This is a genomic window from Blautia sp. HCP3S3_C12 (assembly GCF_052064155.1).
In the GTDB taxonomy this organism is placed as follows: domain Bacteria; phylum Bacillota; class Clostridia; order Lachnospirales; family Lachnospiraceae; genus Blautia_A.
The window spans coordinates 1-230,686 of the sequence record NZ_JBQHWC010000001.1 but is presented as its reverse complement, the minus strand read 5'-3'; the positions used below and the strand labels follow the sequence as shown (position 1 = coordinate 230,686).

The window sequence follows — 230,686 nt, the reverse complement described above, 5'->3', positions numbered from 1 at the left end:
TGTCTGAACATAGGCAAATAACAGAATAGAGCCTCCAAGATAAGCAAAAAGCAGCGTATTTACAGTTGTTCCTATAATTTCTTTTCCAACCTGATAGCCGGAAGAAGTAAGTTCTTTCGCTGTCAGGCTGTTTTTATGTGTCCAGACTTCATATACAGAAGAAGTTACAGATAAAGCAGTATCAATAACCGCTCCAAGAGTACTGAAAACAGTTACAAAAACTGCCACATGAAGCATATTAATATGGATATCCGTACTGTAATAATACATAAAATCATCTTCTGAAAGCTGAAGCTCATTCAGTCCATAGCTTCCTGATCTCCATATAATAAGATAAATCGGAATAAATAAAAGCAGCATCACAAGCAAGGTAGCCAGAAAAGCCGCCCGTGTCTTTGGATTGTTTCCATTCTGGTAGAACAGGGAATTATAGCAGACTCCTGCCCCTGCTGCCAATATCAGAAGCAGAGCCGGGAAACCAATGGACATCAGAAGAATCGAAATAAACAGAATTACAATATTACCGGCCAATGTCATAAGAGAAACTGCTCCGCGCTCCCCACCAATCAGAATCATTAAAATAATCAACACCAGTGCAAGAAAAATTATCATTTTTTGTCGCTCCTTTTCAGAAATGGTAGTTTCATGATAATAGAAGAAATAAAAACAGATACAGGGATTGCCAGTACAATTCCTATACTTTCAATCAGAAAACGACAGATATCATATGGAATATGATATCGTATGATCGTTATAAACCTGATCTCATTATTCATTTTCAGGATAAACATAGGAATCATGCCGCTTGCCAGAACAAAAAGCAACACATTTATCATGGTTCCCATAATATCATATCCGATTTCCCGTCCTGAATGTATTAATTTTCTCAGAGAAACATCTGGATTTTTCCGGACAATTTCCCCTGTTGCAGCACTAATAGTTACATCTACATCCATGATAGCTCCAAGTCCTGTCAGCATAATATCTGTCCAGAATATATCAGCAGAATTACTCATACTCCCCAGATATTCCAGATTAGAATAATCCAGATCTCCAAAAAACTGAATAGAAAATTCAAATAATGCCATGATCAGAAACAGTACGCATATGGTTGAAATAACAGAAGCCCATGTTTTTCTGTGGATTCCATTCAGACAGATCAGAGTTGTTATCGAAAATAGAAAAGCAATTACATTGCAGATATTTAAGATATTTTCCCCTTTCATAAAAGCCTGAAATCCAAACGCGAATATAATTGTGTTCAATATCAGCGATATGATCGTATAGAATCCCTGCTTTCCTGTAATACAGATCAGAAGAAAAAACAGACCACCTGCCAGCAATACCAGATAACCATCACGCTTTATGGAACGTATGGATTTCCCTGGATTTTCCCTTGAACCACTTAAAAAGACCGTGTCTCCTTTGTGATATTTCTGATTCTGAACCTGAGACGATGTATATTCATTAGAAATAGAAATCTCTTCCCCTTTATGGGTACCGTTTAATATACGCGCTGTAATTTTCTGAGTATAATAATACTCTTCTGCATCCCTGGTTCCTTTTCTGCTCATTGTTTCCTTTTCTGTTACTGAAGATATCTTCGCCAGAGGCGTATGATAAAACCTGGCGTTAAAGCAGGTAAATATAACACAGATAATATAGATGCCTGCTAAGAAATATTTCATCTGAAATGCATGAGATTTCATAGGATTCTTTTTTCTCCTTCTTAATAAAAAATATTGCAACCTTAAAGATACTAATCAGTTACTTTTTATCGAAATACTGTGAGTTCTATATCTTTCAGCTGTTATAATGATCCAGTATTTTTTCCATATCCCCATCTTCCACTTCTCCAATTAACTGTTCACAGCCAAATAATTCTCTGACTGCATTTTCATATACCACACATTTCTCAGCCTTCTTAATCTTTTTGGCATATTTTTTATTGTTTGTAAACATAGGTGCCAGATAAGACCATAATTCTTTCATACGGAACAGGATATTTCTGTCTCCGGACAGGTCTTCACAGTATTCATTGTACATCATATCATGAAATCTGCGGATTTCTTCCTTTGACGCAGGTGCACCGCCACGGATTTCTCTGGCAAGTGCAGGATTCTTCAGTATTCCTCTGCCTATCATAATGCAGTTCAGGGTCGGAAACATTTCCTGTAATCTGGTACAGTCTTCTGCTGTGACAATATCTCCGTTATAGCAAACCGGGCTCTTGGCCCGCTCCACTGCCTCCCCAAATGTTTCCAGACGGGGCTTATTTTTGTAATAGTCTTTCTGCACTCTTGCGTGAACAATTAACTCCTCCAGTGGATATTTATTATAAATGGTCAGCAGATCTTCAAATTCTTCCGGATCATCCATACCCAATCGGGTCTTGATGGAAATCTTCATATCACATTTACGGAAAATCTCATCCAGGAATTTATCCAGCTCATCCGGTCTGTCCAGAAATCCTGCTCCTCTTCCCTTTGTCACAACAGTCTTTGACGGACAGCCGAGGTTCAGATTTACTTCATTATAACCATATTCCTGCAGAGTTTCCGCTGTCTGGATAAAATCCTCTGCATTCTTTGTGAGAATCTGGGGAACTGCATACATCCCCTCATTATTCTCAGGCATAATGTCTTTCTTTTCTCTGGTGCTGAGATGTCCTTTCTGATTTGGAAGGATAAAGGGAATAAAATACTTGTCAAAACCTCCAAAGCACTGGTAAAGTGCCCTTCTGTATGTATATCCTGTGATTCCCTCAAGGGGGGCTGAATATATTTTCATGTGCTTCTCCTGTTGTATTTATTGTATTCTTCATTCATTATACTGTAGTTATTCTGTTTTCTCAATGCAGATTTGAAACAGCCGCTGCAAATTGTAAAAAGGCTCAAAATTTCTTGGAAAAGCACCAACACCCTGTCCCGGACATAAACTATATAGAAATCCCCTTCGAGGTAGCGATTTGAAGGCCTTTCAAAAACCTTTGTCCATATCCCAGGAAAAATATTATCTTCAAAAATATCAGGAGGGCGATTCCCAGGCAAAGAATATCCTGATTGAGCATAATCTCCGGCTGGTGGCCCATGTGGTCAAAAAGTATCAGGGAACCGGTGAGGATACTGATGATCTGATTTCTATTGGCACCATCGGACTGATCAAGGCTGTCACAACCTTTAATCCCCAGAAAGCCTCCCGGCTTTCTACCTATGCTGCCAGATGTATAGAAAATGAACTGCTGATGTATTTTCGGGCTAAGAAGAAGCATTCGAAAGAAGTATCTCTGTACGACCCCATCGGAACGGATAAAGAAGGAAATGAGATCAATCTTTTAGATGTAATAGAAAGCGTACCTGTGGATATTGTAGAAGAATGTTACATCCGGGAAAATACCACATATCTGCTGCAATCTCTGAAAAAAATCCTGTCAGAAAAGGAATATCAGGTGATCTGCTACAGATATGGGCTCTTTGGCATGGAGGAAGAAACTCAGCGGGAAATCGCACAAAAGCTGTGCATCAGCCGCTCCTATGTTTCCAGAATTGAGAAAACCGCTTTACAAAAACTCCGTGGACTTTTTCCCCAGACAGAATAAACGCAGCCAACGTTTCATTTGTTGGCTGCGTTTACTTTTACTCTGCTCTTCTCAATAAATCATAAACCTGGATTTCAGTTCCTAAATCAATAAACAGCTTCTGCTGTGCATGAGGTGCACTTTCCATGGAATTGCCATCTTCATCATAAATCCCCCTGACAGTAACAGAGAGATTCTGTCCATCCGGTTTCATGATCTCAATGGTCTCTCCTACAGAAAATTTGTTTCTCTGTGTGATCTGTGCAAAGCCACGCTCATCCACTGCTTCTGCAAATCCCAGATAAGTATATTCTTTCTGATAAGTGTTATTATCATAAATCTGTGTATTCTCATCCGGTTTTCCATAGAAAAATCCGGTTGTAAACTGTCTGTAAGTACAGTTGGAAATCTGCTCCTGATACCATGGCATATTTGCCTGATATTTCTCAGGACTCTCCATATAATCATCAATTGCCTTACGGTAGGTTCTGGCAACAGTTGCAACATAAAGGGCGGTCTTCATACGGCCCTCAATTTTCAGACTGTCAATTCCACTGTTTACAATATCGTCCATATGCTCGATCATGCACAAGTCTTTGGAATTAAAGATATAGGTTCCTCTCTCATTCTCAAATACAGGCATATATTCTCCAGGACGTTTCTCCTCCACAATGGAATATTTCCAGCGACAGGGATGGGTACAGGCTCCCTGATTTGCATCACGTCCTGCCAGATAATTACTGAGCAGACATCTTCCTGAATAGGAAATACACATTGCACCGTGGATAAATGTCTCTATCTCCATATCCTCCGGAATATGCTCCCGGATTTCTCTGATCTCAGCAAGTGAAAGCTCCCTTGCTGTTACCACACGCTTGGCTCCCAGCTGATACCAGAAACGGTATGTTTCATAGTTCGTATTATTTGCCTGTGTACTGATATGGCGTTCAATCTCCGGACAGATTTCCTTTGCATACATATAGATTCCGGGATCCGCAATAATCAGGGCATCAGGCTTCAGTTCCTTAAGCTCTGTCAGGTATTCTCTTACACCTGGCAGATCATAGTTATGAGCCAGGATATTTACAGTCACATATACTTTTACCCCATGCTCATGGGCAAATGTAATTCCCTCTTTCATATCTTCATGGGAAAAGTTCTTGGCTTTTGCTCTCAGTCCAAAGGCTTCCCCTCCGATATATACAGCATCTGCTCCAAAAATAACAGCAATTTTTAATACTTCAAGGCTGCTTGCAGGAACAAGCAATTCGATTTTTCTCATAATGATTACTCCTGTTTCACACTGACTGTAACTCCATCTCCCAGAGGAAGAATGGATGTTACAAAGGATGGATCATGTTTCAGTTCATACAGATACTCCCGCATCCGTTTATATATGGTTCTCTTTCTGCGCTCTACCAGGTAATGAGATTCAATAATATCTCCCTCCTGAAGTACATTGTCAGAAATCAGAACACTGCCCTTGGCCATCAGCCTCCTGATATCCGGAAGCCAGTGAATATATTGCCCTTTGGCAGCATCCATAAAGATCATGTCAAATGGTCCCTCCAGAGTTTTCAGCAGTTCTCCTGCATCTCCTTCCAACAAAGTGATCTGATCTTCTCGTCCGGCCCTGCGGAAATTTTCCCTGGCAATAGGAATCCTTTTGTCATAATTCTCTATTGTTACAATCTGCAGATCCTCTCTCCCATATTCGCACATAAGAAGTGTGGAGAAGCCAATGGCTGTCCCCACCTCCAGAATGCGTCCCGGCTGGTTCATAGCCAGAAACGTCTTTATAAAGCTCTGCATTTCTCTTCGGATCACAGGCACCCTGTCTCTCAGGGCTGTCTGTTCCAGTTCCTCCAGAAATGGGGTATTTCCCCTATCCAGAGAATTGATATAGGTACGCATCCGCTCCTCTACTATCACGAAGTACTTACCCCTTCCTGCTCCTCATCTCCCGCAAGGATTCCCATGATCCGATTGGGAGTATAAGCTGTACTCAGTAAATAGGTACCTGCCTTCAGCTTTCCATGATAAGTGGAAAGTCTCTCCTGCACATAAAATACCGGTGCACTTTTCACCAGTCCCTTTTTCTGGAGTGTCTTTGCTATTCCATAAAGAGAAGCATCCTCTTTAATAACAACTGTTACCTCCTGGCCTTCACCAGGGCTCATAGCCTGCTGATTAAATACGTCATGCCCAAACTGAAAAGCAGATTTACCGATCCAGAAAAGCAGGACAATAACACAGATATAAAGCGCGATTTTGAAAAAGACACTTGCAATTGCAACTCCTGCCGCGCCTACCCGGTCTCTTGTCTCACCAGTATCACCCATAATTCTCTTCCTTTCTGATCCTTAGCTTATATTCGGAGTATCAAAATCTATTCCATCGGTCAGTTCCATATAAATCCTCTGGATCATCCTGCAGAGAGCAAGCTCTGCATCCAGATATGCATTTACCAGCGGAAGCCGGCGAAGCTCTGCAGATTCCTTCCCCATTTGTTCTACCACTTCAAAAAGCTGGTCTGAACTGCACTGGCTCTGTATCCGGTAGTTTTTGGCCCGGAATGAATCCACACGCTTCTTCAGATCCGGGTCCTGACTTAGGATTTCTTTCTGTTTCTCAAATTCTATATATTCAGCACTTTCTTTTATAGAAGCCAGAAGTCTGCTGATACTTTCTTCTAATGTGTTCTCTTCCATTTTATTATGCCTCCATAATGATCGGAAGGATCATAGGGCTTCTCTTTGTACGTTTCCAAAGGAATTCGCTGAGAGCATCCTTGATCACAGTCTTGATCTTGCCCCAGTCTGTAATATTGCGTTCCAGACAGGAATCCAGTGCATTCTCCACTACTTCCCTGGCATTATCCATCAAATCCTCGGATTCTCTCACATAGACAAACCCTCTGGACACAATATCCGGTCCTGCAAGAACTACATTGCTGTGACGCTCCAGAGTCACAACTACGATCATAATTCCGTCCTCTGCCAGATGCTGGCGGTCACGAAGCACGATATTTCCTACATCTCCTACTCCAAGCCCGTCTACCAGAATTGCTCCGGTGTGTACAGTTCCGGTTACCTGTGCACTCTGACTGTCAAGCTCCAGCACATTTCCGGAAGCAAGAACAAATACGTTCTCCTTTGGAATTCCCAGCTCCATAACAATATTTTTCTGAGCTGTCAGATGACGGTACTCTCCATGCACAGGAATTGCATATTTAGGTTTCACCAGAGAATAAATCAGTTTGATCTCTTCCTGGCAGGCATGTCCGGATACATGTACATCCTGGAAAATTACCTTGGCACCCTTCATGGATAATTCATTGATCACCTTGGATACTGCCTTCTCATTACCCGGGATCGGGTTGGAGCTGAAAATGATCGTATCATTGGGCTTGATCACAATCTTTTTATGAATATTAGCTGCCATACGTGACAGGGCTGCCATAGATTCTCCCTGGCTGCCGGTAGTGATCAGCACAACCTGCTCATCCGGATAGTTCTTCACCTGATCGATCTCTATAAGAGTCTGATCCGGAATACGCAGATATCCAAGCTCCGCAGCAGTTGTGATAACATTCACCATACTGCGTCCCTCTACTGCTACCTTCCTGCCAAAACGATATGCAGTATTGATGATCTGCTGCACACGGTCAACATTTGAAGCAAAGGTTGCGATAATAATTCTGTTCGTTTTGTATTCATTGAAAAGATTATCAAACACATGTCCCACAGAACGTTCTGACATGGTGAAGCCACTGCGCTCTGCATTGGTACTGTCACACATCAGTGCCAGAACACCTTTTTTGCCGATTTCTGCCAGACGCTGAAGGTCGATAGCATCTCCGAATACAGGTGTATAGTCTACCTTAAAGTCACCGGTATGGACTACAATTCCTGCCGGAGAATAAATAGCCAGTGCAGATGCATCCTGGATACTGTGGTTGGTCTTAATAAATTCAATTGAGAAGTCTCCCAGATTGATCACCTGTCCATGCTTTACTTCTTTCAGTTTGGTAGTACGGGTCATGTTGTGCTCTTTCAATTTATTAGCGATCAGAGCAATGGTCAGCTTTGTGGAATAAACCGGCACATTCACATCCTTAAGCACATAAGGAAGTGCTCCTATATGGTCCTCATGTCCGTGAGTGATCACAAAACCCTTTACCTTGGAAATATTTTCTTTTAAATAAGTCACATCCGGAATAACCAGGTCAATTCCCAGCATATCATCTTCAGGGAAAGCCAGACCACAGTCCACAACTACAATACTGTCTTCATATTCAAAGGCAGTGATATTCATTCCGATCTGCTCCAGACCTCCCAGCGGAATGATTTTCAATTTGGATGCCGGTTTTCTGGATTTATGCAGATTATTCTTTACAGAAGCCTTGATTGGAGCTTTAAACGTAACCGGTTTTCCTGTTTTTTCCTTCTCCGGCTGCTGTTTTCTCTCCCCGTTCAAGCCTGACTTTCTGTTATAATTATTTCTGTGCTGGGATTTATATTTATAATTTTTCTGTCTGTTATACGGTCTCTTCGCTCCATGTCCAGACTGTCCTTCATGGGCGCCACGTTCTTCATTATTAAATTCGTAATTATTTTCGTTACTCAAGCATTTACACCTCCATGCTTATTTCCTGCTGCTCACCATACCTCTTCTCTGATCTGTTCCGGGTATTTTGTTTTATGCAGCTTTTCATTTTTACATTTCAAGATCCACGTCATCATCAAGCATCTGCTCAAATACTTTAAATACAGCCTGAAGCTCGTCCTCGTCCTCTACCATCTCATAACAGGCTTCCTGGCTCTCCTCTGCAGACACATCTTTAAAAATATACGCTGTTGCCTCATCATCTAAGGAATCGGACACAAGAAGATAAGCAGTTCCTCCAATTCTGGTCTGCTCCTCTACATAAAACTCTACTTCTGTTCCGTCTTCCAGCTGAAATTTGATTTTTTCCATTATATTCTCCTAACAATGCAGAGAATCCAGATATCCCTGCAAAATAAAAACAGCTGCCAGCTGGTCCAGATATTGCTTACGATTCTCTCTGCGCACACTGGCCTCCATCAAAGTACGCTCTGCCTCCACTGTAGTAAGGCGTTCATCCCACATCACAACCGGCAGACCTGTCCGTCTCTCCAACATCTCCCTGAACTCCAGCGTTTTCTCAGCCCGCTCTCCAATAGTATTATTCATATTCTTGGGAAGTCCAAGTACGATTTTCTCTGCCTGGTACTCCGCTGCCAGTTCTTCAATACGAGCAAGAGTCTGACGCAGCTTATTCTCCTGTTTACGCCATATGGTCTCCACGCTCTGTGCAGTCAGCCCCAGTGGATCACTCACCGCTACCCCTACTGTTTTGGAGCCATAATCTAATCCAAGGATTCTCATATCAGCGTTCCCAGGATTTGTTTTTAATATACTCTGTCAGAAGTTCCTCTACCAGCTCATCACGTTCCACTTTCATGATCATGCTTCTGGCACCTTTATGACTGGTAATATAAGTAGGATCTCCGGACATAATATATCCTACAATCTGATTCACCGGATTATATCCTTTTTCCTCCATTGCATTGTACACAAGGTCCAGGACCTCTTTTACCTGAATCTCCTGATCCGGTCTTGTTCTGAAATATTGGGTATTTCCCAGATTATTCTCTGCCATTTCTCTCACGTCCTTATTTTTTTAATAATTGCAAAACTATCCGTTTTACTTTTTATATCTATACTATTTTAATATAATTCACAGTATTTATCAACTCTAAATTTATCCCTGCAGGATTGCTCAGGATGTATGGACTGTGACAATATGATTTTCCAGGAAGCCATCTGCTGTTACCCGGACAATATCATTGATTCCATACTGCGGCCGCTTCTTTAATACAGCTTTTATATACTCTTTGCTGTGCCCCAGATACCACTGCTCACCGTTCATCTCTATTTCCTCTTCCAGCAGGATCTCCAGTTCTCTGCCCAGCATGGCTTCCTCATATTCTCTGGAATGTTTTTCATTCAGTGCCAGCATTTCATCACTTCTGATTGCCTTTTGAGACTCTGTCAGCTGACCATCCATTGCAGCTGCCTTTGTTCCATGCCGTCTGGAATATTTAAAAATATGGGTCTCATAAAAATGGATACTGTCCACAAAATCACGGGACATCCTGAATTCTTCTTCTGTTTCCATAGGGAAACCTACGATCACATCTGTAGTCAGTGCAGGATTATCAAAATACTTTCTGAGCAATGTACATTTTTCTGCATATTCTGTGCTTGTATATCTCCGGTTCATTCTCTCCAGTGTAGCATCACATCCACTCTGAAGGGACAGGTGAAAATGCGGACACATTTTCGGCAAAGCAGAAATTGTTCTGGCGAACTCCTCTGTGATGATCCTTGGTTCCAGTGAGCCCAGCCTGATTCTCTGTATTCCCTGAACCTCATGAACAGCCTTAATCAGCGAAAGCAGTGTTTCTCGTTCTTCTTCCGGAAAATCCAAGCCATAAGAAGACAGATGGATTCCTGTAAGGACTACCTCTTTGTACCCTCTTGCAGCCAGTGTCTGAACTTCCTCTATGACCTGGGAAATCTTACGGCTGCGCACCCTGCCTCTGGCATAGGGAATGATACAGTAAGTGCAGAACTGATTGCATCCATCCTGTACTTTGATATAGGCACGCACACGCTCTGCTGTATGACTGATCTCCAGCTCTTCATATTCCTTTGTCTGGTTAATTTTGATCACATGCTTCTGTTTTTTGTGCTGGCGCTCATATTCCTCCAGCACCTCTACAATCTGTTTTTTCTGATTATTGCCAAGAATCAGATCCACAGCTTCGTCTTTATCCAGTTTTCCCTCATCTGTCTGCACATAGCACCCTGTTGCCACCACAATGGCATCCGGATTCATTTTTTTTGCTTTATGCAGCATCTGTCTGGATTTTCTGTCTGCAATATTCGTCACCGTACATGTATTGATCAGATATACATCTGCTCCCGGTTCAAAAGGCACAATCTCGTAACCGGCCTTCTCCAGAAGCTGCTGCATGGCTTCTACTTCATAGGCATTAACTTTACAGCCTAAATTGTGAAGTGCGGCTTTTTTCTTCATTATCTCCTCCTGAATTTTTTTAAAATTTATACATATTCACTAAATCTTTCTGGAAATTTTATCCCTTTTCACCTTGACTTTTCTCCGGTTGAACGTTAAGATGAGAACTGTAAGCTGATAAAAATCAATCAGCAATAATATTCTAAAGGGAGGTTCTCATAATGAAAACAGTAAAAATCTCACTGAACTCTATTGATAAAGTGAAAGCATTCGTTAATGAAATCAGCAAATTCGACTGCGATTTCGATTTAGTATCCGGAAGATATGTAATCGACGCAAAATCTATTATGGGTATTTTCAGTCTTGATTTATCCAAACCAATCGACTTAAACATCCATGCTGATGGAGCTGCTCTTGATACCGTTATGGCAATTATCAGCAAATACGTTACTGAATAATTCCGTTATATTTATTTTAGCAGCTGCTGAGGAACTGATTATCAGTTCCTCTTTTTGTTTGGGTTGAACAGGATCATATCCTATTCAACCTCTATGATCTCCACAGTATCCAAAGCTGTTTTCATCAATTCATCAATCTTCTCTGCCAGTTTTGTTTCTGAGCGATGGATCACATTCAGATTGGGTTTGGTCACCGGATGCTTGGCAACAAAAATCGTACAGCAGTCTTCAAATGGCTGAATAGATGTCTCATAAGTGCCGATCTCCCAGGATCGTTCCACGATCTCCTGCTTATCAAATCCAATCACCGGGCGGTAAACCGGAAGTGTACATACCTCATTGGTAGCTGCAAGACTCTGCAGGGTCTGGCTTGCCACCTGTCCGATACTCTCTCCTGTGATCAGTCCCAGACATTTTCTCTCTTTTGCAAAATGCTCTGCTATACGCATCATATAGCGGCGCATAATGATGGTCAGCTCATCATGAGGACACTGATCATAAATATACAGCTGAATATCTGTGAAATTCACCACATGGAGACGGATAGGTCCACTGAACTTTGCCACCTGCTTTGCCAGATCAACTACCTTCTGTTTTGCTCTCTCACTGGTATAAGGCGGTGCATGAAAATATACTGCATCAATCTTTACTCCACGCTTCGCGATCATATGGCCGGCTACCGGGCTGTCAATACCGCCGGAAAGAAGCAGCATTGCTCTTCCATTGGTTCCGATAGGCATACCGCCAGCACCTTTGATAGTATGGGAATATACATAGATCTTATCACGGATTTCCACAGAAATGGTCAGCTCCGGACTATGTACATCCACACTGGCATCTGGAAATTCATCCAGAATACGTCCACCTATTTCCGCACTTACTTCCATAGAAGTAACAGGGTAAGATTTTCTGGCCCTGCGGGTATATACCTTAAAGGTTCCGCTATAGTCCGGATGGCAGTCCTTCATATAAGAAACAACGTCTTTTGCCATCTGTTCAAAGCCCTGATCCTCATAGATCACAACCGGACAGATTCCTACAATACCGAACACTCTCTGAAGAGTTTCCACAGTCTCCTCATAATCATATTGTTCCGGGCAAAATACATAGATTCTTCCCTGTTCCTTTTTTACCTCAAATTCTCCTTCTATCTTTGAAAGAGCAATATTCATCTGATGAACAAGGGCATCTTCAAACATATATCTATTCTTGCCTTTAATAGCAATTTCTGCATATTTTATCAAAAATGCGTGAAATATCATATTTTTCTCCTTTTCCTTTTATCGACGTGCATAGCGCTTCAACATGGGAAGTACTTCCTTCAAAACTTCCAGACAATAATCAATCTCTTCAAAAGTATTTTCCTCTGAAAAGCTGAACCGCACAGTATTTTCGATCTGTCCATTACTCATTCCCATAGCAGAAAGTGTGGCGCTGGGTTTCCTCTTATGACTGGAGCAGGCACTTCCTGCAGATACATAAATCCCTCTGTCCTCCAATGTATGAAGAAGTACCTCACTGCGAATTCCCAAAAAGCTGATGCTCATAATATGGGGGGCACCCTCACGCAACGGCATTCCATTAATCACCACATCTTCCATCCCTGAAAGCCCCTCTGCAAGCCTTTCTTTCAACTGATACAGATGCTCCGTCTTCTGTTCCAAATCCCTGTAGCTTAACTCTGCCGCCACTCCCAGGCCTGCAATACCAGGTACATTATCTGTTCCGGAACGCATCCCATTCTGCTGTCCACCGCCCAGGATCAAAGGCTGCACCTTTGCCCTGCTGTTGATATACAAAAATCCCACGCCCTTGGGTCCGTGGATCTTATGTCCACTGACAGACAACAGGTGAATTCCCCATTTCTTAGGATAAATCCTGTATTTTCCAAAAGCCTGTATTCCATCTACATGATAAAGAGCCTTCGGACTTTTCTCCTGGATCAATGCCCCTATCTTTTCTACAGGCATCACGGCTCCCACTTCATTATTTACCATCATAATGGAAACCAGGATCGTATCCGGCCTTAATGCCTTCTCCAGAGCCTCCAGCTTTACCACACCATCCTTATCCACAGGAAGTACTGTCACCTCGAAGCCCTGCTCTTTCAGAAAAGCTACCGGCTGACTTACCGCCGCATGCTCCACTGCTGTTGTAATAATATGGTTTCCGCTGCGTTTATTTGCCATGGCACCTCCAATCAGTGCCAAGTTATTGGACTCTGTTCCCCCGGAGGTAAAAAGTATTTCCTTTTCCTCCACCTTCAAAAGCTGTGCCAGTGTCCGGGCTGATTTCTTTACATACTGCTCTGCATCTACACCTTTCTGATGCATAGCCGACGGATTCCCGAAGTCCTCCATCATTGTTTTCACTACAATATCCTTCACTGCCTCATAGCAGCAGGTAGTAGCTGAATTGTCAAAATATACTTCCATTTCTTATTATCTCTCCACTATTTGGCTGTCATTAGTCATTTTCCAGCTGAAACATTAATACAGACAGAATTGCCAGTCCTGCAGTTTCTGTACGAAGGATTCTCCTTCCCAGAGTAATTGCCTGTGCACCTTTTTCCAGAGCCTGGCTTACTTCATTTTCCTCAAATCCACCTTCCGGCCCAATAAAAATTCCCACAGACTGTCCGGGACGGATCTGATTCAGGATTTTCTTTGTTTCCTTCATTCCTTTGGCCAGCTCATAGGGGATCAGACGGATATCCAGTTCTTCTGCCAGCTTTAATGCATCCTGAAAACTCATCACCTCATGAATTTTCGGAATCAGCATTCGTTTGGACTGTTTTGCCGCACTCTCTGCAATCTGCTGCCAGCGGGCAGTCTTTTTGGCAGCCTTTTTTTCATCCAGCTTTACAACACAGCGTTTTGTTTCCACCGGCACAATTGCATAAGCTCCCAGCTCCACTGCTTTCTGAATGATCAGCTCCATTTTGTCTGCTTTTGGCAGTCCCTGAAAAAGATAGATCCGGTTAGGCAGCTCATAATCCGGCTCCTGGGCGTAGATAATATGAAGCAGTATCTCCTCATCTCCCAGACTCTCGATCTCACAGCGATATTCCTTTGTTCCTCCGTCACTGATCCAGAGCTCCTCTCCCTGCTTCATACGGAGAACATTTTTAATATGGTTTACATCTGCACCAGTAACATGGATACAGTGATTCTCTTCCTCAATCTGATAAGTTTCTACAAAAAAGCGCTGCATAGGTTCAGTCCTTTCTGGCTGTCACAGAAACCCATTCACCCTGATGAGTAACCTCTACTACTGTCAGTCCTGCTGCTTTTACAGCTTCCACAACTACCTCTTCCTTTACATCCAGAATACCGGAAGTAATATAATATGCTCCCTTCTTCATCTGGTGCACGATGACTGGTGTCAGCGGAATCAGTACATCTGCCAGGATATTGGCTGTCACAATATCATATTTCTCATATCCTGCCTGATCCTGTACTTCTTTGTCATCAATGATATTTCCGATCATCATGTCAAAGGCTTCCTCCGGAATACCGTTAGCTTCTTTATTCTCAGCCACAGCAGGAACTGCGCAGGGATCCAGATCTGTTCCCAGCACATGCTTTGCTCCCAGCTTAATAGCTACAATTCCAAGGATTCCGCTTCCGGTTCCCACATCCAGCATCTCTGTATCCGGTGTTACATATTTCTTCAACTGACGGATCACCAGCTGTGTAGTCTCATGCATACCTGTACCAAAGGCTGTACCCGGATCAATATGAAGGATCATTTTATCCTGGTCCTCTGCCTTTACCTCTTCCCAGGATGGTACAATGAGAATATCATCTACATAGAACTGATGGAAATATTGTTTCCAGTTATTGATCCAATCCTTATCCTCTGTCTGGGATTCCTCAATGGTGGCTTCTCCGATATCCATGTAGCTTTTCAGCTCATCCAGGGCAGCACGCACATCCTTCAGAATCGCCTCCTTATCAGCATCCTCCTCCAGATAGAAATTCAGATAGGCAATCCCGTCATCTGCAGGTCCTTCAGGCATAATATCCACAAACATCTGTGCTTTATCCTCTTCCGTAAGTGGTTTCTTATCCTGAATCTCCACTCCTTCAATCCCTACTTCTGCCAGGGTACAGATCACCATATCCTCTGCATCTGTTTTTGTTTTTAATGTAAAACGGTTCCACTTCATAATTTGTCTCCATTTCTTTGTACTATATTTATCCTATATTTTTTCCCTGAAAATTTTCTTAACGATCTGATGCCTGTTTCCCTTTTTATAAAAATTCCATGCAAGCTCAACCAGCACCACGCCCGCCACTGCATCCACCAGATAATGCTGTTTCAGCACCTGTGTGGAAATAATGATCAATATTGCAAAGATCAGAGAAAAATGCTGATACCATTCCGGTATTTTCTCAGATTTGTGAACACTGCGCCAGCTCAGCCAGCTCACATAACAATGAATAGATGGGAACAGATTCGAAGGGCTGTTACCTCCATCCATGGCATAAACAAACTGCAGCATCTGTTCTGACCAGGAGTTTCCTGTAATTTCCGGTCTCACATTGGTAGTCGGAAGAATCAGAAAAATCACAAAACAGGTCAGATGAATGGTCAGGTCTGTGGCCACAAACCGGTAAAACTGATCTTTTCCCCTCTGAGCGGCTAATATATAATTCACTGCCCAGAATGGAAATGCCAGAATATAAATCCAGATAAATGCCGGAACCAGTGGTACCATGCGGTCCAGTGTACCGGTAAAATCATAATGATATCTTGCCGAGGTAAGCTGATCACTGCCCCAGTAAATCAGGCAATTCAGCACTACAATGGTGAGCAACGGAAGAATTGCCCATCCCGGAAGATATTTTTTTATAAAATCTTCAAACTTTTTTTTCATATTCAGCCTATATGCATACCAGGTCTCAGGTTACAGGACATTTTTGCCCATTACTATTCACTATACACGAACACTCAAAAAAAGAAAAGAGGTTTCCCCTCTTTTCTTGATTTTTATTTTTATTATAGGATATATTTTTTTGAAATATTAGTCTTCAAAAGTTTCTTTTAATTTATCCATGAAGCTTTTTTTCTTCTTTTCACTGCCATCCGTATTTTCCTTCGGACGGTTACCGCAGGCTTCATCAAACTTGCGCAGCGCTTCCTTTGCCTCTTCATTCAGATTTGTAGGAACCTGTACTACCAGAGTCACATAGTGATCTCCACGGACATTCTTATTTCTCAGTGACGGCACACCTTTGCCCTTCAGACGGATTCTGGTATCTGTCTGAGTTCCAGGTTTTACCTCATATTCAACTTCCCCGTCTACGGTATTGATCCGCACTGTACCACCCAAAGCAGCCTGTGCATAGGTAAGAGGTGCAGTGGAGAAAATATTCATATCCTGTCTCTGGAAAATCGGATGACGGGCAACATTTACTTCTACAAGCAGATCGCCTCTTGGGCCTCCGTTTGTACCCGGTTCACCCTTTTCACGGATGCGGATGCTCTGTCCATTATCAATACCTGCAGGTACAGATACCTGGATTTTCTTTCTGGAAGATGTATAACCGGTTCCACGGCATGCTGTACATTTATCTTTAATGATCTTACCTGTTCCATGACAGTCCGGACAGGTCTGTACATTACGCACCATTCCAAACATGGACTGCTGGGTAAATACTACCTGACCCTCTCCGTTACATTTTGGACAGGTTACCGGTGAAGTACCTGGCTTGGCACCTGTTCCGTGACAGGTGGTACACTCATCCTTCAGTACGATCTCCAGTTCTTTTTCGCAGCCAAAGACAGCTTCTTCAAAAGTAATATTAACACGTGCACGAAGGTTCGAACCCTTCATCGGTCCATTATTAGCACGTCTGCTTCTTCCGCCGCCGCCAAATAAATCGCCGAAAATATCGCCGAAGATATCGCCCATATCAGCACCGTTAAAATCAAACCCTCCAAAACCGCCGCCGGCACCACCGCCGCCGTTTTCAAAAGCTGCATGACCAAACTGATCATACTGTCTCCTCTTATCCGGGTCACTTAAGATAGTATAAGCCTCTGTTGCTTCTTTAAATTTCGCCTCTGCCTCTTTATCTCCCGGATTTACATCTGGATGATATTTCTTGGCCAGTTTACGGTATGCTCTTTTAAGTGTTGCGTCATCGGCGCTTTTATCCACGCCTAAAACTTCATAATAATCTCTCTTATCAGCCATTATTTTAATTAATTCCTATACCTATATTCAACTGTTCTGTCTCTTCGCTGCACCAGTACCTGATACTGGATTTATAGCACAACTATTCAGTGAGAGAATCTCTCCCACTGAACAGTTATGATTTGTCACATTATACTTCTTTGTAATCAGCATCTACAACATCATCGTTGTTTCCTGCATCTGTGCTGCCTGCTGCACCGCCGCCCATATTCATGTCCGGTCCTGCCTGGCCGCCTGCCTGCTGTGTCTGCTCATACATTTTAGCGAAAAGCTTCTGAGCACTTTCCATCATCTTCTCCTGAGCAGCTTTGATATCAGCTACCTGAGAGTCTGTCATCTCTTCTGCATTTGCAGTCTGGGACAGTAAGTCTTTCAGTGCATTCAGATCTGCTTCTACAGCAGCTTTATCGTTAGCATCAATCTTGTCGCCAGCTTCTTTCAGTGCATTCTCAACCTGGAATACCATGGAATCAGCGTTATTTCTTGTATCGATTGCTTCTTTACGTTTCTTATCCTGAGCTTCGAACTCAGCAGCTTCTTTGACTGCTTTATCGATATCAGAATCAGACATGTTAGAACCAGCTGTGATTGTAATATGCTGTTCTTTACCTGTTCCAAGGTCTTTTGCAGATACATTTACGATACCGTTTGCATCAATATCAAATGTAACTTCGATCTGCGGAACACCACGACGTGCTGGCGGGATTCCATCCAGACGGAACTGTCCAAGGGATTTGTTGTCTTTCGCAAACTGACGCTCTCCCTGTACAACGTTGATATCTACTGCTGTCTGGTTGTCTGCTGCTGTTGAGAAAATCTGGCTCTTTCTTGTAGGAATTGTAGTATTTCTCTCAATCAGTCTTGTTGCGATACCACCCATTGTCTCGATAGACAGTGACAGTGGAGTAACATCCAGAAGAAGAATATCGCCTGCGCCTGCATCACCAGCAAGTTTACCACCCTGGATAGAAGCACCAAGTGCTACACACTCATCCGGATTCAGGTTCTTGCTTGGCTCTTTGCCAGTTAACTGTCTTACTTTATCCTGTACAGCCGGGATACGGGAAGATCCACCAACCAGAAGTACCTGGCCAAGTTCAGATGCTGTGATACCTGCATCAGAAAGTGCACGACGTACCGGTTCAGCTGTCATTTCTACTAATTCATGTGTTAATTCATCAAATTTAGCTCTTGTAAGGTTCATATCGAAGTGTTTCGGGCCTTCTGCTGTAGCTGTGATGAATGGCAGATTGATGTTTGTAGTTGTTGCGGAAGAAAGCTCTTTCTTTGCTTTCTCTGCAGCTTCTTTTAATCTCTGAAGTGCCATCTTATCATTGCTTAAGTCAACGCCTTCTGCTTTCTTGAACTCAGCAAGCATATAATCTGTGATCTTCTGGTCGAAGTCATCGCCACCAAGACGGTTGTTACCAGCTGTGGAAAGAACTTCGATAACGCCATCACCGATCTCGATAACGGATACATCGAATGTACCGCCACCTAAGTCGTATACCATAATCTTCTGTTCTTTTTCATTGTCAAGACCATATGCAAGAGCTGCTGCTGTAGGCTCGTTGATGATACGTTTTACATCAAGACCTGCGATCTTACCTGCATCTTTTGTTGCCTGACGCTGAGCATCATTGAAATATGCAGGAACTGTGATAACTGCTTCTGTAACTTTCTCACCAAGGTATCCTTCTGCATCTTTTTTCAGTTTCTGAAGAATCATAGCGGAAATTTCCTGTGGGGAATATTTCTTGTCGTCGATTGTTACACGATAGTCAGTACCCATCTCTCTTTTAATGGAAGAGATTGTTCTCTCTGCGTTTGTTACTGCCTGACGTTTTGCAGGTTCACCTACAAGACGTTCTCCTGTTTTTGTGAAAGCAACAACTGATGGTGTTGTTCTTGCGCCTTCTGTATTAGCGATAACTGTTGGCTGTCCACCTTCCATTACAGCTACACAGCTGTTTGTTGTACCTAAGTCAATACCAATGATTTTTCCCATAATCTTGTTCCTCCTAATTTATTCTCAATTAATTTTGATATATTCTAAATTTATTAGTTGGCTACTTTTACCATACTGTGACGTACTACGAAATCCTTGTAAGTGTAACCTTTCTGGAATTCTTCTACCACAATATTCTCACCGGCTTCTTCATCCTCCACATGCATCACTGCGTTATGGAAGTTCGGATCAAATTCCTTACCGACTGCTTCAATTGGTTTCACACCCAGCTCATCTAATGTGGTGAGCAGCTGTTTGTAGATCATCTTCATTCCATCTGCGAAAGAATCTCCTTCCGGTGCCTGTGCAAGACCTCTCTCGAAGTTATCCACAACCGGAAGGATTTTCTCAACGATGTCCTTGGCTCCGATGATATACATGCTGGATTTCTCTTTCTCCGTTCTCTTACGGAAGTTATCGAACTCAGCCATGTTTCGTTTCAGTCTGTCTGTAAGTTCTTCGATCTGCTGTTCAAATTTATCTTTCTCTTTTTTCTTCTTGCCGAAGAAAGAAGCTTTTGATTTGCTGTCTTTAACATCATCCTGGGAAGCTTCCTCATCTCCGTCCTCTACCGGGATTTCTTCTGTTTCAGCTTCACCGTTTTCTACAACCTCAGGTTCATTTTCAACAGTTTCTTCTGTTACAGGAGTCTCTGTTGTCTCTTCTTCCTGAGCTGTGTTCTTTGTTTCTTCTGACACTCTCTATTACCGCCTTTCTAACTCTCTTTCTTAATCAGTTCGTCCAGCTGAACTTTCAAAGCCTTCAGGCTGTCAACTACATTTGCGTAATCCATACGCTTAGGACCGATGATACCGATAGTGCCATGCAATCCCTTTCCAAGCTCGTAAGTGGCTGTGACCACACTGCAGTCCTTCATAGTCTGCACCGGCATCTCATCACCAATGTATACCTGAATTCCTGTGTTCTCTGTATCAGACATTCTCTCTTTTACCAGGTCTACCAGATCCTGCTTTTCTTCAAATGCTGAAATCAGCCCGCTCGCTTTACTTGTGTCTGCAAGCTCCGGATACTTGAAAATGTTTGTTGCTCCTGAAGTATATATCTGCATATCGTCTTCATCTACCTGAATGGTATCTGCCACTGCATCAAGGACTGTACCAACTACAGAACTGTGAGCACCAGCCTGTTCCTTGAGGCGGGCGATCATTCCCAGGTTGATATCCTGGATCGGTACTCCATTTAAATTGGTATTAAGAAGAAGATTTAATTTCAGGATTGTCTGATCGTCCATCTCCCCGTCCAGATCAATGATCTGGTTTCGGATGACATTGTTATCACTCACTACTACTGCCACAAGCTGAAGGGGTGTTACACGTGAAAGCTGAATGAATTTAATCTTGCTTCCGCTGTACTGTGGAACAGAGATCATTGTTGCATAATTAGTATTGGAGGCAAGCACCTTCGCTACCTGTTTCAGCATTTTATCCAGTTTGTCAGTTTTCTCGATCATGAAATCTCTGATTTCCTGTACCTCTGATTCCTTTTCTTTCATCAACTCGTCTACGTAGAGGCGATAACCCTTATCAGAAGGAATTCTTCCGGCTGAGGTGTGGGGCTGTACGATATATCCCATATCTGTCAGATCTGACATCTCATTCCGGATGGTGGCAGAGCTTACATTTAAATCTGCAAACTTGGAAATGGTCCGGGAACCCACCGGTTCGCCTGTTTCCATGTAGGTTTTGATGATGGCTTTTAGTATTTTCTTTTTACGATCATCTAATACCTGATCCATGAAATTCCACTCCTTTGCTGCCTTTGTTTTCGGGCTGTTAGCACTCAACTTTTAGGAGTGCTAACAGCTTATGCTCATAAGATAGCACTCTTGATTGGGTTTGTCAATATTATTTTGTGAATTTTTTGTTATTTTATGAACAATGGGGATTATTAAGATTATGTTATAGAAAGGGACGCTAGGAGAAATTATTAATATTGTGTGCGGTTTCGGACGCTAAGAGATACTATAGCAGTCCTAGTAAATAATGCATTTAAGACAGTTCAGCAGAGTGCGAAAGACAAGGAAGATATCTGCAGGCGTGCTGACGCACGACAAAGATATCTGACGCAGGATTTCACACTCTGATGGGCTGGATTAAGAAACATTATTTGTCTAGTGTATCCAGGTTCTTTTTCAGGTCGATCATTTTATCGCGGAGTTCTGCAGCTTGTTCGAAGTTGAGATCTGCGGCTGCGGCGCGCATTTGTTTTTCTACCTGGGCGATGAGTTTGGTGAGTTCTGTACGGGTCATGGACTCTGGGTCTTTCTGGAGTCGGACTTCGGTTTCAGCTACTGCTTTGGATACGGCGATGAGATCGCGGACTGCTTTTTTGATAGTAGTCGGAGTAATTCCGTGTTCTTTGTTGTAGGCTTCCTGAATGGTTCGGCGGCGGTTGGTTTCGGTGATGGCTTTGTGCATGGAATCGGTCATGTTGTCTGCGTACATGATTACATGGCCTTCGCTATTTCGGGCAGCTCGTCCGATGGTCTGGATGAGGGAGGTTTCGGAACGGAGGAAACCTTCTTTGTCTGCATCCAGGATTGCTACCAGGGTGATTTCCGGGATGTCCAGGCCTTCTCGAAGGAGGTTGATTCCTACCAGAACATCAAAAACATCCAGACGCATATCCCGGATGATGCGGGCACGCTCTAAGGTATCAATATCGGAATGGAGGTAACGGACTCTGATTCCTACTTCTTTCATATATTCTGTCAGGTCTTCTGCCATTCGTTTGGTGAGGGTGGTAATCAGGATTTTGTGTTTCTTTGACACTTCTTTATTTACTTCCCCGATCAGGTCGTCAATCTGTCCTTCAATGGGGCGGACTTCTACCTTCGGATCCAGAAGTCCGGTTGGACGGATGATCTGTTCTGCGCGGAGGAGTTCGTGATCATACTCATATTGTCCCGGAGTGGCAGATACAAACATGACCTGATCCAGTTTGGATTCGAATTCCTCGAAGCTTAAGGGGCGGTTATCTTTGGCTGAAGGAAGCCGGAATCCGTAGTCTACCAGTGTCTGCTTCCTGCTCTGGTCACCGGCATACATTCCTCCTACCTGAGGTACTGTGATATGAGATTCATCTATAATAAGTAAGAAGTCATCTCCAAAATAGTCCAGCAGTGTGTATGGCGGCTGTCCGGGCTTTAATCCTGACAGATGTCTGGAATAATTTTCGATTCCTGAACAGAATCCGGTTTCTTTCATCATTTCAATGTCGAAATTGGTGCGTTCTGAGATTCGCTGGGCTTCCAGAAGCTTGTCCTCGCTTTTGAAATACTCTACACGTTCTTTTAATTCTTCTTCTATGGCTACGGCTGCTTTCTGGATCTGTTCTGCAGGCACTACATAGTGGGACGCAGGGAAAATGCTGATATGAGAACGCTGGCATTTGATTTCTCCTGTCAATATATCAATTTCTGAAATACGGTCAATCTCATCTCCGAAAAATTCTACTCTCACGGCTGTGTCGGAGCTGTTGGCAGGGAAAATTTCCAGGGTATCTCCACGGACACGGAAGGTACTTCGGTGAAAGTCCATCTCATTTCTGGTATATTGAATGTCGATCAGTTCCCGGATTACCTCATCCCGGTCTTTGGTCATTCCCGGACGCAGGGAAATCATCATGTCAAAGAATTCCTGAGGGGAACCCAGTCCGTAGATACAGGAAACGGAGGAAATGACCACTACGTCTTTCCGCTCTGACATTGCGGCTGTGGCAGAGAGACGGAGTTTGTCAATCTCGTCATTGATGGAGGAGTCTTTGGCAATATAGGTGTCTGAAGACGGGACATAAGCCTCCGGCTGATAGTAGTCATAATAGGAGACAAAATATTCCACTGCGTTCTCAGGGAAGAATTCCTTAAACTCACCGTACAGCTGTGCTGCAAGTGTTTTATTGTGCGCAAGTACCAAAGTTGGCTTATTTAACTGGGCGATAACGTTCGCCATGGTGAAGGTCTTACCGGAACCTGTGACACCCAGCAAAGTCTCGAACTGGTTGCCTTCTTTGAATCCTTTGACCAGTTTCTCAATTGCCTGTGGCTGGTCACCGGTGGGTTGGTATTCGGAATGTAATTTGAAGATTTGTTGTGAATTCTGCACAAAAGCACCTCCTGGTTTTTATATCAAAAAAGTTCGTCTATCAGGCAGAAATTCGTCGAAGCACATTCTCTGATTTTGCCCAAATATGCCTCTCGACGAATTCTGTTCACCACCTGACATTTTATAGACTTATAAAAAGTAGTAAAACTGACGTGGACGAATTAACACTCAAATGTAAGAGATATTATATCATGGAAATATGGAATTGTATATACAAACCGAACGTTAGTTCTTTGAAAATTTTTCTACATTTATCATCGTATCTAGAACATTTTCTGTATTATCCTTCTTCTTTTCCGGTAACACTTCTTCCATATAAGAAAGCAATTCCGGCGGGATCTCCTCAGCTATAATATTTCCATTATCTCCATACACATCCATGGTTATCAACTCTCTTGCATGTCCCATCAACTTGGATACTGCCTTAGGAGAGAAATTATTCTTTAACAACAGAGTGCAATATGTACTTCTCAGATCATGCCACCGAATATCAGGAAGTCTGTCTCCTGCAATAACTATTTATAGTGTTTCCAGTGAAAATCCTTACTTCTCGGTTTTCCATAAGTTGAACAGCAAATGTAGTCTCCATCGAAAAAGTATTTTCCTCTACGCCGACGATTCTTTTCATATTGCTTACGTTCCTCAACAATGGCTTCAAATACCAGATGGCGCGCAAACAAAGAAAAGCACCCAACCGTTGAAGTTGGATGCTTCCTATCAATTACATTGCATTATATTGTTTTCTGAAAATATACAGTTTTATAAACGCCAGACAGAAGTCGAACAGATAATGTCTGCTTAGGAGGGAAAGGCTGCTTTCTTGGCAGAGGCTCACCGTTATCTTAACTCACTACACCCGGTATGATTCTTACATGCCCAGCACAATTCAATTTATGCGAAATATGAATTTATTTTTTATCCCAAAAAGTGAGGTACATTTGTGCAACGGACTCAAGCAGTACAAGAAGAATATGAAGTATGACGAAAATACAGATTGCCGAAACATACTTCAATGATTGAAGTGGGAAAATTGATTTGGTCAGAGCAACAGCAATCAAGAAAATCAGATAAACCGTTTCACAAATAATATTATATGCTATATTAGATAATAAAATCTGGAATAATGATAGTTGCTTTCCGTTTACTGAATGATAGTGTTTCTCATTCGACAATGTGTTTTTAAGTTCCTGTATATTATGATTATCTGCAGAAACTAGTATCGTAATAATCGCAATAGAGAACGATATTAAAATGGCAATAATATTTATTTGAGTGCTAATAAATTCAGAAAAAACTGCATTGAGCTTTTCACCATCGCCAAAATTAAAGAAAAGAGTAATTGCCAAAGCTGTTGTTGCAACCACCATTGGGAATATAAATTTGACATACAGTTTTTTTCTGGATTTTATATAGTCTTTAACTGGGACAAAAAGAATTGACTTCATTATCACCGCCTCGTTTCATCTATAAAAGTTTGAGCCTTATTGAAGAACTCAGAACTACACACCTCGTTAGTTAATCCTTCGGCTTCCACTGTAAGATAGTGTTTCATCTTAATCAAGTCTGTGGCAGCTTCAAATGTCCCGGATTCATTTGTTCCCTTGACTGCTATTTTCTTAATTTTGTTATTGCTTTGCATATCCTCATAATATGCTTTTATCAAATTTTCCGGGAATTTCTTGGCCTTTCTCGGTTTTTTTATAAGAATTTGCACTTCATCACTGATATCAGTTCGATTTGCAAATCTCATAAAGTCATCATTCAGATCATCTTTGCTAACGGTCAACGTAATAAAAGATGTAGTTTTAGCTTTCTTGAGAGATGTCAAAAAATCATCTCCTGGCATTATCTCATGTATAAGTGTATATAAATAATTGTCGTTACATTCCTCACTGTATTGCTTGAATTTTGCATTAAGATAATCAATAATACACTTTATCGAAATGCCATAGTGATTGCTTTCATGTACAGCTAAAAACCGATGTTGTCCTTTCGCTAACCGAATACAAAGATGAGTTTTTTCTTCGTCACCATCCTGCTGGCGTTTCCGAAGTCCAAGTTCTTCCATCGTTTCAGTATCAATTTCTTTCCGTACATGATTATATTTGGCAGATTTGAAAATAATATCATAATTGCCCGGTGTCAATTCTTTAACAGAATCCAGCCATACAATTTTCTCTGAAGTTGTCAGATTCCGTTTTCTATCACTCAAGCTTTGGGAAAGGACATGCTGCAGCATTGCCGAAAAAGATGCAACAATTTGATCCATGCTGTACTTGGAACCATCTTCGGCATTTTTTTGCTTTGCAATGGTTAAATAGTAAAAATAAATAGGAACATTTTTCTTTTTGGTCTCTGTGCCCATTTCTATCCTCCTTAAAGCACGTCAGAAAGCAGTGACCAGCAGTCGCTTCCAATGTCATCAGAATACTGGTCACTACAAATACAAAGCTCCCCACTTTGCTTATCTTGGCGTACAATTCCACCTTTAAGATTGTAGCGATCTACATATTTTTTTAATACGCCAAATTTTTTAGCCGTGTATTTATCAATGTCTTCACTATCTCCAGACTTTGTAAAGCCACCCTTTGTCTCAATAATCCAAACTGAACCATCGGTCGCTCCAACAACATAGTCTGGATAAAAAGACTTTTGCTTTCCGAAGTTGTCCACATACACAATGGAGAAATATTCGATGCCCTTATCTCCGTTTTTATAAAACCACGAAACTTTAGAACTATTTTGGCAATGGCGTTCGAAAAGTTTCTCTGGAAGAGAACGCCTTTCTGCAGAAGCCAAGTAACGCTTATATACGTTCTTTGTCATTTCACTCTGAGATTTTCCGGTTATATCATATGTAAATAGTGTTTCCTGTGGGAAACCAATCGGCTTTTCCGTGACTCTCGGTATATCCAAACTAAGTTGAAGTGCTTCATCGGACATTGCACTTCTTACATCTTCAATCAAACGATGCTTATTATTGATAACAAAAGCATACAGTGCACGAGTGTCAATTTTTAAGATTTTACAATCACAGTGCAGGCCCTGCAGAAATAACTTTCGTATAATTGCATTGATACTGCTGTAATCAAGGTTTATTTTAAATCCAATTTCTGCTACGCAATGATGATATGCCTTACCATGCTTGTGAGTATTCAAAGGTTCATGAATTGCAACATCATTCAACCCAGAAATATTCTCTTTAGATAAAATGGAAACCTCACCAGATTTGGTGTAGTCAATAATATCTTCAGCAAACGAATATCCATGGGCTTCAAGCAATGTCTTGTTTTTATCCATATCACTCGTGGCATGATATTTCTTTTCAAAGAACTTGCTGATTACTTTTAGGGCCAGTTTGGCATCACGAGGGAACGGGACATTCGTTTTGTACTCGCTAATTAAGGTAAAGGAACGGTGCTCCGGTTTCAGGAATACCCGGTATGCCTCCAAAGCGTCTTTACCAAGACTCAGCTTGACGCTTTCCGTAAATTTTTCATCCAGCGTAAAAAGATAGCAACAATCCAACAAATCACAATCGTAATGCTTTGCCTCTGGCATACGGCGAATACGTCCAATGGTCTGAATTTCAAAGGTTTCACTCATGTTGTCACGGAGTTTGACTAAGATATGAGCTCTCGGACAATCCCACCCCGTTGCAACAGCTTGCTTTATAATTACCGCTATTGGTGTGGCATCTGGGTCGGAAATTCCTTCTAAATTCTGCTTTTTATCAGAAAGCCAAACTGCCAGTTGACTATTCTCATAAGTGATTCCCTGAGATTCAAAGTATTCTTCAATTCGATCCAGCAATGCATCAGACTTATTGGGAATCTGGACCACAATCAGAGGGTTTACATTGACATTACGTCTTAAAAATTCTGCATGAATCTCCTGTTGCTTAGCAATTGCTTTTTGGATTAAGTAAGAAATCTGATCGTCAACGCTGATATTCTGCTCGAAGTTTTCGTTGATGACAAGAAGTTTCTTAATCAAGCCTTCGGAAATAACATCTTCTTCTGGAATGTCAATAACAGTTGCGTTTTTATATCCTTTAGGTGTAGCAGAGCATCTGATTATTTTGTCTGGATGAAACAACTCAATAATATCATCGGCCTTGATGGTATCGTTTTGATGGGACTCATCCACAATGACTTTGAATGAAAGGCCAGCATCCAATGCGTTTTTAATATACTCAACAAAATTGGTTCGTTCACTATCCCTCAAGGCAGTATTGCCTTTCTTAGTAAGTTTTTCCCAATTGATAAAGCAGACATCGTTTTCTTCAAATCCGCTTGCCATAATATCATGCAATAATTTAGTGTGGCTGCCGTGGATATATTTATCCATCTTGTTTTTACTCTGTTCTTCTAAACCGCCCTTCCCAGGGGTCAGCCAGATGAAAACAGTTCTACTATTGCTTTTAATATATTCGTCTATAAAATGAGTCAGAATAATTGTTTTTCCGCTACCTGTGCAGCTCTTTAAAACAATCTCATTGTGTAACCCTTCCATAGCTTCCATCAAATCAAAGATAGCCTTCAACTGAAAATTTGCAAGAGTAATTTCCATGTTTAGCCCTCCAGTTCTTTATAATAATAGTCAGGAATGATATTCACGGAAATCTTTTGATCTCTTAGCTTTTGCTCTTGCTCTGCATCAAGTAAAATGTCATGGGCCATATACAGCTTACGACACTGAGAGAGATTAACCGCATTTTCCATAAATCCTTCCAGCTCTTCTTCACTCAATATAATGGCAATTTCGGCATTTCCTGTGAAGTTAATTCCATTTTCAAGCTCCACAAGTTCACGAACATGAAGCAGAAGTTCATCTGCATACTCATAATACATCCTGTCAGTGATTGGAATATATCCAACACGGAAATATTTCAAACTGGCATTGTACCCTTCGTTAGCAATAACTCGTTTGATTCTTTCATACGTAACGTTTCTACAAATATCGTTTTCATTATTGGTGCACAGAATAAATTGTCGCTTGCTATCAGCATGCTCTGCATTATACTTGAGTAGTGCATGACCTGTAGTGCCGCTTCCTGCAAAAAAGTCGAGTACGATGCTGTTATTTTGGGACGCAATATCTAAAATTCTATTGATGAGCCTAATCGGCTTAGGGTTAGTAAACATACCCGCTTTTCCAAAGACTGATTTTAAGTCACGAGTGCCCTCCTGCGTATCTCCAACTTCTGTTCTATACCATATTGTTTTACATACAGTCCCTTTTTGCACCTCTGACAAAAAAGTTTTAATCCTTGGCACATTATTTCCTTTTGCGCCGAACCAAATCCGATTATCAGCTCTTAACGCTAAATAGTTCTCTTCTGATGTAGCCCAGCTCCTGCTTGATGTGGGACGTACAACTCTTCCTGAAGGTGTAACAATATCGTACATATATGCTTCAGATGCTGTTTTGACTGTAAAATCACTTGATGTCCATGGCCCCCGAGGATCATTATCTGGGTTTGTATATCGTTTATCCATTTCAACTGTACGTTCCAACAATTTCGGATGCCAGATTTCTTTGTTCTTTGCATACAGGAGGATATGATCATGGCTATCAGAGAGCCATTTTGCATCATTTTGTGGAGAAAATTTCTTTTCCCATATGATGTTAGCCACAAAATTCTGATATCCAAATAGTTCATCACAAAGCACCCTTAATGCTGCAACTTCATTGTCATCAATAGATATGAATATTGTCCCATTGGATGATAAAAGTTTTTGGGCTATCACAAGTCGACGTCTCATAAACGATAACCACTTTGAATGCCGAAAGGTATCGTTCTTATCAACCAGAGTATCCGAATATGTGAATCCGTCTTTTAATGTATTATATGGGGGATCGATGTAAATCAAATCAACTTTTCCTCTATGAGTTTTCTCTAACATTTGAAGCGATGCTAAATTATCTCCCTCGATTAAAAAGTTAATTATTTCACCATTGTTGATGAAAAGATCTTTATCTTCATTCAATACTGGTGTATTTGATTCAAGAACCTCATCAATATGCTCTTTGTGCTCCTCAAAAATGAGGCCGTATTTTTTTCCATTAATATCTTTTTCTAACTCAGATAAATAAGAAAGAAGATTTCCTGTATTCGTGTCTTGTGGCGCAGAGGCAATGAATGTTCGTATTTGTCCGATTTTACTTAATAAATCCTCACGTTTTTTCTTAGAAACATTAGTACTCATTTCGTTACCTCTTTGCTTTCTTTTTTCGGCATGATACTGGTCATACTATGAAGCAAATCATTGTATGCTTGTTGAGATCTTGCCTGAGCTTCCCACTGGTCGATCATTCCTTTGGGTACATAGGGATTCTGAATAGTTTCCCAAGTGATTCTGTCTTTATAGCCGAGATTCTTCGCCATTTCTTCCAGCAAATTATAGTTTAAATTTTGTCGTTTTTGCTTCATTAATTCAGATTCTTCCGAAGATGAATATGCATCTAAAAGGTTTTTCCAAGCGCCTCTGACAGCAGTATCTTTTGCAAAAACCACATCAATAAGATTGAGTGCATGAACACTGTCTACAGTCCAACCGTAAATTCGTGATGTCATAAGGGTACGAAAAATTTGCATTTTATCTTTCCGTTTTTCTGCACGGTTTTGCAGGTATTGACCTATAACAACTGCTAAGATTGGAATTCCTACAATTGCAACTAAATTTAAAACTGCCATTATCATTTCAAAACGAGTCATATTAATTTCCCTCACAATCAAGACCTTATCTTTAATCTATATTTGAGATTTCTGCCGCTACCAACTTTTACAATCAGTCCGTTATCCAACATTTCACGTAGAAGAATACTGGATGTAGACTGAGATACGCCCAGCAGATCATCTACATCTTTTCTTACAATGCTATCCTTTTTTCCAAACAATGAGAGAACCATTTTCATGCGCTCATTTTTAATCCCTACTTCGTGCATTTCTTGATTATAATTTAAGTTAGGCAAGGTGATCTTAAATGCATTGTTGCTCACTTCAATAATAGGCTTTACCGCTTGATCCGCATAGCATTCATTAATTTTCATAATGCCGGTGCCATAAGCTTCAATTAACTTAAGACGATAAAAAACATTTGCTAATTTTTTGTTACGCAAAACAGATACACCCAGCATTATATCCTCATAAGAAATCCCACGGACCAATCCACCAATGGTTACGAATTCTATGCGTCCATCAAAAATACTAATAAGGGTGGAACCGCTCACGGAATAGTCTCGATGCACAAGTGCATTTAAAAGAGCTTCACGTAGTGCTTCGGCAGGATAATCTCGCTTGTCAATTCGATCTAATCCTTTAAATTCTGCACGAGTGTGATTGAATTGGTCGATATAGGTGTACGCCTCCTCAAGCTGTTCCAGCAAAGAACCTGTCAGTTCCTTGCGATCCTTAAAAACACTTTTCTTACTTCCCTCAAAGACGGCCATTTTGATGGTATGCGTGCACTGATCAGACAGCAACATTCCAAGATTTGTGTAAGTGCCATCTTCACCGATTATATTCAGTGTGCGCTTCTGAGCATCGCCAAACTCCACCTTTTTCTTTGCAAAATATTCTTTCGCTTTTTCAAATGTCAGCTGCTGATTAATGGAACGTGCATCTTCATAGCAATCTCCGCTGGTTTCTCGAATCATATTCAAAATGGCTGTTTCAGAAGCTGGAACTGAAGAAGCACCTTGACGTACATATACGCCCTCCGGGCGAATACCTTTCGAATGCAAATAGTAAGGACGAGCTGTGCCACGTTGCACAGTTAAAACAATAACATCTTTATGTTCCATTTTCTCAACAGAGTAATCAGTGAACATAGTCACGTCTGGACGCACAATATCTCGAATCATATTAGTTAGGCGAAGCATAGTATCATCTACATTATCAACACCGTATATTGTTCCGTCATCATTGATGCCGATATAAAGCTTCCCACCATTTGTATTTGCAAATGCAATAACAGCGTACTTAATGTCGTCCATATATTCACGCTTGAACTCCACATTCTTTCCTTCTATCAAGAAGATTACCTCCTTTAGCCGTCACTATTATTTTAATTATATCTAATTATCATGTAATTATCAAGTGATTAGATGAGCTAACTTGATTTCTTTCAATTATGCAAAAATCTGCCCAGTGGATTAAGAATCATCAAAAAGTTAAACAATCTCTCGAAAGGGAATAATTTCACGCACAATTTTATAATTTCTGTGTGTGAAATTTTTTATTCTGGATTTCGACACTCGATATTTACCAAAAAATATATAAAAGTGTGATTGCAATCGCAAAATTATGAATTATTGTGTGATACATCCAAAAAATCAAGAAAAGCCGGATACCACTTCTTGCGAAGCAGCATCCGGCCTTGTTCTATGCTTTATTATTCCATAACCTCAACCATCATCTTGGCTCCCAGCTTAAAGCTGCTCTGGAACAGCAGGCACTCTACCATGGTCTGATGCTCATGGACAGCATCCGTATAACGGGAAAAAAGTTCCTTCTGCTCTTCCGTCATGATTGCCAGAAGTTTTTCCTCGTTTCTGGTAATCAAGCGGAGGGCTTCTTTCAACTCCTTGCAGGCGGCTGAAACATACTCTGTTGGCTCGATATTGCCATACCAGAATTCTTCCAGGATTCTCATACTGCACCCTCCCCGTAAATCAGCTCCCGGAGAATGATCTCCTCTGCACGATTATGAATGCTGTTCATGGCTCTGACCCAAGCCATCTGGTCACTGGCTTTCAGATCCTCTGTCACGCCCTCTGCGACCTTCATCTGCTCGATAATACATTTCAGGTGACTTTGTGCCTGCTCGTTCAGATTGGCAAGGTAAGTCCAGATCTGCCCCTCCAGAACCAGATCGTTGAACATCATTGGATTGTGCTCTTTCAGATACTCTCGGTGCATCCGCCCATATTTTCCGATAGGGCGTTCCTCATTGGGAAGCTTCAGATCCGGGATGTAGTAATCTCCAACCAATACATATTCCATATTGTTGATTCGTAAAAGGAACACTTCAGGAAGTAACTGAACAGTTCTACATTGTCAGAAACTTATACTATAAAAGCAATTATATTCCTCTCAGACATTTTGTCTTGTCTTTTGATCCATATTATGAATACGATATTACGCCTTTTCAGGCATATCAGATTGCTAAAAAGGTATGTAAAATCTTTGCGAACGCACAGTATCAGGTTATCTTCTCCGTCCATGAAAATACCAATCATCTTCACGTTCATATCCTTGTAAACACGATAGTTTTGACTAATGGTATGCTCTATAACTGTGATATGCATAATTTCTATGCCGTCAGAGACCATGTTAAATTTGTTCTGCAATCATACCGATTATGGTATGGAAATCGTCCACTACTTTTACATAAGCAGCCTTTCCTATAGAAGTATTCCTAGCAATACCCAGATTATCATTATATAAACAATTAACTTGAATAAATATTTTCTTTATAGTATTATAAATGCGGAGCATTAGTTTATTATGGTAGAACACCTTTTATGGAGGGAGGTCCCGGTTCAATTCCGGGATGCTAAAGCTCATTAAATCTTTAGTGATTTTTAGCATCTCGAAATTCCTGATATATTACTATGGCAGAAGAAATATTCACAGCAAGTACTGAAAATTTAAGAGATTTAAAAAAACAGCGAAAAAGAATTTGTGCTTTAGTTAATAGAGCCATTCGTGAAAAACAAGATCCTGATTTAATTTCTCTGACAAAAATGTATGCTCTTCTTTATTCTGCTTATGTCGAAACTTCTTTCTTAAAACTTATTCATACGCCCAAGGCATTTACAGAGTCAGAAATCATTCAAATAATGGCTGAACGTAATTTAGAACAAAAATGGTTAAAATGTGTCGATCTTGCATTTAATAAACTTAATACAACTAATTTGGGAGAAGTTGCAAATAAAAAACAAACATTACACAGACTTCTACACGAATATATTATTGACCCCAGCCAAATAAGAAACAAAGTTGCACATGGGCAATGGGTTTATTGCTTAAATAATGAATGTACAAAAGTAAATCACGATACAACTGCCCTAATGGCTAACTTAGATTTTGTTAAAATCGAAAAATACTTTTGTATATATGATAAATTCCATCAATGTATTTTAGATTTACTTATATCACACCGAACACATTATAGAGACTATTATCAAATAATAACAGAACTACAAGATTATGTTGATTCAACAAAATCTTGGTCATTAGAAACGAAAAAACATCAAATACTATCTTCTTCAAAATATCAAAATTATAAAGAAAAGAATTATGGTAATGGTACTCATTAAACGTCTTACATTTATAAAATCCCTCAGGAATGTTCCGAGGGATTTTTCTTTCAATTTAATTTCTTTAGCCATTCATCAGGTTCTATAGCTGACACTATAGAAGTCTCAAAATCTTCGGTATTTCGAGTAATTATATAATTTGCCGAAACTTCCTCGGCACATCTGTCCTGCAAACAATCTTCAAAATCTTTGAAGTTATTCATCTTAATAGCTTTCATGACTGCTTCCTGAGATGCAGACGCTACTTTTAGAATCTTGCAGACCTTTTCTAACCATGATCTTCTTGTCTCTGCTGGAACTTTTCTGAGAATGTACCACAGATTAGGCAAAGAGTGAAATGCTATATATCCCTCTGCTTCTCCAGATGCACATTTCTCCATCACATGCAACGCAGAATCGTAAAACGGTTCTCTTGCAACAAGAAAATCAATAATTACATTCGTATCAATCAATACTATCATATTTTTCCCTTCTTGCTGCTTCCAGCTCGGCATCCGGATCAAAGTCATCCGGCAAATATTTTTTTGCTTCACTTCTGGTAGCTACCAGTTCTTTAAACGCCTGCATTTTTTCATCTGGTTTCTGAGACGGATAAATAACACTGGTATATGTTTTCTTTGGTATTAATCGCCGAATCACTTCAATCAGAAAGCCTACATTATCATCGGACATATCCTGAATCATCTGAACAGCCTGCTCCTGTAACATAGTCATATGATACACCGCCTTTCCTTATCATTTTATGCAAATCATTATTTTCCTACTTTAATTATAACTGCTTTACACCTGTTTCTCAATCAATATTTTCCATGTATCAATTTTACTACTTTCTTCGACGAATTTTGTTCACCGTTATAGCCAATCCATCATGTCCATTTGTTTTTAGCTCATCGTTTATCATACTTTATATAGTTTTACTTCACATTATTTAATCAATATATAGTATATAAATCAATATCGAGATACTAGGAGACAAAATATTCCACTGCGTTCTCAGGGAAGAATTCTTTCATCTCACCGTAAAGCTGCGCCGCGAGAGTTTTGTTGTGGGCGAGGATGAGGGTTGGTTTGTTTAGCTGGGCGATGACGTTCGCCATGGTAAATGTCTTGCCGGAACCGGTGACACCCAGTAAAGTTTCGAACTGGTTGCCTTCTTTAAAGCCCCTGACCAGACGCTCAATTGCCTGGGGCTGGTCTCCAGTTGGCTTGTACTCGGAATGCAATTCAAAATGATCCATAATATTCTCCTGTTTTAATCAAATTTCACTTATCAAAAATTGAAATATGTTTAATATGGTTATATTTTCAGTATATCATCCCATATAAAAAAAGTACAGAGCAAGCGAATACCTGTTCTGTACTTTAACGTGTCGCGTTACTGTTCACTCTGGCTGCGTGAATTACTCGGTAACTGAGTTACCAGAGCATCTGAATTAAGGCGGGATACCGCCTTTTTTCAGGGTGCATCCATGGCACCACTACTGTTTGCTCTTTAGAGCTATACAGCTACTTTTATTATTTCCGGTGTTTTCAGTCCGGTTACGGACAGTTCTTTTTTTACTCCGGATACGGAGTGATATTTTCTCAGGATATTATATGCGCCTACGGCATCTGCGTTATAGGTTCTGTTTCCATCTCTATACAATCCTCTCTCTTTCCGGTTGGACGGCTCTGCATATCTTTTCCCCACTTTCGGTGACAGCGGACTGCACTGGCTGGTATAACTTTCTTCCTGTTTTATAAAACGGATCCCATATCTTTTCAGCTTATATTCCAGCATGATATAGATCCTGTTATACGGCAGGCTGTGGAACTTCTGGTTTGTCCTGTTTCCCAGGTCTTTTTCTCTCCGGATGTTCCGGATATCCCCTGTAACGACACAGGTGATTCCCTGTTCCCGGCAGTATTCTGCAAGATATCTTGTGATCTTGTGCAGATAATCCGTTACTGAGTCTTGTTTTCTCTTATATAACTTCCTGATATGTTTTGATGTGACCGGGTGCTTTACTCCCTTTCCGGACTGCTGTCCATACCACTGGGCCTGCACCCTTGCGATCTCTTTATAGAAATATCTTTCCAATTCAAGGTACTTCCTGCCCAGGATAAACGTCTTCCCATTTTCAGAATCATAACACGTCATAAGGTTGTGAAGCCCCAGATCAATAGACAGTTCATGTCCGTTCTGTGGAAGTTCTTCCTGGTCAGGAACCTCATAAACAACAATAATTTTACAGCTTCCCTTCTCCGGCGGATAGATCCGCAGCTGTTTGATCTGATCCATGCCCCTGAAAATCTTATTTTCAAGGTAAAGAAAGTTTTCATGGATCTGATATGTTTCTTCCATATATTTTTTTAATGTCTTTGGAAGGGACAGGCGGACTCTGTCCGTATCCCGTTCATGCACGATCCCCATCTGCATATAGGTAATGGGGATACTTTCCTGCTTAAACCGTGGCGGCCTGGGAGTCTCGATCCCCCCGGATCTTTTCAGGGCATAGAAAGACTTCCATGCCTTGTCCAGCAGCCTGCAGACTTCCTGGGCAGTCTGGGACGGGAGCTGTTTATACCACAACTCCTCTTTATGGGCTTTTTTCTGATAATACCAGTCCGGATACTGCTCCATCCCTGTTTCTTTGTAATGCTGACGCTCGTAATTACAGACATTCCAGAGCTTGGATGCTGCATAGCACATATGCCCGATGAGATTCGCATATTCCCGGCTGACCTTTATGGATGTTTTCTTTGACAGCAGCATTTCCTCTCCTCCATCGTATCAGTAAGCTTTGCTCTGATGTTCGATATACCTGCGGATATTTTCTTCCGATACAGATCCGACCGTTTCCACATAATAGGAATGGTTCCACAGCTCCCCTTTCCAAAGCTGGTTTCTTATTTCCGGAAAACGTTCGAAAAGCTTCCTGCCGGAGATCCCCTTCAGGTATTTCACGATCGCAGTTATGGATAATTTCGGAGGGGCTGACACAAAACAGTGTACATGGTCTCCTTCCCCACATTCAAACAGATGGACCGTAAAGCCCTTATCTTCTGCGATCTCCTGCACCAGTTCCTGCAGATATGCCTCGACCTCCGCATTTAATATCTTCCGCCGGTATTTTACCGACCATACCATATGGTAATTAATATTGCACACACAAGTGCGGTAACGTATAAGATTTTCTTTCATACATATAGTATACCATGATATCAAAAATTTCGCAATAAAATATCGAACATATTTTCTTTTTTATAATACCGGATACAGTTTTTTATAGGCTTTTTATAGGGAGAAATTGAATGAAAACCGTTTTGTTATTTTTATTTATTATGAGTGCAGATATGCACAGTTTGCGCTTTCATCTCGGTAATTGAATTGCCGAGGATTCCCGCTTATTATCCTAAAACCGAACAAATAGTCTTCTCAACTTTTTCTGCATCAACAGGTTTTGCAATATGTCCGTTCATTCCTTTTGCCAGTGCCTTTTTTCTGTCTTCCTCAAAGGCATTGGCTGTCATGGCTATGATTGGAATAGTGGCTTTGTCTTTATCTGACAGTCCGCGGATCATCTCAGTTGCCCTGTAGCCATCCATATTCGGCATCTGGATATCCATAAGGATCAGGTCATAGGTGCCTGCCGGAGACTGTTCGATTTTGCGGACACACTGAAGGCCATCTTCCACTCTGTCAACTACCAGTCCCGCAGTCATCAGAATTGCTGTTGCAATCTCTGCGTTCAGATCGTTGTCCTCTGCAAGCAACACATGCTTTCCTCTAAGGATTTCTGCTGAATCATCTGTTTTTTGCTCTGATCTTTTTTCATAACATCCTGCATCTGCAATCCTGTGCTGAAGTATGACAGTAAAACGGCTTCCTTTCCCGGATTCGCTTTCTACTTCGATGGTTCCGCCCATCATATCAACCAGGTTTTTCACAATAGACATTCCCAGTCCGGTTCCGCCTATTTTTCCGGCTGTTGTATTCCGTTCCCGACTGAAGGACTCAAAGATAATGGGGAGATATTCTTTGCTCATGCCAATTCCGGTATCCGTAACCTCTGTTTTTATCCTTACATATCCTTCCTCGCTACATGGAAGTTCTGTGGTTATCAGAGATACGGTGCCACCGTCCGGTGTATACTTAATTGCATTGCTGAGAAGATTAATCATAATTTCTCTTATCTTGGTGCTGTCACAGATAATATGCTGGTGTACCACATTATCCTCATGTAAAAAAGTAATCCCCTTCTGTTGTGCTTCCTCTTCGAAAACATCATAAAATTCTCTCAGTATGCTGCTTACTTTTACATAATCCTCATCCAGTTCCACCCTGCCACTCTCAATCCGCGCCATGTCAAGCACATTGTTAATGATCGATAAAAGCATATTTCCTGACTGCTCTATCTTTTTCTGATAATCCAGAAGTTTGGGATCTGTCAGTCTCTTTCCAAGCATCTGGTTGTATCCCAGGATCACATTCATAGGTGTACGGATATCATGAGACATATTATTCAGGAAATTGGTCTTTGCCAGATTCGCACTCTCTGCCTTTTCCACAGCAATCTGCAACTTTTTGTTCAGTTGTTGTGTTTCATCTGCAGCCTGTTTTGCAGCAGCCTCAGCCTGACGCGCTTTTTTCAGCAAGCCCAGGATTGATATCAGAATCAGCATAATAACCACTGCACTGCACAGTAAAACCACAGCCAGATTATCCTTTACAAATTTTGCCAGAGTGACCTTTCCCGGTGTACTCTCATACATGGCGATGGCACTTGTAAGCATATTGGAAGGCATGGCTTTAATGGTCTTATTCAGTATGGACAGCAGGTAATGATTACCGCTTTTTACTGCGAAAGCCGACTTCTCAGGGTTAGAAAGAGGCAAACTATATAAATTGTATTTTTCACTGTAATCCAATGCAGACGCAACTCCTGTAACAAATCCGTCTGCCTGCTTCTTTATCACAAGATTTGCCGCATCATCCACAGAATCACACTCTACGATTTCCCACTGAGGATAGTAATATTCAATATGCTTTTCCAACGGCAGATCATCCTTTGGAACTGCAATACGGTTTGATTCATTCTCATTAAAAGATGTCTTATTGGTGACAGCCATCAGATTATAGGTCCAGGCTGTATTGGTAAAAGCGAAGTGGTATTCCTCTGCTGTATCCGGATTCTGACTGAAATGAAAGATCATATCAATTTCATCCGATTTCAGGGCTTCAGTCTCCTCCTCGTAGCTGTTATATTCTGTCAGTTTAAAATCCAGCTTCTGGTTTCCCAGACAGCCTGCTGCATATTGAATATAGTCAGTCATTGCACCGCTGAATCTGCCGTCAGGCATCTCTATGGTGCTGATGCCTGTATCATCTTTCAGGAATCCGATGCGGATGGCCCCATGCTCTTTCAGCCATTTTTTCTCCTCACCGGAAAGAATCGGTGTATAATCCATGGAAAAATACTGCTTATACAAATCTGCCAGGTAAAATGGATTATCATCCTCCAGTCTGCGCATGGCATTATCCAGTTCTTCTTTGATCTCCGGATGATCCTTGTTGATCGCATAATAAATGCCAGATTTTCCCACATTTACAACTGTGGAAATCCCCTGGGCAGCCCATAAAGACTCCTCCAGGGAAACAAAGGCATCGATTTCATGATCTGCCAGCTTTCTTTTCACATCATCATTATTGGCTATATTCACATGTGTTGTTTCCAGGTTATATTTCTGCTCCCATTCTGTGAGCATGACTTCCGGCTGGGTTCCTTTCAGCACACCGATCCGTTTTCCATTCAGTGTCTGGAAATTATAAGCTGAAATATCCGTATCTGAAAGATCTACATACAGATAATATTTCTCCTCACCCATAGGTTCATCGGAAAACAGCATCTGTTTTGCGCGTTCCTCTGTATAGGAAATATCACCCATAATGTCAAATTCACCGTTTATAAGCTTTTCAAAACAGTTGGACCAGTCACAGGTGACATACTCAAACTTCCATCCTATATAGCCGGACAGAGTTTCCAGAAGCTCATATCCATAGCCCTTCCTTGCACCTTTCTCATTGACATAATTAAAGGTGTCCTCAAAGGAGCCTACGCGGACAACTCTTTCCGTGGTTTCTTCCTCCGCAGCTTTTGCTGTGGCAGGTGTCGCACACAGGATGCAGGTCAGAATCAGACTTAGGACCATGCATATGCATACAATCCTTTTTCCTGTTCTGCTCATTGATTCTTTTTCTTTCATTTAATTTCTGTATTCCCTTCCCAGTCTGTCGATTGCCTGAAATGTGTTTGAAAATACCTTCCACAAGAAATGATTTTTCAAACACGCTCTGAGGTAATCCATACTATCACTTAAAAGTATTCTGCAGAATTTCTCTCATCTTCTCAATATCCACAGGTTTCGCAATATGTCCGTTCATTCCTTTTGCCAGTGCCTTTTTTCTGTCTTCCTCAAAGGCATTGGCTGTCATGGCTATGATCGGAATAGTGGCTTTACTTTTATCTGACAGTCCGCGGATCATCTCAGTTGCCCTGTAGCCGTCCATGTTCGGCATCTGGATATCCATAAGGATCAGGTCATAGGTGCCTGCTGGTTTCTGTTCTATCCTTGACACACACTGAACTCCATCCTCAACACGATCAACCATAAGTCCCATATCCTCCAGGATAAACTGTGCGATTTCCGCATTCAGATCATTATCCTCGGCAAGCAAAATATGTTTTCCGCTGATTCTGTCTGTTTCATCCACATCTGAAGATTTTTCCGTATCCTGTTCATAGTAGCTCTTATCAGCAATCCTGTATTCCAGGGTAACTGTAAATTTACTTCCTTCTCCCTGCTTACTTTCTACCTCAATAGTTCCGTACATCATGTCAATATACTTCTTTATGATCGGCATTCCCAGACCTGTTCCCGCAATCTTTCCGTCTGTTGTATTTCGTTCCCTGGCAAAAGCCTCAAAGAGAGATGGAAGGAATTCTTCGCTCATTCCGATACCTGTATCAATTACCTGAGTCCGTATCCGCACATAGTCTTTCCTGTCACAGTCAAGCTCTGTGATCCTTATGGTAACTCTTCCCCCTGAAGCTGTATATTTTACCGCATTACTAATCAGATTGAGGAAAATTTCCCTGTTCTTCGTCTCATCGCAGATTACGTGCTCATGCTTGACATCGTATTCCATCTTAAGGTGAATACCTTTTTTCTCCGCTTCCGCCTGGAAAATTTTGTAAATTCCCTGATAAATATCTCTGATCTTCACATAATCTTCATCCAGTTCCACCTTACCGCTTTCAATCCGGGCCATGTCCAGCACATTATTGATAATAGACAGCAGCAGATTTCCGGACTGTTCCATCTTCTCCTGATAATCCAGAAGCTTGGGATCAGTCAATTCCCTTTTCATCAGCTCACTGTATCCCAGCAGGGCATTCATGGGTGTCCGGATATCGTGAGACATATTGAAAAGGAAATCTGATTTGGCGGCATTGGCCTTTTCTGCCTGAATCTGGGCTTTTCTCGCTTGTATCAGCAGATAAACTATAATCCACACAATAATCAAGACCACACTTACAAACCAAATGGAAACTACCCGCAGATTATCCTTTATGTATTCTGCCAGAGTAACCTTGCCAGGTGCGTTTTCATATACGCAAAACTGACTGGAAAGTCTGGAAGCAGGCAGAGTCTGAATGGTTTTGTTCAGGATATTCATTAATGTTGTGTTTTCCCTGGTGACCGCAAAGCAGGAAGCGCCGGATTTCGTAAGAAAAATACTGCGCATTTTGCTGTCTTCCAGTGTCTTTAATGACTGTCCTGCCTTCGCAACAAAGCAGTCTGCCTCTCCACTTTGAACTGCTTTATCGGCCTCAGCAGATGAGTCATATTCCTTTATTTTCCAGAAAGGATAGTTAAAAGAAATATACCACTTCCCCAGCAGGTTATTCCTGCTCACTGCTACTGTATTATCTTTATTTTCATCAAACTTCTTAACACCGGTGAGTACTGCAACATTGACTTCAAAAACAGTATTTGACAATATAACATCGTTTTGCTCTGATTCATATGAAAAATCATATCAATCCTGCTATCCTTTAATGCCTGCAGTTCTTCCTCCTGAGAATCAAAGCCTGTCAACTGAAATTCTATGTTTTTTTCTCCCAGACAGCCAGAAGCCAGACTAATATAATCGTTAATAATTCCTACCGGTTTCTCTGACTCCGTATCCACAAGGCTGATACCCACATCATTTTTCAGATATCCAATCCTGACCGCCCCATGCTGTTCCAGCCAGTTCTGCTCCTCATCCGTAAGAGTTTCAAGGGAATTTGCGGAGAGATACCTTTTATAAAGATCGTCTTTATAAAAAGGATTCTCCCTCTCTATCTTCTGCATTACCTGATCCAGCTCTTCTTTCAGATCCGGGCGTTTTTTGCTGATTGCAAAATAGTTATAGGAGCCACCAATCAGAATAGCTGGTGAAATATCGTCTCTTTCCCACTGTGGAGATTCATTTAAAACAAATCCGTCAATTTCATGATTTTTTAATTTCTGACGGACATCGTCTACACCGGTAATATCAACCTGCTGCGTGTTCACTCCATGACTTTTCTCCCACTCATGGAACATTTCGGCAGGAAGTGCATTCGGCAGCATACCGATTCTTTTTCCATTTAATGTAGTCAGATCTGAAGTGGAGATATCTGTATTAGAAGTATCCACATACAGGTAATATTTATCCTCTCCCATAGGCAATTCTGAAAAAAGCACGGAAGTGGAACGTTCCTCTGTATAGGAAATGCCTCCCAGCAGATCGATCTGTCCATTTTTCAGCATGCTCATCAGTTCTGCCCAGCTTCCCTCCACATATTCATATTTCCATCCGGTATGCGCAGCTACTGCCTGCTGGTATTCGTAGCTGTAGCCTCTCCTCTGACCGTCTGCTCCTGTGGTATTATAAGTTCCTTCATACCAGCCTACTCTGACTGTTTTGGATTTTGCTTCCTCTGCTGATACAGGAAGGGGAAGCACAGTAATATATAAAATAAGGCATAATAAAATGCAGATATGTCTCTGTACATTTAACTTAAACTTTTTCATATAACTTTCTCCAAATGATTTTGTGTCTGTCCGGTGAAGATATCTCAACAGATTATTGCCTTTTTCATTTACTTCACCCGGGTTATGGAAACATGTATCATGCTTCTGCAGATATCATACCTTATTTTCCGTCATTGCAACAGCCCTATATTTATTTTTTATACTCATTTTTCAGTTTTCAAATAATCTTTCCCTGCCAAAATTCAAACACACTCCAAAAGATAGTCAAATGAATAGTTTGATATCAGAAATCCATTGCAGATTGTCCAGAGATACCATAACGATTGATCTCCGAAAAATATATATAAAAATTTTATATATGTATTGACATTGTGGTAGCATCGAAGTATAGTATATATAAAATTTATATATATAAATATTTTACATATATACCAGGAGGTGATTTAATGTATTTTCCGGTATCAGCATTATTGATTGAATATATGATACTGTCAGTGGTAGAAAGCAGGGATTCTTATGGCTATGAGATCAGTCAGACAGTGAAGAAGGCTGCTGACATTAAAGAATCTACGCTCTATCCCATATTGAAGAAGTTACAAAGTGCAGGATATCTGACTACCTATTCGCAGGAGTATCAGGGAAGAAAGAGAAAATACTATTCCCTTACAGAAGAAGGCAAGGCACAGATTGCATATCTGAGCAATGAATGGCAAATCTACAAAGACACTGTAGATGGAATTATTGAAGGGAGGATAAGAGGTTGAGCAAAGAGGAATATTTAAACCAGCTGCATAAATATCTGCGGAAGCTTCCGAGACAGGACTATGAAGATGCAATGGAATATTTTACCGAGTATTTTCAGGAGACAGATGAGGAAGGAGCAGAAGAACTGATGAAAGAACTTGGTACGCCGAAGGAGGCTGCCAGAGAACTGATGGCGAATCTTCTGAATAAGAAAATAGAAGCTCATCAGAATTATGAAACAGATGGACAGACCAGAGCAGAACAGAAAGGTTCCGGAAAACATGTGGTATGGATAGCGCTATTGGTATTATTTGCAGCACCGGTAGGAGCTCCGCTTCTGGCAGCATTTGCTGCAGTCGTTATTGCATTAGTTGTGTGTGTATTTGCAATTTTGTTATGTGTAGTTTTATTTACGGCATGTCTGATGCTTATTGGCGGGAAAATCCTTATCCGCGGTATACTGGCAGTTCCGTTTTCTATGAGCGGTTTTGCAATGCTTACAGGAAGTGGGCTGTTGGCTGTGGGCGCTGGCATCCTTGGTGTACTGTTGTGCGTATATCTATGTAAATGGAGCAGCATGCTGATTGCGAAGCTGGTACGCCGGATCACAGGCAGAAAGAGAGAGAGGTTAGAACGATGAAAAGATGGGCAAAGGCATGGCTTGCAGTAGGAGTCGGATGCTGTGTATGTGGTGCAGCTTTGACGGGCATCGGTGTTGCGAGCGGTGGAAGTAAATATGTGAAATCAGCAGATTTAAACAAAATGGATGGAGCTGCAAAAAAAAGCGAAAATGAGATGGTTCTTGAGAAAACAAAGCTTGATGATTTCGACTCAGCAGACATCTCCATGACAGATATGAATTTGCAAGTAGTCAGCTCAGATGATCAGTACTGTTATATTTCTTATCGGGTATCCGATCAGAAAAAAGATCCGATCAGTTATCAGGTAAAGGATGGTAAATTAAGGATTCAGGAAAATAACAATGATGGGAAGACTTATTATCATGTTGATATCGGATTTTTGTCGGGTCTTTTGGGTGAAGGAACACTTACTACAGATGAAAATGTGGTAACAATTTACGTGCCGGAAGGTCAGAAATGGAAGCTTGCAGATATTAAATCGGATATGAGCAATATATTGCTGAATGGATGCGAAATCGAAAACGGAGCCGTTCAGACGGGTTCAGGAGATGTATTTTTTAAAAATTGCGATTTCAATAATCTGAAAGTGAAAACGGATATGGGTGATCTTTGTTTTATTGGTAAAGAAGACGTGATGCGCACATGGAACATACAGGTGAATACTGATATGGGAGATATCAATGTAGATGATGCGCTGACCGGTAAGATGGTGGAAGACCAGGATGACTGTGATATTTCTTACACACAAAAAGGAACGGGCGGAAATCTGGTGATCCAGACTGACAGTGGAAATATAAGGCTGAAGTGCAGATAACGTTACTGTTTACTTCATTCTCAACAACAGAGCCTTTCCCTGAAATTTTCCGATTGACAGTGAACCTCACATGACTAAAGTCACATGCTTCCAGACGCTTTAGGCGTCAGACTGAATATCGGCGGATACGCCTGTAACTTAGGTCTGCACAATTATGCGCTTTTTCCATGCCGGATACGGCAGGTTTCCACATTACAGGTAGTCCGCTGTATATCTGCCTGTATCTATGCTGCTTTTAAGAGTTCCATTTCTGAATGGAGTTTCCTCAGATCTGCATAGACACATGAAGTTCTACGCTTTACAGGAGGGACTTTTGCCTCCAGCAAAGACCTTTCCGTTGCCGGAAGGGGTTTTAAAAGTTCTCTGATAAAATATCTCGCTCCTATATTACAGGATGCTGACAGGTCACAATTATATCGTTTTCCTGTCTGAAAAGTACAGAGGCTGTGGTTTTTCCAGTCGCGTATTACCACCCCGGAACCATCATAAGCCAATCTGCTGGTATTCCATGCACAGATCCGGGATACCCGCATCCCTTTCCTGTGTGCCTGATGTTCACAACACTTCTGGATATCTCTTTTTCTCCACAGGTGCAGTTTCTGCTTTTTCTTTCCCGATATCTTCCCCTGCATCTCCAGATACTCGAACACGATCACATCTGCGTGGTTTTCTTCCGCATATCTTACAATCGCACCTGCAATTTTTTTGCCCAGTTCTGTATTCAGACGTTTCGTATATGCCCATCTTCCCTGTGTCTGCGCAGAACCATGTTCCCTCTGGGATCTGCGGATCCGTCCCAATGTACGGTACATCCGGTCTTTTTCACTGGGATGATCGATAAATTTTCTTCCCAGGACAGTTCCGTCTGCCCGCATGATGGTACAGACTGCATCGGTATTGATCCCTAAGTCCACGCTGCAGATAACCTGTTCTTTCACAGGTGTTTTGGTAAGTGTTACTTCTTCTGTATAGGAAAAACGCAAAAAGTACTTCTGGTGTCTCTTTTCCAGAGTCGGGGCAGATGCCTTTTTCCCTGACCAGTATTTTCTCAGATATTCCATATCTGTATGAGCCAGACGTACACAGAACCATTTCCAGTCATGGCCGTCATAGAGTTTCAGGTATGCTTCGTCTTTCCCTTCCGCTCCCTCACGATACATGACATCACGGTAGAAGACCGGCATGGCATGATTTTCATATACAAGCTTTGGTTTCCCGCTCTTTCCGTCTGTCTTTTCCCATAGATTCAGCCGTGTTTTATAAGAGGCTACTGTCCCCAGTGCATGCCGGATGGCAGATCTGCGCAGATAGGAAGGCATCTTTGGAAACCGGATATCAAAATCAAAACAGGCATGGTTTTTCTTCGTAGTATGTACCAGATGTTCTGCAGCATTAAAACGCCTCTTTGCATCCGGGATTTCTGCTAATTTTTCCCATACCTGCACATAAATCCCAATCAGATAACTGACAGCAGAACGGTAGATCTCCAGTGTCTGGCGGATCGGGATATTCTGTTTTCGTAATTCTACACCATAACTGGATATTATCTGCATTTTTATTTCTCCCTGATAACTCTTTTCTCAAATCCTGTTGTTTTTTCTACTACCCATGGCTATATTTTAGCACATATAGCGCCAGAAGTAAACGTGTGTTCTTTCTTTGAGTAAAAAATTTGCGCGTCTAACTCATCTAAGTTCACTAAAGTAACGAGAATGTGACGCGCAAATATTCAAAAACTCCCTATTATTCTGTAATGCCTGCCTATAAGATAACTAATAGTATATCATACTTCACATTTTTTTCCATGCCTCCTGTAACAGAAAAAACAGTAACTTTTTATCAGCGCAGGTAATTTCTCTAAATCATCCAGATTATAATCCTGATAAAGTTCTCATCACCAGATCTACATCTTTGTTCTCCAGTTCCTGAATAATGTGCAGGTATGTTTTCTGTGTTGTAGTCATACTTGCATGCCCCAGTCTGCGCGCAACACTGGCAATGGACACTCCTGCAAACAATAATAATGAGGCATGGGTATGTCTGAGTCCATGTATGGAAATCTCAGATATCCCACACCTTCTGCAATGCCTGGTAAGCACATCATTCACAGTAGAATTGTAAACCTTTGATTCTCCCACAAAAACAGGCTGATCTTGCGGAAGTGTTTTGGTCAGTTCTGAGAATTTTACAACAATCTGCCAGTCAATCTGAATTTTTCTCACAGAAGATTTATTCTTTGTTGGAAGGAAACCTCCTTCACCTTTATAATCCCAGGTTTTGCTTATTGACAGCGTCTGCCTGCCAAAATCAAAATCTGCCGGAGTAATCGCCAGAGCTTCTGAAAATCTCATTCCGGTTTTTGCAACAAGAAGAATAAACCAGTCCCAGTTTGGCTCCTCCTTAATATCCAGATCAGCGATCAATGTATGAAGTTCAAACTGATTCAGATATTTTATTTTCTTGGCCTTGGGAGTTTTTCCCTTAATGATGGCTTTTCTAGTCGGATCTCGTTCTATCATTCCTTCATCAACTGCATCCAGAATGGCACCTTTCAGCTGATGATGAAAATCCAGCGTAGTCTGTCTCTCATGTTCCCTTGCATAATCATTCAAAAGCTGCTGATATACCGTTCTGGTCAGCTCTGACACCTTCAGTTCAGGCACCAGCTTCTCCACCCACCTCTGTGTCATCAGATATTTTGCCATAGTTGCTTCACGAATTGCACCCTTTTTATATACATCAATCCACTGTGCATAATACTTCGAAAACAGTACATTGTTATTTGTATCATTTGACATAAGCATTCTCCATTTCCGAAATGACCTGCGCTGATATTTACAATGTAATGACTACAGCAATTCTGCAAATAGAGCGAATAAATTGATGGATTTATGCAGTCATAAGAAGAGGTTTTATCTCTTCATCCAGAGTTTTCTTCAATTCTGCCATCATGCGATTATAAAATTTATACTTCGGCAAAGCTGTTTCCTGTGCTTCTTTGTAGCTGGTATAATCAACAGTCGCTTTAATTGCCGTTTCATTGGGGATTTTCCCATTTCTGTAATGGATTGCCGCATACATTACATCATCCTTTGACGCATACCATTGAATACAGAAATCAGAGATAACTTTTTCCACACAGTCTCGTTTCATATTCTCAATAATATTAAGGATAGATTTTCCCCTGTACTTTTTGTCATCTTTCTCAATATCTGCAATCAGATTTGACATAAGGTCTGCTACTTTTTCATTATCTTTGCGAAGCTCCGCCACGTACTGTTTTACTTCTTCCAGCTTTTTCTGTCGTTCCTGTGGTGTAATTTCCTCATCCTCCTCTGTCGGAGTTACAATATTCTGGATCAGGTTAATGATATATTCGTAATCAATCTTTGTACTGCTGTATGCCATCAATTCATAATCCTGATCCACCTGTGTATCACCGGAATCTGAATCCCCATAATCTTTGGAATCACGAATCTCTTCCATTACATTTTTATAATGACCTGCATAATCCTCATATTCTGTCTCTGTAATTCCATACGTTTCCAACATACTGTCGTCATACTTTGTAAAAGATTTCAGTTGTGCAAACAGGCTGTCAAACTCCTGGAACATTTTTGCAAAAATTTTCTTCTCTTTCATGGACATACCCGGAATGTCCGAAGGCTTCTCAGCGCAGATTTCCAGTGCTGAAAGTGCTTTACGAAATGCAGGCTCTACTTCATCCCATTCTGCCAGCAACGCTGTCTCTGTGCTTCCGGCAGAATACAATTTCACTGCATTGTCCACGCACTTCTTAAAGAGCATTGGTGCCTGAAAGGTTACAATCTGTCCATATGTCTTATTGGTGTCATAAATACGGTTAGTTCTTGAAAAAGCCTGAATCAGATCATGAGGTCCCATAGGCTGACGGTCAATAAAAATCGTAGACATACATGGTGCATCAAAACCTGTAAGCAGTCTGTCTACCACAATTACCAGATCCAGCTGTTCTCGTCTGCTTTTAAATCTGGCATCTTTTCTGGCAAGACGTTTATTCAGATTGGCATTATAGCTCTGTATCTGAGACATTTCATATTTCGTTCCAAACATACCATTGTAATCATCCAAAGATTTCTGCATTTTTTCCTGATTTACATGAGAGCCTTCTTCGTTTTCGGTAACAGAATAGGTGATGGCGAATTTAGGAAAGTCCGGAAGCACCTGTCTGATTTTCTCATCAATCACAAGAGAAGTTTCTCCGTTCTTTACCCTGGTAAGCAGCTCATAATATTTCTGCGCAACCTGAATGGATTTGGTTGTAAGCATACACTCATATGTCATTCCCTTTCCATTCTGAAGACCTAATTTGTAATAGGATTTGTTTAAAATTACATCCAATACCTTTAACATATGCGTTTCATTGTCATACTGGCTGCTGTCCGTTTCATCTGTCATATTTTTAGGACCATTATGCTCAACCTGAAATCCCAGAACCGCCTTGTCATGAATTGCATTCTGTATGGTATAAGAATGGAGACATTTTCCATATAATTCTTCTGTTGTTCGTGGCAAATCGCCCATCTGCGGATATGGATTCTCTGCGAAGCGTGGAGTTCCGGTAAAACCGTACCATAAAGACCTGCCAAAGAAGCGTTCCAGTTCTCTCTTTGTTTTCGGTGTCACTGCCCTGTGGCACTCATCCACTACAAAAGCAATCCTCAGATTTTTGATTTTATCAAAGTCCGAGGTACCTTCCTGCAGTCTTTTACTTATGAGAATCTGCATTTTCTGGATTGTCGTTACAATCACCTGACGGTCAGCCGATTTTAATTTCTTTTTTAGATCATTTACATTATCTGTTTCATCCACATCTACCAGATCATTATTTGCATATGCCTGAAATGCCATAGTTGTCTGTGTATCCAGATCTTTACGGTCAATAAGAAAAATCGTCTTATCAATACTTGGAATATCCATCAAAAGATTTCTTGTTGCCTTATAGGATGTCAGTGTTTTTCCCGAACCGGTTGTATGCCATACAAAACCGGATTCTCCGGTTTTTGAAGCTTCACGTATAGACTCAATGGCATGAATCTGATATGGTCTGAGCAGAATCAGCCGTCTGGCATCTTCATCCAGAACTGTGTATCTGGCAATCATTTCATGAGCCTGGGGAATACGGAGTACACTCTTTGTGAAGCTAAGATAATCTGAAACAGGATTATTCTTTCTGTCTACCCATCCACTCATAAATTTGGGATTTAACTCTGTATCCCCTGCTGCCGCAAAATATCTGGTATCCACACCATTACTAACTACAAACATCTGCACAGCTGAGAAAATCCCGGTAAATTTACCCTCACCAATATATTTTTTTATCTGCCAGAATCCGTCCATGTAAGAATGCTGTTTATTCTTCAACTCAATATGTATCATGGGAAGCCCATTAATCATAAGAGTTACATCAAATCTTCTGTCCCGCACATCTGTGGAATCCTCATCATCTGATTTCAGTGCTTTATACTGATTAATCACTTCATAAACACTGGAACCGCCTGCAATATGCTCATGGTTCATCACTACAAGATGCAACTTTTCCGTATCCCGCTGTACATGAACCATTACCTTTCCATTCTCACCTACCAGCCATTCCCCGGCTTTATAAAATGAGGAAAACTGCAGCTGGTTCTTTACCTGTTCAAATTCAGAGTCAGAAAGACCCTCTCCATCCAGCCTGTCCTTATTATTCTGCTCCAGAATATATCTGAAATTCGCCCACAGATCCTCATCAGTTTTTAAATCCTCCCGGTATGTCCACTGGGAATCTCCGTAAATTAGCTGTTCTATTAATTTTTCCTCTATCATTGACTCTAATTCTGACATATTTTTCTTCTCCTTTGTGTTTCGTGTGGGTAGTTGGATGGTTGGGATGGGGAATTGGCTTTCGCTGGTGAAGAGTAATGAGGTTATCTAAACTTTGAAAATACTCACCTATTTGCTGTTGTTCTTCTCCTGATGGAATCATAAATTCCATTTTTGAGAACATATAACCTGTAATCTGATTAATAGTTGCTCCCATATTCTTTGCAATTTCATTTTCAAATACAGAAGTGTCAAGTAGTGCATTTACAAAAGAAGAATGTTCAGAACGCATGCCGCTCATAAATGCTCCAATTACTGTATTTGGCATAGAAACCTTAATTTGCGCATGTTTTCCAATAAGTGCACGTGAACCATTTCTTACTACAACTATAATATCACCTTCCTGTACATTTTCAGATGTAGCCACTTTATCATTCACATACACATTGTCAGCATCTATAATTTCTCCATTTTTCACATTTGAAGATCTCAATACCAATGTTCCTGTTTCTTCCACATCGTCTGGCGTATAAGTCAAACCATTAAAAAATGAAACAAATTCAGGAAGCTTACGCTGTTCCCAAGGATTAGCATTTACAACTGCTCTCTAACCATCATCAGAGCATACCCTAACAGATTTTTCCCCTTCCACTTACTTAGATCAAGTCTATTGGGATCTCTCATGGATAAACCTATCCCCCAAATCTGATCTCTTACTGCACATTCTGCCAATATTGCGTCACCTGTATCAACAAGTTTTTCTTTCAATTCTGCATTTTGACTGAATTTCGCCTTTAATCCTTCATAGACAACAATCTGCCTTACGCCATTCCAGGTATTTTCATCATACCCATGTACCTCACGCCCTAATTTCTTAATTTCCGCAACATCATTTGTGCCCAGTATCTCATTTACTACTGAAGCATCATGAAAGCGGCATGCTTTCTGATACATCATAAACTGTTCCATTGAAGAAAATTCTATTCCATCAACTGTGAAATGAGTCGGATACCAGTTACTCAAATATCCATTTTCTTCATTCGGGTTGTGAAAACAAATAATATTCATTAAACCTCACCTACTTTTCTGACTGCCAGCTCAAGTTCCAGATCATGAAGTCCGTAATAAGCTTTCTTCAAAAAATCCACCGGGATTTTCTGAACAACTTCTGAACTTGGCATATTATAATACCACTGATAATATGCGTAAAATTCTCCAATCCAGTCCGGAATAAAACCTTTTAAGTTTTCTCCTTCCTGCAATCTGTAATGATCAGTTTTAAGAAAATACGACCATAAATCTTCCACATTCATTGTATTCACATAAGCCTGTGCTTCATCTATGCTCTTTCTCGTTTTGCTCTTCATGTATGTGTTAATAAAATCTTCTGTATTTTTATCAGGGAATGACTGTGCTACAAAATCAAACAGCTTTCCCTGATTTTCTACAACATCGCTTAAATAAGCTTCTGCATACGCTCTCATAATCCTCTCCTAAAGCAATGTACTGAATACATTCGTTACTTTATTGGCATCAGAATCAATTAATTCCCGCATCTTTTGTCTTGCTGAAACATCTCGCTGATTATATTTTTCTCTGAATTCCATATAATCAACAGGCAGCAGACCGTCCTGTACTTCCTGCAAATGCTCATATGCCAGCCTGGATTTAATACAATATTGGATTCCCAGACCACCAAGAGAAAGCAATTCCGTCAGAATGTCCATATCAATATTATCTCTTACAAATTCCTTTGCAATATAAAAGTAAGAAGCATTGGCTCTCCAGCCCTTAATCACATCATATCCTTCTGTATCTATTCCATATTTCTCAATAAATTTTTTTGATAACACCCGATAACGTTTGGAATCGGAAGCATCTCTGTGTTTCATCAGCTCTGCCAGCCATGAGAGAACATCTTTTTCCTGAAAATCCAGTATTTTTAATTGGTCGGTATCCAGTTCATATCGATGAACCCAACCATTCTCATCATTAGGTTTACAAACAGCCCATTCCTTTGCAAGATTCAGGTTATCTGTCAAATAAAACCCCATGCCATAATCATGTTTTTTCTCACCAAGTCCGTATGTTGGCACTACAATTCTGTTCGGAGTTCCATGAAATAACGTAATTTTTTCCATTTGCTCACCTTTTTTCCTAGACAAACATTTTCTGTAGCATGAATTTCTTTATTTTTTTCAGTTCTTCACACTTTTGCTGGTGAAGGGTGATAAGGTTGTCGAGGTTTCTAAAATAATCTCCTATCTGTCTCTGTTCCATCTCAGATTTAGGGTACATAATATCCGTATCTTGTATTGCAGATTTGGAAATAGATGAAACCTTTGTACCTTGAATCAAAGGAAGCAATTGGTCATGATATGAACCCGAATTCATATAATATCCAAGATAGCCTTCTGCAAAATTTCCTCTTGGTCTACATGGAATAGTATGTAGTCCGGACAATACTTTTTCATCTGTCAAACCCGCTATTTCACTACATTTTCCTACAGTCTCATCCTCCGCTGCATCGGCAATAATGATATCCCCATTTTGCAATAAAGAAGCCAGATGCTTATTTACAAGAGATGCATCCAATAGGTAAGTCATTTCATCCTTTTTAACATCTAAAACCTCTCCATATTTAATCAGAACATCTCCATAATGCACATTCATAACATCTCCACCTGCACTACTTAAGTCTGCCCTAGACAGAGCGTTATTTTGCATAATGTCAAAGGTATCTCTGAACTTACGCTGTTCCCAAGCTTCCGTAAATCCCTTAAATCTGATCTCTGGAACTTTTTGTTCATTTTGAGGAAACATTTTTTGTAACATATATTTTTTTAAACTTTTTACTTCATCACACTTTCGCTGGTGAAGAGTGATGAGGTGGTCAAGACTTTGAAAATATTCCCCAACTTCTTTTTGTTCCTCAAAACTCGGCAAGCAAATCGGTGTATCCGATAATTGTGTAATCGTGTAATGTGCTATAGTTCCAACATGAGAAATATTTCCCAAATAATTTCTAAAGGTTGGAGAGAAGAAAAATTCATATAAAAAATATGGATGAAATTTCCCTTTGTTTTTTATCCATAACAGATCTGCATCTTTTGTGTATAATGACTTATTATCCGGCACAATATAGGGATTTCCAACTGATCCTCCGCCTGTAACAAGGATATCTCCTTCTTCCAATTTTCCTGATACTTTAGAAAGCTTTTCATACAATTCTTCTGAAATAAACGCTTTTTCATTTTCAGTTCCATTTATTGCTGCCATTACATCACTCGATCTATAAAAAGGTACACCATTTGATGTCCATTCATCTTTATGAACTCGTGATGCTGACTTTAATTCTGTTATTTCACCGAACTTACGCTGTTCCCACTCATCCGTATACCCTTTAAATCTAATCTCAGGTCTTTCCATAATTTACCCCTCCATTTTCGCAATCAGTTCATCTAATGATTTCATAATTGCGTCATCTGTAGAAGTTAAATCCCTGAGTAAGGACAGGAATTCCCCCTGTGTTTTTTCTAATTCATCATCTGTTTTTTTCATCTCGGATAACAGATCATTCAGGTCTATCTCTTCTTCTTTTTCAAAGTTGTCAACATAGCGTGGGATATTGAGGTTAAAGTCGTTCTTTTCTATTTTTTCAAAGCTGGCAAGAAACGATTCTTTTTCTACAGTTTCCCGTTTACTGTACAGTTTCATTACTTCATTGATATGCACATCTGTCATTTCATTCTGCTTCTTGCCTTTGTCAAATTTCTTTGAAGCATCAATAAACAGCACATCTCTGCCATCTCTGTGCTTCTTCAGCACGATAATACAAGTTGGAATCGAAGTATTGTAAAAGAGATTTGCCGGTAAACCAATTACTGCATAAATATTTCCGGAACGAAGCAGCTTTTCTCTGATTTTCCCTTCCGCAGCTCCCCTGAAGAGGACACCATGTGGAAGTACAATTGCCATAGTTCCATTATTTTTCAGATGGTAGAGTCCATGCAGTAAGAAAGCGTAATCTGCTTTTGATTTCGGTGCAAGTACCCCATAATCACTGAATCTTTCATCCTGCAGAAAGCCTGCTGCTGCGGTCCATTTTGCGCTGTAAGGCGGATTCATAAGTACCATATTGAAGTCTGTTTCTTCATCTGTTGGCCAGTCTCCGTCAAGAGTATCGCCATTTCTCAGATTCTGATTCTCTGCCGGAATGCCATGAAGAAACATATTCATTCTTGCAAGATTGTAAGTTGAAGTATTTAATTCCTGTCCATAATATTTAATGTACTGAGAATATTTCGCATATTTTTTTGCATTAAGCAGAAGAGAGCCGGAACCCATACATGGGTCATAGACAGATAATCCCTGTTTTTCTTCCTGTCCTGCGATTGCAATACGAGTAAGAATTTTGGATACTGCCTGAGGTGTATAGAATTCACCTGCTTTCTTTCCTGTCTCTGATGCAAACTGTCCGATCAGATACTCATAGGCATTTCCAAGTATTTCCGCATCTGAATTCAATAAATCTGCTTTATCAATTTCTTTTATCAGACTTGCAACTGTATCACTCTGCTTCTGATCTCCCGTTCCCAGACGGTTAGAATACAGATCAATATCTGCAAATAAATCTGCAAAGATAGGATCACTTTGTTCAATATTATTGAATGCTTTCTGCAGCTGCTCTCTGTTAAAAGAATTGTTTCTTGCAGCATCTGCAAAATACGTGTATGTAAATTCAGGCTCGATCACATAATGGCATTCTTCTTTCATTCCCTGTTTCAGTTCCTCGCTACCTTCACTTTCCAATTCTTTTACATATACATCCAGTGCTTCTTTTAATGTCTGTGGTTTACCATCACAGATCATATCATATACTTTGATAAGAAAAGAATCTGACAGGTATTTATAGAAAATAATTCCCAGAAGATAGTTTTTATATTCATTTGCATCCATTTTTGAGCGAAGAATATCTGCTCCGCTCCACAATACACTGATCAGATCTTTACTGTTTTCCATTTCAGCCATTTCACGTTCCCCCGTTTTTACTATCGCTTATGTATAGCGTAAGTATATCATATTTTTTTTGAACATGATACATTTCTGTATTAATTGTCGTGGGAAATTTCAGCTCTCTCAGATTCCCTTCACAATTTCATACAACGCTTCCACACTGCAGGGCAGTACTGCTTCGTCGATTTGGAACTGGTTGTGGTGGAGGGGGTGGCTTTTTCCGGGGATTCCGGCCAGGAATATGGCGAAGAGGCCTTTTGTTTCGCGGAAATAACGGTAAGCATTATCTCCGGAGAGGAATAATTCATCTTCGCCTTCCAGAATAAAGCGGTCTCCGAAAATCTTATTTCCCACCTGACACGCAATATCCACCAGCCCATCATCATTGGCAAAAGGATAGACCGGTTCTTTTGGGAAATCCATGGTGATCTGTGTGCCGGTCTGCTGCCCGATCTCCACCAGCTTCTCTTCCAGTTCTTTTTTCAGGGCATAATAAGTTTCCTCATAAGCTGCGCGGATATTTCCGTTCATCACTACATGATCTGCAATAATGTTGGTATATTTACCTCCCTGCACAGTTCCGATTCCCAGAATATATTTTCCAACATCCGGATGTTCTCTGCCAAAGTTCTCATTCAGATCATGAATGGCATTGATGACCTGAGCAGCCCCATAGATACTGTCTATGCCTTTCTGTGCTTCACACCAGTGGCTGGATTTTCCCCGGACATGAAGCTCCATACTGTTGATCATAGAAGAAGCCTGTCCCCGGTGGACTGCCATTCCAAAAGGCAGATCGGAGGCATAATGAAACATGACAAAGGCATCCGGCCTGGGCTCCTCCATAGCACCTGCCTGCAGCATCCGTCTGGCTCCTTCCCCGATTTCCTCTGCCGGCTCAAAGAGAAAACGTACCCTCACTGGGAAATCCTCCTGCTCTTTGGCCACAATCTTTGCCAGGATCAGGGCAGATGCAATAATGCAGTCGTGTCCGCAGGCATGCATACAGCCATTGTCTGCTGCATAGGGTAAACCTGTTTTCTCTGTTATGGGAAGAGCATCCATCTCTGCCCGAACTACTACCATCTTGGCCCGATTCTGTAGACCTGGCAGCTCTGCTATCAGTCCTGTTGGAGGGACTTCTGTAATGGTATATCCCAGTTTTTCCAGATAACGCCTTACATATGCGGAGGTTTCATATTCCTGCAGGGCAAGCTCCGGATATTGGTGGAAATGCCGCCTCAGCTGTATCAGTTCCTGTGTAAAATTTTCTATCTGCATAATTTCTCCTGTCTGTTATCAATATAGAATACTGCTGTAACTGTTTTTTACCTATATATATTATAGAGAAAGGCTGCCGGAATATCCATTCTGATATTTCGACAGCCTTTTACGTGCTGTATAACCTTATCGCACATCTCCCACAAAAAACAACGCCATAGTTCCCGGGCCTGAATGTGCACCGATGGTAGCACCTACCTGGTTAATAATGATGTTCTTTATATTATATTTTTCCTTCACCTTTGCCGCAACATACTGTGCATCCTGTTCGCAGTCACCATGACTGATAAAAATAGTATCGCAGTCAGCTCCAAAGCTTCCGATTTTTTCATCCATCAGCTTTACCAGTTCCTGAAGTGCCTTCTTTCTGCCGCGGACCTTACCAATTGCAGTCAGCTTGCCCTCATTATCTACATGAAGCACAGGTTTGATATTCAACATGCTTCCTACAATTGCAGTTGTTCTGGAAACACGTCCCCCTCTGTATAGATGGTTCAGATCATCCACAGTAAACAAATGTACCATTTTCAGCTTGTTTTTCTCTACCCAGTCTGCAACATCCTCCAGCGTCTGGCCCAATTCTTTTTTCTGCTGCGCCAGCCATACCAGAAGTCCCTGTCCCAGGGAGGCAGAAAGAGAATCCACCACTATAATCTTCCGGTCCGGATATTCCTCCATCAGTTCCTCTGCTGCGATACGGCTGCTATTATATGTACCGCTTAAACCAGAGGAAAATGCAATATGAAGAATATCTTTTCCTTCTTTCAGGTAAGGCTCCAGCAGTGTTTTTGCATTTTCAGGATTTACCTGTGCTGTGGTTGGCATGGAACCGTTTCTCATTGCCTCATAAAATTCATGCTCCGGAAGGAAATTTTCATGTGTATAATTTTTTCCATCCATGGAATAACTGAGATACATGCAGCCTACTCCATGGTCTTTGAAATATTTCTCCGGAAGATCTGAATTGTTGTCGGTGGTGATCACATATTCGCTCATGTTGTCGCCTCTCGTTTTCTGATATTTTTCAATTTCTGCCCATATAAATACAGATATATACAGTATAGCATCAAACTATCAACCAAACAACTACTTTTCCTTCTCAACTGCCTTAATCGCTTCCTGCAGCTGGTTATCCTCCTCATGTGTGATCTCATCTCTGGTCTTATTCAGCAGGTTATTATCCAGAGAAACCTCTATATCCGGTTTGATCCCAATTTTATTAATATTATTTCCCTTAGGTGTATAATAATTGGCAATGGTAAGCTTCACTGCACTTCCATCGTTCAACTGACGGATAGACTGTACTACCCCTTTTCCATATGTAGTAGTGCCCACAATGGTTCCGATTCCATAATCCTTCACAGCTCCTGCAAAAATCTCCGATGCACTGGCGCTGCTTTCATTAACCAGAACAGACAGGGGAAGCTGCAGTTCATTTTCTCCATCGCATTTTTCTTCTGTACGGTTTCCTTCTTTATCTTCTGTATATACAATCAATCCCTCAGGCAAAATATCCCGCAGGATTTCGCAGACAGAATCCAACAGACCGCCAGGATTGTCCCTAAGGTCTACGATCAGCCTTTCCATCCCCTGGGAATCCAGATCTGCAAAAGCCTTTCTGTACTGTTGGGCAGTTACACCTGCAAATTCTGTAATACGGATATATCCAATCTGATCCTCCAGCATTTCATGGAACACGTAAGGAAGCTCCACATCTGTAATGGAAACCGTAAGCTCCATAGCTTCCTTTACCCCTTCCCGATGAACAGTAAAAACAATACTGTCTTTGTCAGAATTTTTAACCAGTCCAGCCACATCTGAGACTTCCATATCTGTAATGTCCTCGCCGTCAACAGCACTGATAATATCCCCTTCCTTCAGTCCTGCTTCTTCCCCGGGGCCACCTTCATAGCATTTTTCCACACGCACGCCGCCCTCTTTATTCTTTGACATCAGGATACCGATTCCCACATAAGAACCCTGATTGGAGGTATTCTCCGCCTCATATTCCTCTGCAGTATAATACCTGGAGTAAGGATCATCCAGGCCATAGAGCAAACCTGTATACAATCCTTCCTTCAGTTTCTCCTCATCCTTATCTCCCAGATAATATTGATCAATCATACTTTCCAAATATGTAAGTTTTTCCGTACATTTCCGATCCCCAAGTACTGTATCTCCCCTGAAATAATTCACTCCTGCATAAACCCCGGTGCTTACACAGGCAGTAATCAGGACTCCTGCCAGTGCTCCTTTCCAGAATTCTCTGTTCTTCATGTTCTGTCTCCTGTTTTCTATTTTTTCGCCTTCTGTCAAAGGCCACACAACCAGCCAGTAAAAAAGGCTGCCGTTTTCCGTCCGGCAGCCTGACCTTTTCTCACTGTTCTCAGTAACAAGTGTCATACTCGTAAGTGTTTTCTTGTTGTAAAGAAGCTTCCTATTAATCCAATCCCAATTCCCAGCCCCAGGCTGATCGGCAGCAGAGTCCGGTACATCTCCAGAACAGGGATAAAATCCACCACTCCGGTCAATACATTAAATTTATTCAGGATATAGGAGATTGCTGCATTGTATCCAAAATACAGGCCAATCAGAGGAATTGCTGCCCCAATAATTCCAAGTACGATTCCTTCCAGCATAAAGGGAGCCCGGACAAAGGAATCTGTGGCACCTATGTATTTCATAATCCCGATTTCATCCTTGCGGACTGCAATACCAACTGATATGGTATTGCTGATCAGGAAAACAGAAATAACAAGAAGAAGTGCAATGATCGCAATGGAAACATAGGATACCAGCTTATTTATATTTCCCAGTGTTTTGGCAGCTTCTTCTGACTGATTTACCATTCTTACATGTTCCAGGCTTTGGATATAGGAAACCAGTTCTGTCTGTTTGGTAATATCATTCATATAAACACGGTAATTGGCTGAATTTGCCAGAGGATTGTCATCCTTAAATCCGTCTGCTGCATCAGAACCCTGGAAATATTTGTCTTTATACTCTTCCCACGCATCCTCTGCTGACTGGAACTCAATCTTTTCCACTTCCGGACGGGCTTTGATCTGCTTTCCGACTGCTTTCATCTGCTTACTGTTGGTTCCCTCATCAAAAAATACTGTGACAGGAACTTCTGACTCTACTTTATGTGCAATATTATTTACATTATTTACAATGGAGAAAAAAATTCCAAACAGAAAAATACAGGCAGCCATAGTAATAATAGATGCCAGGGAAAACATCCAGTTTCTTTTTATGTTTTTGATACCCTGCTTCAGGGTATACCATATTGTACTAGGCCTCATGATATTCTCCCTCTTTCTCGTCGCTTATTATGGAACCCTCATGCATGGTTACCACCCTTTTACGCATGGCATTTACAATTTCCTTATTGTGTGTTACTACCAGAACTGTGGTTCCTCTGTCATTGATCTGTTCCAGAAGCTTCATGATCTCTTCAGAAGTTTTTGGATCCAGGTTTCCGGTCGGTTCATCTGCCAGAAGAATATCCGGACGGTTTACCAGTGCTCTTGCCAGGGCTACCCTCTGCTGTTCTCCGCCGGAAAGCTCATCCGGAAAGGATTTGTATTTACCGGCCAGGCCAACTTCCTGAAGAACCTCAGGTACACGTTTGCGGATCACACGGGTGGGACGGTTGATCACACGCTGTGCAAAGGCTACATTTTCATATACATTTCTGTCCTTCAGTAATCGGAAATCCTGAAAAACCACACCAAGCTTTCTGCGGTATTTCGCTACTCTCCTGTGCTTCATTCCCTCCAGGCGTTCACCGCTTACAATTGTCTGTCCGGATGTGGAATCCAGTTCCTTCATGAGAAGCTTGATCATCGTTGTTTTACCTGAACCACTGCTTCCTACTACGAATACAAATTCACCTTTGTCTACGTGCAGGTTTACATGGTTCACGGCAGGAAGTCCGGGCCCATAGGATTTACTTACATCTATCAGATCTATCATTTATTTATTCCTCCAGTGGGGTCATTAATCTTTTCGTAATATTATTGTAATATATGTTTTGTCATTTGGCAAGAGGATTCTCGGTGTTTCATAGATTGTTCATATTTTTTGTCACAGTCTACTCCAATAAAGCTCCGGATATGTGACCGGATATTGACTTTCACATAAATACTGCCTGCAGATAAATACACTGCAGGCAGGTAAAGACCAATCATTTTTATTCTGCGTTATCAGTATTCCAGAGTCTCCATATATTTCATATATCGCACTACCATCAGGGCAATCTTAAAGGTGATGGCATCCTCGAATACTCTAAGGTCAAGTCCTGTGCTCTTCTGAAGCTTATCCAGACGGTAAACCAGAGTATTTCGATGAATATAAAGCTGTCTGGAGGTCTCAGAAACATTCAGACTGTTTTCAAAGAATTTATCAATCGTTACAAGAGTTTCTTCGTCAAAATCGTCCGGAGACTTTCCGCCAAAGATCTCTTTGATAAACATTTTACACAGCGGTATAGGAAGCTGATAAATCAGTCGTCCGATTCCCAGGGAACTGTAGGCAATCACTTCCTTATCTCCAAAGAAGATCTTTCCTACATCCAGAGCCATTCTGGCTTCTTTGTATGAACGTGATACTTCCTTCAGTTCATTGACAATAGTACCGTATGCCATATGAGTCCTGCCGTCATTTCCCATTCCCAGTGTATCCAGAATAGTATGAGCCAGAGCATCCATCTCCGGATAATTTTCGCCCTCATCCAGTTCCTTGACTACGATGATACTCTTCTCATCCACTGCTGTAATGAAATCCTTGCTCTTACCGCCAAAGAGACTCTTTACACTTTCCATGGAGCTGTGATCCTTCTCCTGAGGCATTTCCAGAATCATAACCACACGGCGCACATCTGCTTCTATGTGTAATTTCTTCGCACGGTTATAAATATCCACAAGAAGAAGATTATCAAGAAGAAGGTTCTTGATAAAGCTGTCTTTATCAAAACGTTCTTTATATGCTATGATCAGATTCTGAATCTGGAATGCAGCAAGCTTACCTACCATATAGGTATCCTCATCATCGCCGTGTGCTACCAGAATATATTCCAACTGATAGTCGTCACACACCTTAAAATACTGAAATCCCTTTACCAGCTGACTGTCAGCCTGGGATTCTACAAAAGCCTGTACATCTGCTGCTGCAATGGAAAAATCCGCAAAAGTGCTGGCCAGCACTTTGCCCTCTGTGTCAATAACACAAAATTCCGTTCTTGATATTTCTTTTAATCCTTCCAGAGTATTTTGAAGCACCTGATTCGATATCATCCCAATTCAATCCCTTCTCATCTACAGTTTATTTTTCTATTTTGCCGTTCTGTTTTACCATAAATATTTCTCGCTGAATTATATTTTAATACAAAATCACCAAAATAGAAAGAGGGAAAATGAAAAAACTTACAATTTTTTGCATGTTTTTTTTTATATTTTGCTCAGTTTTATCTTTCAATATAAGACTTTCCTTAGATTTACCTGTTTTTTTCTATAAATCCTTCTCCATGGACTTCTCTGGCATCCGTTACGATCACAAATGCCTGAGGATCAATTTCATCCACCTTTTCCTTGAGCATGACAATTTCCTTTTTATTTACCACCACAAAAAGCATAAGCTTATCCTGTCCGGAATACATCCCCTTCACATTAATCCCTGTAGCTCCCCGGTCCAGATCTTCCATGATCATTCCGGCAATTTCCTCCGGCTTTTCTGTGATAATATAGACAGCCTTGGAGAATTTCAGGCCTTCTATCAGTCCATCCGATACTTTTGTCACAAGGTACACTGCTATAATGGCATAAAGGGCCTTATGGATTCCGAATACATACATACCCACAACAACCACTGCCCCGTCAATAATCTGCATGATCTGAGAAATGGAATAATGCTGAAGAAATTTCTGGATAATAGCAGCCATCATATCTGTTCCGCCTGTAGTTCCGCCTCCCAGGAAGACCAGACCAATCCCCACTCCCTGGATCACGCCTCCATAGAGTGCTGCCAGAAGCAGGTCATCCCCGGCCAGATGAAACACCGGCTGTATTGCCAGCCATACAGACAGTGATATTTCACCCAGAATTGCCTTCTTTATAAAAGAAAAGCCTTTGACCCTCCATGCAATAAAAAACAGGGGAATATTCAGGACACAGTTGGTCACCCAGAGGGGAATCCCACCGTTCACCAGTCCCTTTGTCCAGGCTTTTATAATAATTGCGATGCCGGAAAATCCACCTGTTACCATTCCCGATGCATCAAACACCGAATTGATAGCCAGTGACATCAGTCCTGTACCTACAATAATCATCAGATATTCCAACCAGAGGGGTTTTCTGCCCTGCATACTTGATTTTTTTGAATTCATATTACTCCTCTCTGTTTTTACTTTAACACTGCGCCGTATTATTTTCTCTGCAAATTACAAGAACGGCAGCAGATCCGGTTAAGGACTGCTCCCGTTCTTATTATGGCTTATGATTCATAAATCAAACAATATATGCCATTATTTTTTCTCAGGCTTATTGATAAAATTTACAAAATGATAACTCTCCATTATCTGGAAGTATTTAACGATCCTTGGATATAAAGGCTCTGCCTTCTCCCCAAATTCGTCTTTTACCAGTGCAGCAATATCTTCCACTGTCTTCCTGCCATCTATGAGTGGCCAGATAAATGTGCCATTGTCATCCAGATGTATCTTCGTATATCTGGGTTTTCCAAACAGCTTCTGGGCAATCGTGTTAAACGCGCCCTTATTCTCTATTTCCAGCACCATTCTCCCCCTGATATCAGTATGCCAGCGAAGCTGTGCACTGCGCTCAGGAATGAGATCCAGATAATTGATCTGTAATTCTTTTTTCTTTTTACTCATTTAAATATTATCATCTCCGCCTGATCAGGCTTTCTTCTTGTTCCAGATACTGAATTTCAGAAGGCTTAAGATCATAAGTAACATCAGGATCACGCCGCCTGCATTACCAAGGTTAATGCTTCCGGAGAGATCAAATACACTGCTTACGTTTACTACTGCAAGGATTGCAAGAAGGATACCTACAAGACCTTCACCTGCGATCATACCTGCACAGTAAAGTGTACCGTCTGTTGCCTGTTCTTCTTTTGTCTTATCATCAACATTCTTTCTTCCGTCAACGAACATACGAACAACACCACCGATCATGATAGCAGCGTTGAGGTAGATTGGAAGGTAAAGACCGATAGCAAATGGCATAACCGGAATTCTTAAGATTTCCAGACCAATTGCAAGGAATACACCGATAAATACCAGTGTCCATGGAAGCTTGCCGCCCATGATACCTTCTACGATCATCTTCATCAGAGTTGCCTGAGGAGCAGGTACTTCTGCACTTCCGTATCCCCATGCAGTATTCAGAAGATAAAGAACACCACCGATAGCAAAACCGGCAGCAACAACACCGATAAGCTCACCGATCTGCTGCTTCTTAGGAGTTGCACCAAGAAGATAACCTGTCTTTAAATCCTGTGAAGTATCACCTGCGATCGCTGCTACGATACAGATTACGGAACCAATAGCAATTGCTGCTTTCATTCCGTCGATACCGGTATTGCCTGATGCTTTGATAACCATTGTTGCGATCAGAAGTGTAGCGATAGCCATACCTGATACAGGGTTGTTGGAGCTTCCTACAAGACCAACCATACGGGAAGATACAGTTGCAAAGAAGAAGCCGAAGATTACGATAATCAGCGCACCGATCGGGTTAACCGGGATAGCCGGAACAAGCCAGATGATCGCAACCATTGCCACAATACCGATCAGGATAACGTTCATTGGAAGATCCTGTGCAGTTCTTTCTGTACTTGTATTCTTGCCACCTTTCATGCTCTTCATGGAATCACGGAAGGTTGTAATGATCAGAGGCAGGGATTTGATCAGGGAAATAATACCACCTGTTGCGATAGCTCCTGCTCCGATATATTTTACATAAGTACTCCAGATTTTAGCTGCTCCGCCTGCTGCATAAAGAGCAGAAATTGTTTCTGTTCCGGGATACATAACTGTATCAGCTCCGAACAGACAGATTACCGGAATCAGCACCATCCAGCCAATAAGAGAACCAACAAACATAAAGGATGCGATTCTTGGTCCTACGATATATCCAACACCGAGAAGTGCAGGATAGCATTCCATACCAATTTCACCTTTGAATCCTTTAAATGCTACTGCAACGTCTGCAGGGATTACCTTTAAACCGTCAACGACAAATTTAAAGATCGCTGCGATTCCCATACCTGAGAATACTGTCGCAGCGTTTGCACCACCCTCTTCACCTGCAAGAAGAACATCTGCGCAGGCAGTTCCTTCCGGATAAAGAAGTGTTGCATGCTCTTTTACGATCAGTGCGTTACGAAGTGGTACCATAAAAAGTACACCAAGAACACCACCGCAAAGTGCGATTAATGTGATTTCCACGATACCCGGCATTTCACAAAGTCCTTCTTCTGCCCAAAGGAACAGAGCTGGCATTGTGAAAATTGCACCGGCTGCCAGTGATTCACCGGCTGAACCGATTGTCTGGACCATGTTGCTCTCCAGAATGGAGTTCTTTTTCATGATCTTGCGAATTACGCCCATGGAAATAACTGCTGCCGGAATGGAAGCAGATACAGTCATACCAACACGCAGACCAAGATAAGCATTGGCTGCACCGAAGATGACTGCAAGGATAACACCCATGATGATGGATGTCACCGTAAATTCTGGTGTGATCTTGTCAGCCGGAATATACGGTTTGAACTCTTTGTTTTCGTTCATGATTTCCTCTCCCTTTTGTATTAATTTATAAACATAAAACATTATAGCGAAATTTGTACAAAAAGGCAAGGTGAAAAACTGGTTTTTTATGCACTTTACCATATTGACGTGCTAATCTGATAATTTCTTAATATATCAGCACGTTCAAACAGCATATTTTCGCCCTGTTTTATCTGTCTATTCATCCGAATCCAACTGTTTAATCAGGTATCTCCCAACAATTCTGGAAAAATTCGAAATATCCCGGATATATGCGAAATCTTTTCCAAATATCTTTTTTTCTGTGGATAGGTCCTTTTCTTCCCCTGCAAACACTCCCAGAACACTTACTCCAAGGTTTCGCAGATGCCGTACTTCTGTTGCAGTGTCATTGACTGCATATTTTCCCATATAAGGTTCCGGATTCTTTGCATGAGGTCTGTTTACGATCACATCGTATGGTTTTCCATCACTTAATACAATGAGGATTTTTTTCTCCTCAGATCTCTGAAGCAGACCGTATCCTGCGGTTTTGATGGCAAGTCCATCCCTGTTATTGGAAGAAGTTACATAATTAAAAATATTTTCATTAGCTGACTGTGGATCATCGTACTCGCGGAATCTGTGAAGGATCGTATAGTCCCAGAATGTGCAGAAGCTCATGACACGGTGAGGCAGGTTTACATTACTTAATGCTTCACTGATGATGTAAGCCTGTAATGCCACATCCCCCTGCCTGGACATCTGGGAACCGCTGGCATCGATCAGCACATCTACTACGAAATCAGATGCATCAGATTTCAATTCTCTTTTAAACAGATTTGCTTCACTGCTTCTGCCCACACGCCAGAGTCTGGACGGAATGATCGTTCCTCTGTCTGACAGTACTTCCTGCGTCTCGCTTTTCAGCACCAGTGTCTTTCGCAAAAGGTCTGTAAGGGATGCGATGTTCTGCTTTACAATCCTGTGTTTGTCATGGTAGAGCCAGATATTCTTATTCTTTAATCGCACTGCATATTCGTACTGATAATTTCGTTTCACCGGATTCTTGAGAATTCCTTCTGTAAAATAAAGGCTGCAGTCCCTGTGAAGTTCCCTGCACATCAGATAATTCATTCGCTTCTCTTCTGCTGGAGTGAGATAAGTTTTTCCGAAATTCAACTCTACATAGGTGTATGCTTTCTCGAGTTCCTCCTCTGTGAGAATTGTAATTTTGTGTTTGGTCTGGCGCTGTTTTTCCATTTCTTCAGTGACAGCAGTATCTTCCATGTCCGTGATTTTGTTTGTCATCTGTTCGATGTAACTCTCCAGAGCTTCCTCATAGAGTTCTTCTGTAAGAAAATCTTCCCAGTCGTATTCTGTCAGTTCTTCCATGGTGACTGCCATAACCTGTTCCAGTGTTCCATGATCTTTCTCAAAATTCGGATCAATAATGGTGTTATAAAGACTGTCAATAATACGGATCAGTTCTATAGTGTCTGCAGCTGTTCTGGCTTTGTAAACCATGTGGCGGATTTTTCGAAGACGCTCTTCTACATAATGGTTTCCATTCTGTAAACGGTCACGCAGGATGGCAATCTTCAATCGGCCAAGAATATCTCCGTATGCGGGCATCTGTTCAAACTCCTGATCCAGGATATCCTCGAATGCTTCCTTCTGCATCTCCCGGACTCCCGGACGTTCCTGACAGATTTTGTCCCCGATTGCTTCTTCTACACATAGCTGTGCTACTGCAGTCAGTTCTCCTTCTCCTGCCTGGCAGAAAACTTTTTTTACCAGATATAAACCCAGCAGATTTCTGTCATAATATTTTGCCAGAGCGCCCTGCTTGATGCCGTCATACAGAGCGATTGCTTTTGAGCGCAGATACAGAGAAACATCTACTTTCATATTTAATGTGTAATCTCCGCTGATAGTCCAGAGGAGATTGCGGATCCTGTTTTCCAGTTCCAGACGGTAATCGTCAATTTCTACGATTTTCTCATCTTTCATATACATCATCCCTTGTCCAGTCTGCCGGAATTCTGGTTTTCACAATATCCTCTACGATTTCTTTCTCAAAAATGTCAAAGGTCTTGTTCACCACCCCCATAGTAACTGCTTTTCTCGGAGAAAGTCCGGTTTCTACAATCTTCATGGCTGCAAGGAGACCTCGCAGATCCAGAGGTTTGGTGGAAATTTCACTGTTTGTGGCTTTGAGCTGAAGATCCAGGAATACTCCGATGAACTGTGTTCTGGCGTTTTCTTTTATATTCGGGAACATCCGGCGGAAAATAAATTCCAGGGATTCTTCAGTCTGAGCCGGCATGTCTATGACCAGAAATCTGGATACCAGCGCTTCATTGAGTTCTTTGGTTCCTGCATAACCGTAATTCATAGTTCCAATAAAACGGGCAGCCGGATGAAGATCAATTTTGTCATAGCCCGGGACATCGATGGAACGGCGATAATCCAGGGTTGCATGGAGAACGGAAACTGCATCGTTCTTTGCCATATTAATCTCGTCAAGGATTCCGAAACCACCGTATTCTGCACACTGATAGATAGTTCCTTTGCGAAGCTTAACTTCGTTGTCCACGAAAGTGTCTGTGCCGATCAGATCTCCACTGTTTGTGTTTACATGAAAGGAAACATTATATGCGGGACGGTTGAAAATATATGCCAGGTTCTCTGCAAGGATATTTTTTCCTGTTGCCTTTGGACCGGTGAGTAACAGGTTCTCCCCTTTGAGCAATCCGGCAATGGCCATTTCCAGAATGTCTTTTCCGTAAAATGGAATGGATGGTTTCACAATCCTGTCTGCGGTCTCCGGTGCCACCTCATACCGGCTGCGGAATTCTTCTACTCTCTTTATCAGTTCAGGAGCTACCTGCTGCTCCTCCAGAAATTTCAGTTCTTCCATTTAGTTCTCCTTTATATAACTATTATAGTCCAGTTTGTGTTATAGAAAAAGGCCGCTTATCTTTTACAGATTCACGACCCTTTCATTATAGCATTCTTCTTTATATTTTTACAACATTATACTTCAAATACAAGATCTCCATAAGAAGGCATCGGCCACATTTCCTTATCTACGATCATTTCCAGTTCATCCACCGGCTCACGTAAAGCTTCCATTGCAGGAACCACCTTTTCTCTGCAGAATACGGCTCTGTCCCGTCCCTCTGCATATTCCGGGATCTTCTCAACCAGTTTGCTCAGCTTACTCATGGCACTGTTTGCAGCCTTTAAGAGTTTTGATGCTTTCTTGAGCAAATCAAGCTGTACACTTACATCGATCAGTCCTTCGCCCGCTGTTTTCACTGTATTGATAGATTCGCCAAGAACAGTGGTATATCTGATAACTGCCGGAATGATCTGCTTGGTTGCCATGTCGATCATGGTCTTTGCTTCAATATTGATTGCTTTAGAGTAAATCTCATATTTAATCTCTGCACGTGATTCAAGCTCAGCTCTTGAGAATACATCAAAAGATTCAAAGAGTTTCACTGCCTTCTCTGTAGTAAGTGCAGGGATTGCATCCACCATGCTCGGAAGGATCGGAAGTCCGCGGCGTTTAGCTTCTTCCTCCCATTCCGGCGCATAGCCGTTTCCGTTAAATACGATCTTCTGATGATCTGTGGCATATTCTTTGATCAGGTCATGTACCGCCAGTTCGAAATCAGGAGCTTTTTCCAGGCGGTCACATGCTTCCTTAAATACTTCTGCTGTGATCGTATTCAGGACTACGTTACATGCGGAAATAGAATCTCTTGAGCCCACCATACGGAATTCAAATTTATTTCCTGTGAAAGCAAAAGGTGAAGTACGGTTACGGTCTGTGGCATCCTTCATGAAATCAGGCAGAGTCTTAACACCTGTTTCCAGCTTACTTCCCTTTTTACTGTGAGTTGCTGTTCCTGTGCTGACCAGCTGTTCCAGAACATCCTCCAGCTGCTCTCCAAGAAATACGGAAATCACTGCCGGCGGTGCCTCATGGCCGCCAAGTCTCTGGTCATTTCCCACATCTGCCGCAGATTCACGCAGAAGATCTGCATGTTCATCTACTGCTTTCAGGATACAGGTGAGGACCAGAAGGAACTGAATATTTTCATGAGGTGTTTTGCCCGGATCCAGAAGATTGATTCCGTCATCTGTGGTAAGAGACCAGTTGTTATGCTTACCGGAACCGTTCACACCTGCAAATGGTTTCTCATGAAGGACACAGCGCATTCCATGACGACTGGCAACCTTTTTAAGGATACGCATCATCATCTGGTTCTGGTCTGCTGCGATATTGACCGGTGCATAGATCGGTGCAAGCTCATGCTGTGCAGGAGCAACCTCATTATGCTGTGTCTTTGCAGGAATTCCAAGCTTCCAGCATTCTTCATTTACCTCTTTCATGTATGCGGAAATTCTCTGGCGGATACTTCCAAAGTAATGGTCATCCATTTCCTGTCCCTTCGGAGGCATAGCTCCAAAAAGAGTTCTGCCTGTATAGATCAGGTCTTTTCTCTGAAGCCATTTCTCTTTATCGATCAGGAAATATTCCTGCTCTGCTCCTACTGACGGAGTTACTTTCTTAGAAGTTGTATTTCCGAAAAGTCTCAGCAGACGGAGTGCCTGGGTGTTGATTGCTTCCATAGAACGAAGAAGTGGTGTTTTCTGGTCAAGTGCTTCTCCTGTATAGGAACAGAATGCAGTAGGAATACAGAGTGTTCCGCCTGCTGCATCATGGCGCACAAATGCCGGTGATGTACAGTCCCATGCTGTATATCCTCTTGCTTCAAAAGTTGCTCTTAATCCACCGGACGGGAAAGAAGATGCATCCGGTTCACCTTTGATCAGTTCTTTTCCGGAGAAAGACATCAGGACCTTGCCGTTATCCATCGGAGCTGTGATAAAAGCATCGTGTTTCTCTGCTGTCACGCCTGTAAGGGGCTGGAACCAGTGGCTGTAATGTGTGGCTCCCTTTTCAATAGCCCATTCCTTCATCTCATGTGCTACTACATCTGCAATCTCCATAGACAGTTCTTTGCCCTCTTCTATGGTTTTTTTCAATTCCTTGTATACCTTCTTGGGCAGACGTGCCTGCATAACAGAATCATTAAACACATCACATCCGAATGTCTCTACTACATTGATATACTCACCCATTGTTGTTCTCCTTTTTATTTATTAATGCAGAAAATCCCGTTGTTTTGGAATCTTCATCTTTTGTACTTTTCAGATAAAGATTCAGTGCTTCATGGCAGTTCGAAATCTTCACCTGTGTATGTTCTCCCCCGAACTCCCCATCCAAGGTCCAGGGTACCACTTCCTCTGAGGTAATGGTCAGCTGCGCTGATTTAAAAGAATAGATCATGTCTGTATTATCCTCAGCTGTCAGCATTGCTGTCATGATCTCCTGTAATTCCAGTGGATTCTTGGGTTGTCTGATCATGGTCACTTCAAAAAGACCGTCATTCATATCCACATTCTTTCCAGTAAGATTCTTGAATCCTCCCACAGATCTGGAATTAGTCACCATTCCATAAATGAAATCATCTTCAACAGTCAGCTCCTCTGATTGGATTTTCATATGATAGAATTTAATATCAAAGAGACGCTTCACTCCTTCCAGAAGATAAGCCACATGTCCCAGAATATTCTTCAGATCCTGGTCTGTCTGGTAAGCAACATCCGTAAAAAGCCCAAAGGCTGCTATGTAAGTAAAGCTTTGATTATTAAACCTGCCAATGTCACAATGATAAAGCTTCTCTTCCATAATACCTTCAGCAGCCTCAACCATATTTTTCGGCATAAAAAGACTATTGGCAAAATCATTGGTACTTCCTGCAGGAATATATCCGATAGGAACAGAACTGTCTACCTCCATCACACCGGTGACCACCTCATCAAGTGTGCCATCACCACCACTGCATACGATAAGGTCTACTTTAGATTCGTATTCTTTGGCTTTTTCATAGGCATCTCTTGGTTTCTGTGTGGAATAGATGATGACTTCATAGCCACCTTTATTAAATATATCTACAATATCAAGCAAATTGGTTTTTATCTTACCTTTGCCTGCTTTGGGGTTGAAAACAAAGAGCATTTTTTTGTTCATTTCGAGCAACTCTCCTTTTTTTCAGAGTTTGAAAACGCATACAAAAAGAGATATGCAATTTCTATCTATAATAATATAAAAAAAAAGGGGGGAAAAGTCAATGGGGTTTAGGGACGGCAGGAAATATTTTTGGTTTCAGGTGCGGTTTCGCGGGCTAATAACTCTAGGTGTGTGGAAATCTGCTAAAAACATTCAAAAATTGCTCAAACTCGCTTCGCTCAGACAGTGAGCAATTTTTGAATAACGCAGATTCCCACGCACCAAGAGTTACTACGCCCACTGCAAATGCACCTGAAACCAAAAATATTTCCTGCCTGTTGGCTGGCTGTGGAACTGTCGGGCTGTTACTGCTCACTTCGTTCACAGTAATGCGCCTTGCAACGACAAGCTACGCAGATGAGATTTTTTTACAAAACATTTTGTAGGATAGTAACGCATGAATCGGAACTGGTGAATAGTTGCAATTTTTCTATATTTTTTATGGCAAGTTATATTTTGGCGTGATAGAATGGGGATTGTATTTATTATAAAAGGGACTTATTACAAAGAGAATTTATAAAATGGATTTTATAGAAAGGATTTCTTGTTCATATGATTAAATTGATTGCTTCAGATATAGATGGAACTTTGGTGAAGGATGGGACTCTGGCGATTGACAGGGAGTATATGGAGGTAATCGGTCGGCTGCTTGATAAGGGTATTATTTTTGTTGCATGCTCAGGGCGGCAATATCGAAGTGAGAGGAAGCTGTTTGCTCCAGTCGCAGACAGATTGCTTTATATCTCTGACGGAGGAACTGTTGTACGGACTCCGAAGGAGATTTTGAAAGTGGATACTCTACCGGACGAAATCTGGAAAGGAATGTGTTCTATGGTAAGAGAGGATATGCCTTCCTGTGATTATTTTATTTCCACACCTGAACGCTGTTTCGCAGAAGACGGAGGCAGCCAGATGTTTCACTGGCTGAGAGATTCTTACGGATATGATATCCATGAAGTTCCGGAAATGTTAAAACTTGAGGGACAGAAGGTAAACAAATTTGCTGTTTACCACCCCAATGCCTGTGAGGAAATGTGCGCCCCTTTATTCACTCCCACCTGGAAAGACAAAACAGTTATGGCTGCCGCCGGCAAAGAATGGATGGACTGTACTGCCCCAGGTTCCGGCAAAGGTCCTTCCGTTGCTTTCCTGCAGGAATATCTGGGAATTTCACCTGACGAAACCTGTACTTTCGGAGATAACCTCAACGATATTGAAATGCTTCAGAATGCTGGTCTCAGCTACGCAGTCTCCAACTCCCGCCCCGAAGTCCGGGCTGCCGCCAAAAATATCTGCCCGCCCTACTGGGAAAACGGAGTTCTGCAGATTCTGAGGTCTTTCTTATAAAAGATACGAATTACTCCAGTTCATACTAATACACAGCGCAGAAACATATTTCATTTCGTGTGCATTTGCAGGAGTCTTAGAACTTCTTAACTGATAAAAATATGCGCTATAAGAAAAATGACCCACTGTCTGAGCTGCAGCATGCGGCGAGTTTGGGTCATTTTTCTTATGTTTTTAGCATATTTTTAGCAGCTTAGAAGTTCTTAGGCTCCGAAACCGCACACGAAATGAAATATGTTTCTGCGCGTCCCCTTTTCAATATTTAAGCTTCCATTACCGCATCCTTCATAGCCTTCACATACTCTTTCACATACGGCACGCAATCTTCCCCATACTGTGCGCACAACTTAACAATAGCAGATCCCACAATCGCACCATCCGACTGCGCTGCCATCTTCTTCGCCTGCTCCGGCGTAGAAATCCCAAACCCTACTGCACAAGGGATATCTTTTGCAGCTTTTACCAGTTTCACCATCGCGCCGATATCTGTAGTAATATTTGTTCTGGTTCCCGTAACACCCAGAGAGGATACACAGTATACAAAGCCCTCTGCCTCTTTGGCGATCTTCGCGATTCTCTCATGAGAAGTGGGGGCGATCAGAGAAATCAGATCAATTCCATATTTCTTACATACAGTATCAAACTCTTCTTTTTCCTCAAATGGTACATCCGGAAGAATCAGCCCATCCATGCCAATCTCTGCGGCAGTTTTAATAAATCGCTCCGTTCCGTAGGAGAATACTACATTCGCATAAGTCATAAACACCATAGGAACAGAACTGTTCTTTCTGATCTTTACTACCATGTCAAATACCTTGTCTGTAGTCACACCACCTGAAAGTGCTCTCACGTTTGCGCCCTGGATCACCGGTCCCTCTGCTGTAGGATCAGAAAACGGAATCCCAAGCTCGATCAGGTCTGCACCAGCTTCCTCCATTGCATAGACAAGCTGCTCTGTCACTTCCAGAGACGGATCTCCGCAGGTAATAAACGGGATAAATGCCTTTCCTTTTTCAAATGCTTCTGTAATTCTCTTATTCATGAATATTCTCCCCTCTGTAACGTGCGATTGCTGCACAGTCCTTATCTCCACGTCCGGAAATTGTAATGACCACGATCTGGTCTTTTCTCATCTGCGGAACAATTTTCTTTGCGTAAGCTACTGCATGAGCACTCTCAATAGCAGGAATGATTCCCTCTGTTCTGGAGAGATATTCAAATGCCTCTACTGCTTCTTCGTCTGTGACAGGTACATATTCTGCACGTCCTGTATCATAGAGATGCGCATGTTCCGGTCCGATTCCCGGATAATCCAGACCTGCGGAAATGGAATATACAGGTGCGATCTGACCATATTCATCCTGGCAGAAATAGGATTTCATTCCATGGAAGATTCCCAGTTTGCCGGTTGCTATAGTAGCTGCTGTCTCTGCCGTATTTACTCCACGTCCCGCAGCCTCACATCCGATCAGACGGACATCTTTATCATTGATAAAGTTGTAGAATGTTCCAATTGCATTGGAACCACCGCCCACACATGCCAGCACTGCATCCGGAAGTCTGCCCTCTTTTTCAAGGATCTGCTCTTTGATTTCTTTGGATATCACTGCCTGAAAATCGCGAACAATTGTAGGGAACGGATGAGGTCCCATTACAGAACCAAGTACATAATGTGTATCGGAAATACGGTTTGTCCACTCTCTCATTGTCTCGGAAACAGCATCCTTCAGTGTTGCAGTACCAGAAGTAACTGCATTGACCTTTGCGCCCAGAAGACGCATTCTGTATACATTTAATGCCTGACGTTCTGTGTCTTCTTTTCCCATGAAGATTTCACATTCCATCCCCATAAGAGCTGCTGCTGTTGCTGTTGCCACACCATGCTGACCTGCGCCTGTTTCTGCAATGACACGGGTCTTGCCCATTTTTTTTGCAAGAAGTACCTGACCAAGTACATTGTTGATTTTGTGAGCGCCTGTATGGTTTAAGTCTTCTCTCTTTAAGTATACTTTTGCTCCACCCAGATCTTCTGTCATGTGGGATGCAAAGTAGAGACGGGATGGTCTTCCTGCATATTCGTTCAGAAGCTCTGTAAGCTCTGCGTTAAACTCCGGGTCATCTTTATAGTGGTTGTAGGCTTCTTCCAGTTCAATGACAGCATTCATCAGTGTTTCCGGAATGTACTGTCCTCCATGGATGCCGAATCTTCCTTTTGACATCTGTATATGTCCTCCTTTTATGTATGTAATCCCTGGCCTGTCAGATGGTCGGTCAGAGTATTCTATATTCTTTCTGATTTTATATGCACCAGTTGAACTGCCTTCAAAATCTTATCTCTGTCTTTCATTCCATCCGTCTCCACACTACTGCTCAGATCTACTGCATAGGGATGAATAGTCCGGACGGCTGTTTCCAGATTTTCCACACCCAGTCCTCCTGCCAGGAAAAAGGGTCTGTCTATCTCCGGAATCAGTGACCAGTCAAAGGTCTGTCCTGTTCCACCGCAACCCTGATCAAGCAGTATATAATCTGCCGGACTTTTCAGGGCATTTTCAATATCCTGAGCTGTTTTTACGGAAAAGGCCTTTATAACCTGATGACCTGTATTCTTTTGGATTCTCCGTATATATGCCTCATCTTCCTGTCCATGAAGCTGTGCAATATGGATAGTTCCGTCAAGAAGCAGTTCCTCCACACGCTCAGGTGCTGCATTTACAAAAACACCTACAGGGATAATGTCCGGATTAAGTTTTGCAGTAAGTTCTCTCACCAATGCACCTGTAACATTTCTGCTGCTCTTTGGAAATTCTATGATAAATCCACAGTAATCAGGTTTTGCTTCATTTACATAGGTAATGTCTTCCGGGCGTTTCAGACCACAGATTTTGATTTTGGTTCTTTGCTGTTGTTCTCTGGTCATATTCTATCCTCTCAGATAATATTCGATCTTTCATCGTAACGGGCTGCCATTCAGGCTTTCCAGCGCTGCTTTCTTGTCCGGACTTCGCATCAGTGTTTCCCCGATCAGTACCCCATCCACTTTATTCTCATAAAGAAGCCAGATATCCTCCGGGGTGCGGATTCCGCTCTCGGAAACAAAAACCACATTGTCCGGTGCCATTTTTCTCAGGCGAATGCTGTTGTTCATATCTACCTGAAAGGTTCTCAGATCCCGGTTATTAACTCCCACGATCTCTGCCCCGAGATTTAAGGCTCTGTCCACTTCGTACTCATCGTGTGCTTCTACCAGTGCATCCAGTCCCAGCTCTTTTGCAAGCTGTCTGTATGCTCTTAATTCTCCGTCATCCAGGATAGCACAGATAAGTAATACCGCGGAAGCACCAAGGGATTTCGCCTGATAGATCATATATTCATCTACTGTAAAATCCTTGCGGAGTACAGGTATCTGTACAGTGGCTGCGATTTCTCTCAGATACTGGTCTGCTCCCTGGAAATAAAAAGGTTCTGTGAGACAGGAGATTGCACTTGCACCTGCCTGTTCATATTCCTTTGCAATTGCCAGATATGGAAAATCCGGTGCAATCAGTCCCTTTGAGGGGGAGGCTTTCTTTACCTCGCAGATATAGGACATACCATCTTTTTGTAATGCCTGGAGAAATGTGATTTTCTGCCTTGCATTTTTATTTACTTCCTGAATCCGGTTCTCCAGCTCCGAAACAGAAATACAGGACTTTTCTTTTGCAATTCTTTCTCTTGTTCTGGCTGCTATTTCTTCTAATATATTCTTCATTTTTATTTATTAGTCTCTTCTACAAATTCTTCCAGTTTCTTCAGTGCTGCACCGTTGTCGATGAGGGATTCTGCCAGCTTCACTCCTTCTTCTATGGAAGCGGCTTTTCCTGCGATATAGAGTGCTGCACCTGCATTTAAACATACCGCCTGACGCTTCGAGCCTTTTTCCTCACCCTTCAGGATTGCTTTTGTGATCTCTGCGTTTTCTGCAGGTGTACCACCTGTCAGGGCACCCTTCTCACATCTCTCATATCCAAACTGTTCCGGTGTAATCTCATAGGAAGTAAATTTGCCATCCCTGATCTCACATACAGAAGTAGGTGCGCACATGGAAATCTCATCCAGACTGTCCTGTCCATAGACAACCATTCCTCTGTTAACGCCCAGGTTTGCCATAACCTGTGCCAGTGGCTTCACCAGTGACTGATCGTAAACTCCCATCAGTTCCATGTTTGCACCTGCCGGATTGCTTAATGGTCCCAGAATATTAAATACAGTACGGATTCCTAGCTCTTTACGAATCGGTGCCACATATTTCATTGCAATGTGATAATTCTGCGCAAACAAGAAGCAGATGTTGATCTTTTTCAGGAGCTCTGCACTGCGTTCCGGCGTCAGTGTAATCTTCACTCCCAGTGCTTCCAGAACATCTGCTGCACCGGATTTGGAGGATGCTGCCCTGTTTCCATGTTTTGCAACCGGAACACCGCCTGCTGCGATCACCAGAGAAGAAGTAGTGGAAATATTGAAGGAATTGGAACCGTCTCCGCCGGTACCCACGATTTCAAGCACATCCAGATTGTGGAGAAGTTTGATACAGTGAGCTCTCATTCCTGCTGCGGAAGCTGTGATCTCATCAATTGTCTCTCCTTTTAAAGCTAATGCAGTAAGATAAGCAGACATCTGTACAGGTGTTGCCTGACCGCTCATAATCTCGTCCATTACAGCTTCTGCTTCCGCATAAGCTAAATCCTGTTTCTTTGATAATTTAATAATGGCTTCCTTAATCATTTCTCACTACCTCCATAAAGTTCTCTATCATCACTCTGCCGTCCGGTGTCATTACCGATTCAGGATGAAACTGTACTCCGAACACAGGATATTTTGTATGTTCCACTGCCATGACCTCTCCGTCCTCTGACTCTGCTGTCACCTTAAGTTCTGCCGGCAGGGTATCCTTTAACGCTGCCAGGGAATGATATCTGGCTGCTGCAAAGGTATCCGGCAGGCCCTTAAAAAGCTGACTTTCTCCTGTTTTATACATCAGCTTTTTCTTTCCATGCATCAGCTCTTTTGCATAGGAAACTGTTCCTCCAAAGGCTTCGCAGATGGACTGATGTCCCAGGCACACACCCAGGATGGGGATTTTTCCTGCAAATTCTTTAATCACCGGAATACAGATACCTGCATCCTCCGGCCTTCCCGGACCAGGGGATAAAATGATGGCTTCCGGTTTCAGCTCTGCGATTTCTTCCAGTGTACACTCATCGTTTCTCACTACTTTGATGTCCGGTTCCACTGCGCCGATGAGCTGATATAAGTTATAGGAAAAGCTGTCATAATTATCGATCAGTAATATCATTCTAATCCCTCCTGTGCCTGTTCAATTGCCTGTACCACTGCTCTTGCCTTGTTGCAGCATTCCTGAAATTCCTTTTCCGGTACACTGTCTGCCACGATTCCGGCACCTGAACGGATACAGATTTCTCCGTTTTTCTTATAAACCAGGCGGATGGCAATACAGGTATCCAGATTTCCTGCAAAATCCAGATATCCGATGGCGCCTCCGTAAATTCCTCGTTTGCTCTGTTCCAGTTCCTCGATGATCTGGCAGGCTCTGAATTTGGGTGCTCCGGAAAGGGTTCCTGCCGGAAGGATTGCATCCACTGCATCCACAGCATCTTTATCATCCCGGATAATCCCTGTTACTGTAGAGCCCAGATGCATTACATGGGAAAAACGTTCTACGCAGAGATACTTTTCTACTTTTACAGTTCCGATCTTGCTGATCTTTCCAATATCGTTTCTTCCCAGGTCTACCAGCATATTGTGTTCTGCCAGCTCTTTTTCATCTTTCAGAAGTCCCTCTTCAAGTTCTTTATCCTCTTCTCTTGTCTTTCCTCTTGGTCTGGTTCCTGCCAGAGGGAAGGTACTTAAGGTGCCATTTTCCAGCTTCGCAAGTGTTTCAGGGGAAGCACCTGCCAGTTCAATATCATCACTGGAAAAATAGAACATATAGGGAGATGGATTGGTTGCACGGAGGACACGATAGGTATCAAACAGGCTTCCGGCTGCTTTTGCACGCATAGGATTGGAAAGTACCACCTGGAAAATATCGCCTTCTTTGATATAGTGTTTCGCTTTTTCCACCATATCTGCGTATTTTTCTTTAGGAAACTTGGGCTGGATTTCGGACTGGAGCTTCAACGGCTCGAATTCCATGTGTTCTCCATTTCGGATGAGTTCTGCCATTTCATCCAGTTTCTTTACTGCAGCTTCATAGGATGCCTCCAGATCATCTGTCATTACTCCGGTGATCAAAAGAACTTTCTGTTTAAAGTGGTCAAATACAATGACCTGGTCAAAAAGCATTAAGTTCATATCCCGGAAATCCTGCTGTTCCTTATCTTCAAGCTTCAATTTCGGTTCACTGTATTTAATGTAATCATAGGAGAAATATCCTACCAGACCCCCTGTGAAGGGAGGCATATTTTCCATAACAGGAGTTTTGTATTCCCGGATGATCTCACGGAGGGTATCTCCGGGATGTGTAACCTGCTTTATGATTTCTTCTGTCTTTCCCTGTACATCTGTTTTACGGATCTTCAGGATACCGTCTGTACAGGTAATTTCCATAGATGGTTCATATCCCAGGAAAGAATATCTGCCCCATACTTCTGTCTGGCTGGCACTTTCCAGCAGATAGCAGTGACGGCTGGCTTTTCGCAGGGTGCGCATTACTTCTACCGGCGTGTATCTGTCTGCGTAAAGTTCTCTGCACAAAGGGATACGACGGTATTCTTTTCTCTGTGCAAACTGTCTGATGGTTTCTAATGTTGGATACATGGGAACACCTCCTGTGGTTGATTTAACCATCTGTCAGGGAAAATGAAAACGCCCGTCCCTGACAGATTTATACTATCTGTCAAGGACGAGCGTATATAATTCACCCGCGGTGCCACCTTGATTTACGGTTTGATCCGTACACTTTGCGAAATACCTGCATATTTCCGGCAACTTACGTATGCCCTACGTCACAGGATACTCAGCCAGCTCTATGAACTCCGGCTTTTCACTGTGCCCTCAGCGGCCCATTTGGCAGCCTGCATTTCCATCCGGCTCTCACCTGCCCGGATTCTCTGTGCGCGCATAACTGCTTTAACTTCCGCTTCATCAGTTTAGTCTGTTAAATTTTGACTATACTTTACCACTGTGAAGACGGTTTGTCAATCCTTAATTTTAAATATTGAAATATTTTATTTCGCCTGTGCTTCTGCCTCTTTCGGCAATACAATATTCAGAATGATGGCGATCAATGCTGCCGGTACGATTCCGGAACCGCCAAAAATCAGGCTTATAGAAGACGGAAGCTGTGCCAGTACTGCAGAGTTAGAACCAATTCCATATCCCAGACCCAGAGCTACAGAAACAATCGTTACGTTTCTCGGGGTTACCGGCCACTTGGTAATCAGCTGAATACCGCTGACTACAATGGATGAGAACATCATAACTGCAGCTCCGCCCAGTACACTCTGAGGCATAATGGAAATTACCGCTGCAAGCTTTGGAAACAGTCCGCAGGCAATAAGGAAAATACCTCCGGTTGCAATGGAAAATCTGTTCACGACCTTGTTCATGGCGATAAGGCCTACATTCTGGCTAAAGGATGTGTTTGGAAGGACACCAAATAAGGATGCCAGGGAAGATCCCAGACCATCACACATAACGCCGCCTGAAAGCTCCTTGTCAGTAGCTTCTCTGCCCAGACCGCCCTCAGTAATACCTGAAATATCTCCTACAGTCTCCACTGCTGTTACAATAAACATAATACATACAGGAACAATAGCTCTTGGATCAAATACCCATTTTACAGGCATCAGCTTCGGAATTGCAAACCAGGAAGCCTGTGCAACTTTATCCCAGTTCAGAACCCAGGATTTGGTTGCTTCTACCGTTGCACCTGCATCATCTACATAAGTAAAGGTAGTAGGCAGAATCAGTGCCATAATGCTTACCAGAATATATCCTACGATAATACCGATCAGTATAGATGAAAAACTGGTAAATCCCTTTGTCCCGTGCTTCAGGGCAATGATCACGATCAAAACCACCAGACCTACAAAAAGATTCTCCATAGAACCATAATCATGGGCAGAACTTCCGCCTCCAAAAGAATTGATTCCAACAGCGATCAGCGAAAGACCGATGGACAAAACCACGGTACCTGTAACTACTGACGGGAAAAATTTTCTCAATGGTTTCAGAAAGCTTCCCAGTATGGTTTCAAACAGACCGCCAATAAAGCAGGCTGCCATAATTGCCCCATATCCGCCGATGCTGTTGCCCATTACTGCTGATACGCTCTGACATACGCCGATAAATCCGGAGCTGGTTCCCATTACGATAGGAAGTTTGCCACCGATCGGTCCAATCGTAAAAATCTGTACCAGAGTCACAATTCCAGCGATCAGCATGGCATTCTGTAAAAGTGCCACCTGAAGTGCTCCACCAGCCTCGATCCCACAGGCTCCTGTGATGATCAGCAAAGGTGTAAGATTACCAACAAACATTGCCAGTACGTGCTGCAGACCAAGGGGAATCGCAATTTTCAGCGGAGGTCTTCCATCAAGGTCATAAGGTGTTGCCGTTTTTTTCTCTTGTGTTTCCATTCCTTTTCCTCTCTTTCGCAACTGTGCACCAATTCCCGGTACACAATGCAGATTTTTCGTTACAGTTCACTAGTACATCGTTTTCGAAATAACGAAACGATGTACTAGGTGACCTGTAACATTTTATGAAATTGCAGCGTTCACAACAGGAAAAAAGACGGCTATCCTGTAGAATAACCGTCTTGTAGTTTTCACACCTCTGCTGGCATATCCTGTTATGATTCTCTACAATCCTCTAATTCTTTACCAGTATACCGTATCTGTCCTTATCTGACAATACGGCAATTTGTGAAAAATATCCCTCTTTATATATAAAATACTGTATATTTCATGTAAGTCCCCTGTTTCAATATCCACTTAACTTTGCACAAAAAATCCGCAGATCTTAAATTCAGATCTACGGATTTTTTATTATAGTAGCGAGAGGGGGATTCGAACCCTCGACACCACGGGTATGAACCGTGTGCTCTAGCCAACTGAGCTATCTCGCCATATTCTTTTATATCTATGGGACCTATAGGGCTCGAACCTATGACCCTCTGCTTGTAAGGCAGATGCTCTCCCAGCTGAGCTAAGATCCCATATTCTTTCACAGATTTCTCTGGTCAATAGCGAGAGGGGGATTCGAACCCTCGACACCACGGGTATGAACCGTGTGCTCTAGCCAACTGAGCTATCTCGCCATATTCTTTTATCTATGGGACCTATAGGGCTCGAACCTATGACCCTCTGCTTGTAAGGCAGATGCTCTCCCAGCTGAGCTAAGATCCCATATTTACAAGTCTGTAATCGTTCTCGTTCACAACTCGCTTTGCTATTATATAATGGATTTTCATGAATGTCAACACCTAATTTTGAATTTTATATATTTTTTTAAATTTTTATACAATTTTCTCCAAAATTCTCTGCAGAAAAGAGCTGTATTTTTCCTACAGCTCTTTTCCCAGCTTTACATTCGCTTTTTATTTATGGAAAAACAATATTGTAACTTTCATATATCCCTGCACAAGTAAATCTGTTGCCACCAGTACTGCCACTGACCACAGCAGGCATTCCTTTACATTATATGGGTAAAATGCAGAGAAACCGGCAATTGCCCAAAATACTCCTATATGTATTGCATACATCTTGGATATCTGTTTCGAAAAATAACATAATTTGTTATATCCGAATTTCCATTTTTCCACCAGTGGCATGATCCCGAATGCAACTGCAAATACAAATATGATCGCACAGAAGCTTCCTGCTACCTTTAAAAGTCCCGGTGTCCTGTATTGCACCAACATATAATCAAAGAATTTCTCTACGCTCGGATGTGATATGATACAGCCCACAAACCAGATGACTGCGATTACTCCACATACTGTTCCGCTCTTTTTATAGAACTCACCTTTTTCATTTTCAGGCACTCTTCTGATCACTTTTCCGAAAACATATCCCAGAAATACATAGCTCAAATAGGGAAAGAAGCAAAAGCTTGTCTCACCTTTTCCGCCAAAAGTCATATCTAAGATCCAGTTAAGGGCCTGATTGTCAGAAATCAACAGCTTTGTAAATGGTGACAGGATTCCTACTATTACAGCACTTATGATATATCCGCTTAGCTTTACCTCTAATTTGCGGTAGATTGCAAGTACAAGGTAACACATACCGGATATAAAAAATATGTTTACAAATGTAAGCACTGAGTACAGGTTTGCTTCATATAATTCTCTGCTGCCAGCCACTTCTCCTGTGATCAAAATTCTTATGTGAAAACAGATTATGATTGCTGCCGCATAGCACAAATTACACAAGCCCTGATATACCAGAAGCCTTACCCCATTCCTGACCATATCCTTAGGTTCCGAATGGCGGGTAAAAACACTTCCAAACCCCATGGTAAACAGATACAGACAGGCACCTGTAGGCATAAACAGCGCAAACAGGATTTTATGTACATTGGATTCTGCTGCCGCTGCACCTGCAATGCTCTGAAAGGAATGTATAAATACGATCATAATCATCAGGAAACCTTTTACCAGATCCAGCTCCCTCTGCCGCCCTACATTTACTTCCTTATCCTTCAAAGAAAACATATTTATCTCCTTCTCTCTGAAACAGAGGTATATTCTCATCGTAATATCATAAATACATTATATGGTATAAAAGGTTTTCACGCAATTACTTTTCGTATTTTTCATTTTCCGAATTTTAAGAATAAACCATAAGGTTTTATTATGTTTATGGAACACTACTGAGTAATTTCCTATAGCATAATAAAAAGATTCCCTTTTCAATTTTACCTGAAAAAGGAATCTCCTGTTATTTATCATTATTATCTGTTATTATTCAGCATCTTCCGCTGCTTCAGTTGTTTCTGCATTTTCTTCTGCAGCATCCTCTTTTGCTTCATCCTTGCTGTCTGTTTCTTCTGCATCAGCTTCTTCAGTGTCTGTGCTGTCATCAAAAGGAATTACTGCACCGTCATATTTCTCGTTGATAAAGTCTTTGATCTCATCGGATTTCAATACATCAACCAGAGCTTTAATCTTGTCGCTGTTTTCGTTGCCTTCTTTGACTGCGATCACATTTACATATGTTTTCGCTGCTTCAGAATCGGATTTCTCATATGCAAGTGCATCTTTCCCTACTGAGAAGCCAGCTTCCAGAGCATAGTTTCCGTTTAATACCACATAAGCTGTCTCGCCTGTAACACGTGCTACCTGTGCTGCTTCCAGCTCTACGATTTCTACATTGTGAGGATTCTCTGCAATATCCTTAACAGTTGCATTTAATCCTGCACCATCTTTCAGAGTGATGATTCCGTTATCCTGGAGAAGAAGAAGTGCTCTTGCTTCGTTTGTGGTATCATTTGGTACTGCGATAGAATCTCCGTCTTCCAGATCATCCAGGCTGTCTTTTGTTCCAGGATAGATTCCGAATGGCTCATAGTGAATACCACCTGCATTTACAAGGTGTGTGCCCTTCTCCTCATTAAACTGATCCAGATATGGGATATGCTGGAAGTAGTTTGCATCAAACTCTCCACTCTCAACTACCTCGTTTGGTCTTACATAATCATCAAATACAGTAACCTCAAGGTCATATCCTTCTTTCTCAAGAAGTGGTTTTGCCTCCTCAAGGATCTCTGCGTGAGGTGTTGCAGATGCTGCAACTGTGATGGTTTTGTCATCATCCTTTGCATAAACGCCTGTGCTTAATGTTCCTGCCACTAATACTCCTGTTAAAACTGCTGCCACTAATTTTTTCATAATAACTTTCCTCCTGAATTTTTCATATTTTTATTGATTTTTTAACTTGTTTCTATTTCTTCCAGCTACATTTTTACAGCCTTTTTTTACTTTCTTCTGTCAATCTTATTTGCGATCATCATTCCCACTGACTGGAAAATCTGTACCAGCACTACCAGCAGGATAACTGTGACGATCATAATATCTGACTGATATCTATAATATCCATAGCGGATGGCAATATCACCAAGTCCGCCTCCACCTACTGCACCGGACATTGCTGAATAACCAAGGATAGTTCCGATTGCAATCGTTGCTCCTGTGATAAGTGAAGTTCTGGCTTCTACCAGAAGAACCTTCACGATGATCCTTATATTGCTGGCACCCATAGCTCTGGCTGCCTCGATCACACCTGCATCCACCTCTTTAATAGAAGATTCCACCATTCGTGCGATAAAAGGAATGGCTGCCACTACCAGTGGCACTACCGTTGCTGTAGATCCATAGCTCTTTCCTACCACTGCTCTGGTAAAAGGAATCAACAGGATCAGCAAGATCAGAAACGGAATACTTCTCACAATATTTGCGATGGCATCCAGTATCTTATACAACACTGCATTTGGTTTCAATCCCTCTTTATCAGACACTGCCAGCAGCACTCCCATAGGAAGTCCGAACAGGTATCCCAGAACTGTGGAAAGAACTGTCATGTAAAGTGTTTCTCCCACACCCTGGACGATCATCATTATTGTCTCATGATCCCACATATTCTGTCACCTCCCCGATTGCTAAACCTTTTTCTTTCAGATACTGTTTCATCATTTCTGTCCTGGTACTGCCCTCCATAAACTCCAGTATCATCTCTCCCTTGGCTACACCACCTACATTCTTGGTATCTGCCTTCAGGATATTTACCGGTTCTCCGAAGGTAAGGATCAGATTTGCGATCACAGGCTCAAAAGCTGAGTTCTCGGAGAATACGATTCGTATCTTCTCACCGCTTTTAATCTCTGCCTGTCCCTTTTCTCTGCCGGCATCCGGTCTGCTGTCTGCGCCGATATCGGAGCCTGTATCCTTTCGGATCAGTTCTTTGGCAATCTCTGACTGAGGATTTGCAAAAATATCTGCAACCAGTCCTTTCTCAACCACTTCACCCTCATACATGATCGCCACATGTGTACAGATTTCACGCACAACCGACATCTGATGAGTAATGATCACTATGGTGATTCCAAACTGTCTGTTAATCTTTTTCAGCAATTCCAGAATGGAAGAAGTAGTCTGCGGATCCAGTGCACTGGTAGCCTCATCACAAAGTAAAATCTTCGGATCCGATGCAAGTGCTCTTGCAATGGCAACCCTCTGCTTCTGTCCACCGGAAAGCTGTGCAGGATAAGCATTCTGTCTGTCCCCCAGACCAACGATCTCCAAAAGCTCTGCTGCCCTCTTTCTGGCCTCTGCCTTCTTCTTTCCTTTTATATAAAGTGGAAAACAGACATTATCAATCACTGACTTCTGCATCAGCAGATTGAAATGCTGAAAGATCATACCAATCTCTTCCCTCTGTTTCCTCAATTCCTTCTCTGTCAAATCTCCAAGAGCCTTCCCATCTATCAGAACCTGTCCCTCTGTGGGAACCTCCAGAAAATTCATACATCGTACCAATGTACTCTTACCTGCCCCCGACATACCGATAATTCCATATATATCACCGGAATCGATATTCAGGTTCACATCCTTCAAAGCCTCGACCACGCCATCCTTCGTGTCAAAAGACTTCCGGACCTTCTCAATCACAATCCCAGACATCTCATTCTCCCTTTCTCTTATTCCCCGCTCCGTTGAGCATGAACATACTATACCACTACACTTCTGATTATGCCAATTCATAATACCTAGTGCCAGTTATAGTTTAAAGCTATCATTTCATTACTTTACCATATTAAATTCTATATCTCTTGAATTTCTTCCAACCTACAGAAACCATACTGTCTTTAATCTCCAACAAAACCGTCATAATTAATCATTGTGGATTTGTTCAGAAAGAAAAACAGCAGGAGAAAGGTCATATTCCTTTCATCCTACTGCTTATTGCTTTTCGCAACCCCCGCAAGGGACTTACTTGATTCGGTTAAAGACCATATTCCTTATATAGTTGCTCACGTCTTTTAGAATCTGTTGATACAATCGGGATTTCTTCAGTTCTCTGATCCTAAACCAGTCGAGTAATCAGGCTTCCCAGTCGAGCTTCTCCCTCTGCTTTAAGTCTTTCAGATTCCAATTCCAGAACTTTTTCTCCCATAATATCACCTATTCCCTTCCGAGCATTGTCATCTTCGCGGAAAATATAATCCGCAATTTTTATAATTAGTTTTGTCAAATCTGTATTTACCATTAATAATGGTAAATACAGACAAATAATTGATTTTCTCCGAAAGGCATCTGCAATTAGTGAAAATTGTAATTTTTAAATCCTAAAGTTAGCATCAACACTTGCCATCACAAAAAGAAAGGCGCTGGATTATACCCAGCCATCCATACAAGGAATGCTGTACATTAACCAGCGTTTCCATTATTTATCACAGACTATTTTTCATAATTTCCATATAGTTTTCCGGAAATCCAATCAAGTTCAAATCAATATCATCACTATGCTCACTTATCACATTTTCCACGTTTTGAATCAAAGATTTTTTACTACTCTCATCTGGTAATCTTTTTAACAGGACAAGCGTATACGCAAATAATGAATTATTCTTTATTTCTGGATGTTTTCTCAAAAATGATGTTGTAAACTTTGCCGGAGGATTAAAATCTGTATTATACATTCTAGCCGCATGTGCACATTTATTTCGTAAAACCGATAAACAATGAAGATGATTTTCTAACGTATCTCTTCCAATACCAACCATATGAGCAATAGCATCTTTTTCTGAATAATACATAGAACTATATAATTTAGACATATTAGAAAAAGACATTAATTCCACAATAACCCACAATGGCATTTTACTAGAGTATTTCATTTTATGATGCTTCACAATCAGACTATCTTTATAATAATTTTTCTCCCTGCTGAAATTTTCCATAACTTCCCTATAACCCTTTTTGTTATAGAAATTATTCTCATCATAATGCTGATCATACGGAGTCTCCGTACATTTAGCAATTGAAAATCCATATGCAATCTGCGTCCTATAATATACTTCTGCTTTTTCAATATACCGTCGGAATGTATCACGTAATATTTCATCCACTTTATATAAATGATATACCGTTTCAAATGTAGTTCCCACTATATAGTCACTACCAGAAGGATCTTGTCTGAATTGTAAAGCATAACCCGTAAAACGATAATAATTTACTCTTTTCAAAATATCTTTTGCTTTTTCTCTGTCTCTGATAATCATCCCATGGGCAGCTAACTTATCCAATTGCTCATCAAAGGTCAATGGCTTTTTCAAATCCATAAAATCACTCCTTAACGTAAAAAAGCTGAGCACAAGTCTCAGCTTGGTCCCCAATGCCAAAAAGGCTTCGGGCAACTCTGTTACATATAGTATATTCAAAAAGCCCCGAAATTGCAATAGTTTTTATTATTTTCATCAATAAAAATCTATAACATTGCATCTAAGCAGTTCATTACTACTATAGTAATTTCCTCAAATGCCTTAGTAGTCTAAACTGCAACAAATTCAATGCTTTCCGGCATATTCTGCCCCGTGGCGACCTTCACACTCAAAAAAGGGCGCTGCCCAAGCAGCCGCCCTTTCGTTAAATCACATCTTTTTTTGAAACTATACTCTAATCTTCTTCACTTCCCACTTCACAACCTACCCAACCAGGCAAATCCGCAAAGTTAATACTCTCCTCCACACCACAATCCCAGCGCTCCCAAAAAGAAGCGCAAGGGTGGAGTCCAGAGGAGGGACAGCGCTTTCTGTCCTTCCTCTGGGAACCTTCCGTCCCGGAAAGAGTTTATTTAAAATATTCCACACCAGACTCGAATATTTTAATATCCTGCTCTCCATAGATATTAATGGCAACTCCGTCCCCGCGACGTTCGCTATGTGCCATCTTACCAAGGATACGTCCATCCGGGCTGGTAATACCTTCAATGTTCATATAAGAGCCATTAACATTCCATTCTTCATCAACGCTGAGCTGTCCATCCGGAGTTACATACTGAGTTGCAACCTGTCCGTTTGCAAACAGCTTCTGCAGCCATTCTTCATTTGCAACGAAGCGTCCTTCACCATGTGAAGCCGGGTTACAGTATACACCGCCAAGCTGTGCTTTCTGCAGCCAAGGAGATTTATTACTAACAACCTTAGTATAAACCATCTTGGAGATATGGCGTCCGATAGTATTAAATGTCAGTGTAGGAGAATCTGCTTTCTGTCCGCAGATTTCACCGTAAGGTACAAGACCAAGCTTGATCAGAGCCTGGAATCCGTTACAGATACCAAGTGCCAGACCGTCTCTTTCATTGATCAGCTTCATAACAGCTTCTTTGATCTTCGCATTCTGGAATGCAGTTGCAAAGAATTTCGCAGAACCATCCGGTTCGTCACCTGCGGAGAATCCGCCCGGGAACATGATGATCTGTGCCTGATCGATTGCTTTCTCAAAAATCTCTACAGAATCATGGATATCTTCAGCAGTCAGGTTCTTGAATACTTTTACATCCACCTCTGCACCTGCACGCTCAAATGCACGTGTGCTGTCATACTCGCAATTTGTTCCAGGGAATACAGGAATAAACACACGAGGTTTTGCAACTTTGTTCTTGCATACATAAATGCTGTCTGCACGATAAAGCTTCTCATCTCTGTCAGCTGCCTCTTTATCATTCTCAGAAGAAACTGTCTTAAACACTTTTTCCAGAGTACCTTTCCATGCATTTTCAGCTTCGTCTACAGTGATCACTGTATTTCCATAGGAGAAGTTACCGTCAGCAGTTACTTCACCGATCACTGTATAAGTAATGGAAAGCTCTCCAACCTTACCATCCGGAACTTCCAGGATAATATCACCAAATCCAGGTGCAAAGAAATCTCTCGGATCAAGGTTATGCTCAATCTTTACGCCCATGCCATTACCAAATGCCATCTTTGCAACTGCAGCTGCAATACCATGGCGGTCAAGTGCATAAGCAGAAACAACTTTGCCGTCCTGCATATCTTTATGAAGTTTTTCATACTGATCCATGATTCCTGCATAATCCGGCAGATCATACTGATCCTTCGGTGCGCGAAGCCATACCAGTTTGTTTCCTGCTTTCTTTAATTCCGGTGTGATCACATCCTGGATCTTCGCAACGTCAACTGCGAAAGATACCAGTGTCGGAGGTACATCAATATCATTGAACGTACCGGACATACTGTCCTTACCACCGATGGATGGAAGTCCGAATCCCATCTGTGCTGCATAAGCACCGAGAAGTGCTGCGAAAGGCTGGCTCCATCTCTTAGGATCTTCTGTCATACGGCGGAAGTATTCCTGGAATGTGAAACGGATTTTCTTATAGTCACCACCTGTAGCCACGATTCTTGCAACGGACTCTGTCACTGCATAAGCAGCTCCGTGATATGGGCTCCAGGAGGATAAATACGGATCAAAGCCATAGCTCATCATGGTTACAGTATCTGTTTTACCATTCTGTACCGGAACCTTGGCAACCATGGACTGAGTCTCTGTAAGCTGATATTTACCACCGTATGGCATAAATACGCTGCCTGCTCCGATAGAACCGTCGAACATTTCCACAAGTCCCTTCTGAGAGCATACATTTAAGTCTGCAAGAGTTTCCATCCATTTTGCTTTTACATCAGCAACGTCCGGGCGTTCTTCAAAGAGATTACCTTCTTTATTCGGGATTTCTACTTCTACAGTTGTTTCCTGATGTGCACCGTTAGTATCCAGGAATGCACGGGAAATATTTACGATCTCCTTACCTCGCCATACAAGTACCAGACGAGGATCCTCTGTTACAACTGCAACCGGAATTGCCTCCAGGTTCTCTTCATTTGCATAGCCAAGGAAAGTATCTACATCTTTCGGGTCAACTACTACAGCCATACGTTCCTGAGATTCGGAAATTGCAATCTCAGTTCCGTCAAGACCTGCATATTTCTTCGGAACCTTGTCAAGGTCTACCCTCAGACCTGCTGCCAGCTCACCGATAGCAACGGAAACACCGCCTGCACCAAAGTCATTACATTTCTTGATAATATGGCTGACTTCTTCACGGCGGAACATACGCTGGATCTTACGCTCAGTAGGTGCATTACCCTTCTGAACCTCAGCACCGCACACTTCGATGGAAGCCTCTGTATGAACCTTGGAAGAACCGGTAGCACCACCGATACCGTCACGTCCTGTACGTCCTCCAAGTAAGATAATGATATCTCCCGGATCAGAATTCTCACGGATTACTGCGCGTCTGGGAGCAGCACCCATAACAGCACCGATCTCCATACGTTTCGCTACATAGTTAGGATGGTAAACTTCTTTTACATAACCTGTTGCAAGACCGATCTGGTTTCCATAGGAGCTGTAGCCATGAGCTGCGCTTCTTACCAGTTTCTTCTGCGGAAGTTTACCCTTGAGAGTTTCTTTTACAGAAACAGTAGGATCTGCTGCACCTGTTACACGCATTGCCTGATATACATAAGTACGTCCTGAAAGCGGGTCACGGATTGCACCGCCAAGGCAGGTAGCTGCACCACCGAATGGCTCGATCTCAGTAGGATGGTTATGTGTCTCATTCTTGAAGTTGATCAGCCATTCCTCTTCTTTACCGTCTACGTCTACAGGAACTACAATACTGCAGGCATTGATCTCATCAGATTCTTCCTGATCAGCAAGCTTTCCTTCTGCTTTCAGTTTCTTCATAGCCATCAGAGCCAGATCCATCAGGCAGACAAATTTATCCTTACGGCCTTTGTAAAGTTCTTCTCTGTCAGCAAGATATTTCTTGTAAGTATCTACGATCGGTGCTTTGTAATCACCTTCGTCAAATTTTACATCTGTCAGCTCTGTGGAGAAGGTTGTATGACGGCAATGATCTGACCAGTAGGTATCAAGTACACGAATCTCTGTCATAGACGGGTCACGTTTCTCTTCTTCCTTGAAATAATGCTGGATATGCTGGAAATCCTTGAATGTCATTGCAAGATTTAAAGAATCATAAAGTTCCTTTAATTCTGCTTCCGGCATTTCCTTAAATCCATCGAAAATCTTAACATCTTCCGGTTCCGGAAATACAGTTACCAGTGTTTCCGGTTTCTCCAGACCTGTCTCACGGGAATCTACAGGGTTGATGCAGTGATGCTTGATAGCATCAAATTCTTCATCTGTGATAGTTCCTTCAATTACATAAGTAGTTGCGGAACGAATGATAGGCTGTGCGTTCTCATCCAGGAACTGTACACACTGAACAGCAGAATCTGCTCTCTGGTCAAACTGTCCCGGTAAAAATTCTACAGAGAAGATGCGGGAGCCTTCTGCTGACTCAAAATTCTCCAGATATAAATCATCTACAGGTGGCTCTGCAAAAACAGTTTTGCATGCTTTATCAAAAACTTCATCAGAAATATTCTCTACATCATAGCGGATCAGCACACGTACTGCTGTTACGGACTTAATTCCCAGATAGCTGCTGACCTCATGTTTTAATTCCTTTGCCTGTACAGCGAAGGCCGGTTTCTTTTCTACATAGACACGTCTTACGTTACTCATAGAAACTCCTTTCTTGTGTATGCATTGTTTTAAAAATGCTTTAAAAGCACCTTGCAGCCCGACTCCAGTGAACCTGCTGCTTGAACTATTGCTTTCTTTATAGTATCATAGGAAATATCATTAGTAAAATTAATATATCTTATATTTTTATTAATGTAACTAATTAATCACTATCCGTGAAATGTTTTGGAATGAATATGCTAAAATCCAGAGACATACAAGCTCTAAAGTTCCATTGCTGCAGACAATTTATATCATCATATTATTTTATGAAAGGATTTATTTCTATGGATATTAATCTGGAATTATACAAAGTATTCTACTATGTTGCCACCACCCTGAGCTTTTCTGAGGCTTCCCGACAGCTTTTTATCTCCCAGTCAGCAGTCAGCCAGTCCATTAAAACCCTGGAAAAAAAGCTGAATCATCCTCTTTTTATCCGAAGTACCAAGAAAGTATTATTAACTCCTGAAGGAGAACTTCTGCTCCAGCATGTAAAACCTGCGCTCCAGCTTCTGGATGAGGGAGAATCTCTCCTGTCCGGAGACAATCTGCTGAAAGGCCAGCTGCGTATTGCTGCCAGCGATACGATCTGCCGGTATTTTCTCATTGATTATCTGCAGAAATTCCATCAGACCTATCCTGATGTCCGCATTAAAGTCACAAACAGTACCTCCATCGGCTGTGCAGAGCTTCTGGAAAAGGGTCAGGCAGATCTGATTGTATGCAACTGTCCTAATTCCAGGCTTGGCAGTCATTTTCAGACCCGTGTGTTAAAAGAATTTCACGATGTGTTTGTTGCCAATACGGATTACTTTCCTGTACACACTGTTCAGACCGAACTGCAGGAGCTTCTGAACTATCCGATCCTGATGCTTTCCCCCAAAAGTACCACCAGTGAATATTTGCGGGAAGCATTTACAGCCCATAATCTCAAGCTTCTTCCTGAAGTAGAGTTAAACAGTAATGACCTGCTTCTGGATCTGGCAAGGATCGGACTGGGAATTGCCTGTGTTCCTGATTATATGTTAAAAGAAAATGATCAGCTGACACCGCTCATGCTAAAGGAGCCTCTTCCCGGACGTCAGCTTGTACTTGCTCAACATGACAGTCTTACTGTCTCTCAGGCTGCTGAACGCTTTATTGAAATGTTTACTTCCATATAATAAAAGAAGTCCTCACTCAGTACTGAAACAACAATTTTCATAATCGCGTTTCCTACTGAATGAGAACTTCTTTTTCTTATTTCGGCATTACAGCCAGTGCATCAGTAATATACTGATTATCGATTGCTGCAAAGAAACCACCGTCTGCCTTAGTTGCATAATCCATATCGATCGGCATTTTTCCAAGTACAGGAACCTTCAGCTCTGCTGCGATCTCATCAATATGGCTCTCACCAAATACTTTGATCTCTTTTCCGCAGTCCGGACATTTCACATAGCTGTAATTCTCTACGATTCCAAGTACCGGTATCTTCATCATCTCAGCCATATTAAAGGCTTTCTTAACGATCATCTTAACCAGATCCTGAGGTGATGTTACGATCACGATTCCTTCAATCGGCAGAGACTGGAATGCTGTAAGCGGAACATCACCTGTTCCAGGAGGCATATCCACAAACAGATAGTCTACATCGCCCCAGATAACATCTGTCCAGAACTGTTTTACCATATTTGCAAGAACCGGACCTCTCCAGATTACAGGAGTATCCTCTGTAGGAAGCAGAAGGTTGATGGACATTACCTTGATCCCGTTTTTTGTGATCATCGGGTAGATACCTTCATCATTTGCCATTGCTGCACCCTTTAATCCATACATTTTCGGAATGGACGGTCCTGTGATATCCGCATCCAGGATACCAACCTTGTATCCCTGTGCTGCCATCATATTTGCCAGGGAGCCTGTTACGAAGGATTTACCAACGCCACCCTTTCCGCTGACAACTCCGATCACATGTTTTACATTTGACTGAGCATTCATTTCTGCCAGAAAGCTCTGCTGTTTTTTGCTGCTGGAACAACCCTCGCAGCTTGCTTTGTCGCATGAAGTGTTGTTACATTCTTTTGCCATAATTAATCTTCTCCTTTATATTTATCCATATTATTTTACAAATCTGTCAATTGCTACCTCAAGTTCTTTGATTGCATCTTTGTCACCATGTTCCACTGCATCTACAATACAATGCTCAATATGATCCTGCAGAATAATCTTGCCAGTATTATTGATGGCAGATTTCACTGCTGAAAGCTGTATCAGAACTTCCGCACAGTCTCTTCCGTCCTCTATCATGCGTTTAATAGATTCCATATGCCCGATTGCTCTGGACATACGATTCAGCACTGCCTTTGTATGTGCATGACTGTGATGATGTCCATGTTCCCCGTGAGAATGTTCAACTACCGTCCCATCCTCCAGTACATGTGTATGTGTCTTTTGTTCCTCGGCCATAACATTCTCCTTTCTTTTTCAGAATGTATCTGAGATATCAGGGACAAACTAACTTTTGATCCTGACATCTGTCTGAATTTACAGCATAACTAATATTATACCACATTTGTCAAATTTCTGTAAAGGAGCAACGCTGTTTTATTTGTGAAGTTATAATATCAAAAATAATGGTTCCGTCCTCCAGAACGGTTTTCTCATAGGAAACCTCTTTTCCTTTGAATTTATTTCTGATATATTCTTCCGGATCCTCAAGTTCCAGTTCTTCCACAAAAACATCTCTCATCTGATTCCGCGGACATTTATTAAAAATTTCCCATATCAGTTCATATTCTTTCATCTCTTATGTCCTCCCCTGCGGTTCATTTCTGGTAATATTATAATTTTTTTCTCCTTTTTTGTCAAAAATAATTGCACTGAGACAGATTATATCGTATCATAGATACAATTATCAATAGCACATCAGTTGCTTTATCATACTATAATTAATTACATAGAAGGAGAGAAATCTAATGAAACTTTTAAAAGACCGTATTCTTAAGGATGGAATCGTAAAACCGGGAAATATTTTAAAAGTAGACAGTTTCTTAAACCATCAGATGGATATCACTCTCATCAATGAAATCGGCAAGGAATTCAAGCGTCGTTTTTCTGACTGTCCCATCACCAAGATTCTTACCATCGAAGCTTCCGGTATCGGTATTGCCTGTATCGCAGCACAGTACTTTAATGTACCTGTGATTTTTGCAAAAAAAGCGCAGAGCGTAAATCTGGATGGCGAAATGTATACTACAAAGGTAGAATCCTTTACCCATAAAAAAGTATATGATGTTATTCTTTCCAAGAAATTTCTGGGACCTGAGGATCATGTGCTCCTGATCGATGATTTTCTTGCCAATGGCTGTGCACTTCTGGGCCTGATCGACATTGTAAAGAAATCCGGAGCAACTCTTGAGGGTGCAGGAATCGTTATTGAGAAAGGCTTCCAGCATGGCGGTCAGGAGATCCGTGATATGGGTATCCGCCTGGAATCTCTGGCAATCGTAGATTCCATGACTGATGACTCCCTTACCTTCCGTGAATAATCCATTTTTCTGTTTACAACACCATCAAGAATATCAGAACCCCGTCAGCAGGTTGCTTTGTAACCTGCGGCGGGGTTCTTAATATTGTCAAGAGGATATTCTCAATCCGGTTATATTGTTTTGTCTGCTGTAGCCGGAGTCCCACTTGCTGTGGGTGTCACAGTTGCCTTCGGAGTTATCGTTGCCTCCGGATCGGAAGTTACTTCCGGGGTCAATGTTGGTTCGGGGGTAGCAGTCGGTTCCGGGGTAGCAGTCGGTGTTGGATCCGGCTTGATTTCTTCCTCATCATAGGTTCCGTTATCAACCAAAATCTGATAATTATCCTTATCGATCAGCTGTGCCCCACAGGTAAAGGTTCCCACAATCTTGGTACCATTATCATACTGGGAATAATCCTTCACATCTACTTTCTCTCCTGCAAGATAGTCAAGCGCCATCTTTGCTCCACCCTGCGCCAGCTCTTTTCTATCCAAATATGTTGTCAGTGTGATCTTACCCTCTGCCACATCCTTTACAGCCTGCATCTCACTTCCATATCCTGTGATCACAGGCCATTCTTCACTGTCTGACAGGATTCCACGTTCTTCCAGAAGCTCCTGCACTCCAATTGCAAATTCATCTGACGCTGTGATAATAATATTCGGTGTTTTTTCTTCCTGGTAAAACTCATCCAATATGGATTTCATCTTCGCCTGTGCAGCGTCCTGGTCCCAACGAAGGATTCCGGTAGAATCAAAGGTCATATTTCCGGATTTGCATACCAGAGTTCCATCATCCAGATATTCCTGAAGCTTTTCCAGAACACCATTACAAAAGAAAAGTGCCCCATTGTCATCTGTAGATCCCATCAGGAACTCAATGGTATAGGATTGTTTTTCTTCCTGTGCCTTATCCAGATCCATGTTCTTAATAATCTGACCGGCAACCTCTTTTCCGATAGCTCGGGTATCATCGCAGGCATAATAATTCACTGCTGCCGTATTTCGGATCAGCGTGTCATAAGAAATCACAGGAATACTTTTCTCCTTGGCAGTCTCCAGAATATCTGTCAATGCATAAGGGTCCACCGGATCAATGATCAGTGCAGATACTTCCTGATCAATGAATTCCTGAATCTGTGAAATCTGCTGAGTGGAATCTCCCTCTGCATTTTTCACTTCTGCCTCATAGCCACCCTCTGCGATCGCCTTAGACATTTCTGTCTCATCCACAGCTGCATTATCATTCTTTTCCGGAAGAAGGATTCCTATTTTCCCTGCCGGTGCTGCTGCCTGGGCATCCTCGCTGTTATCCTCTGCCTGCGGTGCTTCCGACTGATCCTCTGCGCTGTCTTTGGAATCGCTGTCTTTCTCATCACTGCTTTGGGCAGTATCTTTCTGCTCTGCCTCTGTAGTCTCTACTTTTTCTCCCTCTTCCGTTCTCTCACCGGTTCCCTCTTCTTCTACCTGCACACTCTCGCTTGCTGCCTCTTTGGCCTCATTGCTTCCGCAGGCAGAGAGGAGCATGGAAGAAACCATCACTCCCACCAGAATTCCCACTGCTCTTTTTTTCATAGCCGATCCTCCCAGTCTTATTTTTCAATTCCCTTATAGTCTCTGGCAATACTTTTCAGATAATCTCGATAAGCAATAGCCACTTTCTTTGGCTTCACAATATGTACAGTTCTTCCCATAGAAGTCAGCCAGCCATAAAATTTTTCGTCAGGCTCTGTCTGTACAACAACAAGAAAATTATCACTTCCCTTGGCTTTACAGGAAATATCTTTTCCAAAAGTATCAAAAATCTTTTCTTTTACAGAATTTCTGCAGAGAAACTTCAACTCCTTTTCCCCTTTTACAGGGATTTCAGGAGCTACAGTCTTTACCACTTCTGTCTTCACTGTTTCTGTAGCTTCTGTTTTCTTTTCCTCCTGTACAGACTTCTCTTGCTGTATCTCAGGATCTGCAGACCGCTCCAGATAGTAACCGCCCTCACGGCCTCTCTTATACTGTATCTCCATACCAAATTCCCGGAGAGTTTCCATATCATCATAAATACTTTTTCTCTCAGCACGGATTCCATGCTCTTCAAGAGTTAACAGGATTTCCTGCATAGTAATAGGCTTTCCTCCCGCACTTTCGTTCAGCATCTTTTCCAGATATAAAATCTTACTCTTTTGATTACATGATTTCGCCATATTATCCCCTTACAAATCTGTGGTATACATACTCATTTGCTTCTTTTTCCTGACTGTCATCCAGCGGTGCAAGTTCTATCTTTTTTCCATACTTCTGTTCCAGCGCATGGCTGATCAGCCAGTCTGCAAGCTGTGGATTTTTTGGCAGAAGAGGTCCGTGAAGATAGGTTCCGATCACATTTTTATATACAACGCCCTCATATCCTGATTTTCCGTCATTTCCTGCACCATATAAAACCTTTCCCAAGGGCTTATTATCTTTAATATAGGTTCTTCCTCCGTGATTCTCAAAACCTACAATAGGCATATCAAACAGATCGCTTTGCAGTACGATATTATCAATCAGACGTCCTTCTCCCTGCTCTGTGTACAGATCTACCAATTCCAGTCCCTTCATGGTTCCCTGCTCTGTTTTGTAATAATTTCCCAAAAGTTGATAACCACCACAAATTGCGATCACAACTCCATAATTCTCTACATAGGCTTTAAAATCCTTCTGAATTTCCTTAAGCTTTTCGCATACCAGCATCTGCTCACGGTCGGAACCTCCGCCCAGCAGCACAATGTCCAGCTTTGAAAAATCAATTTCATCCTCCAGTTCAAAGGGAATAGTCTCGGCCTCAATTCCACGCCACTGACATCTCTTCATCAGACACTGGATATTTCCTCTGTCCCCGTACAGATTCAGAAGATCCGGATATAAATGCCCTATTGTAATTTTCATGATTTCTCACCCTCCAGCTTCTTCAGAATATTCCTGGTACTGAACAATGCGGTGTAATTTACCAGTACATACAGATTTCCTACTCCATCTTTTACACGGTCACGGATTGCCTTCTCCACATCGCCCTCCAGAATAGAAGGAATATCCACATATTTCAGACGGAGACGCATATCCTGACAACGGATACCACTGACTGTAATTGATCGGATGCTCTCCTCACCCAGAAGATCAAAATCCACATCCCACAGCCAGGAAATATCTGTCCCGTCCTGGGCATTATCATTAATGGCAATTATGATGTCCTTAGGTGATTTGTCCTGCATCACAGCAGAAATATTCTGGTTAAATCCTGCCGGATTTTTTGCAAGATTCAGGGTAACTCCGGTTCCCATGATTCGGAATTGCTCCATTCTGCCGTTTTCAGGATTAAATTTCTGAAGCATATCCTGGAAATGATCTCCCGCAAATCCTGCTGTACGTACTGCGGCATAAGCAGCCAGAATATTATATACATTATAAAAACCCTTATAATTGGCAACTATATGCTTATCCTCCACCCGGAAACTTAACTGATCTCCCACCTTTACATCCTCAGCATCAAAGTTAAGCTCAGGTCTTGCAAAACCACATTTCGGACAGTGATAGTCACCTAACTGGCTGTAATGATAGAAACCATACTCCAGTTTCTCTCCACAGCGTTTACAGAAACGTCCCTCTCGTATCTCATTAGCTGCAGACTGTATCACAGGTTTACTGATTCCATAAGTAACATATGGGTTTCCGGCATCCATAGCCAGGTAGGCTGACAGGGCATCATCACCATTGACAATGATCTTCATGTCCGGAATCTTCTGCATCATTTCCTCCAGGATCTTCATGGTAATATCAATCTCACCGTAACGATCCAGCTGATCCCGGAACAGATTTGTCAAAAGCATATAGTCCGGTTTGATCCGTGGGAAAATATGTCTGGTTGATGCTTCATCTGCCTCAATGCATGCATAATCTGCATCAATCTTTCCATTCCATTTCGCAGCAAGTACAAAAGCTGCCACTACTCCATTTAACATATTGGAGCCTGTATGGTTACAGATTACCTTCTGCCCTTCAGCCTCCAGAGCTGCGCAGAGCATATTATTGGTTGTGGTTTTTCCATTGGTTCCACAGGTTGCAAAAATGCCCTTGCGCACCTGAGAGGAAAGCTGTTCCAGAATATCCGGGCAGATACCCAGCGCGATCTTACCAGCCCAGGTCACCCCCTGCCTTCCCATTTTCTTGCAGATGTATCCTGCCAGTTTTGCTGCAGTCACAGCAATCATCACTCTAATTTTCATGTTTATCTATATCCTTTTTATCCAAATTCAGATCTCTGTCCTGAAGATAATCGGAACATATGCCGGCAACACCTTTCTGCATATATTCTTTTGCTTCCTTCAGATCATTTACAGTATAAATATAAAGCTTTATTCCCTTTTTGTCAAAAATATCCTGCACATCTTCACTCCAATATTTGTAATATACGGTAGCTGCAGGAATCCCTTTTTCCTTGCAAAAAGATGCAATTTCCTTCAGGTCCTTTACAGAATATTCCTGCCACAGAGAATAGATATAAGTTGGGAAATTATAAAGCAATGCAGTTCCTGCAAACATAGGCTGCGTATAAATCTCAGGTATGATCTGATCCAACACTTCCTCTGCTCCCGCAGCTTCCGCGATCTCCAGATAGTCTGCATAATCCTCCACTGTGGTCTGGTAGCTTCTCACCGAATACTGTTTGGAATCCAGCATCACAAATGCATCAGGATAGTTTTTCAGCAGTTTCAGAAAATCTGCCAGGGTCATAGGTGTATATTTTTTATAGATAGGACTGGAAAGAAACTCTGCTTCAGAAAGAACTCTTGCCTTATCTCCTTCCCACTGTCCCATAGGCTGTGTCCAACTGTGGCGGCATACCCAGACGCCATCAGAAGTCTTTGTCAGGTCTACCTCAAACAGTCTGCATCCCATCTGATAACTGGCCAGAAAACTTTCCTTTGAGTTCAGATAGGTCTTATCTCCGATTCCTCCCAGTGCATGTGCCACAGTTTTATAATTCTCCCAGGAAAAAGCCGGTGTAGTTACAGAAGCAGGAAATACCTCCTGCCCCCACAAAAAAGCTGCAATCCCCATCATTTCCAAAAAAAGAAGCAGCATTCGGCCAAATATTCCTGCTTTACTTTTCTTCTTATCTTGTTTCAATTATGTTCTCCTGATCACAGGTTCCTATGCATTTTCCCCTGCGATCTTCACTTATGTATTTTATAAAGATTTGCTAAATAGTATAAATCATTGTTCTCTACGATTTTACGCTATCCTCATCTAATAATCAAGGAGAAAATTATTCCTGCAAATTTTTATGTTATAGGCACATTATAGAGTAATTTCCTATAACGTAAAAAGCTGTATATACATGGCTTACGCCACATATATACAGCTCTGTTTTTGGAAATTTAAGCAATTATACTAACTCGATGAGTACTTCCATTGCTGCATCACCTTTACGTGGTCCGATCTTTACGATTCTTGTGTAACCACCGTTACGGTCAGCATATTTTGGAGCGATCTCTTCGAACATTTTAGCAACCATATCTACGTCTTTTGTGTTTTTCTTTCTTCCGGCGCCCTTTGCAGGTACTTCTTTAACCGGATAGAAAACTTTCATCATCTGACGACGAGCATGAAGTCTGGAAGGAGTATCTTTCTTGATCTCTTTCTGAACTTCATCGTATACAGTTTTCTTCTTTCCGTCAACAACTTCTTTCACTCTCTTGCCTTCAGCATCTTTACGTGCAACTTTAGCAGTTACAGTAACAGTTTCGAAGTTATCTTTTTCGCGAACAGCCATAGCTACCAGGCTCTCTGCGATTTTACGGATTTCTTTTGCTTTAGCTTCTGTGGTAACGATTTTTCCATGATATAAAAGGCTTGTTACCTGGCTTCTCAGTAATGCTTTTCTCTGATCAGAAGTTCTGCTTAATTTTCTATATTTTGCCATTTGATTTTCCTCCATCTGTGGGACAGCCGGACACGCTTGTTCGGTCTTACTGTCCGGCTGCTTAGGCATTCCCACCGTATAATCTCTTCGTTAGGGGAGTTCTTACTCTTCTGTTGGCTGAAGCTGTAATCCCAGCTCTTTCAGTTTTGCAAGAACCTCTTCTAATGACTTGCGACCCAGGTTACGAACCTTCATCATATCATCAGAAGTCTTGTTACATAATTCTTCAACTGTATTAATGCCGGCTCTCTTCAAGCAGTTATAGGAACGAACTGATAACTCAAGTTCATCAATGCTCATTTCCAGAACTTTTTCTTTTTCATTGTCTTCTTTCTCGATCATAACCTCAGCGGTCTTTGCATTCTCGGAAAGATCAATGAAAAGGCTTAAGTGCTCGCTTAATACTTTTGCTGCAAGGCTTACTGCCTCATCCGGATCCAGTGTACCATTTGTATACACATCCAGTGTCAGCTTATCATAATCAGTTACCTGACCAACACGGGTATTCTCTACACTCATATTTACTCTGTCAACCGGTGTATAAATGGAATCCACTGCAAGTACACCGATCGGCATATCATCAGATTTACCCTTTTCAGCACTGATATATCCACGACCCTTTGTAATAGTAAGCTCCATAGCCAGTCTGCAGTCTTTACCACCATTTAAGGTAGCGATCACCTGATCCGGATTCATGATCTCGATATCCTGGTCAGCCTGAATTTCTGCTGCAGTTACCACACCGGAACCTTCACACTCAATGTATGCTGTTTTCGGCTCATTATCTGTACTGTGGTTCTTGATCGCAAGGCTCTTCAGATTCATGATGATTTCGCTTACGTCCTCTTTTACGCCCGGAATAGAGCTGAATTCGTGAAGCACACCATCAATTTTGACCTGGCTTACTGCTGCACCCGGCAGGGAAGACAGCATAATTCTTCTTAAAGAATTTCCCAATGTAAGTCCATATCCTCTTTCCAGAGGCTCAACTACAAATCTGCCAAATCTCTTATCTTCGGATAATTCAGTAATCTCGATTTTTGGTTTATTAAAATCAAACACTATAGGGTTCCCTCCTTCTGGGTTAATGAAAGTTTGAGGGTATTAATTATAATCCTATGGATTATTTGGAGTACAACTCGACGATAAGCATCTCGTTAACCGGAACATCGATAGCAGCTCTGTTTGGAAGCTCTTTTACAGTTCCTTTCAGGTTTTCCTGATCTACATCGATCCATTCTGGAACAAGACGTCCACCTGTTACTTCGAGAACAGCTTTGTATCTCTCAGAACCTTTGGATTTTTCTCTGATTTCGATCTGATCACCAGCTTTTACAAGGTAGGAAGGAATGTTTACACATTTTCCGTTTACAAGTACATGCTTGTGGTCAACGATCTGACGAGCTTCTCTTCTTGTTCTTGCAAATCCCATACGGAATACTACATTGTCAAGTCTGCTCTCCAGCATGATCATCAGGTTTTCACCAGTCTGTCCAGGCATTCTGTCAGCTTTGTCATAGTAGTTGTGGAAAGGTTTTTCCAGAACTCCGTAGATGAATTTTGCTTTCTGTTTTTCTCTTAACTGTAAACCATACTCAGACATTTTACGATTTGCACGTTTTAACTGTCTTGTGGATTTTTTGTCAATTCCTAAATAAATCGGATCCAGGCCAAGGGATCTGCATCTTTTCAGAACAGGCACTCTATTTACTGCCATTTCTCAAATACCTCCTAATATTCTAAATCAATCAGACTCTTCTGCGTTTTGGTGGGCGGCAACCATTGTGTGGTACCGGAGTTACGTCACGGATGCTTGTTACTTCCAGTCCGCATGCCTGAAGGGCACGGATTGCTGCTTCACGTCCAGAACCTGGTCCTTTTACCATAACGTCTACAGTTTTTAAACCATGAATAAGAGCAGCCTTTGTTGCAGTCTCAGCTGCCATCTGTGCTGCATAAGGAGTAGATTTCCTTGAACCTCTAAATCCAAGACCACCGGCACTTGCCCATGAAAGAGCATTTCCTTCATTATCAGTCAGGGTAACAATTGTATTGTTGAAAGAAGACTGAATATGTGCCTGTCCGTGTTCAACGTTTTTCTTGACACGACGTTTTGTTGTCGCTTTTTTTGTCACTTTAGCCATTTTAAAACTAACCTACACTTTCCTGATTATCAAATATATTTGTTACAAAGAATTATTTCTTCTTGTTAGCTACTGTTCTCTTAGGACCTTTACGTGTTCTAGCGTTGGTCTTAGTCTTCTGACCACGAACCGGAAGTCCTTTACGATGACGGATACCTCTGTAGCATCCGATTTCCTGCAGTCTCTTAATGTTGAGGGCGATTTCACGACGAAGGTCACCTTCTACTGTCATTGTTTCATCAATTACTGCGCTCAGTCTCTTTACTTCGTCATCAGTCAGATCTCTGACACGTGTGTCAGGATTAACCTCAGCCTTTGCAAGAATTTTGTCAGCGCTTGGTCTACCAATACCATAAATATAGGTAAGACCGATTTCAATACGTTTTTCTCTTGGTAAGTCTACACCAGCTATACGAGCCATGTACTGTTTCCTCCATTTTCTTACTTGAAAGCTTCCATAGTGCCTGTACACCACTTACTGATCCATTTGATCCGCAAGGTGAAATGGGGTGCATCTGTCACCTGCTTTCATTATTTCTTAGTTCCTAATTGGGGTGCCTCGGTAAAACACCCAGCTGCAATTGGCGAATAGCAGCCTTTCCGAATGTTGCGGCCAACGGGCCAACGTTGCCTCTCGGTATTAGGCAATACATGCTAAAACTATTTAAACAGTCTGAACAACCCTTCCGGGTGTCTCACACTGCAGCCGCACGTTTCACAAACCTGAATCAGTGAATCAACCCTGACGCTGTTTGTGTTTTGGATTCTCACAGATAATTCTGATGGATCCTTTTCTCTTGATGATCTTGCATTTCTCGCAGATCGGCTTTACAGATGATCTTACTTTCACTGGAAATCCTCCTTCCGTAAATTCATTAAAATCTGCAGTTTTGAACACGCAAAAAGACATACTATCTGCGCGTTCGGGTTATATAGTATCACAACAAAAAATAAAATGCAAGCACTTTTTTAAATAAAATCGCATTTTCTACGCATTTCCTTTACAGCGCAAAAAAAGAGAACCAGATTTCTCCGGCCCTCTTTCTCATCACTGCACCAAATGCAGTCAATATTTCTTATTTATCTCTCCAGATAATTCTGCCCTTGGACAGATCATACGGAGACAGTTCAATTGTAACTTTATCTCCGGGAAGAATACGGATGAAATTCATACGTAACTTTCCACTGATATGTGCAAGCACCACATGTTTGTTCTCCAGTTCCACTTTAAACATCGCATTAGGCAGCTTTTCCAGAACAGTGCCTTCCACTTCAATTACATCTGCTTTTGACATTTTAAACCTCCTGTATGTCGTCCAATTATTTCGTAAGAGTCAGAATCTCCGGATCTCCGTCTGTAATAAGAATCGTATTCTCATAGTGAGCAGAAAGAGAACCATCCATAGTTACAACTGTCCACTCATCATCCAGCCATGCCACATCTGCTCGTCCCAGATTGATCATAGGCTCTACAGCAAGTGTCATACCCGGCATCAGACGAACTCCTCTTCTCTTCTGTGGAAAATTAGGGATCTGCGGATCCTCATGAAGGTGAGTGCCGATTCCATGTCCAACCAGGTCACGGACAATTCCGTAATGATATTTGGCAGCGTGAGCACCGATCGCTTTGGAAATATCATTCAGATGATTTCCTGCACGTGCGGCCTTAAGTCCTTCAAAGAAACACTCTCTGGTCACATCCATCAGCTTACGTGCCTCCGGTGAAACCTCACCGACAGCATAAGTCCTCGCTGCATCAGAATGATACCCCTTATAAATAAGACCGGCATCAATCTTTACAAGGTCTCCCTCCTGAATGATTTTCTCTTCAGACGGGATTCCATGAACTACCTCATCATTCAGACTGATACAGAATGATCCGGGAAATCCTCCGTAGTTCAGAAAATTCGGGATACAGCCCATATCACGTATCATCTGTTCTCCGATACGGTCAATCTCCTTGGTGCTCACTCCCGGTTTAATGTACGGGATCAGTCCATCATGCACTTCCTCAAGCAGATGTCCTGCCTCTCTCATAAGTTCAATTTCATGTTCTGTCTTGATAGAAACCGACATTTTACCTCCAGATGGTGTTTGAAAACACCCGATTACTCTCCCAGGATGGCAACAATATCTGCAAATACCTCTTCCAGATCCTTTGTGCCATCTACTGATTTTAAAATTCCCTCTTTAGTATAATAATCGATCAGCGGCTGTGTCTGCTCATGGTATACATTAAGACGTTTCTGAACTGTTTCAGGCTGGTCATCATCGCGAAGCACCAGTTTCTCTCCACAGGTATCACAAACGCCCTCAACCTTCGGTGCTGCATGTACTACATGATAAGTAGCACCACATTTCAGGCAGGCACGTCTTCCGGACATACGATTTACAATATTGGAATCCGGAACATCCACATCGATTGCATAGTCAACTTTACTTCCCAGTTTGTTCAGAGCTTCTGTTAAACACTCTGCCTGAGGAATTGTTCTTGGAAAACCATCCAATACATAGCCATTTGCTGCATCCGGCTGTTTTATTCTATCCACAACCAGATCACAGGTCAGTTCATCAGGTACAAGAAGTCCCTGATCCATATAAGTTTTTGCTTTTTTACCCAGTTCTGTTCCATTTTTGATGTTTGCGCGGAAAATATCTCCGGTAGAAATGTGCGGAATCTGATATTTCGCAGCAATTTTCTTCGCCTGAGTTCCTTTTCCTGCTCCCGGTGCACCTAACATAATGATTTTCATAAGATAATACCCTCCGTTTTCTTTTTTAGCAAATCAAGGCTGTGATGCAATGCACCACAACCTCTCATTTTTAATTGTTCAGGAAGCCTTTGTAATTACGCACGAGAAGCTGAGATTCAATCTGTTTCACTGTCTCAAGGATAACTCCTACGATAATGATGATAGATGTACCACCAAAGGAAACATTTGCTCCAAATACACCATTAAAGATAAATGGGATTACGCACACAATAATAAGACCTACTGCACCTATAAATATAATATAATTTAAGATATTAGTCAAATAATCTGACGTAGGTTTTCCAGGACGGATGCCTGGGATAAAACCACCCTGCTTTTTGATATTGTCTGCTACCTCCAGCGGATTGAATGTGATGGAAGTATAGAAATATGCAAAGAAAACGCAAAGCACGATGTAAAGAACCAGTCCCCAACTATACTGAAGCTGAGAAGGATTACACCAGTTATTAGAAGAAAGACCTCTCAGGATCTCACTTCCGATTCCTGTTCCGTTGCCTTTACCGGTCAGCTGTGCAATAACAGTTGGGAAAGACATCAGGGATGATGCAAAAATGACAGGAATAACACCTGCAGTATTTACCTTCAGAGGGATATTGGTGGACTGACCGCCCATCATTTTTCTTCCCACCATTTTCTTGGAATACTGTACAGGGATTCTTCTCTCTGCTCCGTTAAGGATAAGTACCAGAACTACTACTACAAGGATAACAGCTGCAATAATGATTCCTGCAAGAGTACCTTTTGCAATGGTCTTTCCTTTAATAAAGTTCTCATATAACAAAGCTAAGTCGCTTGGCACTCTGGAGATGATATTAATAGTAAGTACGATGGAAATACCATTTCCAACACCTTTTTCTGTAATACGCTCACCCAGCCACATCAGCATAGCTGAACCGGCTGTAAGGCAGGCTACTACTACCACACCTTTAAAGAAATTCATGTTCGGGATCATGCCCTGGCGGCCAAAACCAATTGCCATCGCAACAGATTCAAACAATGCAAGACCGACTGTCACATAACGTGTGATCGCGGTCATCTTTTTTCTTCCCTCTTCACCATCACGCTGCATTTCTTCCAGTGACGGAATGGCAATGGTAAGAAGCTGAATGATAATGGAAGACGTAATGTATGGTGTGATGTTCAATGCGAAAATTGACATTCGCTCAAATGAGCCACCGGTAAATGCATCAAAGAAGTTAAATGCATCTCCGGTATTGCTGCTGAACCACTGTTTGAAGAAATCACTGTCAACACCCGGAACCGGGATCTGGCAGCCGATACGGATGATAAATATCATCCATATCAGATACAGCAGTTTACGTCTCATTTCTTTCACTCTAAAAACATTTTTAAGAGTTTCAAACATTAGATCACCTCTACTGTACCACCAGCAGCTTCAATTTTTGATTTTGCAGTCTCGCTGACAGCGTTAACCTTGACATTAAGTTTCTTTGTCAGCTCACCGTTTCCAAGAATTTTAACGCCATCAGCGATCTTGGAGATTGCACCGTTTGCAAGTAAGCTTTCTACTGTAACTTCTGCACCATCTTCAAAACGGTTCAGTACGTCAACGTTGATTGCAATGATCTCTTTTGTATTTCTGTTTTTGAATCCTCTCTTAGGCAGACGTCTGTATAAAGGCATCTGTCCACCTTCAAATCCCGGTTTCTTGTGACCGGAACGAGCTAACTGTCCTTTGTGTCCTTTACCGGCTGTCTTGCCGTTTCCAGAACCATGTCCACGGCCTCTTCTGAAGTTATCGCTGTGCTTAGAACCTTCTGCTGGTCTTAAGTTTGATAATTCCATGTTGGCACCTCCTTATTATTATTTCAAATCTATAAGTTCAGATCGTATCTTTTCTGAATATGTTTCTGTATGTTCCCGCTACTCTTGTGAATAACAGGCTTAAATCAGATCCATATCAGAGTTCTCTCTGGTTAAATCGCAATTAAGCTTCTTCAACCTTTACCAGGTGCTGTACCTGCTGAATCATTCCTCTGGTTGCAGCATTATCTGGCATTTCAACTGTTTTGTGCATTTTTGTAAGACCCATAGCTACAACAGTTTTTTTATGCTTCGGAACTGCACCAATAGGAGATTTTACTAATGTAACTTTTAATGTATCTGCCATTTTTGTATTCCTCCTTAAGCCAGAATCTCATCAACAGATTTTCCACGAAGTTTAGCAACTTCTTCTGGAGTTTTTAACTGTCTTAAGCCTTCAATTGTTGCAAGAACAACGTTCTGTTTGTTTCTGGATCCCATACATTTTGTACGGATGTTTTTGATACCAGCTAACTCGATTACCGCACGGGCAGGACCGCCGGCGATAACTCCAGTACCTTCCGGAGCTCTCTTCAGAAGCATTTCAGCGCTTCCGTATTTTCCAACGAAGTCATGTGTAATAGAGTTGTTTTCGTCTCTTGCTACTGTAACTAATTTTTTCATAGCATCCTCTTTTCCTTTGCGGATTGCTTCAGGAATTTCGGCTGCTTTACCTAAACCTGCACCAACGTGTCCGTTGCCGTCACCTACAACAACTAAAGCTGTGAAACGGAAGTTACGACCACCTTTAACAACCTTGGTAACACGCTTGATTGATACTACTTTATCTTCTAATTCTAACTGACTAGCATCAATAAGATTACGTTTCATGTGTTTCGCTCCTCCTTATTAGAATTTCAGCCCAGCTTCTCTTGCTGCGTCTGCCAGTGCTTTAACTTTACCGTGGTACATGTAGCCTCCTCTGTCGAAAACAACGCTTTCGATACCAGCTTCAACAGCTTTCTTACCAATAACGGTTCCTAAATGTGCAGCTGCTGCTACATCATCAGTATTCTCTAACTCAGCTCTTACTTCTTTCTGAAGAGTAGAAGCAGATACTAAAGTTTTTCCTACAGTGTCATCAATGATCTGAGCATACATATGCTTGTTGGAACGAAATACTGCTAAACGAGGTATTGTTGCAGTTCCGTTTAAATGATGACGTAATCTTCTATGCTTATTCTCACGAATTTTCGCTCTAGATGCTTTATTTACCATTTTCTCACCCTCCTGAATTATTTCTTACCAGTCTTACCAACTTTACGTCTGATAACTTCATCAGCATACTTGATACCTTTGCCCTTGTATGGCTCAGGTCTTCTCTTGTCTCTGATCTCAGCTGCAAACTGGCCGACTTTTTCTTTACTGATACCGGATACGATAATCTTGTTACCATCAACTTTGGTTTCGATTCCGTCTGGATCTTCCATTTCTACCGGATGAGAATATCCAAGGCTAAGCACAAGCTTTTTGCCCTGTTTTGCTGCTTTATAACCTACACCGTTAACTTCAAGCTCTTTTGTATAGCCTTCGCTTACACCAACAACCATGTTGTGGATCAAGCTTCTTGTTAAACCGTGAAGAGATTTCATTTTCTTTAAGTCGTTTGGTCTGGATACTACTACATGACCATCTTCAACTTTGATTTCCATTTCTGTAGGAAGTGTTCTTTCGAGTGTTCCTTTTGGTCCTTTTACAGTTACTACGTTGCCTTCAGCGACTTTTACTTCTACGCCTGCAGGAATAGCAACCGGAAGTCTACCAATTCGTGACATATGTTTGTCCTCCTTACTTAGATTATCGGAGAGGATGTTTCATCCTCTCTGTTTTCAGTTTGTTCTCTATAAAAAATCTTGGTTCAAATTACCAAACGAATGCTAATACTTCGCCGCCAACCTGAAGTTTGCGAGCTTCTTTGTCAGTAATAACACCTTTGTTTGTAGAAAGGATTGCGATTCCAAGTCCACCAAGAACTTTTGGAAGCTGATCCTTGCCTGCGTAGATACGAAGACCAGGTTTGGAGATTCTCTTTAAACCAGTGATGATTTTTTCGTTTTTGTCTTCACCGTATTTCAGTGTGATATGAAGAGTTTTAACAACTCCGTCTTCAACTAAATCATATTTTGCAATATATCCTTCATCAACAAGGATGTTAGCAATTGCAATTTTCATTTTGGATGCCGGAACATCTACTGTGTCGTGTTTTGCAGTATTTGCGTTACGGATTCTTGTAAGCATATCTGCGATTGGATCGCTCATTGTCATGTTAGTTTCCTCCTATAATTCAGACTTTACATGTGCATCTATATTTATTGTTTACATTGTTACCTGTTTTATCATAAATCTCGCTTGGACACATGACCGGACTGATAAATCAGCCGATCGTTTATTAATATTGAAATCCGGTTCCTACCAGGAAGCCTTCTTAACGCCCGGGATCTGTCCTTTGTAAGCTAATTCACGGAAGCAGATTCTGCAGATTCCGTATTTTCTTAAAACAGAATGTGGACGTCCACAAATGTTGCAACGTGTATATTCTCTTGTGGAGAATTTAGCTTTGCGCTGCTGTTTGATTTTCATTGCTGTTTTAGCCATGAATCGTTCCTCCTATTATTTTGCAAACGGCATATTGAATAATGTCAGTAATTCACGAGCTTCTTCATCAGTCTTTGCTGTAGTAACGAAGATGATATCCATACCTCTTACTTTGTCAACTTTATCATATTCAACTTCCGGGAAGATCAGCTGCTCTTTGATACCCAGAGCATAGTTTCCACGGCCATCGAATGCGTTCGGGTTAACACCACGGAAGTCACGTACACGAGGAAGTGCAAGGTTGATCAGACGATCAGCGAACTCATACATCTTTTCTCCTCTTAATGTAACTTTACATCCGATCGGCATACCCTCTCTGATTTTAAAGTTAGCGACAGATTTTTTAGCCTTTGTAGCGATTGCTTTCTGTCCTGTGATCAGCTCCATATCTGCGATTGCAGCATCCAGAAGCTTAGCGTTTTCTTTGGCTTCACCAACACCCATATTGATTACGATCTTATCGAGTTTTGGCACTTCCATAACATTTTTGTATCCAAATTTTTTGGTCATGGCATCCATGATCTCATTTTTGTACATTTCTTTTAATCTACTCACTTGTCATGCCTCCTCTCTTAATTAGTCGATAACCTTACCGGTCTTTTTAGCAACACGGACTTTTTTATCTCCGTCCATCTGGAAGCCTACTCTTGTAGCCTGTCCATCAACAACTAACATAACGTTGGAGATATGAAGAGGAGCTTCTTTTGTGATGATTCCACCCTGCTGGTTTGCAGCAGATGGTTTGCTGTGTTTTGTAACCTTGTTGATGTTCTCAACAACTACGGTATTGTCTTTTGCGTTAACTGCAAGGACTTTACCCTCTTTGCCATTATCTTTACCAGCGATAACCTTTACAGTATCACCTTTTTTAATTTTCATAGCTGACATTAGGCACCCTCCTATAATACTTCCGGAGCTAAGGAAACGATCTTCATGAATTTCTTCTCACGAAGTTCTCTGGCAACTGGTCCAAAGATACGTGTTCCTCTCGGAGTTAAGTCGTCTTTAATGATTACGGCAGCATTTTCATCGAAACGGATGTAAGATCCGTCTTTACGACGAGCGCCTTTTTTAGTTCTAACTACAACAGCTTTTACAACGTCACCTTTTTTAACAACGCCGCCTGGTGTTGCATCTTTAACAGTAGCAACGATTGTATCGCCAATGTTTGCATATCTTCTTGTAGAGCCGCCCATAACACGAATACAAAGGATTTCTTTTGCACCAGTGTTGTCGGCAACCTTCAGTCTTGTTTCCTGCTGAATCATACTGGTATCCTCCTTATTTAACTTTCTCTACGATCTCAACCAGTCTCCATCTCTTATCCTTGGATAACGGTCTGGTTTCCATAACTTTTACGGTATCACCGATATTACACTCATTATTTTCGTCATGAGCTTTTAATTTATATGTTCTCTTCACGATTTTTTTGTAAAGAGGATGTTTTACATGGTCTTCAATAGCAACAACAATGGTCTTGTCCATCTTATTGCTGACAACCTTACCCACGCGGGTTTTTCTCAGATTTCTTTCCACGATAGTTTCCTCCTATTATTTGGAAGCGTTAGCCTGCTCAGTGATCACTGTCTGGATTCTTGCAATGTTCTTGCGAACCTCTTTGATACGGCTTGTATTGTCTAATTGGTTAGTTGCATTCTGAAATCTCAGATTGAAAAGTTCTTTTTTAGCAGCTACTAATTCTTCATTCAATTCTGCAGCTGATTTTGCCTTTAAATCTTCCACGAATTTATTAATTTTCACTGTTATCACCGCCTTCTAAGTCTGCACGAGAAACGATTTTGCATTTACATGGTAACTTGTGCATAGCAAGACGTAATGCTTCACGAGCGATTTCTTCAGAAACGCCTGCGATTTCGAACATTACACGTCCTGGCTTAACAACTGCTACCCAGTATTCAAGAGTACCTTTTCCGGAACCCATTCGTGTTTCTGCTGGTTTCGCTGTTACTGGTTTATCTGGGAAAATCTTAATCCAAACCTGACCACCACGTTTGATATAACGGGTCATAGCAACACGGGCTGCCTCGATCTGGTTGGAACGGATCCAACACGGTTCGGTTGCAACAAGTCCGAATTCACCATAATTGATCTTATTACCTCTAAGGGCTTTTCCTCTCATGGAGCCACGGAATTGTTTACGACGTTTTACTCTTTTTGGCATTAACATTATTTATCGCTCCCTTCCTTAGTTCCTTTTGTTGGAAGTACTTCGCCATTGTAGACCCAAGCTTTTACGCCAACTTTGCCGTATGTTGTGTCTGCTTCTGCGAATCCATAGTCAATATCTGCACGAAGTGTCTGAAGCGGAATAGTTCCTTCGCTGTAGAACTCTGTACGAGCCATATCAGCTCCACCAAGACGTCCGGATACGGATGTTTTGATACCTTTAGCTCCAGCCTTCATTGTTCTCTGCATTGTAGATTTCATAGCACGTCTGAAAGAGATACGGTTCTCAAGCTGCAGTGCGATATTCTCTGCTACTAACTGAGCATCCTTGTCTGGTCTCTTTACTTCTTTGATATCTACGATAAGTTTTTTGTCTGTGAATTTCTTTAATTCAGCTTTTACTTTTTCGATCTCAGCTCCGCCCTTACCGATTACGATACCAGGTTTAGCTGTGTAGATGATGATCTTAACTCTGTCAGATGCTCTTTCGATTTCAATCTTGGAAACACCTGCGCTGTATAATTTCTTTTTAAGGAATGTTCTGATGTTGTAGTCTTCTACCAGGTAATCAGCGAAGTCTGCATCAGCATACCATCTTGAATCCCAATCCTTGATAACACCGACTCTAAGGCCATGTGGGTTAACTTTCTGTCCCATGCTTTTCCTCCTTATCTTTCATCCAGCACGATGGTGATATGGCTTGTTCTCTTCTCGATTCTGTAAGCTCTACCCTGTGCTCTTGGCTGAATTCTCTTCATTGTAGGTCCTTTATCTGCATAGCAGGCTGCAACGTAGAGGTTGTCTGCATTCATTCCGTTGTTGTTTTCAGCATTTGCAATTGCTGACTCAAGAAGTTTCTTGATCACGCTGGAAGCGTATCTTGGGTTGTATGTTAAGATACCAAGTGCTGTCTGCACATCTTTACCGCGGATTACATCTAACACGTAGCAGGCTTTCTGAACAGAAATTCTTGCGTAAGATAATTTTGCAGACGGTCTTGTCTCTCTATTACTCTCATTTCTGGCTCTTTTTATCTGGCTTCTATGTCCCTTTGCCATTTTAAAGTGCCTCCTTTCCATTTTCTCTCAATATCAGGTTAACCTGCCTGCTGCATTGCAGCAGACAGAATATAAAGTCAAATACTAGCGAACACCGGATTTCTTTTCGTCTTTTCCGTGTCCTCTGTAGGTTCTGGTTGCAACGAACTCACCAAGTTTGTGGCCAACCATATCCTCTGTTACATATACCGGCACGTGTTTTCTTCCGTCATGGACAGCGATTGTGTGTCCTACGAAGGACGGGAAGATTGTAGAACGGCGTGACCAGGTTTTGATAACGGATTTATCATTTGCAGCGTTTAACGCATCTACTTTTTTCAGTAAGCTTGCATCTGCAAAAGGTCCTTTTTTCAGTGAACGAGACATGCTTAATCCTCCTTATTATTTCGATAAAGCTTTTCCATCGCGTCTTCTTACGATGAGCTTGTTGGACGGTTTGTTTTTCTTTCTTGTCTTCAGACCAAGAGCAGGTTTTCCCCATGGAGTGCATGGACCTGGGCGACCGATACCGGTCTTTCCTTCACCACCACCATGTGGATGGTCATTCGGGTTCATTACGGAACCACGAACAGTAGGTCTGATACCCATGTTACGTTTACGTCCGGCTTTACCGATGTTAATCAGGTTGTGATCTCCGTTTCCGACAACACCAACAGATGCGCGGCATACGATCGGAACCATTCTCATTTCACCAGATGGCAGACGCAGTGTTGCGTATTTGCCTTCTTTAGCCATTAACTGAGCGCCGTTTCCAGCAGAACGAACCATCTGTCCGCCCTTTCCAGGATGAAGCTCAATGTTGTGTACCATAGTACCAACCGGGATAAGCTCTAATGGTAAGCAGTTACCAACACGAACTTCTGCTTCTGCTCCGTTCATGACTTTCTGGCCTACTTTTAAGCCTTCCGGTGCAAGGATATATGCTTTCTCGCCATCTGCATAGCAGATAAGAGCGATGTTTGCTGTTCTGTTTGGATCATACTCGATGGAAACTACTGTTGCAGCGATTCCATCTTTTCTTCTCTTGAAGTCGATGATTCTGTATTTTCTTCTGCTTCCGCCTCCGCGGTGTCTAACTGTGATTTTACCCTGGTTGTTACGTCCAGCGTTTTTCTTTAAAGACACGGTAAGAGATTTCTCTGGTGTAGATTTTGTGATCTCTGAGAAATCGGAACCAGTCATATGTCTTCTAGACGGTGTATATGGGTTATAACTTTTGATTCCCATTTTTGTTCTCCTTTCAAATTTGTCCTCACGCTTTTGAATGCGTATACTCGCGATAATCAGAGTGCCGGGGATTCATAAGAAGCAGACCGTCATGCTCGCATGTAAGGTCGGATTCTTGTGAAGACTCATAAGCGTGTAACGCGGCTGAGGAAGCAAAGCTTCCGAAGTGGCACCCGTACCGCTGAAGCCATCAATTAAAGTCCTTCGAAGATTTCAATATCTTTGCTGTCTTCTGTCAGAGCTACGATAGCTTTTTTGGTTTTAGCAGTTGTTCCAACTGTCATACCACGGCGTTTTTTCTTTCCATCCATATTCATGGTGTTAACGCTCTTTACTTTTGTTCCTTCGAACATTTTCTCTACAGCTTCTTTGATCTGAGATTTATTTGCTTCTGGATGAACTAAGAAAGTGTATTTCTTTTCAGCCATTGCATTCATGGATTTTTCTGTAATCACTGGTTTCTTGATTACGTCATAGTACTTGATATCAGCCATTATGCATATACCTCCTCGATGGATGCTACAGCATCTTTGGTTACGATTACGGTGTTGTGTTTCATAACATCGTATACGTTGATTGTACTTGGAGTTGCAGTCTGAACATCAGCGATGTTTCTTGTAGAAAGGATTACGTTCTTGTCATCTGTTGCTGTGATAACCAGAGCTTTTTCTGCTTTCAGGTTTGTAAGAACCTTCTGCATTTCCTTTGTCTTAACATCTGCTAATGTAAGAGCATCAACAACTACTAATTTATTGTCCTGAACTTTAGAAGTCAGAGCAGATTTTAAAGCAGCTCTTCTTTCTTTCTTGTTCATTTTTACTTCATAATCTCTTGGTACCGGAGCGAATACAACACCGCCGCCAGTCCACTGTGGTGCACGGATGGAACCCTGTCTAGCATGACCTGTTCCTTTCTGTCTCCACGGTTTTCTTCCGCCGCCGCTTACTTCAGAACGAGTTCTAGCTTTCTGAGTACCCTGGCGATTATTTGCAAGCTGACGAACAACAGCAAGGTGAACAAGATGCTCATTGACTTCTACGCCAAACACTGCATCATTCAGTTCCATTGTTCCAACTTCGTTGCCTTCCATATTATAAACAGTTACGTTTGCCATTTGTGTGCTCCTCCTTTCTTATTATAAGGACTTTACTGTCTCTTTGATTGTTACCAAAGATTTCTTAGGTCCTGGAACAGCACCCTTAACTAACAGTAAGTTATTCTCTGTATCTACGCGTACGATCTCAAGGTTCTGTACAGTAACCTGAACATTTCCCATATGACCTGGCATGTGTTTTCCTTTGAATACCTTGCTCGGATCAGAACAAGCACCATTGGAACCTGCATGACGGTGATATTTGGAGCCGTGAGCCATAGGTCCTCTGGACTGGCCATGTCTCTTGATCGCACCCTGGAAACCTTTACCTTTGGAAACAGCTGTTGCATCAATGTGATCGCCGTCTGCAAAGATATCAGCTTTAATTTCCTGTCCTACTGCATACTCAGCAGCGTTATCAAATCTGAACTCTTTAACGAATCTCTTTACTGCAACGCCAGCTTTGTCAAAGTGTCCTTTTTCCGGTTTGTTAACAAGGCTTTCTCTGATGTCGCCGAATCCAACCTGAACTGCAGCGTATCCGTCGTTTTCTTCTGTCTTAACCTGAGTTACGACACAAGGACCAGCCTGTAAAACTGTTACCGGAATTAACTGGCCGTCTTCATTGAAGATCTGAGTCATTCCGACTTTAGTAGCTAAAATAGCTTTCTTCATTTCTTTCTTCCTCCTTATAGCGGATTACCGATTACCGGCAATCATATAGTAAATAGCTTAATGCTTAAAGCATTATCATAATTTAAGATGCTTATTTGGTCTTCATTTTGATATCAATATGAACACCTGCAGGCATTTCCAGTCTGGACAGCGCATCTACTGTCTTCTGGGTTGGTGTAAGAATATCGATCAGTCTCTTATGTGTTCTCTGCTCAAACTGCTCTCTGGAATCTTTGTATTTGTGAACGGCTCTTAAGATTGTAACAACCTCTTTCTTTGTAGGAAGTGGAACCGGTCCGCTTACCATTGCTCCGTTCTTTTTAACAGTTTCGATGATTTTTGCAGCAGATGCATCTACTAACTGATGATCATATGCCTTTAATGTGATTCTCATTACCTGATTTGCCATAAAAAAAGTCTCCTCCTATTCGTACTTTTCAAGCAGTACGACAAGCGGCGACTGTACACATCTCCGTGTGTGTCATCAATTTTTTCCACACACGCCCATCCCATGATGGTCTTTCTGAACTTGTACAGTGACTTGTCGTCAGTTTTCAAACTTGACATTCGCTCCACGGAAAACCTGCCATCTGTCTGGCAGCAACCTCGCGCTTCATTGCTATCAATGTCACAACAAATAGGAGTATACACGACCTTTTGGGAAATTGCAAGTATTTTTTTTACTTTTTTATTTTTTGTTTATTCTACCCTGTGATCAGGCATTCACCCGAAAAATGCAGACATTTTGCACAATAACAAATGCGAAACCTGAATTTATATCAGATTCCGCATTTACTCATTCCTAATTCTGTTTTTCCGCAGATGCAGGTTTGGCACCGGCTACAATATCTGAGTAATCAAAAAGTGTAACCTTTGTAATATCATCTTTCACTATATCAGGGGCATCTCCCTGGTTTTTGGCACTCTCTGCAATCTGTGCTGCTGACCATACCGGGATTGCCATACGTCTTATAGGAAGTGATTCTGTTTCTTCTTCCTCATCCACAGGTGCTTCCGGCTCCTGTTTTTCTTCTTCCAGCGCTTCCTTTAGATGTGTCACAATATTTTCTGTAGGAGAAATCACCACTTCTTTCTCCGGCTCCTCCTGCTGTGTCTCCGGCTCATCTGCTGTTGCTGCTGCAATTTCCTTTTTCAGCAGCTCATGAGCCTCGCTGGTAGCAGTCTGTACTGTAACCGGCTTTTCGTTGTCCGGTTCCAGTTCATCCTCATAGATCGTATCCACGAAGCCACCGGTACGTATTTTTTTTCTGGGGGCATCTGCTCCCTTTCGGTTCTGCTTTTCTTCTTTTCTGATCTGTTTTTCTTCTTCTTTATATCTCCGTTGTCTGGCTTTTTCTTCCCGTTTCAGTTCTTTCTTACTTTTCACATAACCGGGCTCTGTATCCATCTCATCATAATCATCCTGGGGATCTTTCTTCCACAGCTCTGCTATAATATAGAGGATAATCAGGAAAAGTACAGCCAGTCCCAGAATAATAAGTCCCTCAATACTTTCAGTGGCGATCAGAAGATATCCTACATATCCTATAGTGATCACTACCTTTGGGAAGTACTCCTTCGCCTGTACTGTAAGAGCTTTCTCTTTGGAATTGGAAGCATCGATAACCTGAAAGGTCTTATTCTTCTGGTCGATCTCGGTGATCATATATTTGTAAGCCTTGGAGTCTCCCTGATAAAGAATGGAATCTCCCACAGCAGCTTCCTCCGTTTTCACAGGAATTGCATAGGTAACTGATCCCATCGGAAGATTGGTTTCCTTGCTGGAGTCATCCAGGATCTCTGTTGTAATTCCCAGAAAAGGCGGAACAGCCAGGCCGACAACGCATATAATAGTACAGATAACAATAAAATGTACAATAAATTTCAAAAACTTCGACATAGGTAATGCCCCTCATTTCTTCTAATCTCTCAAAAACACATCCAGAAAGCGGTCTTCCTTTCCGGATGTGTTTTCAGTTTTCAGATCAATAATTACTGATTACTCAGATACTGCTCAATACTGTTCATAGCAGCCTCTTCATCCTCACCATTTGCTGAAAGGGTTATCTCCTCACCAGAATCAAGTCCCAGAGTCATCATACCCATGATGCTCTTTGCATTTACCCTTTTCTTTCCAATCTCTACATATATCTCGCTGTTAAACTGGCTTGCCACCTGTACCAGCTGTGCCACAGGGCGTGCCTCCAGACCGGTTGACAGGTTAATGGTGATTGGTTTTTTAATCATAATACTTCTCCTCCTTGTTTCTCCCGCAGTTCGTCAGCCAGCTCACTCAGCTTTCTGAGCCTGTGATTGACTCCCGATTTGCCCACCTGCGGATTCAACATCATCCCTAATTCTTTTAATGTAGCTTCCGGATATTGCATCCTCAACTCCGCGATCTGTACAAGTCCCTCATTCAGCTGTTCAAACCCTATTGTCTGCTGAATCAGTCTGATATCCTCCATCTGCTTGACAGCCGCATTTACCGTTTTATTAATGTTCGCAGTTTCACAGTTCACTTTTCTGTTAATGGAATTTCTCATTTCCTTCAGAATGCGGATGTTTTCCAGGTCCATCAATGCCACATTCGCTTCCATTACGGCCAGCATGTCTACAATCTGTGCACCCTCCTTCACATAGACCACATGTGATTTCTTACGCTGCACGATCTTGGCATCTACTGAAAAGCTACGAATAATTGTCTGCAGTTCTCTGGCTTTTCTCTCATTGGGATATACAATTTCAAAATGATACCCTTTCTCCGGATCACTGATGGAACCGGATGCAAGAAAAGCCCCCCTGATATACGCCCTCTTACAGCAATTCTGCTGTACTACCAGCAGATCCTGCAGAAAAAGCGAATCATGGTCTTTACTGTCCGGGGCCAGCTTTGCCGCCTGAAGAATTGCCTGGATCTCTTCTGGTCTGGATATCTCAATTGTGTATACCTTGAACCATTTCAGGTGACTACTCTCCCGCACAGATACTTCTTTCTCTATATTAAATGTTTTTTGCAATAATGTAAAGCACTTTCTTGCAACTGCTTCATTTTCTATCTGGATTTTAAGTTTATCCCCCTGAGGCAGATGCTGCAATTTTCCGCAGGAACAAAGAATAGCAGCCAGTTCTGCGATCATACAGTGTCTTGCCGTTCCCACCTGTCTGGAAAGTTCTTCTTTCACCATCCCTGAAAAAGACATTTCCCGGTCTCACCTCTCATGTTTTTTTAGCAGTCTGTCCTTACCTATATCTCTGTGTTCCAGACGGAATCCATATCTCTCATTCCCGGACAGCCTGGAATATAATTCTCTGGCCAAAGTCACAGAACGGTGCTTTCCGCCTGTACATCCAATGGCAATGACCAGATTGGTCTTGCCTTCCTTTACATAGTTGGGGATCAGAAAATTGATCATATCCTCAAGCTTATCTGCAAACTTCCTGGCAGTATCACAGTTCATTACATAATTGAACACTCCATCGTCCATTCCTGTCATGGGACGAAGTTCATCCACATAATATGGATTGGGCAGAAAGCGCACATCAAACACCAGATCCGCATCAGCCGGTATCCCATACTTAAACCCAAAGGAAAGCACAGAAACCATCATATTACAGAAATCCTGATTTGCCACAAAAATCCTCTCTATTTCCTGCTTCAGCTCCCGTGTAAGCAAATGGCTGGTATCTATAATATAATCTGCCCTTTTTTTGAGGAACTGCATTTTTTCTCTTTCCAGGCGGATTCCGTCATCCACTCTGCCCCCCATAGCCAGAGGATGGCTTCTGCGTGTTTCCTTGTAGCGCTTCACCAGCACACTATCCTCTGCATCCAGGAAAAGGATCTCAAACTCATATCCTGCTTTCTTCATCCGATCCAGCACAGCCTCCAGCTCATCCAGGGATCTGCCACTGCGGGCATCGATTCCCAGTGCCACATTCTGTACATCCTCTCCATGTATTTCCGGCATCAGAGATGCAAATTTCTCCAACAATGGAATAGGAAGATTATCCACACAAAAATAATTTGCATCCTCAAGCATTTTCAATGCTGCTGTTTTTCCTGCCCCTGATACTCCCGTCACGATCACAAAACGCATGATTTATCTCCTGTTCTGTCTAAAATTCTCCAAGGAATTTCACTTCCGGTTCCAGTGTTACACCAAACTGCTCCTGAACCTTTTCCCTGACATTCTCTATCAATGTAAGTACATCTGCTGCTGTTGCATTTCCTTTATTGATCACAAAGCCACAATGCTTCTCTGATACCTGGGCATCCCCCACCTGATAACCTCTCAGGCCTGCATCCATGATCAGCTTCCCTGCAAAATATCCTTCCGGTCTTTTGAAGGTACTTCCTGCACTTGGATATTCCAACGGCTGTTTGCTCACTCTCTTTTCTGTCAGATCCTTTGTTATGTCTCTGATCTTATCCATATCTCCCTGTTCCAGAACAAGTCTTGCCTCCAGAACCAGATAACCGGCTTTTTTGATCCTGCTGGTTCTGTATCCCATGTCCAGCTTTTCCACAGGAAGTGTCAGGATTTCTCCCTGCTCTGTCATAACAACTGCTTCCTTCAACACATCCTTCAGCTCTCCGCCGTAGGCACCGGCATTCATAAATACAGCTCCTCCCAGAGTTCCCGGAATCCCGCCTGCAAATTCAAATCCTGTCAGAGATGCGTTCCTTGCGGCTGCCGCGATCTGGGAAAGCAGTGCTCCTGAAGAAGCACAGATTTCATTTCCTTCTACTGAAATATTGCTGAAATTACGGTACAGCTGTATGATCACACCTCTGTATCCCTTATCACTTACCAGCAGGTTACTTCCATTTCCAAGTATAAAATAGGGAAGCTCCTCCTCACGGCATATTTCCAGTATTCCCCTTACCTCATCTACTGTAGACGGAAGTAAGAAGAAGTCCGCCGGACCTCCGATGCGGAAAGTAGTATGGCGTTTCATAGGCTCATCTACAAGTACCCTGTCCTTTCCCAGCAGATTCCAAAATTTCTCTATTACTTTCTGATTCACAGATTCTATTCCTCATACTTTCTATTTTTATTTTTCCTGCCCATTCTTTTTCCCCTGGGCTGATTGTCCCATTCTTTCCCCAGAAGGTCTCTCACCACTGCTCCTGCCAGCATAAATCCTGCTGTCCCCGCTACAAAGGAAAGGCTGTTCCCCTCTTGGCTGTTTTCTGTTTTCCAGTCATTTTTTTCTCTGGAACAAAGCACCTTTACCTTTCGGATTCCTTTTTTTCGAAGCTGGGTACGAACCACCCTGGCCAGCGGGCCTACACTGGTTCTGGAAATATCCATAACCTCAAGTCTGGACGGATCCAGCTTATCACAGACATCCATACAGGAAATCACCGGAGTTTTGCTTATTCTTGCATTTTCGATCAGCAGCACCTTGGATGCTGCACTATCAATGGTATCTACAATATAATCATAATTACTCAGGTCAAACATTCCCGCTGTTTCTTCATTATAAAAGGTCTCATAGGTATGAACCAGTATTTCCTCATCAATATCTCTGATTCTCGCCTTGGCTACCTGCACATTGCTCTCGCCAACAGTAGAATGAAGGGCATAGAAAGTTCTGTTTATATCATTTACAGATACCCTTCCATTATCCACAAGGGTCAGACTTGCCACCCCACATCTGGCCAGTGCCTCAGCTACATAGGAACCTACACCTCCCAGGCCAAAGACTGCGATCCTGGCCCGCCCCAGTACATCAGCCACAGCAGTTCCGGCCAGAACCTTTGCCCCTGAAAATGCCTCCGCCATACATAAACCTCCTCAAACTCTCTTCATCCGCAGTCAGACAGAGCTTTGACAAAAGCCAGTCTGTCCATACCAACGATATTTCTAATTATACTATCTATCCCTGTAAAAGTACAGTTTTTCATACATTCCCCTATATTTTCCATTTATGTATAGTTTTCCGGCATTTGTGCATACTGATTTCTAAATGGCTGCTATCTTTGGAAGGGGCAATTTTCTTTACCATATCCATTTTTTCGGAGGTATTTATGTTTCAGTATATTTTTCTCGGCTTTGTAGGGCTCTGCTCCGGTGTAATCATAGCCGGCGGAATCACCGGACTTCTTATGGGGCTTTCCATTGTTCCCCGCTATGCAGGGATCACCCGGACTGCAGACCATATTCTCTTATATGAAGACCTGGCACTCCTGGGTACTGTCACCGGAAATCTGTTTTATCTTTTTCAGTGGAAGCTTCCTATGGGATCTCCTTTTCTCATGCTGTACGGAATTTTTTCCGGAATTTTCCTGGGCGGATGGATCATGGCCCTGGCAGAAATGGCAGATGTTTTTCCAATCTTCACCCGAAGGATCCGTTTCCAAAAAGGGCTCTCCATTGTAATCCTCTGTATTGCCCTTGGAAAAGCCACAGGCTCCCTGATTTACTATTTCAACAGATGGCTGCCCTGATTTGGTCAACAATAGCACCATTATAAATAGAATCCCCCAAAAAGTCAAAATAAGAAGTATATTCTCTGCTCTTTTTTCACATACTAAAGAAAAACAGAAGGGAGAATGTCTATGACTTCTGAAAAACAACAACAATATGAAAAATATGTAAAGCAGATAACTCCCACCCACAGCCTGGGCCTAAATATGCTGAAAGCCTTCCTCACAGGCGGCCTCATCTGCATGTTTGGACAGCTGATCCTGCATTACGCATACAGCCTGGGACTGGACAGGGAATCTGCTGCCTCCTGGTGTTCCCTGATCCTGATACTGATCAGTGTCCTGCTTACAGGCCTGAATCTTTATTCCAAAATCGGCAGGTTTGCAGGTGCCGGAAGCCTTGTTCCCATCACCGGCTTCGCCAATTCTGTTGCAGCCTCAGCTATTGAATACAAGGTGGAAGGCCATGTATTCGGAATCGGCTGTAAAATATTTACCATTGCCGGGCCTGTGATCCTGTACGGAATCCTGAGTTCCTGGTTTCTGGGCCTTATCTACTATCTTCTGAAAATAACGGGGGTACTTTCATGACAAAACAATACACCTGTGGAGCTTCCAGCATTTCCTTTCAAGAACCTGTGTTTATCCAGAGCTGTGCCTCTGTAACCGGACAGAAAGAAGGAGACGGTCCCCTGGGCTCCTGCTTTGATATGATCTGTCCGGATCCCATGTTCGGTGCTTCCACCTGGGAAGCAGCAGAAAGCACTATGCAGAAAGAGGCAGCCACACTGGCCATGGGAAAAGCAGGCCTGAAGCCCGCAGACATTCGTCTGCTTTTTGCAGGTGACCTGCTGGCACAGACAGCAGCCTCTTCCTTCGGTGCTGCAGGTATGGGGATTCCCTTCTACGGACTGTTCAGCGCCTGCTCTACCATGGGAGAAGCCCTCTCCCTGTCCGCCCTCTGCATTGCTGCCGGATACGGAGAACATATCCTGTGCGCAACCTCCAGCCACTTTTGCAGTGCGGAAAAAGAATTCCGTTTTCCCCTGGGCTACGGAAATCAAAGGCCCTTATCTGCTACCTGGACAGTTACCGGTGCCGGTGCCTGTGTACTTGGCAGCCAGCCTCCTCTCCCTGCATCCGGAAAATCCCGTCCTCTGCGCTGCGGACACAGCTGCATTGCCATTACCGGCCTGACAACCGGCAGACTGGTGGATTATGGACTAAAAGATTCCATGAACATGGGCGGCTGTATGGCTCCCGCTGCCTGTGACACGATCCATCAGAACTTTCTGGATTTCCACCGGACACCAGCAGACTATGACGCCATCTTTACCGGTGACCTGGGTGCAGTAGGGCAGAAAATCCTGATAGATCTGCTATATCAAAAAGGCTATGATATCTGTTCCTGCCACCAGGACTGCGGTATCCTGATCTATGACTCCCAAAAACAGGACACCCACTCCGGCGGAAGCGGCTGCGGCTGTGCAGCCTCTGTTTTGAGCAGCTATATCCTGCCAGGGCTTCTTGCCGGAAAATGGAAACGGATTCTTTTCGTCCCTACCGGAGCCCTTCTTTCCAAGGTCAGCTTCAACGAAGGTGACACCATCCCCGGCATCGCCCATGCAGTAGTAATTGAAAAATACGAAATCACTTCATAATAAAAGGAGGTTCCTATTTTGGAATATTTTCATGCATTCTGGACAGGAGGTCTGATCTGTGCCCTGGTCCAGATCCTGTTAGACAAAACCAAACTTATGCCAGGACGGGTCATGGTCCTTCTCGTCTGCTCCGGTGCACTTTTAAGCGCTGTGGGCATCTACCAGCCTTTCGTAGAATTTGCAGGTGCAGGTGCCTCTGTCCCTCTCCTTGGATTTGGAAATGTACTATGGAAGGGAACCCGGGAAGCCATTGACAGTCAAGGATTTCTCGGCCTTTTTACCGGAGGGTTCAAAGCCTGCGCTGTAGGAGTTTCCGCAGCACTGATTTTTTCATATCTGGCCAGTCTTATTTTCAAGCCCCAAATGAAAGGATAATTGCTATGAGTGATACCCTCTATCTGCTTCTGGACAAAAACATCCAGACCCTGCACCCCCACATCTATCTGCAGGACATTGCCAGTCTGTCCTGCAGCAACAGCAAACTTCTGAATCGACTCCGTGTCATGCCTGTGGTAAATCTTCCTCCTGACAAACCGGGACGCTATGTGCTTTCTGTTATGGATCTGATCTCCAAAATCCAGCAAAAAGAACCGGATCTGGAGATCACGCCTATAGGAGAACCTACTTTTATCATCACATACAAAAACAAACCCGGACCCGGACTTTTGTGGGAATGGATCAAAATCCTGTTCGTAGGTCTCTCCACATTTTTCGGCGCTGCCTTTTCCATTATGACCTTCAACAACGACGTAGATGTAGGAAAACTCTTTGCCTCCATCTATACCCAGGTCACCGGCAGGATTTCTGATCATTTTACAATCCTTGAGATTACCTACTCCATTGGTATCGGACTGGGAGTTCTGTTTTTCTTTAATCATTTCGGACATAGGAAACTTACTGCTGATCCCACTCCCATGCAGATACAGATGCGCCTCTATGAAGATAATGTAAACACTACCATTATAGAAGAAGCAGACCGTAGAAAAAATATTGACCCGCTGCCAAATAAGTGATATACTGGCAGGCGCCGGATTTATATGCAATATTCAATAAGGTCCTGCTGATCCGGTAAACCGAGTGTTCGAGACCTTCCACTCGTAAAAAAAATACTAAAGGAGACAATATCATATGAAAAACAAAAGTACTATCTTTCTGGCAGAGGCAGCTGCCATCGGAGCCATCTATGTAGTTCTGACTTTACTGTTCGCACCCTTAAGCTACGGAGAAGTTCAGATCCGTTTCTCAGAGGCCCTGACTATCCTGCCTTATTTCACACCGGCAGCTATACCGGGACTGTTTGTAGGCTGTATCATTGCCAATCTTTTCGGAGGTGCAATTCCTGTAGATATCCTCTTCGGAAGTATTGCCACCCTGATAGGCGCAGTTTTCACCTACAAGCTTCGTAACTGCAGCCGTTTTCTTGCACCGATCCCGCCTATCGCAGCCAATTCCATTATCGTACCCTTCGTACTTCGATTCGGATACGGTGTAAACCTGCCAATTCCTCTGATGATCCTCACAGTAGGTATCGGAGAGGTAGTATCCTGCGCAGTTATAGGCCTGATCCTTCAGACTGCACTGCTCAAATATAAAGGCATTATTTTCAGATCACAGAAATCTGCCTTATAAACACACAAGGAGCTGAAACACTGAACCACCAGTGTCCCAGCTCCTTATTTTTACCCATATTCCTTTTTCAGCTTTTGAAGGATCCTCTTTTCCATTCTGGACACCTGCACCTGGGAAATCCCCATCTTCTCCCCAATCTCCGTCTGCGTCATATCCCTATAATATCGCATATAAATAAGCTGTCTTTCCTGGGCTTCTAATTTTCCCAACATTTCATCCAAGAAAATCCTGTTCAAAGCCTGCTCCTGTCCGTTCACCTTCTCCGGCAGCCTGTCCAGCAGGGAGATATCACTTCCCTCACCCTGGCAGATAATTTTCTGAAGAGAATCCACCTCTGCTGCAGCCTCCATGGAAATCACCACAGTCTCTACAGGAAGCTCCAGTGCAGCAGCAATTTCAGCCACCCCTGGCTCCCTTCCCAGCCTTTTCTCCAGCTCTTCTCTGCTTCGGCAGATCCTCACACAGTTTTCCTTAAGACTACGGCTTACCTTCAGGATACCGTCATCCCTAAGGTAACGTTTGATTTCTCCGATGATCATGGGAACTGCATAGGTGGAAAATTTCACCTCAAAGGAAATATCAAAGTGATCAACTGCTTTCAGAAGTCCGATGCTTCCGATCTGAAACAAATCCTCCCTCTCCACCCCTCTTCCCTGAAATCTCTTCACTGTACTGTATATCAGTCCGGTATTTTCTCTGAACAAGGTATCTCTTGCCTCTTTATCTCCCTGGTGTGACCTTTTGATCAGAGCAAGAGTATGATCCATTTCTACCTCCCGATCACTTTTTTCATATGGACAATGGTACCCTTACCTACCTGAGATTCCACCTTGACCTCGTCCATAAACGCCTCCATAAAAGTAAAACCCATTCCTGAACGGTCCTTCTCCGGCTTTGTGGTAAAAAGCGGTTCCATAGCCTGGCGAATATCTGAAATTCCCACTCCCTGATCCTCCACATCCACCCAGAGTGCTTTTTCTGCCAGCCTGCAGGTCAGTCTGATCTTACATACCTTTCCTTCATAGGCATGAATGATGCAGTTGGTCACAGCTTCGGAAACAGCGGTTTTCAGATCCGCCACCTCCTCCAAAGTAGGATTCAGCTGTGTACAGAAAGCCGCCACTGTTACCCTGGCCAATCCCTCGTTCACAGGCGAACTGTCAAATATAAGTTCCATTTCATTGGTATTTTCCATAATAAACTCCTTTCCCCCTTTTCAGGCTTCCCTGCAGATTTCCACAAATTTATACACCCCGGATAAATGCAAAAGCTTCTCAATATAAACACTGACCCCGGTTACCCGGATACAGTTTCCCCTCATCCCCATAGCCCGGTATCTCCCCATGATCATGCCGATTCCTGAGCTGTCCATAAACATTGTCTCCGAAAAATCAAATACCATGGTCCGTATATAATTTTTACGCAATATATTGTCTGATTCCCGCCGGATCTCATCTGCTGCCGGGTGGTCCACTTCTCTGGGCAGGTAAACGGTCAGACAATTTCCCTGAATTTCAAATCTGTTCTTCATATAATCCCCCTGTTTCTGTCCAACGGATAAGATCACGAAAAAAAGAGACACCCATATTTCTATGTGTATCTCTTTTGTATTTTCGCAATGATCCGTTATTTTCCAATTCATGTATCAGATTCATTTAATACTCGGAATCATCATAATTCCCTTCATCATAGGAGCTGTCATCATAAGAACTGTCGTCATAAGAACCATCTCCACTGTCTGAATAACCCTCACCGGAATCCTCTGCTCCTGTATCTCCTGCACTGTCAGCATTATCCCCGGAGGAATCTGCCTGTCCTGCAGCACTGCTGCTCTCAGATCCGTCTGCACTTTCATCAATACCTGTCACACCGGTATCATTACTGATGGTATTGTAAATACTCTTCAGATCATCCGGCAGTACATTTACATATACATTCTGAAGCTTCAGGGCAGCCTCATCCATATTTTGCTGCTTATAGGCAGCATAGGCTTCCAGAAGGGCCTGATAGGTGCTGCTCTTTTTCTGCTCCTGTGCGATCTGGGCGGAAGCTGCCTCCACCGTATCATCTGACTCTTTCACCTGGCTCTGTGCTTTTGTAAGCTCTGCTCCCTGGCTGGATACTGCATCACTGTAACTGACGATCTGCTGATTGGCTTCTCTGTAAATCCTCTGCCTGATGGCCGGTACAACCAGCAGATAAAAGGCCAGCAGACCAGCTGCAAAACCAGCCACCAGAGTAAAAAACAAAGAAACTCTGGATCGTTCCCTGTAAGCAGGTGCCTGGACCATCATCTCCGGTCCCATTCCTGCTTTCTCACTGCCAGTCTCATCCCCATTCCTGAAAAGTCCCTTATTCTGACGTCCAAGCTTTGTGGAAACTCCTGTCTGTTCCTCAATTTCTTTCAGGAAGCGCAGGGTCGTTGTATTCGTCTGATCGATCCTGGCTGCCTTCTTCAGGGTTCTTCTGGCTTTGTTGTATTCTCCTTCCTTGATTCTGATCAGGGCAAGCAAATGATATCCCTTGATCAGCTTTGGATTCTGGGAAAGTATCTTCTTCAGCCGTATGGCTGCCATATCCTCATGGCCCTCTCTGCACAGATTCAGGGCCTCATTATATTTTCGTATTGTCTCATTGATCACCTCAAGCTTATTGGAATTAGCCTGAAGCTTATTAATATATTCCGAAGCCAGATTACGGCTGGGCTGCAGATTCTTGCTGATCACCCACTCACTGAGGGCAGCTACCACCTCACCTGTCTCAAAATATACCAGTCCCAGCAGATTCCTTGCCTGAATATTGTACTTACTGTAAATCAGGCTCTGCTTCAGACAGCTGATCGCCCCTGACAGATCACGGACACTGGCTTTCTCCAGGCCCAGGTTATAATACTGCCTGGAAAGATAATCCGCCTTTTTCTGGATCAGTACATTACATCCGCAGTGCGGACAGTAATCCAGGTCCCTGTCTGTCAGGAACGCACCACAATTCATACAGTTCATCTGTTTCTCCTTATTTCACCCTTCTGCCGCTTTTCGCTTCCCTCAGGACTTCCTGAAGTACATCCAGGATATCCGTCAGTTCTCTGTCATATATGGCACCCTCAGCATCTGTCACATCCAGACAGGGCTCAAATTTCTTAAGTTCCTCTTCATAATCTATCATTTTTTATTTCTCCTGATCACATCTTTAATCTCGCCCACCAGGTACAGAGAACCTACACAGAACAACATGCCCTTCTCTCCACGTAGCTGCAGTGCTTTCGCAAAAGCCTCCTCCAGATCAGGAACAGCCTCCACACAGTCACAGCCTGCGTTCTCAAACAACCGGGCAAAATCCTCTGCAGGCACCTGGCGGTAGCCTCCCACTGAAGTCACTACCACATGCTCAAAGTGAATCCTGTCACAGATCGTTTGTATCATATCCCGGTAATCCTTATCATCTACTGCGGAAAAAAGCAGTGTCAGAGGATATTCCTGCTGAAAATGCTCTGCAGTCTCCACAAATTTCTCCACACCGTCCTCATTGTGGGCACCATCTACGATCACGCCCGGCAGAACTGTCTCCATACGTCCCTGCCAGCGGGTCCTTTTGATTCCCTCCTGCAGCCTATCCATGGAAACAGGAATTTCTTTTCTCAGAACCTCCATGGTTTTCAGGGCCAGGGCACTGTTCATCACCTGATACCTTGCAATAAACGGGATGGAAAAGACCGTATCCCCATAATAATCATTTCGGAATGAAAAATCAATGCCTGCAGAAGTATTTCTCATAATTTCCGTATCTTCCCTCTTTACCTCATACCAGGGACTTCCCAGCTTCCTGGCAGTCTCTCTGATCACTTCCGCTGCATCAGGAGCATTCCCGTCAAAAATCACCGGCACTCCCGGCACAATGATCCCGGCCTTCTCTCCTGCGATCTTTGCCACAGTATCTCCCAGATACTGCATATGATCCAGACTGATAGAGGTGATCACACAGGCCACCGGATTCTCCACAGCAGTGGTAGCATCCAGTCTTCCACCAAGCCCAGTCTCCAGTGTTACGTAATCCACACCGGCTTCTGCAAAGATCAGCATTCCCATGAGAAACAGCATCTCAAAATAGGTAGGATGATAGCTTCCCTCTGCCACCAGTTCATCTGCCAGTGCCTTCACCTTATGAAAGGCCTTCAGAAATGTATCATTATCAATATTCACCTCATTGATCTGAAAACGTTCATTGATCTCCACCAGATGGGGAGAGGTAAACAGACCGCAGGAATATCCGGCCTCTCTGAGGATGGAAGTAAGAAAAGCACAGGTACTTCCCTTTCCATTGGTTCCTGCCACATGGATCACCTTAAATTTGTCCTGTGGACTGCCAAGTCTCCTCAGGCATTCCTTCGTATGCTCCAGACTGTTTTTCTTTGTAAATTTGGGAGTTTCATCAATATAAGCAACCGCTTCTTCGTATGTCATAAAAAATCCACCACTTATTATATAATGTTTAGTTATCTTTCGTATAATCCACAACAGACTTTTTCCTGTGGCTTATACCAATTAGTTACTCTAACATTATATAATAGTGATGGAATATGTCCAGTACCAATCGTAATATTTTATCCGACAAAATCTGTAAACAGTAACTCTGATTTTAAAGTTTAGCTGTCTGTATCAGAAATCTCTGTATCTGCACTGTCCGTATCAGATTCTGTATCCAGCTTCCATGGATTCTGTGCATACAGAGCATAACAGGACCGGTCATAGCTCTTACTCAACGGCTTTCTGGTAGAACTGTTGCTTCGCTGGATCACCGCCAGCCTGTCAAAATCATTAAGCTGGGTTCCTGTGATCATCAGTGTGGTGGGGTTCAGATAAACCGTATCATACCACTCTCCGTTCAGCTTAACCTCACTGGAAGGAGTAAACTCTGTTCCCTTGATATAATAGGTATAATCAGTATCCGAAATACACCGGATGGAATCCAGAGTGGTATCATAAATACCCATCCGCATTTTGGTGCGCAGATAAGGGCTTTCTCCGGTCTCCCCGTAAGAATATCTCTTTCCATAAAGCAGGTCGTACTGCAAGGTTTCCAGATCCACCTGATAATTCTTTGTATTTCTTCTTGCCTGATGATAGCGGAAAATGGTTCCCTCATGGATGCCAACCCGGTCCATGACCTCTGCAGCCATCTGGTAGGCAGCCAGATTTTCTTTTTTCTTCTTCAGGCCAAAATTATCCCACATTACATATTCTGTCTGGAACAGATATTTATTATCCAGATCCTCCACAGTCAGTCCCATAGTAGGCAGATGGTCCCCATACATAACCAGAACCACATCCTCCGGATAATCAGCCAGCTTGTCTGTGAGATCCTTTACAAAATTATCCATCTCATGGATTTCATTCACATAGTATTCCCACTTATTATTTTCCTCTTCCGTAGGCGCACCGGAAACCGTGATCTCCGGGTCCTCCAGAATCTGCTCATCCGGATAAGCACCATGGCCCTGAACGGAAATCGTATACACATAATCCGGTCCTTCTGTGGAATCCAGGCATTTCAGGATTTCATCTGTAAGAACTGCATCCTTCACCCACCCATTAGGGTTTTTCTCATTTTCCCGCGCCATATACTCCTCGGAAGTAAAGGTGTCAAAGCCCAGATTTGGGAAAATAGACCTTCTGCCATAGAAGTTTGCCTCATTATTGTGTACTGCATGGGTGCTATACCCCAGATTCTTCAGTACATAAGGGGCACTCTCGCAGGTTGTCTCTCTCAGGATACTCTTATAGGGATATTCACCGGGGCCAAAATAATGCATGCTCATACCGGTGATGGATTCAAACTCTGTATTTGCAGTTCCTGCTCCTACAGAAGGAACCTTATAATATCCGGAAGAATAGTCCTCCATCAGTTTCCGGAAGGTAGGGATCGGATCCTCAGAAATATCCAGATACTTCACCAGGGTAGGATCAAAGAAGGATTCCAGCTGGAGGAAAAGAATATTCGGTTTTTTCTCTTCCTGAGTCTCCAGCAGGTTCTTCTCTGTTTTCTCGATCCGTTTGATCTCATACTCAGAATAATCCCTGGGACAACTGATTCCTGTGTTAAAGATCGTAGTTGCCAGACAGTAGGGATATCCATAATCCTCATATGCAAAGGCAATGTTTCCAAAATAGTTGGAAAGCACCCTCTTCTCCAGTGCCAGCTGTGTGCTTCCTGCAAAAAGAGCTGCAGCCACAAGGACCAGAGGAATATTATAACGGTACTTTATCTTGTTTTGATACTTCGGTCCTTTGATAAAAAGAATCAACAGTAAAATAACAAAGATCCCGAACAGGATGCCGACTGCCACAACACCTGCAGCAGGCAGGTATTTGTTGGCAATCTTCAAAGCATCTGTAATCAGATGCAGGTCCGGTCCGGTAAAGGGTGTAACACGGTTCAGCAGGAGAACACCGTTGATAATAGCCAGTATCAGCCAGAACAGCGTAACCAGTACTCTCCAGAACACCCTTCTGTGAAACAGATAAACAATCAGTGACGAGGTAAAAATAAATGCGGTATTATAGGCAAAAACCAAAGGCTTCTGTGTCATATAATTCCATGCTTCTACGAACGAGTGACGACAAATTGCTTCCATAATAAAATATCCCACAGCACTTGCCAGTGCATGCAAAAGAAGGGAAATTTTATTACAAATCCTGTATAATTTCATCTAAGCACTCCCTTATTTCTGTAACTGCTCTAACTGTCCTTTAACCTTATCCATCATTTCTTTGTATTTTGCAAGCTTGTCCTTCTCCGCATCCACCTTGGCAGCAGGTGCCTTGTTTACGAAGTTTGGATTATTCAGCATACCTTCGCATCTTGCAATCTCTTTTGTGAGACGTTCTGTTTCTTTTGTAAGACGCTCAATCTCTTTGTCCTTGTCAATCAGGTCTTCCAACGGCATATATACAACCGCATTGGAAACAACTACGGAAACTGCATCCTCGCTGATTCCATTCTTGTCTGTCTGTACCAGGATCTCTTTTGCAAATGCAAGATTTACAAAGGATTTCTTGCTGTTTTCATACATTGCTGCTGTATCAGCATCCTTTGCCACAATATGCAGGCTTGTCTTGCGATTGTTTGGAACGTTCATCTCTGTTCTGGTATTACGGATACCTCTTACAACCTCTTTGAAGCCCTCGATTGCTTTCTCAGCATCCGGGAAGTTTCTCTCTTCTCTGTATACAGGCCATTCGGAGATCATGATAGACTCTTCTTCCGGAAGAAGTGTGCAGTAGATTTCCTCTGTGATAAACGGCATATATGGATGAAGAAGCTTCAGACCTTCTGTCAATGCTGTTCTTAATGTCCACAGTGCATCATTTGCAGCCTTCGGATCTTCCTCTGCCTTCCACAGACGAACCTTTGCCATCTCAATATACCAGTCGCAAAGCTCATCCCACAGGAAGTCATAAACCTTCTGTACTGCAATGCCAAGCTCATATTTTTCCATGTTCTCTGTAGCTTCGCGGATCACTGTATTTAAGTGAGACAGAATCCATTTATCCTCTGCACAGAGATCATTTAAGTTCTCCGGCTCTGTCACTGTCTTGCCTTCCAGATTCATCATAATGAAACGGGAAGCATTCCAGATCTTGTTTGCAAAGTTACGGCTTGATTCTACCTTTTCCCAGTAGAAACGCATATCATTTCCAGGTGCATTACCTGTCATCAGAGTAAGACGAAGTGCATCTGCGCCGTATTTATCAATAACTTCCAGAGGGTCGATACCATTTCCAAGAGACTTACTCATCTTACGTCCCTGGGAGTCACGTACCAGACCATGGATCAGTACATGGTGGAACGGAACTTCTCCTGTCTGCTCCAGAGCAGAGAATACCATACGGATAACCCAGAAGAAGATAATGTCATATCCTGTAACCAGTACATCTGTGGGATAGAAGTATTCCAGCTCCGGTGTTTTCTCCGGCCAGCCAAGTGTGGAGAATGGCCATAATGCAGAACTAAACCAGGTATCCAGCGTATCCTCATCCTGATGAAGATGTGTGCATCCGCATTTCGGGCATTTCTCTGGCATTTCTCTGGCAACTACTACTTCGCCGCACTCATCACAGTAATAAGCCGGGATTCTATGTCCCCACCATAACTGTCTGGAAATACACCAGTCACGGATATTCTCAAGCCAGTGCAGATATGTCTTGTCAAAACGGGACGGAACGAATTTCAGATCTCCGTCATCCAGAGCTTTGATCGCTGCCTTTGCCATCTCGTCCATCTTTACAAACCACTGTGGTTTGATCATAGGCTCTACAGTTGTACCGCAGCGGTCATGGGTTCCAACGCTGTGGTTGTGAGGAACTACTTTTACCAGAAGTCCAAGCTCTTCCAGATCTGCTACCATTGCCTTACGTGCTTCATAACGGTCCATACCGGCGTATTTTCCGCCAAGTTCGTTGATGGTCGCATCGTCATTCATAATATTGATTTCTTCCAGATTGTGACGGCGTCCAACCTCGAAGTCATTAGGGTCATGAGCAGGTGTGATCTTTACACATCCTGTTCCGAATTCCTTGTCTACATATTCATCAGCGATTACCGGGATTTCTCTGTCTGTGAGCGGAAGCTTCAGCATCTTGCCGATAAGATCTTTGTAACGCTCATCTTCCGGGTTTACGGCAACAGCAGTATCACCCAGCAGAGTTTCCGGACGTGTAGTTGCGATCTCTACGAAACGTCCCTCTTCCCCTACGATCGGGTAATTGATGTGCCAGAAAAATCCGTCCTGATCCTCATGCTCAACCTCTGCATCAGAGATGGAAGTCTGGCATACAGGACACCAGTTAATGATTCTGGAACCTTTGTAGATATAGCCTTTTTCATATAATTTGATAAATACTTCCTGTACTGCTTTGGAACATCCCTCATCCATTGTGAAACGTTCTCTCTCCCAGTCTGCGGAAGCACCCAATTTCTTTAACTGATTAATGATCTTTCCGCCGTACTCCTCTTTCCATGCCCACGCATGTTTTAAGAATTCCTCACGGCCGATATCGTGTTTGTCGATACCTTCTTTTTTCAGCTTGTCGATAACCTTAACCTCTGTAGCGATAGCTGCATGGTCAGTTCCCGGCTGCCATAATGCTTCATAGCCCTGCATTCTCTTGAAACGGATCAGGATATCCTGCATAGTTTCATCCAGTGCATGTCCCATGTGAAGCTGTCCGGTTACGTTTGGCGGCGGCATAACAATAGTAAACGGTTTCTTGTCCGGATTTACTTTTGCATGGAAATATCCATTGTCCATCCATTTTGTGTAAAGACGCTCTTCGATTCCCTTAGGATCGTAAGTTTTTGCAAGTTCTTTGCTCATAATGTCCTCCTGATATGATATCTTCTATCTGTAATTTAAAGTATCTACGGATTGCTCCGCTATAAAGCAGCCCACAGCTCTATCATTATTAAATGAGCCTGTTCGATTAAAAAAGCCCTCTGCACACATTATGCGTGCAAAGGGCGACATAGATCGCGGTACCACCTTAGTTTATCTCTCATTCCCTTAACGCGGGATACGTGAAAGCCTACCATGGGCGTATATGAACCTTAACACTGTCATACCACTCACTTCAGCCTTCCGGCTCCAAAGCTACCTTCAGCGCTTCTGTTCCCGGGAAACCTTCCAGCTTATAAGCTTCCCTCTCTGTGGGGCATTACCGCCTACTCCTCTTTTTCACAGCCTTTTTCTGGATTCTACTATAATGAAAAAAGGCTTTCTTGTCAAGAATGTTTCTCCGGATTTCACAAATTTATCAGGCATCACTGCTGATCAGGACTTCATTAGCTTTTTTCTTATATCCCCGGCAATGCAGATAATATTTTCCTTTCTGAATGTGCTTAAGTGTTATGCCCGCAAATTAACGTCTTATTTAACGGTTACCTTAACTGTGTTGGAGTATGTGCCTGTTGTGGAGTGGTTACCATTTTCGCCACAGATACTACTGCGCATACGGAAGTAGTAAGTGTTGTTTTTCTTTAATGCTTTCGTAGTATAGCTTCCTTTGGTATCGGAAAGATTAGTTAATCGCTGATAACTTTTATCTTTGGCATTTCGGTAATAGATAACATATTCACATTTTCCATTCTGATAAGCTGCAGGTATTGGTTTCCAGGTGAGTTTTACTTTATGGCCTGATACAGCCTGTGCTTTCAGGGAAGGAGTTTTGGGAGCGGTAAAAGCTATAATCTGGCTTTTGTCATAAGAGGAATAGTAATTCTTACCATTTACTTTATTATAGGCTCGAACAACTATTTTATAACTCTGACCTGCTTCCAGTCCTTTAATAGTTACGGAAGCAGAAGTATTTTTAACGGATATACGCTTAACATTTTTGCCTGTATTGCTGTCCTGAACATAAACAATGTATCCGTCAGGAGACAACTTAACCGGAGTCCAACTGCAAGTAAGAGAATGATCTGCCCTGCCCGTTACCTTTACACCTGTTACTGCAGCAGGATAGAAAACATTTACCTTCTGTATCTTGGACGGAAGACTGTAAGCCTTTGTTTTTCCATCCTTTGCATAGCCACGTACGCTTAAATAATAAGTACCTTTCTTTACGTTTTTAAAACTAACCTTTGTAGTGTTTTGATCCTTAAGGACGTATTTTTTTTCGCTGGGAACAGTTTGGTAAACCTTCGGGGAGAGTCCGTATACCTCGGAATATGCCAAAGATTTCTTAGGATTTATTCCAAGTACATAATTATATGCGTCCGCATATTCATCTCTGTTTTTCAGCGTTACTGTTACAGTTGAACCATTTACTGTAATTCCTTCAACTTCCGGCGGTTTAGGTGTGTTTACTTTGACAGTTACTTTCTTAGGAGGACTCCACAGGGTATATTTTCCATTTTTTTCTTTTCCGCATACCCTGACATAATATTCCCTGTCTCCTTGTACATATGGAAATGTTACAGTTTTGCTTTTATCTTCGAATCTGCGTGTAATTGTTTCCTCTGTTAATACCAGATCTTTCTTAAGCCACATATCCGGTTCATCCGCTTCATATTCCACAGCATAATACAATCCATATTTATATTCCACGACTTCTGAATTTTCTCCGGCAACAGATGCACAGATTGTATTTCCAGATACAGATGGTTCGTTTAAAAAAACTATGGACGGCATTTTCACTGATTTTCCATTACTCCGGAACTTAATCCCCATTGAGTTGGCATAAGCTTCTGCATATGAGCCTGACTCTCCGATAATAGTTATGCTGTCTTCAATTCCCCAAAATGCTGTTGCTGATATTTCCTGTACATTTGAAGGAATATAAAGTTCTTTTAGACTATAACAGTTTTTAAATGCACCGTCTCCAATTGACTCAACACTTGTTCCTATTTCTACTGTTTTTAAGTTTGGACAATTACTGAATTCACTGCACCCTATTCTAAGATATCCATTTCCTGTATGTACATATTCTAGATATTCACAGTCGTCTGCAATATATTTTCCAGCAATATCAGTAATATAATCCGGTATTATAATCTCACGGATCATGGAACTGCGAAATATACAATTTTCGGAATCCCCTATATATTTAAGTGTGTCAGGAAATTCTATTGTCTCAACTTTTTCATCTATTCCATCAAGTCCTATTACAGGTGAACCATATATGCCCTTTTCTATAGAAATGTTCCCTTCCAAAGCCCAGGCAACATAATGACTGCTACTAGCGTCCCAATACGAAACATTATCAATCTCTACCTTTTGAGGACGTTCTTTTCCAATCAATGTAATATTGTTTTTGGCTTGAAGCGCTTTATAAATGTAGGTTCCTTCATAACATTCCACAGTAAGACCATCACAGCCGTCAAAGATATTCTTGCCCACCTCGAAGAATGCCGATTCAACAGATACTTTTTTCAACTTTGTGCAATTTTCAAATGCCTTATCTGCAATCGAGTATACAAATAATTCGTTTACACCGTCACTAACATTTTCTTTCAGAATAAGATTCTCCGGCACATCATCTGTATAACCTACAATCCTACAAGTGTCCCTTCCGGTATCTTTACAATATATCACACCTTCGGACACAAACTGATCAGAAGACAGTTCTGTTTCTGCAAAAGCAGCGGTTTCTGAGGACACATCCGGCATCTCAGAAACAATTTCTGTTCCGTCATCAAAAGCATCCCCTGTTAATTCACCTGCCGGAAACACTTCCATCTGTTCAGCAATTCCGCCGTCTGAAAACTTGTCATTTTCAGATGCATAAACAGGTACCGAAATCACCATTGCAGCAGCAATAGCCGCCACCATAATTTCTTTTAACTTTTTCATAAGAATATTTTACCTCCTGATAGTTCTCTATTTATGTTCCATTTAATCACCACTAATTTGTTTCAAAAAAGATTCTCCACTATCCATAAGGATAGTGGAAGAGTCTTTAATTTTATTCTTTAACTCAAATAAATGTTAAAGTATTCAATAAATGATACATATCCTGACCGGAATCTCCATTAACAAGATGCAAATTACTACACATAGTCATTTTTTTGTCTTTTTATTAATATCCATTGACTCCACTTCATAACTATAATAGTTATCTAATGTAATTGCAATTGCAAAATCCGGTGTCAAGGTTCTTTCAGTAGAACCTTCCATTACTCTTTCAATATCTTCCTTCGCAACATGATATATGATACAATTATTATTCGTTGATTTAGTATTATCATGTACCGGTATAAACATACCATAAAGTTTATGATAATATACATCTTGAAGTGTAATTTTAGTGTTGTCTGCATTAACATCAACAAAAAACGATTCATCTACTGTCATGTTTTCCCCATCATAAACAGCCTTATTAAAGCTAATATCAGAAGTGGATTCACCACGTCTATTCATCAAAATAAACTCCGCTCCCCCTGCATTATTACCATAATAGGCAATTCCATACTGTTTACTCGGTATCCGTAATCGCTTGATTTCATTGCCATCAGTCGTCAAAATTGCCACATAGCCTGGTCCCCCTGAACCAAATGCATAGTAAGCAACATACAAATTATTATCGTCTGGGTTATATGTCATTCCGTTACAATGGTAAAGTCTGGTGCTTTCTATTTCACCAAATGTTGCAATTACATTAGGCACAATGCTTTCTGGTGCTGATGTCTTATGCATTGTTGCATATACATTGCCTTTATCGCATTTCAAGCAATAAGCTACATCATTTGCGTCCATAGCCATACTTTGAACATTTGGGACAGGAACACCATTAACGCTGGTTGACGGAATTGCTACACCATTTTTAACTGAGCCATTAAAGGTAAAATAACCGTTCCCAACCTGATTAAGATCGGCATGCCATTTTCCGAATGTGATTCCCGGCTGATATATAACACGATCTTTCAGACCTGCGTCCGTAAGCCCAAGCACATTGGCATAAACATACATATTATTATTGTATAAAGTAATCCCTTCAAAATTGAACTGTTTATACTTCTTGTTATCCATATCTGCCTGAAAAACAGCATATGGCTGATAAGTTCCTCCTTCTGCGTATGTTGCCGCTTTCACTAACAGAATCCGGTTTTTACAAGAACTGTAATCACTTATATAATGGTTCGTCAGAATAAATAATCCATAGTTCCTGTCATAATAAATTCCATTCGCCTTTGTATATTCTGCAGCTTCATTGGCCACAACTCGGAAATGTATTCCCTGATTTACATTTACATCCAAATCTTCCATTGAACCGATCACTAAATTAAATTCTGACGGATTTTTTTTGTTAAGATATTCCATCAGGATAAATTCATCCGTTCTGTAACTTGCAATTCCCACGTAAGTCTTTGCAAGTCTGACACTTCCCAAAAGAGTACCGTCCACCCCTAATTTAAGCAGATACGGAATATTACTGCTGTCTTTACACGTTAAGTAAAGAATCTGATTTTTGGCTGTCATGCCATAGACAAAATAATCGAGAGTCGCAAAAACAGAAGATGAAGTGATCTTACCTGATTTAAAATCGGTAGATTTTAATATCTTACTCTTGTTATTGCTACTCACTTTAGCGAAATACATAGTATTTCCTATTCTTGCCATAGCAGCAGCATTTGAAAATCCTGAAGATGGATTATCAACTTCTGCTGCAAGTGTTGAGCTACAACTGATACGTAATTCTCTCTCTGATAATGTTCCTGCCATAATTATACCTCCATATATGCGAGCAATGTCCATCCATTGCTTTAAATCTAAATCATCATGGCCATTTCAACTGGTGGTTTAATTTTGCCTTTACAAGGGAGCTCTGTTACTATTTACCCCAAAAGAGGTGTCACAAGTGTACCAGCCCGACTATAAGGCTGTACTTCGCGAGTCCTTTTTTCCTTGCATAATACTCTCTTGCCCAAAACACTTTATTTCCTTATGCCCGATGAAATTTAATATAACACTCTTTAATGATATTGCCGCGTTGATATATGTAGGTCATTCCATATACAAAATAATCAATCACTTTCACGACAACCCTGCTGACTTTTGCAGTACCTGTAAAATCAGCAGCCTTATATACAGTGCTCTTATACACATTCTGAGAGTTTACCCGCTTATGTGTTTTTACCCAATACATAGTATTTCCTACAATTGCCATTGCTGCCGCATTATTATACGCAGATGCATTTTTTTCATCCGGAACCTGCGCACATAGTTTACTTCCACAATTAATTCGTAACTCTTTTTCTGACATTGTACCTGACATTTTGGTTTCCTCCTGAAATATAGATATATTATTTTAGAATTTGCAAATTCTATATCATAAGGAGTATTCCTTATCCGCATCTGTAAACCAAAATGAAAAAAGTCTCCCTGCCCTTTTGCGACTGAGAGACTTTTTTCATTCATGTAACTCTTATTTAATCTGATTGTTCATTTTTCCCCAGCAGATTGTTCTTAATCTCCTTCAGATCACTCTGCACCTGGGTCAGAAGCTGGAACTTTTCTGTGAGTCTTTCGATTACTGTCTGATAATTTTTCTCACGCTCTTCCTGTTTGGCATCACGCTTTTCATTCGATTTCACTATATAAATCAGCAAAAAAACCGCCAACACAGCCCAGATTCCCTGGGATACCGCTGTTTCCATAACCGTTGACTCCATAACTTTCCATTCCTCCCTTCCTCTTTTTTGAATCCCGGGATTCAGTCTATAAGGACAGGAGAATTTTCTGTCTGTCAACTTGGTACCCTTTAAAATCCGATTTATCCAGACCTGCTTCACTTTCTCTCAGTTTTTCTACAATACATATTACTGTTCACTTCATTGGCAAACACTTTTTTCTCTTTTCAGGTTTCTGATTTCATTTCTTTCCACTACTTCCCCTAAAAAGGAGGTAGCACAATGAAATCATTATTACAACTAATCCACGATTACCAAGACGGAGAACCCAATTCCTCTGAAGCCATTCTGAAACGTATGGAACCACTTATCAGAAGTTATTCCTCCAGAATCCATTGTATGGAATACGAGGACGCTTCACAAGAACTATATCTGGCACTGCTGAAATCTCTTCCTTATCTGAATCCCAACTTCTCAGAAGGAGAATGCGTAACATATATGAAAACTGCGGTAGAAAATCGTTATCGCTCCCTTTGTCACTACTATCTTTCTCAACCGCCCAGAGAAAATATATCTGACTACACCGACACCCTAAAATCGCCCGATTTTTTTGATGATACATACACAGATGTTGCTGCATATATCCATTCTTATCCAAAAGAAAGCATGGATTACAAAATCCTCTTCCTATATTTCTACCAAAATAAAACGGACTCTGAAATTGCCAGGATTCTAAGCGTATCTCGTCAGTACATCAATCGCAGAAAAAAGAAACTTCTGCTGCAATATGTTACAGAACATCCGAATTAATAAAACTCTCCGTCACTATTTTGAGACAACAAAAAGAACATTCCCACTCCGGTTATCCCATTCATCAGTGCCGGATTCAACCGTTCTGTTACCAACAAACTTTGCTCATCCTTTAGATATCCTGTCAAACGCACTATTTCTTTTTTATATTCTACATTCAGCTTTCTGTCCGGATATTTCTGCAGATATCTCTGCATGATCAACAGGTTTCCTGCCATTCCATGGCACAAACATATCTTTGAATCTGTTTTCTGGTAAAATAATGCTTGTGCAGCACGTTTAATATCTTTATTCACCTGTTCATCTGCTGGAAGCATATCCACCAGTTTTAACCGTACAAGTAAGATTCCCGGTGCCCCATGACACCAGCCATTCATAATGCGTTCACCGGAAGATTCCCTCATATCCAGCCAGTTTTTCTTCTCCTCTGAATAAAGTGCATCCTCATATGCCAGCAATCTATGAATTTTGTCCAGATAATCCGGTTTCTTTGTTATTTTATAAAGATCAGCATATGCCATAAGAAATCCACTGTTTCCATGAGCCATCCCTGCAAGTGGGACTTCCAGATTCTCAGGTTTCCATCCATACCCAGAACCTGTCTCCTGGCCTTTTGCCCACAGCCCGCTTTCTATATCAACTGCATATTCAAGGTATTTCTCTTCACCTGTTATTTCATAAAGCCTTACAGACACTATAATTGCACCTGCATTTCCGCTTAGAAGATCCATAAATTTATCTTCTGAGAGAAATCTCAGAACCACCTCAAAATGCTTCCTGGCCCAGGAAATCCATTCCTGATTTCCTGTAATCTCATACAGCAACAAATAGCAATATATCACAGAGCTTTCTCCATCATATAACCCGGTACGTCCAATTTTCTCTGCCTTTATTTCTTGATACCGCCTCTCTGTATACTTTTTCATTTTGTTCAGCGTCAATTCATATATTCGGCTGATTTTACAATTGTCTCCCCCATAGATCTGTATATACTTTGCCAGAAATATAGTGATTCCTGCAATTCCATCATAAATATACATTCCACAGGGTTCCAGACTCCAATAACCATTCTCCCAGAAATGCAGGGCGGCCCAGCTGATATCCTCATCCTCGATAACCGCATTTCTAATCAGCCAGTTAACAATCTTTTGAATCTGGACTTCTATTTCTCTTCCCAGTGATATGTCATCTATGGTTTCATGCTTCTGCTCTTTTCCTGGATTTCCAATATATCCTTTATTAAGTAGTCCCATGGACAAACGAATATAATCACACTGTCTCTCCATATCCTCAATGCTTATCTGTTTCATATGCTCTATCCAAGATTCATAGGGTGTACAAGGCAGATAGCCGGTATGTTCCACACCATCCCCATCAAATATGGATGTACTGTGCGCATCAATCTCAAAATAAGGAATATTCAGTTCTAACAAACTTTCGATTTCATAATCCCTGAGTTCCTGCTGAAGCTGAGTTTCTCCATCTTTGTGCATAACCTGAAGCAGTTTCTTACGCTGTTCCCTGCTTTCCATATAATCCGGATGAAAGGATGCAAACAGATACATATAATATTGCTGGGTATGCCGCAGAACTACCCGAGACTTACCATAATAGAATTTCTCCAACATGGCTTTTATTTTCTCATCCTTCATCATTTCCAGATAAGCTGCCCGAAATCCCTGAACCAGATATTCTGTATACTCTGCTGAATTCACCGCCTCTCCATTTAATCTGACAATACACTCCTCCATTTCAAATTCCACCTGCTCATATTCTATATGAATATTTGAGGTTTTATCATCCTTTACCACAGGTACTTTAAAGGGCGTCCGTATTTTCCCGTTCATATTCATGGCACTTATAAGTACTCTGTTGTTTCCTCTGCCCCAGGTGAGAACCGGGAGCATACCTGTTCGCATTACTGAAGTTACAATTTTCTCTCTAAGACTGGTTTCTGCTTTATCTTTCGTACTACTTCTATCAAAATGTGGAATAAATCCGGGATAGGTTTCCATATCTATAATCACAGGATACTCTCCATGAGCAATAATATTCTCTCCATGAAGGTCTGTTGCCCCCAGCGAATATGCCAGAAACAGATGGATTCCCATCCTATAATAATATCGTTTTATCTCCTCCCTTGTTTTGCATGATTCATTTTCAATATTTTCTTCCCAGCCATAATTGGACCGGGATAAATATTTTATTTTTTTATTGTGTATCCCCTTTCTTTCGCATAAATATCCATATATTTTTTGGTACTGTATATTCCTTTCCAGGCAATAAGTTTTATAATATATACTCCCAGAATTCAAATTAACTTTCGAAACACTACCTGTTCCTTTATGCCAGTCACCTTTGCATATTTCAACTTGTTTAATATTTGTGCTTAAAATTGTAAACCAAATTAAATTTATAATCTTTTTATCTTTCTCATAGTTGCTCTTAATTATCTTATTTTCCCACATCAACATACGATATTGAAGTTTATATAGTCTATATAATTCAGGATATTTTTCAAACATTTTTTCATAATATTCTTTATTATAAAGATATTGTGTCTTATAATAGTGTTCTTTTTTTTCACATTTTACTTTAATTCTTCCTTCTTTTTTAGCTATGAAAATATCATAAATATGAATACGGATAAATATCCATTTTGAATAACTATTCATTATATTCTTTAACAGCAAAATACACTGTTCCATGAACCACCCAATGAATACATTCCTTCCGTCTTATCATTTGGTTCATCCATTTTCTCTATTTCTTCTAATTCACTCTCAATGCTTCCAATTACTTGCTTTTCCATCATCTTATCTCTTTATCTTTCTATAATAATCAATACATCAAAAAAACTTTCATCATAACTAAAATGTACGCTTCCATTATATTTTTCAACAATGTGCTTCACGCTCTCTATCCCCCATCCATGCCCAACTGTGTCCATTTTATCCGTCAGAAACTTTTTTCCCTTTTTATTTGGTAATTTGCTATTAGAATTCCACAGCTTGAATATTAGCGTATCATTCACATTCTTCATCGTTAATTCAATTTTTCGCTTCTCTTTACATTTTGAAGCAGCTTCAATCGCATTATTAATCAAATTTTCAAACAGAATAATGAAATCCATATCATCCACAATAATATCCATAACCTCAGCATTTAAGCAAAAATCTATATCTAGTTCATCCATTTTTCTTTTTTCCATTGTAATCGCACGATCAACAATGGAAATACCTGTCCAATAATCTTTTCTCACAAATTTTTCCTTACACCTGCACAACAATTGCTGAATTTCTTCTAAGTCACCACTTTTCAAAGATTCTTCTATAAAATTTATCATATATTTTTCATCATGTACTAAGCAGCGATATTCACGATAATGTTCATTTAGTTGCTGATACTGACTTGCCATCATATTATTTCTTACTTCTAAAAGATTCTTTTCTGTATCAATATTCTTTATATAATAATGAATCGCAATCAACATTAAAACCAGCATTATTGCTATAATAACCATAAAACCAATGATCAATGCCTTTTCTTCTATTATTCCATTGCAAAAATAGAAAAACAAATATAGAATACCACATTCAATAACAGAAACTATCCAAATTATGTTTAGATTCTTTTTTAGTAGCTTTCCCATCCAAACATCAACATTTAGTATTTTCTGCAATACATACATTAAAATGCTGATTATTACAATCCATAGTGCCCCCTGATATGAATTTGTTAAATTAATTCCACTGTATAAATACTCCCTCATTGTTCGATGAGTAAGTAAACCAGCTGTAAGTATATATAATATTTTCATAAATCCTATATTAACTAAATATATAACTTCCCACAAATATGCCTGAAAAAATTTGCAATTATAAAAAGCTAATAAAAAAAATGGCATATATGAATTTCCTGTTAAAAGTTCCATCCCAGACAAATATGAATTCCAATATTGAATAGTAAGAAGAGCAGAAATCAAAAGAAACAACATAATTTCCTTTATCTCAAAATATTTCGCACGATGTCGACTTATAAAATCAGTTTTCATTACAATGCAATCTAAACTTACTACTATAATATAAATTACAATAAAATATTTTATATTAGATTCTATCCCCAAATATCCTTTTAACATTGTATATGTAAATAATACAATAAAGAAGAAAACAATTTTTTCAGCTATTCTATATTTAGAATACTCTTTACGTTTCGGAAACATTTTTCCAAATATCCAGACTCCCACTCCTGTCTCAAGCATAACTGCAATAAAGTACAGCAGTACCATCAACATATATCTATACCCCCCAGTAATTTAATATTGCCTTTCTTACATATTTGAATCTTTCTCTGCCAACTGCAATAATTTCTCCATTCCGTATATATAGGTCACGGTTTTTCATCTTCATCACATGCTTAATATTTGCCAGGTATCCTCTGTCCACAATAATAAAATCTTTTGAATTCAGTTCCTTTTCAATTGTCGACAGGCTTTCCCTGATAGCGGTTTCCCCATTTCTATGTACAAACACAACATTTTTTCCTTCTTTTTTCACATAGAAAATGTCAGAATACGCAATCTTCTCAATTTCACTCCGTTTTTTAATAATATAGTATTTTTCTTCTCTCGCCATAAGTGCCGGAAGCAGAGCATCATAGGTAAGGTATAACCTGTCCTTGAGCTGATCTTTGGGAATATAGCGATAGGTATTTACCTCATAGGCTTCCACAGCATAATTCAGATGATTGGTAATATATATAATAATAGGCTCCGGATACAGCTTCCGGATTTCTCTTGCAACCTCGATTCCATTCTTTCCCGGCATTTCTGCATCCAGAATATACAGGTCAAATTTCTCTTCTTTCAGTCCCAGCAGAAACCACTCTGAACTCTGATACAAGGTTATCTCACACTCTACCTTTTTACTGTGAAAATACTGCCTTGTAATCTGCTCTTCCTTCTCCAGAGCTTCTTCTTCATCATCCAGTATTGCAATTTTTATCATTTCTTTATTATTTCCTCCATAAACGTATAAAATCTGAATCTCTTTACATCATGGAAATAACTCTCTCCATCATTTATAACCAGTTCATATATTTCCGTTCCCGCCTCTGAGGAAATATCTGTTCTATGATATTCATAGATATATCTGCCTGTCTGATGCTCACGTACCTTTCGGATAATATCATCTACCAGTTCTCCGATAGTCATGGGACTGTCTCTGGATGGTTTCCACTTACCGATCATGCTCCGGACCTGTGTCTTATTCAGCCGGATTCTCTTCCCTGCCATAATTCCTCTTGGATAGAAATCAGAAACTGTTTTGTCTGTTTCTCGCAGTATATCACATACCGTCTGATTCTGTCCATCTATTGCGAATCCCATGTTTGTATATGCCTGCATATGCTGCAAAGCCAATGCCAGATATTTTTTGTCCCCGGATTCATGATACCAACACAGAAGATTGTCCAAGCTTCTCTCAATCGTATCTCTGGCTGAAATCCCGTAATTCTGCAATGTCTGCAATGTAAACATCATAATGTAGATATCTTTTATTTCATCAGTATGACTGGTCTGCTCCACATATAGCACTTTTCCCCCCCCCCCTTGTCACACGTCATATTTGATAAGTCGAATGTCATTTATGTCCTTATACATATTTATTCTAATCTGTTACACTCAAGTAAAGAAAGGAACTTTTACAAATGACAAACTCAATTGGAAAAAGAATTGCTGAAGCCCGAGTAAATCAGAATATTACTCAGGAGCAATTGGAAGAATTAAGCGGATTGTCTGTCAGTACCATTAGCCGCATCGAAAATGGAAAATATGCTCCAAATATCGAAACATTACTGAAGTTATCCGAAGTTCTTCATGTAGGACTGGATTATTTCCTGTATGATCTGCTCCCACATAACCATGAAATCCAGTCTCCTGCAATTCAAGATACAGTTCTTCTCATGAATCAGATGAATGAACGCCATACACAATTTCTTCTTGAAGTAATCAAGCTCTACAAGAATATGCTTATAGACTGATTTTATCTCCGTAGTACTTATATGCATCAAATTTTCCCTAAAAAGTGCTTTTTTGTCCTCGAATGGTCAAAAAGCACTTTTTTTCTTTCCCCTGTTTACAATTTTCCGTTATTTTCTTCTTTTAATAATGTTAACAGACAGTTACTGTGCACAGAACCAATTGTAACTTCAAACATTATATCAGATTTGCTTTTTCAGGCAAATATCTATGGAGGAAATACTATGTCAAAAACAGAACAGGCAATTGCCTGGGCTATTAACATTGCTCAGGGCTCATCTCATGGATATGATCAGCAATGGCGCTGGGGACCAGATTATGACTGTTCTTCCCTGATCATTTCTGCCTGGCAACAGGCCGGAGTTCCTGTCAGGGACAAAGGTGCCACTTACACCGGTAATATGAAACAGGCATTTCAAAGTTGCGGCTTTATAGATGTCACCGCTCAGATTAATCTCTATACCGGAAAGGGTTTAAAACGGGGAGACGTTATCATAAATCTTACGCATCATGCAATTATGTATATTGGCAACGGACAAATCGTTGCCGCACGTATCAATGAAAATGGGCAAGTTTCCGGTGGAATAACCGGAGACCAGACTGGCATGGAAATCATGATACAGAATTATTATTTCTATAAACACGGCTGGGACTGCATTCTTCGCTATTCTGAAGAAAACATTTTGGGCATTTCCCTCCCCATTACAAAGAAAAGAGAGTCTGTCACTCAGAATACACGTATCAAAATTCTGCAAAATGCGCTGAACCTGGATTATAATGCCAATCTACATGTAGATGGAATATTTGGTTCTATGACCAGTCAGGCACTGGGAACGCATTATATAACAGTCGGAGAAATCCAATATATGGTAACTGCTGCTGAAATTTTGCTTTTTCTTCATAATTATGATCCTCAAGGTATTGAATATCCTGGCATTTTCGGTGAGGGTCTGCTCTCAGCATTAAGAAAATTTCAAAAAGCCCAGCATTTAACCGTAACCGATATTTGTGACCGTGCAACATTCCTCAAACTTATTTTTTGATTTTAGTTTACAAATATCAGAAATCAGACTCTTTATCAGATGTAGCCAATTAAAATAACAAATTTCAAAGGAGGAAATAATTATGGCAACAAAATTAGCAAAAATTCATTTTCTTGCAACTATGGGAGATACCTCTTCCGAAAAAAAGCATCTGGGTTCCAATGCTATCCTTATCCAGGATTACAAAGATGGTAATTACGTTTATGGAATGGTAGATGTAGGATTTTATAATCCGGGGAACGCCTCAGATGAACACTATGACAGCAAACTGCTTGTCAACTATCTGAAATCTCAGAAAATCAACACCCTGGAGTTTATCCTGATCACCCATTTCCACGGAGATCATTTCGGCAATCTGCGTTACCTGCTTAGAAACTACAAAGAAGCCGGAATCACAATTAAAAATGTAATCCTTCCAATGAACCGTGCCAAAGCTGAAAAACTGAAAAACAAATTAAACACTGACGATTATAACAATCTGGTGAATTACTCCGGAAAAAAATCCCGTCCTGAAGTAATTGAAGATGACATTGCTTACTATCGTAAAAATTTCTATTCAGGAATTAAGCTTTATTACTTCGGCGTAAATCCTACTGCCGATATCCGCAAGGTCTGCAACATTGGTGAAGGTACTTTTACTTTTTATAATACCAATGGTGAAAGCACTCAGTACAAAGAACTTCCTGCAGGTGCATCTGTATATCCGAACAGTTGGGATGGCACTGTAGATAAATTCTCAATCGTAACTGTATACGAATTTCAGGGACGTAAGTTGCTGATTCCAGCTGACATCTATGAATTATCAGAAAAGATTCTGAAGGATCGCTTGGCAGGTGATTATGACATTATCCAGATGAGCCACCACGGATCTTCTCATGGAAGCTGTCAGGAATTTATTGACGCCATTGTTCCAACTAATAAGGAATGTGCTGTAATCCAGTTAAGATCTGACAATGGTGGAACAGGTGCTATTCAGCGTTATGAAGCTCTGAATAACATTGCAGGTCATGGATTTGTCCGCGTCTACGGCACTCATCAGAATTTCGAACAGGAATGGGGAAATTCCGAACCGAGCAACCGCGGCAGTATTGTAGTAACAATCAAAGATGGAGAAATCTCCTATCATTCCCGTCGTCTTTACAGCGACAATACTTACAAGCAGAAGCTTCTGCACGCTACGGAAGCCAATAATATTACTATTTAAAGATACTGTGTCTAATGTATCATCCTTTTTTCAGTCAGGGAACTGTCCGTTGGAGGACAGTTCCCTACCGTTAGAACCAATTTTACATTCTCCAAATCTAATTATTATATACTTGTAACACAATGTTAATATATTTTCCAATTATTATTGAATATACTTTATCATTGTGTTATTATAATACTATCAATTTGGTGTCCGATAAAAGGCTTTTCCCAATGACATCATCATTATGAATTAGAGGAGGATATTTTCATGAAGAGAAAGTTATTTCTGATGACTGTGACAGCTGCGGCTCTTGTTTGTTCGGCTTCTGTCGGTACTTATGCTTCTGATGAGTTCGCTGCCCCGTCTGTTGCTTCTGCTGAGGATTTTTCTGCTCCGGCAGATGCTGATACTGTAGAATTTGATGCCCCTGAGATTGCAGATTCTGATTTTGCCCAGGATTCTGCTGCTGCAGATGCTGTGGCTCCCGCTGCCCAGGATGTGCCTATTGATGCCACCCATTTCCCAAATGAGCAGTTTCGCACCTATCTCTCCCAGCCTGAGAGAGACCTGAATAAGGATGGAATTCTCCAGGCATCTGAGATCAAGGCGATTAAGACTGTCAAATCCGATCTGAAGGGGATTGATATGGAGGGGTTCCAGTATCTTACCTCTGTGGAGGATCTCACACTCTCCCTTGTTTATGATAAATCCAATCCCTCCAGAGCCCTGGATTTCTCATCCTTACCGGAGCTGAAGAGCCTTACGGTTTCTGTTGACAACGGATATGATTACTCTTCCGGTCTGGGCCTGGATCTGTCTGCCAACAATAAGCTGGACACACTGTCTGTTTCCTGTCTGACAGGTGCTATTAAGCTTCCGTCAGACTGCAACATCACAAAATACTCCATGTTATGTGATTATGACTATGATTATGCTGCCAGACCTGAGCACACAGCTCTGATCAATGCCTTATATGGCATGCCCAAGCTGAATACTCTCAGCATTACATATTTCAAGGATCTGGAGGGCATTGATTTCTCCCGTCTGCCAGAGCTTCAGCAGCTCAATATCCAGGGCTATGCCAGTGATGACGGGGAGACAGACTCCACAACCATCAGTTCCCTGGATCTTTCCAAATGTGCAAAGCTTAAGATCCTGGATATCCGGAATGCATATTTCACAAAGAACCTTGGAAGCTCCCTGAATATAAATGGCTGCACTTCCCTTGACACACTCTATATCAAGGATTCCAAAAATCTGGGAACTGATGCTGCCAATCCCTTTATCAGCCTTGGCAATACTTCCCCAAGCCATGTAGACATGGATCCTTCTTATGTCGATGTGGAGATACAGCACGGCGGATATCTGGACCTGGAAAAAGCCGGCTGGGATCCGGCGCTTATCACAAATGTGGAAAAGGGTGTACTGGTTGGTTCCCGTCTCTACATTGATCCTTCAGAGGGACACTCCGGGGAGGCTGTTGTTTCCTATTATATGAATGATCAGAAAACTGTTATCGGCCAGGTTCATGTAAGTGCTGACAATCTCTACAGTCCTCAGGCTGTAACAGGACTTACGGTTACCAAGCGCACTACCGGCTCACTGACCTGCAAGTGGAACCAGGCCACAGATACCTATGACGGATATGCCCTGTATGTCCAGGACAGCAACAATAACAACAAGACTATCCAGAAGATCATGGTAAAGAAGGGTACTACCTCTGTAAAGGTAACCGGTTTGAAAGCCGGCCGCCGTTATCACCTGATCATCCGTTCCTATCGAAAGACAAAGGATGGAAATTATTATTCTCCATATTATAACTCCAGCCTGAGTACTGCTGACAGCTATGCCACACCAAAGACCCCCGTACTGAAGGCTACTGCTTTATCCAAAGGCAGAATCCAGTTAAAATGGACCGGTTATCCTACCAACTACAAAAATGGATATTCCAGATATGTGATTGAGTACAAAACCAGTGCCAAGGGTGCCTATAAACGCCTGAAAGTATCCGAAGATCCCAATGGAAGCTATACCCTGAAATCCCTGAAAAAGGGAAAAACCTACTACTTCCGTATCCGCAGTTATGTAAAGGATACCAACAGCTATGTCAAAGCTTACAGTTCTTATTCAAAGGTATTGAAAATTAAAGCAAAATAATATAAAATAGCCATACTAGCAATCAGAAACTGTCCGTTTGCGGGCAGTTTCTTACTGTCTGCAACCCACAGACCTTATGAGATCAGGTTCCCTTAACCCTGGATCCTGACTCCTTCAACCAATTCAGATAAAGTGTGATAACATTGCAGAATAATACAAATATCCAAGAAAATAACAATCATAAACAACTTCATGAAGCTCCTGTTTCACAGAAACCAACTGACAGAGGGGGGACGCTTTGCAGGCAGCTTCTGTCTGTCTTTCATCTTCTTCTCTTCCTTGCTATTTCCGGCCTGATGGTCTATACAGAAGGCGGACCCAGTGCCTTTCTCTCCCTGGGAAAAAGAAAACTGGTTATGGCAGCTTTGGCAGGCGTAATTTTTTTCATTCTGCTGACAGCCGGAGACCGCCTCAGTACCTTTTTGCACAGGACCGGTATCTGCAGATGTCTGGAACTGCTGTTGCTGTTGGGTACTCCCCTGGCCATGTTTGCAGTGGTGCAGATCATTGTGCAGCTTACAGAGCGAAAATCCACTGCCTCCATCTCCTATCTTCGCATTATCAAATACGCAGTCTTTGATATGCCTGTGGGAGATTTTCTGAGAAACCTGGTCATCTATTATTTCATCCTGGTACTTCTGATCCTGCTGATCAGGAAAATAAACATTGCCTGTATGGTCTACTGCCTCCTTATGGTTCTTCTGGTGCTGGTGAATTATTATGTAACAGAGTTCCGGGGACAGGCCTTTCTTCTGCTGGATGCCATGGGAATGAGCACTGCCGCTGATGTAGCAGGAAATTACAGACTGGATATTCCCATCTATCTGGGGATCACGCTGCTATTTACCGTAGATTTCAGTATGCTCCAGCTGCATTTCCAGAGACTTCGTATTCCTCACAGATTGCAGAAAAAAAGCCTTCATATTCTAAGCCAGCTGGTCGTGCTTGCTGTTTTTGCCCTGAGTTCCCTGTATGCAGTGGTAAATGCAGCCAATGTTTCCTTCTGGAATACCAACCGTTCTTATCGTAACAACGGATATCTGTGCGCTCTTGTCAGTCAGGTCCGTTACATACACCCTGAGAAACCGGCCGGATACTCTGTCGGCAAAGTACAGGAGATCGGAGAACAGGTTTCAGATTCTACCCAGAGTAATGTTACAGTTCCTCAGAATATTATTATGATCATGAATGAAAGTCTGACAGACTTTGAAAGCATAGGCCAGGTAAAGACAGACAGTGAAATCCTTCCTTTTCTCCACAGTCTCAACAGAAATGTAAAGAAGGGTCAACTCCATGTACCTACCTTTGGAGGGGGAACTGCCCGTACAGAATATGAGGCTCTTACAGGAAACAGTATGTATTTTCTGCCTGCCGGAAGTGTTCCCTATCAGCTGTTTGTACATGATCCGGAATCCGGTATGGCCCAGATCCTGAAAGCCCAGGGCTACACTACCATAGCCGTGCATCCCAACAATGCTTCCAACTGGAACCGTACAAATGTATATGCGGATATGGATTTTGACCAGTTCATAAGCACAGAGAACTGGGGGAATGACAGCTTTGACAAAATCCGGAATTTTGCCAGCGATGAAACCACCTATGATAAGCTGATCAAGCTGTTTGAGCGTAAGCAGTCCGGCGAAAAGCTTTTTACATTCTGTGTGACCATGCAGAATCACGGAGGCTATGGTACTGAGACTCTGAATGGTTATCAGCCAGATGTGAAGCTTCACTACAACCGTGAATATCCACTCGCAGAGACTTATCTGTCTCTTGCCAGAGAATCTGACAGAGCTTTCCAGAAGCTTCTGTCCTATTTTGAAAAGGTGGACGAGCCTACCATGATCATTATGTTCGGTGATCACTGGCCAAAGATCGAGAATGGATTTACAGCCAGCGTGCTGGAAAAAAAGCGCTCCGAGCTCAGCCTGGACGGCACCCAGAAAACTTACACCACCCCCTATGTGATCTGGACCAATTATCCCTCAGAAACAGTGGAGCAGGACATGAGTTCTAATTACCTGGGAAGCTACGTGCTCTCCCTGGCCGGAGTAAAGCTCACTCCCTATAATCGTTTCCTGCTGGATCTGAAGGACGAGCTGCCGATCATCGGGATCGGTGCTGTATGTGATACAGAGGGTACCTGGTATTCCCAGAACAATTTACCAGAAAAATTTCAGAATCTGGTAAATGAATATCACATTCTGGAATATAACAATCAGTTTGATCAAAAGCATAAAATCACAGATTACTTCTCTATTGAGTACAAAAAAGACCGCAATGAATGCGGTCTTTTTTGTAAAAAGGGATTTTTATCTGCTATATTATTTACAGAGCTTTTTAAACTCATCAGCTACGAACTGAACTTTCGTGCCGATTACAACCTGAACAGAATTTTTACCAGGTCTGATTACACCGGCAACACCGGCTGATTTGATTTTCTTTTCATCAACAGCTGTGTAATCTTTGATTTCCAGACGGAGTCTTGTAATGCAGTTATCAATAGATGCAACGTTTTCTTTTCCGCCAATACCTTCTAAGATAATATAAGCGCTTAATCTCCCACAATAATGCATTCTGGGGTTCAATTCCCTGACTCACTCTTTCAATTGCAAAATTAATATGATCCGTCAGCGTCACATAAATGCTCTGATTCAGTTTTAATTTCAGATGATCCTTTGCATGAGAGATGATCTCGTCTGAAATCCTCACTCGTTCCAACGGCATATTGGCCAGCAGCTCCTTGAACTGTTCCGTCAGTGTCCGGCTTTTAATGCGAAAGATTTTACTGATCTGGTCAGCAGGAACCACTTCTCCCTGTTTCTTTTTAAAACCGATTCCACGTCCCATCACAATTACTTCTGCACCGGATTTCTCATATGCCGAGATAATATTGTTATTGATCACTTTTTCAATTATAATATGATCCATGTCTTTCCTTTTCCAAACCATATGTCGCCTGACAGCGACACAACCAGTACATCGTTTCGTAAATAACTATACCAGTTCCCCTATTATTAAAAAAACCAGAATTTATAGACTGATTGCCTCAGCCATAGATTCTGGTTTTGCCTGCCAAACAGTAACAATCCGTGTGTTTTCAATTGATGAGATCATTATAACAAAGTTACAAAAATACGTCAACCCACTTTTTTATTTTGTTAAAAATCGCTATTGTATTTCCGTTCTTCTTTGCGTTTTATCTGATATTTTCACATTTTATCCTGTATTTTTGTATTTCTTCTTTTCTGCAATAAAGCGACAAATCGTTTATTCCACACTTTTCAGGGATTCTACCATATCAATCTTCTTTAATTTCTGATGCATAAACAGATTTACGATCATGGAGAATCCAATTGTCAGCAGTCCGCAGTACAGGAAACTGACAGGATTGATATTTCTTCCGAACATAACCGCATCCACTTCCACAGTACGGATAATATACCTGTGCAAAAAGATTCCGAATACAGCTCCTGCCAGCACGCCAATAAGGGTAAGGATAACATTCTCCCTGTACACATAGGCAGAAACTTCAGTATCATAGAATCCCAGTACTTTCAAAGTTGCCAGTTCTCTCTGGCGCTCCGTGATATTGACATTGTTCAGATTATACAGAACCACAAAAGCAAGCATTCCCGCAGAAATGATCAGCACTATGATCACCGTATCCAATGCTCCAAGCATTCTGTGAAGCTGAGCCTCCAGACTGCTGGTATAGCTGATACTTAACGCAGCCGGATGCTTCAGGATTTCATTTCCCACCTCAGATTCTGATTCTTTATATTCCTCTTTTACTGTGAATACAGTTGCAGAATAGTCAGGCTTCTCCCCAAAGGTCTGTTCATAGACATTTCCTGTCATATAAATATAATGTCCCATGTAATTCTCTGTTACTGCTGCGATCTTTGTCTCATAATTTTTCCCATCCTTTGTGATGGTCATGGTATCCCCCACTTTCAGTCCTGTCAGGGTTGCCGTCTTCTCACTGATCACTGTACCTGCATCTGTCAGCTTATATTTCTCTTTTATCTTTCTGTCCTGAAGAGTTACATCCTTATTAAAGGTCTCAAGATTCTCAGGCACATACACATATACGCTGATATTGGATTTATTTCTGGGAACACTCATCTTGGTAAACTGGATATGGGTATATCTCTCAATCTGGCTGTTACTTTTCAGAAACTCATCCAGCTCCTGTCTCTCCTTATCTGTGGCATCCTCATCATCAATGATCGTTCCTGTATAATGCTGAAGCTCCTGATACTGCCGTCTGGCAATATCCATAATGGAATCCCTGAGTCCAAAACCTACCAGCATCAGCGCCATACTTCCTGAAATACCGAAAATCGTCATAAAGAAACGTTTTTTATATCGAAAAAGGTTTCTCAGAGTAGATTTCCATGTGAAATTCAGATGCTTCCAGAAAAGGGGGATCCGTTCCAGCAGGATTCTCTTACCCTCTTTGGGAGCAGGGGGACGCATCAGTGATGCCGGAGTTTCTGACAGTGCTCTGTAGCAGGAGAAAATGGTGGCTCCGACGGTACACACCGTTGCCGCACCTGCTGCGATCATTGCAAATTTAAATTCATAACGGATCTGGATATTGTTCATCATTCCCTTGTACATAATGCCATACCCGTTAATAATAACCAAAGGCAGGATCTTCTCTCCGATCAGGATTCCCAGAATACTGCCTCCCACAGTAGCAAAAAAGGCATACAGCAGATATTTGGATGCAATTGCATACTTGCCATATCCCAGAGCCTTCATTGTACCGATCTGGGTTCTCTGCTCCTCCACCATTCGTGTCATGGTAGTCAGACTTACCAGTGCAGCCACCAGGAAAAAGATAACAGGGAAAACCTGTCCGATATTTCTCATTCTGTCTGCATTATCCCCATAATCTGAATATTCCGGCAGATCATTGCGGTCCGTTACCATCCATTCCGGCATACTGATATCATCGATCTCATCCTGAGCATCCTGTATTTTCTTCTCACCGTCTGCGATCTCTTTCTCTGTATCCTTCTTGCCGTCTTCGTATTCTTTTTTACCTTCTTCCAGATCCTTCTCAGCTTTTTTGATGTCCTTTCTGGAATCCTTCAGCTTCTGTTCGTTCTCTGAGATTTCCTTCTCTCCATCCTTCAGCTTCTGTTCATTGTCGGCAATCTCTTTCTCGCCGGAAGCAAGCTTCCCTTCATTCTCCTGAATCTGTGCTTCTCCTGAAGCAAGTTCTGCCTCCTTCTCCTCTAACTGAGCCTGGCTGGAATTTAGTTTTGCTTTTGCAGCATCGATCTGTTCCTGTGCTGACTCAAGCTGGGCTTCTTTTTCCTGAATCTCTTTTCTGGCTGGTTCCAGCTTCTTCTCCTGAACCTTCACCTCTTTCCATCCTGCATCAATCTTTGCCTGGGCATCGGGAAATGCGGCCTCCTGCTGGTTCAATTCTGCTTCCTTTGCATCAAGCTGGGCCAGTCCGCTCTCCACCTGGCTTAAACCACTCTCCAGTTCACTTCTTGCTGCTGCGATCTGGTTTCTGGCTGCTTCCAGCTGGGCTGCCTGACTGTCCACCTGCTCCTGATAAGTGGAAACCTGTGCTGCCAGAGCTGCCAGGTCTTCCTCGGAATATGTGCCTGAAGCTTGTGCCTGCTCATACTGTGCCTGCAATGCTGCAAGCTGACTTCTGGCACTCACAAGCTGAGCCTCTCCCTCTGCAAGTCCGGCTTCCTGCTGCTCAATCTGGGCCAGTCCCTGATTACAGCTTTCCTTTTTGGCATTTAAGTCCTGTCTGGTTGCTGCAATCTGCTCTCTGCCTGATTGGATCTGCGCCTTTCCATTGTCAAGTTCCTGCTGGCTCTGGGTAAGCTGCGTCTTTGCATCTGCAATCTGCTTCTCACCGGCGCTTAGCTGATTCTTGCCATCCTCTAGCTGCGCCTTTCCGTCATCAAGCTTTGACTGGTTTTCGGAAACCTCCGCCCATCCGGCATTCAACTGTTCCTTTGCAGATGCAATCTGCTCTCTGCCACTGCCAATCTGCTCTTTCGCACTGGCAAGCTGGGATCTGCCGTCCTCTAACTCCTTCTTTGCATCTGCAAGCCGGGCTTTTCCGTCCTCCAGTTCCTTTTTTGCATCTGCAAGCTTTTTCTTGCCATCCTTATATTCCTTCTTGCCATCTTTTAACTTCTTTTCGCCGTCCTCCAATTCTTTTCTGGCATCCGCAAGCTTCTCATCAGCCTCCTTCTTTCCGTCTTCAAGTTCCTGTCTGGCATCTGCAAGCTTGTCATTGGCTTCCTCTACAATCTCATCATATCTGACCTGACACCGTTCTGCCTCAATCCCCTCCACTTGCTCCTGCACTCTCTCTATCAGGGAATCATAAGCATCTGTATAGCTGATCAGGTCCTGTGCCCCATGAGCCTGCACATAAATCTGTGTATAAACCTCCTGGTCAAAATCCTCAGGGAACACATAAGCAAATCCATTAACCTCACCGGAACCCAGAGTGGAATTTCCCCGATTATAAGATATGTAGAGAGGACTCTCGCCTAAACCTACAACTGTGTAATCTGTCTTTTTCAGCAGTTCGCTGTCTCCGCCCTCTTTCAGGGTAATCTGATCTCCCACCTCATATCCATTGCTCTCAGCAAAAATACAATCAAGGAAAATCTCTCCACTTTTTTCCGGAGCTTTTCCCTCTGTAACTGAGATCCGGTTCATGGTTTGATTCACAGCTTCCACATGGAGTACTTTCTGCTGCTCGCCTTCTCCACACATTACATCTGTCCCATAGGCACCCTCTGCATTCTCTACTCCGTCCACCTGCTTAATGGCAGCTACATCCTCCTCCGTCAGTCCCAGGGTTCCCATTACTTTGATGTCCATAAGATTGGTTTCATCATAATAGGCATCGCCTGAGAAGCGCATATCCGGTGACGAGGCCTGTATCCCGGAAAAGAATGCAACTCCCAGGGCAACGATCATAAATATGGAAATAAATCTGGCCTTACTTTTGCGTATCTCCATCCAGAAATCTTTATGCATTGCTTTCATACTCATCACCTACCATTCTATCTCCTCTATGGGTGTAGGATGGTCATTCATTGTCATCCTGGAAACCTTTCCGTTCTTGATCTTGATCACACGGTCTGCCATAGGTGTCAGTGCCGAGTTATGGGTAATGACGATCACTGTCATTCCACGCTCTCTGCACATATCCTGCAAAAGCTTCAGGATTGCCTTACCAGTCTGGTAGTCCAGTGCACCTGTAGGCTCATCACACAACAGCAGCTTGGGATTCTTTGCCAGTGCCCTGGCAATGGAAACTCTCTGCTGCTCACCACCGGAAAGCTGTGCCGGAAAGTTGGTCAGTCTGTCCTTCAGTCCCACTTCCTCCAGAACATCCCTGGCATCCAGAGGATTCTTACAGATCTGCAATGCCAGTTCTACATTCTCCAGTGCTGTAAGATTAGGCACCAGATTATAGAACTGGAATACAAATCCAATATCATTTCTCCGATAGCCGGTAAGCTGCTTACTGTTATATCTGGCAATATTCCTGCCATCCACCAGAACCTCTCCACTGGTAGCCTTATCCATACCCCCAAGAATGTTCAGCACTGTCGTCTTGCCCGCACCGCTGGGACCAACGATCACTACGAACTCTCCCTTGGCAATCTCAAAGCTGATCTCATCCACTGCAACGATCTTTACTTCTTTGGTTCCATATATCTTGGAAACCTTATCCAGTTTTACATATGCATCTGTCATCTCACTCATCCGCATTTCCCCTGTAATTTTATTTTTGCTACACCGGTAATTTTATTTTGTTACAATTATTAACGATTCTTTTGACCTCGATTTATTTCCGTATTCATTTACAGGCAGGTCAAATTCTGACCTGCCTGGTAGTCTTAATGGTTATATTCATTGTAACACATCATACTTATAATTCAAAATAAAATATTCATAAACAAATGCAAAATCGTTACCGTCCGCTCCGTTCACGGTAACAAAAAATCACTCAATCCACGGAATCTCATAATTCCAGGATTTACGGATATCGTCCAGGATTTTCATAATCCTTATTGTCTCTGCATGAGGCATTTCCGGACACTCCAGTTTGCCCTCTTGGATTGCTTTCATGCAGGATTCTACCTCATATTCATATCCTGAGATCTGTTCCGGCACAACATAAGAAGCCACTTCTTTATGGTCAGTATCAAACACTGTAATCTTTTCCGGATTATTGATATTCTGCACCTGCATATATCCTCTGGTTCCGAAAATACTTCCCATTCTGTCTGAGATTTCTCTTGCTCCACACTGAAGGGTTGCCATGCGGTCTCCCTCAAACACCATGGCAATGCTGTCCAGAATATCCACTCCATTCTGAAAGATTGCAGTAGCCTTTACATCCTTTACCTTATCGCCAAGCACCATAGAGGCAAAATTGATCGGATATACGCCTACATCCAGAAGAGCACCTCCCGCAAGCTCCGGTTTACGGATACGTTCTACATGACTTATTGTATAACTGAGATTCGCCGTAACTGCGGTAACTTCGCCGATCACACCACTTTCAATAATATGGTTGATCATCTTTCTGGACGGCATATATCTCGTCCAGATTGCTTCTGTGATCAGAAGCTTTTTCTCTTTTGCAAGGTCAAATAATTTCTGTGCCTGCTCTGCATTTACAGTAAATGCCTTTTCACAAAGCACATGCTTTCCCGCTTCCAGACACATTTTTGCATGCAGATAATGGTGTGAATGAGGAGTTGCGATATAAACCAGTTCAACCTCATCATCTGCCAGCATTTCCTCATAGGATCCATATGCTTTTTTTACTTCATATTTCTGCGCAAATTCCCGGGCACGTTCCAGATCACGGGCAGCAACCGCATACGCCTCCACATCTTCCATTCCTGCCACTGTTTTCGCCATAGTAGAAGCAATGCCTCCGGCCCCCAAAATACCTAACTTCATTTTTCTGTCCTCCCATATTTAGTATTCAAGCAGATAAAATTATCCACTTCACTATTTGCTCTAATTTTACAGCATCATTGCCCGGAGAACAAGTTTATTCCGTTATATGTTTATTTTATTTTTTATTTCATATCACTTATTTTTTCAATTTCTCTTTTTTCCGTTTTGTCATCAATCCTCCGATCCGTCCGGTCTCTTTTGCAGACAGACTTTTCCATCCATCACTCAATACTCTGTCCAGCAGTCCCATTTCCTCTGCAATTTCATACTTCATCCTGGTGTCCGGTAACAATTCTCCATCAAGATAAGCTTTTATTTCCTTCTCTTTATTCAAAACAGCCCACACTCCTTTTCTTTGGAGTATGGGCTGTTTTCTTAATTTTTATACTGTATTTTATTGAACTTCTGTTTATTGCAGACTGGATTTTGAAATTCTGTTATCTTTTGGGAATAATAATTGCTGCAATGATATATGCCCAGATTCCCGCACCGCCAAAGCAGGTCAGGATCACCCATGCCAGACGCACCAGCGTAGGGTCAATATCAAAATATTCTGCGATTCCTCCACATACGCCGCAAAGCATACTGTTTTCTGATGATTTGTATAAACGTTTGTCACTCATGATTCATTTCCTCCTTAAACCCAGATTATTAAATACTACTTTTATTTTTACCCGTCAGAGTGTATACTCCTCAGGATGTCTGCAAATCTCTGTGCTCTTTCCCGGAGAAATCTACTGATACATTTCCCATACCACACTCCAGATCCAGTTTCCTGTCTGCGCCTGTATTGGAAATGCTTTTCTCTCTGCCAAGTCCACTGTAGGAATCAGAACCTACATCCAGATTTCCCACGCCGCATTCCAGATCATAATTATAATCCTCCTGAGTACCGGTCATTGTAAGATCCAGTTCCCCAAGGCCGCATTCTCCAGATATTTTCTTTGCACTCAGATCTGCAAATGTCATACTTCCGGTTCCGATTTCCAGATCTGCTTCTTCTGCAGTCACCGGATTCTTACTGTCAAATTCCCCGGCTCCCATTTCCACACTCAGCTTCTCTGTCTCAATATCTCTGTTCAGATAAACAGTACCTGCACCCATTTCAATCTCCAGCTCCTGAAGCTTAACATCTTCCGGATAGGAGATACACACCTTTCTGGTTTTAGACAGCTTTTTCGTGCTTCTGACCTTAAGAGTATCTGAACTCTCTTTTACTGTCACATTCTTTCCATTATCATCATAAACTCTGACACAGAAGCTGTCACCCTCTTCCAGAATCAGCTCATCGTACTTCAGCTCTATATCCAGCTTTGTGGGCTGATATTTCAGTTGATATACAGTGCCATCTGTCGAACTTTCATTTCCCACTGCTGCAGGCTCCATGTTTTTCTGCCCCACTTCCGCACTATATTCCATCCCATCATGTTCAACATAATCGTCATCATCGATATCATCATAGTCATCATGGTCATCGTCCCACTCCGTCATCCAGAGAATCCGCTTCAGACTGTTCACCCCTGTCAGTTCCGACATACTGGCTCCCATAATACCACCGGCAGCAGTCAGTCCGATTCCTGCTGCAGCAAAAATCCCTGCTGCGATCAGCATTCCTTTCGTAAATTTCTTCATTTCACCGCCTCCCCTCTCTTCCTGTAAAGCAGCCTGTTAAAAAAATCAGTCATTTTCCGGAACCACTTAGGTACGATCCGTATTGCAATACTGATCAGCCCCAAAACCATAAGGATTGCCAACGCGATCATCAGACAGCCAATTCCTATGGTCATGACTCCGGTTCCGGTCATCACCACGCAAAGCCCTATTCCTGCCACAATAGCAGCAAATCCACCAATCAATAAAGCAACCGCACCTATGCCCAGTCCAACGATCAGCCAGAAGGGAAGCAACAAAATACCAACTGCCAAAGACAGGATTCCGCCAACAGCTCCCTTAACAAAAGGAGAAATAAAAACCAGCAGGATCACTGCCAAAATCAGCGCTGTCTGGTTTCCCTTCCTGAAAAAGCGCTTCTCTTTCCCGTATTTTTCAGGCATCTGCTCTGTTTCTTTTGCCCGTGCATCCTCATAACCATGCTCTGTATATTCTCCATACTCATAACCCTTTTCAGGATCCTTCAGATCTGCCTTAATGATTGCCGCAACCTTCTCAGGACTTCCAAGGTCCCTGATCACCGAAGCCTCATTCTCAATTCCCGCATCATCGAAATAATTATTATAAAACTCAAGGGCATCCTGCCTCTCTGTCTCAGAAATATCCGCAAGCAGCTCCTCCAGCTCCCGCATAAACTGCGCCCTGTCCATCATCCAATTCCTCCCTCGTCAACACCGTCTGCCCTCACATTCTGTCCATCAAGAACACCTGTGATCTTCGACGAATAAATTTCCCATTCAGCCCTGTACAGGCTCAACTGAGCAGCCCCCTTCTCCGTCAGCTTATAATATCTCCGGTTTCTCCCGGCAAAGGCCATATCATAAACCTCCAGACAATCATCCTTCTGCAATCGCCTCAGTACCGGATATAAGGTAGATTCTGAAATTTCCAGAACTCCCCGTACATCCTGAGTAATCTTATAACCATAGGTTCCTTCCTTTTCCTTGGAAACCACAGCCAGAACAATCGCATCCAGAAGCGCCGCACCCGTATTAAAAACCATATGCACACTCCCTTGTCTCATTAACACCCTGCACATACATCTGCCACATTGAAGTCCAGTTATTCCGTTCTTAGTAACGAAATCTATCCAGTCCAGTACATATTATACAGCAGTGCAATATTGTTTTGTTGCTGATATTATATGTCGTATAATATAATTTTGTCAATACTATTTAGCAAAAATATCTTTTCTATTATAATAAACAAGACCAATCACAATATACCCAGCACCATCGGATGTTTTTTGCATCGGCAGGATTCACAGCCGTGGGAAAGATATCTATGCTGGTTCCTCTGTGCAGGGGTCTTAGCAATTCTTAGTCTGCGAAAATCTGCGTTATGAGAAAAAAAGCCGCACTGTCTGAGCGAAGCGAGTTTGCGCTTTTTTTCTCATGCCTTTAGCAGATTTTTGCAGACTTAGAATTACTTAGGCCCCGGAACCGAACCATCATAGATATCTTTCCCACGACGTCCCCCTTCCCATCATATTCATCCCCACTATAAATAATTTTTTCAGAAAGGGCTTCACACATTATGACAATAACTACTCCCCTCCACCCCGCCTTCCTGGCACGCATGCAGGAAATGCTTTCTGCTCAGGAATACACCGCCTTCTTAGAGAGCTTTAACGCCCCCCGCACCTATGGCCTGCGGGTAAACACCTCAAAAATCTCCTGTGAAGAATTCCAAAAACTCTGCCCGTTTCCAGTAAAACCAATCCCCTGGATCCCCAACGGATATTTCTATGATGAGGATACCCGCCCTTCCAGATGCGCATATTACCAGGCCGGTCTCTATTACCTCCAGGAGCCAAGTGCCATGACCCCAGCCTCCCGTATTCCCATCGAACCTGGTGACAAAGTCCTGGATCTCTGCGCGGCCCCTGGCGGAAAGGCAACTGCAGCAGGAGCTGCCCTTCAGGGACAGGGACTTCTGGTAGCCAACGATATCAGCACCTCCCGTGCCAGAGCACTTCTGCGTAATCTGGAACTTTTCGGAATCCCCAATATTTTCGTGGCAAACGAGACACCGGCAAAGCTAACCAAGACATTCCCGGAATTTTTTGACAAGATCATCCTGGATGCCCCATGCTCCGGCGAAGGAATGTTCCGCAAGGAGGAAGCCCTTGCAAAGGACTGGACTCCTGAAAAATCCCGGGAGCTTTCTGAAATCCAGAAAGAGCTTGTGCTTCAGGCAGCAGATATGCTTCGCCCAGGTGGACTCTTACTTTATTCCACCTGTACCTTCGCTCCTGTGGAAGACGAACAGACCGTATCTTATCTTCTGGAAAACCGCCCGGATATGGAACTGGCAGAAATGGAAAACTATGAGGGATTTTCCCAGGGTGTGCCGGAATGGGGAAATGGCAATCCGGAGCTGACCAAGTGCATCCGCATTTTCCCCCATAAAATGAACGGGGAAGGCCACTTCCTGGCTCTCTTCCATAAAAAAGGACAATCCATACAGGAAAGCAGCCGTCCACACACAAAGCCTGATAAAAATGCATTCCCGTTAATCGAAGAATTCCTGAATGAACTTGGTCTGAAAACTCTGGGCGGCCAGCCCTTTGACTGGGAGCGGGTAGAGGTTCGCAAGGACAAAGTCTATTATCTGCCACCTGTACTTTCCGATTTCCGCGGAATCACCTTCCTCCGAAACGGATTATACCTGGGTGACCTTAAGAAAAATCGTTTTGAACCCTCTCAGCCTCTGGCACTGGCCATCCGCAAAGGGGAGGCGGAAGCTGTGATTTCTCTTCCTGTCTCTGATGAAAGACTCACACGCTATCTGAAAGGTGAGACCTTAAACATTGAGCCTGAAGAAGCAACCCACAAAAAAGGATGGCATCTTCTCTGTGCAGATGGATATCCGGTAGGCTTCGGAAAGCTGGTCAACCAGATCCTGAAAAATAAATATCCGGCAGGATGGCGCGTATAATACGCGCTTCTCCCTGCCGGATATCTTTTTATCCAAACACCTTCTGCAATCCAAAAGCAGATATTTTTATGAATTTTTATTTTTCCTGCAATACAATCTCTTTCTGCAGGGTAAAGGAATAAATAATCTTTTCTTTTACTTTTTTCCCGGTCATCCTCTCCAGCGCCTGGGCATAATCCTCCAGCTGCACATGATACAGATCGATCAGCTTCTGTTCCTGCCCCCTTCTCACTCTGTCTGTTTTGTAATCTACCAGAACAATCTCACCGTCCTCTACAAAATATGCATCAATGATTCCCTGCACCAGTACTGTTTCCCCCTGCCACAAATCATCCAACATAGCTGCGCTTCTCTGAATCACAAAGGGCTGCTCTCTGTAAAGCCTCCTCTGCACAGCCGCATTTTTCATCCTCTGTCCCAGTCCGGAATCTACAAATCTCCGAATATCTAAAATACGGATACAATCTCTTTCCTGCTCTGACAGTTTCTGACTTTCCACCAGTCTCTCCAGCTGTTTCTTCAGCTGTCCGTCTGTTTCTACCTGCAAATAGTCCAGACACTCCATTACCCGATGATAAGCAGTACCCCGGGCAGCTCCCCTGTATTCTTCACCGGAAGCTTTCATAAATCCGGGCACAGGCATCTCTGCCTCTGTTTCTGTATCCTCCGGCACCATCTGCAGAACCTCATTGTCCTGCCAGCCTCTCTTCTTTAACTCGGATACACTGACCTTCACAGGAATTTCTTCCAGGTATCGGAAGGGATATACATAGGAAAAACGTTCTTCGATCTCCTCTCTCACTTTTGCATCATAAATCTGTTCCGGGTTCCAGTTTTTCAGTATTTCTTCCTGCATCTGGTTTCCTGTCTGAAGAAGTATCTCCTCCTCTGTCATCTGGCGAAGGGTGATCTTTCTTATGTTAAAGTCCGCAGGGTCATCATAAAACCTTTCTACCCTGTGCATGGGCACACCGTATTCTCCAAACAGTTCTGTCATGGACCTGTGTCTGGCCAGGGCCGGCAGTACAAAATCCCAGTAATTTCTGGCCTTTAACCGTACTCCCAGCGGAAGCACCTGACCCTCTTCCTCCAGAAATCCGGCCAGGGACGGAATACGTTTATCCAGTTTTCCTACAGTTCCTGTAAGGATCAGTTTCTCTTTTGCCCTGGTCATAGCCACATACAGTACTCGCAGCTCCTCTCCCAGACTTTCCTTGAGAAGCTCTCTTCGTACTATCTGTTTATTCAGGGAGGACGCAATGATTCTTTTTTCCGGAAGTATTGCATCTGTCCCCAGTCCCAGTTCCGGATGGATCAGCAATCTGGCATTCAGATCCTGGAAATTAAACTGTTTTCCCATTCCTGCCGCAAACACCACAGGAAATTCCAATCCTTTGCTTTTATGAATGGTCATAATTTCTACCGCTGTACTTCCTGCACCTGCCAGATTGACTTCTCCGTAATCCACTTCATAAGCCTGAAGCTGTTCAATATAGCGGACAAAATTAAATAACCCTCTATAGCTGGTCTTTTCATAGGCCATAGCCTTTTCCACCAGCATGGAGAGATTTGCATATCTCTGCTCTCCTCCCGGAAGTGCCCTGGCATAATTTCCATAACCGGTTTCTTTCAATATAAAAAGGATCAGCTGGTGCACCGGAGTATAGGTTGCCATATTTCTCACCTTCTCCAGCAGTTCCAGAAATCTCTGCAGCTTTTCCATCAAAGGCTTCTCTGCAGCATCGTATCCTTCTTCCCGGCTTTTCACATATTGTTCTACACTGTCCCACAAAAGTCCCTGTGGATACAGAACCCTGATCTGGGCCAGTTCCTGGGAAGTGCATCCCACCATAGGCGACCGGAGCACTCCGGTAAGGGGGATATCCTGAAGGGGATTGTCACACACCTTCAGATAATTCAGCACAGTAATGATTTCCAGAGCAGAGAAATATCCGGTTCTGGAAGTGCAGTACACAGGAATCCCCTGGGAAGCCAGCACCTCTCTGAAGGTTTCCGACCACCCATATGCACTTCTCAGCAGAATTACAATATCCCCATACTCCACCGGCCTGTATTTCCCGGTTTTTTTGTCCACAATTTCTTCTCTGCCGACCATTCCCTGAATCTTCTGGGCAATAGCCAGAGCCTCCAGCTCCTGTGCATTCTGGTCTCCTGCCTCTTCCTCCAGCTCTGCCCCGTCCTTCTCCACCAGAAGTACCTCTGTTTTTACAAATTCCCGGGATCCCCCTGCCGGAAAATCAGCGCCCGGATAGAGAGCTGCGTCCTTGTCATAGGATATTCCTCCCAGATCCTCTCCCATGATCTGCCGGAAAATGAAATTTACACTCTCCAGCACCTGCGCCCTGCTTCGGAAGTTTTTGTGAAGATCAATCCTTTGCTCCTCTCCGTCCTCTACAGAATAGCTTTTATATTTCTCCATAAACAGCTCCGGTCTGGCCAGACGGAATCTGTAAATACTCTGTTTCACATCTCCTACCATAAAGATGTTTTTCCTCTGATTTACCCATCCGGATACTGCTGTAGTCAGAAGCTCCTGAACCAGATTACTGTCCTGATATTCGTCCACCAGCACTTCCTCATATTTCTCCGAAAGCTCTATGGCAGCCTGGGACATCTGTATCTGTCCATCCTCTTTTTTCATCAGGATCTTCAGTGCAAAATGCTCCATATCTGTGAAATCCAGAATATTTTTTTCACGTTTAGCTTTACTGAACCGCTCTGTAAACTGCCTTGTAAGTTCCACCAACATCTCCAAAGGCTCTCTGCTGCATTTGAGCATATCCAGGATTTCTTCCTCTGTCCCCTGGAAATATTTCTGTCCCAGCTCCCTGAGGATTTCCTTTTCCTCCTCACGCAGCTCCTTTATCCTTTGTTTCTTCTGCTCATCTGCCTCCGGCATCTTCTTTCCGCTTAATCTGGCAAAAGAAGGTTTCTCCAGGAGCTGTGCCAGAACATTATAATCTCTTTCTTCTGCAGTCTTCTTTAGCTTACGGATAAAAAGGAGATCACTGTCCAGAGCTTCCCCGTACAGATTAGGACCGTCAGGAGCATCACAAAGCTTCCTTGCCTCTCTGGCCAGGTGCTCTGCAGTTTCCAGCTCGTCAACTGCAGCCTTCCACAAAAGCTTTATACATTTTGTTTCTCTCAGCTCTTCTGTAGTTTCGATTTTATAATCATCCAGACATGCATCCAGCCACTCTTCCGGGAAAGGATTACTCATAGCCATCTCATACAGCTTCTGGATCATCCCTCCCAAAGCTTCATCATCCTTACCGGAAGCAAAACATTCTACAAATTTCTCATACTTCTCCTGCTTTTCGCTGTAATAATCCTCCAGAAGCTTCCCTGTCACATCTTCACGCAAAAGCTTCAGTTCCCCCTCATCTGCAGTCCGATAACCGGGATCCAGCCCTATGAGGTGAAAATAATTGCGGATAATATATGCACAGAATCCGTCAATAGTTGTAATCTGAGCAGTATGAAGCAGGGTGGACTGTCTCTGTAAATGCTCATTGTCCGGATCCTCATAAAGGGCTGACTCAATAGCACTTGAAATTCTTTCCTTCATCTCACCTGCCGCTGCTCTGGTAAAGGTCATGATCAGAAGACGGTCAATATCTACCGGAGCCTCAGGATCTGTGATCTTGCTGAGAATCCTTTCCACCAGTACTGCAGTTTTACCGGAACCTGCCGCTGCGCTGACCAGAATATTTCTGTCCCTGAGGGAAATTACTTTCTGCTGTTCTTCGGTCCATTTTACTCCCATCAGTTCTCTCCCTCCTCTTCTGCAAATATCTGCCAGAGTTCATCATCTGTAAAATTCTTCAGTCTCCTGAATTCATATCCGGCGATCTTACGGTCAAACCCACATACAGAAATATAAGGGCAGTAAGTACATGCATTTCTGTTTCCCAGTTCATAGGGAGAGATCTGGGCATCTCCTCTTAGAATATCTGTCCTGATTTCATGGATTTTCTTTTTTACATAGTTTCCCAGCATCTGAAACTGCTTTCTGTCTGCCACAGAAGAATTACTGTAGAAGCCTCCGTCCTTTTTAAATGCTACAGGAATGGAAGACAAAGTCTGATCCATTTTCCGGATCATTTCAGGATCCTTCTGTACCAGACCGTTCATTTTTAATTCCTTCATAATTCCCTGGCTGACTTTCTCCACATCAGCATCTATTTTCTCCTTGATCATGGGATCCTTAATATTATAGTAAAATACACCTGCCGGGAGGATTTCCCTGTCCGGAAATTTCTTCTGTTCCACCTGCAGGGCTCCATCCAGGTAGATCATCAGCTGCAGCTGCAGACCATGATACAGACACACCAGGTCAAAGGATGTATTCCCTGTCTTGTAATCAATGACCTTCACATATACCTTATCCTGATCCTCCATAATATCTACACGGTCAATCCTGCCGCCTCCAAAGATTACCTCAAAGCCTTCCGGCTGAAAATCCCCGTTCTGGAGCTGCTTCTGCAGAGCCCATACAGTTCTCTGCAGGATTCGTCTGGTACGTTCTATCATATATTCATTTCTGGCATTACTTTTCAACACTGTATTTCCATAATCTGCTACGATCTCATTCAGACACTGATCTGCAATCTGTTCACGCTGTTCATCTGTAAGCTCCGCCCAGTTTAATCCCATTTTGTGTACACGCACTGCAAAATTTTCCAGTGCCTGATGCATCACATTTCCCATATCCATTGCTCTGAATTCATATTCTGTTCTCTCCGCCAGCCTTAGGCCATACTGAAGAAAATGGGCAAATGCACAGGCCGAAAACCGTTCCAGCCTGGTGGCACTATAAGGAGAAATTTCTCCATAAAGAGCTTTGGCCACACTCTGGCTGATCCTGTCCACAGGCTTTCGCATAAAAGCAGCCTGTACCAGATTCTGTACTATATCTTTGTATTCCGGCTGACGAAGATACCAGCTGTAAAGTTCCTGGAATATGCGGTCATCACTGCATCCTGTTTCCTGCGTTTTAGCTGTTTCCTGTACCAGCTTATCCAGGAAAAGCTCCAGTCCTGCCTCCGGAATCTCCGGAATCCAGGCTTCCCGGGTATCCTGGATTCTCTCTGTCTCCAAATCCGGAAAAAGTCCCCGGATGCTTCCAATAAGATAAGCCGGGCTGATACCCTCTCCCGCTCCATTGGTCTCACTGTAGGAAAGCACCAGCTGCCTGGAGGGCTTGGTCAGATTCAGATACAGATAGAATCTCTGCATATTCATCAGCTCCTTTGGTCCGGGCGCCAGCTCCATCCCCTGTTCTCCCAGGAAATCCCGGTCCACCTCTGACAGGATTCCTCCTGACTGTGTATTCTTGGGAATATTCCCCTCATTCATTCCAACAAAAAACAGTACTTTAATATCCTTCAGCCTGGATCTCTCCATATCTCCTACCATTACCTGATCCATACTTGGCGGGATCAGTCCTACCTCGGCCTGGGTAAGCCCTGTCTCCAGAAGCTGTCTGAACTCCTGTCTGCTCACCGTCTCTTCTCCCAGTATTTCCACCATTTTATCCAGCAGGTCTATCACAATACCATAAATCTGGCTGTATTCTTTTTCCAGAGCCTTCTCCCCCAGCTTTTTAAACTGCTCTTCCTGGAGCTTCAGCTTCTGCCATACCTGGCTTTTCACAATAAAAGCATAGAGGATCCTGCAATATTCCTCCACCCTCTTTTTTCCCGGACCAAAGCCCTCTGCCAGCTCTCCGATCTCTTCCAGAAAGATTTCCCTGATTTCATTCATCTGCAGGATCTGTCCGGGATCCATTCCTCTGTATACCCGGGTCCATTTATGGGACCATTTTTCATATCCTCGGATTCCTAAAGCCAGCACATAATTTTCCAGCTGATCTGTCTGCTCTCTGGTAACTGCTGACATGCCACAGCGCAGATATCGGAACACACTTTCATAGGGAAAGCCCTGAACCACCATCTCCATGGCAGCCCGAAGGTATTCCACAAAAGGATTCATCAGTACGGAATGCTTCTCATCAATAAAAAAGGGGATTTCTCCAGCCTCAAAGGCCTGTGAAGCCACTCTTCCATACTCTTCCAGATTTCCTGTGATCACAGCCATTTCCCCATATCTGATTCCTTTTGTCCTTACCAGATATGCCATTCTTCTGGCAACCTCATTCATCTCTGCCAACGGTGATGGCGCAGAGAACAGCTGCAGTTCCTTCTGTTCTCCCTCCCAGACATTCTTATGATACCGGAAAATATGTTTTTCCAGGAAACGAAGGGCTCCGGCTCCGGCAAATCTGGATTTCTCAGAGGGCTTCAGATATATAGGATCTTCCAGGTCCTTTGTAAGCCCGGCCAGAGCATGGATCATCTTTTTACTCATATAGAAAAGCTGATAGGGCTTCCCCACAGAATAAATATCCTCTTTCTCATCCATTGTCACTGTCACGGAAACTTTTCTGGTCAGCAGAAGCAGTTCCCGTATTACATTGATCTGGATCGGAGTAAAACCGGTAAATCCGTCAAAAAGAATTTCCGCGCCTTTTATTTTCTCTGAAAACGGAAGTACTTTTAAAAGGACATCCATAACCTCTTCCCCTGTCATATAATGTCCCTTCAGAAATTCAGAAAATGCCCGATACAGCACCGTTACATCCTGAAGCTTCATGGAAAGCAGTGTCTGAGTTCCCGCTTTCTCCTTCATTTCCTCCAGATTCTCTTCCTTGATATCATACTGCATAAATTCTGACAGGAGAGATTTCATTTCGTCCAGATATCCCGGCTTGTTCATCTGGCTTCCCAGATAGACAAGCTCTCTCCTGTGCTGCTGGACCATTTTCTGCAAGACCATGCTCTTGCCTGTATCTTCCAGGATTTTTTTATTATCGCCCCCCGTCTCTTCAAAAATTCGGTAGGCAAGACGCTGGAAACTGAGAATATCAATATTCAGGATTCCCTTTCCCGGGTGCATCTCCACCAGTGTTTTCTGGGTCTGCATGGTGAACTGCTCCGGAACAATAATATAGTAATTTCTCTCCGGATGTTCCATGGACTCCCGGATTACTCTCTCATATGCAAAATAAGACTTTCCGGCACCGGAACTGCCGATAATAAACTGTAATGACATTCTTCTCTCCTTACTGTCAGTTACTCAACATTCATTATCCCAGTATATCATAATTTAAGCACTTCTGTAATAGAATATACAAAACCATCCAGGAGGCGTGTACCATGAGTGCAAAAACCAAAATCATAGTCCTACATATGAAGGAAGTTATATATACCGGCATTTTTCTCCTTCTTGCAGTCATACTGGGAATTGTACTTTTCTTTATGTTCGGTCCTGTACAGAGGCAGCACTCTGCCGGTACTTCTCCCGACCGGTATAAACCGGGAATTTATACTTCCTCCATTGAATTAAACAGCAACACCTTTGACCTGGAAGTATCCGTAGATGCAGAAAAAATCCGCAATATCCGTCTGGTAAACTTAAGTGAAAGCACTTCCGCCATGTTTCCTCTCATGGAGCCGGCTCTGGAATCTCTTTCCAGTCAGATTTATTCCTCACAATCACTGGAAAACCTGAAGTACCCCCAGGATCAGAAATATACTTCCCTGGTACTTCTGAATGCCATTGAAGATGCTTTAAAAAAAGCGGAGAACAACTGACCTGTTCTCCGCTTTTGCTCTGCTCATTCCCATAGGAGTAAAGCAGATATTCGCAATCCGCTTCGCTACTTGATTCGGTTAAATCTCAATCTTTAATTCTTCTTTCATCCTGTCAAGCTGCTCCATCCACATGGCTGCACTGGAATCACTGGACATTCTCAGATCTCCTCTTGGAGAAACCGCTACACTTCCCACTTTTGGGCCATCCGGCAGACAGGAACGCTTAAACTGCTGGGCAAAGAAACGCCAGCAGAAGGTACGAAGCCATTTATAAATGGTCTCTTTGCTGTAAACACCCTCAAAGGTCCTGCAGGCCAGTCTGTATATTTTCTCCGGATCAAATCCGGCACGCAGCATATAATACAGATAAAAATCATGAAGCTCATAAGGACCTACCAGATCCTCTGTCTTCTGGGCAATTTCTCCATCCTTTGGAGGCAGGAGTTCCGGACTTACAGGTGTATCCAGAATGTCCATCAGAACCTCTGTCAGCTTCTGATCTCCACAGGTATCTGCATAATAATGTACCAGATGGCGTACCAGGGTCTTTGGCACAGAAGCATTCACTCCATACATGGACATATGATCCCCATTGTAGGTAGCCCATCCCAGGGCAAGCTCTGACAGATCGCCGGTTCCCACCAGAAGTGAGCCATCTTGATTGGCGCTGTCCATAAGGATCTGTGTACGTTCCCTGGCCTGACTGTTTTCATAAGTAACATCATGGACAGAGGGATCATGAGAAATATCTCTGAAATGTACATTTACAGCATCTTTAATATTGATCTCACTTAAGGTTGCACCAAGGCATTCACTTAATTTGCAGGCATTTTGATAAGTTCTGTCAGTGGTACCAAAACATGGCATGGTAATACAATGAATATCTTTTCTGTCTGCGCCTGACAAATCAAAGGCTCTGGCAATTACCAGAAGGGCCAGTGTGGAATCCAGGCCTCCGGAAAGTCCCACGGTTGCTTTATGGCAATGAATATGATCCAGACGTTTCTTCAATCCCATGGCCTGAATATTCAGGATTTCATCACATCGCAGATCCCTCTCTGACTTTTGGGAAGGCACAAAAGGATATCTGGAATACTGTCTGGTAAGCTTTGTCTCCTCCATCTTGAGATGAAAAGGAATTCTCAGATGATCACTGTCCTCACAGGACTGCCAGGTGGTCAGTCTTTTTCTTTCGTCATTCAGTCTCTGAACATCAATCTCACTGTATACAATTCCGTTTTTAAACCGCTCTCCCTCTGCCAGGATCGAGCCATTTTCTGCAATCATATTCTGGCCGCCGAATACCAGATCCTGAGTGGATTCCCCTTCACCGGCATTGGCATACACATAGCCGCACACCAGTCTGGCTGACTGTCCTGATACCAGACTTCTACGATAGCTGTCCTTGCCAACCATCTCATTACTTGCAGATAAATTCACGATCAGATTTGCACCGGCCTGGGCATGGATCACGCTTGGCGGCATATTAACCCACAGATCTTCACAGATTTCTGCTGCCACAATAAGCTCCTGCAATTCTTCACACACAAACAGAAGATTGGTTCCAAATGGAATTTTTTTCCCGTTAATGCTCATAAATTCCAGACATCCCAGCCCTGATACGAAATGTCTCTGCTCATAAAACTCTCCATAATTCGGCAGATATGACTTGGGTACCAACCCCAGAATTTCCCCTCTGTTAAGCACAGCTGCTGCATTATAAAGCTTTCCTTTATTTCTCACCGGTACTCCCAGAAAGATCAGTGCATCCACATCTGCAGTGTCAGCTGCAATTCTCATCAAAGTTTCCCATGCACTGTCCAGAAGGCGTCGCTGCAAAAACAGATCCTGGCAGGTATACCCTGTGATGCAAAGCTCCGGGAAGACCATAACCTTAGTATGCTCCTTTTCCATTTCACGGATCAGACGAATAATCTCCTCTCCGTTTGCCCTGCAGTCTGCCACTGTGATATACGGTGTTGCTGCTGCTGTTTTAATATAACCGTGTCTCATTTTCTACCTCTTTTCTGACTCTTTCTCTTCCGGTATCTCTTATTTCTGTAAAACAATTATTTACATTTACGCAAGATTTCTTTCAGCTCTTCCACTGAAAATTCATAGTTTTTATTACAGAAATGACAGTTCATTTCAATGGGCTTTCCTTCCTGTATCATCTCATTTAACTCCTTACGGCCAATACTGATCAGTGCCCTTTCTACTCTCTCCCTGCTACAGTTACAGTAAAACTCTGTGGGAATCTTGTCATTGATCTCCATATCAAAACCATCCAGGACCTTTTCCAGCAGACTTTCCGGAGTATGTCCCTCTTCCAGCAGATCTGTAACAGAATTAATTTTCTTTATATTCTCTTCCAGCCTGGAGATTGTGCTTTCCTCTGCAAAAGGCATCAGCTGAACGATAAATCCACCTGCCTGGCGAACTGTATTATCCTTATTCATCAGCACACCCAGACCTACTGCTGACGGAACCTGCTCACTTGTAGCAAAATAATAGGTCAGGTCCTCTGCAATCTCACTGGTCTGAAGTACAACCTGTCCCACATATGGTTCCTTCAGTCCCATATCCTTGATAACATTCATAAATCCAACGCCTACAGCTCCTGCCACATCCAGTTTTCCCTTACTGTTTGCCGGAATACATACATCCGGATTTCCTACATATCCCTTCACTCTTCCGCGAGAATCTGCAGTTACTGTAATTCCCTCCAACGGTCCGCCGGCTTTGATCTGGAGAGTCAGGATATCCTTATCCCCTTTCATCATCACTCCCATCATAGCTCCCGCTGTAAGCAGACGTCCCAGTGCTGCTGTAGCAACCGGACTTGTGTTGTGATCCTGTCTGGCTGTCTCCACTGTTTCTGTAGTTACTGCTGCAAATGCACGGATCTGATCATTTGCTGCAATTGCTCTTATAATATAATCCTTCATTTATCTGTTGCTCCCATTTAATTACTATATTTTATGTTTGTTACTTTCTATTTTGTTTCCTGCAGAATTTATTCTTCTGTATGACGGGCACGTTCCGGAATATTTCCATGATAGTCATTTTCTGCGCTCTTTCCATGTTCTCTGGCAATAAAAGTCAGACGCTCACAATTCTCATCACCAGGAGTATGGGTATATGCATCATAAACTGCCACAAGCTCCATCCCTGCTTTCGCGATCATGACCTTTACCTCTTCTATGGAATATGCTTTCTGCACATGCTCCTCTTCGCACTTCTCATACAATCCATCTTCCCGAGGAAGGAAAAGTGCCAGCTCATACACATTCAAGGCATTCTCACTGTCATAGCTGTTCTCCCAGATAAAGCTTCCATCTTCTCTGTCCTCTGCAATCGTCCTGTCCCCGATCACATCACGATATTTATGGATTGTATTCATATCAAAAATAAAAAGTCCGCCCGGATCCAGATAATTATTCACCAGTGCAAATACATATTCCAGATCCTCTGGCTCTGTGACATAGTTCATGCTGTCACACACACTGACCACAGCCCTGACTGTACCGTACAATTCGAAATCCTGCATATCCTGAAGTAAATACAAAATATCATGTCCTGACCCTGCCCGCTTTTCCATTGCTTCTGCAAGCATCTCCTCGGAATTATCAATTCCGATCATGTCATAGCCGGCATCTGCAAGCATCTCCGTCACAGTACCGGTTCCACATCCCAGCTCCAGCACCAGGCCATCTTTTATTCCGTCCTGAACCAGTGCTTCTATAATATAGTCTGTCCATTCGCCATAATTTACATTATCCATGAAAATGTCGTAGACACCGGCAAATCTTCCATATGCTTCCATTTATTATCCCTCATAATCTCTGGTGTACTGACAGGCCGGTTTTCTGAACCATCCACTTATGGGCACACCAACTTCAAATTTCTCTGCTATTGTAACATAATATCCGTCAGTATGTAAATAAGAGGTTACTGTCAACGTTACATGTCAACATTAACGCAACAGGACGACTGCCTTTTACAGCAGCCGCCCTGTTTTTCCTGTCATTCTGTCACTTAATTCTTTGGCATGTATCTTACATATGCCGGTTCACCGCCATAATAGTAATCTCCACCATTCTCATCATATACATCCTCATCTGTGCTGAATGTATAGGTATTGCCGTCATCATCACACCAGCTGCCGTCACCATTTGGATAAATAACCAGAGGATAACCGTCAGAATTTCTGTAAATAGTTCTGGTCTGATTGGTATCATAATCCGGATCATCTGTTCCTACCGGAGTACCATCTGCAAAATATCCGTTTGAAGATCCGTCATCGCCATAGCTGCTGCTATCATAGGAGCTTCCGTCATAGGAACTTCCGTCAGAAGAAGTTGCATCTGAAGCAGTTCCATCTGCTGTTGTTCCATCTGCTGTTGTACCGCCAGCTGTTGTTCCATCTGCTGTTCCTGTGTTCTCTGTACCTGCAGCACTGCTTCCGGTCTCAGGTGTCGCTGCTTTCAGACCTGATTCTCCGGCAATCTTAAAGGAGTCTACAGAAGCCTTGATCTTTGCCAGGGAATCCTCTTTCTTGACAGATCCTGCTACACTGTAAAACTCTGTAGTATTATCTGTAAAATATTTATTTACCACATATGCATACTCGCTCTTGTCATTCAGATAATGAACTGTATAGCTGTATACATTCACTCCGCTTACTTCCTCTGACTTGTAATCCTGGATCTCAAAGTCTGTACCCTCAACCAGATTGTCAGCCTTTACCAGGGCAGATGCAGTATCCTGAGAACTTGGAATGATGGCTACAGACATAGCCTCATCTCCGGAACCATGCAGAACCAGAAGCTTGCCCTGATCCGGTGATTCAAAGCTTACCATATCATCAGAATCTGATTTATTTGCCCAAGTAGCATCCGGAAGCTTAATGGATACCGCCTTGTTCTTGGATGTATAAGTCGTATCCTGCTTGTCAGCCGGTACCGGTGTAGCAGTCGCTTTTGGTGCCTTGGTCGGTTCCGGTGTAGGAGTTACCTGTACTACGCTGGTATCCTCGTCATTATCCCCGCCGCCAAAACTGCAGGCTGTCAAAGAGCCGGATAATACAACTGTTATCGCTAAAAGCATCAGTACTTTTTTATTTCTCATAATATCCTCCTTGGAATAGATTCATCATTCTTTTCTGCTGTTATATTGTATAGTTTACAATTTCATTACATCAATGTCAATGTTATTTCCCTGTCAAATTGCCTGCGGCAATGGAATTTTGAGAAACCTACAATTGTTCTTAATATATCAGTTACAGAAAGCCCATCTGTAAAATCCGGATTCCCGACAGACACTAATCTGCTCAGTCTCCAAGCTCATACACATGAAGCTCATGAAGTGCCCTGGTTGCGGCAATATACCTTGCCTGCTGTACCAATGGCGTCTGATCCCTCTGTGGAAAAACAGAAAATACCTGATCAAATTCCAGGCCTTTGGCCAGATAGAAGGTGGTAACCGTCAGACCTTTGCGGAAGGTACTGCTGTTTCTATCCAGATAGGACAACTTATTTTCCACATCAAAATCCTTTCCTGCCAGAATCTCCTTTAAGATTATCCACATTTTCTCTGCTTCTTTCTCTGTCCGAAGGATAACAGCTGCTGTTTCATATTGATCTTCCCCGATTTTCAACATAGCGGCTATATATTCTGCTGTCTTTTCCACATTTGAAAATGTTTTTTCCTCAACAGGCATTCCATGTCTCTGAAAAAGCTCCATATCTGTAATTCCTGCCATGCTGTTGGCATAGGAGGCAATCTCCACAGTATTCCGATAGCTTTTATTCATCACAATCCTGCGGATATCCCTTCCAAATATCTTGGGAAGAAAGGTCAGTACATCCTGCTGTTTATCATCCATAGTCTGAGCCCTGTCACCCAGGATAGTCATACGGCAGGAAAAAATCCTCTGGAGGATCTCATACTGAAGTCTGGAATAATCCTGCATCTCATCTACCACCAGATGCTTGATATTACTTCTTCCCTGCTGGCTGAACAAACGATATTTCAGATACAGCACAGGATAAACATCCTCGTATTTCAGCTTTCTTTTCTCATAGGAAGCTTTCGGAAGCCCTTTATATCCATTCTCCTTCAGGAACTGACTGTAGATCACATAGAGATCCCTGGTAGCATATAATTTCATGAATTTCTCACGGACCAGTTCTCTCTCATCATCTGCCAGATCACGGTCTCGCAGGGTCTCCACTTCATCGATAAAGTAATCTGCTACTGCTTCCATTCTGGAAAGGAGCGGAAAATCCTGGAATTTGAAATAAAACAGTTCAATAATCTCAGACTCTGTCTTCACAAAGCCATTGTATTCCACATCCCGGAAATTCATCAGCCGGTCTTCCAGTTCCAGCAGATAGCGTTCCATAAGATTTATAAATTCCATGGACTGCTTTTCCTCTGACAGAGAAGCTTTCTGCGGAAAACGGATTCTGCGTTCAATTTCATCATAGCGGTCTTCGCAGTCAGAAACTGTATCCCGAAGCTGCTTATAAGCAAAAAGATCAAAGCTCATTTCCTTAATATTCTCTTCTCCCAGTTCAGGAAGGATATGGGAAATATAATCGGAAAACACTCCATTTGGTGACAGGATCAGAATATTGGAAGACTTCAGATTCTGTCTGTCATGGTAGAGAAGATAGGCGATCCTGTGAAGCGCCACGGAAGTTTTCCCGCTTCCTGCTGCACCCTGGATCACCATGATTTTATCTTTGGTATTTCGGATGATGGCATTCTGCTCTTTCTGAATGGTACGGATGATGTTCTTAAGCTGGACTTCTCCATTACTTCCCAGTTCTGCTTTCAGGATCTCATCATCAATTTTTACATCACTTTCAAATTCATAGATCATTTTTCCGTTACGGATCTTGTACTGCCATTTGGAAGCAACCTCTCCATGGATTTCACCCATGGGAGCCTCATAGGAAGCCGGTCCTTTGTCATAGTCATAAAACAGCCCGCTTACCGGAGCACGCCAGTCGTATACTAATGGAATATGCCCCGCTTTCTCCGAAAAGTTTCCAATTCCAATATAAAAAATCTCCGGTTCCTCTTCTCCCTCATATATAAAATCCACTCTTCCAAAGAATGGAGAGTCTACCATTCTGCGAAATCTCTGCTTCAGGATCAGCTGCTCTTCATTTGCGGAAATCTGGCGGAACAATGCCTGCTGATTATCATAATTCTCATAACCATACTGGTCCATCTCTGTATAATTTTCCCAGTAATACTCATGCATTCCCTCAATCTCTTTCTGTCCTTCCACCAGAGAAAGACTGATCTCTGTGATACGTTCTTTTAATTTTTCCAGCACATAGCCCAGATATTCTCTGCCGTTTTTCTTATCTGTCATATTGTTGATATCCTCTGATATTTGCAACTGTTCAGCAATTTCACAGTTACAATACTCCTTATTATTGTTATCATTTTCTTCTGTTTCTATGATAAAATTTATCATTTTTCGTAAGTTAGTTTTTAATTATAACATATTACCCTCTGACAGAAAAGACTAAAATCCCTCAGCCGGTATCTGTGAGATCCTATATCCACCGGATATATTCTCTTTCACAAATACCCCTGAGGGATTGTAACTTTATATTTTAAGCAGTTGCCTTATTCTCAAACTGGCTGTTATACAGATCAGCATAGAAGCCTTTCTTAGCCAGAAGCTCTTCATGATTTCCCTGCTCGATAATGTCACCGTCTTTCATAACCAGGATCAGGTCTGCATCCTTGATGGTAGAAAGTCTGTGTGCAATTACAAAGCTGGTTCTGCCCTTCATCAGATTGTCCATGGCTTTCTGGATACGCACTTCGGTTCTGGTATCTACAGAGGAGGTTGCCTCATCCAGGATCAGGATCTTATTATTGGCAAGAATTGCCCTGGCAATAGTGAGAAGCTGTTTCTGTCCCTGGGAAATATTGCTGGTTTCTTCATCCAGAACCATGTCATAGCCGCCCGGCTGCTGCATGATAAAGTTGTGCACATGGGCTGCCTTTGCTGCTGCGATCACCTCTTCATCTGTAGCATCCAGACGTCCGTAACGGATATTTTCCATAATGGTTCCTGAGAACAGCCAGGTATCCTGGAGCACCATACCAAACATTTCTCTCAGACTGCTTCTGTTAAAGTCTTTGATGTCATAACCGTCTACCTTAATACTTCCGCCATTGAGATCATAGAATCTCATAAGCAGTTTCACCATAGTTGTCTTTCCTGCACCTGTAGGACCTACAATGGCAATCTTCTGGCCATCCTTCACATCTGCTGAGAAGTCATTGATAATGATCTTATCCGGATTGTAACCGAATTTTACATGTTCAAACTGTACATCTCCTGTAAGTGTATTAACATCTACAGGGTTCTTCTCATTCTGACTCTCTTCCGGCTCCTCCAGGAATTCAAATACTCGTTCGGAAGCTGCTGCTGAAGACTGTAACAGGTTTGTAACCTGTGCGATCTGCTGGATTGGCTGTGTAAAGTTACGGATGTACTGGAAGAAGGACTGGATATCACCGACTTCAATACTTTTTTTGATTACAAACACGCCGCCTAAGAGAGCTACCATTACATATCCAAGGTTACCTACAAACTGCATGATGGGCATCATCATTCCTGAGAAGAACTGAGATTTCCATGCAGATTCATAAAGCTTCTGATTGTCTTTTTCAAATTCTTCTACTACATCATTCTCTTTGTTAAAAACCCGGACTACATTATGACCGCCGAAGTTCTCTTCGATCTGACCGTTTACTTTACCCAGATAGCTCTGCTGATCCTGGAAGTATTTCTGGGAATGCTTCATGACAGTCTGGATGATGAACATGGAAACCGGCAGGATCAGAAGTGCTGCCAAAGTCATCCACACGTTAATGGAAAGCATCATAATAAATACACCGATCAGAGTTGTCACTGATGTGATCAGCTGCGTCAGACTCTGGTTCAGACTCATCTGCAGAGTGTCCACATCATTGGTGATACGGGAGAGGATCTCTCCGTTTGTTCTGCTCTCATAATAATTCAGAGGCAGTCTGTTGATTTTCTTTGAAATATCTTTTCTCAGATTATAGGTAACATCATTGGAGATCCCGGACATTACAAATCCCTGTACAAAGGAAAAGCATGCACTTAACACATATAATCCAAGTGTCCATAACAGGATCATCCCGATCTTTCCGAAGTCAATTTCACCGGTTCCGTTTACCTTGGCAACCAGGCCGTTAAACAGCTCTGTGGTCGCCTTACCTAAAATCTTAGGCCCTACAATACTAAACACAGTTCCCGCTACTGCAAAAATAAACATCAGTATAAAGCGGAATTTATATCGTCCCATATAACGGAAAAGCTTAGCCATGGAGCCCTTGAAGTCTTTCGCCTTTTCGCCGGACATCATACGTCCATGTCCTCCCATAGGACCTCTTCTTCTCTGTTCGCTCATGCCAGTTCCTCCTCTGATAACTGAGATCTTGCAATCTGCTGATATACCTCACAATTTGCCATCAGTTCCTTATGAGTTCCAATACCTGCCATATGTCCGTCGTCCAGTACAATGATCTGATCTGCACCAAGGATGGTACTGATCCTCTGGGCAACGATTACGGTAGTTGCGTCCTTGGTGTACTCCTTCAATGCCTTTCTTAACTGACTGTCAGTCTTAAAGTCAAGGGCAGAGAAGCTGTCATCAAAGATAAAGATTTCCGGATCCTTTGCAATGGCTCTGGCAATGGACAGACGCTGTTTCTGTCCGCCCGAAACATTGGTACCTCCCTGTGATACAGGGGATTCATATTTCTCCGGTTTGGTATCAATAAATTCTGTAGCCTGTGCAACCTCTGCTGCTTCCTTTACCTGTGCATCAGTGATCTCCGGCTTACCATATCGGATATTGGAATCAATAGTACCCGAGAAAAGTACACCCTTCTGAGGCACATATCCCAGTTTGTCACGAAGTTCTTTCTGAGTCATGTCGCGGACATCCACACCATCTACTTTAACAGAACCCTTTGTCACATCATAGTATCTGGGAATCAGATTGATCAGGGTACTCTTACCACTTCCAGTACTTCCGATCACTGCGATTGTCTGACCTTTCTTTGCTTTAAAGGAAATGTCTGTCAGTACATTCTCACCTGCTTCCGGGTAAGCGAAGGATACATGGTCAAATTCAATCTCACCTTTCACATTTTCTGACGGATGTACCGGAGTTTCCGGATCCTGAATAGAAACCTCTGTTTTCAGAACCTCATCAATACGAAGTGCTGCAACATTTGCTCTCGGGAGCATAATGGACATTGCAGTGATCATCAGAAAGGACATAATAATCTGCATTGCATACTGGATAAATGCCATAACATTACCAACCTGCATGGTTCCGTTGTCTACTGCATGGGCACCACTGTAAATAATAAGTACAGATACACCATTCATGATCAGCATCATAATGGGCATCATAAAAGTCATACATCTGTTGACAAACAGGTTTGTTTTTGTCAGATCCAGATTTGCTTTCTCAAAACGGTCTTCCTCATGCTTCTCACGGCTGAATGCACGGATAACAGGAATACCTGTCAGGATCTCACGGGATACCAGATTCAGTCTGTCGATCAGAGTCTGTAAGATAGTGAATTTTGGCATTGCCACCTGGAACAGCACAAAGATCACAATCAGGATCAGACCAACTGCCACACCAAGGATCCATGTCATGGAAGAATCTGTGTTTAATACCTTGATCACTCCACCAATACCAAGGATCGGCGCGTACAGAACAATACGGAACATCATTGCCATAACCTGCTGTACCTGCTGCACATCATTGGTGCTTCGTGTGATCAGGGATGCTGTGGAGAATTTGTGATATTCTCTGCTGGAGAAGCTCATAACCTTGCGGTAAATGCTGTTTCTCAGGTCATGACCAAGTCTGCCTGCCACTCTGGCCGAAATAAATGTGACGCTGATTGCTGCCAGCATGATCACCAGTGCCATGGCAAGCATTCTGATACCTGACATCAGGATGTAATGCATCTGAATGGCATCCACATCTTTCCCCAATGCTTCATATTCTGAAGCAACAAAGGAAACACCAGCCTGTGTCACAATAGACTCCGGCATATCTTTCAGCTTCTCATCCATCTGACTCATAATCTGCTGTACTGCTTCTTCCGGCATCTGTGCCAGTGCTGTCAACGGGTCTGTTCCCTCCGGAAGGCCCATCTGTGCAACCATTGCCTGCCCCTGCTCACTGTCTTCGGAAAAGGCAGCTACCATCATCATTGCCTTGGAGAAATCCTCATTTAAATTCTCTCTGGTTTCTTTGGAAATATCATCGTTTAATACCCAGGTATCATCTTCCTGTGTATAATTCTGTGAAACTTCCTTTTTCTGATCCTCATCCATAAAAATCTGAAGATTCTGCAAGGTTGAATCCCGAAGCTTATCCGGCACACTGTCTTCAATACCTTTCTGCTGGATACCTACATTAATGATCTTGGAGGTATAATCCGGCAGGGAAAGATCACAGTACGCCTGCAGAAACAGAAGTGCTATGATCAGGACAATGTATCCCTCTGATTTCTTCAGATATTTCATCAGTTTAATCATTGCTTGATTCCCTCTTTTCCTATTTTTAATATTTTTCTCAATCTGTTCCACCATGTATTTTTCAGTTTCTACCTGTTGACAGGTATCTCCGAAATATTATCCAGAATCTGCCCAAAAAACCTTCGTAAAAGACATAGCTCCGCTTCGCTGAAATTGCTGAACATCACTTTCTCCACAGCTTTGCTTTCCTGCAGGAGCTCCTCCACGATTTTTTTTCCGTTTTCTGTCAGATATACACGCATAATGCGTTGGTCTTTATCATCACGTCTCCTGCAGACAATGTCTGCTTTCTCCAGACGCTGGATACTTACATTTACAGTGGGCGGTGTTACACCCATCCACTCTGCGATCTCCTTCTGGCTGCAGCCGTTATTTCTGTATACGATCATAATAATCGGCATCTGTCCCTGCTGGATACCGATTTCCCGTATACGCTGCATACATCTCATACCATATTGGCGGTTGATCTCCATAAAAAGCGCAGGCATGCTTTTCTCTTCTCGTTTCTCTTTCTCATTCTTCTCCTCTTTCGGGCACCACATAGCTTCACTCCCTTCCGGTCTCTGTCCTCTTTCAGGTCTGATATTATTCTTTAATTAGCCTGACTAATCATATATAATATACTTTTAGACAAAAAATGCAAGTGTTTTTTGTGCAGTTTATAATTATTTTAGATTTAACTTTGATATTTCCAATTTGAAAATATTCAATTTTATTTTGCCCGGCTAATATTTTTCATCTCAGGTCGAATAAAATTTCCAGTATTCTTCAAGTTCTATCTCTGCATAACTTCTTTATAAAATTCTATAAACACATTAATTGCCGGAGACCGCCATTTATTTTTGTGGAGCAGCAGCTGTGTCCATACAGTTACCGGGCAGCCGGCAACATCCAGTCTTTTAATCTGTCCGTCTTTCACATATTTCTCCGAAATAAAATCCGAATCATAAATATGCCTGTCCAGAGTAAAAACTAAATCTGTTTCGTTCTTCCGTAATTTATCAAACATCTGCTCTGTACCGTTTTCTGTTATCTCCACTTTTATTTCCGGATACTGATGATGAAAACGCAGAAAATCATTTTTAAAATATCTGCTGCAGACAGAACTGGACATAGACAACCGGATCTCGCCTTCAATGCTTTCAGCCTAATTCAGCGAATCAAGCATTTTCGCCTGTGCCTTCAGAATGTTTCGAGCCTGCTGCAAAACTAAAACTCCTTTTTCCGTAAGATTGATTTTATGATAATAACGGTCAAACAACCTGACACCAAGTTCCTTTTCCAGCTGTTTGATCTGTGAAGAGACTGTAGACTGGGTATATCCCAGCTCTTTTGCAGCAGCTGAAAAGCCGGAATATTCACATACTGCAATAAAAGTTTTTAACACATTTGTATCCATTTCTCGTTCCTTTCCCATATTTTTTTCAATATTTTCCCATCGAAACGCAGAAGCGTTATTTTTCTTATATAAACGATATTTTCAATAATATACTCAAACTTCGCACTTGAATAAGTGCTTGAAAATTCAATAAATACTGGCAATAAAATAGCATGAAACCATCTGGTTTGGTATAATTGAGTTGTCCAAAAACAATTAAAACCGGAGGCTCATGCTATGAATAAAAGTATAACACAAGCAAACCAAAATGATAAGCAGATTTCTAAATCTATCAAAAGATTTTTTATAAGATTCCATATTTCTTCAGCATTAAAAGCATCCAATGCATATAAGAAAAAAGGAATTCCTGTTGTCGAAGTTTTTCAGTATCTTTTTTTGCTGATTTTCTCTAACAGAAGTATGTACATGAGCCTGATTACCGGACGAAATACTCCTGGTTTTGCAAAGGATACTGTGTACCGCTTCATGAAGATGATCCAAATTAATTGGATTCGCTTTACGACTCTGTTAGCTTCCCGAATCATTAAGGATGCTATTTTACCTTTGGATTCTAAGGAACGTACAAATGTACTGATTATTGATGATTCCATGTTCGAACGCAATCGTTCCAAGAAAGTAGAACTTCTTGCCAAGGCTTATGACCACGCAAATCACAGATACCGTTTCGGATTCCGTATGCTTACGCTTGGATGGTCAGACGGAAGCACATTTCTCCCCGTCAACAGCGTTCTTCTCTCATCTGAAAACAAAAAGAACAGAGTCAATGAAGCGGCAGATGTTGACAAACGGACCGTCGGATACAAACGAAGAATGCTTTCCATGCAAAAAGGAACACAGGCGATGCTTGAACTCTTAAAAATCGCTAAAAAAGTTGCTATTCCAGCCAAATACGTTCTTTTTGACAGTTGGTTTTCTTCTCCAAGTACGCTCCATGCTGTGAAATCAATCGGTTATGATGTCATTGGCATGGTAAAAAAGACACCCAAAATGTTCTTTCGGTACAATGGTAAAGATATGTCTCTTACCACAATCTACAACCAGAATAAAAAGAGGCGCGGTCGTTCCCGATACCTGCTTTCTGTGTTGGTTGATGTTGTAAAGGATGGGAAAGTCATTCCGGCTAAAGTTGTGTACGTCCGTAACAGGAATAAGCGAAAGGAATATTTATGCCTTATCTCTACAGATACAACCCTGGATGAAAATGAAATCATCCGTATTTATGGTAAGCGCTGGGATATCGAAGTTTTCTTCAAGATATGCAAAAGCTATCTGAACCTCAGCAGGGAATGTAACTCCTTATCTTACGATGCAATGACTGCTCACACAGCAGTTGTTTTTACTCGATATATGATACTTTCTCTGGAAAGCCGGGAATCCAACAACAACCGTTCATTGGGTGAACTTTTTTATACTTTTCTGACGAAATGTCTGACATTACATGGATACAGGCATTTCAAATGCTGCTTCAAATGTTCCGAACCATGCTTAGCGACAACACTGAACTGTCTGAAGAAAAAATCAATGATCTGGTTGATACATTTATGAACACATTACCTGCATTATTGAAATCACAGCTTCAAGCAGCATAGCAGCGGAACTTTGACAACTGAATAACTGCCAGGTATTGAATTTTCAAGGTGCATAGGCAAAAAACATGTGCGAAGTTTGAGTAATATACAACAAAACAATTAATTTTACAAATATTGTTTTTTATCTTATAATATCCCTTATATGAACTTCTGAAGGGAGCGTTATCTTATGAAACGTGAACAGCTTGGAAGCCGGCTTGGCTTCATTATGCTTTCCGCCGGCTGCGCCATTGGCTGCGGAAATGTATGGAAATTCCCGTGGATGTGCGGGCAAAATGGCGGCGGCAGCTTTATGCTGATCTATCTTCTGTGTCTGGTCATCCTGGGAATCCCGGCTCTTGTGTTGGAATTTTCCATCGGAAGAGCGGCTCAGACAAGTCCCCTTTTCATGTACCGTAAGCTGGAAAAACCAGGACAGAAATGGGGGATTTTCGGCTGGTTCTGTCTGCTTGGCAACATTGCCCTAATGGCATTTTACACTGTTGTCTGCGGCTGGATCATTTATTATTTTGTACAGTTTCTCAGAGGTAAAAATGGTTCACTGGGATTTTCAGCCATGATCTCCTCTCCCTCTGTGAATGTATTCTTCTTACTGGTCACTGTGGTCATTGCATTTTTCATCCTTTCCTTCAATCTTCAGGGAGGACTGGAGCGTGTGACAAAATATATGATGTCTGCGCTGCTGGTACTGATGCTTGCTCTCGCTGTGCACAGTCTTTTTCTGAAAGGCGCAGGTGAGGGAATGACCTTTTATCTGAAACCGGATTTCTCAAAGATAGATGGTTCGGTGATCGTAGGGGCAATGAACCAGGCATTCTTTACTTTATCTACAGGTATGGGTGGCATGGCTATCTTTGGTAGCTATATTGGTAAAGAGCATTCTCTAATGGGGGAAGCTATTCATGTGATCACACTGGACACACTGGTTGCTTTTCTGGCAGGAGTTATTATTTTCCCTGCATGCTTTACCTTTGATCTGGAAGTAAACGCAGGTCCGAGCCTTCTGTTTGATACAATGGCAGCAGTTTTTAACAACATGTCCGGAGGTCGAATCTGGGGTTCCTTATTCTTCCTGTTCATGGTATTTGCAGCTATGTCAACAGTTCTGGGAGTGTGCGAAAACATCCTGGCAATGATACGTGAGCTTACCGGCTGGTCTCGTCCAAAAGGCAGCGTGGTCTGCGGCACAGGTGTCTTTCTTCTGGCACTTACCACAGCCCTTGGTTTCAGCGTTTTCCACTTCCAGCCATTTGCCGAAGGAACTACCTGGCTTGATTTCTGGGATTTTATTGTTTCCAACAATATTTTACCCCTTGGCTCTCTCATCCTTGCACTCTTCTGCTGTAATAAGTTCGGCTGGGGATGGGATAACTTTATCAAAGAGAGCAATACCGGTAAGGGCTTAAAGGTACAGAGCTGGATGAAACCGCTCTTCCAGTTTGTACTTCCGATTATAATTGCCTTTATCTATATTTATGGAATGTTCACATTCAACTGGAAATAAAAAAGAAAAATAAGCTCCGTGGGTCAAAACTTCTATCCACAGAGCTTATTTTTTATCCAACCATCATTTTTAATTTTAGTGAACCTTCTGATCCAGCATTCTTTGGATCAGCTCAATTGTATCCTTCAGTCCATAGTTGGCACTGTTGATACACAAATCATAATTCTCTGGTTTTCCCCATTTCTCACCGGTATAAAATTCATAATATTTCTTATGCTGCTTATCCATCTGCTTCAGAAAACGTACTGCCTGCTTCAGATTCATATTACGGATATCCATAACGTGCTGCACACGAACCTGGAAGGGAGCACTGATAAACAGACTGATATGAGGAATATGATTATTCTTAAGAATCGCATCTGCGCAACGTCCCATGATCACGCAGTCTTCACTCTTTGCCAGTTCACAGATCAGATCACTCATATTGAAAAATACTGCGTCCTGCTTCGGAAGTCCATGATAACGATTGAATTCCCTGAACCAGGTTTTCAGATCTGTGTGTTTTTTCTTTCTGTATTTATCAAATCCTTCAAAATTACCAGTATCACTGACTTCATTTTTGTCTGCCTGCAGACGCTTCATAACCTGATCAAAAATTTCTGCATCATAATAGTTGATCTGAAGCTGATCCGCCAGTTCAAATCCGATATCATTACCGCCACTTCCCTGTGTACGACTGATACAGATGATCAGATGGTCATTCTCTGAAATCTCGTTCTGGCGTCTTGCGATCAGATTATTCAGACTGATACGCGCTTTGTCTACAATATCTGTCTTCCCAAATGTATCAGGAAGACTTTCGATCTCTTTCAGAATACTGTCATACTCTATCATAAGACGTCTTCTCTCGCTCTTATCCCTGATGGTACGAGCCATGTTACTAATCAGCGCCAGTTCACTTCTGAGCAGATGTCCATCCGGCTTGGTATACATCAGTGCTGCCAGATGACGGATGGTTGTTTCTTTCTGTCCTGTAAATGTACGTCCCAGAGAGGAACCCACACATTTATAAACTTCTTCGTCCAGGTTATAAATGCGTATTGCAAGTTCTTTACATTTTTCCTGATTATCCTGCATAATGATCCTCCCTCCTTATAAAAAGAATACAAACATATCGATAATAAACACCGGAACCAGAAATGCAACAGACCACAGCATATATCCGAAGAATGACGGCATCTTCACACCATTCTCATCAGAGATTGCCTTTACCATAAAGTTTGGGGCATTTCCGATATAAGTGTTGGCACCCATGAATACCGCACCACAGGAAATGGCAGACAGAATCTTGGTAGGTACTGTTCCCAGTGTAGTTGTGATTCCATTTGTAAATGCCAGCGTTCCTGCCGTTGTAAGGAATACCAGATAAGTAGGTGTGTTATCCAGAAAACTGGAAAGTGCACCGGTTGCCCAGAACATCTCTGCCGGTTCAGTAACTCCCAGATTCGGTCCTACCGCTTTCAGAAGCATCAATGCAGGCTGCATGGTGATAAAAATACCGATGAATAAAACCGCAACCTCCTGGATCGCACCCCAGGTAAAATGGTTTCTGATACGGATCTGCTTATCTGTTGTCTTAAAGGAAAGAAAAGCAACAAGCAATATGATTACAATTTCAATCAGTGCCGGGAATGTCAGGGTTACTTCTCCAAAAAGATGAATGCCTCTTACATTGCCTGCGGCATCCTGAAATGCGGACATTCCCGGAAGTACACCGCTTAAGATTACCGCGCCAACGATCATCACAAGGAAGATGATATTGTGCAGTCCATCCAGACGGAACTGAGTACCCGGTTTACGGATATCCGGTTTACGTCCATTTGCAATATCCTTTCTGTAGGAACGTTTATCAATCTGATAAAATACAAACAGCAAAATGACCATATTAAAGATCAGTACAGGGAACAGATGCAGACTCCAGAAGAATGGAACACCTCGCATAAATCCCATTAACAGCGGCGGATCTCCGATTGGTGTAAGACATCCACCCATATTGGAAACCATGAAGATAAAGAAGATCATAATATGTCCTTTTCTCTTTCTCCATGAATTCATTTTAATTACCGGACGTACCATCAACATACTGGCACCGGTGGTACCGATACAGCTTGCCAGAAGAGTTCCCAGCGCAAGCAGACCCACATTAACACGAGGGGAACCTGCGAAATCGCCCTCCATGGTAATATTACCTGATACGCAGAACAGGCCGAATAACAGAATGATGAATGTAAGATAATCATTCACAATACAGTCCAGAACTGTCTCTGCAGTCTTTCCGGCTCCATAAACGAAAGCAAATGGAACCACCATCAGAATGATCCATAAGGCAACAACCAGTGGCTGATGAGACTCCCACCACTCCGCTTTTACCAGAGGCATCACTGCAATACATAACAAAAGCCCTGCAAAGGGAATGCAAAGCCATACAGGTACTGTAGATGGTGCTTTACTGCCTTCTGCCGCAAATACACTCAACGGACAAGCCAGAAGAACTGCCAAAAAAGCACCCAGTACGGTCACCAACTTTTTCAAAACTGCCACCTCCATATTGTATTTTCGTACAGCGCGATTATCATTCAGGAGATTTTTTTCATATACGTGTTTCTTCCTATTTAATATGCGCTTGTTTTTTTACAGATGCAATTATAACATACAGCATCCAAAAATCAATTGTATGGATAATGAATATTTATGCTTTATTTTGTACTTTTTTAGATATTTTTCACATATTTTATACTTTCTTTTGTTTTATTCTTAACGATTTAGTCTTTTTTGCTAATACTTTTTGGTCTTATCTTATGTATTTTTGCAAATTGTACTGATTTCAAAACACACTTGTCTTTCCGGTGCTTACAGAAGGTACTTGATTTTATACAGAAAAATGCTCCCCGACAGCAATTCCCGCTGTCAGAGAGCATTTCGCATATTTCTTATATGAACTGATTGGTTGCTTCATCATACTCATAGTCGATGGAATGCATCTTCGCCACCAGTTCGTCTTTCTTCAATCCTCTGCATGTGCAGAGTGCTTCCAGGGAATCATAGTAATCCCTGAGCTGAGTATTCACATAACTCAGCAGAATCATTGGATCTTTGGGTATCATTTAGTTTCCGTCCTTTACCGTAACAATGAATTCCCCATTCTGAACATCCAGCACCAGAGTATCACCTGCGTGAACATCTCCGGACAAAATCTTTCGTGCCGCAAGAGTCTCCACATATTTCTGCAGATAACGTTTCAGCGGACGTGCACCATATACCGGGTCATAGCCATTCTCGATAACCTGATCCTTGGCTGCATCTGTCAGTTCTAGGGAAAGCTCCTGGTCTGCAAGACGTTTGTCAAGCTCGCCGACCATCAAGTCTACTATCTTACCAATATTGGATTTTGTCAAGGGCTTGAACATAATTATTTCATCCAGACGGTTCAGGAATTCCGGACGGAAATGACCTCTCAGGTCATCCATAACCTGGCTCTGAGCCTCAGGTTTGATCTCTCCATTCTCATCAATACCATCCAGCAGATACGGAGAACCGATGTTGGAAGTCATGATAAGAATTGTATTCTTAAAGTCAACTGTACGTCCCTGAGAATCTGTGATACGTCCATCATCCAGTACCTGCAACAGTACGTTAAACACATCCGGATGTGCTTTCTCAATCTCATCGAAAAGTACAACACTGTATGGTTTACGGCGGACTGCCTCAGTAAGCTGGCCGCCCTCCTCATATCCTACATATCCGGGAGGCGCTCCGATCAGTCTGGATACAGAATACTTCTCCATGTATTCACTCATATCAATTCTGACCATATTCTGTTCATCATCAAACAGATTCTCTGCCAGAGTTTTGGCAAGCTCTGTCTTACCTACACCTGTAGGACCAAGGAACAGGAAGGAACCGATAGGTTTGGTCGGATCCTTGATGCCGGCTTTGGAACGAAGGATTGCATCTGTAACCCTCTTCACACCTTCATCCTGACCTACAACTCTCTTGTGAAGCTGATCTTCCAGAGTGAGGAGTTTGGCTCTCTCGCCTTCTGTCAGTCTTGTTACAGGAATACCGGTCCATCTGGAAATAATCCTTGCGATCTCATCATCAGTGACTGCCTCATGAACCAGACTTCTGTCACTTTCCTTCACACTCTTCTCTTCGATTTCCAGCTGCTGCTGTAATTTCGGAAGCTCACCGTACTGTAACTGTGCAGCCTTCTCCAGATCATAGTTCTGTTTTGCTTTCTGGATCTGCTTATTCACATCCTCGATCTGCTCACGAAGCTTCTGCAATTTCTCTACAGAATGCTTCTCATTATCCCACTGTGCTTTCTGTGTATTAAAGGTATCACGAAGCTCTGCCAGCTCTTTCTGAAGTGTTTCCAGACGTTCCTTACTCAGGTTATCTGTCTCTTTCTTCAGTGCAGATTCCTCGATCTCCAGCTGCATGATCTTACGGCGCTGTTCATCCAGCTCTGAAGGCATGGAATCCAGCTCTGTCTTGATCAGGGCACAGGCCTCATCCACCAGGTCAATGGCCTTATCAGGAAGAAAACGGTCTGTGATATATCTGTGGGAAAGTGTAGCTGCTGCAACCAGCGCACTGTCTGTGATCTTAACACCATGGAAGACCTCATATCTCTCCTTCAGACCACGAAGGATGGAAATGGTATCCTCCACTGTGGGCTCATCCACCATAACCGGCTGGAAACGACGTTCCAGAGCTGCATCTTTCTCAATATACTGACGGTACTCATCCAGAGTTGTGGCACCAATACAGTGAAGCTCACCTCTGGCAAGCATAGGCTTCAGCATATTGCTGGCATCCATAGCTCCATCTGTCTTACCTGCACCAACGATCAGATGTAACTCATCAATGAAAAGAATGATGTTTCCTTCACTCTTCTTTACTTCTTCAAGGACTGCTTTCAGACGTTCCTCAAACTCACCTCTGTATTTGGCACCTGCTACCAGAGCGCCCATGTCCAGGGCAAAAATCTTCTTATCCTTCAGACCTTCCGGCACATCCTCTGCCACGATTCGCTGTGCAAGGCCCTCGATTGCTGCTGTTTTACCTACACCAGGCTCACCGATAAGCACCGGATTGTTCTTGGTCTTACGTGAAAGGATTCTGATGATATTACGGATTTCTTCATCACGTCCGATCACAGGATCCAGCTTCTGGTTACGTGCCTTTTCGACTAAATCCTCGCCATATTTATTCAAAGTATCATAAGTAGCTTCAGGATTGTCACTGACTACACGCTGATTGCCTCGTACTGTAGAAAGTGCCTGCAGGAAACGCTCCTTAGTAATGCCAAATTCCTGAAACAGTTTCTTCATACTTGGACTTGGATGTCTTAATAAAGCAAGAAAGAGATGCTCTACAGAGACATATTCATCTCCCATTGCCTTAGCTTCATCCTCTGCACTGACCAGAGCCTTGTTCAGATACTGTCCGAAACGAAGCTCACCGCCAGATACCTTAACCCTGGCATCCAGTGCCTGATTCAGAGAATTTCTGAAATAATCCTTATCTATCTCCATCTTCTCGATCAGTTTAAGAATCAGGCTGTCTTCCTGTTCCAGCAAAGCATATAAAAGATGCTCCTCTTCCATCTCCTGATTGCCAAACTGATAAGCAACCTTCTCCAGATCCTGGACAGCCTGTACGGATTTCTGTGTAAATTTACTGATATTCATAGGCTAACCCTCCTCTTATATGAGAAATATCTCTCCCACAGGAGAAATATGTTGTTTTCTTTGTTCTGCATGTAATATAACACATGTTGTTAGCACTGTCAAGAGGTGAGTGCTATTTTTTTCAACTCCTCTAAATTTTTCATTTACAGTTTTTGATTTCACTTAACGTTATATAAGTTCCTACGAAAAGATGTTTCTTATGTGTTGTACTGTTTCAGGAGTGCATCTAACAGGCGGTATGCTTCTTCACGATAATATTTGGAATGCTTTGCATGAAGCTCGTCCAGGTTGATGTTTGCAAAGATTTATGAATCGTATTGCTTTTCACACAGGAATAAGTATAATACATGAAGAAAAGGATGTGAAGGAGTAAGGAGTATGGAGCGTTTTCGACAGCGATATGGGATTGCTCTGACGAAAAAGAAATTGCAGGAGATCATCCTGATGCTGATGGCCTGGGAAGCGGTGTTTGCCTTTTCTTATCTGGGATACATTGAGCTTCCGGCCATTTCCACCACCACGTTGCACATTCTTGTGATTGTGGCGGCTATGATGCTGGGGGCACAGGGGAGTGTGCCGGTGGTATGCGTTTTTGTGGTCACGTCCATGTGGATCGGCACCTACAGCCTGTCCCAGCTCGACCGGATATTTTCTCCCTTTGCCAGCGGAATGCCCCTTGGATCCATAATGCTGGTATTTGCTCGCGTGCTGTTTGCGGCGGGAGCCGGTTGGCTCTTTGACCTTTATTTTCGGAAGCCTCGCATGTATGTCTATCTGGGGATTGCGGCTGCCAGCACCTTTCTTCATGGGCTGTGCGTTTTTGCCGCGTTATATTGCAGCTTCCCTATGCTGCGGCAAATGATTTTAGAGAATCTGTTTTCCTATCCCATATTTCGGGACTGGCTGTCCTATGTCCTGGCGATCATCGCCTGCTGCAGCATCCATTGGGTTCTGACTAGGAAGTCGGTGAAAAACAGATTGTCGCAGCTATGCGACTGTCCTCCGGCAATGCAAGAGTCCGGAAACCGGAAGCAGCTGATCTATTCGGAAACCGTTGCGGTAGTGGTGGGCATTCTGTGCATCCTGTTTCTGCGAAAGGCCATCTTCAAGGAGCTGTACCTGCAAGGCATAGATGTCAGCGAAAACCTGCACCAAAATATCACCGCCTTTTTGTTGCAAACGCTGGTGGCTCTGTTGGCGCTCTTTAGTGTTGTCAGCGTTCTGATTCAATGGATTTACGAGTATTATACGGCACAGCGGATTCGGATGAACAAAAAGCTGATGGAGCAGCGTATGAAAAGCTCCGTAGATGTTCTGACCGGCGTATTCAGTCGGCTGGCGTATCATGAGTGTCTGGAGCAGTACGCGGATTCCGTTCCGGCAGATCTGACCGTCTTTCTCATGGACATCAACGGCTTAAAGGGTGTCAACGATGCCCTGGGGCATGAGGCAGGGGACGAGCTGATATGCGGCGCTGCCCAATGTATCACCCAGGCGGTGGGGGATCGGGGGAAAATCTTCCGCATCGGTGGAGATGAGTTCGTAGTGCTGGGTCAAATGACCCAAGCCCAGGCGCAGGAAATTCTGGCGGCGCTGCAACGGATTGCGGCGGCCTGGTCCGGGACAAAGGTGGGGACGCTGAGTATTTCCTCCGGGTGTGCCTTTGCCGGCGACCATCCGGATTTGTCCGTAGAGCAGCTTACCAAGGCAGCAGATTTGTCCATGTATGCCCAGAAACAGGAATATTACCGGGCAAAGAAACTGTCCTCTGGCACACCCGTCTCTAGTGGGAACGGGGTGCGTCCATAAAAAGAAAAGGGATTTCTGCCATCCGGGCAATCAGTTGCCGGGGCAGAAATCCCTTTTTACGTGCCCAGCGAGGGCACGTTCTCTACTCGATTACTGTGCTCAGGTAATTTAATGCTGCCTGGCAGCATTACGTCTGAGCATATTGTCAGCACACTAATCTCTTGGCGTTAAACCTACATACATATCTTTGTACTGTTTTGCACTCTTTTCCCAGGAAACATCTTTATTCATATCGCGGATCACCATATCATCCCAGGATTTTCTGTTCTCGAAATAGAGAGTCTTTGCTCTGTTTATCGCGTCGTAAAGCAGCCCGCTTTCATATCTGTCAAATGTAAAACCGTTTCCTGTATTCTCAAACATATTATAAGGCTGAACCGTATCTTTGAGTCCTCCGGTCTCTCTTACAATCGGAACTGCACCATATCTCATGGCTATAAGCTGTGTAAGTCCACATGGTTCAAATCTTGATGGAACCAGAAGTGCATCACATCCTGCATAAATATTGTGAGCCACATTTTCATTGTAAGCAATATATGCACAGAAATTGCCTTTATATTTGTTTTCATAATAACGGAATGTATTCTCATACTGAGAATCACCGGTACCAAGAACAACCACCTGCGTATGTTCATCCATAATTCCCGGGATTACGTCATTTACAAGATCAAGACCTTTCTGGTTGGTGAGACGTGAAATAAGTCCGATTACCATCTTATGCTCATCTACATCCAGCCCCAGAGATTCCTGGAGAGCTTTTTTATTAATCTTTTTATTCTTTATTGCTGACTTCTCATCGTAATCAGCTGCTAACAGCTTATCAGTTGCAGGATTCCAGATATCCGTATCAATACCATTCACAATTCCCAAAATCTTATTGTTGTGATATCTTAAATGCTCTGCAAGTCCCTCTCCATATTCCTCTGTCTGAATCTCCCAGGCATAGGTGTTACTTACAGTTGTAACTTTATTGCTGTAAGCGATGCCACCCTTTAACATATTGGCATCCAGCCAGTTCTGAATCATGCAGTCCTTATTAAATACATAATCAGGAAGTCCTGACCAGTATTGAATCCTTTTTCTGTCATAAATACCCTGGAACTTCAGATTATGTATTGTGAGTACTGAAATTGCACGTCCTACATCTGTATCCTGAAAACAGGTTCTCAGATAAAGTGGTACTAAAGCTGCCTGCCAGTCATGACAATGCACGACATCAGGAGTCCAGTTCAGATAATTAAGGGCAGCAAGGGCAGCTTTTGCAAAATAACAGAATTTTGGAATGTCATCTATGAGATTCGTATATGGATTTCCCCAGGAGAAGAACTCATCATTATCTATAAAATCATAGACAACCCCATCCTCCTGATATTCCATAATTCCCACATAATACTGCTTTCCATCAGAGCAGAGATTCATATCAAAGGAACCCCTGTATTCCATCTTTTCCTGAAATTTCTGAGGAATACATTTGTATCTTGGAATAATGACCTTAACATCAATGTTTAATTTTGCCAGACTCTTTGGCAGGGCAGACATTACATCTCCCAATCCGCCGGTCTTAACAAATGGATAACATTCTGATCCAATGAAGGCTACACTTCTTCGCGGCCCCAGATCAGGCTGTCTCGTTGGAATGTTCTGTTCATTCTGTTCAACAGATGGCTCCTGAATAATTACGGCTTGCTTAACAGAAACATTCTCTACTGTTGGAGCAACAGTCTTAACAGCTTTTTGAGGACTGTTTTTTGCACTGCTTTTTACGCTGTTTTTTACGCTGTTTCTTGCATTGCTCTTTGTGCTACTTTTTGCATTGCCTTTGGTACTGCTTTTTTGAACTGTTTTTTTTCTCATATCATTGATCTCCCTTTTGCATTTTACAAAGTCCGAAATTTATTATGCCTTAACTAAAATGTCCTCCGGCAAGTTCCTGATAAACATTCATTTTGCAGATATTTATCATTTCCTGTTAATCTCAATTATAACACAAAATGCGCAAAGTAACTATTATTTATTATCTGAAATGCTTCCATCACTTAACTCTTACCTGAATGATACAAGCTGGTTTATTCCTTTTCATTATATCTGCCTCTTTTATTTTACAGATACACTACATAGAAAAAGGGATCTTCCACTCAGTCAATTTGAATAAAAAACATAATCTGTTTTTATTTCACGCATTCCATAATTATCATCTCACATCTGTCATATCCAAGCTGTGAGCTGTTCAGGCACAGTGTGTAATTGCTGGCTTTTCCCCAGTTCTGATCTGTGTAAAAGTTATAATTTGTTCTTCGCCTTTTATCTGTGTCTGTCATCATTTTTACAGCTTCCTTCTCTTTTACATTGTATAAACCAGTGATACGCTTTATTTTTTCCGGCATGTCCCCATGAATAAATACATTCAGCACACCGTCCCGGTCTTTCAGTATATAGTCTGCATTTCTTCCAATGATCACACAAGGCTCCTTCTCAGCCAATTCTAAAAATGTATCATCTGTTTTTGGGCATTATTACTATGTATTTACATATTGTAATTTCAACTTCCGATTTACCCCTGCATATCTTTGCTTGGTTATAGGCTTATGTTACCTGTAATTATAACTGATTTCTTTTCATTTGATAATGCACTTTTCGGCACCAAAAAGTGCCCCCGTATAGCAAATGCGACGGCAGATGTTGCCTGAAAAACCACCTGGGAAAAAGTTTCATTTTGATACTTTATATGTTAAAATGAAACATATCGTATCAAGTGAGGGGTTTTACAGATGTCTAAAAAGAAATATAATCTGAATACAATTTACATCTCTGAGCGTCTGCAGGAGAATCTGAAACCGATTTCACAATCTGCATTCACTGCTGTGACTGCTCCCATGGGATATGGAAAAACAACTGCCATCAGCTGGTATCTGGACAAACAGAGCAAAAGCGGAAATTCCTGTGTGATCCGGATCAGTATTTATTCTGATAATCTGTCTGTTTTCTGGCAGAGCGTTCAGAAGGCATTTGCCTTTGCAGGGCTTGATTTTCTGGATAATTATAGCTGCCCTTCAGATGCTGCCAGCGCCGGGATGCTTGCTGATGAGCTTTGTTATGCCTTGAGTGGGCAGACCTCTTACTACATTTTTATTGATGATTTTCATCTGCTGGGTGAACCTCATATTGCAGATTTTTTTTGTATGTTTGCCAACAGACTGCCTGAAAATATCCACCTGATCGTATCCGGCAGAAATGCTTTTCTGTCCGGAAAAGAGATTCTCCGTCTTGGCAAAAAGTTATATCAGATCCATACCAGGGATCTGTGTCTGAATCGCCGGGAGCTTTCTGTCTATACCCATCGCTGCGGTGCCAGCCTGAACGAAGATCAGTTGAACACGCTTCTCTATTCCAGTGAGGGATGGTTCTCTGCAGTCTATCTGAATCTCTGTACCTTTTTTGAAAACGGACACTTTCCCGACCATACTTCTAACATTTATGATATGTTTTCCTCTGCCATGATCGCACCCCTTTCTGATGCGCAGCAGGAATTTCTCACTGTTATGGGACTTGCAGATGAATTTACCGTTGAAATGGCACTTTTTATTACAGGGAATCCGAAAGCCGGACAGATTCTTTCCCTTATGACCAGGCAGAATGCTTTTATCACTCCTTTGCCCGATGGAGTCAGCTTCCGTTTTCACCATATGATGAAGGAATGTACACAGCGTGCCTTTGCCATGCTTTCCCATGAAAAACAGACAGATTTCCGGAATCGTTACGGACAATGGTATGAATCCCGGGGACAGTTTCTGCAGGCACTTGCTGCCTATAACAAGGCTCTTAACTATGATGCAGCACTTGCTGTTATCCAAAAGGATGCAGGAATCCTCCTGGCTTCTCTTTCGCCGGAAAAGGTTCTCGCATTTCTTGATGTCTGTCCAACAGAAATCCTGAAGAACAGGCCTCTGGCCCTTCTCGTATTAATGCGCCGTATGTTTACCTGGCATCAGATTCCCAAAATGCTGGAACTGAAGCAGCTTCTGACAGATACCATAGCTGAAGATAACACTTTGTCCGAAGATGAGAGAAAGAATCTCTCCGGAGAATGTGATCTTATTATGAGTTTTCTGATGTATAACGATATCACCGGTATGAGCGTTCTGCACCGTCAGGCCAGTTCCAAAATGACCAGACCTGCCATCAGTATCCGCAAAACAGGAAGCTGGACCTTCGGTTCTCCTTCTGTTCTGATGATGTTTCACCGCAGATCCGGAACCCTGGATGCAGAACTGACAGCTATAAATGAATGTATGCCCCACTATTACAGGATTACCCAGGGACATGGACAGGGTGCGGAATTGCTCATGAATGCAGAGGCAGCATTTATGCAGGGAAATTTTTCAGATGCACAGATTCTGCTTGAGCAGACTTATTCCACCATTGCCTCAAACGGACAGCACAATATTTCGCTCTGCTGTGATTTCCTTGCTGCAAGGCTTTCCCTTTTTCAGGAGGATGTCACCTTTGTGAAGAACCCTGAAGTAAAGCGTAAGGAGCTTCTGTCTCTCCACAATATGATGTGGCTGAATATTTTTGACAGTACTTATGCTTACTACTATGCATTAATTAGAATGCCGGAAAAGATTCCTGCATTATTTAAAGACCATATGTTATCCACTGTCAGCTTTCTTTCTCCCTGCAGACCTATGATGGAAATGATCGAGAATCAGGTCTTTCTTTCACAGAAAATGTACGCAAAAGTTATAGGCAGAAGCGAAACGCTTCTGCCCTTCTGTGAGAAAATGCACTATGAACTTGTGTCTCTCCACGTTCAGATTCAGACTGCTTCTGCTTACGCAATGCTGGGCAAACATCATGATGCACGACAGCTTCTGCAGAAAGCCTTAGGACACGCCATGCCGGATGGCTTTCTGATTCCTTTTGTAGAAAATTATACCTATATCAAGGACGTGCTGGGCAGTATTAATTCCATAGCATCAGAGCCTTTCACAGACCGGATCCTTTCCCTTGGTTCTGTTTATGAACAACACTGCCTCCGCCTGTCCAGCCGTAATTCCAGACCTGAGATCCTAAATATGTTGAACAGCAGAGAAGCAGAAATCGCAGCTTTGATCACCGACCGTCTGAGCAACCGCGAAATCGCAGAGAGGTTATTTCTCTCTGAAGGCACTGTGAAACAATATGTCAACCAGATTTATTCCAAGTTGATGATCAACGGTGATACACGCACCAAAAGGAAACAACTGGCAGAGCTGATTTCTTCCATAAACAAGGGCCTTACCTGACACTTTGAGAAAAAAAAGCAAGGAAATCCACATGACCAAAGTCTTGCGATTTCCTTGCGATTTGGCAAGAATTACAAATTTAAAGTTTTTTACTTATTTGCATTTCTGATAGTATTTAAATACTGTTGGATTTCTTCTTGTTCGGGCATTACTCGCAGCGCACCTTTTCTTGTAGTAATGATAGAAGCTGCTACATTGGCAAAATTTAACATTTCTGTCAGATCATCCTCTTTCAGTCCATCTATTCCATGCTCACAAATATAGTGTAACACACAACCACAAAAAGTATCTCCTGCTCCTGTTGTCTCTATCGTACTTTTCTGTAAAAATGGTTTTGCTTCTACCACTAATCCATTATAATAGGCACGACTGCCCGCCTTTCCCATAGATACAAGAATCATCGGAATCTCATATCTTTCTTGGATCCAGTTTACACCGGCAGTATAGTCTTCTTCTCCTGTCAGCCATTGGATCTCATTATCTGATATTTTCAAAATCCGACACTGTTCAAGACCATATAGTACTTGTTCTTTCGCCTCCTCCAGTGACTCCCAGAGTGGTGGACGCAAGTTTGGATCAAATGAAATAACAGCCCCTGCTTCCTTCGCAATACGAATTGCTTCTTTTGTCGCTTCCCGCACTCCTTCATGAGTCATAGACAAGGTACCAAAATGGAAAATCCCTGTCTCTTTGAGAATATCCTCGGGAATCTCAGTTTTATTCAGCATCATGTCTGCTCCCGGATTACGATAGAAGGAAAAATCCCTATCTCCATCCGGATATGTATGTACCATAGCAAGCGTAGTATGAATTTTTTCATCTGTACATAAGCCAATGTCATCAATTCCTGCTTCTTTTATGGCTGCTCTCAACTGATCTCCAAAAAAATCATTACCAACCTTACCAATAAATGCTGTATTATGTCCCAATTTAGCTAACATCGCAAGCACATTACAGGGTGCACCTCCTGGATTAGCTTCAAAAATCGGATTTCCCTGATTACTTTTTCCATTTTCAGTAAAGTCGATCAATAATTCTCCTAGCGCTGTTACATCATATTTTTTCATATATTACTCCTATCTGTCAGGATTTCTCATATCATCGTCTATATACTTTATCCAACAACGCTTTATTATAATAAATCATATTTCACTATATCAAGCTTAGCTGCACCATCAGCAAAGAAAGAAATCCCCTTTGCTTCCTGCTTTGTAAGAATAACCGCAGACATAACCTGCTCGCCGTCATTAATAAATACTTCCACACTAAACTTATCCAAAATCACACGCAGTTTTAGTTCATTGCTGTCACCGTTTACCAGACAACTGCTCTGATGAACCAGCGCCCGTTCGCTTCCTGAGAATTTTCTATCGATTTTTAAAACAGATTCATCCGGACGGAAGCATAATGTAGAATGATATTTCTCATTCTCTGCAAAACAGAATTCAAATTTTTTATAAAGATTGTCTTTATCTGCCGGTCGTATCACAAGTTCCAGATCTACCGTTCGTCCTTCAATCTGATCCAGTGTGAGCCTGGTATCTTTTATCACAACATTGTTATACTCGACTTTGTTTGCACGCATGGCATTAAGTTCTCTGATCGGAACCTGATACAATCTTCCGTTTTTAACAGACAGTTCTCTTGGAAGACTCATTTGTGCGAACCATCCAGAGTCATTGCATCGATATGCAAGCGTATCCCAGTTCTGCATCCAGGCGATCATAATTCTTCGTCCATCCGGCGCAAGCAGTGTCTGCATTGCGTAATAGTCAATTCCGTAATCAACACCTTGACAAAACTGTTCCTTTAAAGTATGTGTCTCAGGATCCAACTCCCCAATAATACATAACGTTCCATTTCCATTATGATATTCTAATCCTTCCGGAAGCATATCCTGTGGACTTGTCAGAAGCACATATTTGCCGTCCAATTCAAAGAAATCCGGGCATTCCCACATTTTTCCATAACGATTTTGATTCTTTGCCAGAATGCTTACAAATTCCCATTCAAAGCCATTTTTACTTCTGTAAAGAAGGATCTGTCCGCTTCCATCAGCCGGACGACTTCCTATAACACAATAAAAGTTTCCATCGTTCCCTTTCCAGATTTTGGGATCACGAAAGTCTACTTTACTAGCCCCCTTGGGCAGATCTTTGGCTGTCAGAACCGGATTCTTATCATACTTTTCATAATCCTTACCATCTCCAACTGCCACTGCCTGTGTCTGAATATCCCTTACAGTTCCGTCTTCCAGTTTCTCCTGATTTACAGAAGTATACATAAGTAACTGTCTGCCATCCTCTAATTCTATGGCACTTCCTGAAAAACAGCCGAATTTATCATAATCTTCATCCGGTGCCAATGCAGTCGGAACATAGTTCCAATGCAATAAATCCTTACTCACTACATGTCCCCAGTGCATACTGTCCCAATGTGTGCTATACGGATTATACTGGTAGAACAAATGATACTCTCCTTTATAATAGGAAAATCCATTTGGATCATTCATCCAGCCAACATAAGGAGTTATATGAAAGGCTGGTCTTTCTTCCTCTTTGATCTGCTGTCCCTGTATAAATTCATATTTTCTTGCCTTTTCCAACATTTCGCTCATATAGTTCCTCCTGTCAAAATGATATCTTCTCTTATTTTTCACTGCTTAATGAATCCTGATACTGGTCAAAATATTTTTGCTTGATTGAAAGGTAATCGGAAAGCCCGTACTTCTCCATTTTTTTCAGATAAGAATCCCATTCTTCATCAATTCCTCCGTTCAGGATCCAATCTGCTTTCTTCTGTTCTGCATATTTCTTAATATCTGTATCATACTGTGACACTTTGTTTGTATCATCAATACTCATAAATACATTAGGATAAACATATTTGCTGTTCATATCCTGTAAATATGTCTCATGCATATTATCCAGACGCCATTTCGCATCTTCCGGCTGTGTTACATATACGTCATAATATTCATTTAATATAGCGAGAGGACCATTTACAGATTGCGCTTCACGTACTTCCACCGGCGACTGATCTCCTAAGTCCATATGCTTTAACATTTTTTCGCCATCTTTGTTTACAGACAGCTCAAAAATATTAAAGGAATCCTTCTCTCCATAGGTTCCCCAGTTATTTTGCGGAGACTGAAGGGGTGCATACATCTGATCTATCCATGCGGCAGCAAGTGCCGTGTTACGGCAGCTGGTAGTAAGCACACATCTTCCTCTGTCAAAACCGCTGGTCTCACTGTTGTTCTGTCTGGTGATATTTCTCATTCCATCCGGTCCGGTCAGTGCCGGAAGCATCACATAATCCGTATTGTTGTCTATATTAGCAATATCCCATGTGAAGCAAAGTCCATAACGGTGATTCTTTCCTTTTGCAACATAAGTAGACCATTCCTGTGTAAATGCTTCCGGATCGATCAGATTCTCTGTCACAAGTTTATGCAGCCATTTGATACCTTCTTTGTATCCTTCCTGAACCGTTGTATAAATCACCTTACCTTCATCTGTTACAGCAAAATGATCTCCTGTGTCCCCATAACCATCTCCGAATCCATTTATTAAGATTGAAGGATCCTGATCTCCGTTATTGATAATAAATGACATTGGTATTACATCACCTTCAATGGAAAACTCTTGTTTCAGATCATCTGCATGATCTCGAAATTGAATCAGTACCTGTTCCAGTTCATCTGTTGTGGTTGGAATCTCAAGACCAAGATAATCAAGCCATTTCTTATTAATATAAGGAATATCTCCAATGGCCTGAATTGCTTCTTTTCCGGAACCAAGCTGTTCAATCCACGGAAAAGAGTAAATATGTCCATCCGGTGCTGTACACATGGTTCTGTATTCCGGGTATTTTTCAAACACAGCCTGAAGGTTTGGCATATATTTGTCAATCAGATTTTCCAGCGGAATAATTATTCCCTGCTTTGCATAACGCAACAGATCATAATCACTCATGCCTGCATTAAACAGTCCATCCGGCAGATTTCCAAACTGAGCCAACGCCAGATTCTTTTTATCTGAAAACTGATCTGATACAAAGCAGGTCCAGTCAATATGAACATTTGTCTGTTCTTCCATTCTCTGGAAAATCACTCTTTTATTTGGATCCTGTGTTGAAGTGGCCGGTGCACTGGTAATAAAAGAAAGCTCCTCTGTTTCTTTCAATGGAAACTGTACATCCGATACCGGTGTATCCGGATTAATCTCAGCATCAAGCCTCTGCTGTTTTCCACACCCCATTATACTTACCATCATTGTTAAAGAAAGTCCAAGTGCAAGCAAACTTCTTACTCTGTTTTTCTTCATATCTGTATCATTCCTTTCTTTAGCCTTTTACCGATCCAACCATAATTCCTTTATCAAAATATTTCTGGAAAAATGGATACATCACTAAAAGTGGTAAACTTGATACTACAATTGTTGCATATTTCAACTGTTCTGCTACCTTTGCCATCTCTGCTGTGCTTTGGATATCTGCAATCATTCCCGGCTGTGGAGTATTCTGCACCAGGATTGAACGCAGTACCAGCTGCAGTGGCTGAAGATTTGCATCGTTCAGATAAATCATCGCATCAAAGTAGCTATTCCACATTCCGACAAATGACCACAGTGCCAGTACTGCAATGATCGGTTTACATACCGGCATCATAATTTTGAAAAAATGCTGAATTTCATTAGCACCGTCAATTGCAGATGCTTCTCTTAATTCTGCCGGAATTGACTGATAATAAGTTCTTGCAAGAATCATATTCCAAACGTTAAATGCTCCCGGAATCAAAACCGCCCATACTGTATTTACCATATGCAGCTGATTGATCAAAATAAATGTTGGAATCATTCCTCCCCCAAAAAACATTGTGATCAGAAAAATCAGATTAAAAAATTTTCTTCCCACAAATTCTTTTTTAGACAGAGGAAAGGCTGCCAGTAATGTTACAAAAACTGAGATCACTGTAAATGCAAATGAATACAGAAAAGAATTCAAAAATCCGCGCCAGATCATCTCATTCTCCAGTACTCTTCTATAAGCATCCAAAGTCCAGTCCTTAATATCAGAGCTCAGTCCCTGATTATTCAAAACAGTAGGATCCATAAAAGATGCAAGCACTACATATATAATTGGAATCGCAATAGAAAGTACAAACAGTCCAAGAATCGTGAATCCAATTCCAAGGATCAGACGATCTGTCCTTGAATATTTTCTCTTCTTTTTCTCCATCTTCTCTTCCTCCTATAATCCCTCTCCATCATTCAGCTTCTTTACAACCCAGTTTACAAAAATCAACAGAATTACATTTATAACTGAATTAAACAGACCTACTGCCGTAGAATAACCATAATCACCGTTCAAAAGACCGATGCGATATACATATGTAGATAAAATTTCTGATGCCGGCAGGTTCATATCTGTCTGCAATGCATATGCCTTCTCAAATCCAATGCTCATAATATTTCCTGCCTGCAGGATAAACTGAATTACAATAATGTTCTTAATCGCCGGAAGCTCCACGTACCAGATCTGCTGCAAAAGGTTTGCACCATCCATAACTGCCGCTTCTTCCAACTCTTTGCTCGCATTAGATAATGCTGCAGTATACATAATAGATGCCCAGCCTGCAGTCTGCCAGATTCCACTTGCTATATAAATAGTACGGAAAGCAGATGGCATTGTCATCCAGTTTGTGCTAATCCCAAGCAGCCTGTTCAAAGGTCCTACCGGTGATAACAGCATACGAACCATACCACAAAGTACTATTACAGATATAAAATTCGGCATATAGATCAGAAGCTGTACTTTTTTCTTGATCCCTGTTTTTTGAATACGATTCATAAGTAATGCCAGAATAATCGGAACCGGAAATCCCCATAATAATCCATAGATACTCAGCTTTAATGTATTCATCAGATAGTTCATAAAATCCGGTGATGATAAAAAACGTCTGAAATATTCAAGTCCAACCCATGGACTTCCAAGTACTCCCTTGATTACATTATAATCTTCAAACGCAATCAAAAGCCCTCCCATCGGGAGATACTTAAAGATGATTGTCAGTAAAAGTCCCGGCATTAAGAAAAAAAGATATAACTGCCAGTTTTTCTTCACATACGTAACCTTATTTCTCCACGTCTGTTTGCTTACGGGCTTTACCTGGTTCTGCACTGTTTTCATGCACTTTTTCCTCCATTCCTTTCATACATTGTTCACGGAACCGGTTAAGTAACCGGTTACTTTATAATCTGATGTTACTACATCACACACTCTCTGTCAACACTTTTTCTCATTAAAATAACCGGTTACGTAATCGGTTATTTTAATATTGCCTTTTTGTATAATAATTGCTATACTAAAAAAAATATTTGCATTTATTTATAAGGAGAATAAGTTTCATGTCAAAAAAACAGGTGACATTTGCAGATATTGCAGCATATACCCATTTTTCAAAAACTACAATATCAAGATATTTCAATCATCCTGATTCCCTTACACTTGAAAATCAGGAAAAAATTTCTCAGGCCCTTGATACCCTTGGCTATAAAAAAAATAAACTTGCAAAAGTTCTGGCGAACGGAAAAAGTGAATTTATCGGGATCATTGTTCCGAATCTTTATCTGCATTATTATTCTGAAATGCTGACACAGCTGCTGTCCAGCTACAGTGATTATCACTACAAATTTCTCGTCTTTAGCAGTGAACATGGGGCTGAAGAAGAACGGCAATATATTGAAGAGCTCCTATCCTATCAGATTGAAGGTCTCATTGTTTTAAGTCATACGCTGTCATCAAAACAATTATCCTCCTATCAGATTCCCATCGTTGCCATTGAACGTGAAGCAGAATATATCAGCAGTGTTACCACTGACAACTATATGGGTGCGCTTCAGGCTACCACTCTGCTGATCCGTGATAAATGTGATATACTGATCCACATCAATGTCAATGTTGAGAAAGCAATTCCTGCTTACGACCGTATTCGCGCATTTAAGGAAACCTGTAAAGAATATCAGGTTCCTTATGATATTGATCTAAGTGTAAGCGGTAATTCTTATCAGGAAATTTTAAATGAAATAAGACGTATTTTTACAAGAATAGAAGAGAAATATCCCAATCAAAAAAAGGGTGTTTTCCTTGCCAACGATACCTATGCAAACATGTTTCTTAACCTGATTTTCCAGAAATATCAAGAATTACCCTCTTTCTATGAAGTCATAGGATTTGATAATTCTCCCATTGCCAGTGAGGCAATTCTCCCAATCACAACTGTTGGTCAGCAGATTGACATTATTGCACAGACTGCCATGGAGCTTCTGGTTCAACAGATGGAAGAACAAAAAAAACGTTCCCCTAAACCACTGGAAAAGCCTGTCCATAAACAGATTGCTCCGATATTGATTCGCCGTAATACAACCAGTTAAAACTAACCTTTCATTTTTCTCCGGAATACAATCTGCCCCAGAAATATTTCTGCCATATCGGATATTGGAATACTTAATTATTTTGGCAAAAAGGGGATGCCGAAAAGTGGTATTAACCGGCATCCCCTTTATTGATTGTATTATCTTATTTCATATGATCTTTTTCAGTTATTTTGCGAATAACCCGGCATGGATTTCCGGCAGCCAGACTATATGGAGGAATGTCCCTTGTCACAACACTTCCTGCTCCTATTACACATCCCTCTCCTATGGTAACACCACCACAAACAACCACATTGGATGCCAGCCAGCAATTATCTTTTATAGTAATTGGTTTCGCATAGTGAATTAAAAACTTTATCCTCACACGACTGAAGTCGCGTGCTTCCAGACGCTTTAGGCGTCAGACTAAATATCGGCGGATACGCCTGTAACTTAGGTGCGCAGTTATGCGTATTTCCCATGCCGGATATGGCTGGTTCCCACATTACAGGTAGTCCGCTGTATATCTGCCTGTATCTATGCTGCTTTTAAGAATTCCATTTCTGTATGGAGTTTCCTCAGATCTGCATAGACACATGAGGTTCTACGCTTTACAGAAGGGACTTTTGCCTCCAGTAAAGACCTTTCCGTTGCCGGAAGGGGTTTTAAAAGTTCCCTTATAAAATATCTCGCCCCTATATTACAGGATGCTGACAGGTCACAATTATATCGTTTTCCTGTCTGGAAAGTACAGAGGCTGTGATTTTTCGGGTCACGGGACACACTTCCGGAGCCATCGTATGCAAGCCTGCTCGTATTCCATGCGCAGACTCTGGATACCCGCATTCCTTTTCTGTGTGCCTGATGCTCACAGCGTTTCTGGATATCTCTTTTTCTCCACAGGTGCAGTTTCTGCTTTTTCTTTCCCGATATCTTCCCCTGCATCTCCAGATACTCGAACACGATCACATCTGCATGGTTTTCTTCCGCATATCTTACAATCGCACCTGCAATCTTTTTGCCCAGTTCTGTATTCAGACGTTTCGTATATGCCCATCTTCCCTCTGTCTGCGCAGAACCATGTTCCCTCTGGAATCTGCGGATCCGTCCCAATGTACGGTACATCCGGTCTTTTTCACTGGGATGATCGATAAATTTTCTTCCCAGGACAGTTCCGTCTGCCCGCATGATGGTACAGACTGCATCGGTATTAATCCCTAAGTCCACACTGCAGATGATCTGTTCTTTCACAGGTGTTTTGGTAAGTGTTACTTCTTCTGTATAGGAAAAACGCAAAAAATACTTCCGGTGTCTCTTTTCCAGAGTTGGAGCAGATGCCTTTTTCACTGACCAGTATTTTCTCAGATATTCCATATCTGTATGCTCCAGACCTACACAGAACCATTTCCAGTCATGGCCGTCATACAGTTTCAGGTATGCTTCGTCTTTCCCTTCCGCTCCCTCACGGTACATGACATCACGGTAGAAGACCGGCATGGCGTGGTTTTCATATACAAGCCTTGGTTTCCCGCTCTTTCCGTCTGTCTTTTCCCATAGATCCAGCCGTGTTTTATAAGAGGATACTGTCCCCAGAGCATGCTGGATGGCAGATCTACGCAGATAGGAAGGCATCTTTGGGAACCGGATATCAAAATCAAAACAGGCATGGTTTTTCTTCGTAGTATGTACCAGATGTTCTGCAGCATTAAAACGCCTCTTTGCATCCGGGATCTCTGCTAATTCTTCCCGTACCTGCACATAAATCCCAATCAGATAACTGACAGCAGAACGGTAGATCTCCAGTGTCTGGCGGATCGGGATATTCTGTTTTCGTAATTCTACACCATAACTGGATATTATCTGCATTTTTATTTCTCCCTGATAACTCTTTTCTCAGATTCTGTTGTTTTTTCTACTACCCATGGCTATATTTTAGCACATATAGTGCCAGAAGTAAACATATGTTCTTTCTTTGAATAAAAAATTTGCGCGTCTAACTCATCACTAAAGTATCACTAAAGTAACGAGAATGCGACGCGCAGTTATTCAAAATTATAAAAGCCTCCATCTTCTCTTTTTCTGATATTACGTTCTTCAGGTAAAAATGGGTGCATGGGAGTTGCCAATGTGACATTGGGACCAATCATCACATTATCCCCTATATGTATTTCACATACGTCTAAACAGATGAAATTAAAATTGGCAGAACTGAATTTTCCAAAGAAAGTATTACATCCATAATCAAAATAGACAGGTGCCTGTAAATACGGAAGTTCCTCTGTTGCCGGCAATAATTCACGCAATATCTGCGCTTGCTCTTCTTGCTGATCTTCATCTGTCAAATTATATTTTCTTGCTAATTTACGCGCATTCAAACGTAATTGTTCCAATTCTTTATCCGTTGGATCATATAACTCTCCACTTACCATTTTTTCTCTTTCCGTCATTTCTGATAGCCTCCAGTAAAAATTTTATTACCAAGTTAGTTATTTCCGAGTACTTGATAAGTTTTTCCTACTGCAATAATATATAGATAAGGAGAATCACTGTCAATACTATTCTCCTCATTACACATTGTACTGGTTTGCTTTTTCCAGAAATTCAGTCACTGCTTTTCCCGTATTTCGTGCAGTCGCATATATATGCCTCTGATTCTCTACGATTTATAAGGATTTTACCCATTCTCGGAATTCTTTTACAGTATTACCGAATCCACTTCCACTGGATGTAAATCTGCTTTTGCTTCCTCTGCAATCATCTCTGCCACTTTTTTTGTTGTTCCACTTGCTCTCATACACTGTATCTGCTGTTGCAGTATGAAGCACAATCTGAACCAGCGGATATTTTTCTTTATATACTTTACATATCCTGGCCAATGTCTTCATCCCGTACTCACCTCCAGCTTTATAATAACACATGTTTTCTATTCAGCCTTTCCCTCCGGGAAAATAATTTTAAACACAAAGAAAAAAATCACCATGGAAACTCCACCTGTAATAATTGTCACAAGCATGTTATAGACTGCCGGGGCCACATATGCAGATGCAACTGGCATCCACAGATTATTAAATCCATTACAGATCAGTGAAATTACCACCCATGCAACAAAATACCAAATTGCCTGATATACAGGATTTCCATGGCTTTTAAAAGTAATATTTCTCTGAAGTGGAAAATTGATACACTGTGCAAGAAATGACCCCAATTCATAACTGATAAAATAGCCAAGTCCACCACCGATCAGTATATTTCCCGTTGCATCACGCAATACATTATACCCCAGCAAGCTCCATGTAAATTTTACTCCAAACAGATTCATGGAAACCTTTGGCCACATAAACTCTGTACCAGCCAGTCCAATTCCCAAAATCCCTGGTAAAAATGTAAATACAAGATACTGGAATACTGTCACGCCCATACTGAATATAACAAAATAGAATATCTGATAAAGCCATTTTGCAATAGCAGAATGTTTCTCTTCAAAACATTTCCATATATTTTTTATATGATTCATCTGCACTTTCCTCCGGCTTCTTTTAATAATTTTTCATATTTCTTATTATTTCTTCTGTTTCTGAAATATCCGCCAATTATTTTTTTTACCCCAAGCATAAAGTGGCCATTCACAACATCGACAATTCCATATACCATTTCCATACTAACTGCCCCACCGGTCATCTTGGCAATCCCTCGAAACGGCATATTGTAAATAAAAAGAATATTCAGATCCGGCTTTCCCTGTGCCTCACTCTTCTTTTTCATTTTTGTGAGATATCTATATATCAGCCTTGCAAGTCGGCTTTTTGCATAATACATCTGACAGATTGCATCATTGATTCCCAGATTTCCACTCCATCTTCCGTTCGGTATCTCATGGCCAAGAAGTTCACGAAATTCCTCATCTGATATTTTCTGCACGATTCCTGTATAATAGTAAGGCATTTTTGCCGGATTATACGGATACCCTTTACTATTTCCTGTTCTCTCAGTCATACCTGTTAAACGAATATCTGCAACACTGGCTCCTACCATAATCTGATAAGTTCCTGTTTCTATTTCCCACTGTCCCGTTTTTATATTCCAATAACGGAATGTCTTATCATCAAAGGGAATCCTGAGCTGTCTGCTTTCTCCTGCCTTTAGATAAACTTTTGCAAAACCTTTCAGTTCTTTTTCCGGTCGGAACACGATTGCATTAGGAAGTCCTACATACATCTGAACAACCTCTGCTCCATCTCTGTCACCTGTATTGGTAACCGAAACTTTGATTCCATCCTCTTCTATGATAAGATCAGAATATGTAAATTCCGTATAGGAAAGCCCAAAGCCAAATGGATATTGCACCCGGACTTTTGAAGTATCATAATAGCGATATCCCACATAAACACTCTCTCGGTATTCCGATGTTTTCTCATTACTTGGATAATATCGGAATGCCGGTGTTTGTTCATAAGATATGGGATATGTTTCTGCCAGTCTTCCTGATGGATTCACTTTTCCGGTCAGAATATCCAATGTTGCAGAAGCGCCTGCCTGTCCATTCAGATAGCCATGCAAAATCGCTTTGCAGCAGGTGTGCCATGGCATTTCTATCGCAGATCCTGCACTCAGTATTCCAATAATATTTTCATTCACTTTACTGATATCCTGCAGAAGATCTATCTGATTCTGTGGAATACGCATATGGGTTCTGTCCAGTCCTTCTGACTCACTGATCTCATCAAGGCCAAAGCAGAAAATCACAATATCCGCGTTCATAGACAAATTTAACGCAAACTTTCTATCATTCTCATCTACTTCTCCATTTCTCTGATAGCCTCTTGTCATTCCCAGAATATTCAGATCATATTGTTGCAAAATCGATGACATATCTTCTACTTTTGTTGGATTGACCATAGAAGATCCTGCCCCCTGATATCTGGGTGAAAAAGCAAAATCTCCAATAACAGCGATGGATTTTTTGGTATCCAGCGGAAGAATCTGTTTTTCATTTTTCAGAAGAATCATGCTTTCTGTTGCTGCTTTCCTTGCCAGTTGATGATGTGCGTTTCTGTCAAAGTTTTTATCTGAAAGCTTCTTCCCTGATGTCAGTTCCATCACTGCATCCACCAGTTCTCCAACTCTTTCATCCAAATCCGCTTCCTTCAGCTTTCCATTTCGGACAGCAGCAATCACTTCCCTTGCAGAATCGTACCCACAGGACGGCATCTCCAGATTTGAGCCGGCAGCAACACCTTTCACATGGTCATTGCTTCCGCCCCAGTCTGTTACTACAATTCCATCAAATCCCCATTCTTTGCGCAAGATATCTGTCAAAAGATGTTTGTCCTCATTAGCATAAATCCCATTAATCTGGTTGTAACTGCTCATGATTGCTTTTGCGTGTCCTTCTTTAACAGCTATCTCAAAACCGGTCAGATAAATTTCTCTTAATGTCCGTTCGTCAACAACTGCGTCCATTGCCATTCTCCGAAGTTCCTGACTGTTAACCGCCAGATGCTTCGGGCAGGCATAAACGCCTTTACTCTGTATTCCACGAATATATGACGCTGCCATCTTCCCGGAAAGATATGGATCTTCTGAAAAATATTCAAAATTTCTTCCACATAATGGGCTTCTTTTAATATTTAATCCCGGACCAAGCAGGATATTTACATCCATACTTGCTGCTTCCTCTCCAAGAGCCTGTCCAATCTCTTCCCCCAGATCCTGATTCCAGCTGTTTGCTATCGTCGCTGCTGTGGGAAAACAAGTTGCATTCAAGGATGCATTCAGTCCCAGATGGTCTCCTGCTCCTGCCTGTTTTCTGATTCCATGCGGTCCATCTGAAAGAAAGATGGACGGGATGGAAAGCCTGTCAATTTCTCTGGTCTGCCAGACAGTTTTTCCACTGAGTATCGCTGCCTTTTCTTCTATTGTCATCTTTTCAACCAATTTTTGCTGTTTCATAACTGTTTTCCATCCCACTTTCATCCTTATTCAGCACTCTTTCTTTTCTTATATCCTTTGATTACCAGTACTTCCATTCCTGCCATGAAAAGTACTATTACAATATCGATACCAATTCCTGCTTTTTTCCAGTTTTCCATACCTGTTTCTTCGTGTTCTCCATCATAATCCCAACTGCTTACAACTGTATACATGACATTTTTGCAGGCATTTCTCATCTGAAGTACAGATGTCGGATGCTCCGGATTGGCTACATTGTTCTCTTCTCCGTTGAATGTGGACAGCATTACATCTACTCCATTTGCCAAAGCTGCATCTGCATTCATAAATCCATGACCATTGTTTCGGAAGAAGTCTGTAAGCGCCATTCCCCTGAATCCCCATTCCTCTCTGAGGACTGTATTCATAAGGTTACTGCATTCTCCAGTCCATTTATCTCCAAGGAAGCTCCAGGAAACCATAACTGCATTTGCGCCACCCTGTTTTACAGAAATTTCAAATGGTTTCAGATAGATTTCCCGGATTGCCTGCTCATTTGACCAGACACTTACCATCTTTGCATTTCCCTCATACAGAGCAAAATGTTTGATATAAGAATAAACTCCATATTTTCTTGCTCCTTCTACTGCTTTTGCTCCCATATTTCCTGCAAGAACTCCATCTTCTGAGAAATATTCATAGTTTCTTGCACCAAATGCGGTTCTATGAGTATTCATACCTGGTGCATACCAGCCCTCTGCACCCATTTCCTGACTGATCTTGCCCATGCATTCACCCCAGGCCTGTGCAAGTTCCTTATTCCATGTGGAAGCAACCACAACTTCAATTGGAAATCCAATAGAACCAACTCCTGTAAAGTTGTTATTAATTGCTGCTGGTCCATCGAAATCAAGTGTAGCCACTTTTCCCACAGAATCCATGGCTGCTGTCTGATAACCTGCCATTGCAATCATATTTGCCATTTCATCAACAGTAAGCTGATCCAGAAGTTTTTCCCAACGAGGATCGTCATAATCAGCATCACGCATATCAGCTAATGTAAGTCCATTATCTGCTCCCGTTGTCGGCATTACATCCTCATCATTGAGATATGTAGTCTTATCAAAGTTGCTGTTCAGATGATATTCAGAAACATATGGCTCACCCAGCTCTGCAGATGCCGGTGCTGCTGTAGCCTCTTCATAATTTGCAAAATGATCTGCACGTGACAGATATGTTATATCTCCTTTTGCATCTTCAAATACATTTGTTGCTGCAGTATCATCTGATGCTCTTTTATTTTCTCCCTTATATACTACATCTTTATCTGCAGTATAAGTTTTCTGATCCAGCACAGTATGTGAATCGCTGTTGATAGAAATCACATAATCGCCTTTTTCAAGAACATATGCTTTTGCATTATTCTCATCATAAGAGGCCATATCTTCTATACTGAATGTAACTGTAACAGTCTGAGATTCTCCCGGCTGAAGCAGATTTGTTTTTGCAAACTCGATCAGATTTGCAGAAGATTTCTCAATTCCCCCATTTGTATATGGCGGTTTATAATACACTTCTACTACATCTTTTCCGGCAACATCTCCGGTGTTGGTTACTTCTACATCTACAGAAATCTGTCCGTCTTTTTCCTCCAGTTCACCCATTTTCTGTTCAAATTCCGTGTAACTCAGACCATATCCAAATGGATACTGTACAGTCTTATCATAATCAATCGCACCTTCCTGTGCAGCTGTTTCATAGTACTTGTATCCTACATAAATACCTTCCACATAATTGGTAAATGCCGGAGCATACACCTGCGCAGTTCCTGCGTTCATTCCTTCAACGGCCATATCTGCCAGATTTGTATACTCCGTTTTTTCTGCATTATTCCACCACGGAGCAGTCGTCATATCATAAATAAATGTATCCGGTGTTTTTCCGGAAGGATTGACTTCACCTGAAAATACTTTACCAAGTGCATTAAATCCCACATTTCCCGTTCCGGGGCACCATACAACAGATTTAATCTGAGGATATTCATCTGCGAAACCAAGTTCAAACTGATTTGCTCCATTATAAACCACAATCACATTATCAAAGTTTGAGCAAACCATATCCACCATATCTCTCTCAGTTTGTGAAAGCTGTAAATAATGCTCTCCCTCAGGAAAATCATCATATTCATCTGAATTATTATCATATGCTGCTTTTCTTACATCCATAGGAATATCATTATGACCTTCACCTGCTTTTCTGGAAAGAACCACAACTGCCACATCAGAATACTCTTTCGCACTTTTAATAAGCTCATCACTGTAAGTATCTACAGGTGGCTCCGGTAATGTCCAGCTCTGTTTCTGGATAGACATTTCCGGATTATCTGCACCATAATTGTTATAAAAATCAACCAGTTCCTGGTTAATAGAAAATCCGGCATTTTCAAGTCCCTGATTCAGACTGACAATATCATACAGATCATTAATTCCACCGGAACCAGCTCCACCGTAAGCCGGATTAATAGATTCCCAACCAAAAACATTCAGTTTTTTTGTTTCATTTAAAGGAAGCAGGCTTTCATTCTTCAGAAGAACAATTCCGTCTTCCATAATTTCTTCTGCTACTTCCGCAGCTTCTTCATTTGTTTCATCGCTTAAAGTTCCATTTCCCGTTGCCAGTCCAATCAACGTAGACATTGGTCCAAAACAGATCATATTCACGCAGACAACAACTGCAAGAACCATTGCGATCGCAGCTTCTCCTCTTATCAGAAATCTTTTGCCCCTGGACATCCTGCGGCATGCGATCATAATTACGATTCCAATTACAAGTGCAGCAATAATACCGATAATATACGGTTTGCATAATTGTAATACCGCCAGAACATCTTCCATTTCAACACTGATCATTCTCTTTTTTCCTCCTTTGACTCTCTCGTCTTTTTCAGGTATCATTTCCTGTTGACATTACTATAACATGGTTATTATTTCGTGCCGTTTTTGGCACAAGATGCAGCAAATATGGCACAAAATACTAAAAAAGGTCCACCGGACCTGTCGTATGCTTGGCAACAAAAATACCCAGAGCATTACAATACTCTGGGTAAAAGAATCTTTAATTCAAACCAGTTCTGCTGTACTCCAAATACTACAGAACCATCATATTTTTCTACAGCTTTACGAATACTCTTCAATCCAAAACCATGGTTTTTACTATCCTTTTTTGTTGTTGTAATCAGATCCTCTTCATTTTTGGAAATTTCTGCTTCACAATAATTCTCTATCTTGATGAACACAAATCCTTTTTGAGCGGATACTGTCAGATGGATCAGTCTTTTTTCCGGATCTGGAATTAAAATTACATGTTCAATCGCATTATCCAAAGCATTTCCAAATATAGAACATATATCTGTTACATGCATATGATCCAATAATTTTCCATCTGCCACACAGGTAATCTGTATATGATTTTTTCGACAATGGAAAATCTTAGCTGCCAAAATCGTATCAAGTACCTGATTCCCCGTTCTGCTTATATTCTCAAAAGCAGCGATTTCCTTTTCCATGGAATCAATCCATTTTTTTCGTTTCTCTTCATCTGATTCCGCACGAAGTCCCGTTATCTGGTGTTTCAGATCATGGTATTTCATTTGTATGAGATCCAGGCTGTCCTGATAATTTCGGTATTGATCATACTGGCTTTTCAGCATCACGTTCATTACTGAAAGTTCTTTCTCGGCAACATACTCACTGATCCTGCTCTGATAAGCATGCAGGATTGCAATTCCCCCAAAATCGATCAGTGTTCTGATAGAAAAAATATCTGCACGTTCTCTGCTCGCAAATGGTGCATTTTCATTTAAAAAGCTCAGATTACTAAAAGCAAAGATTGCAACAGCCATGATTGCCGCCGCTACTACTTCCTTTACTGTCATCTGTTCAAGATAATTCTGCTTCAGAAGATCTTTTTCTAAATAAATATCAATAGTAAAGCAGCCTCCAAAAACAACCATCGTGATCAGAATTTCAACCCCGAGGCTCTGATTCCCCCATGCCTGTACAATAGATACCATCTGCCACTGCAGCGAAGCTGCAAACTCAGCAAGAACAAATGCACGGGCACAGCAATAAGCCGCTCCCAAAGGCTTCATATTTCCTCCGACCATAAGAAATCCATACATCATACCTGCAGCGATCATCATACAGGGAATCCACAAAATTTCAGTTACGCTGCCTGTCAAAGTCAGAAAAATACTCTGCATTGCCAACATGAAAAGACTGCCTATAAGAAAATGTACAGATTTCATGTTTTCTTTTTTTAGGATATAAAGATAAACCAGACATGATCCCCACTCTGCTATTGCCGTATAAATTCTTGGAATATCCTGATATAACATAGTATCCTCCATTTCGCATGAAATCATTCCATATTGAGGTTTTGCAGAAGCAGATTCATGAATTCTTTTTTTCTGGTTCTGCTGACAGGTATATGTACATTATGGATCACACAATCAGAACCAACAAATCCCTCTACATGATTCATATTTACCAGATATCCCTTTGCACATCGAAAAAAATTATGTACCGCAAGTTTTTCTTCGAGTTCTTTCATCGTAATTCTTGAACAGTAATCTCCTCTCGAAGTATGATAAATTACATTATGTCTCTGCCCCTCAATAAAATAGATATCTGCTATATCTATCTTTACAACTCCTTCCCCAATCGGAATCGTAAGAAATTCTTTAACCTCAGAGCGCATACGTCCAACTGCTTTATCCAGTTTCTGCGAAAAAGAAAAGTACTCAACTGGTTTTACTACATAATCCATTGCATCAACTTCATATCCACGTACTGCATATTGAATCATATTTGTAATAAACATAATAATTACTTTCTGATCCATCTGACGGATTTTTTCTGCTGCTGTCATACCATCCATGAACCGCATCTGAATATCCATCAGAATAATGTCAAAACCGCCACTGTAATTCTCAGTGATATCTTCTCCATCACCAAATACCGTAACCTTTATTGATCTTCCCCTTTCCGTTTGATATTTCCGGATATACTCTGTTAATTGTTTTACGTAAATTTCTTCATCTTCCACAATTGCAATCTGTATCATCCTATACCCTCCACAAGAATTGCATTTTTTGTAACTGTTCAATCACACAATATAGTCCCAGGTTTTTATTATTATTTTATAAATAATTTTTGTTTCAGTATATCACTGCTTTTTTCTTGCGTCAAGCGGATGTAATATTACAAATTACAGCTGTATGATCTGGTGTTCTTTTATAATATATCCACAGTAAATCTCCTCATTCTTTAAATAGAAAGTAGAAATTCTGTTAAGTTTTCAATAGCATCTGGTTTTTCTGATAGTTCTTTCCCCATCAGTCCCTCTCCCATAATACTAGGATCCGCGCCAAGAGATACAGCGACTCGACTTGAATTCCATACAGCTTCATACATCATTTCCTTATTCTCTTTTGTTACTTTATTGAGAACATAATAAAATGGTTTTCGAATACTTTCCGATAATTCCCCGATTTTTTTGGAAAGCTGTAGGGATTCATAGGATGGATCTATGATTATCAATATCAAATCTACACCGTTATCAATTCCACGTCCAAAGTGTTCAATACCAGCCTCCATATCCATTAGCGCAAATTGGTCTTCTTTAAGCCTGAGATTTTGGATAAATTGAGTCATAACAGTTCCCATAGCACAAGAACACCCTTCATTTGCTTGATGAATTTTTCCACTGCTCATCAGTTTTACACCGTCCTTCAGACTATAATAATCTTCCGGTATATCATCTATTGTCCAGGTTTCCTCAAAAAACTGATGAGTAAATTTTGATAACATCATATCATTTAAAACATTTTGTTTACCACCGAAATAGTCTGTAAAATCTCTGGGAAGCTTCATACCTAGCTGTCGGTGTAGACCATAATTAGATTCATCGGAATCAATTACCAAAATTTCTTTTCCTCGTCTGGCTAAAGCCTTAGCCAAAAGACTGGTTACTGTACTTTTTCCACATCCACCTTTTCCACAAACTGCTATTTTCATCTCTTTTATCTCCTTAAATGCTTCTTACTCCACTTCCTCCAGTTCTGTTCCTTCTGGAAGAATATATCCGCAGTTATCACATACTCCATCCTCTGCAAGTATCCCGTCTTTCACAAAGGCTTCAATGCCTCCCGGTTCATGACAGCGTGGACAATCTAATTCCTGTATCTTTTTCTGATTTCTTACATCCTGGCAATTGGCAAATTCAATTTTACCCATAGTGATTCCTCCATTTTCATTCCATATCAATTTGTCTTCGCAAAAAAGTTCCTACCATACGGGAAAAATTGCTGATATTACGAATATAGGCAAAGTCTTTTCCATAGATTCTCTTTTCCACGGAGAGCTCTTCTTCATTCCCTACAAAAATACCAATTACGAAAATTCCCTGATTTCTGGCCCGACGCACCTCATATGCAGTATCTTTCACAGCTCCTTCTCCGTCATAGATCTTGGGCTGGCGGGTTCCTGGTCGTTGTATGCTCATATCACAGGGTTTTCCATCACTTAATACGATTAAAATCTTATTTTTTTCCGGTCGCTCCATGAGAGAGGAACAGACTGTTTTCAGTGCAAGCCCATCTCTGTTATTAGCATACGCCCGAAATTGAAAGATTCTTTCATTTGTTTCCCTTGAATCTTCATAATCCCGAAATCTCTGAAGTACTGTATATCCCCAGAAAGCACAGTATCCTGTCACCCGATGAGGAATTCCTGCCTGGCTTAATGCTTCACTGATAATATATCCCTGCGCCGCTACCTGAGCCTGTCTGCCAGCTTGGGAACCACTGGAATCAAGCAGGACGTCTATCACAAACTCAGAATCTTCTGATCTCTTTTTTCTATTAAATAACTTGTCATCGTCTGTTCTTCCAATTTTCCATAACCTTTCAGGAACAAGCTGCCCTGCATCAGATCTGCTGACAAAATCATCCTTTCGGATTATAAGTGCCCGTTTCAGTGACTCTGCCAACACAGAAATATTTCTTTTGATGATCCAGTGATTATTTCCATAATAGGCTTTATTTTTTTCAAACTGCAGCTGAGAAAAACGGTATTGATTATTTTTTATCACAGGGTTCTGTAAAATTCCATCTGTAAGATACAGGATACAGTTTTTGTGGATTCCTGTACAAAATTTCCGGTTGACTCTGGCCTGCTCCGATTCACTTAGATACGATTTTCCGTAATTCAGTTCCACATATTCCCGTATCCGTCGCACTGCCTGTGGATTTATATTCTCCGAGCTTTCCGGAACTTCTTCATTTTCCGGAGAGAAATAAAATCTTTTTTTCTTTTTGTTTCTGATATCCAGACTCATCATCTTTTTTTTGAGATCAGAAAGATATTTTTGAATGATGTCTTCCATCTGTTCATCCGTCATGCATTCCTGCCACGCGTCATTGGCCAATGCCATATCCGGTAAATTCAGAATTTTCTCCAGATTTCCATTCCTTTTTTCAAAAGAGGGATCCAGAACATGATTATAAATCTCATCTATCACGTTTATGACATCTTCCGTATTTTCCGCATCCTTCAGAGAAAAAATCTTGTACAATGCAATCTCTGCCTGTGGATCCATTCCCTCATCGTCTGTGTTCTCCAGAACATGCCTTATATACAGAAGCCTAATCCTGTGAATCAGGTCTGTTCCAGCTTTGTCTGATACCTGCTCTTTCTCGGCCTTTTCCAATTCTCTGAACGCCTGTTCTCTGATTTCCTTTGTTCCCAAACGTTCTCGAATGATAAACCGATTCACTGCAGCATCCATGCATAATCCAGCAAGAGGCAAAAGCATATCTTCTCCAGCAGAAAAATGTAATTTTTTCATCAAATACATGCCAAGTTTCTTCTGATCAAAATATCGTGCAAAGGCACCCTGCTTCACTGCCTCATACAGAACCGTTTGTTTTGAATAATCATATTTTTCTGTGTCCGGTTCAAATTCCATATCATAATCACCACTGACTGTCCAAAAAAGATTTCTGATACGATTGCTGATCTCCAGACGATGTTCTTCCAGTTGTTCCGCCGGCCATCTGACATCCTCCATACAAGTTTACCCCCATATGTCTTTTCCGGTCCAGGAAGATGGGATTCTGGTAGAAACCACATCTTCTACGATCTCTTTTTCAAATACATCAAAACTTTTATTTATGATCCCCATCTGGATTGCTTCAATTGGAGAAAGTCCGCTTCTTGTTGCCTTTACAGCAGAAACCAATCCTCTCAGGTCGAGAGATTTTGTTGAGATTTCTCCATGATAAGCTTTAATCTGCAAATCCAGAAACAGTCCTGCAAAAGCTTTCAGTGCACTTTTTTTCCCCTCTGGAAAATGTTGTCTTAATACAAAAAGGACACTATCCTCATCCATTTCAGGCATATCAATTACCATAAACCTTGAAACCAATGCTTCATTTAGATCTCTGGTACCTGCGTAACCATAATTCATCGTGCCGATAAATCGTGTTGCCGGATGAAGTAAAATCCTGTTATATCCTGGAATATCGATTCTGCGCCGATGATCCAGTGTGGCATGCAGTACAGAAACCGCATCATTTTTTGCCATATTGATTTCGTCCAGGATTCCAAATCCTCCAAATTCCGCGCATTGGTAGATGGGGCCTTTCCGAAGGCGAACCTCATTATTTATAAAGGTATCCGTTCCAATCAGATCGGCACTGTCTGTATTTACATGAAAAGAAATGTCGTATTCCGGTCTTCCGAATATCCATGCCAGTGTCTCACATAGTACATTTTTTCCTGTAGCTTTCGCACCGGAAAGTAACAGGTTATCTCCCTGAAGAAGCGCTGCTATTGACATTTCCAGAATCTTTTTCCCATAAAATAAGATATCCGGTTTTTCTACCCGTTCCTTTACCTGATTCTCTACCTCATAACGCATGTGAAAATCTCTCAGTTCTCCAATCAGTTCCTGCGCTATCTTCTGGTCTTCTAAATATTTTTCTATTTCTGTCCAATGATTTCTCATGAAGATTTTCCTTTCTTTGCAATTAGTTATACCAAATCAGATAATATTTCTGTATACTCAATCTTCAAACTTTCAATCCTCCAACTCACAATCCTAACTTCTTTATAATTTCTCCCAGTGCACTTCTTACAGGAGAATCTTTCGGAAGCTGTATGATCGGCTTTCCATTACAGTCATACTGATATACCTGGTCATCATGTGGTACAACCCCTAACAGTTCCAGTCCCTGATTTCGGATTTCTTCCAGAGTTCCGGCATCCAGTTTTCCATCCGGAACACGATTCACGATTAATCCAGTTTTCTGTGGTTTAAAGTTTAACTCCTTCATCAGCTTTGCAATACGTCCGGCTGCCTGAACACCTCTTCTGGAACAGTCACTTACAAGAATGGCAACTTCCATCATTGGCAGGATTCCTCTGCTGATATGTTCCATACCTGCTTCGTTATCAACCACAATATATGGATAATGACTTTGCAGTTTCTGAACCTGGGTCTGCACAAGGCCATTTACAAAACAATAGCAGCCCTGTCCCTGGGTTCGTCCCATTACCATCAAATCATAATCGTCTTCTTCTGCAATCGCATCAGAAAGACGCATTTCCAGATATGCCTGTTTTGTCATACCGGAGGGAATCTGATATCGTGGGTCTACGCCTGCCCGCTCAATTTCTTCTCTCAGCTCCCCAAGTGTGATCTCCGGCTCAACACCGAGCACTTCGTTTAAATTTGCATTTGCATCTGCATCCACCGCCAGGACCGGACGTTTTCCGCTTTCACATAGATACTGGATCAACAATCCACAAAGAGTTGTTTTTCCTACGCCGCCTTTTCCTGATACTGCAATTACATGTCCCATGTTTTTCCTCCTAAAATTCTGAACAATCTGTTGACTTTTTCTTTTAACCTTATTATAGTTGTTACTATATAAATTACAATAATCAGTCTGTGAGATTTGTATGGTTACTCAACACATCAGAAAAATTGTTGAGGAATCATATGATCCCAAATAATACAGGAGTATATAATGTCAGAAAAAACGAAAAAACAAGATCGCCGTACCCGCTATACCAGACAAACCATAAAAGATACGTTCTTAGAATTGTTAAAGCAGAAAAGTTTTACGAAAATTACAGTTACAGAGGTCTGCAAAAATGCTGAAATCAACCGTGGCACTTTTTATCTTCATTACTACGATATCCATGATGTATTATCAGATATTTTTAATGATATGACTCAGGATATGTTAACAACTGTAGATCATTTATTCTGTCTAAATCAAAAAAGCTGTTCCTATCCGTTCTGTCAGAAAATACAGATGGAATCACAATACAGGGCACTGTTTCTGGATGATGCAATTGCCCCTATTCTTCTGGAAAAAATAGCAGAAAATACAAAAGAAGGCTATGTGACCTGGCTTATGTCACACAGCCTCCTGACCTTTGAACAGGCAGAATCGGTTTTTTATTTTCAAATGAATGGCTGCCTTTCCATCAACAGACTGATGCTCCGCAATCACTGTAATGACTGGAAACAGATTCAGACAGTAATCGACAAATTTATCAAATCCGGGCTGGAAAGTTTTCTGATTCATGATCAGAGAGAAGAAAATGCTTCCGATAATTTTTGCAGCAAAATTTCTCCAACTGTTACCGCATCTTCTACACTCAGATAATGATCGGCATGATCTTGAAGAAATAGTTTTCCCGATGCAGGAAATTCTTCATCCGCAAACCATATCTTTAAAGTTACCGGATATCTTGGCAGAACTGGAAAAACAGCACACAGATCGGCCGTTGTCTCTGTGAATTCTGCACCCAGGCTTTTACATGCTTTTTTAATTTTTTCAGGATCTTTGCCCTGTAAGAGTTTTTCCAGTTTCTGCTCTGCTGTCCGGTCAAACTTGGTTCCACGTATCAATCCATCTTTCAGGTTACCAAAAGTAATGAGCTTCTGTGAGCCTTCTGTGCCATCGGCCATATCCAGATAATGCAACAACGTCAGATAATGCCATTCATCTATGTCTGAGTTAATATAGAATTCAGGAAGTTGAATTTCAATCGTTTCATAAAAACTCATTATCTCAAGTACATTTCGGCTGCTATGAAAAACAGCCCCACTTTTTGCAGCAATCTCCTCTCCAGAACGATTTTGTAACCGTTTTACTGCTGCCCGCAACATTTCCTGAAATGCACGATTTTCTGTTTGATTTTTGTATTCCATAAGTTCTCCTTTGTGAATATTTATAGTATCTGTGTTGACTTTTCCTTTAATCTCCATTATAGTTGTAATTATATTATTTACAATCATCAAAATAATAAATATGCACAGTTTCTCAACACATTAAAAAGAACTGTTGAGAACTTAGGATGTTTTAGACAAACCAGAAATATTTTTGTCTCAAAAATGTGAAAGCAAGATCATTATATCATACTACAAGGAGTTTCTTATCATGAAATATTCAACGAAATTAAGTGATACTGTTCATGTGATGGTTCTGATTGCTATCAACCAGGAAAAATCTCTCTCCAGCGCCTCAATTGCAGAAAGTGTCCATACAAATCCCGGCTTTGTACGCCAGCTTATGTTAAAACTAAAAAAAGCCGGACTTATGACCAGTGTAGCCGGACATGCCCGTCCTTCTCTTTCAAAACCAGCAGACCAGATTACATTGCTGGATATTTATAAAGCAGTTGAAGGTGATAAACCATTGCTTCATTTAGATACTCATACCAATCCGGATTGTGGCGTTGGCATTAACATTCAGTTATCTTTGCAGGGATTCTATAATGAAATTCAAAAAACTACTGAAGAAAAAATGAATACGATTACTTTACAGGATATCATAAATACCTATTATCAGCGAACATCCATGCAAAATGATTTACAAAACATTATATGACAGGAGAATATTCTTTTTCAGATATTGTAAAAGCACTTGATATCTACGAATTGCTCCGCTGCAAAGCAGCTCCCACAATTCCCATCATATCTCAATATAAAGTATTTGTCTAATGTTTCTATTAAGCAAATATTTGTCAGACCAATTTGCCATAAGTACCAGAATATCAAGGCTTGCGAAGGCAATTTATAGTAGATTTTGGCATATACATTTCGATTTTTTTTGAGTATAATAATTCCGAAAAAGTACTTTGATAGTAAATTAAATGCGACATTATCGCACAGGAGGCATGGGATATGATTATTACAATAGCAAGACAGTGCGGAAGCGGCGGACATGAAATAGGAAAAGAACTGGCTTCCAGACTTGGACTGGAACTCTATGACAGAAAGAAGCTTGAAGAAGAAGCAAAAAAACTTGGAAAGCTTGACGAAAACAAAGAATTTTTCCAGGAAAAAGCTGTAAACAGCCTGCTCTACAGCATTGCTCTAAGCTACGGAGAAAGCAATCCAATGGAAAAATCTTTTGAACTTATACGTGAACTTACGCAGCAAAAACCTGCCGTAATCATCGGACGCTGTTCAGGAGCGATTTATGCAAATGATTCTGAGGCAACTACTGTTTTTCTTCACGCAGATAAAGACTGCCGTATCAAACGTGTAATGGAGCGAGACAGCATCAATGAGAAAAAAGCTGCGAAACTGATAAAAGAAGTAGATGAAAAGAGAGCATCCTTCCACAAATTCTGTACAGGCAAAGAGTGGGAAGACGCCAGCCAGTATCAGCTGTCTATTGATACTGGAAAACTTGATATTTCCGATGTAGCAGACATGATCATAAATTATATCAATGCTAAAAAGTCAAAATAAAAGCTCCTGTAAAACAATCCGGCTGCCGCGGTAGTGTAAAATAGTTTGTGTTTTTGGTAAAAAATAACTCCTTTTTGGTAAGAATTCAGATATGACAATTCTTATCGAAAAGGAGTATTT

211 protein-coding genes, 4 tRNA genes, 6 pseudogenes and 1 other annotated feature (1 of these 222 cut by a window edge) are annotated in these 230,686 nt (G+C 41.9%); of the genes and pseudogenes, 32 read left to right on the top strand and 189 right to left on the bottom strand.

Translation table 11 applies throughout. The features are described 5' to 3' along the window. The 3 genes from ACTNDS_RS01105 to ACTNDS_RS01095 all read right to left on the bottom strand — a co-directional run. Nucleotides 1-612 carry the 5' portion of a YibE/F family protein gene (locus tag ACTNDS_RS01105; protein ID WP_022381228.1) on the bottom strand. Its footprint begins 162 nt before the window's first position, so 612 of the gene's 774 nt are visible here — the first part of the coding sequence; the start codon lies at nucleotides 610-612; its stop codon lies off the left edge, out of view. Beyond that, complete coding sequence (locus ACTNDS_RS01100) at nucleotides 609-1,709, bottom strand: YibE/F family protein (RefSeq protein WP_441032697.1); 1,101 nt, start codon at nucleotides 1,707-1,709, stop codon at nucleotides 609-611. Before ACTNDS_RS01100 ends, ACTNDS_RS01105 begins: the two co-directional genes overlap by 4 nt. Before the next feature lie 94 nt (nucleotides 1,710-1,803). Beyond that, nucleotides 1,804-2,790 carry a tRNA dihydrouridine synthase gene (locus ACTNDS_RS01095; RefSeq protein ID WP_441032694.1) on the bottom strand — a complete coding sequence of 329 codons (987 nt, stop codon included), beginning with the start codon at nucleotides 2,788-2,790 and terminating at the stop codon, nucleotides 1,804-1,806. Between the two features lie 178 nt (nucleotides 2,791-2,968). Between ACTNDS_RS01095 and sigK the strand changes: the two genes are divergently transcribed. Next, nucleotides 2,969-3,598 (top strand): RNA polymerase sporulation sigma factor SigK, encoded by a 630-nt coding sequence (gene sigK / locus ACTNDS_RS01090; RefSeq protein ID WP_019162413.1) that lies wholly within the window; start codon nucleotides 2,969-2,971, stop codon nucleotides 3,596-3,598. A 37-nt stretch (nucleotides 3,599-3,635) separates the two neighbouring features. On the opposite strand, the gene ACTNDS_RS01085 is transcribed toward sigK, so the two are convergent. The 9 genes from ACTNDS_RS01085 to mtaB form a co-directional block, all read right to left on the bottom strand. Next, nucleotides 3,636-4,859, bottom strand: coding sequence for a peptidase U32 family protein (locus tag ACTNDS_RS01085; protein ID WP_441032691.1), 1,224 nt, complete (start codon nucleotides 4,857-4,859; stop codon nucleotides 3,636-3,638). Nucleotides 4,860-4,864: 5 nt separating this feature from the next. Then, a complete protein-coding gene (locus ACTNDS_RS01080; RefSeq protein WP_173743478.1) occupies nucleotides 4,865-5,509 on the bottom strand; it encodes an O-methyltransferase in 645 nt (214 codons plus the stop codon). Beyond that, nucleotides 5,506-5,919 carry an endolytic transglycosylase MltG gene (locus ACTNDS_RS01075; RefSeq protein WP_173743479.1) on the bottom strand — a complete coding sequence of 138 codons (414 nt, stop codon included), beginning with the start codon at nucleotides 5,917-5,919 and terminating at the stop codon, nucleotides 5,506-5,508. Before ACTNDS_RS01075 ends, ACTNDS_RS01080 begins: the two co-directional genes overlap by 4 nt. Before the next feature lie 21 nt (nucleotides 5,920-5,940). Next, complete coding sequence (locus tag ACTNDS_RS01070) at nucleotides 5,941-6,288, bottom strand: YlbF family regulator (protein WP_441032687.1); 348 nt, start codon at nucleotides 6,286-6,288, stop codon at nucleotides 5,941-5,943. Between the two features lie 4 nt (nucleotides 6,289-6,292). Then, nucleotides 6,293-7,987 (bottom strand): ribonuclease J, encoded by a 1,695-nt coding sequence (locus ACTNDS_RS01065; RefSeq protein ID WP_441033136.1) that lies wholly within the window; start codon nucleotides 7,985-7,987, stop codon nucleotides 6,293-6,295. Nucleotides 7,988-8,296: 309 nt separating this feature from the next. Continuing rightward, the gene (locus tag ACTNDS_RS01060; RefSeq protein ID WP_019162419.1) at nucleotides 8,297-8,557 is read right to left on the bottom strand and encodes a DUF1292 domain-containing protein; all 261 of its coding nucleotides are present in this window, start codon (nucleotides 8,555-8,557) and stop codon (nucleotides 8,297-8,299) included. 9 nt (nucleotides 8,558-8,566) lie between these two features. Further along, entirely contained in the window at nucleotides 8,567-8,989 is a 423-nt protein-coding gene (ruvX, locus tag ACTNDS_RS01055; protein ID WP_019162420.1) for a Holliday junction resolvase RuvX, read from the bottom strand. 1 nt (nucleotide 8,990) lies between these two features. Next, nucleotides 8,991-9,263, bottom strand: a complete 273-nt coding sequence (locus ACTNDS_RS01050; RefSeq protein ID WP_173743480.1) for an IreB family regulatory phosphoprotein — start codon at nucleotides 9,261-9,263, stop codon at nucleotides 8,991-8,993. A gap of 120 nt (nucleotides 9,264-9,383) precedes the next feature. After that, on the bottom strand, nucleotides 9,384-10,706 hold the full coding sequence (gene mtaB, locus ACTNDS_RS01045) for a tRNA (N(6)-L-threonylcarbamoyladenosine(37)-C(2))-methylthiotransferase MtaB (protein ID WP_441032684.1): 1,323 nt from the start codon (nucleotides 10,704-10,706) through the stop codon (nucleotides 9,384-9,386). 161 nt (nucleotides 10,707-10,867) lie between these two features. Between mtaB and ACTNDS_RS01040 the strand changes: the two genes are divergently transcribed. After that, nucleotides 10,868-11,104 carry an HPr family phosphocarrier protein gene (locus tag ACTNDS_RS01040; RefSeq protein WP_441032682.1) on the top strand — a complete coding sequence of 79 codons (237 nt, stop codon included), beginning with the start codon at nucleotides 10,868-10,870 and terminating at the stop codon, nucleotides 11,102-11,104. Nucleotides 11,105-11,184: 80 nt separating this feature from the next. Here the strand turns inward: ACTNDS_RS01040 and thiI are convergent, their stop codons facing one another. From thiI to ACTNDS_RS00945, 19 genes are all read right to left on the bottom strand, one after another. After that, nucleotides 11,185-12,366, bottom strand: coding sequence for a tRNA uracil 4-sulfurtransferase ThiI (gene thiI, locus ACTNDS_RS01035; protein ID WP_441032679.1), 1,182 nt, complete (start codon nucleotides 12,364-12,366; stop codon nucleotides 11,185-11,187). An 18-nt stretch (nucleotides 12,367-12,384) separates the two neighbouring features. Next, nucleotides 12,385-13,539 carry a cysteine desulfurase family protein gene (locus ACTNDS_RS01030; RefSeq protein ID WP_433845255.1) on the bottom strand — a complete coding sequence of 385 codons (1,155 nt, stop codon included), beginning with the start codon at nucleotides 13,537-13,539 and terminating at the stop codon, nucleotides 12,385-12,387. A gap of 31 nt (nucleotides 13,540-13,570) precedes the next feature. Continuing rightward, nucleotides 13,571-14,317 carry a 16S rRNA (uracil(1498)-N(3))-methyltransferase gene (locus ACTNDS_RS01025; RefSeq protein WP_441032676.1) on the bottom strand — a complete coding sequence of 249 codons (747 nt, stop codon included), beginning with the start codon at nucleotides 14,315-14,317 and terminating at the stop codon, nucleotides 13,571-13,573. 4 nt (nucleotides 14,318-14,321) lie between these two features. Then, nucleotides 14,322-15,275 (bottom strand): 50S ribosomal protein L11 methyltransferase, encoded by a 954-nt coding sequence (prmA, locus tag ACTNDS_RS01020; protein WP_303241975.1) that lies wholly within the window; start codon nucleotides 15,273-15,275, stop codon nucleotides 14,322-14,324. Nucleotides 15,276-15,308: 33 nt separating this feature from the next. After that, a complete protein-coding gene (locus ACTNDS_RS01015) occupies nucleotides 15,309-15,986 on the bottom strand; it encodes a phosphatase PAP2 family protein (protein ID WP_303241974.1) in 678 nt (225 codons plus the stop codon). A 147-nt stretch (nucleotides 15,987-16,133) separates the two neighbouring features. Further along, nucleotides 16,134-17,309 carry a molecular chaperone DnaJ gene (gene dnaJ / locus ACTNDS_RS01010; RefSeq protein ID WP_441032673.1) on the bottom strand — a complete coding sequence of 392 codons (1,176 nt, stop codon included), beginning with the start codon at nucleotides 17,307-17,309 and terminating at the stop codon, nucleotides 16,134-16,136. A gap of 130 nt (nucleotides 17,310-17,439) precedes the next feature. Next, complete coding sequence (gene dnaK, locus ACTNDS_RS01005) at nucleotides 17,440-19,317, bottom strand: molecular chaperone DnaK (RefSeq protein WP_441032670.1); 1,878 nt, start codon at nucleotides 19,315-19,317, stop codon at nucleotides 17,440-17,442. 53 nt (nucleotides 19,318-19,370) lie between these two features. Continuing rightward, nucleotides 19,371-20,015: a nucleotide exchange factor GrpE gene (grpE, locus tag ACTNDS_RS01000; protein ID WP_441032668.1), complete on the bottom strand. Its 645-nt coding sequence runs from the start codon at nucleotides 20,013-20,015 to the stop codon at nucleotides 19,371-19,373. A gap of 17 nt (nucleotides 20,016-20,032) precedes the next feature. Then, entirely contained in the window at nucleotides 20,033-21,073 is a 1,041-nt protein-coding gene (gene hrcA, locus ACTNDS_RS00995; RefSeq protein WP_441032666.1) for a heat-inducible transcriptional repressor HrcA, read from the bottom strand. A gap of 367 nt (nucleotides 21,074-21,440) precedes the next feature. After that, nucleotides 21,441-23,441 (bottom strand): excinuclease ABC subunit UvrB, encoded by a 2,001-nt coding sequence (gene uvrB / locus ACTNDS_RS00990; protein ID WP_441032664.1) that lies wholly within the window; start codon nucleotides 23,439-23,441, stop codon nucleotides 21,441-21,443. Nucleotides 23,442-23,666: 225 nt separating this feature from the next. After that, nucleotides 23,667-23,849, bottom strand: coding sequence for a hypothetical protein (locus ACTNDS_RS00985; protein ID WP_441032661.1), 183 nt, complete (start codon nucleotides 23,847-23,849; stop codon nucleotides 23,667-23,669). Between the two features lie 500 nt (nucleotides 23,850-24,349). Then, nucleotides 24,350-24,886 (bottom strand): hypothetical protein, encoded by a 537-nt coding sequence (locus ACTNDS_RS00980; RefSeq protein ID WP_055067231.1) that lies wholly within the window; start codon nucleotides 24,884-24,886, stop codon nucleotides 24,350-24,352. 2 nt (nucleotides 24,887-24,888) lie between these two features. Continuing rightward, nucleotides 24,889-25,806 (bottom strand): hypothetical protein, encoded by a 918-nt coding sequence (locus tag ACTNDS_RS00975; RefSeq protein WP_441032658.1) that lies wholly within the window; start codon nucleotides 25,804-25,806, stop codon nucleotides 24,889-24,891. A gap of 11 nt (nucleotides 25,807-25,817) precedes the next feature. Further along, complete coding sequence (locus ACTNDS_RS00970) at nucleotides 25,818-28,013, bottom strand: DEAD/DEAH box helicase (protein WP_441032655.1); 2,196 nt, start codon at nucleotides 28,011-28,013, stop codon at nucleotides 25,818-25,820. A 2-nt stretch (nucleotides 28,014-28,015) separates the two neighbouring features. Beyond that, nucleotides 28,016-29,653 carry a site-specific DNA-methyltransferase gene (locus ACTNDS_RS00965; RefSeq protein ID WP_441032652.1) on the bottom strand — a complete coding sequence of 546 codons (1,638 nt, stop codon included), beginning with the start codon at nucleotides 29,651-29,653 and terminating at the stop codon, nucleotides 28,016-28,018. Further along, entirely contained in the window at nucleotides 29,650-30,162 is a 513-nt protein-coding gene (locus ACTNDS_RS00960; protein ID WP_441032649.1) for a DUF6680 family protein, read from the bottom strand. Before ACTNDS_RS00960 ends, ACTNDS_RS00965 begins: the two co-directional genes overlap by 4 nt. 17 nt (nucleotides 30,163-30,179) lie before the next feature. Further along, nucleotides 30,180-31,487, bottom strand: coding sequence for an RNA-binding domain-containing protein (locus ACTNDS_RS00955; RefSeq protein ID WP_441033133.1), 1,308 nt, complete (start codon nucleotides 31,485-31,487; stop codon nucleotides 30,180-30,182). 353 nt (nucleotides 31,488-31,840) lie between these two features. After that, nucleotides 31,841-32,101: a DUF6809 family protein gene (locus ACTNDS_RS00950; RefSeq protein WP_441032646.1), complete on the bottom strand. Its 261-nt coding sequence runs from the start codon at nucleotides 32,099-32,101 to the stop codon at nucleotides 31,841-31,843. Next, nucleotides 32,098-32,451, bottom strand: coding sequence for a TnpV protein (locus ACTNDS_RS00945; protein WP_441032643.1), 354 nt, complete (start codon nucleotides 32,449-32,451; stop codon nucleotides 32,098-32,100). The genes ACTNDS_RS00950 and ACTNDS_RS00945 overlap by 4 nt, the downstream gene beginning before the upstream one ends. Before the next feature lie 29 nt (nucleotides 32,452-32,480). Here ACTNDS_RS00945 and ACTNDS_RS00940 point away from each other — a divergent pair. Continuing rightward, nucleotides 32,481-32,858, top strand: a pseudogene (locus ACTNDS_RS00940) (relaxase/mobilization nuclease domain-containing protein); the annotation flags it as partial. A 204-nt stretch (nucleotides 32,859-33,062) separates the two neighbouring features. Then, nucleotides 33,063-33,770 (top strand): hypothetical protein, encoded by a 708-nt coding sequence (locus tag ACTNDS_RS00935; RefSeq protein WP_441032641.1) that lies wholly within the window; start codon nucleotides 33,063-33,065, stop codon nucleotides 33,768-33,770. A 50-nt stretch (nucleotides 33,771-33,820) separates the two neighbouring features. Here ACTNDS_RS00935 and ACTNDS_RS00930 read toward each other — a convergent pair whose 3' ends face one another. From ACTNDS_RS00930 to ACTNDS_RS00895, 8 genes and pseudogenes are all read right to left on the bottom strand, one after another. After that, nucleotides 33,821-34,231: a type II toxin-antitoxin system VapC family toxin gene (locus ACTNDS_RS00930; protein WP_441032638.1), complete on the bottom strand. Its 411-nt coding sequence runs from the start codon at nucleotides 34,229-34,231 to the stop codon at nucleotides 33,821-33,823. Continuing rightward, the gene (locus ACTNDS_RS00925) at nucleotides 34,215-34,484 is read right to left on the bottom strand and encodes a hypothetical protein (RefSeq protein WP_441032635.1); all 270 of its coding nucleotides are present in this window, start codon (nucleotides 34,482-34,484) and stop codon (nucleotides 34,215-34,217) included. The genes ACTNDS_RS00930 and ACTNDS_RS00925 overlap by 17 nt, the downstream gene beginning before the upstream one ends. A 254-nt stretch (nucleotides 34,485-34,738) precedes the next feature. Then, nucleotides 34,739-35,008, bottom strand: a pseudogene (locus tag ACTNDS_RS00920) (DEAD/DEAH box helicase family protein); the annotation flags it as partial. A gap of 260 nt (nucleotides 35,009-35,268) precedes the next feature. After that, nucleotides 35,269-36,525, bottom strand: coding sequence for an RNA-guided endonuclease InsQ/TnpB family protein (locus tag ACTNDS_RS00915; protein ID WP_441032632.1), 1,257 nt, complete (start codon nucleotides 36,523-36,525; stop codon nucleotides 35,269-35,271). 18 nt (nucleotides 36,526-36,543) lie between these two features. Beyond that, entirely contained in the window at nucleotides 36,544-36,954 is a 411-nt protein-coding gene (gene tnpA, locus ACTNDS_RS00910) for an IS200/IS605 family transposase (protein ID WP_441032630.1), read from the bottom strand. A gap of 206 nt (nucleotides 36,955-37,160) precedes the next feature. Further along, nucleotides 37,161-40,016: an ATP-binding protein gene (locus ACTNDS_RS00905; RefSeq protein WP_441032627.1), complete on the bottom strand. Its 2,856-nt coding sequence runs from the start codon at nucleotides 40,014-40,016 to the stop codon at nucleotides 37,161-37,163. Between the two features lie 106 nt (nucleotides 40,017-40,122). Next, nucleotides 40,123-41,814: an ATP-binding protein gene (locus ACTNDS_RS00900; RefSeq protein ID WP_441032625.1), complete on the bottom strand. Its 1,692-nt coding sequence runs from the start codon at nucleotides 41,812-41,814 to the stop codon at nucleotides 40,123-40,125. After that, entirely contained in the window at nucleotides 41,733-42,875 is a 1,143-nt protein-coding gene (locus ACTNDS_RS00895) for a transporter substrate-binding domain-containing protein (protein ID WP_441032622.1), read from the bottom strand. Before ACTNDS_RS00895 ends, ACTNDS_RS00900 begins: the two co-directional genes overlap by 82 nt. A 407-nt stretch (nucleotides 42,876-43,282) precedes the next feature. On the opposite strand from ACTNDS_RS00895, the gene ACTNDS_RS00890 reads away from it, so the two are divergent. Genes ACTNDS_RS00890 through ACTNDS_RS00880 form a run of 3 tightly spaced genes read left to right on the top strand, consistent with a single transcriptional unit; the run spans nucleotide 43,283 to nucleotide 45,035 of the window. Beyond that, a complete protein-coding gene (locus ACTNDS_RS00890; protein WP_025579216.1) occupies nucleotides 43,283-43,600 on the top strand; it encodes a PadR family transcriptional regulator in 318 nt (105 codons plus the stop codon). Next, a complete protein-coding gene (locus tag ACTNDS_RS00885; RefSeq protein WP_291807737.1) occupies nucleotides 43,597-44,220 on the top strand; it encodes a DUF1700 domain-containing protein in 624 nt (207 codons plus the stop codon). Before ACTNDS_RS00890 ends, ACTNDS_RS00885 begins: the two co-directional genes overlap by 4 nt. After that, entirely contained in the window at nucleotides 44,217-45,035 is an 819-nt protein-coding gene (locus tag ACTNDS_RS00880; protein WP_441032617.1) for a DUF4097 family beta strand repeat-containing protein, read from the top strand. Before ACTNDS_RS00885 ends, ACTNDS_RS00880 begins: the two co-directional genes overlap by 4 nt. Before the next feature lie 224 nt (nucleotides 45,036-45,259). Here ACTNDS_RS00880 and ACTNDS_RS00875 read toward each other — a convergent pair whose 3' ends face one another. The 22 genes from ACTNDS_RS00875 to ACTNDS_RS00770 form a co-directional block, all read right to left on the bottom strand. Further along, on the bottom strand, nucleotides 45,260-46,588 hold the full coding sequence (locus ACTNDS_RS00875) for an IS200/IS605 family accessory protein TnpB-related protein (protein ID WP_441032614.1): 1,329 nt from the start codon (nucleotides 46,586-46,588) through the stop codon (nucleotides 45,260-45,262). Between the two features lie 318 nt (nucleotides 46,589-46,906). Further along, nucleotides 46,907-47,833, bottom strand: coding sequence for a site-specific integrase (locus ACTNDS_RS00870; RefSeq protein ID WP_441032611.1), 927 nt, complete (start codon nucleotides 47,831-47,833; stop codon nucleotides 46,907-46,909). 91 nt (nucleotides 47,834-47,924) lie between these two features. Further along, nucleotides 47,925-50,900 carry a type I restriction endonuclease subunit R gene (locus tag ACTNDS_RS00865; protein ID WP_441032608.1) on the bottom strand — a complete coding sequence of 992 codons (2,976 nt, stop codon included), beginning with the start codon at nucleotides 50,898-50,900 and terminating at the stop codon, nucleotides 47,925-47,927. Beyond that, nucleotides 50,806-51,417 carry a restriction endonuclease subunit S gene (locus ACTNDS_RS00860; RefSeq protein ID WP_441032603.1) on the bottom strand — a complete coding sequence of 204 codons (612 nt, stop codon included), beginning with the start codon at nucleotides 51,415-51,417 and terminating at the stop codon, nucleotides 50,806-50,808. The genes ACTNDS_RS00865 and ACTNDS_RS00860 overlap by 95 nt, the downstream gene beginning before the upstream one ends. A 56-nt stretch (nucleotides 51,418-51,473) precedes the next feature. Then, nucleotides 51,474-51,947, bottom strand: a complete 474-nt coding sequence (locus ACTNDS_RS00855; RefSeq protein WP_441032600.1) for an NADAR family protein — start codon at nucleotides 51,945-51,947, stop codon at nucleotides 51,474-51,476. Beyond that, the gene (locus ACTNDS_RS00850) at nucleotides 51,947-52,363 is read right to left on the bottom strand and encodes a hypothetical protein (protein WP_441032597.1); all 417 of its coding nucleotides are present in this window, start codon (nucleotides 52,361-52,363) and stop codon (nucleotides 51,947-51,949) included. The genes ACTNDS_RS00855 and ACTNDS_RS00850 overlap by 1 nt, the downstream gene beginning before the upstream one ends. A 9-nt stretch (nucleotides 52,364-52,372) precedes the next feature. Further along, entirely contained in the window at nucleotides 52,373-53,020 is a 648-nt protein-coding gene (locus tag ACTNDS_RS00845) for a DUF3990 domain-containing protein (protein WP_441032594.1), read from the bottom strand. A 16-nt stretch (nucleotides 53,021-53,036) separates the two neighbouring features. Further along, the gene (locus ACTNDS_RS00840; protein WP_441032592.1) at nucleotides 53,037-54,308 is read right to left on the bottom strand and encodes a restriction endonuclease subunit S; all 1,272 of its coding nucleotides are present in this window, start codon (nucleotides 54,306-54,308) and stop codon (nucleotides 53,037-53,039) included. Nucleotides 54,309-54,311: 3 nt separating this feature from the next. After that, nucleotides 54,312-55,910 (bottom strand): type I restriction-modification system subunit M, encoded by a 1,599-nt coding sequence (locus tag ACTNDS_RS00835; protein WP_441032589.1) that lies wholly within the window; start codon nucleotides 55,908-55,910, stop codon nucleotides 54,312-54,314. Nucleotides 55,911-56,018: 108 nt separating this feature from the next. After that, nucleotides 56,019-57,176: a M20 metallopeptidase family protein gene (locus tag ACTNDS_RS00830; protein WP_441032587.1), complete on the bottom strand. Its 1,158-nt coding sequence runs from the start codon at nucleotides 57,174-57,176 to the stop codon at nucleotides 56,019-56,021. Nucleotides 57,177-57,302: 126 nt separating this feature from the next. Beyond that, nucleotides 57,303-58,172, bottom strand: coding sequence for a DegV family protein (locus ACTNDS_RS00825; RefSeq protein ID WP_441032584.1), 870 nt, complete (start codon nucleotides 58,170-58,172; stop codon nucleotides 57,303-57,305). A gap of 90 nt (nucleotides 58,173-58,262) precedes the next feature. After that, entirely contained in the window at nucleotides 58,263-59,453 is a 1,191-nt protein-coding gene (locus ACTNDS_RS00820) for a S41 family peptidase (RefSeq protein WP_441032581.1), read from the bottom strand. Nucleotides 59,454-59,575: 122 nt separating this feature from the next. Next, nucleotides 59,576-60,481: a permease-like cell division protein FtsX gene (gene ftsX, locus ACTNDS_RS00815; RefSeq protein ID WP_433845274.1), complete on the bottom strand. Its 906-nt coding sequence runs from the start codon at nucleotides 60,479-60,481 to the stop codon at nucleotides 59,576-59,578. Beyond that, nucleotides 60,471-61,154, bottom strand: a complete 684-nt coding sequence (ftsE, locus tag ACTNDS_RS00810) for a cell division ATP-binding protein FtsE (RefSeq protein WP_019162442.1) — start codon at nucleotides 61,152-61,154, stop codon at nucleotides 60,471-60,473. Before ftsE ends, ftsX begins: the two co-directional genes overlap by 11 nt. 230 nt (nucleotides 61,155-61,384) lie before the next feature. Further along, nucleotides 61,385-62,473: a PucR family transcriptional regulator gene (locus ACTNDS_RS00805; RefSeq protein WP_019162443.1), complete on the bottom strand. Its 1,089-nt coding sequence runs from the start codon at nucleotides 62,471-62,473 to the stop codon at nucleotides 61,385-61,387. 200 nt (nucleotides 62,474-62,673) lie between these two features. Next, nucleotides 62,674-63,561, bottom strand: a complete 888-nt coding sequence (locus ACTNDS_RS00800; protein WP_173743504.1) for a YitT family protein — start codon at nucleotides 63,559-63,561, stop codon at nucleotides 62,674-62,676. A gap of 138 nt (nucleotides 63,562-63,699) precedes the next feature. Beyond that, nucleotides 63,700-64,068, bottom strand: a complete 369-nt coding sequence (locus tag ACTNDS_RS00795; RefSeq protein WP_441032575.1) for a PqqD family protein — start codon at nucleotides 64,066-64,068, stop codon at nucleotides 63,700-63,702. A gap of 24 nt (nucleotides 64,069-64,092) precedes the next feature. Continuing rightward, complete coding sequence (locus ACTNDS_RS00790; protein WP_441032572.1) at nucleotides 64,093-65,991, bottom strand: OPT family oligopeptide transporter; 1,899 nt, start codon at nucleotides 65,989-65,991, stop codon at nucleotides 64,093-64,095. 177 nt (nucleotides 65,992-66,168) lie between these two features. Then, nucleotides 66,169-67,962: a cobaltochelatase CobT-related protein gene (locus tag ACTNDS_RS00785; protein ID WP_303241949.1), complete on the bottom strand. Its 1,794-nt coding sequence runs from the start codon at nucleotides 67,960-67,962 to the stop codon at nucleotides 66,169-66,171. Next, nucleotides 67,952-68,872 (bottom strand): AAA family ATPase, encoded by a 921-nt coding sequence (locus tag ACTNDS_RS00780; protein WP_195565585.1) that lies wholly within the window; start codon nucleotides 68,870-68,872, stop codon nucleotides 67,952-67,954. The genes ACTNDS_RS00785 and ACTNDS_RS00780 overlap by 11 nt, the downstream gene beginning before the upstream one ends. Nucleotides 68,873-68,988: 116 nt before the next feature. After that, entirely contained in the window at nucleotides 68,989-71,109 is a 2,121-nt protein-coding gene (locus ACTNDS_RS00775) for a glutamine synthetase III family protein (protein ID WP_441032567.1), read from the bottom strand. Then, on the bottom strand, nucleotides 71,102-72,061 hold the full coding sequence (locus ACTNDS_RS00770) for a diacylglycerol/lipid kinase family protein (protein ID WP_303241947.1): 960 nt from the start codon (nucleotides 72,059-72,061) through the stop codon (nucleotides 71,102-71,104). Before ACTNDS_RS00770 ends, ACTNDS_RS00775 begins: the two co-directional genes overlap by 8 nt. A 591-nt stretch (nucleotides 72,062-72,652) precedes the next feature. Here ACTNDS_RS00770 and ACTNDS_RS00765 point away from each other — a divergent pair. Further along, the gene (locus ACTNDS_RS00765; protein ID WP_441032563.1) at nucleotides 72,653-73,447 is read left to right on the top strand and encodes a Cof-type HAD-IIB family hydrolase; all 795 of its coding nucleotides are present in this window, start codon (nucleotides 72,653-72,655) and stop codon (nucleotides 73,445-73,447) included. A gap of 262 nt (nucleotides 73,448-73,709) precedes the next feature. On the opposite strand, the gene trpA is transcribed toward ACTNDS_RS00765, so the two are convergent. The 18 genes from trpA to ACTNDS_RS00675 form a co-directional block, all read right to left on the bottom strand. Continuing rightward, on the bottom strand, nucleotides 73,710-74,489 hold the full coding sequence (trpA, locus tag ACTNDS_RS00760) for a tryptophan synthase subunit alpha (protein WP_441032561.1): 780 nt from the start codon (nucleotides 74,487-74,489) through the stop codon (nucleotides 73,710-73,712). Continuing rightward, nucleotides 74,482-75,666: a tryptophan synthase subunit beta gene (gene trpB / locus ACTNDS_RS00755; RefSeq protein WP_441032558.1), complete on the bottom strand. Its 1,185-nt coding sequence runs from the start codon at nucleotides 75,664-75,666 to the stop codon at nucleotides 74,482-74,484. Before trpB ends, trpA begins: the two co-directional genes overlap by 8 nt. 62 nt (nucleotides 75,667-75,728) lie before the next feature. Next, nucleotides 75,729-76,367 (bottom strand): phosphoribosylanthranilate isomerase, encoded by a 639-nt coding sequence (locus tag ACTNDS_RS00750; RefSeq protein WP_441032556.1) that lies wholly within the window; start codon nucleotides 76,365-76,367, stop codon nucleotides 75,729-75,731. A 30-nt stretch (nucleotides 76,368-76,397) separates the two neighbouring features. Further along, the gene (gene trpC, locus ACTNDS_RS00745; RefSeq protein ID WP_441032553.1) at nucleotides 76,398-77,198 is read right to left on the bottom strand and encodes an indole-3-glycerol phosphate synthase TrpC; all 801 of its coding nucleotides are present in this window, start codon (nucleotides 77,196-77,198) and stop codon (nucleotides 76,398-76,400) included. A 2-nt stretch (nucleotides 77,199-77,200) separates the two neighbouring features. Next, nucleotides 77,201-78,211, bottom strand: a complete 1,011-nt coding sequence (gene trpD, locus ACTNDS_RS00740) for an anthranilate phosphoribosyltransferase (RefSeq protein WP_441032551.1) — start codon at nucleotides 78,209-78,211, stop codon at nucleotides 77,201-77,203. Continuing rightward, nucleotides 78,204-78,782 (bottom strand): anthranilate synthase component II, encoded by a 579-nt coding sequence (locus tag ACTNDS_RS00735; protein ID WP_441032548.1) that lies wholly within the window; start codon nucleotides 78,780-78,782, stop codon nucleotides 78,204-78,206. Before ACTNDS_RS00735 ends, trpD begins: the two co-directional genes overlap by 8 nt. Then, nucleotides 78,779-80,266 carry an anthranilate synthase component I gene (gene trpE, locus ACTNDS_RS00730; RefSeq protein ID WP_441032545.1) on the bottom strand — a complete coding sequence of 496 codons (1,488 nt, stop codon included), beginning with the start codon at nucleotides 80,264-80,266 and terminating at the stop codon, nucleotides 78,779-78,781. Before trpE ends, ACTNDS_RS00735 begins: the two co-directional genes overlap by 4 nt. A gap of 410 nt (nucleotides 80,267-80,676) precedes the next feature. Next, nucleotides 80,677-82,089: a uracil-xanthine permease family protein gene (locus ACTNDS_RS00725; RefSeq protein WP_441032542.1), complete on the bottom strand. Its 1,413-nt coding sequence runs from the start codon at nucleotides 82,087-82,089 to the stop codon at nucleotides 80,677-80,679. A gap of 417 nt (nucleotides 82,090-82,506) precedes the next feature. Then, a tRNA-Met gene (locus ACTNDS_RS00720) sits at nucleotides 82,507-82,580 on the bottom strand. A 17-nt stretch (nucleotides 82,581-82,597) separates the two neighbouring features. Further along, a tRNA-Val gene (locus tag ACTNDS_RS00715) sits at nucleotides 82,598-82,670 on the bottom strand. A 28-nt stretch (nucleotides 82,671-82,698) separates the two neighbouring features. After that, nucleotides 82,699-82,772 (bottom strand) — tRNA-Met (locus ACTNDS_RS00710). 15 nt (nucleotides 82,773-82,787) lie between these two features. Continuing rightward, nucleotides 82,788-82,860 (bottom strand) — tRNA-Val (locus tag ACTNDS_RS00705). A gap of 191 nt (nucleotides 82,861-83,051) precedes the next feature. Beyond that, entirely contained in the window at nucleotides 83,052-84,167 is a 1,116-nt protein-coding gene (locus ACTNDS_RS00700) for a heparan-alpha-glucosaminide N-acetyltransferase domain-containing protein (protein ID WP_441032539.1), read from the bottom strand. A gap of 249 nt (nucleotides 84,168-84,416) precedes the next feature. Continuing rightward, on the bottom strand, nucleotides 84,417-85,343 hold the full coding sequence (locus tag ACTNDS_RS00695; protein WP_441032536.1) for a MetQ/NlpA family ABC transporter substrate-binding protein: 927 nt from the start codon (nucleotides 85,341-85,343) through the stop codon (nucleotides 84,417-84,419). Nucleotides 85,344-85,429: 86 nt separating this feature from the next. Further along, nucleotides 85,430-86,089 (bottom strand): methionine ABC transporter permease, encoded by a 660-nt coding sequence (locus ACTNDS_RS00690; protein WP_008707324.1) that lies wholly within the window; start codon nucleotides 86,087-86,089, stop codon nucleotides 85,430-85,432. Then, nucleotides 86,076-87,131: a methionine ABC transporter ATP-binding protein gene (locus tag ACTNDS_RS00685; protein ID WP_441032532.1), complete on the bottom strand. Its 1,056-nt coding sequence runs from the start codon at nucleotides 87,129-87,131 to the stop codon at nucleotides 86,076-86,078. The genes ACTNDS_RS00690 and ACTNDS_RS00685 overlap by 14 nt, the downstream gene beginning before the upstream one ends. A 770-nt stretch (nucleotides 87,132-87,901) precedes the next feature. After that, a complete protein-coding gene (locus tag ACTNDS_RS00680) occupies nucleotides 87,902-88,792 on the bottom strand; it encodes an Abi family protein (RefSeq protein WP_441032529.1) in 891 nt (296 codons plus the stop codon). A 508-nt stretch (nucleotides 88,793-89,300) separates the two neighbouring features. Continuing rightward, on the bottom strand, nucleotides 89,301-93,065 hold the full coding sequence (locus ACTNDS_RS00675) for a phosphoribosylformylglycinamidine synthase (protein WP_441032526.1): 3,765 nt from the start codon (nucleotides 93,063-93,065) through the stop codon (nucleotides 89,301-89,303). Nucleotides 93,066-93,352: 287 nt separating this feature from the next. Here ACTNDS_RS00675 and ACTNDS_RS00670 point away from each other — a divergent pair, with 287 nt between their 5' ends. Continuing rightward, entirely contained in the window at nucleotides 93,353-94,231 is an 879-nt protein-coding gene (locus tag ACTNDS_RS00670) for a LysR family transcriptional regulator (RefSeq protein WP_055052560.1), read from the top strand. A gap of 76 nt (nucleotides 94,232-94,307) precedes the next feature. Here ACTNDS_RS00670 and ACTNDS_RS00665 read toward each other — a convergent pair whose 3' ends face one another. The 3 genes from ACTNDS_RS00665 to ACTNDS_RS00655 form a co-directional block, all read right to left on the bottom strand. Continuing rightward, nucleotides 94,308-95,138 (bottom strand): P-loop NTPase, encoded by an 831-nt coding sequence (locus ACTNDS_RS00665; protein WP_195565571.1) that lies wholly within the window; start codon nucleotides 95,136-95,138, stop codon nucleotides 94,308-94,310. A gap of 30 nt (nucleotides 95,139-95,168) precedes the next feature. Further along, entirely contained in the window at nucleotides 95,169-95,516 is a 348-nt protein-coding gene (locus ACTNDS_RS00660; protein ID WP_118593090.1) for a metal-sensing transcriptional repressor, read from the bottom strand. 109 nt (nucleotides 95,517-95,625) lie between these two features. After that, entirely contained in the window at nucleotides 95,626-95,853 is a 228-nt protein-coding gene (locus ACTNDS_RS00655; protein ID WP_195565570.1) for a hypothetical protein, read from the bottom strand. A gap of 172 nt (nucleotides 95,854-96,025) precedes the next feature. Here ACTNDS_RS00655 and ACTNDS_RS00650 point away from each other — a divergent pair, with 172 nt between their 5' ends. After that, entirely contained in the window at nucleotides 96,026-96,598 is a 573-nt protein-coding gene (locus ACTNDS_RS00650) for a xanthine phosphoribosyltransferase (protein WP_173743532.1), read from the top strand. A gap of 110 nt (nucleotides 96,599-96,708) precedes the next feature. On the opposite strand, the gene ACTNDS_RS00645 is transcribed toward ACTNDS_RS00650, so the two are convergent. The 42 genes from ACTNDS_RS00645 to ACTNDS_RS00440 form a co-directional block, all read right to left on the bottom strand. Continuing rightward, a complete protein-coding gene (locus ACTNDS_RS00645; RefSeq protein ID WP_441032520.1) occupies nucleotides 96,709-98,151 on the bottom strand; it encodes a substrate-binding domain-containing protein in 1,443 nt (480 codons plus the stop codon). Between the two features lie 17 nt (nucleotides 98,152-98,168). Further along, nucleotides 98,169-98,774, bottom strand: coding sequence for a hypothetical protein (locus tag ACTNDS_RS00640; protein WP_441032517.1), 606 nt, complete (start codon nucleotides 98,772-98,774; stop codon nucleotides 98,169-98,171). A 1-nt stretch (nucleotide 98,775) separates the two neighbouring features. Next, complete coding sequence (locus ACTNDS_RS00635; RefSeq protein ID WP_303243462.1) at nucleotides 98,776-99,498, bottom strand: type 1 glutamine amidotransferase; 723 nt, start codon at nucleotides 99,496-99,498, stop codon at nucleotides 98,776-98,778. Then, complete coding sequence (locus ACTNDS_RS00630) at nucleotides 99,495-100,832, bottom strand: MurT ligase domain-containing protein (RefSeq protein ID WP_303243461.1); 1,338 nt, start codon at nucleotides 100,830-100,832, stop codon at nucleotides 99,495-99,497. Before ACTNDS_RS00630 ends, ACTNDS_RS00635 begins: the two co-directional genes overlap by 4 nt. Then, entirely contained in the window at nucleotides 100,822-101,736 is a 915-nt protein-coding gene (locus tag ACTNDS_RS00625; protein ID WP_441032512.1) for a phosphatidylinositol-specific phospholipase C/glycerophosphodiester phosphodiesterase family protein, read from the bottom strand. The genes ACTNDS_RS00630 and ACTNDS_RS00625 overlap by 11 nt, the downstream gene beginning before the upstream one ends. A 259-nt stretch (nucleotides 101,737-101,995) precedes the next feature. After that, the gene (locus tag ACTNDS_RS00620) at nucleotides 101,996-102,532 is read right to left on the bottom strand and encodes a bL17 family ribosomal protein (protein ID WP_441032509.1); all 537 of its coding nucleotides are present in this window, start codon (nucleotides 102,530-102,532) and stop codon (nucleotides 101,996-101,998) included. Between the two features lie 102 nt (nucleotides 102,533-102,634). Next, nucleotides 102,635-103,594 carry a DNA-directed RNA polymerase subunit alpha gene (locus ACTNDS_RS00615; protein WP_019162481.1) on the bottom strand — a complete coding sequence of 320 codons (960 nt, stop codon included), beginning with the start codon at nucleotides 103,592-103,594 and terminating at the stop codon, nucleotides 102,635-102,637. Nucleotides 103,595-103,655: 61 nt separating this feature from the next. Beyond that, nucleotides 103,656-104,249, bottom strand: coding sequence for a 30S ribosomal protein S4 (rpsD, locus tag ACTNDS_RS00610; protein ID WP_173743538.1), 594 nt, complete (start codon nucleotides 104,247-104,249; stop codon nucleotides 103,656-103,658). Nucleotides 104,250-104,280: 31 nt separating this feature from the next. Further along, nucleotides 104,281-104,676, bottom strand: coding sequence for a 30S ribosomal protein S11 (rpsK, locus tag ACTNDS_RS00605; protein ID WP_019162483.1), 396 nt, complete (start codon nucleotides 104,674-104,676; stop codon nucleotides 104,281-104,283). A gap of 52 nt (nucleotides 104,677-104,728) precedes the next feature. Continuing rightward, nucleotides 104,729-105,097, bottom strand: coding sequence for a 30S ribosomal protein S13 (gene rpsM / locus ACTNDS_RS00600; RefSeq protein WP_008707282.1), 369 nt, complete (start codon nucleotides 105,095-105,097; stop codon nucleotides 104,729-104,731). Nucleotides 105,098-105,412: 315 nt separating this feature from the next. Continuing rightward, the gene (gene rpmJ / locus ACTNDS_RS00595; protein WP_026077040.1) at nucleotides 105,413-105,526 is read right to left on the bottom strand and encodes a 50S ribosomal protein L36; all 114 of its coding nucleotides are present in this window, start codon (nucleotides 105,524-105,526) and stop codon (nucleotides 105,413-105,415) included. Nucleotides 105,527-105,752: 226 nt separating this feature from the next. Then, complete coding sequence (gene infA / locus ACTNDS_RS00590; RefSeq protein ID WP_005428560.1) at nucleotides 105,753-105,971, bottom strand: translation initiation factor IF-1; 219 nt, start codon at nucleotides 105,969-105,971, stop codon at nucleotides 105,753-105,755. A gap of 25 nt (nucleotides 105,972-105,996) precedes the next feature. Further along, nucleotides 105,997-106,752, bottom strand: a complete 756-nt coding sequence (gene map / locus ACTNDS_RS00585) for a type I methionyl aminopeptidase (protein ID WP_441032499.1) — start codon at nucleotides 106,750-106,752, stop codon at nucleotides 105,997-105,999. Between the two features lie 32 nt (nucleotides 106,753-106,784). Next, complete coding sequence (locus tag ACTNDS_RS00580; protein ID WP_118509294.1) at nucleotides 106,785-107,429, bottom strand: adenylate kinase; 645 nt, start codon at nucleotides 107,427-107,429, stop codon at nucleotides 106,785-106,787. 70 nt (nucleotides 107,430-107,499) lie between these two features. After that, nucleotides 107,500-108,816: a preprotein translocase subunit SecY gene (gene secY / locus ACTNDS_RS00575; RefSeq protein ID WP_441032495.1), complete on the bottom strand. Its 1,317-nt coding sequence runs from the start codon at nucleotides 108,814-108,816 to the stop codon at nucleotides 107,500-107,502. After that, entirely contained in the window at nucleotides 108,816-109,256 is a 441-nt protein-coding gene (gene rplO, locus ACTNDS_RS00570) for a 50S ribosomal protein L15 (RefSeq protein WP_433845303.1), read from the bottom strand. Before rplO ends, secY begins: the two co-directional genes overlap by 1 nt. Before the next feature lie 142 nt (nucleotides 109,257-109,398). Beyond that, complete coding sequence (rpmD, locus tag ACTNDS_RS00565; RefSeq protein WP_019162489.1) at nucleotides 109,399-109,581, bottom strand: 50S ribosomal protein L30; 183 nt, start codon at nucleotides 109,579-109,581, stop codon at nucleotides 109,399-109,401. A 14-nt stretch (nucleotides 109,582-109,595) separates the two neighbouring features. After that, the gene (gene rpsE, locus ACTNDS_RS00560) at nucleotides 109,596-110,105 is read right to left on the bottom strand and encodes a 30S ribosomal protein S5 (RefSeq protein ID WP_019162490.1); all 510 of its coding nucleotides are present in this window, start codon (nucleotides 110,103-110,105) and stop codon (nucleotides 109,596-109,598) included. A gap of 18 nt (nucleotides 110,106-110,123) precedes the next feature. Further along, nucleotides 110,124-110,492, bottom strand: coding sequence for a 50S ribosomal protein L18 (gene rplR / locus ACTNDS_RS00555; RefSeq protein ID WP_441032490.1), 369 nt, complete (start codon nucleotides 110,490-110,492; stop codon nucleotides 110,124-110,126). Between the two features lie 17 nt (nucleotides 110,493-110,509). Next, a complete protein-coding gene (rplF, locus tag ACTNDS_RS00550) occupies nucleotides 110,510-111,049 on the bottom strand; it encodes a 50S ribosomal protein L6 (protein ID WP_441032487.1) in 540 nt (179 codons plus the stop codon). An 88-nt stretch (nucleotides 111,050-111,137) separates the two neighbouring features. Then, on the bottom strand, nucleotides 111,138-111,539 hold the full coding sequence (rpsH, locus tag ACTNDS_RS00545) for a 30S ribosomal protein S8 (protein ID WP_019162493.1): 402 nt from the start codon (nucleotides 111,537-111,539) through the stop codon (nucleotides 111,138-111,140). A gap of 144 nt (nucleotides 111,540-111,683) precedes the next feature. After that, nucleotides 111,684-111,869, bottom strand: a complete 186-nt coding sequence (locus ACTNDS_RS00540; RefSeq protein WP_019162494.1) for a type Z 30S ribosomal protein S14 — start codon at nucleotides 111,867-111,869, stop codon at nucleotides 111,684-111,686. A 15-nt stretch (nucleotides 111,870-111,884) separates the two neighbouring features. Beyond that, entirely contained in the window at nucleotides 111,885-112,424 is a 540-nt protein-coding gene (gene rplE / locus ACTNDS_RS00535; RefSeq protein ID WP_008707267.1) for a 50S ribosomal protein L5, read from the bottom strand. 21 nt (nucleotides 112,425-112,445) lie between these two features. Next, nucleotides 112,446-112,757 (bottom strand): 50S ribosomal protein L24, encoded by a 312-nt coding sequence (gene rplX, locus ACTNDS_RS00530; RefSeq protein WP_008707266.1) that lies wholly within the window; start codon nucleotides 112,755-112,757, stop codon nucleotides 112,446-112,448. An 11-nt stretch (nucleotides 112,758-112,768) separates the two neighbouring features. Continuing rightward, nucleotides 112,769-113,137: a 50S ribosomal protein L14 gene (rplN, locus tag ACTNDS_RS00525; RefSeq protein WP_019162495.1), complete on the bottom strand. Its 369-nt coding sequence runs from the start codon at nucleotides 113,135-113,137 to the stop codon at nucleotides 112,769-112,771. Between the two features lie 13 nt (nucleotides 113,138-113,150). After that, complete coding sequence (gene rpsQ / locus ACTNDS_RS00520; protein WP_008707264.1) at nucleotides 113,151-113,405, bottom strand: 30S ribosomal protein S17; 255 nt, start codon at nucleotides 113,403-113,405, stop codon at nucleotides 113,151-113,153. 15 nt (nucleotides 113,406-113,420) lie between these two features. After that, the gene (rpmC, locus tag ACTNDS_RS00515; RefSeq protein ID WP_019162496.1) at nucleotides 113,421-113,630 is read right to left on the bottom strand and encodes a 50S ribosomal protein L29; all 210 of its coding nucleotides are present in this window, start codon (nucleotides 113,628-113,630) and stop codon (nucleotides 113,421-113,423) included. Beyond that, nucleotides 113,620-114,057 (bottom strand): 50S ribosomal protein L16, encoded by a 438-nt coding sequence (rplP, locus tag ACTNDS_RS00510; protein ID WP_019162497.1) that lies wholly within the window; start codon nucleotides 114,055-114,057, stop codon nucleotides 113,620-113,622. Before rplP ends, rpmC begins: the two co-directional genes overlap by 11 nt. Then, complete coding sequence (rpsC, locus tag ACTNDS_RS00505; protein ID WP_008707259.1) at nucleotides 114,057-114,713, bottom strand: 30S ribosomal protein S3; 657 nt, start codon at nucleotides 114,711-114,713, stop codon at nucleotides 114,057-114,059. The genes rplP and rpsC overlap by 1 nt, the downstream gene beginning before the upstream one ends. Before the next feature lie 11 nt (nucleotides 114,714-114,724). Continuing rightward, complete coding sequence (rplV, locus tag ACTNDS_RS00500) at nucleotides 114,725-115,114, bottom strand: 50S ribosomal protein L22 (protein WP_008707257.1); 390 nt, start codon at nucleotides 115,112-115,114, stop codon at nucleotides 114,725-114,727. An 84-nt stretch (nucleotides 115,115-115,198) separates the two neighbouring features. After that, on the bottom strand, nucleotides 115,199-115,480 hold the full coding sequence (gene rpsS / locus ACTNDS_RS00495) for a 30S ribosomal protein S19 (RefSeq protein ID WP_008707255.1): 282 nt from the start codon (nucleotides 115,478-115,480) through the stop codon (nucleotides 115,199-115,201). Between the two features lie 15 nt (nucleotides 115,481-115,495). Further along, on the bottom strand, nucleotides 115,496-116,341 hold the full coding sequence (gene rplB, locus ACTNDS_RS00490; protein WP_173743543.1) for a 50S ribosomal protein L2: 846 nt from the start codon (nucleotides 116,339-116,341) through the stop codon (nucleotides 115,496-115,498). A 194-nt stretch (nucleotides 116,342-116,535) separates the two neighbouring features. Further along, entirely contained in the window at nucleotides 116,536-116,835 is a 300-nt protein-coding gene (gene rplW / locus ACTNDS_RS00485; RefSeq protein WP_008707251.1) for a 50S ribosomal protein L23, read from the bottom strand. After that, complete coding sequence (gene rplD, locus ACTNDS_RS00480) at nucleotides 116,835-117,455, bottom strand: 50S ribosomal protein L4 (protein ID WP_441032473.1); 621 nt, start codon at nucleotides 117,453-117,455, stop codon at nucleotides 116,835-116,837. Before rplD ends, rplW begins: the two co-directional genes overlap by 1 nt. A 21-nt stretch (nucleotides 117,456-117,476) precedes the next feature. Beyond that, nucleotides 117,477-118,109 carry a 50S ribosomal protein L3 gene (rplC, locus tag ACTNDS_RS00475; RefSeq protein WP_173743545.1) on the bottom strand — a complete coding sequence of 211 codons (633 nt, stop codon included), beginning with the start codon at nucleotides 118,107-118,109 and terminating at the stop codon, nucleotides 117,477-117,479. A gap of 91 nt (nucleotides 118,110-118,200) precedes the next feature. Beyond that, nucleotides 118,201-118,518: a 30S ribosomal protein S10 gene (rpsJ, locus tag ACTNDS_RS00470; protein WP_019162501.1), complete on the bottom strand. Its 318-nt coding sequence runs from the start codon at nucleotides 118,516-118,518 to the stop codon at nucleotides 118,201-118,203. A 393-nt stretch (nucleotides 118,519-118,911) separates the two neighbouring features. After that, nucleotides 118,912-120,009 carry a hypothetical protein gene (locus ACTNDS_RS00465; RefSeq protein ID WP_441032468.1) on the bottom strand — a complete coding sequence of 366 codons (1,098 nt, stop codon included), beginning with the start codon at nucleotides 120,007-120,009 and terminating at the stop codon, nucleotides 118,912-118,914. A 92-nt stretch (nucleotides 120,010-120,101) separates the two neighbouring features. Next, nucleotides 120,102-120,356 carry an HPr family phosphocarrier protein gene (locus ACTNDS_RS00460; RefSeq protein WP_173743547.1) on the bottom strand — a complete coding sequence of 85 codons (255 nt, stop codon included), beginning with the start codon at nucleotides 120,354-120,356 and terminating at the stop codon, nucleotides 120,102-120,104. After that, entirely contained in the window at nucleotides 120,353-121,312 is a 960-nt protein-coding gene (gene whiA / locus ACTNDS_RS00455) for a DNA-binding protein WhiA (RefSeq protein ID WP_441032465.1), read from the bottom strand. The genes ACTNDS_RS00460 and whiA overlap by 4 nt, the downstream gene beginning before the upstream one ends. 9 nt (nucleotides 121,313-121,321) lie before the next feature. Continuing rightward, nucleotides 121,322-122,209: an RNase adapter RapZ gene (rapZ, locus tag ACTNDS_RS00450; protein ID WP_019162505.1), complete on the bottom strand. Its 888-nt coding sequence runs from the start codon at nucleotides 122,207-122,209 to the stop codon at nucleotides 121,322-121,324. A 19-nt stretch (nucleotides 122,210-122,228) separates the two neighbouring features. Then, nucleotides 122,229-123,140, bottom strand: a complete 912-nt coding sequence (gene murB, locus ACTNDS_RS00445) for a UDP-N-acetylmuramate dehydrogenase (protein ID WP_186995261.1) — start codon at nucleotides 123,138-123,140, stop codon at nucleotides 122,229-122,231. Nucleotides 123,141-123,145: 5 nt separating this feature from the next. Then, nucleotides 123,146-123,901, bottom strand: a complete 756-nt coding sequence (locus tag ACTNDS_RS00440; protein WP_441032460.1) for a tRNA threonylcarbamoyladenosine dehydratase — start codon at nucleotides 123,899-123,901, stop codon at nucleotides 123,146-123,148. 245 nt (nucleotides 123,902-124,146) lie between these two features. On the opposite strand from ACTNDS_RS00440, the gene ACTNDS_RS00435 reads away from it, so the two are divergent. The 6 genes from ACTNDS_RS00435 to ACTNDS_RS00410 all read left to right on the top strand — a co-directional run bounded on the left by ACTNDS_RS00435 (nucleotide 124,147) and on the right by ACTNDS_RS00410 (nucleotide 127,835). Beyond that, nucleotides 124,147-124,566: a stage V sporulation protein AB gene (locus ACTNDS_RS00435; RefSeq protein WP_441032458.1), complete on the top strand. Its 420-nt coding sequence runs from the start codon at nucleotides 124,147-124,149 to the stop codon at nucleotides 124,564-124,566. A gap of 111 nt (nucleotides 124,567-124,677) precedes the next feature. Further along, on the top strand, nucleotides 124,678-125,136 hold the full coding sequence (locus ACTNDS_RS00430) for a SpoVA/SpoVAEb family sporulation membrane protein (protein WP_441032455.1): 459 nt from the start codon (nucleotides 124,678-124,680) through the stop codon (nucleotides 125,134-125,136). Continuing rightward, a complete protein-coding gene (locus tag ACTNDS_RS00425; protein WP_433845307.1) occupies nucleotides 125,133-126,206 on the top strand; it encodes a stage V sporulation protein AD in 1,074 nt (357 codons plus the stop codon). Before ACTNDS_RS00430 ends, ACTNDS_RS00425 begins: the two co-directional genes overlap by 4 nt. A gap of 18 nt (nucleotides 126,207-126,224) precedes the next feature. Further along, nucleotides 126,225-126,581 carry a SpoVA/SpoVAEb family sporulation membrane protein gene (locus tag ACTNDS_RS00420; RefSeq protein WP_441032453.1) on the top strand — a complete coding sequence of 119 codons (357 nt, stop codon included), beginning with the start codon at nucleotides 126,225-126,227 and terminating at the stop codon, nucleotides 126,579-126,581. A 5-nt stretch (nucleotides 126,582-126,586) separates the two neighbouring features. Continuing rightward, nucleotides 126,587-127,219, top strand: coding sequence for a stage V sporulation protein AA (locus ACTNDS_RS00415; protein WP_173743556.1), 633 nt, complete (start codon nucleotides 126,587-126,589; stop codon nucleotides 127,217-127,219). Between the two features lie 115 nt (nucleotides 127,220-127,334). Beyond that, a complete protein-coding gene (locus ACTNDS_RS00410) occupies nucleotides 127,335-127,835 on the top strand; it encodes a QueT transporter family protein (RefSeq protein ID WP_433845309.1) in 501 nt (166 codons plus the stop codon). Nucleotides 127,836-127,885: 50 nt separating this feature from the next. Here the strand turns inward: ACTNDS_RS00410 and ACTNDS_RS00405 are convergent, their stop codons facing one another. The 12 genes from ACTNDS_RS00405 to ACTNDS_RS00350 all read right to left on the bottom strand — a co-directional run bounded on the left by ACTNDS_RS00405 (nucleotide 127,886) and on the right by ACTNDS_RS00350 (nucleotide 143,000). Then, complete coding sequence (locus tag ACTNDS_RS00405; protein WP_441032448.1) at nucleotides 127,886-128,602, bottom strand: SigB/SigF/SigG family RNA polymerase sigma factor; 717 nt, start codon at nucleotides 128,600-128,602, stop codon at nucleotides 127,886-127,888. Nucleotides 128,603-128,604: 2 nt separating this feature from the next. Beyond that, a complete protein-coding gene (gene spoIIAB, locus ACTNDS_RS00400) occupies nucleotides 128,605-129,030 on the bottom strand; it encodes an anti-sigma F factor (RefSeq protein ID WP_019162514.1) in 426 nt (141 codons plus the stop codon). A 21-nt stretch (nucleotides 129,031-129,051) separates the two neighbouring features. Then, entirely contained in the window at nucleotides 129,052-129,366 is a 315-nt protein-coding gene (locus ACTNDS_RS00395; protein WP_173743560.1) for an STAS domain-containing protein, read from the bottom strand. 124 nt (nucleotides 129,367-129,490) lie between these two features. Continuing rightward, a complete protein-coding gene (locus ACTNDS_RS00390) occupies nucleotides 129,491-130,837 on the bottom strand; it encodes a tetratricopeptide repeat protein (RefSeq protein ID WP_441032444.1) in 1,347 nt (448 codons plus the stop codon). A gap of 10 nt (nucleotides 130,838-130,847) precedes the next feature. Further along, complete coding sequence (locus ACTNDS_RS00385; RefSeq protein ID WP_441032441.1) at nucleotides 130,848-131,000, bottom strand: hypothetical protein; 153 nt, start codon at nucleotides 130,998-131,000, stop codon at nucleotides 130,848-130,850. Further along, entirely contained in the window at nucleotides 130,997-132,295 is a 1,299-nt protein-coding gene (locus ACTNDS_RS00380) for a bifunctional folylpolyglutamate synthase/dihydrofolate synthase (protein WP_173743562.1), read from the bottom strand. Before ACTNDS_RS00380 ends, ACTNDS_RS00385 begins: the two co-directional genes overlap by 4 nt. 182 nt (nucleotides 132,296-132,477) lie before the next feature. Then, nucleotides 132,478-134,541, bottom strand: coding sequence for a sulfatase-like hydrolase/transferase (locus ACTNDS_RS00375; protein WP_441032438.1), 2,064 nt, complete (start codon nucleotides 134,539-134,541; stop codon nucleotides 132,478-132,480). 12 nt (nucleotides 134,542-134,553) lie between these two features. Next, nucleotides 134,554-137,208 carry a valine--tRNA ligase gene (locus ACTNDS_RS00370; RefSeq protein WP_019162520.1) on the bottom strand — a complete coding sequence of 885 codons (2,655 nt, stop codon included), beginning with the start codon at nucleotides 137,206-137,208 and terminating at the stop codon, nucleotides 134,554-134,556. Nucleotides 137,209-137,344: 136 nt separating this feature from the next. Further along, nucleotides 137,345-137,578, bottom strand: a binding site (T-box leader). Nucleotides 137,579-137,757: 179 nt separating this feature from the next. Continuing rightward, on the bottom strand, nucleotides 137,758-140,181 hold the full coding sequence (locus tag ACTNDS_RS00365; RefSeq protein ID WP_441032434.1) for a leucine-rich repeat protein: 2,424 nt from the start codon (nucleotides 140,179-140,181) through the stop codon (nucleotides 137,758-137,760). 207 nt (nucleotides 140,182-140,388) lie between these two features. Continuing rightward, on the bottom strand, nucleotides 140,389-142,050 hold the full coding sequence (locus ACTNDS_RS00360) for a hypothetical protein (protein ID WP_441032431.1): 1,662 nt from the start codon (nucleotides 142,048-142,050) through the stop codon (nucleotides 140,389-140,391). Between the two features lie 220 nt (nucleotides 142,051-142,270). Then, on the bottom strand, nucleotides 142,271-142,603 hold the full coding sequence (locus ACTNDS_RS00355) for a hypothetical protein (RefSeq protein ID WP_441032428.1): 333 nt from the start codon (nucleotides 142,601-142,603) through the stop codon (nucleotides 142,271-142,273). 154 nt (nucleotides 142,604-142,757) lie between these two features. Further along, nucleotides 142,758-143,000, bottom strand: a complete 243-nt coding sequence (locus ACTNDS_RS00350) for a BhlA/UviB family holin-like peptide (RefSeq protein WP_441032425.1) — start codon at nucleotides 142,998-143,000, stop codon at nucleotides 142,758-142,760. A 240-nt stretch (nucleotides 143,001-143,240) separates the two neighbouring features. Between ACTNDS_RS00350 and ACTNDS_RS00345 the strand changes: the two genes are divergently transcribed. Further along, on the top strand, nucleotides 143,241-143,768 hold the full coding sequence (locus tag ACTNDS_RS00345; RefSeq protein WP_441032422.1) for a sigma-70 family RNA polymerase sigma factor: 528 nt from the start codon (nucleotides 143,241-143,243) through the stop codon (nucleotides 143,766-143,768). Here the strand turns inward: ACTNDS_RS00345 and lanM are convergent. From lanM to ACTNDS_RS00320, 5 genes are read right to left on the bottom strand one after another with little or no spacing between them, the layout of a single operon-like run. Next, nucleotides 143,765-146,443 carry a type 2 lanthipeptide synthetase LanM gene (gene lanM / locus ACTNDS_RS00340; RefSeq protein ID WP_441032418.1) on the bottom strand — a complete coding sequence of 893 codons (2,679 nt, stop codon included), beginning with the start codon at nucleotides 146,441-146,443 and terminating at the stop codon, nucleotides 143,765-143,767. The genes ACTNDS_RS00345 and lanM overlap by 4 nt on opposite strands. A gap of 8 nt (nucleotides 146,444-146,451) precedes the next feature. Then, a complete protein-coding gene (locus ACTNDS_RS00335) occupies nucleotides 146,452-146,583 on the bottom strand; it encodes a hypothetical protein (protein WP_441032416.1) in 132 nt (43 codons plus the stop codon). A gap of 9 nt (nucleotides 146,584-146,592) precedes the next feature. Beyond that, nucleotides 146,593-148,065 carry a GHKL domain-containing protein gene (locus ACTNDS_RS00330; protein ID WP_441032413.1) on the bottom strand — a complete coding sequence of 491 codons (1,473 nt, stop codon included), beginning with the start codon at nucleotides 148,063-148,065 and terminating at the stop codon, nucleotides 146,593-146,595. Nucleotides 148,066-148,069: 4 nt separating this feature from the next. Continuing rightward, nucleotides 148,070-148,777, bottom strand: a complete 708-nt coding sequence (locus ACTNDS_RS00325; RefSeq protein WP_441032410.1) for a LytR/AlgR family response regulator transcription factor — start codon at nucleotides 148,775-148,777, stop codon at nucleotides 148,070-148,072. Further along, complete coding sequence (locus tag ACTNDS_RS00320) at nucleotides 148,774-149,355, bottom strand: hypothetical protein (RefSeq protein WP_441032407.1); 582 nt, start codon at nucleotides 149,353-149,355, stop codon at nucleotides 148,774-148,776. The genes ACTNDS_RS00325 and ACTNDS_RS00320 overlap by 4 nt, the downstream gene beginning before the upstream one ends. 122 nt (nucleotides 149,356-149,477) lie before the next feature. Between ACTNDS_RS00320 and ACTNDS_RS00315 the strand changes: the two genes are divergently transcribed. The 5 genes from ACTNDS_RS00315 (at nucleotide 149,478) to ACTNDS_RS00295 (ending at nucleotide 156,629) form a co-directional block, all read left to right on the top strand. Then, nucleotides 149,478-149,810, top strand: a complete 333-nt coding sequence (locus ACTNDS_RS00315; protein ID WP_441032405.1) for a helix-turn-helix domain-containing protein — start codon at nucleotides 149,478-149,480, stop codon at nucleotides 149,808-149,810. Between the two features lie 222 nt (nucleotides 149,811-150,032). After that, nucleotides 150,033-150,851 carry a C40 family peptidase gene (locus ACTNDS_RS00310; RefSeq protein ID WP_441032402.1) on the top strand — a complete coding sequence of 273 codons (819 nt, stop codon included), beginning with the start codon at nucleotides 150,033-150,035 and terminating at the stop codon, nucleotides 150,849-150,851. Between the two features lie 82 nt (nucleotides 150,852-150,933). Further along, the gene (locus ACTNDS_RS00305; RefSeq protein WP_441032398.1) at nucleotides 150,934-152,055 is read left to right on the top strand and encodes a ComEC/Rec2 family competence protein; all 1,122 of its coding nucleotides are present in this window, start codon (nucleotides 150,934-150,936) and stop codon (nucleotides 152,053-152,055) included. A gap of 252 nt (nucleotides 152,056-152,307) precedes the next feature. Then, entirely contained in the window at nucleotides 152,308-154,197 is a 1,890-nt protein-coding gene (locus tag ACTNDS_RS00300; RefSeq protein WP_441032395.1) for a fibronectin type III domain-containing protein, read from the top strand. Nucleotides 154,198-154,340: 143 nt separating this feature from the next. Continuing rightward, nucleotides 154,341-156,629 (top strand): LTA synthase family protein, encoded by a 2,289-nt coding sequence (locus tag ACTNDS_RS00295; protein WP_441032392.1) that lies wholly within the window; start codon nucleotides 154,341-154,343, stop codon nucleotides 156,627-156,629. On the opposite strand, the pseudogene ACTNDS_RS00290 reads toward ACTNDS_RS00295, so the two are convergent. From ACTNDS_RS00290 to ACTNDS_RS00245, 10 genes and pseudogenes are all read right to left on the bottom strand, one after another. Beyond that, a pseudogene (locus ACTNDS_RS00290) lies at nucleotides 156,522-156,749 on the bottom strand (PTS transporter subunit EIIB); the annotation flags it as partial. The gene ACTNDS_RS00295 and the pseudogene ACTNDS_RS00290 overlap by 108 nt on opposite strands. Beyond that, complete coding sequence (locus ACTNDS_RS00285; protein ID WP_441032389.1) at nucleotides 156,697-157,128, bottom strand: CAT RNA binding domain-containing protein; 432 nt, start codon at nucleotides 157,126-157,128, stop codon at nucleotides 156,697-156,699. The gene ACTNDS_RS00285 and the pseudogene ACTNDS_RS00290, both read right to left, overlap by 53 nt. A 339-nt stretch (nucleotides 157,129-157,467) precedes the next feature. Continuing rightward, the gene (locus ACTNDS_RS00280; RefSeq protein WP_441032386.1) at nucleotides 157,468-161,250 is read right to left on the bottom strand and encodes an FtsX-like permease family protein; all 3,783 of its coding nucleotides are present in this window, start codon (nucleotides 161,248-161,250) and stop codon (nucleotides 157,468-157,470) included. A 3-nt stretch (nucleotides 161,251-161,253) separates the two neighbouring features. After that, complete coding sequence (locus ACTNDS_RS00275) at nucleotides 161,254-161,970, bottom strand: ABC transporter ATP-binding protein (RefSeq protein ID WP_441032383.1); 717 nt, start codon at nucleotides 161,968-161,970, stop codon at nucleotides 161,254-161,256. 240 nt (nucleotides 161,971-162,210) lie between these two features. Next, nucleotides 162,211-163,179, bottom strand: coding sequence for a Gfo/Idh/MocA family protein (locus tag ACTNDS_RS00270; RefSeq protein WP_441032380.1), 969 nt, complete (start codon nucleotides 163,177-163,179; stop codon nucleotides 162,211-162,213). Nucleotides 163,180-163,315: 136 nt separating this feature from the next. Further along, nucleotides 163,316-163,513, bottom strand: coding sequence for a small, acid-soluble spore protein, alpha/beta type (locus ACTNDS_RS00265; protein ID WP_019162537.1), 198 nt, complete (start codon nucleotides 163,511-163,513; stop codon nucleotides 163,316-163,318). A gap of 103 nt (nucleotides 163,514-163,616) precedes the next feature. Then, nucleotides 163,617-163,802, bottom strand: coding sequence for a PspC domain-containing protein (locus ACTNDS_RS00260; protein ID WP_019162538.1), 186 nt, complete (start codon nucleotides 163,800-163,802; stop codon nucleotides 163,617-163,619). 70 nt (nucleotides 163,803-163,872) lie between these two features. Next, nucleotides 163,873-164,811: a DUF4097 family beta strand repeat-containing protein gene (locus tag ACTNDS_RS00255; RefSeq protein ID WP_441032375.1), complete on the bottom strand. Its 939-nt coding sequence runs from the start codon at nucleotides 164,809-164,811 to the stop codon at nucleotides 163,873-163,875. Then, nucleotides 164,808-165,503, bottom strand: coding sequence for a DUF1700 domain-containing protein (locus ACTNDS_RS00250; RefSeq protein WP_441032372.1), 696 nt, complete (start codon nucleotides 165,501-165,503; stop codon nucleotides 164,808-164,810). The genes ACTNDS_RS00255 and ACTNDS_RS00250 overlap by 4 nt, the downstream gene beginning before the upstream one ends. Next, nucleotides 165,500-165,853, bottom strand: coding sequence for a PadR family transcriptional regulator (locus tag ACTNDS_RS00245; protein WP_019162541.1), 354 nt, complete (start codon nucleotides 165,851-165,853; stop codon nucleotides 165,500-165,502). Before ACTNDS_RS00245 ends, ACTNDS_RS00250 begins: the two co-directional genes overlap by 4 nt. A gap of 533 nt (nucleotides 165,854-166,386) precedes the next feature. On the opposite strand from ACTNDS_RS00245, the gene ACTNDS_RS00240 reads away from it, so the two are divergent. Further along, nucleotides 166,387-167,790 (top strand): RsmF rRNA methyltransferase first C-terminal domain-containing protein, encoded by a 1,404-nt coding sequence (locus ACTNDS_RS00240; RefSeq protein WP_441032369.1) that lies wholly within the window; start codon nucleotides 166,387-166,389, stop codon nucleotides 167,788-167,790. Between the two features lie 76 nt (nucleotides 167,791-167,866). On the opposite strand, the gene addA is transcribed toward ACTNDS_RS00240, so the two are convergent. Then, on the bottom strand, nucleotides 167,867-171,577 hold the full coding sequence (addA, locus tag ACTNDS_RS00235; RefSeq protein ID WP_441032366.1) for a helicase-exonuclease AddAB subunit AddA: 3,711 nt from the start codon (nucleotides 171,575-171,577) through the stop codon (nucleotides 167,867-167,869). Then, on the bottom strand, nucleotides 171,577-174,924 hold the full coding sequence (addB, locus tag ACTNDS_RS00230; RefSeq protein ID WP_441032363.1) for a helicase-exonuclease AddAB subunit AddB: 3,348 nt from the start codon (nucleotides 174,922-174,924) through the stop codon (nucleotides 171,577-171,579). Before addB ends, addA begins: the two co-directional genes overlap by 1 nt. A 104-nt stretch (nucleotides 174,925-175,028) precedes the next feature. On the opposite strand from addB, the gene ACTNDS_RS00225 reads away from it, so the two are divergent. Beyond that, nucleotides 175,029-175,466, top strand: a complete 438-nt coding sequence (locus tag ACTNDS_RS00225; protein ID WP_173743997.1) for an FMN-binding protein — start codon at nucleotides 175,029-175,031, stop codon at nucleotides 175,464-175,466. A gap of 78 nt (nucleotides 175,467-175,544) precedes the next feature. Here the strand turns inward: ACTNDS_RS00225 and ACTNDS_RS00220 are convergent, their stop codons facing one another. The 10 genes from ACTNDS_RS00220 to ACTNDS_RS00175 form a co-directional block, all read right to left on the bottom strand. Continuing rightward, entirely contained in the window at nucleotides 175,545-177,479 is a 1,935-nt protein-coding gene (locus tag ACTNDS_RS00220) for an NAD(+) synthase (RefSeq protein ID WP_441032360.1), read from the bottom strand. 56 nt (nucleotides 177,480-177,535) lie between these two features. Beyond that, a complete protein-coding gene (gene hslO, locus ACTNDS_RS00215; protein WP_173743999.1) occupies nucleotides 177,536-178,414 on the bottom strand; it encodes an Hsp33 family molecular chaperone HslO in 879 nt (292 codons plus the stop codon). Nucleotides 178,415-178,482: 68 nt separating this feature from the next. Further along, nucleotides 178,483-179,292, bottom strand: a complete 810-nt coding sequence (locus ACTNDS_RS00210) for a class I SAM-dependent DNA methyltransferase (protein ID WP_441032355.1) — start codon at nucleotides 179,290-179,292, stop codon at nucleotides 178,483-178,485. A 212-nt stretch (nucleotides 179,293-179,504) separates the two neighbouring features. Continuing rightward, complete coding sequence (locus ACTNDS_RS00205; RefSeq protein WP_441032352.1) at nucleotides 179,505-180,596, bottom strand: hypothetical protein; 1,092 nt, start codon at nucleotides 180,594-180,596, stop codon at nucleotides 179,505-179,507. 202 nt (nucleotides 180,597-180,798) lie between these two features. Continuing rightward, nucleotides 180,799-182,856, bottom strand: coding sequence for a HelD family protein (locus tag ACTNDS_RS00200; protein WP_441032349.1), 2,058 nt, complete (start codon nucleotides 182,854-182,856; stop codon nucleotides 180,799-180,801). A gap of 247 nt (nucleotides 182,857-183,103) precedes the next feature. Continuing rightward, nucleotides 183,104-184,942 (bottom strand): ABC transporter ATP-binding protein, encoded by a 1,839-nt coding sequence (locus ACTNDS_RS00195; RefSeq protein ID WP_055057266.1) that lies wholly within the window; start codon nucleotides 184,940-184,942, stop codon nucleotides 183,104-183,106. Then, nucleotides 184,939-187,101: an ABC transporter ATP-binding protein gene (locus tag ACTNDS_RS00190; RefSeq protein WP_441032345.1), complete on the bottom strand. Its 2,163-nt coding sequence runs from the start codon at nucleotides 187,099-187,101 to the stop codon at nucleotides 184,939-184,941. Before ACTNDS_RS00190 ends, ACTNDS_RS00195 begins: the two co-directional genes overlap by 4 nt. A gap of 68 nt (nucleotides 187,102-187,169) precedes the next feature. Further along, entirely contained in the window at nucleotides 187,170-187,643 is a 474-nt protein-coding gene (locus ACTNDS_RS00185; protein WP_441032342.1) for a MarR family winged helix-turn-helix transcriptional regulator, read from the bottom strand. Between the two features lie 233 nt (nucleotides 187,644-187,876). After that, nucleotides 187,877-188,239: a LysR substrate-binding domain-containing protein gene (locus tag ACTNDS_RS00180; RefSeq protein ID WP_441033131.1), complete on the bottom strand. Its 363-nt coding sequence runs from the start codon at nucleotides 188,237-188,239 to the stop codon at nucleotides 187,877-187,879. Nucleotides 188,240-188,248: 9 nt separating this feature from the next. Then, nucleotides 188,249-188,500, bottom strand: coding sequence for a LysR family transcriptional regulator (locus tag ACTNDS_RS00175; RefSeq protein WP_441032339.1), 252 nt, complete (start codon nucleotides 188,498-188,500; stop codon nucleotides 188,249-188,251). Nucleotides 188,501-188,716: 216 nt separating this feature from the next. On the opposite strand from ACTNDS_RS00175, the gene ACTNDS_RS00170 reads away from it, so the two are divergent. Then, entirely contained in the window at nucleotides 188,717-190,045 is a 1,329-nt protein-coding gene (locus tag ACTNDS_RS00170) for an IS4 family transposase (protein ID WP_441032336.1), read from the top strand. A 213-nt stretch (nucleotides 190,046-190,258) separates the two neighbouring features. Continuing rightward, on the top strand, nucleotides 190,259-191,593 hold the full coding sequence (locus ACTNDS_RS00165; protein ID WP_441032333.1) for a sodium-dependent transporter: 1,335 nt from the start codon (nucleotides 190,259-190,261) through the stop codon (nucleotides 191,591-191,593). A 75-nt stretch (nucleotides 191,594-191,668) separates the two neighbouring features. Here ACTNDS_RS00165 and ACTNDS_RS00160 read toward each other — a convergent pair whose 3' ends face one another. The 4 genes from ACTNDS_RS00160 to clpB all read right to left on the bottom strand — a co-directional run bounded on the left by ACTNDS_RS00160 (nucleotide 191,669) and on the right by clpB (nucleotide 197,289). Then, nucleotides 191,669-192,670, bottom strand: coding sequence for an AAA family ATPase (locus tag ACTNDS_RS00160; protein WP_441032331.1), 1,002 nt, complete (start codon nucleotides 192,668-192,670; stop codon nucleotides 191,669-191,671). Between the two features lie 15 nt (nucleotides 192,671-192,685). After that, nucleotides 192,686-194,125, bottom strand: coding sequence for a sodium:proton antiporter (locus ACTNDS_RS00155; protein WP_441032329.1), 1,440 nt, complete (start codon nucleotides 194,123-194,125; stop codon nucleotides 192,686-192,688). A 398-nt stretch (nucleotides 194,126-194,523) separates the two neighbouring features. After that, a complete protein-coding gene (locus ACTNDS_RS00150) occupies nucleotides 194,524-194,697 on the bottom strand; it encodes a DUF4250 domain-containing protein (protein ID WP_008706656.1) in 174 nt (57 codons plus the stop codon). Next, the gene (gene clpB, locus ACTNDS_RS00145) at nucleotides 194,698-197,289 is read right to left on the bottom strand and encodes an ATP-dependent chaperone ClpB (RefSeq protein WP_441032326.1); all 2,592 of its coding nucleotides are present in this window, start codon (nucleotides 197,287-197,289) and stop codon (nucleotides 194,698-194,700) included. Between the two features lie 378 nt (nucleotides 197,290-197,667). Here clpB and ACTNDS_RS00140 point away from each other — a divergent pair, with 378 nt between their 5' ends. After that, nucleotides 197,668-199,098, top strand: a complete 1,431-nt coding sequence (locus ACTNDS_RS00140; RefSeq protein ID WP_441032324.1) for a diguanylate cyclase domain-containing protein — start codon at nucleotides 197,668-197,670, stop codon at nucleotides 199,096-199,098. Between the two features lie 153 nt (nucleotides 199,099-199,251). On the opposite strand, the gene ACTNDS_RS00135 is transcribed toward ACTNDS_RS00140, so the two are convergent. Together ACTNDS_RS00135 and ACTNDS_RS00130 are read right to left on the bottom strand one after the other, a co-directional pair. Continuing rightward, the gene (locus ACTNDS_RS00135; protein ID WP_441032322.1) at nucleotides 199,252-200,952 is read right to left on the bottom strand and encodes a glycogen synthase; all 1,701 of its coding nucleotides are present in this window, start codon (nucleotides 200,950-200,952) and stop codon (nucleotides 199,252-199,254) included. Between the two features lie 314 nt (nucleotides 200,953-201,266). Further along, nucleotides 201,267-201,584: pseudogene (locus ACTNDS_RS00130) on the bottom strand (AAA family ATPase); the annotation flags it as partial. 282 nt (nucleotides 201,585-201,866) lie between these two features. On the opposite strand from ACTNDS_RS00130, the gene ACTNDS_RS00125 reads away from it, so the two are divergent. Then, entirely contained in the window at nucleotides 201,867-204,383 is a 2,517-nt protein-coding gene (locus ACTNDS_RS00125) for a LuxR C-terminal-related transcriptional regulator (RefSeq protein WP_441032319.1), read from the top strand. Nucleotides 204,384-204,472: 89 nt separating this feature from the next. On the opposite strand, the gene ACTNDS_RS00120 is transcribed toward ACTNDS_RS00125, so the two are convergent. From ACTNDS_RS00120 to ACTNDS_RS00100, 5 genes are all read right to left on the bottom strand, one after another. Beyond that, complete coding sequence (locus ACTNDS_RS00120) at nucleotides 204,473-205,450, bottom strand: carbohydrate kinase family protein (RefSeq protein WP_441032316.1); 978 nt, start codon at nucleotides 205,448-205,450, stop codon at nucleotides 204,473-204,475. A gap of 65 nt (nucleotides 205,451-205,515) precedes the next feature. Then, the gene (locus tag ACTNDS_RS00115; RefSeq protein ID WP_441032314.1) at nucleotides 205,516-207,000 is read right to left on the bottom strand and encodes a glycoside hydrolase family 32 protein; all 1,485 of its coding nucleotides are present in this window, start codon (nucleotides 206,998-207,000) and stop codon (nucleotides 205,516-205,518) included. Between the two features lie 31 nt (nucleotides 207,001-207,031). Further along, the gene (locus tag ACTNDS_RS00110; protein ID WP_022380669.1) at nucleotides 207,032-208,711 is read right to left on the bottom strand and encodes an ABC transporter substrate-binding protein; all 1,680 of its coding nucleotides are present in this window, start codon (nucleotides 208,709-208,711) and stop codon (nucleotides 207,032-207,034) included. Between the two features lie 19 nt (nucleotides 208,712-208,730). Next, nucleotides 208,731-209,624, bottom strand: a complete 894-nt coding sequence (locus ACTNDS_RS00105) for a carbohydrate ABC transporter permease (protein WP_008706703.1) — start codon at nucleotides 209,622-209,624, stop codon at nucleotides 208,731-208,733. Nucleotides 209,625-209,636: 12 nt separating this feature from the next. Next, nucleotides 209,637-210,575 carry an ABC transporter permease gene (locus ACTNDS_RS00100; protein WP_441032309.1) on the bottom strand — a complete coding sequence of 313 codons (939 nt, stop codon included), beginning with the start codon at nucleotides 210,573-210,575 and terminating at the stop codon, nucleotides 209,637-209,639. A 218-nt stretch (nucleotides 210,576-210,793) separates the two neighbouring features. Here ACTNDS_RS00100 and ACTNDS_RS00095 point away from each other — a divergent pair, with 218 nt between their 5' ends. Continuing rightward, nucleotides 210,794-211,819, top strand: coding sequence for a LacI family DNA-binding transcriptional regulator (locus ACTNDS_RS00095; protein WP_441032306.1), 1,026 nt, complete (start codon nucleotides 210,794-210,796; stop codon nucleotides 211,817-211,819). Between the two features lie 145 nt (nucleotides 211,820-211,964). Here the strand turns inward: ACTNDS_RS00095 and ACTNDS_RS00090 are convergent. From ACTNDS_RS00090 to ACTNDS_RS00025, 14 genes and pseudogenes are all read right to left on the bottom strand, one after another. Further along, nucleotides 211,965-212,162, bottom strand: a pseudogene (locus ACTNDS_RS00090) (DapH/DapD/GlmU-related protein); the annotation flags it as partial. Nucleotides 212,163-212,338: 176 nt separating this feature from the next. Further along, nucleotides 212,339-213,667 carry an IS200/IS605 family accessory protein TnpB-related protein gene (locus ACTNDS_RS00085; protein WP_441032303.1) on the bottom strand — a complete coding sequence of 443 codons (1,329 nt, stop codon included), beginning with the start codon at nucleotides 213,665-213,667 and terminating at the stop codon, nucleotides 212,339-212,341. Between the two features lie 176 nt (nucleotides 213,668-213,843). Further along, the gene (locus ACTNDS_RS00080) at nucleotides 213,844-214,248 is read right to left on the bottom strand and encodes a maltose acetyltransferase domain-containing protein (protein ID WP_441032300.1); all 405 of its coding nucleotides are present in this window, start codon (nucleotides 214,246-214,248) and stop codon (nucleotides 213,844-213,846) included. 342 nt (nucleotides 214,249-214,590) lie between these two features. Beyond that, a pseudogene (locus ACTNDS_RS00075) lies at nucleotides 214,591-214,683 on the bottom strand (LysR family transcriptional regulator); the annotation flags it as partial. A gap of 41 nt (nucleotides 214,684-214,724) precedes the next feature. Next, on the bottom strand, nucleotides 214,725-215,315 hold the full coding sequence (locus ACTNDS_RS00070; protein ID WP_005423172.1) for a hypothetical protein: 591 nt from the start codon (nucleotides 215,313-215,315) through the stop codon (nucleotides 214,725-214,727). After that, on the bottom strand, nucleotides 215,312-217,750 hold the full coding sequence (locus ACTNDS_RS00065; RefSeq protein WP_441032296.1) for a glycoside hydrolase family 3 C-terminal domain-containing protein: 2,439 nt from the start codon (nucleotides 217,748-217,750) through the stop codon (nucleotides 215,312-215,314). The genes ACTNDS_RS00070 and ACTNDS_RS00065 overlap by 4 nt, the downstream gene beginning before the upstream one ends. 26 nt (nucleotides 217,751-217,776) lie before the next feature. Continuing rightward, nucleotides 217,777-220,638 carry a glycoside hydrolase family 3 C-terminal domain-containing protein gene (locus ACTNDS_RS00060; protein ID WP_441032293.1) on the bottom strand — a complete coding sequence of 954 codons (2,862 nt, stop codon included), beginning with the start codon at nucleotides 220,636-220,638 and terminating at the stop codon, nucleotides 217,777-217,779. A gap of 179 nt (nucleotides 220,639-220,817) precedes the next feature. Then, complete coding sequence (locus tag ACTNDS_RS00055) at nucleotides 220,818-222,125, bottom strand: ATP-binding protein (protein ID WP_044996326.1); 1,308 nt, start codon at nucleotides 222,123-222,125, stop codon at nucleotides 220,818-220,820. 23 nt (nucleotides 222,126-222,148) lie between these two features. Continuing rightward, entirely contained in the window at nucleotides 222,149-222,853 is a 705-nt protein-coding gene (locus ACTNDS_RS00050) for a LytR/AlgR family response regulator transcription factor (RefSeq protein ID WP_019162588.1), read from the bottom strand. A 203-nt stretch (nucleotides 222,854-223,056) separates the two neighbouring features. Next, complete coding sequence (locus ACTNDS_RS00045; protein WP_303243495.1) at nucleotides 223,057-223,806, bottom strand: nucleotide-binding protein; 750 nt, start codon at nucleotides 223,804-223,806, stop codon at nucleotides 223,057-223,059. A gap of 24 nt (nucleotides 223,807-223,830) precedes the next feature. Continuing rightward, nucleotides 223,831-224,025 carry a hypothetical protein gene (locus ACTNDS_RS00040; RefSeq protein WP_015542178.1) on the bottom strand — a complete coding sequence of 65 codons (195 nt, stop codon included), beginning with the start codon at nucleotides 224,023-224,025 and terminating at the stop codon, nucleotides 223,831-223,833. A gap of 16 nt (nucleotides 224,026-224,041) precedes the next feature. Beyond that, the gene (locus tag ACTNDS_RS00035) at nucleotides 224,042-225,859 is read right to left on the bottom strand and encodes a cobaltochelatase CobT-related protein (RefSeq protein ID WP_441032285.1); all 1,818 of its coding nucleotides are present in this window, start codon (nucleotides 225,857-225,859) and stop codon (nucleotides 224,042-224,044) included. Nucleotides 225,860-225,865: 6 nt separating this feature from the next. After that, nucleotides 225,866-226,798: an AAA family ATPase gene (locus tag ACTNDS_RS00030; protein WP_441032282.1), complete on the bottom strand. Its 933-nt coding sequence runs from the start codon at nucleotides 226,796-226,798 to the stop codon at nucleotides 225,866-225,868. A gap of 85 nt (nucleotides 226,799-226,883) precedes the next feature. Then, nucleotides 226,884-227,654, bottom strand: a complete 771-nt coding sequence (locus ACTNDS_RS00025; RefSeq protein ID WP_117593154.1) for a nucleotide-binding protein — start codon at nucleotides 227,652-227,654, stop codon at nucleotides 226,884-226,886. A gap of 168 nt (nucleotides 227,655-227,822) precedes the next feature. On the opposite strand from ACTNDS_RS00025, the gene ACTNDS_RS00020 reads away from it, so the two are divergent. Further along, nucleotides 227,823-228,470 (top strand): TetR/AcrR family transcriptional regulator, encoded by a 648-nt coding sequence (locus tag ACTNDS_RS00020; protein WP_368219009.1) that lies wholly within the window; start codon nucleotides 227,823-227,825, stop codon nucleotides 228,468-228,470. Here ACTNDS_RS00020 and ACTNDS_RS00015 read toward each other — a convergent pair. Next, nucleotides 228,392-229,018, bottom strand: a complete 627-nt coding sequence (locus tag ACTNDS_RS00015) for a DUF3786 domain-containing protein (RefSeq protein ID WP_441032277.1) — start codon at nucleotides 229,016-229,018, stop codon at nucleotides 228,392-228,394. The two genes, ACTNDS_RS00020 and ACTNDS_RS00015, sit on opposite strands and share 79 nt — an antisense overlap. A gap of 229 nt (nucleotides 229,019-229,247) precedes the next feature. On the opposite strand from ACTNDS_RS00015, the gene ACTNDS_RS00010 reads away from it, so the two are divergent. Together ACTNDS_RS00010 and ACTNDS_RS00005 are read left to right on the top strand one after the other, a co-directional pair. Then, a complete protein-coding gene (locus tag ACTNDS_RS00010) occupies nucleotides 229,248-229,697 on the top strand; it encodes an Rrf2 family transcriptional regulator (RefSeq protein ID WP_441032274.1) in 450 nt (149 codons plus the stop codon). A 296-nt stretch (nucleotides 229,698-229,993) separates the two neighbouring features. After that, nucleotides 229,994-230,566, top strand: a complete 573-nt coding sequence (locus ACTNDS_RS00005; RefSeq protein ID WP_441032271.1) for an AAA family ATPase — start codon at nucleotides 229,994-229,996, stop codon at nucleotides 230,564-230,566. Nucleotides 230,567-230,686 lie beyond the last annotated feature (120 nt).

Coding starts and splice junctions, on each gene's coding strand:
- ACTNDS_RS00945 (WP_441032643.1), bottom strand. CDS start 32,451: ATGGAATATGTATTGGTTGGAGATTACTACATCCCGGATCTGAAGCTT.
- ACTNDS_RS00855 (WP_441032600.1), bottom strand. CDS start 51,947: ATGAATATTATTTGTTTTCACAACCCGAATGAAGAAAATGGATATTTG.
- ACTNDS_RS00110 (WP_022380669.1), bottom strand. CDS start 208,711: ATGAAGAAAAACAGAGTAAGAAGTTTGCTTGCACTTGGACTTTCTTTA.
- ACTNDS_RS00165 (WP_441032333.1), top strand. CDS start 190,259: ATGAAACGTGAACAGCTTGGAAGCCGGCTTGGCTTCATTATGCTTTCC.
- hslO (WP_173743999.1), bottom strand. CDS start 178,414: ATGAAGGATTATATTATAAGAGCAATTGCAGCAAATGATCAGATCCGT.
- ACTNDS_RS00985 (WP_441032661.1), bottom strand. CDS start 23,849: ATGGGACATGCAAGAGAGTTGATAACCATGGATGTGTATGGAGATAAT.
- ACTNDS_RS00635 (WP_303243462.1), bottom strand. CDS start 99,498: ATGAAAATTACAATAGGGCATTTATATCCGGATCTTCTGAATCTGTAC.
- ACTNDS_RS00185 (WP_441032342.1), bottom strand. CDS start 187,643: ATGTGGTGCCCGAAAGAGGAGAAGAATGAGAAAGAGAAACGAGAAGAG.
- ACTNDS_RS00065 (WP_441032296.1), bottom strand. CDS start 217,750: ATGAAACAGCAAAAATTGGTTGAAAAGATGACAATAGAAGAAAAGGCA.
- mtaB (WP_441032684.1), bottom strand. CDS start 10,706: ATGAAGAAAAAAGCCGCACTTCACAATTTAGGCTGTAAAGTTAATGCC.
- ACTNDS_RS00270 (WP_441032380.1), bottom strand. CDS start 163,179: ATGAAGTTAGGTATTTTGGGGGCCGGAGGCATTGCTTCTACTATGGCG.
- ACTNDS_RS00415 (WP_173743556.1), top strand. CDS start 126,587: ATGAGTGATACCCTCTATCTGCTTCTGGACAAAAACATCCAGACCCTG.
- ACTNDS_RS00765 (WP_441032563.1), top strand. CDS start 72,653: ATGATTAAATTGATTGCTTCAGATATAGATGGAACTTTGGTGAAGGAT.
- ACTNDS_RS00695 (WP_441032536.1), bottom strand. CDS start 85,343: ATGAAAAAATTAGTGGCAGCAGTTTTAACAGGAGTATTAGTGGCAGGA.
- ACTNDS_RS00960 (WP_441032649.1), bottom strand. CDS start 30,162: ATGACTCGTTTTGAAATGATAATGGCAGTTTTAAATTTAGTTGCAATT.
- rplX (WP_008707266.1), bottom strand. CDS start 112,757: ATGTCAGCTATGAAAATTAAAAAAGGTGATACTGTAAAGGTTATCGCT.
- ACTNDS_RS00005 (WP_441032271.1), top strand. CDS start 229,994: ATGATTATTACAATAGCAAGACAGTGCGGAAGCGGCGGACATGAAATA.
- ACTNDS_RS00685 (WP_441032532.1), bottom strand. CDS start 87,131: ATGTCTGGGATTGTGATTGAGAAGGTCCGGAAGTCTTTTGACACGAAG.
- ACTNDS_RS00875 (WP_441032614.1), bottom strand. CDS start 46,588: ATGCAGATAATATCCAGTTATGGTGTAGAATTACGAAAACAGAATATC.
- ACTNDS_RS00025 (WP_117593154.1), bottom strand. CDS start 227,654: ATGGGACATGTAATTGCAGTATCAGGAAAAGGCGGCGTAGGAAAAACA.
- ftsX (WP_433845274.1), bottom strand. CDS start 60,481: ATGAGGCCTAGTACAATATGGTATACCCTGAAGCAGGGTATCAAAAAC.
- ACTNDS_RS00870 (WP_441032611.1), bottom strand. CDS start 47,833: ATGTCAAATGATACAAATAACAATGTACTGTTTTCGAAGTATTATGCA.
- rplO (WP_433845303.1), bottom strand. CDS start 109,256: ATGGAATTATCAAACTTAAGACCAGCAGAAGGTTCTAAGCACAGCGAT.
- ACTNDS_RS00100 (WP_441032309.1), bottom strand. CDS start 210,575: ATGAAAACAGTGCAGAACCAGGTAAAGCCCGTAAGCAAACAGACGTGG.
- ACTNDS_RS00880 (WP_441032617.1), top strand. CDS start 44,217: ATGAAAAGATGGGCAAAGGCATGGCTTGCAGTAGGAGTCGGATGCTGT.
- ACTNDS_RS00300 (WP_441032395.1), top strand. CDS start 152,308: ATGAAGAGAAAGTTATTTCTGATGACTGTGACAGCTGCGGCTCTTGTT.
- ACTNDS_RS00780 (WP_195565585.1), bottom strand. CDS start 68,872: ATGGAAGAACTGAAATTTCTGGAGGAGCAGCAGGTAGCTCCTGAACTG.
- ACTNDS_RS00085 (WP_441032303.1), bottom strand. CDS start 213,667: ATGCAGATAATATCCAGTTATGGTGTAGAATTACGAAAACAGAATATC.
- ACTNDS_RS00665 (WP_195565571.1), bottom strand. CDS start 95,138: ATGGCAAAAGAATGTAACAACACTTCATGCGACAAAGCAAGCTGCGAG.
- rpsJ (WP_019162501.1), bottom strand. CDS start 118,518: ATGGCAAATCAGGTAATGAGAATCACATTAAAGGCATATGATCATCAG.
- ACTNDS_RS00255 (WP_441032375.1), bottom strand. CDS start 164,811: ATGAAGAAATTTACGAAAGGAATGCTGATCGCAGCAGGGATTTTTGCT.
- ACTNDS_RS00785 (WP_303241949.1), bottom strand. CDS start 67,962: ATGAAAGATGAGAAAATCGTAGAAATTGACGATTACCGTCTGGAACTG.
- ACTNDS_RS00040 (WP_015542178.1), bottom strand. CDS start 224,025: ATGGGTAAAATTGAATTTGCCAATTGCCAGGATGTAAGAAATCAGAAA.
- ACTNDS_RS00220 (WP_441032360.1), bottom strand. CDS start 177,479: ATGAGACACGGTTATATTAAAACAGCAGCAGCAACACCGTATATCACA.
- ACTNDS_RS00205 (WP_441032352.1), bottom strand. CDS start 180,596: ATGAGAAATAAAAAAGTACTGATGCTTTTAGCGATAACAGTTGTATTA.
- ACTNDS_RS00795 (WP_441032575.1), bottom strand. CDS start 64,068: ATGAGTAAAAAGAAAAAAGAATTACAGATCAATTATCTGGATCTCATT.
- ACTNDS_RS00275 (WP_441032383.1), bottom strand. CDS start 161,970: ATGAGTGAGATGACAGATGCATATGTAAAACTGGATAAGGTTTCCAAG.
- ACTNDS_RS00020 (WP_368219009.1), top strand. CDS start 227,823: ATGTCAGAAAAAACGAAAAAACAAGATCGCCGTACCCGCTATACCAGA.
- ACTNDS_RS00425 (WP_433845307.1), top strand. CDS start 125,133: ATGACAAAACAATACACCTGTGGAGCTTCCAGCATTTCCTTTCAAGAA.
- ACTNDS_RS00055 (WP_044996326.1), bottom strand. CDS start 222,125: ATGTTATATCAGGATATTCCAAGAATTTATACGGCAATAGCAGAGTGG.
- ACTNDS_RS00170 (WP_441032336.1), top strand. CDS start 188,717: ATGAATAAAAGTATAACACAAGCAAACCAAAATGATAAGCAGATTTCT.
- ACTNDS_RS00120 (WP_441032316.1), bottom strand. CDS start 205,450: ATGAAAAAATATGATGTAACAGCGCTAGGAGAATTATTGATCGACTTT.
- ACTNDS_RS00115 (WP_441032314.1), bottom strand. CDS start 207,000: ATGAGCGAAATGTTGGAAAAGGCAAGAAAATATGAATTTATACAGGGA.
- ruvX (WP_019162420.1), bottom strand. CDS start 8,989: ATGAGAATCCTTGGATTAGATTATGGCTCCAAAACAGTAGGGGTAGCG.
- ACTNDS_RS01040 (WP_441032682.1), top strand. CDS start 10,868: ATGAAAACAGTAAAAATCTCACTGAACTCTATTGATAAAGTGAAAGCA.
- ACTNDS_RS01050 (WP_173743480.1), bottom strand. CDS start 9,263: ATGGCAGAGAATAATCTGGGAAATACCCAATATTTCAGAACAAGACCG.
- ACTNDS_RS01100 (WP_441032697.1), bottom strand. CDS start 1,709: ATGAAATCTCATGCATTTCAGATGAAATATTTCTTAGCAGGCATCTAT.
- ACTNDS_RS00460 (WP_173743547.1), bottom strand. CDS start 120,356: ATGATTAAAAAACCAATCACCATTAACCTGTCAACCGGTCTGGAGGCA.
- ACTNDS_RS00670 (WP_055052560.1), top strand. CDS start 93,353: ATGGATATTAATCTGGAATTATACAAAGTATTCTACTATGTTGCCACC.
- rapZ (WP_019162505.1), bottom strand. CDS start 122,209: ATGCGTTTTGTGATCGTGACGGGAGTATCAGGGGCAGGAAAAACAGCA.
- ACTNDS_RS01060 (WP_019162419.1), bottom strand. CDS start 8,557: ATGGAAAAAATCAAATTTCAGCTGGAAGACGGAACAGAAGTAGAGTTT.
- ACTNDS_RS00190 (WP_441032345.1), bottom strand. CDS start 187,101: ATGATTAAACTGATGAAATATCTGAAGAAATCAGAGGGATACATTGTC.
- ACTNDS_RS00580 (WP_118509294.1), bottom strand. CDS start 107,429: ATGAAAATCATTATGTTAGGTGCACCGGGAGCAGGAAAAGGAACTCAG.
- trpB (WP_441032558.1), bottom strand. CDS start 75,666: ATGTCAAAAGGAAGATTCGGCATCCATGGAGGACAGTACATTCCGGAA.
- ACTNDS_RS00935 (WP_441032641.1), top strand. CDS start 33,063: ATGGCAGAAGAAATATTCACAGCAAGTACTGAAAATTTAAGAGATTTA.
- ACTNDS_RS00050 (WP_019162588.1), bottom strand. CDS start 222,853: ATGATACAGATTGCAATTGTGGAAGATGAAGAAATTTACGTAAAACAA.
- map (WP_441032499.1), bottom strand. CDS start 106,752: ATGTCGGTTTCTATCAAGACAGAACATGAAATTGAACTTATGAGAGAG.
- ACTNDS_RS01030 (WP_433845255.1), bottom strand. CDS start 13,539: ATGGAAGTATATTTTGACAATTCAGCTACTACCTGCTGCTATGAGGCA.
- thiI (WP_441032679.1), bottom strand. CDS start 12,366: ATGATATTTCACGCATTTTTGATAAAATATGCAGAAATTGCTATTAAA.
- ACTNDS_RS00350 (WP_441032425.1), bottom strand. CDS start 143,000: ATGGAGTCAACGGTTATGGAAACAGCGGTATCCCAGGGAATCTGGGCT.
- ACTNDS_RS00895 (WP_441032622.1), bottom strand. CDS start 42,875: ATGAAAAAGTTTAAGTTAAATGTACAGAGACATATCTGCATTTTATTA.
- ACTNDS_RS00405 (WP_441032448.1), bottom strand. CDS start 128,602: ATGGATCATACTCTTGCTCTGATCAAAAGGTCACACCAGGGAGATAAA.
- ACTNDS_RS00440 (WP_441032460.1), bottom strand. CDS start 123,901: ATGGCGGAGGCATTTTCAGGGGCAAAGGTTCTGGCCGGAACTGCTGTG.
- rplW (WP_008707251.1), bottom strand. CDS start 116,835: ATGGCTGATATCAAGTACTATGACGTAATCAAGAAACCAGTGATTACA.
- ACTNDS_RS00015 (WP_441032277.1), bottom strand. CDS start 229,018: ATGGAATACAAAAATCAAACAGAAAATCGTGCATTTCAGGAAATGTTG.
- ACTNDS_RS00640 (WP_441032517.1), bottom strand. CDS start 98,774: ATGGCGAAATCATGTAATCAAAAGAGTAAGATTTTATATCTGGAAAAG.
- tnpA (WP_441032630.1), bottom strand. CDS start 36,954: ATGAAAGAAAATCTTATACGTTACCGCACTTGTGTGTGCAATATTAAT.
- ACTNDS_RS00335 (WP_441032416.1), bottom strand. CDS start 146,583: ATGATGGAAAAGCAAGTAATTGGAAGCATTGAGAGTGAATTAGAAGAA.
- trpC (WP_441032553.1), bottom strand. CDS start 77,198: ATGAAGAATATATTAGAAGAAATAGCAGCCAGAACAAGAGAAAGAATT.
- rplR (WP_441032490.1), bottom strand. CDS start 110,492: ATGGTAAATAAAGCATCTAGAGCGAAAATTCGTGAGAATAAGCATAGA.
- ACTNDS_RS00630 (WP_303243461.1), bottom strand. CDS start 100,832: ATGAAAATTAGAGTGATGATTGCTGTGACTGCAGCAAAACTGGCAGGA.
- rpsC (WP_008707259.1), bottom strand. CDS start 114,713: ATGGGACAGAAAGTTAACCCACATGGCCTTAGAGTCGGTGTTATCAAG.
- ACTNDS_RS00315 (WP_441032405.1), top strand. CDS start 149,478: ATGACAAACTCAATTGGAAAAAGAATTGCTGAAGCCCGAGTAAATCAG.
- rplC (WP_173743545.1), bottom strand. CDS start 118,109: ATGAAGAAAGCTATTTTAGCTACTAAAGTCGGAATGACTCAGATCTTC.
- ACTNDS_RS00325 (WP_441032410.1), bottom strand. CDS start 148,777: ATGATAAAAATTGCAATACTGGATGATGAAGAAGAAGCTCTGGAGAAG.
- ACTNDS_RS00080 (WP_441032300.1), bottom strand. CDS start 214,248: ATGACGGAAAGAGAAAAAATGGTAAGTGGAGAGTTATATGATCCAACG.
- ACTNDS_RS00260 (WP_019162538.1), bottom strand. CDS start 163,802: ATGAGTGACAAACGTTTATACAAATCATCAGAAAACAGTATGCTTTGC.
- ACTNDS_RS00970 (WP_441032655.1), bottom strand. CDS start 28,013: ATGGAAATTACTCTTGCAAATTTTCAGTTGAAGGCTATCTTTGATTTG.
- ACTNDS_RS00680 (WP_441032529.1), bottom strand. CDS start 88,792: ATGGATTTGAAAAAGCCATTGACCTTTGATGAGCAATTGGATAAGTTA.
- ACTNDS_RS00310 (WP_441032402.1), top strand. CDS start 150,033: ATGTCAAAAACAGAACAGGCAATTGCCTGGGCTATTAACATTGCTCAG.
- ACTNDS_RS00675 (WP_441032526.1), bottom strand. CDS start 93,065: ATGAGTAACGTAAGACGTGTCTATGTAGAAAAGAAACCGGCCTTCGCT.
- ACTNDS_RS00250 (WP_441032372.1), bottom strand. CDS start 165,503: ATGATGGACAGGGCGCAGTTTATGCGGGAGCTGGAGGAGCTGCTTGCG.
- rplF (WP_441032487.1), bottom strand. CDS start 111,049: ATGTCACGAATTGGTAGACTTCCGGTTGCTATTCCTGCAGGCGTAGAA.
- ACTNDS_RS01075 (WP_173743479.1), bottom strand. CDS start 5,919: ATGGGTGATACTGGTGAGACAAGAGACCGGGTAGGCGCGGCAGGAGTT.
- secY (WP_441032495.1), bottom strand. CDS start 108,816: ATGTTTGAAACTCTTAAAAATGTTTTTAGAGTGAAAGAAATGAGACGT.
- ACTNDS_RS00540 (WP_019162494.1), bottom strand. CDS start 111,869: ATGGCTAAAACAGCAATGAAAATCAAACAGCAGCGCAAAGCTAAATTC.
- ACTNDS_RS00790 (WP_441032572.1), bottom strand. CDS start 65,991: ATGAACGAAAACAAAGAGTTCAAACCGTATATTCCGGCTGACAAGATC.
- trpD (WP_441032551.1), bottom strand. CDS start 78,211: ATGATTAAGGAAGCCATTATTAAATTATCAAAGAAACAGGATTTAGCT.
- rplD (WP_441032473.1), bottom strand. CDS start 117,455: ATGGCAAACGTAACTGTTTATAATATGGAAGGCAACGAAGTTGGAACA.
- ACTNDS_RS00805 (WP_019162443.1), bottom strand. CDS start 62,473: ATGATATCGAATCAGGTGCTTCAAAATACTCTGGAAGGATTAAAAGAA.
- ACTNDS_RS00150 (WP_008706656.1), bottom strand. CDS start 194,697: ATGATACCCAAAGATCCAATGATTCTGCTGAGTTATGTGAATACTCAG.
- ACTNDS_RS00465 (WP_441032468.1), bottom strand. CDS start 120,009: ATGTCGAAGTTTTTGAAATTTATTGTACATTTTATTGTTATCTGTACT.
- ACTNDS_RS00095 (WP_441032306.1), top strand. CDS start 210,794: ATGTCAAAAAAACAGGTGACATTTGCAGATATTGCAGCATATACCCAT.
- ACTNDS_RS00735 (WP_441032548.1), bottom strand. CDS start 78,782: ATGATATTACTGATCGATAATTATGACAGCTTTTCCTATAACTTATAT.
- spoIIAB (WP_019162514.1), bottom strand. CDS start 129,030: ATGGAAAATACCAATGAAATGGAACTTATATTTGACAGTTCGCCTGTG.
- trpE (WP_441032545.1), bottom strand. CDS start 80,266: ATGTATCCAACATTAGAAACCATCAGACAGTTTGCACAGAGAAAAGAA.
- prmA (WP_303241975.1), bottom strand. CDS start 15,275: ATGAAGTGGAACCGTTTTACATTAAAAACAAAAACAGATGCAGAGGAT.
- ACTNDS_RS00200 (WP_441032349.1), bottom strand. CDS start 182,856: ATGACAGATAAGAAAAACGGCAGAGAATATCTGGGCTATGTGCTGGAA.
- ACTNDS_RS00850 (WP_441032597.1), bottom strand. CDS start 52,363: ATGAGAGCGTATGCAGAAGCTTATTTAAGCGATGTTGTAGAAAATCAG.
- ACTNDS_RS00035 (WP_441032285.1), bottom strand. CDS start 225,859: ATGGAGGATGTCAGATGGCCGGCGGAACAACTGGAAGAACATCGTCTG.
- rplB (WP_173743543.1), bottom strand. CDS start 116,341: ATGGGAATCAAAAGTTATAACCCATATACACCGTCTAGAAGACATATG.
- dnaK (WP_441032670.1), bottom strand. CDS start 19,317: ATGGGAAAAATCATTGGTATTGACTTAGGTACAACAAACAGCTGTGTA.
- rpmD (WP_019162489.1), bottom strand. CDS start 109,581: ATGGCAGATACATTAAAAGTTACATTAGTAAAATCTCCTATTGGTGCA.
- ACTNDS_RS00410 (WP_433845309.1), top strand. CDS start 127,335: ATGAAAAACAAAAGTACTATCTTTCTGGCAGAGGCAGCTGCCATCGGA.
- ACTNDS_RS00380 (WP_173743562.1), bottom strand. CDS start 132,295: ATGACATACGAAGAAGCGGTTGCTTATATTGATGAAACTCCCAAATTT.
- ACTNDS_RS00930 (WP_441032638.1), bottom strand. CDS start 34,231: ATGATAGTATTGATTGATACGAATGTAATTATTGATTTTCTTGTTGCA.
- rpsS (WP_008707255.1), bottom strand. CDS start 115,480: ATGTCTCGTTCACTGAAAAAAGGACCTTTTGCAGATGCAAGCTTACTG.
- ACTNDS_RS00240 (WP_441032369.1), top strand. CDS start 166,387: ATGACAATAACTACTCCCCTCCACCCCGCCTTCCTGGCACGCATGCAG.
- ACTNDS_RS00285 (WP_441032389.1), bottom strand. CDS start 157,128: ATGGATCATATTATAATTGAAAAAGTGATCAATAACAATATTATCTCG.
- addB (WP_441032363.1), bottom strand. CDS start 174,924: ATGTCATTACAGTTTATTATCGGCAGTTCCGGTGCCGGAAAGTCTTAT.
- ACTNDS_RS00865 (WP_441032608.1), bottom strand. CDS start 50,900: ATGTCAGAATTAGAGTCAATGATAGAGGAAAAATTAATAGAACAGCTA.
- ACTNDS_RS00160 (WP_441032331.1), bottom strand. CDS start 192,670: ATGCAGGATAATCAGGAAAAATGTAAAGAACTTGCAATACGCATTTAT.
- ACTNDS_RS00135 (WP_441032322.1), bottom strand. CDS start 200,952: ATGAGAAAAAAAACAGTTCAAAAAAGCAGTACCAAAGGCAATGCAAAA.
- ACTNDS_RS00650 (WP_173743532.1), top strand. CDS start 96,026: ATGAAACTTTTAAAAGACCGTATTCTTAAGGATGGAATCGTAAAACCG.
- ACTNDS_RS00125 (WP_441032319.1), top strand. CDS start 201,867: ATGTCTAAAAAGAAATATAATCTGAATACAATTTACATCTCTGAGCGT.
- ACTNDS_RS00620 (WP_441032509.1), bottom strand. CDS start 102,532: ATGGCAAAATATAGAAAATTAAGCAGAACTTCTGATCAGAGAAAAGCA.
- rpsH (WP_019162493.1), bottom strand. CDS start 111,539: ATGACAATGAGCGATCCAATCGCAGATATGCTTACAAGAATCCGTAAC.
- dnaJ (WP_441032673.1), bottom strand. CDS start 17,309: ATGGCTGATAAGAGAGATTATTATGAAGTTTTAGGCGTGGATAAAAGC.
- ACTNDS_RS00435 (WP_441032458.1), top strand. CDS start 124,147: ATGTTTCAGTATATTTTTCTCGGCTTTGTAGGGCTCTGCTCCGGTGTA.
- ACTNDS_RS00365 (WP_441032434.1), bottom strand. CDS start 140,181: ATGAAAAAGTTAAAAGAAATTATGGTGGCGGCTATTGCTGCTGCAATG.
- ACTNDS_RS00980 (WP_055067231.1), bottom strand. CDS start 24,886: ATGAAGTCAATTCTTTTTGTCCCAGTTAAAGACTATATAAAATCCAGA.
- ACTNDS_RS00175 (WP_441032339.1), bottom strand. CDS start 188,500: ATGGATACAAATGTGTTAAAAACTTTTATTGCAGTATGTGAATATTCC.
- ACTNDS_RS00690 (WP_008707324.1), bottom strand. CDS start 86,089: ATGTGGGATCATGAGACAATAATGATGATCGTCCAGGGTGTGGGAGAA.
- ACTNDS_RS00385 (WP_441032441.1), bottom strand. CDS start 131,000: ATGATAGATTATGAAGAGGAACTTAAGAAATTTGAGCCCTGTCTGGAT.
- ACTNDS_RS00750 (WP_441032556.1), bottom strand. CDS start 76,367: ATGACCAGAGAACAACAGCAAAGAACCAAAATCAAAATCTGTGGTCTG.
- ACTNDS_RS00800 (WP_173743504.1), bottom strand. CDS start 63,561: ATGAATTCAAAAAAATCAAGTATGCAGGGCAGAAAACCCCTCTGGTTG.
- ACTNDS_RS00835 (WP_441032589.1), bottom strand. CDS start 55,910: ATGGCTGAAATGGAAAACAGTAAAGATCTGATCAGTGTATTGTGGAGC.
- ACTNDS_RS00140 (WP_441032324.1), top strand. CDS start 197,668: ATGGAGCGTTTTCGACAGCGATATGGGATTGCTCTGACGAAAAAGAAA.
- ACTNDS_RS00355 (WP_441032428.1), bottom strand. CDS start 142,603: ATGTCAGGTACAATGTCAGAAAAAGAGTTACGAATTAATTGTGGAAGT.
- ACTNDS_RS00905 (WP_441032627.1), bottom strand. CDS start 40,016: ATGAAAGAAAAAGAATCAATGAGCAGAACAGGAAAAAGGATTGTATGC.
- ACTNDS_RS00950 (WP_441032646.1), bottom strand. CDS start 32,101: ATGAGAATCCTGGAAGAATTCTGGTATGGCAATATCGAGCCAACAGAG.
- ACTNDS_RS00060 (WP_441032293.1), bottom strand. CDS start 220,638: ATGATCAGTGTTGAAATGGAAGATGTTCTGGCGGTATTACAATTATGC.
- ACTNDS_RS00975 (WP_441032658.1), bottom strand. CDS start 25,806: ATGGGCACAGAGACCAAAAAGAAAAATGTTCCTATTTATTTTTACTAT.
- ACTNDS_RS00965 (WP_441032652.1), bottom strand. CDS start 29,653: ATGAGTACTAATGTTTCTAAGAAAAAACGTGAGGATTTATTAAGTAAA.
- ACTNDS_RS00105 (WP_008706703.1), bottom strand. CDS start 209,624: ATGGAGAAAAAGAAGAGAAAATATTCAAGGACAGATCGTCTGATCCTT.
- ACTNDS_RS00770 (WP_303241947.1), bottom strand. CDS start 72,061: ATGAACAAAAAAATGCTCTTTGTTTTCAACCCCAAAGCAGGCAAAGGT.
- ACTNDS_RS00820 (WP_441032581.1), bottom strand. CDS start 59,453: ATGAAGAACAGAGAATTCTGGAAAGGAGCACTGGCAGGAGTCCTGATT.
- ACTNDS_RS01095 (WP_441032694.1), bottom strand. CDS start 2,790: ATGAAAATATATTCAGCCCCCCTTGAGGGAATCACAGGATATACATAC.
- ACTNDS_RS00830 (WP_441032587.1), bottom strand. CDS start 57,176: ATGCAGATAGAAAATTTTACACAGGAACTGATACAGCTGAGGCGGCAT.
- ACTNDS_RS00840 (WP_441032592.1), bottom strand. CDS start 54,308: ATGGAAAGACCTGAGATTAGATTTAAAGGGTATACGGATGAGTGGGAA.
- ACTNDS_RS00345 (WP_441032422.1), top strand. CDS start 143,241: ATGAAATCATTATTACAACTAATCCACGATTACCAAGACGGAGAACCC.
- addA (WP_441032366.1), bottom strand. CDS start 171,577: ATGGGAGTAAAATGGACCGAAGAACAGCAGAAAGTAATTTCCCTCAGG.
- ACTNDS_RS01085 (WP_441032691.1), bottom strand. CDS start 4,859: ATGAGAAAAATCGAATTGCTTGTTCCTGCAAGCAGCCTTGAAGTATTA.
- ACTNDS_RS01015 (WP_303241974.1), bottom strand. CDS start 15,986: ATGAAAAAAAAGTTTGAAGATTTTATAAAAAAATATCTTCCGGGATGG.
- ACTNDS_RS00070 (WP_005423172.1), bottom strand. CDS start 215,315: ATGAATCATATAAAAAATATATGGAAATGTTTTGAAGAGAAACATTCT.
- ACTNDS_RS00890 (WP_025579216.1), top strand. CDS start 43,283: ATGTATTTTCCGGTATCAGCATTATTGATTGAATATATGATACTGTCA.
- ACTNDS_RS00010 (WP_441032274.1), top strand. CDS start 229,248: ATGAAATATTCAACGAAATTAAGTGATACTGTTCATGTGATGGTTCTG.
- ACTNDS_RS00915 (WP_441032632.1), bottom strand. CDS start 36,525: ATGCTGCTGTCAAAGAAAACATCCATAAAGGTCAGCCGGGAATATGCG.
- ACTNDS_RS00210 (WP_441032355.1), bottom strand. CDS start 179,292: ATGGAAGCATATGGAAGATTTGCCGGTGTCTACGACATTTTCATGGAT.
- ACTNDS_RS00245 (WP_019162541.1), bottom strand. CDS start 165,853: ATGGTTTTTAATACGGGTGCGGCGCTTCTGGATGCGATTGTTCTGGCT.
- ACTNDS_RS00030 (WP_441032282.1), bottom strand. CDS start 226,798: ATGAGAAATCATTGGACAGAAATAGAAAAATATTTAGAAGACCAGAAG.
- hrcA (WP_441032666.1), bottom strand. CDS start 21,073: ATGGATCAGGTATTAGATGATCGTAAAAAGAAAATACTAAAAGCCATC.
- ACTNDS_RS00430 (WP_441032455.1), top strand. CDS start 124,678: ATGACTTCTGAAAAACAACAACAATATGAAAAATATGTAAAGCAGATA.
- ACTNDS_RS00775 (WP_441032567.1), bottom strand. CDS start 71,109: ATGGGTGAGTATATCAATGTAGTAGAGACATTCGGATGTGATGTGTTT.
- rpsM (WP_008707282.1), bottom strand. CDS start 105,097: ATGGCTCGTATAGCTGGTGTAGACTTACCAAGAGAAAAACGTATTGAA.
- trpA (WP_441032561.1), bottom strand. CDS start 74,489: ATGAATAAGAGAATTACAGAAGCATTTGAAAAAGGAAAGGCATTTATC.
- ACTNDS_RS00700 (WP_441032539.1), bottom strand. CDS start 84,167: ATGTTTTCTTTGAAGGATAAGGAAGTAAATGTAGGGCGGCAGAGGGAG.
- ACTNDS_RS00045 (WP_303243495.1), bottom strand. CDS start 223,806: ATGAAAATAGCAGTTTGTGGAAAAGGTGGATGTGGAAAAAGTACAGTA.
- ACTNDS_RS00645 (WP_441032520.1), bottom strand. CDS start 98,151: ATGAAAAAAAGAGCAGTGGGAATTCTGGTGGGAGTGATGGTTTCTTCC.
- ACTNDS_RS00330 (WP_441032413.1), bottom strand. CDS start 148,065: ATGTTGATGGTACTGCTGTACTTTATTGCAGTTATGCTTGAGACAGGA.
- rplV (WP_008707257.1), bottom strand. CDS start 115,114: ATGGCAAAGGGACATAGAAGCCAGATAAAAAGAGCCAGAAATGAGAGT.
- ACTNDS_RS00305 (WP_441032398.1), top strand. CDS start 150,934: ATGGCAACAAAATTAGCAAAAATTCATTTTCTTGCAACTATGGGAGAT.
- whiA (WP_441032465.1), bottom strand. CDS start 121,312: ATGTCTTTTTCAGGGATGGTGAAAGAAGAACTTTCCAGACAGGTGGGA.
- clpB (WP_441032326.1), bottom strand. CDS start 197,289: ATGAATATCAGTAAATTTACACAGAAATCCGTACAGGCTGTCCAGGAT.
- ACTNDS_RS00370 (WP_019162520.1), bottom strand. CDS start 137,208: ATGAGCAAAGAACTTGCAAAAACTTACGATCCTAAGGGAATCGAAGAG.
- ACTNDS_RS00375 (WP_441032438.1), bottom strand. CDS start 134,541: ATGAAATTATACAGGATTTGTAATAAAATTTCCCTTCTTTTGCATGCA.
- rpsK (WP_019162483.1), bottom strand. CDS start 104,676: ATGGCTAAAGTGACAAAAAAAGCGACAACAAAACGTCGTGTCAAGAAA.
- ACTNDS_RS00655 (WP_195565570.1), bottom strand. CDS start 95,853: ATGAAAGAATATGAACTGATATGGGAAATTTTTAATAAATGTCCGCGG.
- ACTNDS_RS00195 (WP_055057266.1), bottom strand. CDS start 184,942: ATGAGCGAACAGAGAAGAAGAGGTCCTATGGGAGGACATGGACGTATG.
- ACTNDS_RS00280 (WP_441032386.1), bottom strand. CDS start 161,250: ATGAGTATGAAAGCAATGCATAAAGATTTCTGGATGGAGATACGCAAA.
- ACTNDS_RS00925 (WP_441032635.1), bottom strand. CDS start 34,484: ATGACTATGTTACAGGAGCAGGCTGTTCAGATGATTCAGGATATGTCC.
- infA (WP_005428560.1), bottom strand. CDS start 105,971: ATGTCAAAAGCAGATGTAATTGAAGTGGAAGGCACTGTTCTGGAAAAG.
- rpsE (WP_019162490.1), bottom strand. CDS start 110,105: ATGAAACGTAATCTTATTGATGCTAGTCAGTTAGAATTAGAAGATAAA.
- ACTNDS_RS00725 (WP_441032542.1), bottom strand. CDS start 82,089: ATGGAAACACAAGAGAAAAAAACGGCAACACCTTATGACCTTGATGGA.
- ACTNDS_RS00360 (WP_441032431.1), bottom strand. CDS start 142,050: ATGGCAGGAACATTATCAGAGAGAGAATTACGTATCAGTTGTAGCTCA.
- rpsD (WP_173743538.1), bottom strand. CDS start 104,249: ATGGCAGTAAATAGAGTGCCTGTTCTGAAAAGATGCAGATCCCTTGGC.
- ACTNDS_RS01025 (WP_441032676.1), bottom strand. CDS start 14,317: ATGCAGCGCTTTTTTGTAGAAACTTATCAGATTGAGGAAGAGAATCAC.
- ACTNDS_RS00660 (WP_118593090.1), bottom strand. CDS start 95,516: ATGGCCGAGGAACAAAAGACACATACACATGTACTGGAGGATGGGACG.
- ACTNDS_RS00845 (WP_441032594.1), bottom strand. CDS start 53,020: ATGGAAAAAATTACGTTATTTCATGGAACTCCGAACAGAATTGTAGTG.
- ACTNDS_RS00395 (WP_173743560.1), bottom strand. CDS start 129,366: ATGAAGAACAGATTTGAAATTCAGGGAAATTGTCTGACCGTTTACCTG.
- ACTNDS_RS00390 (WP_441032444.1), bottom strand. CDS start 130,837: ATGAACTGTATGAATTGTGGTGCGTTCCTGACAGACAGGGACCTGGAT.
- ftsE (WP_019162442.1), bottom strand. CDS start 61,154: ATGATAGATCTGATAGATGTAAGTAAATCCTATGGGCCCGGACTTCCT.
- rplN (WP_019162495.1), bottom strand. CDS start 113,137: ATGATTCAGCAGGAAACAAGACTGAAGGTTGCCGACAACACTGGTGCA.
- lanM (WP_441032418.1), bottom strand. CDS start 146,443: ATGAATAGTTATTCAAAATGGATATTTATCCGTATTCATATTTATGAT.
- rplP (WP_019162497.1), bottom strand. CDS start 114,057: ATGTTAATGCCAAAAAGAGTAAAACGTCGTAAACAATTCCGTGGCTCC.
- ACTNDS_RS01070 (WP_441032687.1), bottom strand. CDS start 6,288: ATGGAAGAGAACACATTAGAAGAAAGTATCAGCAGACTTCTGGCTTCT.
- ACTNDS_RS00825 (WP_441032584.1), bottom strand. CDS start 58,172: ATGAGCGAATATGTGATCACCACCGACAACAATTCAGATCTTCCGGAG.
- ACTNDS_RS00225 (WP_173743997.1), top strand. CDS start 175,029: ATGAGTGCAAAAACCAAAATCATAGTCCTACATATGAAGGAAGTTATA.